The organism is Allosediminivita pacifica, from assembly GCF_003054175.1.
GTDB classification, from domain to species: Bacteria; Pseudomonadota; Alphaproteobacteria; order Rhodobacterales; family Rhodobacteraceae; genus Allosediminivita; species Allosediminivita pacifica.
The window spans coordinates 1-230,222 of the sequence record NZ_QBKN01000002.1 but is presented as its reverse complement, the minus strand read 5'-3'; the positions used below and the strand labels follow the sequence as shown (position 1 = coordinate 230,222).

178 protein-coding genes, 1 tRNA gene, 3 pseudogenes, 1 riboswitch and 1 other annotated feature (1 of these 184 running past the window's edge) are annotated in these 230,222 nt (G+C 68.3%); of the genes and pseudogenes, 89 read left to right on the top strand and 93 right to left on the bottom strand.

What is annotated here, in order from left to right; genetic code table 11:
- Both C8N44_RS02575 and C8N44_RS02570 read right to left on the bottom strand, forming a co-directional pair.
- Positions 1-414, bottom strand: the beginning of a protein-coding gene (locus C8N44_RS02575) for a quinone-dependent dihydroorotate dehydrogenase (protein WP_107974603.1). 645 nt of this gene lie to the left of the window's left edge; only the first 414 of its 1,059 coding nucleotides appear in the window; the start codon lies at positions 412-414; its stop codon lies off the left edge, out of view.
- A complete protein-coding gene (locus C8N44_RS02570) occupies positions 411-749 on the bottom strand; it encodes a DUF952 domain-containing protein (RefSeq protein ID WP_107974602.1) in 339 nt (112 codons plus the stop codon). The genes C8N44_RS02575 and C8N44_RS02570 overlap by 4 nt, the downstream gene beginning before the upstream one ends.
- A 161-nt stretch (positions 750-910) precedes the next feature.
- Here C8N44_RS02570 and C8N44_RS02565 point away from each other — a divergent pair, with 161 nt between their 5' ends.
- From C8N44_RS02565 to C8N44_RS02550, 4 genes are all read left to right on the top strand, one after another.
- Positions 911-2,479, top strand: a complete 1,569-nt coding sequence (locus C8N44_RS02565) for a bifunctional metallophosphatase/5'-nucleotidase (RefSeq protein ID WP_107974601.1) — start codon at positions 911-913, stop codon at positions 2,477-2,479.
- Between the two features lie 118 nt (positions 2,480-2,597).
- Positions 2,598-2,903 carry a DnaJ family domain-containing protein gene (locus C8N44_RS02560; RefSeq protein ID WP_107974600.1) on the top strand — a complete coding sequence of 102 codons (306 nt, stop codon included), beginning with the start codon at positions 2,598-2,600 and terminating at the stop codon, positions 2,901-2,903.
- Between the two features lie 55 nt (positions 2,904-2,958).
- On the top strand, positions 2,959-4,149 hold the full coding sequence (locus C8N44_RS02555) for a class I SAM-dependent methyltransferase (protein ID WP_107974599.1): 1,191 nt from the start codon (positions 2,959-2,961) through the stop codon (positions 4,147-4,149).
- A 2-nt stretch (positions 4,150-4,151) separates the two neighbouring features.
- On the top strand, positions 4,152-4,817 hold the full coding sequence (locus C8N44_RS02550) for an SOS response-associated peptidase (RefSeq protein ID WP_107974598.1): 666 nt from the start codon (positions 4,152-4,154) through the stop codon (positions 4,815-4,817).
- Positions 4,818-4,821: 4 nt separating this feature from the next.
- Here C8N44_RS02550 and C8N44_RS02545 read toward each other — a convergent pair whose 3' ends face one another.
- Positions 4,822-5,577, bottom strand: coding sequence for a sulfite exporter TauE/SafE family protein (locus C8N44_RS02545; protein WP_107974597.1), 756 nt, complete (start codon positions 5,575-5,577; stop codon positions 4,822-4,824).
- Between the two features lie 174 nt (positions 5,578-5,751).
- Between C8N44_RS02545 and C8N44_RS02540 the strand changes: the two genes are divergently transcribed.
- The 4 genes from C8N44_RS02540 to C8N44_RS02525 all read left to right on the top strand — a co-directional run bounded on the left by C8N44_RS02540 (position 5,752) and on the right by C8N44_RS02525 (position 10,244).
- Complete coding sequence (locus C8N44_RS02540; protein ID WP_107974596.1) at positions 5,752-6,147, top strand: cupin domain-containing protein; 396 nt, start codon at positions 5,752-5,754, stop codon at positions 6,145-6,147.
- Positions 6,148-6,214: 67 nt separating this feature from the next.
- A tRNA-Gly gene (locus tag C8N44_RS02535) sits at positions 6,215-6,288 on the top strand.
- 130 nt (positions 6,289-6,418) lie between these two features.
- Positions 6,419-8,218, top strand: a complete 1,800-nt coding sequence (locus C8N44_RS02530) for an ABC transporter transmembrane domain-containing protein (RefSeq protein WP_107974595.1) — start codon at positions 6,419-6,421, stop codon at positions 8,216-8,218.
- A 124-nt stretch (positions 8,219-8,342) separates the two neighbouring features.
- On the top strand, positions 8,343-10,244 hold the full coding sequence (locus C8N44_RS02525) for an acyl-CoA synthetase (RefSeq protein WP_107974594.1): 1,902 nt from the start codon (positions 8,343-8,345) through the stop codon (positions 10,242-10,244).
- Positions 10,245-10,328: 84 nt separating this feature from the next.
- Here C8N44_RS02525 and C8N44_RS02520 read toward each other — a convergent pair whose 3' ends face one another.
- The 5 genes from C8N44_RS02520 to C8N44_RS02500 all read right to left on the bottom strand — a co-directional run bounded on the left by C8N44_RS02520 (position 10,329) and on the right by C8N44_RS02500 (position 15,212).
- Positions 10,329-10,655 carry an ArsR/SmtB family transcription factor gene (locus C8N44_RS02520; protein WP_244640945.1) on the bottom strand — a complete coding sequence of 109 codons (327 nt, stop codon included), beginning with the start codon at positions 10,653-10,655 and terminating at the stop codon, positions 10,329-10,331.
- Positions 10,652-11,944 (bottom strand): mandelate racemase/muconate lactonizing enzyme family protein, encoded by a 1,293-nt coding sequence (locus C8N44_RS02515; RefSeq protein WP_107974593.1) that lies wholly within the window; start codon positions 11,942-11,944, stop codon positions 10,652-10,654. The genes C8N44_RS02520 and C8N44_RS02515 overlap by 4 nt, the downstream gene beginning before the upstream one ends.
- A 126-nt stretch (positions 11,945-12,070) precedes the next feature.
- Positions 12,071-13,153: an HlyD family secretion protein gene (locus tag C8N44_RS02510; protein ID WP_107974592.1), complete on the bottom strand. Its 1,083-nt coding sequence runs from the start codon at positions 13,151-13,153 to the stop codon at positions 12,071-12,073.
- Positions 13,150-14,775, bottom strand: coding sequence for an MFS transporter (locus C8N44_RS02505; protein ID WP_107974591.1), 1,626 nt, complete (start codon positions 14,773-14,775; stop codon positions 13,150-13,152). The genes C8N44_RS02510 and C8N44_RS02505 overlap by 4 nt, the downstream gene beginning before the upstream one ends.
- Positions 14,772-15,212 carry a MarR family winged helix-turn-helix transcriptional regulator gene (locus C8N44_RS02500; protein WP_244640946.1) on the bottom strand — a complete coding sequence of 147 codons (441 nt, stop codon included), beginning with the start codon at positions 15,210-15,212 and terminating at the stop codon, positions 14,772-14,774. The genes C8N44_RS02505 and C8N44_RS02500 overlap by 4 nt, the downstream gene beginning before the upstream one ends.
- Before the next feature lie 128 nt (positions 15,213-15,340).
- On the opposite strand from C8N44_RS02500, the gene C8N44_RS02495 reads away from it, so the two are divergent.
- On the top strand, positions 15,341-15,688 hold the full coding sequence (locus C8N44_RS02495; protein ID WP_107974590.1) for an SH3 domain-containing protein: 348 nt from the start codon (positions 15,341-15,343) through the stop codon (positions 15,686-15,688).
- Between the two features lie 7 nt (positions 15,689-15,695).
- Here the strand turns inward: C8N44_RS02495 and C8N44_RS02490 are convergent, their stop codons facing one another.
- Both C8N44_RS02490 and C8N44_RS02485 read right to left on the bottom strand, forming a co-directional pair.
- Positions 15,696-16,781, bottom strand: a complete 1,086-nt coding sequence (locus C8N44_RS02490; protein ID WP_107974589.1) for a zinc-binding dehydrogenase — start codon at positions 16,779-16,781, stop codon at positions 15,696-15,698.
- A 113-nt stretch (positions 16,782-16,894) separates the two neighbouring features.
- A complete protein-coding gene (locus C8N44_RS02485) occupies positions 16,895-18,223 on the bottom strand; it encodes a lyase family protein (protein WP_107974588.1) in 1,329 nt (442 codons plus the stop codon).
- A 131-nt stretch (positions 18,224-18,354) separates the two neighbouring features.
- Here C8N44_RS02485 and truB point away from each other — a divergent pair, with 131 nt between their 5' ends.
- Positions 18,355-19,263: a tRNA pseudouridine(55) synthase TruB gene (truB, locus tag C8N44_RS02480; protein ID WP_107974587.1), complete on the top strand. Its 909-nt coding sequence runs from the start codon at positions 18,355-18,357 to the stop codon at positions 19,261-19,263.
- A 162-nt stretch (positions 19,264-19,425) separates the two neighbouring features.
- Complete coding sequence (locus C8N44_RS02475) at positions 19,426-20,652, top strand: MFS transporter (protein ID WP_107974586.1); 1,227 nt, start codon at positions 19,426-19,428, stop codon at positions 20,650-20,652.
- On the opposite strand, the gene C8N44_RS02470 is transcribed toward C8N44_RS02475, so the two are convergent.
- Positions 20,649-21,938, bottom strand: a complete 1,290-nt coding sequence (locus tag C8N44_RS02470; RefSeq protein WP_107974656.1) for an MFS transporter — start codon at positions 21,936-21,938, stop codon at positions 20,649-20,651. The two genes, C8N44_RS02475 and C8N44_RS02470, sit on opposite strands and share 4 nt — an antisense overlap.
- 228 nt (positions 21,939-22,166) lie before the next feature.
- Here C8N44_RS02470 and C8N44_RS02465 point away from each other — a divergent pair, with 228 nt between their 5' ends.
- Together C8N44_RS02465 and metG are read left to right on the top strand one after the other, a co-directional pair.
- Positions 22,167-22,913 carry an SDR family NAD(P)-dependent oxidoreductase gene (locus tag C8N44_RS02465; protein WP_107974585.1) on the top strand — a complete coding sequence of 249 codons (747 nt, stop codon included), beginning with the start codon at positions 22,167-22,169 and terminating at the stop codon, positions 22,911-22,913.
- An 88-nt stretch (positions 22,914-23,001) separates the two neighbouring features.
- Positions 23,002-24,711 (top strand): methionine--tRNA ligase, encoded by a 1,710-nt coding sequence (metG, locus tag C8N44_RS02460; RefSeq protein ID WP_107974584.1) that lies wholly within the window; start codon positions 23,002-23,004, stop codon positions 24,709-24,711.
- 258 nt (positions 24,712-24,969) lie between these two features.
- Here the strand turns inward: metG and pcaD are convergent, their stop codons facing one another.
- Positions 24,970-25,758 (bottom strand): 3-oxoadipate enol-lactonase, encoded by a 789-nt coding sequence (gene pcaD, locus C8N44_RS02455; protein WP_107974583.1) that lies wholly within the window; start codon positions 25,756-25,758, stop codon positions 24,970-24,972.
- 107 nt (positions 25,759-25,865) lie between these two features.
- Positions 25,866-26,294, bottom strand: a complete 429-nt coding sequence (locus tag C8N44_RS02450; RefSeq protein WP_107974582.1) for an FKBP-type peptidyl-prolyl cis-trans isomerase — start codon at positions 26,292-26,294, stop codon at positions 25,866-25,868.
- A 207-nt stretch (positions 26,295-26,501) separates the two neighbouring features.
- On the opposite strand from C8N44_RS02450, the gene C8N44_RS02445 reads away from it, so the two are divergent.
- Complete coding sequence (locus C8N44_RS02445; protein WP_107974581.1) at positions 26,502-27,179, top strand: haloacid dehalogenase type II; 678 nt, start codon at positions 26,502-26,504, stop codon at positions 27,177-27,179.
- On the top strand, positions 27,179-28,006 hold the full coding sequence (locus C8N44_RS02440; protein WP_107974580.1) for an alpha/beta fold hydrolase: 828 nt from the start codon (positions 27,179-27,181) through the stop codon (positions 28,004-28,006). The genes C8N44_RS02445 and C8N44_RS02440 overlap by 1 nt, the downstream gene beginning before the upstream one ends.
- Before the next feature lie 88 nt (positions 28,007-28,094).
- Here the strand turns inward: C8N44_RS02440 and C8N44_RS02435 are convergent, their stop codons facing one another.
- A complete protein-coding gene (locus C8N44_RS02435) occupies positions 28,095-28,712 on the bottom strand; it encodes an enoyl-CoA hydratase/isomerase family protein (RefSeq protein ID WP_107974579.1) in 618 nt (205 codons plus the stop codon).
- Positions 28,709-29,464, bottom strand: a complete 756-nt coding sequence (locus C8N44_RS02430) for an SDR family oxidoreductase (RefSeq protein ID WP_107974578.1) — start codon at positions 29,462-29,464, stop codon at positions 28,709-28,711. The genes C8N44_RS02435 and C8N44_RS02430 overlap by 4 nt, the downstream gene beginning before the upstream one ends.
- A 125-nt stretch (positions 29,465-29,589) precedes the next feature.
- Here C8N44_RS02430 and C8N44_RS02425 point away from each other — a divergent pair, with 125 nt between their 5' ends.
- On the top strand, positions 29,590-31,119 hold the full coding sequence (locus C8N44_RS02425) for a DUF2125 domain-containing protein (RefSeq protein ID WP_107974577.1): 1,530 nt from the start codon (positions 29,590-29,592) through the stop codon (positions 31,117-31,119).
- Between the two features lie 63 nt (positions 31,120-31,182).
- Here C8N44_RS02425 and C8N44_RS02420 read toward each other — a convergent pair whose 3' ends face one another.
- Complete coding sequence (locus C8N44_RS02420; RefSeq protein ID WP_107974576.1) at positions 31,183-32,436, bottom strand: UbiH/UbiF/VisC/COQ6 family ubiquinone biosynthesis hydroxylase; 1,254 nt, start codon at positions 32,434-32,436, stop codon at positions 31,183-31,185.
- A gap of 65 nt (positions 32,437-32,501) precedes the next feature.
- On the opposite strand from C8N44_RS02420, the gene C8N44_RS02415 reads away from it, so the two are divergent.
- From C8N44_RS02415 to C8N44_RS02405, 3 genes are all read left to right on the top strand, one after another.
- Complete coding sequence (locus tag C8N44_RS02415; protein ID WP_107974575.1) at positions 32,502-33,836, top strand: amidase; 1,335 nt, start codon at positions 32,502-32,504, stop codon at positions 33,834-33,836.
- Positions 33,837-34,082: 246 nt separating this feature from the next.
- Positions 34,083-35,267: an aminotransferase class I/II-fold pyridoxal phosphate-dependent enzyme gene (locus C8N44_RS02410; protein ID WP_107974574.1), complete on the top strand. Its 1,185-nt coding sequence runs from the start codon at positions 34,083-34,085 to the stop codon at positions 35,265-35,267.
- Positions 35,268-35,287: 20 nt separating this feature from the next.
- Positions 35,288-38,437 carry a DNA translocase FtsK gene (locus C8N44_RS02405; protein ID WP_107974573.1) on the top strand — a complete coding sequence of 1,050 codons (3,150 nt, stop codon included), beginning with the start codon at positions 35,288-35,290 and terminating at the stop codon, positions 38,435-38,437.
- A 470-nt stretch (positions 38,438-38,907) separates the two neighbouring features.
- On the opposite strand, the gene C8N44_RS02400 is transcribed toward C8N44_RS02405, so the two are convergent.
- Positions 38,908-39,423, bottom strand: a complete 516-nt coding sequence (locus tag C8N44_RS02400; RefSeq protein WP_107974572.1) for a hypothetical protein — start codon at positions 39,421-39,423, stop codon at positions 38,908-38,910.
- Between the two features lie 121 nt (positions 39,424-39,544).
- Here C8N44_RS02400 and C8N44_RS02395 point away from each other — a divergent pair, with 121 nt between their 5' ends.
- Together C8N44_RS02395 and C8N44_RS02390 are read left to right on the top strand one after the other, a co-directional pair.
- A complete protein-coding gene (locus C8N44_RS02395) occupies positions 39,545-39,955 on the top strand; it encodes a SufE family protein (RefSeq protein WP_107974571.1) in 411 nt (136 codons plus the stop codon).
- A gap of 115 nt (positions 39,956-40,070) precedes the next feature.
- Positions 40,071-40,655 (top strand): LolA family protein, encoded by a 585-nt coding sequence (locus tag C8N44_RS02390; protein ID WP_107974570.1) that lies wholly within the window; start codon positions 40,071-40,073, stop codon positions 40,653-40,655.
- A 21-nt stretch (positions 40,656-40,676) separates the two neighbouring features.
- Here C8N44_RS02390 and C8N44_RS02385 read toward each other — a convergent pair whose 3' ends face one another.
- Positions 40,677-41,267 carry a transglycosylase SLT domain-containing protein gene (locus C8N44_RS02385; RefSeq protein WP_107974569.1) on the bottom strand — a complete coding sequence of 197 codons (591 nt, stop codon included), beginning with the start codon at positions 41,265-41,267 and terminating at the stop codon, positions 40,677-40,679.
- Positions 41,268-41,479: 212 nt separating this feature from the next.
- Here C8N44_RS02385 and hspQ point away from each other — a divergent pair, with 212 nt between their 5' ends.
- Positions 41,480-41,806, top strand: coding sequence for a heat shock protein HspQ (gene hspQ / locus C8N44_RS02380; RefSeq protein WP_107974568.1), 327 nt, complete (start codon positions 41,480-41,482; stop codon positions 41,804-41,806).
- An 85-nt stretch (positions 41,807-41,891) separates the two neighbouring features.
- Here the strand turns inward: hspQ and C8N44_RS02375 are convergent, their stop codons facing one another.
- From C8N44_RS02375 to C8N44_RS02345, 7 genes are all read right to left on the bottom strand, one after another.
- Positions 41,892-42,938 carry a threonine aldolase family protein gene (locus C8N44_RS02375; protein WP_107974567.1) on the bottom strand — a complete coding sequence of 349 codons (1,047 nt, stop codon included), beginning with the start codon at positions 42,936-42,938 and terminating at the stop codon, positions 41,892-41,894.
- A complete protein-coding gene (locus C8N44_RS02370) occupies positions 42,938-43,408 on the bottom strand; it encodes a YcgN family cysteine cluster protein (RefSeq protein WP_107974566.1) in 471 nt (156 codons plus the stop codon). Before C8N44_RS02370 ends, C8N44_RS02375 begins: the two co-directional genes overlap by 1 nt.
- Entirely contained in the window at positions 43,405-44,337 is a 933-nt protein-coding gene (locus tag C8N44_RS02365; RefSeq protein WP_107974565.1) for a bifunctional riboflavin kinase/FAD synthetase, read from the bottom strand. Before C8N44_RS02365 ends, C8N44_RS02370 begins: the two co-directional genes overlap by 4 nt.
- 10 nt (positions 44,338-44,347) lie before the next feature.
- On the bottom strand, positions 44,348-45,814 hold the full coding sequence (gene pdxR / locus C8N44_RS02360) for a MocR-like pyridoxine biosynthesis transcription factor PdxR (RefSeq protein ID WP_107974564.1): 1,467 nt from the start codon (positions 45,812-45,814) through the stop codon (positions 44,348-44,350).
- Positions 45,815-45,870: 56 nt separating this feature from the next.
- On the bottom strand, positions 45,871-46,524 hold the full coding sequence (locus C8N44_RS02355; RefSeq protein WP_107974563.1) for a YggS family pyridoxal phosphate-dependent enzyme: 654 nt from the start codon (positions 46,522-46,524) through the stop codon (positions 45,871-45,873).
- Positions 46,515-47,969 carry a tetratricopeptide repeat-containing sulfotransferase family protein gene (locus tag C8N44_RS02350; RefSeq protein ID WP_107974562.1) on the bottom strand — a complete coding sequence of 485 codons (1,455 nt, stop codon included), beginning with the start codon at positions 47,967-47,969 and terminating at the stop codon, positions 46,515-46,517. The genes C8N44_RS02355 and C8N44_RS02350 overlap by 10 nt, the downstream gene beginning before the upstream one ends.
- Before the next feature lie 81 nt (positions 47,970-48,050).
- A complete protein-coding gene (locus tag C8N44_RS02345; protein WP_107974561.1) occupies positions 48,051-49,031 on the bottom strand; it encodes a porin in 981 nt (326 codons plus the stop codon).
- 271 nt (positions 49,032-49,302) lie between these two features.
- Here C8N44_RS02345 and C8N44_RS02340 point away from each other — a divergent pair, with 271 nt between their 5' ends.
- A complete protein-coding gene (locus C8N44_RS02340; protein ID WP_107974560.1) occupies positions 49,303-49,800 on the top strand; it encodes a DUF3576 domain-containing protein in 498 nt (165 codons plus the stop codon).
- A gap of 24 nt (positions 49,801-49,824) precedes the next feature.
- Here C8N44_RS02340 and C8N44_RS02335 read toward each other — a convergent pair whose 3' ends face one another.
- Positions 49,825-51,084, bottom strand: coding sequence for a glycosyltransferase family 4 protein (locus C8N44_RS02335; protein WP_107974559.1), 1,260 nt, complete (start codon positions 51,082-51,084; stop codon positions 49,825-49,827).
- A gap of 155 nt (positions 51,085-51,239) precedes the next feature.
- Here C8N44_RS02335 and leuS point away from each other — a divergent pair, with 155 nt between their 5' ends.
- Genes leuS through holA form a run of 3 tightly spaced genes read left to right on the top strand, consistent with a single transcriptional unit; the run spans position 51,240 to position 55,328 of the window.
- A complete protein-coding gene (gene leuS / locus C8N44_RS02330; protein WP_107974558.1) occupies positions 51,240-53,825 on the top strand; it encodes a leucine--tRNA ligase in 2,586 nt (861 codons plus the stop codon).
- A complete protein-coding gene (gene lptE, locus C8N44_RS02325) occupies positions 53,812-54,303 on the top strand; it encodes an LPS assembly lipoprotein LptE (RefSeq protein WP_107974557.1) in 492 nt (163 codons plus the stop codon). Before leuS ends, lptE begins: the two co-directional genes overlap by 14 nt.
- Positions 54,300-55,328, top strand: a complete 1,029-nt coding sequence (gene holA / locus C8N44_RS02320; protein ID WP_107974556.1) for a DNA polymerase III subunit delta — start codon at positions 54,300-54,302, stop codon at positions 55,326-55,328. The genes lptE and holA overlap by 4 nt, the downstream gene beginning before the upstream one ends.
- Before the next feature lie 322 nt (positions 55,329-55,650).
- Here holA and C8N44_RS02315 read toward each other — a convergent pair whose 3' ends face one another.
- Complete coding sequence (locus C8N44_RS02315) at positions 55,651-56,325, bottom strand: HD domain-containing protein (protein ID WP_107974555.1); 675 nt, start codon at positions 56,323-56,325, stop codon at positions 55,651-55,653.
- Positions 56,326-56,574: 249 nt separating this feature from the next.
- On the opposite strand from C8N44_RS02315, the gene C8N44_RS02310 reads away from it, so the two are divergent.
- On the top strand, positions 56,575-57,258 hold the full coding sequence (locus tag C8N44_RS02310) for a hypothetical protein (RefSeq protein WP_107974554.1): 684 nt from the start codon (positions 56,575-56,577) through the stop codon (positions 57,256-57,258).
- A 125-nt stretch (positions 57,259-57,383) separates the two neighbouring features.
- Here the strand turns inward: C8N44_RS02310 and C8N44_RS02305 are convergent, their stop codons facing one another.
- The 9 genes from C8N44_RS02305 to C8N44_RS02265 form a co-directional block, all read right to left on the bottom strand.
- Complete coding sequence (locus C8N44_RS02305; protein ID WP_107974553.1) at positions 57,384-59,093, bottom strand: peptidoglycan-binding protein; 1,710 nt, start codon at positions 59,091-59,093, stop codon at positions 57,384-57,386.
- 561 nt (positions 59,094-59,654) lie between these two features.
- A complete protein-coding gene (locus tag C8N44_RS02300) occupies positions 59,655-60,164 on the bottom strand; it encodes a hypothetical protein (protein WP_107974552.1) in 510 nt (169 codons plus the stop codon).
- Positions 60,165-60,315: 151 nt separating this feature from the next.
- Positions 60,316-61,626, bottom strand: a complete 1,311-nt coding sequence (locus C8N44_RS02295) for an efflux transporter outer membrane subunit (RefSeq protein ID WP_107974551.1) — start codon at positions 61,624-61,626, stop codon at positions 60,316-60,318.
- A complete protein-coding gene (locus tag C8N44_RS02290) occupies positions 61,623-64,736 on the bottom strand; it encodes an efflux RND transporter permease subunit (protein ID WP_107974550.1) in 3,114 nt (1,037 codons plus the stop codon). The genes C8N44_RS02295 and C8N44_RS02290 overlap by 4 nt, the downstream gene beginning before the upstream one ends.
- Before the next feature lie 15 nt (positions 64,737-64,751).
- The gene (locus C8N44_RS02285; RefSeq protein ID WP_107974549.1) at positions 64,752-65,663 is read right to left on the bottom strand and encodes an efflux RND transporter periplasmic adaptor subunit; all 912 of its coding nucleotides are present in this window, start codon (positions 65,661-65,663) and stop codon (positions 64,752-64,754) included.
- Positions 65,664-66,439: 776 nt separating this feature from the next.
- Positions 66,440-67,051, bottom strand: coding sequence for a hypothetical protein (locus C8N44_RS02280; RefSeq protein WP_107974548.1), 612 nt, complete (start codon positions 67,049-67,051; stop codon positions 66,440-66,442).
- 64 nt (positions 67,052-67,115) lie between these two features.
- Positions 67,116-67,340, bottom strand: a complete 225-nt coding sequence (locus C8N44_RS02275) for a hypothetical protein (RefSeq protein ID WP_107974547.1) — start codon at positions 67,338-67,340, stop codon at positions 67,116-67,118.
- 241 nt (positions 67,341-67,581) lie between these two features.
- Entirely contained in the window at positions 67,582-67,896 is a 315-nt protein-coding gene (locus tag C8N44_RS02270) for a DUF1244 domain-containing protein (RefSeq protein ID WP_107974546.1), read from the bottom strand.
- A gap of 11 nt (positions 67,897-67,907) precedes the next feature.
- The gene (locus C8N44_RS02265; protein WP_107974545.1) at positions 67,908-68,654 is read right to left on the bottom strand and encodes an N-formylglutamate amidohydrolase; all 747 of its coding nucleotides are present in this window, start codon (positions 68,652-68,654) and stop codon (positions 67,908-67,910) included.
- A gap of 148 nt (positions 68,655-68,802) precedes the next feature.
- Between C8N44_RS02265 and pyk the strand changes: the two genes are divergently transcribed.
- Complete coding sequence (gene pyk, locus C8N44_RS02260) at positions 68,803-70,254, top strand: pyruvate kinase (RefSeq protein WP_107974544.1); 1,452 nt, start codon at positions 68,803-68,805, stop codon at positions 70,252-70,254.
- A gap of 69 nt (positions 70,255-70,323) precedes the next feature.
- Here pyk and C8N44_RS02255 read toward each other — a convergent pair whose 3' ends face one another.
- Positions 70,324-71,271, bottom strand: a complete 948-nt coding sequence (locus C8N44_RS02255; RefSeq protein ID WP_107974543.1) for a 2-hydroxyacid dehydrogenase — start codon at positions 71,269-71,271, stop codon at positions 70,324-70,326.
- A gap of 388 nt (positions 71,272-71,659) precedes the next feature.
- Here C8N44_RS02255 and dnaE point away from each other — a divergent pair, with 388 nt between their 5' ends.
- Entirely contained in the window at positions 71,660-75,169 is a 3,510-nt protein-coding gene (gene dnaE, locus C8N44_RS02245; RefSeq protein WP_107974541.1) for a DNA polymerase III subunit alpha, read from the top strand.
- 39 nt (positions 75,170-75,208) lie between these two features.
- On the opposite strand, the gene C8N44_RS02240 is transcribed toward dnaE, so the two are convergent.
- Positions 75,209-77,107 (bottom strand): hypothetical protein, encoded by a 1,899-nt coding sequence (locus C8N44_RS02240; protein ID WP_107974540.1) that lies wholly within the window; start codon positions 77,105-77,107, stop codon positions 75,209-75,211.
- 206 nt (positions 77,108-77,313) lie between these two features.
- On the opposite strand from C8N44_RS02240, the gene C8N44_RS02235 reads away from it, so the two are divergent.
- On the top strand, positions 77,314-78,159 hold the full coding sequence (locus C8N44_RS02235) for a hypothetical protein (RefSeq protein ID WP_146178790.1): 846 nt from the start codon (positions 77,314-77,316) through the stop codon (positions 78,157-78,159).
- 6 nt (positions 78,160-78,165) lie between these two features.
- On the opposite strand, the gene C8N44_RS02230 is transcribed toward C8N44_RS02235, so the two are convergent.
- From C8N44_RS02230 to C8N44_RS02220, 3 genes are all read right to left on the bottom strand, one after another.
- Positions 78,166-78,372, bottom strand: a complete 207-nt coding sequence (locus C8N44_RS02230) for a SlyX family protein (RefSeq protein WP_373282678.1) — start codon at positions 78,370-78,372, stop codon at positions 78,166-78,168.
- 73 nt (positions 78,373-78,445) lie between these two features.
- Positions 78,446-79,213, bottom strand: a complete 768-nt coding sequence (locus C8N44_RS02225; RefSeq protein WP_107974538.1) for a DeoR/GlpR family DNA-binding transcription regulator — start codon at positions 79,211-79,213, stop codon at positions 78,446-78,448.
- 122 nt (positions 79,214-79,335) lie between these two features.
- Positions 79,336-82,521 carry an autotransporter domain-containing protein gene (locus tag C8N44_RS02220; protein WP_146178789.1) on the bottom strand — a complete coding sequence of 1,062 codons (3,186 nt, stop codon included), beginning with the start codon at positions 82,519-82,521 and terminating at the stop codon, positions 79,336-79,338.
- A gap of 297 nt (positions 82,522-82,818) precedes the next feature.
- On the opposite strand from C8N44_RS02220, the gene C8N44_RS02215 reads away from it, so the two are divergent.
- The 13 genes from C8N44_RS02215 to C8N44_RS02155 all read left to right on the top strand — a co-directional run bounded on the left by C8N44_RS02215 (position 82,819) and on the right by C8N44_RS02155 (position 95,430).
- A complete protein-coding gene (locus C8N44_RS02215; RefSeq protein WP_158273988.1) occupies positions 82,819-83,340 on the top strand; it encodes a MarR family winged helix-turn-helix transcriptional regulator in 522 nt (173 codons plus the stop codon).
- 7 nt (positions 83,341-83,347) lie between these two features.
- On the top strand, positions 83,348-84,469 hold the full coding sequence (locus C8N44_RS02210) for a 5-methyltetrahydropteroyltriglutamate--homocysteine S-methyltransferase (RefSeq protein ID WP_107974535.1): 1,122 nt from the start codon (positions 83,348-83,350) through the stop codon (positions 84,467-84,469).
- 129 nt (positions 84,470-84,598) lie between these two features.
- Positions 84,599-85,768: a 4-hydroxybenzoate 3-monooxygenase gene (gene pobA / locus C8N44_RS02205; protein WP_107974534.1), complete on the top strand. Its 1,170-nt coding sequence runs from the start codon at positions 84,599-84,601 to the stop codon at positions 85,766-85,768.
- On the top strand, positions 85,765-86,148 hold the full coding sequence (gene pcaC / locus C8N44_RS02200; protein ID WP_107974533.1) for a 4-carboxymuconolactone decarboxylase: 384 nt from the start codon (positions 85,765-85,767) through the stop codon (positions 86,146-86,148). Before pobA ends, pcaC begins: the two co-directional genes overlap by 4 nt.
- A complete protein-coding gene (gene pcaH, locus C8N44_RS02195) occupies positions 86,141-86,869 on the top strand; it encodes a protocatechuate 3,4-dioxygenase subunit beta (RefSeq protein WP_107974532.1) in 729 nt (242 codons plus the stop codon). Before pcaC ends, pcaH begins: the two co-directional genes overlap by 8 nt.
- A gap of 1 nt (position 86,870) precedes the next feature.
- On the top strand, positions 86,871-87,470 hold the full coding sequence (gene pcaG, locus C8N44_RS02190) for a protocatechuate 3,4-dioxygenase subunit alpha (RefSeq protein ID WP_107974531.1): 600 nt from the start codon (positions 86,871-86,873) through the stop codon (positions 87,468-87,470).
- Positions 87,471-87,476: 6 nt separating this feature from the next.
- Positions 87,477-88,313, top strand: coding sequence for a 3-oxoadipate:acetyl-CoA acetyltransferase (locus C8N44_RS02185; RefSeq protein ID WP_107974530.1), 837 nt, complete (start codon positions 87,477-87,479; stop codon positions 88,311-88,313).
- Between the two features lie 59 nt (positions 88,314-88,372).
- Complete coding sequence (locus C8N44_RS02180; protein WP_107974529.1) at positions 88,373-89,275, top strand: LysR family transcriptional regulator; 903 nt, start codon at positions 88,373-88,375, stop codon at positions 89,273-89,275.
- An 83-nt stretch (positions 89,276-89,358) separates the two neighbouring features.
- A complete protein-coding gene (locus C8N44_RS02175) occupies positions 89,359-89,835 on the top strand; it encodes a formate dehydrogenase subunit gamma (protein ID WP_107974528.1) in 477 nt (158 codons plus the stop codon).
- A complete protein-coding gene (locus C8N44_RS02170; protein ID WP_107974527.1) occupies positions 89,832-91,349 on the top strand; it encodes a formate dehydrogenase beta subunit in 1,518 nt (505 codons plus the stop codon). Before C8N44_RS02175 ends, C8N44_RS02170 begins: the two co-directional genes overlap by 4 nt.
- A 136-nt stretch (positions 91,350-91,485) precedes the next feature.
- The gene (gene fdhF, locus C8N44_RS02165) at positions 91,486-94,407 is read left to right on the top strand and encodes a formate dehydrogenase subunit alpha (RefSeq protein WP_107974526.1); all 2,922 of its coding nucleotides are present in this window, start codon (positions 91,486-91,488) and stop codon (positions 94,405-94,407) included.
- Positions 94,404-95,225, top strand: coding sequence for a formate dehydrogenase accessory sulfurtransferase FdhD (fdhD, locus tag C8N44_RS02160; protein ID WP_107974525.1), 822 nt, complete (start codon positions 94,404-94,406; stop codon positions 95,223-95,225). Before fdhF ends, fdhD begins: the two co-directional genes overlap by 4 nt.
- Entirely contained in the window at positions 95,215-95,430 is a 216-nt protein-coding gene (locus tag C8N44_RS02155; RefSeq protein WP_107974524.1) for a formate dehydrogenase subunit delta, read from the top strand. Before fdhD ends, C8N44_RS02155 begins: the two co-directional genes overlap by 11 nt.
- A 4-nt stretch (positions 95,431-95,434) precedes the next feature.
- Here C8N44_RS02155 and C8N44_RS02150 read toward each other — a convergent pair whose 3' ends face one another.
- Entirely contained in the window at positions 95,435-97,768 is a 2,334-nt protein-coding gene (locus tag C8N44_RS02150) for a Tex family protein (protein ID WP_107974523.1), read from the bottom strand.
- Between the two features lie 213 nt (positions 97,769-97,981).
- Between C8N44_RS02150 and C8N44_RS02145 the strand changes: the two genes are divergently transcribed.
- From C8N44_RS02145 to C8N44_RS23095, 3 genes are all read left to right on the top strand, one after another.
- Positions 97,982-98,701, top strand: a complete 720-nt coding sequence (locus tag C8N44_RS02145) for a VIT1/CCC1 transporter family protein (RefSeq protein ID WP_244640948.1) — start codon at positions 97,982-97,984, stop codon at positions 98,699-98,701.
- A gap of 365 nt (positions 98,702-99,066) precedes the next feature.
- A complete protein-coding gene (gene ileS, locus C8N44_RS02140; protein WP_107974522.1) occupies positions 99,067-102,054 on the top strand; it encodes an isoleucine--tRNA ligase in 2,988 nt (995 codons plus the stop codon).
- 254 nt (positions 102,055-102,308) lie between these two features.
- Complete coding sequence (locus C8N44_RS23095) at positions 102,309-102,467, top strand: type 2 periplasmic-binding domain-containing protein (protein ID WP_158273987.1); 159 nt, start codon at positions 102,309-102,311, stop codon at positions 102,465-102,467.
- Between the two features lie 98 nt (positions 102,468-102,565).
- On the opposite strand, the gene C8N44_RS02135 is transcribed toward C8N44_RS23095, so the two are convergent.
- From C8N44_RS02135 to C8N44_RS02125, 3 genes are read right to left on the bottom strand one after another with little or no spacing between them, the layout of a single operon-like run.
- Positions 102,566-103,579, bottom strand: a complete 1,014-nt coding sequence (locus C8N44_RS02135; RefSeq protein ID WP_107974521.1) for a YcjF family protein — start codon at positions 103,577-103,579, stop codon at positions 102,566-102,568.
- The gene (locus C8N44_RS02130; protein WP_107974520.1) at positions 103,576-104,016 is read right to left on the bottom strand and encodes a GNAT family N-acetyltransferase; all 441 of its coding nucleotides are present in this window, start codon (positions 104,014-104,016) and stop codon (positions 103,576-103,578) included. Before C8N44_RS02130 ends, C8N44_RS02135 begins: the two co-directional genes overlap by 4 nt.
- A complete protein-coding gene (locus tag C8N44_RS02125) occupies positions 104,013-105,425 on the bottom strand; it encodes a YcjX family GTP-binding protein (RefSeq protein WP_107974519.1) in 1,413 nt (470 codons plus the stop codon). Before C8N44_RS02125 ends, C8N44_RS02130 begins: the two co-directional genes overlap by 4 nt.
- 105 nt (positions 105,426-105,530) lie before the next feature.
- On the opposite strand from C8N44_RS02125, the gene truA reads away from it, so the two are divergent.
- Entirely contained in the window at positions 105,531-106,301 is a 771-nt protein-coding gene (gene truA, locus C8N44_RS02120; RefSeq protein WP_107974518.1) for a tRNA pseudouridine(38-40) synthase TruA, read from the top strand.
- A 6-nt stretch (positions 106,302-106,307) separates the two neighbouring features.
- Here truA and C8N44_RS02115 read toward each other — a convergent pair whose 3' ends face one another.
- Positions 106,308-106,763, bottom strand: coding sequence for a hypothetical protein (locus C8N44_RS02115; RefSeq protein ID WP_146178787.1), 456 nt, complete (start codon positions 106,761-106,763; stop codon positions 106,308-106,310).
- Between the two features lie 119 nt (positions 106,764-106,882).
- Positions 106,883-107,347 (bottom strand): preQ(1) synthase, encoded by a 465-nt coding sequence (queF, locus tag C8N44_RS02110; protein ID WP_107974516.1) that lies wholly within the window; start codon positions 107,345-107,347, stop codon positions 106,883-106,885.
- A 238-nt stretch (positions 107,348-107,585) separates the two neighbouring features.
- Here queF and C8N44_RS02105 point away from each other — a divergent pair, with 238 nt between their 5' ends.
- Positions 107,586-108,767 carry an aspartate aminotransferase family protein gene (locus tag C8N44_RS02105; RefSeq protein ID WP_107974515.1) on the top strand — a complete coding sequence of 394 codons (1,182 nt, stop codon included), beginning with the start codon at positions 107,586-107,588 and terminating at the stop codon, positions 108,765-108,767.
- A gap of 120 nt (positions 108,768-108,887) precedes the next feature.
- On the top strand, positions 108,888-109,814 hold the full coding sequence (gene argF / locus C8N44_RS02100) for an ornithine carbamoyltransferase (protein WP_107974514.1): 927 nt from the start codon (positions 108,888-108,890) through the stop codon (positions 109,812-109,814).
- A 75-nt stretch (positions 109,815-109,889) separates the two neighbouring features.
- Here argF and C8N44_RS02095 read toward each other — a convergent pair whose 3' ends face one another.
- Both C8N44_RS02095 and hrpB read right to left on the bottom strand, forming a co-directional pair.
- The gene (locus C8N44_RS02095; protein ID WP_107974513.1) at positions 109,890-111,026 is read right to left on the bottom strand and encodes an endonuclease/exonuclease/phosphatase; all 1,137 of its coding nucleotides are present in this window, start codon (positions 111,024-111,026) and stop codon (positions 109,890-109,892) included.
- Positions 111,027-111,104: 78 nt separating this feature from the next.
- On the bottom strand, positions 111,105-113,546 hold the full coding sequence (gene hrpB / locus C8N44_RS02090) for an ATP-dependent helicase HrpB (RefSeq protein ID WP_107974512.1): 2,442 nt from the start codon (positions 113,544-113,546) through the stop codon (positions 111,105-111,107).
- Positions 113,547-114,074: 528 nt separating this feature from the next.
- On the opposite strand from hrpB, the gene C8N44_RS02085 reads away from it, so the two are divergent.
- The 4 genes from C8N44_RS02085 to C8N44_RS02070 all read left to right on the top strand — a co-directional run bounded on the left by C8N44_RS02085 (position 114,075) and on the right by C8N44_RS02070 (position 116,695).
- On the top strand, positions 114,075-114,443 hold the full coding sequence (locus C8N44_RS02085) for a GFA family protein (protein WP_107974511.1): 369 nt from the start codon (positions 114,075-114,077) through the stop codon (positions 114,441-114,443).
- Between the two features lie 308 nt (positions 114,444-114,751).
- Positions 114,752-115,765 carry a methylmalonyl Co-A mutase-associated GTPase MeaB gene (meaB, locus tag C8N44_RS02080; protein ID WP_107974510.1) on the top strand — a complete coding sequence of 338 codons (1,014 nt, stop codon included), beginning with the start codon at positions 114,752-114,754 and terminating at the stop codon, positions 115,763-115,765.
- A gap of 88 nt (positions 115,766-115,853) precedes the next feature.
- The gene (gene rpmB, locus C8N44_RS02075) at positions 115,854-116,144 is read left to right on the top strand and encodes a 50S ribosomal protein L28 (RefSeq protein ID WP_107974509.1); all 291 of its coding nucleotides are present in this window, start codon (positions 115,854-115,856) and stop codon (positions 116,142-116,144) included.
- A gap of 122 nt (positions 116,145-116,266) precedes the next feature.
- On the top strand, positions 116,267-116,695 hold the full coding sequence (locus tag C8N44_RS02070; RefSeq protein WP_107974508.1) for a copper chaperone PCu(A)C: 429 nt from the start codon (positions 116,267-116,269) through the stop codon (positions 116,693-116,695).
- Between the two features lie 3 nt (positions 116,696-116,698).
- On the opposite strand, the gene C8N44_RS02065 is transcribed toward C8N44_RS02070, so the two are convergent.
- The 7 genes from C8N44_RS02065 to cbiE form a co-directional block, all read right to left on the bottom strand.
- Positions 116,699-117,397 carry an NAD-dependent deacylase gene (locus C8N44_RS02065; protein ID WP_107974507.1) on the bottom strand — a complete coding sequence of 233 codons (699 nt, stop codon included), beginning with the start codon at positions 117,395-117,397 and terminating at the stop codon, positions 116,699-116,701.
- A 45-nt stretch (positions 117,398-117,442) separates the two neighbouring features.
- A complete protein-coding gene (gene cobF / locus C8N44_RS02060; RefSeq protein WP_107974506.1) occupies positions 117,443-118,180 on the bottom strand; it encodes a precorrin-6A synthase (deacetylating) in 738 nt (245 codons plus the stop codon).
- Positions 118,173-118,907: a uroporphyrinogen-III C-methyltransferase gene (cobA, locus tag C8N44_RS02055; protein WP_107974505.1), complete on the bottom strand. Its 735-nt coding sequence runs from the start codon at positions 118,905-118,907 to the stop codon at positions 118,173-118,175. Before cobA ends, cobF begins: the two co-directional genes overlap by 8 nt.
- Positions 118,904-120,214, bottom strand: coding sequence for a cobyrinic acid a,c-diamide synthase CobB (locus tag C8N44_RS02050; protein WP_107974504.1), 1,311 nt, complete (start codon positions 120,212-120,214; stop codon positions 118,904-118,906). The genes cobA and C8N44_RS02050 overlap by 4 nt, the downstream gene beginning before the upstream one ends.
- Before the next feature lie 105 nt (positions 120,215-120,319).
- Positions 120,320-121,114, bottom strand: coding sequence for a precorrin-4 C(11)-methyltransferase (gene cobM / locus C8N44_RS02045; RefSeq protein WP_107974503.1), 795 nt, complete (start codon positions 121,112-121,114; stop codon positions 120,320-120,322).
- A complete protein-coding gene (locus tag C8N44_RS02040; RefSeq protein WP_107974653.1) occupies positions 121,111-121,473 on the bottom strand; it encodes a cobalamin biosynthesis protein in 363 nt (120 codons plus the stop codon). The genes cobM and C8N44_RS02040 overlap by 4 nt, the downstream gene beginning before the upstream one ends.
- Complete coding sequence (gene cbiE, locus C8N44_RS02035; RefSeq protein WP_107974502.1) at positions 121,470-122,660, bottom strand: precorrin-6y C5,15-methyltransferase (decarboxylating) subunit CbiE; 1,191 nt, start codon at positions 122,658-122,660, stop codon at positions 121,470-121,472. Before cbiE ends, C8N44_RS02040 begins: the two co-directional genes overlap by 4 nt.
- Before the next feature lie 13 nt (positions 122,661-122,673).
- Between cbiE and C8N44_RS02030 the strand changes: the two genes are divergently transcribed.
- Positions 122,674-123,429: a cobalt-precorrin-6A reductase gene (locus C8N44_RS02030; protein WP_107974652.1), complete on the top strand. Its 756-nt coding sequence runs from the start codon at positions 122,674-122,676 to the stop codon at positions 123,427-123,429.
- On the opposite strand, the gene cobJ is transcribed toward C8N44_RS02030, so the two are convergent.
- Genes cobJ through C8N44_RS01995 form a run of 7 tightly spaced genes read right to left on the bottom strand, consistent with a single transcriptional unit; the run spans position 123,402 to position 131,441 of the window.
- Positions 123,402-124,154: a precorrin-3B C(17)-methyltransferase gene (gene cobJ, locus C8N44_RS02025; RefSeq protein WP_107974501.1), complete on the bottom strand. Its 753-nt coding sequence runs from the start codon at positions 124,152-124,154 to the stop codon at positions 123,402-123,404. The two genes, C8N44_RS02030 and cobJ, sit on opposite strands and share 28 nt — an antisense overlap.
- On the bottom strand, positions 124,151-124,891 hold the full coding sequence (cobI, locus tag C8N44_RS02020; RefSeq protein ID WP_107974500.1) for a precorrin-2 C(20)-methyltransferase: 741 nt from the start codon (positions 124,889-124,891) through the stop codon (positions 124,151-124,153). The genes cobJ and cobI overlap by 4 nt, the downstream gene beginning before the upstream one ends.
- Positions 124,888-125,517 carry a precorrin-8X methylmutase gene (locus C8N44_RS02015; RefSeq protein WP_107974499.1) on the bottom strand — a complete coding sequence of 210 codons (630 nt, stop codon included), beginning with the start codon at positions 125,515-125,517 and terminating at the stop codon, positions 124,888-124,890. Before C8N44_RS02015 ends, cobI begins: the two co-directional genes overlap by 4 nt.
- Positions 125,518-125,521: 4 nt before the next feature.
- Positions 125,522-126,664 carry a cobalamin biosynthesis protein CobG gene (locus C8N44_RS02010; RefSeq protein WP_244640949.1) on the bottom strand — a complete coding sequence of 381 codons (1,143 nt, stop codon included), beginning with the start codon at positions 126,662-126,664 and terminating at the stop codon, positions 125,522-125,524.
- Positions 126,661-130,011 (bottom strand): cobaltochelatase subunit CobN, encoded by a 3,351-nt coding sequence (gene cobN, locus C8N44_RS02005; protein WP_107974497.1) that lies wholly within the window; start codon positions 130,009-130,011, stop codon positions 126,661-126,663. Before cobN ends, C8N44_RS02010 begins: the two co-directional genes overlap by 4 nt.
- Positions 130,012-130,015: 4 nt before the next feature.
- Positions 130,016-131,071 carry a cobalamin biosynthesis protein CobW gene (gene cobW, locus C8N44_RS02000; protein ID WP_107974496.1) on the bottom strand — a complete coding sequence of 352 codons (1,056 nt, stop codon included), beginning with the start codon at positions 131,069-131,071 and terminating at the stop codon, positions 130,016-130,018.
- Positions 131,064-131,441: a DUF1636 family protein gene (locus tag C8N44_RS01995; protein ID WP_107974495.1), complete on the bottom strand. Its 378-nt coding sequence runs from the start codon at positions 131,439-131,441 to the stop codon at positions 131,064-131,066. Before C8N44_RS01995 ends, cobW begins: the two co-directional genes overlap by 8 nt.
- An 87-nt stretch (positions 131,442-131,528) precedes the next feature.
- Positions 131,529-131,729: riboswitch (cobalamin riboswitch) on the bottom strand.
- A 113-nt stretch (positions 131,730-131,842) separates the two neighbouring features.
- Here C8N44_RS01995 and cobO point away from each other — a divergent pair.
- Genes cobO through C8N44_RS01970 form a run of 5 tightly spaced genes read left to right on the top strand, consistent with a single transcriptional unit; the run spans position 131,843 to position 135,206 of the window.
- Complete coding sequence (gene cobO, locus C8N44_RS01990; RefSeq protein ID WP_107974494.1) at positions 131,843-132,451, top strand: cob(I)yrinic acid a,c-diamide adenosyltransferase; 609 nt, start codon at positions 131,843-131,845, stop codon at positions 132,449-132,451.
- Complete coding sequence (locus C8N44_RS01985) at positions 132,451-132,816, top strand: Lin0512 family protein (protein ID WP_107974493.1); 366 nt, start codon at positions 132,451-132,453, stop codon at positions 132,814-132,816. The genes cobO and C8N44_RS01985 overlap by 1 nt, the downstream gene beginning before the upstream one ends.
- Positions 132,813-133,157, top strand: a complete 345-nt coding sequence (locus C8N44_RS01980; protein WP_107974492.1) for a Lin0512 family protein — start codon at positions 132,813-132,815, stop codon at positions 133,155-133,157. The genes C8N44_RS01985 and C8N44_RS01980 overlap by 4 nt, the downstream gene beginning before the upstream one ends.
- A 4-nt stretch (positions 133,158-133,161) precedes the next feature.
- Positions 133,162-133,767, top strand: coding sequence for an HAD family hydrolase (locus tag C8N44_RS01975; protein ID WP_107974491.1), 606 nt, complete (start codon positions 133,162-133,164; stop codon positions 133,765-133,767).
- Positions 133,764-135,206 (top strand): cobyric acid synthase, encoded by a 1,443-nt coding sequence (locus C8N44_RS01970; protein ID WP_107974490.1) that lies wholly within the window; start codon positions 133,764-133,766, stop codon positions 135,204-135,206. Before C8N44_RS01975 ends, C8N44_RS01970 begins: the two co-directional genes overlap by 4 nt.
- A 3-nt stretch (positions 135,207-135,209) precedes the next feature.
- On the opposite strand, the gene cobD is transcribed toward C8N44_RS01970, so the two are convergent.
- Genes cobD through C8N44_RS01955 form a run of 3 tightly spaced genes read right to left on the bottom strand, consistent with a single transcriptional unit; the run spans position 135,210 to position 137,928 of the window.
- Positions 135,210-136,181 carry a threonine-phosphate decarboxylase CobD gene (gene cobD, locus C8N44_RS01965; RefSeq protein WP_107974489.1) on the bottom strand — a complete coding sequence of 324 codons (972 nt, stop codon included), beginning with the start codon at positions 136,179-136,181 and terminating at the stop codon, positions 135,210-135,212.
- A gap of 23 nt (positions 136,182-136,204) precedes the next feature.
- Entirely contained in the window at positions 136,205-137,140 is a 936-nt protein-coding gene (gene cbiB, locus C8N44_RS01960) for an adenosylcobinamide-phosphate synthase CbiB (protein ID WP_107974488.1), read from the bottom strand.
- Positions 137,137-137,928 (bottom strand): propanediol utilization protein, encoded by a 792-nt coding sequence (locus C8N44_RS01955; RefSeq protein ID WP_107974487.1) that lies wholly within the window; start codon positions 137,926-137,928, stop codon positions 137,137-137,139. Before C8N44_RS01955 ends, cbiB begins: the two co-directional genes overlap by 4 nt.
- A gap of 227 nt (positions 137,929-138,155) precedes the next feature.
- Here C8N44_RS01955 and cobU point away from each other — a divergent pair, with 227 nt between their 5' ends.
- The gene (gene cobU, locus C8N44_RS01950) at positions 138,156-138,668 is read left to right on the top strand and encodes a bifunctional adenosylcobinamide kinase/adenosylcobinamide-phosphate guanylyltransferase (protein WP_107974486.1); all 513 of its coding nucleotides are present in this window, start codon (positions 138,156-138,158) and stop codon (positions 138,666-138,668) included.
- A complete protein-coding gene (gene cobT, locus C8N44_RS01945) occupies positions 138,665-139,672 on the top strand; it encodes a nicotinate-nucleotide--dimethylbenzimidazole phosphoribosyltransferase (RefSeq protein ID WP_107974485.1) in 1,008 nt (335 codons plus the stop codon). Before cobU ends, cobT begins: the two co-directional genes overlap by 4 nt.
- A 2-nt stretch (positions 139,673-139,674) precedes the next feature.
- On the opposite strand, the gene C8N44_RS01940 is transcribed toward cobT, so the two are convergent.
- Positions 139,675-139,860 (bottom strand): CTP synthetase, encoded by a 186-nt coding sequence (locus C8N44_RS01940; protein WP_107974484.1) that lies wholly within the window; start codon positions 139,858-139,860, stop codon positions 139,675-139,677.
- A gap of 165 nt (positions 139,861-140,025) precedes the next feature.
- Between C8N44_RS01940 and C8N44_RS01935 the strand changes: the two genes are divergently transcribed.
- On the top strand, positions 140,026-140,169 hold the full coding sequence (locus C8N44_RS01935; protein ID WP_107974483.1) for an entericidin A/B family lipoprotein: 144 nt from the start codon (positions 140,026-140,028) through the stop codon (positions 140,167-140,169).
- A gap of 116 nt (positions 140,170-140,285) precedes the next feature.
- Positions 140,286-140,738 (top strand): low molecular weight protein-tyrosine-phosphatase, encoded by a 453-nt coding sequence (locus C8N44_RS01930; RefSeq protein WP_107974482.1) that lies wholly within the window; start codon positions 140,286-140,288, stop codon positions 140,736-140,738.
- A 12-nt stretch (positions 140,739-140,750) separates the two neighbouring features.
- Here the strand turns inward: C8N44_RS01930 and C8N44_RS01925 are convergent, their stop codons facing one another.
- The 3 genes from C8N44_RS01925 to lepA are packed head-to-tail and all read right to left on the bottom strand — an operon-like array spanning position 140,751 to position 143,060.
- Positions 140,751-140,981, bottom strand: a complete 231-nt coding sequence (locus tag C8N44_RS01925; RefSeq protein ID WP_107974481.1) for a DUF2442 domain-containing protein — start codon at positions 140,979-140,981, stop codon at positions 140,751-140,753.
- Entirely contained in the window at positions 140,962-141,231 is a 270-nt protein-coding gene (locus tag C8N44_RS01920) for a DUF4160 domain-containing protein (RefSeq protein WP_244640950.1), read from the bottom strand. Before C8N44_RS01920 ends, C8N44_RS01925 begins: the two co-directional genes overlap by 20 nt.
- A 26-nt stretch (positions 141,232-141,257) precedes the next feature.
- Positions 141,258-143,060 (bottom strand): translation elongation factor 4, encoded by a 1,803-nt coding sequence (lepA, locus tag C8N44_RS01915; RefSeq protein ID WP_107974480.1) that lies wholly within the window; start codon positions 143,058-143,060, stop codon positions 141,258-141,260.
- Positions 143,061-143,147: 87 nt separating this feature from the next.
- On the opposite strand from lepA, the gene C8N44_RS01910 reads away from it, so the two are divergent.
- On the top strand, positions 143,148-143,420 hold the full coding sequence (locus C8N44_RS01910) for an acylphosphatase (RefSeq protein WP_245412987.1): 273 nt from the start codon (positions 143,148-143,150) through the stop codon (positions 143,418-143,420).
- 25 nt (positions 143,421-143,445) lie between these two features.
- Here C8N44_RS01910 and C8N44_RS01905 read toward each other — a convergent pair whose 3' ends face one another.
- A complete protein-coding gene (locus C8N44_RS01905) occupies positions 143,446-144,378 on the bottom strand; it encodes a LysR substrate-binding domain-containing protein (protein WP_107974478.1) in 933 nt (310 codons plus the stop codon).
- Between the two features lie 275 nt (positions 144,379-144,653).
- Here C8N44_RS01905 and katG point away from each other — a divergent pair, with 275 nt between their 5' ends.
- Both katG and C8N44_RS01895 read left to right on the top strand, forming a co-directional pair.
- Positions 144,654-146,879 (top strand): catalase/peroxidase HPI, encoded by a 2,226-nt coding sequence (gene katG / locus C8N44_RS01900; RefSeq protein ID WP_107974477.1) that lies wholly within the window; start codon positions 144,654-144,656, stop codon positions 146,877-146,879.
- A gap of 384 nt (positions 146,880-147,263) precedes the next feature.
- On the top strand, positions 147,264-148,472 hold the full coding sequence (locus C8N44_RS01895) for an ROK family transcriptional regulator (RefSeq protein ID WP_158273986.1): 1,209 nt from the start codon (positions 147,264-147,266) through the stop codon (positions 148,470-148,472).
- Here C8N44_RS01895 and C8N44_RS01890 read toward each other — a convergent pair.
- The 6 genes from C8N44_RS01890 to C8N44_RS01870 form a co-directional block, all read right to left on the bottom strand.
- Positions 148,445-150,583: a beta-galactosidase gene (locus tag C8N44_RS01890; RefSeq protein ID WP_107974475.1), complete on the bottom strand. Its 2,139-nt coding sequence runs from the start codon at positions 150,581-150,583 to the stop codon at positions 148,445-148,447. The genes C8N44_RS01895 and C8N44_RS01890 overlap by 28 nt on opposite strands.
- A gap of 27 nt (positions 150,584-150,610) precedes the next feature.
- Complete coding sequence (locus C8N44_RS01885; RefSeq protein ID WP_107974474.1) at positions 150,611-151,744, bottom strand: ABC transporter ATP-binding protein; 1,134 nt, start codon at positions 151,742-151,744, stop codon at positions 150,611-150,613.
- A 9-nt stretch (positions 151,745-151,753) separates the two neighbouring features.
- Positions 151,754-152,605, bottom strand: a complete 852-nt coding sequence (locus C8N44_RS01880) for a carbohydrate ABC transporter permease (protein ID WP_107974473.1) — start codon at positions 152,603-152,605, stop codon at positions 151,754-151,756.
- Positions 152,605-152,886, bottom strand: a complete 282-nt coding sequence (locus tag C8N44_RS23730) for a carbohydrate ABC transporter permease (protein WP_244640951.1) — start codon at positions 152,884-152,886, stop codon at positions 152,605-152,607. Before C8N44_RS23730 ends, C8N44_RS01880 begins: the two co-directional genes overlap by 1 nt.
- Positions 152,887-152,889: 3 nt before the next feature.
- Positions 152,890-153,486, bottom strand: coding sequence for a carbohydrate ABC transporter permease (locus C8N44_RS01875; protein WP_244640952.1), 597 nt, complete (start codon positions 153,484-153,486; stop codon positions 152,890-152,892).
- Positions 153,487-153,557: 71 nt separating this feature from the next.
- Complete coding sequence (locus C8N44_RS01870; RefSeq protein WP_107974472.1) at positions 153,558-154,808, bottom strand: ABC transporter substrate-binding protein; 1,251 nt, start codon at positions 154,806-154,808, stop codon at positions 153,558-153,560.
- Positions 154,809-154,949: 141 nt separating this feature from the next.
- Between C8N44_RS01870 and C8N44_RS24155 the strand changes: the two genes are divergently transcribed.
- The 3 genes and pseudogenes from C8N44_RS24155 to C8N44_RS24145 form a co-directional block, all read left to right on the top strand.
- Positions 154,950-155,180 carry a hypothetical protein gene (locus C8N44_RS24155; protein WP_425352929.1) on the top strand — a complete coding sequence of 77 codons (231 nt, stop codon included), beginning with the start codon at positions 154,950-154,952 and terminating at the stop codon, positions 155,178-155,180.
- A complete protein-coding gene (locus C8N44_RS24150; protein WP_107974471.1) occupies positions 155,110-155,430 on the top strand; it encodes a hypothetical protein in 321 nt (106 codons plus the stop codon). The genes C8N44_RS24155 and C8N44_RS24150 overlap by 71 nt, the downstream gene beginning before the upstream one ends.
- A pseudogene (locus C8N44_RS24145) lies at positions 155,418-155,585 on the top strand (transposase); the annotation flags it as partial. The gene C8N44_RS24150 and the pseudogene C8N44_RS24145, both read left to right, overlap by 13 nt.
- A gap of 444 nt (positions 155,586-156,029) precedes the next feature.
- Here C8N44_RS24145 and C8N44_RS01860 read toward each other — a convergent pair.
- Positions 156,030-156,698, bottom strand: coding sequence for a DUF1028 domain-containing protein (locus C8N44_RS01860; protein WP_107974470.1), 669 nt, complete (start codon positions 156,696-156,698; stop codon positions 156,030-156,032).
- Between the two features lie 110 nt (positions 156,699-156,808).
- Between C8N44_RS01860 and C8N44_RS01855 the strand changes: the two genes are divergently transcribed.
- The 6 genes from C8N44_RS01855 (at position 156,809) to C8N44_RS01830 (ending at position 163,645) form a co-directional block, all read left to right on the top strand.
- Positions 156,809-158,389 carry an ABC transporter substrate-binding protein gene (locus tag C8N44_RS01855; RefSeq protein WP_107974469.1) on the top strand — a complete coding sequence of 527 codons (1,581 nt, stop codon included), beginning with the start codon at positions 156,809-156,811 and terminating at the stop codon, positions 158,387-158,389.
- A 145-nt stretch (positions 158,390-158,534) separates the two neighbouring features.
- On the top strand, positions 158,535-159,482 hold the full coding sequence (locus C8N44_RS01850) for an ABC transporter permease (RefSeq protein ID WP_107974468.1): 948 nt from the start codon (positions 158,535-158,537) through the stop codon (positions 159,480-159,482).
- Positions 159,479-161,350, top strand: coding sequence for a dipeptide/oligopeptide/nickel ABC transporter permease/ATP-binding protein (locus C8N44_RS01845; RefSeq protein WP_107974467.1), 1,872 nt, complete (start codon positions 159,479-159,481; stop codon positions 161,348-161,350). The genes C8N44_RS01850 and C8N44_RS01845 overlap by 4 nt, the downstream gene beginning before the upstream one ends.
- Entirely contained in the window at positions 161,350-162,309 is a 960-nt protein-coding gene (locus C8N44_RS01840; protein ID WP_107974466.1) for an ABC transporter ATP-binding protein, read from the top strand. The genes C8N44_RS01845 and C8N44_RS01840 overlap by 1 nt, the downstream gene beginning before the upstream one ends.
- Positions 162,278-163,045 (top strand): FadR/GntR family transcriptional regulator, encoded by a 768-nt coding sequence (locus C8N44_RS01835; RefSeq protein WP_107974465.1) that lies wholly within the window; start codon positions 162,278-162,280, stop codon positions 163,043-163,045. Before C8N44_RS01840 ends, C8N44_RS01835 begins: the two co-directional genes overlap by 32 nt.
- Before the next feature lie 243 nt (positions 163,046-163,288).
- Positions 163,289-163,645, top strand: coding sequence for a translation initiation factor 2 (locus tag C8N44_RS01830; protein ID WP_244640953.1), 357 nt, complete (start codon positions 163,289-163,291; stop codon positions 163,643-163,645).
- Positions 163,646-163,845: 200 nt separating this feature from the next.
- On the opposite strand, the gene eutC is transcribed toward C8N44_RS01830, so the two are convergent.
- The 5 genes from eutC to betC form a co-directional block, all read right to left on the bottom strand.
- A complete protein-coding gene (eutC, locus tag C8N44_RS01825; protein WP_107974464.1) occupies positions 163,846-164,589 on the bottom strand; it encodes an ethanolamine ammonia-lyase subunit EutC in 744 nt (247 codons plus the stop codon).
- On the bottom strand, positions 164,586-165,974 hold the full coding sequence (locus C8N44_RS01820; RefSeq protein ID WP_107974463.1) for an ethanolamine ammonia-lyase subunit EutB: 1,389 nt from the start codon (positions 165,972-165,974) through the stop codon (positions 164,586-164,588). Before C8N44_RS01820 ends, eutC begins: the two co-directional genes overlap by 4 nt.
- Positions 165,975-166,088: 114 nt before the next feature.
- On the bottom strand, positions 166,089-167,747 hold the full coding sequence (gene betA, locus C8N44_RS01815; protein WP_107974462.1) for a choline dehydrogenase: 1,659 nt from the start codon (positions 167,745-167,747) through the stop codon (positions 166,089-166,091).
- Positions 167,748-167,844: 97 nt separating this feature from the next.
- Positions 167,845-168,252, bottom strand: a complete 408-nt coding sequence (locus C8N44_RS01810; protein WP_107974461.1) for a universal stress protein — start codon at positions 168,250-168,252, stop codon at positions 167,845-167,847.
- A gap of 128 nt (positions 168,253-168,380) precedes the next feature.
- On the bottom strand, positions 168,381-169,898 hold the full coding sequence (gene betC, locus C8N44_RS01805; RefSeq protein ID WP_107974460.1) for a choline-sulfatase: 1,518 nt from the start codon (positions 169,896-169,898) through the stop codon (positions 168,381-168,383).
- Positions 169,899-169,997: 99 nt separating this feature from the next.
- Between betC and C8N44_RS01800 the strand changes: the two genes are divergently transcribed.
- Complete coding sequence (locus C8N44_RS01800; protein WP_107974459.1) at positions 169,998-170,915, top strand: LysR family transcriptional regulator; 918 nt, start codon at positions 169,998-170,000, stop codon at positions 170,913-170,915.
- Positions 170,916-170,924: 9 nt separating this feature from the next.
- On the opposite strand, the gene C8N44_RS01795 is transcribed toward C8N44_RS01800, so the two are convergent.
- The 3 genes from C8N44_RS01795 to C8N44_RS23300 all read right to left on the bottom strand — a co-directional run bounded on the left by C8N44_RS01795 (position 170,925) and on the right by C8N44_RS23300 (position 173,860).
- A complete protein-coding gene (locus C8N44_RS01795; protein ID WP_107974458.1) occupies positions 170,925-171,734 on the bottom strand; it encodes a thioesterase II family protein in 810 nt (269 codons plus the stop codon).
- Positions 171,735-171,843: 109 nt separating this feature from the next.
- A complete protein-coding gene (locus tag C8N44_RS01790; protein ID WP_158273985.1) occupies positions 171,844-173,295 on the bottom strand; it encodes an oligosaccharide flippase family protein in 1,452 nt (483 codons plus the stop codon).
- A gap of 76 nt (positions 173,296-173,371) precedes the next feature.
- Positions 173,372-173,860 carry a 4'-phosphopantetheinyl transferase family protein gene (locus tag C8N44_RS23300; RefSeq protein WP_158273984.1) on the bottom strand — a complete coding sequence of 163 codons (489 nt, stop codon included), beginning with the start codon at positions 173,858-173,860 and terminating at the stop codon, positions 173,372-173,374.
- Between C8N44_RS23300 and C8N44_RS23295 the strand changes: the two genes are divergently transcribed.
- From C8N44_RS23295 to C8N44_RS01760, 6 genes are all read left to right on the top strand, one after another.
- Positions 173,834-174,400, top strand: a complete 567-nt coding sequence (locus C8N44_RS23295; protein WP_158273983.1) for a hypothetical protein — start codon at positions 173,834-173,836, stop codon at positions 174,398-174,400. The two genes, C8N44_RS23300 and C8N44_RS23295, sit on opposite strands and share 27 nt — an antisense overlap.
- Before the next feature lie 67 nt (positions 174,401-174,467).
- A complete protein-coding gene (locus C8N44_RS01780; RefSeq protein WP_107974456.1) occupies positions 174,468-177,896 on the top strand; it encodes a non-ribosomal peptide synthetase in 3,429 nt (1,142 codons plus the stop codon).
- Complete coding sequence (locus C8N44_RS01775; RefSeq protein WP_107974455.1) at positions 177,889-182,421, top strand: type I polyketide synthase; 4,533 nt, start codon at positions 177,889-177,891, stop codon at positions 182,419-182,421. Before C8N44_RS01780 ends, C8N44_RS01775 begins: the two co-directional genes overlap by 8 nt.
- Positions 182,418-185,705: a non-ribosomal peptide synthetase gene (locus C8N44_RS01770; protein ID WP_107974454.1), complete on the top strand. Its 3,288-nt coding sequence runs from the start codon at positions 182,418-182,420 to the stop codon at positions 185,703-185,705. Before C8N44_RS01775 ends, C8N44_RS01770 begins: the two co-directional genes overlap by 4 nt.
- Positions 185,706-185,719: 14 nt before the next feature.
- Positions 185,720-186,511, top strand: a complete 792-nt coding sequence (locus tag C8N44_RS01765) for an alpha/beta fold hydrolase (protein ID WP_107974453.1) — start codon at positions 185,720-185,722, stop codon at positions 186,509-186,511.
- Positions 186,508-187,446 carry an alpha/beta fold hydrolase gene (locus tag C8N44_RS01760; RefSeq protein WP_107974452.1) on the top strand — a complete coding sequence of 313 codons (939 nt, stop codon included), beginning with the start codon at positions 186,508-186,510 and terminating at the stop codon, positions 187,444-187,446. Before C8N44_RS01765 ends, C8N44_RS01760 begins: the two co-directional genes overlap by 4 nt.
- 83 nt (positions 187,447-187,529) lie before the next feature.
- On the opposite strand, the gene C8N44_RS01755 is transcribed toward C8N44_RS01760, so the two are convergent.
- From C8N44_RS01755 to C8N44_RS01725, 7 genes are read right to left on the bottom strand one after another with little or no spacing between them, the layout of a single operon-like run.
- Entirely contained in the window at positions 187,530-193,841 is a 6,312-nt protein-coding gene (locus C8N44_RS01755; RefSeq protein WP_158273982.1) for a type I polyketide synthase, read from the bottom strand.
- On the bottom strand, positions 193,838-194,707 hold the full coding sequence (locus C8N44_RS01750; RefSeq protein ID WP_107974648.1) for a DMT family transporter: 870 nt from the start codon (positions 194,705-194,707) through the stop codon (positions 193,838-193,840). The genes C8N44_RS01755 and C8N44_RS01750 overlap by 4 nt, the downstream gene beginning before the upstream one ends.
- Entirely contained in the window at positions 194,704-201,285 is a 6,582-nt protein-coding gene (locus C8N44_RS01745; RefSeq protein ID WP_107974450.1) for a type I polyketide synthase, read from the bottom strand. Before C8N44_RS01745 ends, C8N44_RS01750 begins: the two co-directional genes overlap by 4 nt.
- Positions 201,282-208,754 carry a type I polyketide synthase gene (locus C8N44_RS01740; protein ID WP_107974449.1) on the bottom strand — a complete coding sequence of 2,491 codons (7,473 nt, stop codon included), beginning with the start codon at positions 208,752-208,754 and terminating at the stop codon, positions 201,282-201,284. Before C8N44_RS01740 ends, C8N44_RS01745 begins: the two co-directional genes overlap by 4 nt.
- Positions 208,751-213,112 carry a type I polyketide synthase gene (locus C8N44_RS01735; protein WP_107974448.1) on the bottom strand — a complete coding sequence of 1,454 codons (4,362 nt, stop codon included), beginning with the start codon at positions 213,110-213,112 and terminating at the stop codon, positions 208,751-208,753. The genes C8N44_RS01740 and C8N44_RS01735 overlap by 4 nt, the downstream gene beginning before the upstream one ends.
- Positions 213,109-219,513 carry a type I polyketide synthase gene (locus C8N44_RS01730; RefSeq protein WP_158273981.1) on the bottom strand — a complete coding sequence of 2,135 codons (6,405 nt, stop codon included), beginning with the start codon at positions 219,511-219,513 and terminating at the stop codon, positions 213,109-213,111. Before C8N44_RS01730 ends, C8N44_RS01735 begins: the two co-directional genes overlap by 4 nt.
- A complete protein-coding gene (locus C8N44_RS01725) occupies positions 219,510-223,997 on the bottom strand; it encodes a type I polyketide synthase (RefSeq protein WP_158273980.1) in 4,488 nt (1,495 codons plus the stop codon). Before C8N44_RS01725 ends, C8N44_RS01730 begins: the two co-directional genes overlap by 4 nt.
- Before the next feature lie 847 nt (positions 223,998-224,844).
- Between C8N44_RS01725 and C8N44_RS24140 the strand changes: the two are divergent.
- From C8N44_RS24140 to C8N44_RS01695, 7 genes and pseudogenes are all read left to right on the top strand, one after another.
- Positions 224,845-225,084 (top strand): annotated as a pseudogene (locus C8N44_RS24140) (Arm DNA-binding domain-containing protein); the annotation flags it as partial.
- 33 nt (positions 225,085-225,117) lie between these two features.
- Complete coding sequence (locus C8N44_RS01720; RefSeq protein ID WP_244640954.1) at positions 225,118-226,155, top strand: tyrosine-type recombinase/integrase; 1,038 nt, start codon at positions 225,118-225,120, stop codon at positions 226,153-226,155.
- Between the two features lie 673 nt (positions 226,156-226,828).
- Positions 226,829-227,104: a hypothetical protein gene (locus tag C8N44_RS01715; protein ID WP_107974444.1), complete on the top strand. Its 276-nt coding sequence runs from the start codon at positions 226,829-226,831 to the stop codon at positions 227,102-227,104.
- A gap of 20 nt (positions 227,105-227,124) precedes the next feature.
- Positions 227,125-227,571, top strand: a complete 447-nt coding sequence (locus C8N44_RS01710) for a hypothetical protein (protein WP_107974443.1) — start codon at positions 227,125-227,127, stop codon at positions 227,569-227,571.
- A 358-nt stretch (positions 227,572-227,929) separates the two neighbouring features.
- A complete protein-coding gene (locus tag C8N44_RS01705) occupies positions 227,930-228,256 on the top strand; it encodes a hypothetical protein (RefSeq protein ID WP_107974442.1) in 327 nt (108 codons plus the stop codon).
- An 800-nt stretch (positions 228,257-229,056) separates the two neighbouring features.
- The gene (locus C8N44_RS01700) at positions 229,057-229,746 is read left to right on the top strand and encodes a hypothetical protein (RefSeq protein WP_146178786.1); all 690 of its coding nucleotides are present in this window, start codon (positions 229,057-229,059) and stop codon (positions 229,744-229,746) included.
- 50 nt (positions 229,747-229,796) lie between these two features.
- Positions 229,797-230,222 (top strand): annotated as a pseudogene (locus C8N44_RS01695) (transposase); the annotation flags it as partial.
- Positions 230,078-230,194, top strand: a sequence feature (AL1L pseudoknot). (Overlaps the previous pseudogene by 117 nt.)

Here is a 230,222-nt window from a genome sequence, read left to right as displayed (position 1 = left end):
ATTGAGGCCCAGCACCAAGTCACGGGGGCGGGTGGCGAGGCGCCCGGCCATCTGCTCCATGCCCTCGTTGTTGAAGCCGAAGCGGTTGATGACCGCGCCGTCCTCGGGCAGCCGGTAGAGCCGCGGGCGCGGGTTGCCGGGCTGGGGGCGGGGCGTGACGGCGCCCGCCTCGACAAAGCCAAAGCCCGCGCGGGCAAGTCCATGCAGTGCTGCGGCATTCTTGTCGAAGCCGGCGGCAATGCCCACGGGATTGGTGAGGCTCAGGCCCGCCAGCGTGCAGCGCAGCCGGGGCGAGGTGATCTCGCCGGGGCCATGGGCGATGCCCGCCCGCAGCGCCCGCAGGGCCATGGCATGGGCGGCTTCGGGTTCCATCCGCGTCAGCACGGCCATCCCGGCCCGCTCCAGCAGCTTCATGCCATGTCGTCCGGCAAGAGGTGGCCCTCGGGGCCGAGCGGGATCGGGCGCGAGGAGATCACGTCGGCAAGGCGAAGCGGCCCGTAGAGGTGCGGGAAGAGATCGCCGCCGCGCGAGGGTTCCCATTTCAGGCCGGGGCCCATCGCGTCGGCATCGAAGCCCAGCAGCACAAGACCCTCAAGCCCGGCGAAGTGCTTGTCGAGCGTGCCCCTGAGCTGCGCCGCGGTAGAGAAGTGCACGAAGCCGTCGGCGATATCGATCGGGGCGCCGGGCGTTTCGCCCGCCGTCTCGAGCGCTTTCCATTCCTCGGCGCGCAGAACCTTGTAGATCATCATGTGACTGCTCTGCCGCGCCCGGGCGGGCCGGTCAATCCCCCTATGGCCTGTGATGACATCGCAGGATGACGCTAGGGCCACCCCTCATTTGCACCTTTGACTTGCAGGAGGCCCCGTTGCACGATCTTTTCCAGAAAATAATTCCGACAGAGAGGTTCCTTATGTCCCTTCGCCTGATGACGAGTGCCGCGGCGCTCATGGTGGCGGCCGGTGCGGCGAGCGCCGACTATTCGCTGACCATCCTGCACACCAACGACTTCCACGACCGTTTCGAGCCGATCAGTGCCTATGATTCGACCTGTTCGGACGAGGACAACGAAGCGGGTGAGTGCTTTGGCGGGATCGCCCGGATGATCACCGCCATCGAAGAGGCGCGCGGGGCCGCAGAGGGCGACGTGCTGCTTCTGGATGCTGGCGACCAGTTCCAGGGCTCGCTCTTCTTTACGCAGTACGGCGGCGAGCTTGCGGCCGAGTTCATGTCGCAGCTCAACTACGACGCCATGGCCGTGGGCAACCATGAATTCGACAAAGGTCCCGAGGGGCTTGCCGCGTTCCTCGACATGGTCGAGTTCCCGGTGCTTTCGGCCAATATCGACGTGAGCGGAAACGAGATGCTCGCCGACAGGGTGGAGGCCTCCACGGTCATCGACTTGGACGGCGAACAGATCGGCATCGTTTCGGTGCTGGCCGAGGACACCCCCGAGACCTCGTCTCCCGGCGAGACGGTGGTCTTCTCGTCGGCGGCCGAGGCGGCGCAGGCCGAGGTCGACCGGCTGACCGAAGACGGCGTCAACAAGATCATCCTTCTGACCCACGTGGGCCTGCCCGCGGACAAGCGCCTTGCCGAGGAGCTGACCGGGGTGGATCTGATCATCGGCGGCCACAGCCATACCCTTCTGGGCGACATGGATGGCGCCGAGGGGCCCTATCCGACCGAGGTCAACGGCGTGCCGATCCTGACCGCTTATGCCTACGGCAAGTACCTTGGTGAAGTGGAAGTGACCTTCGATGACGAGGGCAACCTGACCGAACTGACCGGCGCGCCCAAGCTGCTCGATGCCTCGGTGGCCGAGGACGAGGCCGCCGTGGCGCGGATGGACGAACTCGCCGGCCCGCTCGAAGAGCTGCGCAGTGAGGTTGTTGCAGAAACCTCGGCCCCGATCGAGGGCGACCGGACGGTCTGCCGCGCGGTGGAATGCCCGATGGGTGTTCTGGTGGCCGATGCCATGCTTGACCGCGTGGCCGATCAGGGTGTCGTGGCCGCGATCACCAACGGCGGCGGTCTGCGTGCCACCATCGACGCGGGCGAAGTCACCATGGGCGAGGTGCTGACGGTGCTGCCGTTCCAGAACACGCTGTCGACCTTCGAGGTCACGGGCAAGACCATCGTCGAGGCGCTGGAAAACGGCGTGAGCCAGATGGAGGATGGCGGCGGTCGCTTCCCGCAGGTCGCGGGCATGAGCTTCACGGTCGATCCCTCGGCCGAGGTCGGCAGCCGCATCTCCGAGGTGATGATCGCGGGCGAACCGATCGACGAGCAGGCTACCTACATGCTGGTGTCGAACAACTACGTGCGCAACGGCGGCGACGGCTACTCCATGTTCGTGGATGCCGAGAACGCCTACGACTACGGGCCGGACCTCGCGGACGTGACGGCGGAATACCTCGCCGAGAATACGCCCTACGAGCCCTACACCGACGGCCGGATCACGGTGCTCGAGGCCGAGTGATCCCTTCGACAGGTCGAGACAGGCGGGCGTCCCTCGGGGCGCCCGTTTTCGTTTCGCAGGCGTCTTTCGCGACGGGCGCCCAGGCCCTATCTTGGGGGAAACCCCGGAGGCCGCCGCCATGGATCACCCGCTCATGGACCTGATTTCCGCCCGCATCGCCGAGGCCGAGGCGAAGGGCGAGTTCGACAACCTGCCCGGCGCGGGCAAGCCGCTGCCGCCCTGCGACGATCCCGAGAACGCGGTGCTGAACCGCATCCTCAAGGACAACCATGCGGTGCCGCCCGAGGTGGCCATGAGCCGCGAGCTGGCGCGCCTGCGCGAGGAGCTGCGCGAGGCCTCGGACCGGGACGAACGCCGCCGGATCATCGCCGACATCTCGATGACCGAGGCGCGGCTCGAGATGGCGCGCGGACGCCGCCGCTGATCTTGGCCTTCCCGCGCCCGCGTGCCAATCTGCGCCCGGGCAGAAGGGCGGGCAGATGGTCACCACGCGGGAACAATATGAGACATACCCCTATCCGGAGCGCGATCCGGCTGACGAGGCGAAGCGGCTCATCACCGGGTCACCCTCGCATCCGCTGGAGATCGACCACTGGCTGTTCGGCGGGCGGCGCGACTGGTCGCAACCCTTCCGCGCGCTGGTCGCGGGCGGGGGCACCGGCGACGGGCTGATCCAGCTTGCCACGGTGCTGGACCGGGCGGGCGTCGATCACCAGATCACCTACATCGACCTCTCCACCGCCTCGCGGCAGGTGGCCGAGGCGCGGGCGGCGGCACGCGGGCTGACCCGCATCAGCTTCCACACGGGCGTGCTTCAGGAGGCGCCGGAGCACGGGCCCTTCGATTACATCGACTGCTGCGGGGTGCTGCACCATCTGCCGGACGCGGACGAGGGCTTTCGCGCGCTGCGCGCCGCGCTGGCGCCGGGCGGTGGCCTCGGCTTCATGGTCTACGCGCCCTATGGCCGCTCCGGCGTCTACGCGCTGCAAGAGGCCTTCGGCGCGCTCTTTGAAGGGGTGTCCCCGGCGGAGCGTCTGGCGCGGGCCAAGGACATCGTCGCCGCCTTGCCACCGGAACATCCGTTCGCCGCGAATACCAGCCTTGGCGATCACCGCGCCTCGGACGCGGGGTTCTACGATCTGCTGCTGCACGGGCAGGACCGGGCCTATGGCGTCCGTGATCTGGTCGAGACGCTGGAGCGCACGGGCTGGGCGCTGCAGGGCTTCACCACGCCCGCGCTTTACGATCTGGCGCGCATCGCCGCCCGCCCCGAGGGCATGGACGACTTGACCGCCATGGAGGTGGCGGAAAAGCTGCGCGGCACGATCCGGATGCACATCGCCTACGCCATCCCGGCCGAGGAGCCTCGCCCGGTGGCGAGCGGCGCCAATCGCGCGCTGGTCCCGCACCTGCGCGGCGTGAAAGCCGGGCCGCTGGCCAAGGCGGTGTCGCAGGGCAGGGCGCTGCCGGTGAAGCTGCGCGAGGTGCAGGCCGAGATCACGCTGCCCCGCGACGCCGCCCCGCTGCTGGCGCGGGTGGACGGGCGGCGCAGCCTGACCGAGATCGGGCAGGGCATGGACCCTCTGCGCTTCGGTGCGCTCTGGGGACGGGTTTCGCGCGAGCTGACCGACTGGGGGCTGATGCTCTACTCGTCGCTGGGGGCGCGCTAGCCATGTGCGGGCGCTTTGCCGTCACCCTCCCGCGCGAGGCGATGACCTCGATCTTCGACGCGGTGCCGGGCAACGACCTGCCGCCGATTCCGAACTACAACGTCTGCCCCACCAACGATGTTGTCGCGGTGCTGAGCGAGGGCGGCACGCGGCGGCTGACCGCGATGCGTTGGGGCTTCCTGCCGCACTGGTACAAGGCCACCAACGACGGCCCGCTGCTGATCAACGCGCGCGCCGAGAGCGTGGCCGACAAGCCCGCCTTCCGCGAGGCCTGCCGCCACCGGCGCTGCCTGATCCCGGCGAGCGGCTTCTACGAATGGACCAAGGACGCCGACGGTAACCGCCTGCCGTGGTTCATCCAGCCCGCCGAGGGCGAGGTGCTGGCCTTTGCCGGGATCTGGCAGGACTGGGAGCGCGAGGGCGAGGGGTTCCGCACCTGCGCCATCGTGACCACCGGTGCGAACGCGGCCATGTCGCGCATTCACCACCGGATGCCGGTGGTGCTGTCGCGTGAAAGCTGGGCCAAGTGGCTGGGCGAGGAGGGCCACGGTGCGGCGACCCTGATGCGGGCCGCGCCCGAGGATGCGCTGCGGTTCCATCGGGTCGATCCGAAGGTGAACTCCAACCGCGCCAGCGGGCCCGAACTGATCGAGCCGATCGAGGACTGAACGCTCAGAACGAGGCGAGCGCGCTCCAGGCGAGGCGGGCGGCGACCACGGCCAGCAGGGCGAGGATGACCTTGTCGAAGACTTCGCGCGGGATGCGCTGCGCGAGCGCCGCGCCCACCGGCATCCCCGCGAGGATCGGCAGGATCGCCGTGGCGCTGAGCAGCGCAAGGTGCGGCGTGAGCATCCCGTAGCCGATCATCAGCGGGATCTGGATGAAGGTCATCGCGAGGAAGAAGATCGATATCGTGCCGATGAAGACACGCCGCTCGAAGCCGATGGCGTTGAGGAAGGTGATCGAGATGGGCGCGCTGACGCCGGTCGCCCCCTGCAGGATGCCCGCGGCCAGTCCCGCGGGCAGCACGATGCGCCGCGCGGTCTCGAATGGCAGCCGCCAGCCGGGGCGGGCCAGGCGGAAGGCGATGTAGAGGAACACGACCCCCGCCACCATGAGCAGCAGGATCTGGGGCGTGAAGCTCGCCAGCATCACCGTCCCCGCCAGCGCGCCCGCGAGGCCTGCACCGGCAAAGGCCCATGCGAAGGCGCCCTCGGGGATGTCCTTGCGGTAGGTCCAGCTTTGCCAGGTGTTGGAAAAGAAGTTCGGCAGCACCAGCGTGACCACCGCCGTGGGCACGTCGTGGAAGAGCGCGATCACGGGCACCGCGATGATGGGCGCCCCGGCGCCGGTCGCGCCCTTGAGAACGCCGCCGAGCGCGAGCGCGAGAACCGCCCAGATCACCCCTGACAAGTCACCAGTCAACATGCCTGACGGTTTCTGCCAGCCGGGCGGGAAGGTCAAGCGAGCTCGGGTTCCCGGGGCACTGATGAACAGCGCTCAAGGGTCCCTTCGGGGGGCTGCGTCTTTTCGCGGTCGCGGGGGGACCTAGCTGTATCGGGACCCGGCAGCGCGCCGGACAGGACAGACACGGAGGCTACCATGACGGTCATCCCCTTTCCCCGGCCCGCCGCGGCCCCGGACCGCCGGGCGCCCTTCACCGGACCGGTGCGGATCGACATGCCATCGGACGACGGCGGCCCGGCCTCGACCGGGGGGCGCATCGTCACCTTCGGGCCCGGCGCGCGCACCGCCTGGCACGTGCCGCCGCACGGCCAGCTCCTGATCGTGACCGCGGGGGCGGGATGGCTGCAACGCGCGGGCGAGGACAAGACCGGCCTGCGCACCGGCGATACCGTCTGGGTCGAGGCCGGAGAGCGCCATTGGCTTGGCGGCACGGCCACTTCCCCGATGACGTGCTTCGTCCTGCAGGACGGCGGTGCGGACCCGATGGCGCTCTGGGACGAGCAGGTGAGCGACGAGGTCTACCTCGCGTGACACGCAGCGGTCAGCGCGGTCACCCGCTTGACCGTCGCGAACGGCTCAACTATGCAAAGTCCACCGAGCGGGCATGGTGAAATGGTATCACACGAGCCTTCCAAGCTCTTGGTGCGGGTTCGATTCCCGCTGCCCGCTCCACGCTCTCCCCATTTTCCGACAGCGTCGGACGTGTGCCCCCGCAGCCGATATGGGCCGCGTCAAAGGGGCTGCTTGACCTTCATGGGCCGCATGGCGCAACACGCCAAGCAGATCGGTTAATGGAGACATCATGGCCCGCAATGGCGCCCCCGGTCCGGGGCAGGAAGAGCGCGAGAAGTCGCGCAGGCTGAGTTCACTGGCCGCGCTCTGGCCCTTCATGCGCCCCTACCGCGCGCTCATGGTCGCGGCGATCCTGTCGCTGGTGCTGACCGCGGCCGTCTCGCTGATCCTTCCGATGGCCGTGCGCCGCGTGGTCGACAACTTCAACACGCAGGACGGCGCGCTGCTCGACAAGTATTTCGGCGCGGCTCTGGGGATTGCGGCGCTGCTCGCGCTGGGCACGGCGCTGCGCTACGCGCTGGTGACGCGGCTGGGCGAACGCGTGGTGGCCGACATCCGGAAGGCCGTCTTCAACCGTGTGATCTCGCTCTCCCCTGCGTTTTACGAGACGCTGATGACCGGCGAGGTCCTGAGCCGCATCACCACCGACACCACGCTGATCCAGTCGGTGATCGGCTCCTCGGTCTCGATCGCGCTGCGCAACGCGCTGCTCTTCACCGGCGGGCTGCTGCTGATGGTCTTTACCTCGGCCAAGCTGACCGGCCTCGTGCTGCTGATCGTGCCCATTGTCATCGTGCCGATCCTGACGCTTGGTCGTCGGCTGCGCACCCTCAGCCGCGAGAATCAGGACTGGATCGCGCAGAGTTCCGGCAATGCCGCCGAGGCGCTTTCGAGCGTGCAGACGGTGCAGGCCTACACCCACGAGCAGATTTCCAAGAACGCCTTCGGCGAGGTGACCGAGCACAGCTTCGACGCCGCCCGGCGCCGGATCTGGACCCGGGCGCTGATGACGGCGATCGTCATCTTCCTCGTCTTCACGGGCATCGTCGGCGTGCTCTGGATCGGTGCGTGGGACGTGCGCGCGGGCGACATGAGCGCAGGCGCGCTGATCCAGTTCGTGATCTACTCGGTCATGGTGGCGGGCGCCGTGGGCGCGCTGTCGGAGATTTTCGGCGAGCTGCAACGCGCCGCCGGCGCGACCGAGCGCCTCGTGGACCTGCTGCAGGCCGAGGATACGGTGACCGACCCCGCCCAGCCCGTGACGCTGCCCACACCCGTGCGCGGAGAGATCGGCTTCGAGGACGTGGTCTTCCACTACCCCTCGCGCCCCGATGCCCCCGCGCTCGATCACGTCGACCTGCAGATCGCCCCTGGCGAGACGGTGGCCATCGTCGGCCCATCGGGCGCGGGCAAGACCACCATCATCCAGATGCTGCAGCGTTTCTACGATCCGCAGGCGGGCCGCGTGACGCTCGACGGCGTGGCGCTCGATACCCTCGCGCGCGAAGCCTTCCGCAAGCACATCGCGCTTGTCCCGCAGGACCCGGTGATCTTCGCCGCCTCGGCCCGAGACAACATCCGCTTTGGCCGGCCCGAGGCGGCGGATGCGGAAATCGAGGCCGCCGCGCAGGCCGCCGCGGCGCACGGCTTCATCGAGGCGCTGCCGCAGGGCTACGACACCTGGCTGGGCGAACGCGGCCTCGTGCTCTCGGGCGGCCAGAAGCAGCGCATCGCCATCGCCCGCGCCATCCTGCGTGACGCGCCGGTGCTGCTGCTGGACGAGGCGACCAGCGCGCTCGACGCCGAAAGCGAACGCGCGGTGCAGCGGGCGGTCGACAGTCTCTCGCAGGGGCGCACCACCATCATCGTCGCCCATCGTCTGGCCACCGTGAAGAAGGCCGACCGCATCATCGTGATGGAAAGCGGCCGCGTGGTGGCGCAAGGGCCGCACGACGCGCTGGTGGCCGAGGGCGGGCTTTACGCCCGGCTCGCGCGGCTGCAGTTCACCGACGGGATCGCCGCCGAATGAAGGTGGCGGGCCTGCGCCCGCCTTCGACGCTGCGTAACGACCTGTTCCCTTGCGTCGGGTTTCTTGCAAGCCTGCCTTTATGTTGGGCACACTATGCCATCATGTCCTTTGGGAGGAGGCATCCATGAGCTACGCCAGTCTGGCCGATCGCGACTCCATCGAAGCGGAAATGCCCTGGGCCGAGCGCGATCTGCCCAAGACGCTCTACGGCCAGCTGTCGAGGACGACCGCCGCCTTCCCTGACCGGCCCGCGACGAGCTACCAGCTCACCTCCGGGCCGAAGGACAAGGCCGACACGCTCACCTGGGCGCAGCTGCGCGACAAGGTCACCCAGACCGCCAATCTCTTTCGCGAACTGGGCATCGGCGAAGAGGACACCGTCGCCTACGTGCTCCCCAACTGCCAGGAGACGCTCTGGACCATGATGGGCGGCGCCGTGGCAGGCATCGTGGCGCCCGTGAACCCGCTGCTCGAACCCGAACACATCGCCGGCATCCTGCGAGAGACCGGCGCCAAGGTCGTGGTCACCCTACGCAGCTTCCCCAAGAGCGACGTCGCCCAGAAGGTCTCCGAGGCGGTGCGCCACGCGCCACAGGTGCATACCGTGCTCGAGGTCGACCTGCTGCGCTACCTCTCGCCCCCGAAAAGCTGGCTGGTGCCGCTGATCCGGCCCAAGAACGCCGGCAAGCACCACGCCGACTACCGGAACTTCAACGCCGAGGTCGCCCGCCAGGCCACCACGCTTGATTTCGAAGACAGCAAGCTCGACCGCGTCGCTGCCTACTTCCACACCGGCGGCACCACCGGCCTGCCCAAGGTGGCGCAGCACCGATACTCGGGCATGCTCTACAACGGCTGGCTCGGGCATTCGCTGCTCTTCACCGAGCGTGACAACATCATGTGCCCGCTGCCGCTGTTCCATGTCTTCGCCTGCCACGTGATCGTCATGTCGGCGCTGTGTTCGGGCGCGCACGTGGTCTTCCCGACGCCCGCGGGCTACCGGGGCGAGGGGGTCTTCGACAATTTCTGGAAGCTCTGCGAGCGCTGGAAGATCAGCTTCGTCATCACCGTGCCCACGGCGGTCGCGGCCCTGATGCAGCGGCCGGTGGATGCCGACATCTCGTCGGTGAAAAGCGCCTTTTCGGGGTCCGCGCCCATGCCGCTCGAACTTTTCAAGCGGTTCGAAAGCGCCTGCGGCGTCACCGTCTGCGAGGGCTACGGCCTGACCGAAGCCACCTGCCTCGTCTCGGTAAACCCGCCAGCGGGCACCAAGAAGGTGGGCTCCGTGGGCATCCCGTTCCCCTACACCGACGTCCAGATCGTGCGTGCGACCCCCGAGGGCCCGCGGACTTGCGCCACCGACGAGATCGGCGAGATCTGCATCTCTAGCCCGGGCGTCGTGCCGGGGCATACCTACACGGACGTCTCCCGAAACACCGACATGTTCCACTGGGGGACGCACGTGCGCACCGGCGACCTCGGCCGCATCGACGCCGACGGCTACCTCTGGATCACTGGTCGCGCCAAGGACCTCATCATCCGCTCGGGCCACAACATCGACCCCGCCGAGATCGAGGAGGCGCTGCTCTCGCACCCGGCGGTGGCCTTCGCGGGCGCCATTGGCCAGCCCGACGCCTACGCGGGCGAGCTGCCATGCGCATTCGTCGAACTGGTGGACGGGGCCGAGGTCACCGAGGCGGAACTGATGGAGCATGCGCGCGTGCATATTCACGAACGCGCGGCTTATCCCAAGCACATGACCATCCTGCACGAACTGCCCAAGACCGCCGTCGGCAAGGTCTTCAAACCCGAATTGCGCAAGCAGGCCATCACTCGCGTCTACAACCAGGCGCTGGAGAAGGCGGGCTCGGCGGCGCGTGTGACCGCGGTTGTCGACGACAAGACCCGTGGGCTCGTCGCGCAGGTCACCGCCAATGGTGCGGGCGCCGATGAGGTCGGCCATGTCCTGGGCGCCTTTACGCGGCCCTGGGACTGGGCGGGCAGCAGCGGTCAGGAAGCCGCCTGAGGCGCGTCCCGCGCTTCTTCTGGGCAAATATAATACTTCGGGGGAGTCCCGGAGGGGCGGGGGCAGCACCCCCTCCCTTACTCCTCAGCCGTCCTTGCGGCAGAAGATCTCGTAGAGCAGCCCGATCACGCGGTTGGTGTCTTCGCCCGCGAGGCTGTAGTAGATCGCCTTGCCCTCTCGCCGGGTCTGGACGAGGCCTTCTTCGCGCAGCCGGGCGAGCATCTGGCTGACCGCGGCCTGCCGCATGTCGAGCAGGGCTTCGAGTTCACCCACGGATTTCTCGCCCGAGCCGAGGTGGCACAGGATCATGAGCCGGCCCTGGTGGGCGAGGGTCTTGAGGAAGGCTGCCGCGTTCTGGGCGTTCTGCGCCATTTCTTCGGGGGGCGGCGGTGCGATATCTGTGTCGCTCATCGTATCGGTTCTCTGTCGTCGGCCCGCGAGGGGCCCGTTTGGGTCGAAGTCGGGAGAGGCTTTTCCGGGGGAGGCGCACCCCCCGCGAAGATGTTCTCTTCGGAATAGTTGCAGGGGGCTTCCTGCATCTGCAGGTGCAGCGCGGCGCCGTCATAGGGATGGGCCCGTGCCAGCGCCTCGTCCACCTCGATGCCGAGCCCCGGCGTGTCGGGGACTTCGATGTAGCCGCCTTCCACCCTTAAATTGTGATTGATGAGGGCTTCGTGAAAGGGGGTATCGATCGTTTCTGCAAGAAGCAGGTTCGGGATCGCGGCGGCAAGCTGCAGGTTGGCGGCCCATTCCACCGGTCCGGCATAGAGATGCGGCGCGATTTCGGCGCCGAAGCTCTCGGCCAGCGCGGCGATCTTGCGGCCCTCCCAGATCCCACCTGCGCGGCCGAGCGCCGGCTGAAGGATATGCGCCCCGCCGGTACGCAGGAGCGTCGCGAATTCCGCCCGTGTGGTCAGCCGCTCGCCCGTCGCCACGGGGACAGGCTGGCGTTCGGCTACCTGCTGGAAATCCAGCGGGTTGTCCGGCGGGATCGGCTCCTCGTACCAGAGCGGGCCATAGGGCGCGATGGCCTGTCCCAGCCGGATCGCACCGGGGACCGAGAACTGGCCGTGGGTGCCGAAGAGCATGTCTGCGTGGTCGCCTACCGCCTCGCGCACGGCGCGGCAGAAGGCGACCGACCGCTCGATGTCGCGCATGGCAGGCTGATGGCCGCCGCGCAGGGTGTAGGGGCCCGCCGGATCGAACTTCACCGCGGTCCAGCCGTCCTTCACCGCCTCCGCGGCGGCCTCGGCGGCCATCTGTGGCGAATTCCAGAAGGTGCCGATCTCGTGGTGGGCCATGGGATAGAGATAGGTGTAGGCACGGATGCGATCGTTCATCCGCCCGCCGAGCAGCGCGTGCACCGGTCGGTCCCGCGCCTTCCCGAGGATGTCCCAGCAGGCGATCTCGAGCCCGGAAAAGGCACCCATGACCGTCAGGTCGGGCCGCTGGGTGAAGCCGCTGGAATAGGCCCGGCGGAACATCATCTCGATGCGCTCGGGGCTTTCGCCCTGCATGTGGCGGTCAAAGACGTCGGCGATGACCGCCCGCATGGCCTCGGGGCCCACCGATGCGGCGTAACATTCCCCCCAGCCGGTGATCCCGTCATTCGTGGTCAGCTTGACGAGGATCCAGTACCGACCTCCCCAGCCGGGGGCAGGGGGCGCGGTGACGATCACCTCGCAGTCCTGAAGCTTCATCGTTGGCCTCCCATCGCCGGGTTCATGCCCGGTTCGTCGGTTCCTACGCTGGCGACGGCTGACGTGGTTCCGCTACCATTGCGCCCCTCTGTCGCGGATTGCAACGCGTTGTTGACGCTTGGTCACTCACCCCTCGGAGGGGAAAAGCGGCCTTCCGGCGAGGTCCCTGTCGGTTTCCGCAAGGGTGTCTATATCGACCACGACCGAAAGGCCCGGCGCCAGTTCGCCGATCATGTCTTGCCCGGGGTCGATCGCGATGCGCACCGGCAGGCGCTGTGCGATCTTGGTGAAGTTGCCGGTGGCGTTCGAGCCGGAAAGCAGGCTGAATTCCGACGCCGTAGCAGGCGAGAACGCCTCCACATGTCCGCGGAAGTCGTGGCCGCCCACGGCATCCACGGTGAAATGCACGGGCTGGCCGATCCGCACACCGTGCAGGCCGGTTTCCTTGAAATTGGCGATCACCCAGACGTCGCGACCCACGTGCGAGACGAGCCCGGTGCCCGCCGAGACGAACTGCCCTGCGTGGGCCGAGACCTGCCCCAGCCGACCGTCGGCGGGGGCGCGGATCACCGTGTTCTCGAGGTTGATGCGGGCGGTCTCCACCGCGGCCTCGGCGCTCGCGATGTCGGCCGCCCGCGTGTCCAGCGCAACCTTGGCGCTTTCCAGCGCCTCGCGCTGAATGTCGAGCTGGGCCTCCGCCTCGGTCACGCCGGCCTCGGCCTGGCGCAGGGCAAGTCGGCTCTGGTCGGCGCTGGCGTCCGAGGCGATGTCGCGGTCGCGCAGGCGCTGCACGCGGGTCCAGTCGCTCTGGGCGGTTTCCAGCGTCGACCGGGCGGCCCCGACCGTGGCCTCGGCGGCGCGGGCGACGGCCTCGGCCGAGGTCACCTCCTGCCGGGCCACCTTGAGAGCGGCCTTTGCGGAGGCAAGGTTCGCTTCGGCCTGCCGCAGCTGCTGCCGGTAGATCCGGTCGTCGAGCCGCGCGATCACGTCGCCTTCGCGGACCTCGTCGAAGTCGGTGACCTCGACGCTGTCGATGTAGCCCGAAAGCTGCGGCGCGAGGCTCGTGACGTTGCCGCGGATATAGGCGTTGGTCGTCGTCGGCTGCGCGGGTGTGAAGGGCGGCAGGTGCCAGGCGAAGAGCAGCACCAACACGCCGGCGATACCGATCACCGAGACGACGATCGTGGGGAGGAAATGCGAAGGTTTCATGTGGTCGGTTCCGGGTGACTTGGGGCCCGCCGCGCCTCGATCCGCGCCGACAGGACGTCGCGCAGGAGGTGCAGCAACAGCGCCGAGGCGCCGCCGAGGGCAACGAGGAAGATCAGGAAATAGGCGTCATCGTAGGCCAGTACCGTGGCCTCGCGGGTGAGGGTGCCTACAATCTGAGAGAGGGCCTGCCCCCGCGCCGCGAGAGCGTCGGCCACCTGCGACTGCGCCAGCCGGGTGCCCTGTGCGAGCACGGAAAGCGTCGCGGGGTCAGAGGTCATGAGCTGTTCGCGCAGGACCTGAAGGTGGTGCGCCTGCCGTTGGTTCACCAGCGTCGTGAACAGCCCCGAGGCCAGCACGGATCCCAGCAGCTGCGTCGACAGGAACACGACGATGAAGGACAGAAGGTACGATGGCCCCTTGGCCATCGCCTTCATCAGGCCCGCCATCATCGCCGGCGGCAGGAAGAGCATGGCGGCGAAGGCGATCAGCGTTTGGCTGACGTACATCTGTTCGGGACGTGTGAGGGCGGTGGCGTGGCTGTCCATGAAGGCGCCCGCCGCGATCAGCAGTAGCGCCACGAGGTGGAACTGCGGCTCGCGCCCCGGCCGCATGAGCGCCACGCAGGCCAGTGCCCCGAGGACGGTCGCCAGAACGATCAGCGCAAAGAGCGTCACCATCTGGGCATTGCCCACGCCGAGCGCCTGCATCAGCCGCGGCGCACCGGCGGCCTGTTCGGCCATGAGCAGCCGCATGAGCAGCAGCGCCCCGGCAAGGTGCAGGATCTCGGGGCTGGTGATCCAGCGGATGTCCAGCAGCGGCGCCTCGCGGTGCAGCTCGGTCACCGCGGCCAGCGTGATCGCGGCGACCGACCCGGCCAGCAGCCAGCCGATCCAGGGCGCGTCGGTCCACCAGTGAATCGGGCCCATGATGAAGCTGATTGTCAGCCCGCCGAAGCCGGTCGCGATGAGGGCAAAACTCGTGATGTCGAGCGGGCGGATGACCTTCTGACGAGGCACCGGGGTCAGCGGCAAAAGGTAGACCAGCATGAGCGAGACCATGGCCATGCCCAGCGTCGTGAGGTGCATCCAGAGCATCCCGTTGTCGCCGAGCAGGGCGGGCGATATGACCCGTGCGAGGTTCGCGCCGGAGAAGATCACCGCCAGCGCCAAGGGCAGCCCGAGGGTCAGCTTGAGCGCACGTGGAAGCTTTTCCAGCATGTAGAGGAAGGCCAGCGTCGACAGCGGCGCCCCCGCAACGCCCGAGAGGAACTGCACCACGATGGCCGACCGCAGGTCGTCGATCCAGAGCGCGGCAAAGGCCACGATGACATAGGCGACGATGCCCACCTCGGCAAAGCGGCGCAGCCCGAACTGGGTGCGGATCTTGATCAGCATCAAGGGTAGCGAGGCGCGGGGAATCAGGTAGGCTGCCATCAGCCAGCTCGCCTCGGTCGTCGTGGCGCCGATATCGCCCGCGATCTGTGGGATGTTGGCGCTGACGAAGCCCTGGCCCAGCCCCTGCGACAGTGCCAGCAAGGCCGAAGCGAGCATGTAGGGCAGCGCCGCACGCACCGAGACCGGCGGTTCGGTGGGGACTTGCGTGGCTGGTGTGGCGTCGCTCATCGCCGGCCCATGTCCCCGACGTTCGCGGCGATCCGGTCGAGCACCGCGCGCGCGGCGTCGAGTTCCTCGTCCGACAGACCCTCCATGGCCTGTGACCGCACGCGGTCGGCAAAGCGCGTGACCTGGTCTTGCTTGGCCCTCTCTGTCAGGAACAACGCCCGCTTGCGGCAGTCGCCCTCGATCTCGCGCCGCTCGACGTAGCCGTCGCGGACAAGCCCGTCGATCTGCCGCTTGACCGAGGGGGCCTCGATTCCGAGTTCGGCGGCCAGTTCCGCCTGCGTACCGCCCTCCATCCGCGTGAGCATCCGCAGGAGGCGGGCGCGTGAAAGCGTCAGCCCTGTCGCCTGTGCCTCGGTGTCGAAGGCGCGCCGCATCTCGCGCACGACACGCTGCATGGAATCGAGCATCTTCTGCTGAGAGGTAAAGGCACGGGTCATGGCGGTTCATTAGCTTGTTAAGTAATTGCCTAGCTAATGATATCCCTGCCGATTGCAAGATCGGCTATGCTCGCCATGCTCGGGGCAGGGCGGCATTGCGCGCCGTGCAAGGCAGGGGGAGGAAGCTCATGGACTACATCGTGACGGGCGACTGGACGGCAAGCTACGCAGACCCGATCCGCCTTTCACCGGGCGAACGCGTCCGGCTCTCGGGTCGCGCGGACGTCTGGGAAGGGCACCGCTGGCTCTGGGCAACGGCAACCGACGGGCGCGAGGGCTGGATTCCCGACAGCCTTGTCTTCGAGGAGGGGGGCATCCACATGGCCCGGGCGGAGTATACCGCAACCGAGCTGACCTGCGTCGCCGGGCAGGTGCTCGAGGGGCTGCAGGAATCGCACGGCTGGGTCTTCTGCCGCGCGGCGGACGGCGACACGGGCTGGGTGCCCCGCCGCCACCTTGTCGTCAGCGAGGGGTAGACGCGTCTCAGCTATCGAAGAGGATCACGTTCCGCTTGGCCCCGCCGCCCTTGGTATCGGCGAAGGCCTCGTTGATCTGGTCCAGCCGCCAGCGACCCGAGATCAGCTCGTCCAGCTTCAGCCGCCCCTGCCGGTAGAGGTCCGCCATCCACGGGATGTCGCGTCGGATCACCACGTCACCCATCTTGGAGCCAGCCATGCCCTGCTGCAGGTAGCTCAGGCTCGTCGGCTCGTATTCGGCCATCGCGCCGGAATGCGGCATCCCCACCATGACCATGCGCCCGCCGGGGCCGAGATAGCGCAGCGCGTCGTTGTAGGCCGGAATGGCCCCCACGGTCACCGCCACGAGGTCCGCGCCCCGGCCCATGAGTTTCAGCGCCTCGCGCCACGGCTTGTCGCCGCTGGCCAGAACCCCCTCGGTCGCGCCGAACCCCTTCGCGATCTCGAGCTTCGCGGGGCTCGTGTCGACCGCCACGATGCGCCGCGCCCCCGCGATGCGCGCGCCCTGGATGGCGTTCAGCCCGACACCACCCGTGCCGATCACCACCACGTCCTCGCCCGCCCGCAGCTTGCCCGCGTGTACCACGGCGCCCACGCCGGTGATGACCCCGCAGGCCAGCAGGGCCACCGCCTCGGCGGGAGGATCGTGGGGCAGGGGGACCACCTGGCTCTGGTGCACGACCATGCGGCTGGCAAAGCCCGCGCAGTGCATGGCCTGCACCACCGGCGTACCGTCGGCGCGCGACAGCGGCGACGCGCTCTCGCGGGGCGTCGTGCAAAGCGTCGGACGTCCGCCCGCGCAGGACGGGCAGGTGCCGCAGGCCCGGATCAGTGTCACGCAGACGCGGTTGCCAACCTCGATGCCGGTGACGCCCGCGCCGAGGCCCGTCACGATGCCGGCCGCCTCGTGGCCAAGCACCATGGGCAGGTCGCCGCCCCATGCGCCCTCGGCGAAGGAGATGTCGGAATGGCAGACGGCGACCGCCTCGGTCCTGACCGCGATCTCGCCGGGGAGCGGATCGCGCAGGCGCAGCTCCTCGATCCTCAGCGGCGCGCCGAAAGCGGTGCAGACCGCGGCTTCGATGGATGTCATTCTACGCTCCCCGTCCGGTGACCCGGTCAGGGTGTGCGCCACGGATATAGGCCCGCTCGCACAGAAACGACATCTTCTGACGTATCAGGCCCCCGGATCGCCCGTGTCGCCGCTCAATGCCCCTCGCGCACCGCGGCGGCAAAGGCCCGCGCGGTGGCCGGCGCATCGCCCATCTGCCGTGCCGGGTCGAACAGCCCTTCGGGCAGGTCGGGATACTCGGACCGCGCGGCCTGCTCGAGCGTGTCGCCCGCGGCCTGCGCGGCCTTGGCGAGCCGCTTGGTCTCGGCCTGCGCCTCGGGGCGCGGCATCCGCGCGGCCAGAGCAAACGACAGCGCCTCCGACAGGATCAGCCCGCCCGAGTTATCAAGGTGCGCGCGCATGGCCTCCGCGTTCGGCTCCAGCCCCTCGGCCAGCCGTGCCGCGTGCCCCAGCGCCGCGCCCGCGCTCATCATAAGTTGCGGCAGGGTGAGCCACTCGGTCATCCAGGCCGTGCCGTCGCGCTGCTGCCGGTGCAGGCCCGCCGCCTGCAGCGTCCCGTTCAGACCCGCCGCGTGCCGCGCCAGCGCCACCATGGCCGAGGGCGCCACCGGGTTCTGCTTCTGCGGCATGGTCGAGGATCCGCCCGATCCGCCAAGTCGAACCTCGCCCACGCCCGACTGCACCATAAGGATCAGGTCCTCGCCCATGCGCCCGGCGGCCACGGCCGCCTCCACCGCCGCCGCAGCGATGCGCAGGACCGCCGTCCGGTCGCTGTGCCAACTGTGGCCCGGATCACGCAGGCCAAGCACCTCGGCAAGATCCGCCCGCAGCGCCGCCGCCTGCGGACCCAGCGCCGCGCCGGTTCCCGCCGCGCCCGAAAGAGACACCAGCAGGCACTCCTCCTTCACCCGCGCCAGCGCCCGGCGCGCCGACAGCAGCGCCCAGCCCCACTCCGCCACCGCCGCGCCAAAGCTCGTGGGTGTCGCGTCTTGCCCGTAGGTTCGCGCGGCCATGGGCGTCTCGGCATGCGTCTCCGCCAGCCGCGCCAGCCCCGCGAGCGCCGTGCCGACCTCGCCATCCATCGCCGCCAGCACCTGCCGCAGCCGCAGCATCAGCCCGGTGTCCTGGATGTCCTGCGAGGTCGCGCCCCAGTGCAGGTACTGCGCGTGCTCGGGCGCCTGCATCTCGGTGCGGAACGCCGCCACCAGCCCCGGCACCGTCACCGCGTTCTGGCCCACGCTTTCGCCCAGCCCGCCGGGATCGATCTGCAATTCCATGCTCGCCCGGTGGATCGCCGCCGCCGCCGTCTCGGGGATCACGCCGCGCGCCCCCTGCGCCTTGGCAAGCGCCCCCCAGACAATCATCATGGCCCGCACCTCGGCGGTGTCCGAGAACAACCGCGACAGTTCCCCGGTGGGAAACAGCCGGCTCAGGTGGGCGCTGTCGAAGGGCGTGGCGGGCATGGGGCGTCTCCTCGTCGTCTCTCGCCCCCGGTCTTAGGCCGCACCGCGCCCGGGCGAAAGCCCGCGATGGCGTTTGACAGGGCAGGGCCCGCTTGCTAAGCGCCCGGCCTCACATCGACGCGAGGGGTTGCATGGCACGCAGGCGCAAGGGACGCGACATTTCGGGCTGGCTGGTCGTGGACAAGCCCGCCGGGCTCACCTCGACCGCCGTGGTGAACAAGGTGCGCTGGGCGCTCGACGCCAGGAAGGCGGGCCACGCCGGCACCCTCGATCCTGACGCCACCGGCGTGCTTGCCGTGGCGCTGGGCGAGGCCACCAAGACCGTCCCCTACATTACCGAGGCGCTCAAGGCCTACAGCTTCACCGTGCGGCTGGGGCAGTCCACCAACACCGACGACGCCGAGGGCGAGGTGACCTCCTCTTCCGACCTCCGCCCCTCGGATGACGAGATCAAGGAAGCCCTGCACGGCTTCGTGGGCGAGATCATGCAGGTCCCGCCGGCCTTCTCGGCGGTCAAGATCGACGGCGAACGCGCCTACAAGCGCGCCCGCGACGGCGACGACTTCGAGCTTCAGGCCCGCCCGCTCTGGGTCGAGGAACTGGTCATGACCGCGCGGCCCGATCCCGACCACGTCACGCTCGAGATGACCTGCGGCAAGGGCGGCTACGTGCGCGCCATCGCGCGCGATCTCGGCGAAAAGCTCGGCTGCAAGGGCCACGTGCGCGAGCTGCGCCGCACCTGGTCAGGGCCATTCGAGGCGAAGGACGGCATCGACCTCGAAACCGTCGAGAAACTCGCCCGCACGCCGGAGCTCGACGCCTACCTGCTGCCGCTGGAGACCGGCCTCGCCGACCTCCCCGAACTGCGCACGACGCCAGAGGGCGCCGCGCGCCTGCGCAACGGCAACCCCGGCATGGTGATCCCGGGCGACGTGCAGTACGGCGACGAGGCCTGGGCCAGCTTCGAGGGGCGCGCCGTCGCCGTGGGCATCTTCCGCGCGGGCGAGCTGCACCCGTCCCGGGTCTTCGTCACCGCCTGAGGCTTCTTCTTGGCCCAAATACTCCCGGGGGAGGCCCGCAGGGCCGGGGGCAGAGCCCCCCGCGACACGGACGGCATCGCCAACTGCCGGTGATGCGCGGAAAACGACCCCGCGTGTCGCATCCTGCCACGCCTTCACCGGCGGGCATGGCAAAGCAGCGACATGCACATGCCGATCTCCTTCGCCGCCCTGATCCTCTCTGTCGTCTTCCTGCAACTTTCCTCGGGGGCCTCGGTGCCGCTCGACGCGCTCTCGGGGCTGCAGCTCGGCTTCTCCACGGGCCAGATCGGCCTGCTGGGCTCGGCGCATTACGTGGGCTTCTTCGTCGGCTGCTGGTGGGCGCCGCGCCTCATGGGCAGCGTCGGGCATTCGCGCGCCTTCGCGGCCTTCACCGCGCTCGGTGCCATGGGGCTGCTCGCCCACATGATGGTGACCGATCCCTACGCTTGGGCCATGTTCCGCATGGCCACGGGCCTTTGCATCGCGGGGTGCTACACGGTGATCGAGGCCTGGGTGCAGGCGGGGGTCACCAACGAGACGCGCGGGCGCGTGCTGGGCGGCTACCGGGTCGCCGATCTCGGGGCATCGCTCACCGCGCAGCTCATGATCGGCATCCTGCCGCCCGCCGCCTACTTCAGCTACAACACGCTGGCGCTGCTCTGCTGCGCGGCCCTTCTGCCGCTCACGCTCACCCGCGCCAGCCCTCCGGTCACGACCGAGACACCGCGGCTGGAACCTCGCCTCGCTTGGACCATCTCGCCGCTCGCCGTCGTCGGAATGCTGGTGGCGGCCCTCTCGGGCGCGGCATTCCGCATGGTGGGGCCGGTCTATGCCAGCGCGCAGGGGCTCGGGGCAGGGCAGACGGCGCTGTTCCTCGCCTCCTATGTCGCGGGCGGGGCGCTGGCGCAACTGCCGGTGGGGTGGCTCGCCGACCGGTTCGACCGGCGCCACGTGCTGATCGGCCTTTCGGCGGCGGCCATCGTCAGTTCCCTGGCGACCGTCATGGCCGGCACGCTGGGCGCCACGGGCACCTTCCTCATGGCAGGGATCTTCGGCCTGACCACCTATCCGATCTTCTCGGTCGGTGCCGCCCACGCGCATGACTACGCCCGCAGCGATCAGCGCGTCTCGCTTTCGGCGGCGCTGATGTTCTGGTTCGCGGTCGGCGCAATCACCGCGCCCTGGCTCGCCTCGCTCCTGATCGCGCGCTTCGGGCCGGGGGCGCTATTCGTGCTGATCGCGGCGGGGCACGCGGGGCTCATCCTCTACAGCCTGCTGCGGATGCGCCGCCGCCCGGCGGAAACGCGCACGCCCTACCTCTACCTGCCGCGCACCTCGTTCCAGGTGGGCCGGCTGCTCGCGCGCTTCCGCGACCCCGAGGGCCGCTAGGCCGCGTCGCCGCGGGCGCGCGCCTCTTCCTCCTCGGCCTCGGCGGCCTGGCCCTCGGCATAGTCGATGGCCCAGGCGCCGGCTGCCTCCACCGCGACCTGCGAGGTGGTGGGCAGCACGTTGAGGTAGGCGTCGGTCTCGTCCACCGGGACCGAGGCGCGCCGCGTCATCCGCCAGGCCGCATAGCCCGCGATCAGCCCGAAAAGCACTAGCATCACCAGCCAGAAGCCTTCTGGCCCCGCGTACTGCATGGTCCAGCCTGTCACGAGCGGGCCGAAGATCGCGCCCAGCCCGTAGCCGAAGACCAGCCCGCCCGAGGCCGCCGGCATGTCCTCGACCTGGAGGAAGTCGTTGGTATGCGCGATGAACAGTGAATAGAGCGGCGTCGCGACGCCGCCCGAAATGAAGGCCGCCGCCATCAGGACCCACAGCGACTGGGACATGAAGCCCAGCACGCAGGCGCCCACGCCGCAGACCGCCGCCCCGAGGATCAGCTTGCGGCGGTCCATGCGGTCCGACAGGAAGCCGATGGGGTACTGCAGCACGAGGCTGCCCGCGAAGAGCATGGCCACGAAAAGCGCCACCTGCGAGGTGTCCAGCCCGATCTGCGCGCCGAAGACCGCGCCCATACCCGACTGCGCGGCAAAGACCCCGCCCAGCAGCACGATGCCCACCGCGCCCAGCGGCGATTCCCGGAAGAGCCGCACCAGCGACATGGGCTTGGCGAGCTCCGCCGCCGGCACTGGCGTCGCCGAGAGCAGGATCGGCGCGAAGCTCACCGAGACGAGGATCGAGGCCCCGATGAAGAGCGCGGGCCCCGCCGCGTCCCCGAAGGTCAGCACCCCCTGCGCGGCGATGATCCCCAGCGTCTGCGCCAGCATGTAGGCCGACAGCACGCTGCCACGGGATTCGTTGGTGGCCGCGTTGTTCAGCCAGCTTTCCGCGGTCACGTAGACGCCCGACATGCAGAAGCCCAGCAGGATGCGCAGCAGCGTCCAGGCCCAGGGCTCGGTCACCAGCGGAAATGCGATCAGCCCCGCCGACATGAACGACCCCAGCGCCGCGAAGACCCGCACGTGGCCCACCCGCCGGATCATCACCGGCGCCAGCCGCGCGCCCGACAGGAACCCCAGGAAGTAGCCCGAGGTCACCACGGCAAGCTCGGCCGAGGAAAAGCCCTCGATCCCGCCGCGCACGCCGATCAGGGTGAAGTGCATCCCGTTGCCCATCATGATGAGCACCATGCCGACCAGCAGGGCCCAGATGGCCGAAAGCGTGCTGAACATTCCGCGTCTCTCCAACTTCTCGTGCCGGGCGCCCGCGCGCCCCTTGTCCGCCTGACCGGCATCCCGCGTCCGCGCGCCCGCTGTCGCGCCGATTTCCGACAGGCCGGTGCCGCAATGCAGCATTAGCGCCATCGCGCGCCGGGCGCATGTCCACCATGCGAAGGCATCGGTTGAAAGCCGGCCGGCGGCGCAACATTGTTCAATTATTAACAGCAAGGAGAGTTCGCCATGGACATTCGGTTCGACGGCAAGACGGCACTGGTCACCGGCGGCGCCTCGGGCATCGGCGCGGCGATCGTGAAGGAGCTTGCCGAAAGCGGCGCGACGGTCGTCGTGCAGGACCTGCGCGAGGAGCCTGCCGCCGCCAAGGCGCAGGAAATCGGCCACGGCGCGCTCTCGGTCGGAGGAGACATCTCGAAGCCCGAGGACGTGGAGGCCATGGTGAACTTCGCGGTCGAACAGACCGGCGGGCTGCACCTCTTGGTCAACAACGCGGGCATCGGCGGGCCGCAGGCGCCCACGGGCGAGTATCCCCTCGACGGCTGGCACCAGGTCATCAACATCAACCTCAACGGCGTCTTCTACGGCATGCGCCACGCCATCCCCGTCATGCGCAAGGCCGGCGGCGGAGCCATCGTGAACGTGGCCTCGATCCTCGGTTCCGTCGGGATCGCGGGGTCCTCGGCCTACGTGACCGCCAAGCACGGCATTCTCGGCCTGACCAAGTCCGCCGCGCTGGAACACGCCGCCGACAACATCCGGATCAACGCCGTCGGCCCGGGTTTCATCAAGACGCCACTGGTCGAAACCGCGCTTGACCAGGACACGCAGGACGCGCTGGGCGAAATGCACGCCATGAAGCGCATGGGGGAACCCGACGAGGTCGCCTCGCTCGTGGCCTACCTGCTGTCGGACAAGGCGAGCTTCATCACCGGCTCCTACCACCTCGTGGACGGCGGCTACACGGCGCAATGACCCCGGGCGGGGGCGGCGGGTGCCGCCCCCTCTGGCCCTTGCGGCACGCGGGCGTTACATGGGGCGCAAATTCGGACAAGGCGGACCCATGGCACGGCATCTCATCACCTCGGCGATCCCCTACATCAACGGGATCAAGCATCTCGGCAACCTCGTGGGCAGCCAGCTGCCCGCCGACCTCTACGCCCGCTACCTGCGGGGCAGGGGGCACGAGGTCATGTTCCTCTGCGCCACCGACGAACACGGCACGCCCGCCGAACTGGCGGCCGCCAAGGCAGGCAAGCCCGTGGCCGAGTACTGCGAGGAAATGCACGGCGTGCAGGCCGAGATTGCTGAGGGCTTCCGCCTCAGCTTCGATCACTTCGGCCGGTCGTCCAGCCCGCAGAACCACCGCCTGACCCAGCACTTCGCCAAGCAGCTCTATGAGCAGGGCCTCATCCGCGAAGTGTCGGAAACGCAGATGTATTCGCCGACTGACGGGCGCTATCTGCCCGACCGCTACATCGAGGGCACCTGCCCGAACTGCGGGTTCGACAGCGCCCGCGGCGACCAGTGCGACAACTGCACCAAGCAGCTCGACCCGGTGGACCTGATCGACCCGCGCAGCGTGATTTCGGGCGCGACGGATCTGGAGATGCGCGAGACCAAGCACCTCTATCTGCGCCAGTCCACCATGAAGGACGAGCTGGAGAAGTGGATCGACTCGAAAGCCGACTGGCCGATTCTGACCACCTCGATCGCCAAGAAATGGCTCAACGACGGCGACGGCCTGCAGGACCGCGGCATCACGCGCGATCTCGACTGGGGTATCCCGGTCAAGCGCGGCGACGAGGACTGGCCGGGCATGGAGGGCAAGGTCTTCTACGTCTGGTTCGACGCGCCCATCGAATACATCGCCTGCGCGCAGGAATGGGTCGACGCCGGCAAGGGCGAGGACTGGGAACGCTGGTGGCGCACCGACAAGGGCGCCGACGACGTGACCTACACCCAGTTCATGGGCAAGGATAACGTGCCCTTCCACACGCTGTCGTTCCCCGCGACGATCCTCGGCTCGGGCGAGCCGTGGAAGCTCGTCGACTACATCAAGTCGTTCAACTACCTGAACTACGACGGCGGCCAGTTCTCGACCTCGCGCGGGCGCGGCGTCTTCATGGACCAGGCGCTCGAGATCCTGCCGGCGGACTACTGGCGCTGGTGGCTGCTGAGCCACGCGCCCGAAAGTGGCGATGCCGAATTCACCTGGGAGAACTTCCAGACCTCCGTGAACAAGGATCTCGCCGACGTGCTGGGCAACTTCGCCAGCCGCGTGACCAAGTTCTGCCGCTCCAAGTTCGGCGAGGAAGTGCCGCAGGGCGGCGCGCAGACCCCGCTGGAAACCCGGCTGATCGCGGACCTGACGACCAAGATCCGCGAATACGAGACCCACATGGAGGCGATGGAGATCCGCAAGGCCGCCGCCGCGCTGCGGGCGGCCTGGGTGCTGGGCAACGAGTACCTGCAGGAGGCCGCGCCCTGGGCCACCTTCAAGGAAGACCCGGAACAGGCCGCGATGCAGATCCGACTCGCGCTGAACCTGATCCGACTCTACGCGGTGATCTCGGCCCCCTTCATCCCCGACGCCTGCGCCACCCTGCGCACGGCGATGCGGACCGAGGACGCCGGCTGGCCCGACGACGTGGCCGCCGCGCTTGAGGTGCTCGCCCCGGGACATGCCTTCTCGGTGCCCGAAAACATCTTCCGCAAGATCACCGACGAGGAACGCGAGGACTGGCAGTCCCGCTTCGCCGGCACGCGCTAGATCCCCCTCACGCCGGGAAGATCCCCCTCACCCCGGCCCTCTCCCCCGGCGGGGAGAGGTGGCGATATTGGCCAAGGGCGGTGCAATCCGAATGTCCCTCGCGCCAGTTGCAACGCGCCACCCTCTCCCCCCGGGGGAGAGGGCAGGGTGAGGGGGAGGCCATGACGCGAAAGCCACGCTCCCCGCGCCCGGGTCCGCCGCACGCGCCCCTCCCCCCCTGTTAGGTGGAGGGCCGGGGAGGGGGAGAGCAAGACGCGCTCAGATCGCCCCCTGCGCCCGGAAGAACTCGGTCAGCAGCGCCGCGTACTCGTCGGGCTTCTCGACGCAGGGCAGGTGCCCCGTGCCGCGGATGATCTCCAGCCGCGACCCGGGCACCAGGTCCACCGTTTCGCGCACCAGGTCTGGGGGGGTCGATCCGTCCTCGGACCCGGCAATCCCCAGCACCGGCAGGCGCAGCCCGCTGGTCGGCGTCATGAAATCGCTGCCCGCGATCGCCTGGCAACAGCCGATGTAGCCGGGCTGCGGTGTCCTCTCCAGCATGTGCTGCCAGGCCGGAAAGCCGCTCGTCTGGTAAAAGGGCTTCGCGAACCAACGCTCCATCGTGCCCGCCGATATGGCCGCGATCCCGCCTTCCTCGATCTGCGCCACGCGGTCTTCCCACATGTCGCGCGTGCCGATCTTGGCCGCCGTGTTCGACAGCACCATGGCGCGCACGAGATCCATGCGCTTGGCCGCCAGCCCCTGCGCGATCATCCCGCCGATCGACAGTCCCACGAAGATCGCCTCGCGGAAGCCCAAGGCATCCATGAGCTTCTCGGCATCGGTGACGAGCGTGCCCATGGAATAGGGCGGCGGCGGACAGTCCGACAGGCCATGCCCGCGCTTGTCGTAGCGCAGCATGCGCAGGCCATCCGGCATCCGCGCGACCACGTCGTCCCAAAGCCGCAGGTCGGTGCCCAGCGAATTGGCGAAGACCACCGGCGCGCCATCCTCCGGCCCGTCGATCCGGTAGTTCAGGCGCAGCCCGCCGATATCGCACATCTGCATGAAAAAACCCTCCGTTTGGCAACGGAGGGTGTCTCAGGACCGCGCCCGGCGCAAGCAGGCGCCGGGGGTCCGCCGGGGGAGGCCGCGAAGGCCGCACCCCTGCACGATCAGGCGATCTCGACCAGCTCGATGTCGAAGGTCAGGTCCTTGCCTGCCAGCGGGTGGTTGGCGTCGAGCGTCACCTGCTCCTCGGTCACTTCCGCGACCGTCACCGGCATCACCTGGCCGGAGGGCGTCTGAACCTGCAGTTGCGTGCCGATGTCGAGCGGGATGTCCTCGGGGATCTCGCTGCGCGGCACGGCCTGCAGGGCGTCGGCGTTTGGCTCGCCGTAGGCCTGCTCGGCCGGAACCTCGACCCGCTTGGTCTCGCCCACGGCCATGCCGGGCATCGCGGTGTCGAGACCGGGGATGATCTGGCCCGAGCCCACCGTGAATTCAAGCGGATCGCGGCCCGCGCTCGAATCGAAGGTGCTGCCATCGGCCAGGGTGCCGGTGTAGTGAATGCGGACGGTATCGCCGGATTTGACCTGCGTCATGCGTAGCTCCGTTGATGTCTGGAAAAGGGTTTGGATTTCCGAGGCCGCGTACCTGCGCGGGTGGCTCGGTCTTCGTCAACGTCCGAGGCTACGTGTCATTTTGGTCGCTGCCAAGCAGAAAATCCGCTCCGATCCGGCCATTTCCTGCCCCTTTCCACCACGCGCGCGCCATGCAACGCTGCATCCGCGCAACCCCGGGGAGGGACAATGGCTTTCGAAACCGTCATCTTCGACGCCTACGGCACGCTCTTCAACGTGGAGGCCGCCGCACGCAATGCCGTCGATTCGCCCGGCGGCGGCGCGCTTGCCGAAACCTGGCAGGCCGTGGCGGGCGACTGGCGGCGCAAGCAGCTCGAATACAGCTGGCTGCGCGCCGTCTCCGGCGATTACACCTCCTTCTGGCAGCTCACGCAGGACGGGCTCGACTGGGCCTTGGCGAACGCCGGTCTCGCCGACCCTGAACTACGCGAGACCCTGCTGGGCCTTTACTGGGAGCTCGAGGCCTACCCCGAGGTCCCCGTAATGCTCGAAACCCTCGCCGACATGGGCCGCCCCGCCGCGATCCTGTCGAACGGCAGCCCCGAGATGCTGCGGGCCGCCTGCGAGAGCGCCGGGATTTCCCACCTCCTGGCCGACAGTCTTTCGGTCGACGCGGTCGGCACCTTCAAGCCCGCCCGCGCCGTCTACGACATGGTGGGCGAGCGCTTCGGAACCAGTCCCGCCGAGGTGCTGTTCGTCTCCTCGAACGGCTGGGACGTGGCCGGCGCCGCGGCTTACGGTTTCACCACAGTCTGGGTGAACCGCGCAGGCGCGCCCATGGATCTGCTGCCCGGCCGGCCCGATCACGTCCTGCCCGATCTCTCCAACCTGCCGGAGTTTGCCTGATGCCCAATTTCACGACGTCTGACGGGATCGACCTCTACTACACCGACGAAGGCGAGGGCCTGCCGCTTCTCTGCCTCGCGGGCCTCAGCCGCGACCAGCGCGATTTCGACTTCGTCGCCCCGCACCTCGAACGCGTGCGCCTGATCCGGATGGACTACCGTGGCCGCGGGCAATCTGCCCACGCCGATCCCGCGACCTACACGATCCCGCGCGAGGGGCAGGACGCGCTGGAGCTTCTCGATCACCTGAACATCGACAAGGCCGCGGTGCTGGGAACGTCCCGCGGAGGGCTGATAGCCATGGCGCTCGCCGCCACGGCGAAGGAGCGCCTCTCCGGCGTCGCACTCAACGACGTGGGCCCCGTGATCGGTGCCAAGGGGCTCAAGGCCATCGATGGCTACCTCGGGCGCGATCCCGTCTGGGCCAGCCTCGAGGAGGCCGCAGCGAAACGCCCCAAGGTCATGGAGGCCGCCGGCTTCTTCAACGTACCTGCCAGCCGCTGGCGCGAGGAGGTCGAACGTCTCTTCGTGGAAACCCCGGAGGGGCTGGACCTGCCCTACGACCGCCGCCTGCGCGACGCGGTGCTGGCCAACGGTGCCCAGCCCGCGCCCGACCTCTGGCCACTCTTCGATGCGCTGGCGGGCCTGCCGCTCTGCACCATCCGCGGCGCGAACTCCGACCTGCTGGAAGCCGCCACCTTCGAGGAAATGAAGCGCCGCCGCCCCGACATGGTCGCGACCGAAGTGCCCGACCGCGGCCACATCCCCTTCCTGGACGAGCCCGAAAGCCTCGACGCGCTGACCCGCTGGCTGGGCATGATCCGCTAGGGCGCGCGCCCCCGCGCTTCTTCTCGCTGCAAATACCTCGGGGGAGGCCCGAAGGGCCGGGGGCAGAGCCCCCCATGCACGGTCCGCCTCAGATACCCCCGCGAGGAATCAGCGCCTTGATGGCCGCCGCGTGCTCCGGGGGCGCGGCCAGCGTGTCACCGGCCAGCTCGTGCGCGGCCGCCACCACGTCGCCCTCGACCACCCGGTCGATCAGGCCCCAGCCCATGGCTTCCTCGACCGGTACCTTGGCGCCCGCCATCAGGATCATTTTGGCGCGCGCAGGCCCGACCAGCGCCGCCAGCCGCGCCGGGTCCGAGGGCTGCGGCAGGAAGCCCAACTTCATCACCGGGTAGAAGACCTTGGCCCCCGGCACCGCGACGCGCAGATCGCAGGCCAGCGTCATGCCCATGGCCCCGCCCGCGACCGTGCCGTTCAGCGCGCAGATCGTGAGCCCCGGCAGACGCGCCAGCGCGCCCGACAACCGCTCCCAGAGCGGCGACGTGGCAAGCCCGGCCTTCGCCGCCTCGAGGTCCGCACCGGCGGAAAAGACCTTGCCCGCGCCGGTCAGCACCAGCGCCTTGGCCGCGCGCGCCTCCTCGGCGATCTCGCAAAGCCGCTCCAGCATATCTGCCGTCAGCGCGTTGGCCTTGTCGGGTCGGTCGAGGGTGGCGACCCAGAGGTCGCCCTCCCGGTCGAGCCGGATCACCGCGACAGACCCAGCTTGGCCCGCAGGCCCTCGTCGCGCAGCGACAACTCGCCGCCAAGGTGCTCGTCCGCCTCGGTGCCGCACATCCACAGCAGCGCCTGCGCCGGCCACTCGGGCGGGATGTGGTCCGACCAGTCGAGCTTGCTCACCGGATTGATGCCGCTCGACTTGATCTCGCGCTGCATCTGCGTGGCGACCGTGCCGGGCGACAGCGACAGCGCGCGGATGCCCTGATCACGGTACTCGGCGTCGGCCATGCGGGTCAGCATGAGCGCCCCCGCCTTGGACGAACAGTAGTGCGACCAGGCCTCCACCGGTCCGTGCGCGGCGCCCGACCCGATGGTCAGCAGCGTACCACCGCCCTGGGGCAGCATGACCTGCAGCGCGGCGTGCATGCCGTTGAAGACACCCTTGAGGTTGATGTCGATGACTTCGCCCCAGGCCACAGGATCGGCATCGGCCATGCGCGCGATGGGCTCGATCACGCCCGCGTTGCTGACCAGGATGTCCAGCCGCCCGAAGGCGCCGACGGTCTTCTCGACCGCCTGGTCCATTTCCCAGTAGCGGGCGATGTCGCAGGGAATCGCCACCGCGTTGTCAGCGCCGAGTTCCCCGGCGAGGTCGGCGATCGCCTCGTTCGACCGCGCCACCAGCGCGACCTTCGCGCCCGCCTTCACGAAGGCGCGGGCCGTCTCGGCCCCGATGCCGCGGCTCGCCCCGGTGATGAGCGCAACCTTGCCCGTCAGATCCATTTCGCGTCCCCTCTGCTTGTCGTTGCCAATTCCGTGAACCAGTCTGGAATTCAATGCCTTGAACGGTTTATGGCCGTTCCCGAGACTGGCGCCAACGCGCGTCCCACCACAAGGAGATAATTCCGATGAAACGAGCAATTGGCATTGCTGCACTGGGGGCGGTCTCAGCTGGTCCCGCCCTGGCGGACGTGACCCCGCAGGAGGTCTGGGACAACCTCGCCGGCACCATGCGCTCCTTCGGTTACAGCATCGATGTCGGCGAGACAGGCCAGGGCGGGGACCTCGTCCTGTCCGACGTCGTGATGTCGTCCCCGCTCGCCGTCGAGGGCAGCGACGACGGCGAGGTCACCGTCACTCTCTCCGAGATCACCTTCTCGGACCAGGGCGACGGCACGGTTCGCGCCGAGTTTCCCGGGACCATGCCGATCGAGGTCACCATGCCCGGTGACGACGAGGAGCCCGTCCGTCTGTTGATCGACTACACCCAGACCGGTCTCGAGATGACGGTGTCGGGCGATCCCGACGACATGGTCTACGATTTCGCCGCCGAGGAACTCGCCCTCGTGCTGCGCGAGCTGTCGGGCGAGGGCCTCGGCGATGACGCACCCGAGGTCTTCGACCTGAGCATGGCCATGGGCCCTGTCGAGGGCACGACCGAGATCGGTGAAAGCGGCGACGAACGCACCTACACCCATGACCTGCAACTCGGCGATCTGACTTACGACGCCGTTGTCGAGGAAGACGACGGCGGCGGCAACTTCTCCGGCCGCATGACAGGCGTCGCCAGCGAGGGCACCACGCGGCTCCCTGCCGAGGCGGATTTCTCAGATCCTTCGGTGCTCGCCGCCGGCGGTTTCGGTGGCTCCGGTGTCTTCACGCATCAGGGGTCCGAGAACGAGTTCAGCATTTCCGAGGACGGCGCGACGACGTCGCAGGGCACGCTCAGTTCCGAGTCCGGCCGTTTCGCCGTGGAAATGTCCGACGGAAGCTTCGTCTACGATATCTCGGGCAGCGGCAACCAGCTCGACATGAGCGTGGAGGAGCTGCCTTTCCCGCTTCAGGCCTCCATCGACGAAACCCGGCTCGGCCTGACCCTGCCGCTGACCCCCGCCGAGGACGGCAGCCCGCGCGACGCGGCAGTGGCGCTCGACCTCTCCGGCTTCACCATGGCCGACGAGATCTGGGCCATTTTCGATCCGCAGCGCGTCCTGCCCCGTGACCCGGCGACGGTCCATCTCGACCTGACCGCGCAGGTGACCCCGCTTGTGAACTTCCTCGATCCCGAGGCGGTGCAGCAGATGGAGGAAAACGGCGATGCACCGGGTGAACTGAACGCGCTGACCCTGAACGAGCTTCAGATCGAGGCGGTCGGAAGCAGCCTCAGCGGTGAAGGCGCCTTCACCTTTGGCGAGAGCACCGAGGCCTTCGGCGGCATGCCCCAGCCCGAGGGCGAGGTCCGGCTTGAGGCCAGCGGGATCAACCGCCTCATGGACGCCCTGGTGACCATGGGTGTGATGACCGAGGAAGACACCATGGGCATGCGCATGATGATGGCGATGTTCACCGTGCCGGGCAGCGCGCCCGACACCCTGTCCTCGACCATCGAGATCAACGAGCAGGGCCACGTCCTGGCCAACGGTCAGCGCATCCAGTAAAGACAACGCCCCGCCCGGTAAGACGGGCGGGGCGCTTCCATGCTGCGATAGGAGCAGGCGCGCTCAGCCGCGCATCAGCTCGGGCAACTCGCCCGTCAGCCCCGCCGCCTCGCGAACAAACCCGCGCCGCGCCTCGGGGAAGGCCTGCACCAGTTTCATGCCAAGATCGCGTCCCGCCCGCAGCAGCGGGTTGTCGCTGGAAAACAGCCGGTTGAACACGTCCGTCGCTGCGGCAAGCGTCGCCACGTCGAAGCGCCGCCAAGACTGGTAGCGCCCCAGCACGTCCCGCGCGCCGATGTCCTCGCCCCGCTGCCGCGCCTCGGCCAGCACATGCGCCAGTGCCGCCACGTCGCGCAGCCCCGCGTTGAGCCCCTGGCCCGCGATCGGGTGCATGGCATGTGCTGCATCCCCCACCAGCGCCAGCCGGTCGGCGACGAAGGCGTTGGCGAGGCTCAGCTCAAGCGGGTAGGCATAGCGCGCCCCCGCAAGCGAGATGTCCCCCAGGAAATCCCCGAACCGCGGTCGCAGCACCGTCAGGTAGTCCGCGTCCGGAAGCGCCTGCACCGCCGCGGCCTGCGCCTCGCGCTCCGACCAGACGATGGAGCTGCGGTTGCCGGTCAGCGGCAGGATTGCCAGCGGCCCCGCTGGCAGGAACAGCTGATGCGCCACGCCCTCGTGCGGTTTTTCGTGCGCGATGGCGCAGACCAGCCCGGTTTGCCCGTAGCGCCAGCCCGTCCGCCGGATGCGCGCCCGCTGCGCGGTCCCCGAACGCTTGCCGTCCGCGCCCACCAGAAGCCGCCCCGACAGCGCCGTGCCGTCGTCCAACGTCACCCGCGCCCGCGCGCCCTCCGTCGCCTGCGAGACGACCTTGCGCCCGGGCAGGTGCGTCACCCGGTCCGACCCCGCCAGCGCATCCAGCAGGACCCGGCGCAGGTAGCGGTCCTCGACCATCTGACCCATCGGGCCTTCCTCGATCTCGGCGCTTTGGAAATCGAGCCCCAGCACCGCCTCGGCCACGCCGACGCGCCCGTCCGAGACCCGGATCTCACTCATCGCCTGCGCGTGATCCGCCAGCCCCTCCCAGAGGCCGAGGCGCTTCAGCATCCGCACCGATCCCAGAGCCAGCGCGTAGGAGCGGCCGTCGAAATCGGGATCGCGATGAGCGGGCAGGGGGGCTGCGTCGATCACGGTGGCGGTCAGTCCCGCCCGGGCCGCGGCCAGCGCCAGCGCCGCCCCGTTGAGGCCGCCACCGGTGATGAGAAGATCGGTATCCTGGGTCATGGGGCGGACTATGGCGCGCGCGGCGGGATTGTCCATGCGCGCCTGTGCCGCTACCACTCTCGCGCAGAAGCCAAACGGGGCGGCAAGAAGGGGACGGGCGCATGACCGACTGGACAGAGATGCAGGCAGGTGCGCTCGGCGCCGCCATCGGCAGGGGCGAGATCGATCCGGTCGAGCTGACCGAAGCCTACCTCGCCAAGATCGACGCACACCCCCACGCCGCGCGCATCTACGCCCGCCTCACCCCCGACCGCGCCCGGGCCGAGGCCGCGGCGGCCCGCGACCGCGCAAGCACAGGCCAGCGCCGCTCACCGCTCGACGGCGTGCCGGTCAGCTGGAAGGACCTCTTCGACACCCGCGGCACCGCGACCGAGGCGGGCTCGGCCCTGCTCAAGGGCCGCGTGCCCGACCATGACGCCCCCTGCCTGCGCACCGCGACCGCCATGGGCCTCGTCTGCCTCGGCAAGACCCACATGTCGGAACTGGCCTTCTCGGGCCTCGGCCTCAACCCGCGCACCGCCACGCCGCCCTGCGTCAACGACGAGGGCGCGGTCGCCGGCGGCTCCTCCTCGGGCGCCGCCGCCTCGGTGGCCTTCGGCCTCGCCGCTGCCGCGGTGGGCTCCGACACCGGCGGCTCGGTGCGCATCCCCGCCGCCTGGAACGACCTCGTCGGGCTCAAGACCACCTCGGGCCGCATCTCTCTCGAGGGCGTCGTGCCGCTGGCCAAGCGCTTCGACACCGTGGGCCCGCTCACCCGCTCGGTCGCGGACGCGGCCCTGATGCTCGCCGCTCTCGAAGGCCGCGCCGCACCCGACCTCAGCGCCGCCAGCCTCAAGGGCCGCCGCCTCGCCGCCCTCCAGACCACCGTTCTCGACGACGTCTACGACGCCCCCGCCACGGCCTACGTCGAGGCCCTCGACCGCCTCCGCGCCGCCGGGGCCGAGATCATCCCCCTCGACGTACCGGAGCTCACCGGTCCCATGGGCGACTCGGCCGTGCTCTACACCGCCGAGGCCTGGGGCCTCTGGAGCGACGCCATCGAGGCCGACCCCGAGGCGATGTTCGCCCCCATCCGCCAGCGGTTCGAGGGCGGCCGCGACGTGTCTGCTGCCACCTACATCGCCGCCTGGGAGCGGCTGGAGGAGGTCCGCGGGACCTGGGCCCGTGCCACCGCCGCCTTCGACGCGGTCCTCTGCCCCACCGCCCCCAACGTGCCGCCGCAGGCCGCCCGGCTCATGAGCGACGGCGACTACTACGTGACCGAGAACCTGCTCACCCTGCGCAACACCCGCGTCGGCAACCTCATGGGGCTCTGCGCCGCGACCCTGCCCACCGGCACGCCAAGCTGCGGCATCTCCCTCATGGCGCCGCCCATGGGTGAGGACCGCCTCCTGCGCCTCGCCGCCGCCGCCGAATCCGCGCTCGCCGAGGGCTGACACCCCGGCAGGGCTTCTTCTTGGCACAAATATTCCGGGGTCCGGGGCAGAGCCCCGGTCCGACGGCGACCGCCCGGACGCGCCGGCGCAGGTTTCCGACCTCCGGTTGCGACTTTCGGGTCACAAATCCGGTTGCCGCGGCGTGCTCGCTGGACAGGACCCCCACGAATTCCCTATCCTTGTCGCAAACGGGACACACATAAAAGAATGATCCCGTCCCCTGAGGCAGTTACGGCAATAGAGCGGATGTTCCCCGAACGGTTTTCGAACCTACCGGACTATGCATTCCCGCGTCTGCGGGCCCTTCTCGACGCCCATGCGCCGGGCGGTCCCGTGCGGCACATGACCATCGGCGAACCGAAGCATGCCTTCCCGCCGTGGATCACGGGAATCCTGACCGATTACGCGGCCGAGTTCGGGCGGTATCCGCCCAACGACGGCACGCCCGAGCTGCGCGCGGCCATGACCGGCTGGATCGCGCGGCGCTATGGTGTTCACCTCGATCCGGAACGGCAGGTGATGCCGCTCAACGGCACGCGCGAGGGGCTCTACAACGCCGCCATGGCGCTCTGCCCCGAGACCAGGAACGGCGCGCGCCCCGTGGTGCTGACGCCCAACCCGTTCTACCAGGTCTACGCGGTCGCGGCGCTTTCGGTCGGGGCCGAGCCCGTCTACGTGCCCGCCACCGCCGAAACCGGCCACCTGCCGGACTACACGTCGTTGCCCGAGGAGGTGCTCGAGCGCACAGCGCTCTGCTACATCTGTTCGCCCGCGAACCCGCAGGGCGCCGTCGCCGACGAGGCCTACTGGCGCGAACTGATCGGCCTGGCCGAAAAGCATGATTTCCGCATCCTCGCGGACGAATGCTACTCCGAGATCTACCGCGACACGCCGCCCCCCGGCGCGCTGCAGGTGGCCCACAGCATGGGCGCCGACCCCGAGCGCGTGGTGATCTTCCATTCGCTCTCCAAGCGGTCGAACCTGCCCGGTCTGCGCGCGGGCTTCGTCGCCGGCGGGCCCGAGTGCATGGCCCGCATCAAGCAGCTGCGCAACTACGCGGGTGCGCCGCTGCCCATGCCGATCCAGCGCGTCGCCGAACGCGTCTGGGCCGACGAGGCGCATGTGGAAACCAACCGCGCGCTCTACCGCACCAAGTATCTCATGGCCGACCGCATACTTGGCAACGTCCCGGGCTACGTGCCGCCGCAGGCGGGGTTCTTCCTCTGGCTGCCGGTCGAGGACGGCGAGACGGCGGCCCTGAAACTCTGGCAGGAGACGGGCACCCGTGTCCTGCCGGGCGCGTACCTGTCGCGCGAAACGGCACAGGGCAATCCCGGCAAGGGCTACATCCGCGTCGCCATGGTGGCCGACGCGGACGAGACCGAAGCCGGGCTCACAACGATAAAGGACTGCCTCTACGGCAGCGCATGACCAGGAAGACGAGGGATAGCATGGCATACCAGACACGCGACCGGGCCCCCCTGTTCGACAGCAATATCTCGGCCTCGCTCGAAAAGCGGGGGCAGGAGCTGATCGGCCTGGCACTGCTCGCGGTCGGTCTGATGGCCGCAGCGATGATCGGCTCCTACACGCCGGACGATCCCTCGTTCCTTTCCGCGACGGATGCGCCCGTGCAGAACTGGCTGGGCCGCTTCGGCGCCTCCATCGCGGCACCGCTCTTCATCATCGTGGGCTGGGGCAGCTGGGCGCTGGCGCTGACGCTCATCGTCTGGGGCGGGCGCGTCGCGCTGCACAAGGGCGACAGCCGGATGCTGGGCCGGGCCGTCTTTGCGCCGATCTGGATCGCGCTCTGCGCCGTCTACGCCTCGGGCCTGCCGGAAACCGCGAGCTGGGACCACAGCTTCGGGCTGGGCGGCCACTTCGGCGACATGATGATGGGCTCGCTCCTGACCTTCCTGCCGCTGCCGCCGGGCATCGGGCTCAAGCTTTCGCAATTCGCGCTCGGTGTCGGGATCCTGGCGCTTGGCGCCTTCGTGCTGGGCTTCACCATGGCCGAGCTGCGCCGCATCGGCCGCTTCCTCGCCCTTGGCACCGTCATGGTCTACGCCACGCTGGTCGCGCTCATGGGCCGCGGAGCCACGGGCGCCATGGGCACCGCGCAGCGCCTTCAGGCCCAGCAGGCCGAACGCCGCGCCCGCAAGGCGCAGGCCGAGGCGATTCCGGGCGGAGGTGATGTCCGCACCAGCGGCGCGCCGATCGCGGCCATGCCCCGCGTCCGCCGCGCGCCCGAGCCTTTCCCGGAATACGACTGGGACGACGAGGATGCCGCGCTTTGGGAAGAGGACGAGCCCGCCCAGACCCGCGGTGGCTTCCTGTCGCGCATGCCCTCGCTGCGCCGTCGCTCCGAGCCCATGCCAGAATCCGAGCTGATCGAGACCGACCCGGGCGAGCCCACCCTTGGCGCGCCTGGCGAGGATCGCATCCGCGCCAAGATTGCCGATGCCGTCAGCGCCCGCCGCCGCACCGATCCGAATTCCCTGCCGCGTGTGCAGCATGACCCCGAAAAGCCGCTGACCAAGGGCAGGGGTCACGGCCCCCAGCCCCTGATCTGGTCGCCCGCGCCGCGCGCCCCGCTGCCCTCCGAGCCGCCGGTGACCGGCGGGCCGGGCCTGCCGCCCGAGCCGCCCATCACGGGCCGCCGTGCCGCGCCCGAAGCCCCGGCGCCGCGCGCCGAGCGGGCCATTCCGCAGTACCAGCCGCAGGAGGCCGAGGCGCCCTTCGAAGACTACCCCGCAGGCGGCGACGACGGCTACGACGGTTTCGACGCGGCGGATTACGACGCGTCCGAGCCCGCCGGCTACGCACCGCAGGAGCCCGACGCTGACGGCTTCAACCGCGGCGCCGCTCTGCGTCAGGCCGGCCAGCAGTCGAGCCACGACGAACTGACCGAGCTGGATGACTACGGCGTCGAGGATCCGCGTCCCATGCCGCAGACCCGCGCCGACATCCCGACGCCGGAGCCCAGGAAGGTGGTCCAGCCGCAGGTCCGCAAGCCCGTGGAGCCCTCGCGCCGCGCGCAGGAAGAGGCGCAGCCCCGCCTCGGCTTCGACCCGGCCCAGGACGATTTCGAGCTGCCGCCGCTCAACCTTCTCATGTCCTCGGACAAGATCGAACGGCATCATCTGTCGGACGAGGCGCTGGAACAGAACGCCCGGATGCTGGAAAACGTGCTCGACGACTACGGCGTGAAGGGCGAGATCGTCTCCGTCCGCCCCGGCCCCGTCGTCACCATGTACGAACTCGAACCTGCGCCGGGCCTCAAGGCGTCCCGCGTGATCGGCCTTGCCGACGACATCGCGCGTTCCATGTCGGCGCTCTCCGCGCGTGTCTCCACCGTGCCCGGCCGCTCGGTCATCGGCATCGAACTCCCGAATGACAACCGCGAGATGGTCGGCTTCCGCGAGATCCTGTCCTCCCGCGAATACGGCGACGGCAAGCACAAGCTGCCGCTGGCGCTGGGCAAGACCATCGGCGGCGAACCCATCGTGGCGAACCTGTCGAAGATGCCCCACCTGCTGATCGCGGGCACCACCGGTTCGGGTAAATCCGTCGCGATCAACACAATGATCCTGTCGCTGCTCTACAAGCTGACGCCCGAGGAATGCCGCCTGATCATGATCGACCCCAAGATGCTGGAACTCAGCGTCTACGACGGCATCCCGCACCTGCTGTCCCCGGTCGTCACCGACCCCAAGAAGGCCGTCGTCGCCCTCAAGTGGGTCGTGGGCGAGATGGAGGACCGCTACCGCAAGATGTCCAAGATGGGCGTGCGCAACATCGACGGCTACAACAGCCGCGTGCAGGACGCGCTCGACAAGGGCGAGATGTTCTCGCGCACGGTTCAGACGGGCTTCGACGACGACACCGGCGAGCCGGTCTTCGAGACCGAGGAAATCGAACCCAAGAAGATGCCCTACATCGTCGTCATCGTCGACGAGATGGCCGACCTGATGATGGTCGCGGGCAAGGAAATCGAGGCCTGCATCCAGCGCCTCGCGCAGATGGCGCGGGCCTCCGGCATCCACCTCATCATGGCCACGCAGCGCCCCTCGGTCGACGTCATCACCGGCACGATCAAGGCCAACTTCCCCACCCGGATCTCCTTCCAGGTGACTTCCAAGATCGACAGCCGCACCATCCTCGGCGAGATGGGCGCCGAACAACTGCTGGGCATGGGCGACATGCTCTATATGGCCGGCGGCGCGCGCATCACCCGCTGCCACGGGCCCTTCGTCTCGGATGAAGAGGTCGAAGAGGTCGTGAACCATCTGCGCGCCTTCGGCCCGCCGGACTACGTCTCGGGCGTCGTGCAGGGTCCCGAGGACGAGAAGGCCGGCGACATCGACGCCGTGCTGGGCCTCAACACCGGCGGCAACACCGGTGGCGAGGATGCGCTCTACGACCAGGCGGTCGCGATCGTCATCAAGGACCGCAAGTGCTCGACATCCTACATCCAGCGCAAGCTTGGCATCGGCTACAACAAGGCCGCGCGCCTGGTGGAGCAGATGGAGGACGAAAACGTCGTCTCGCCCGCCAACCACGTCGGCAAGCGCGAGATCCTGGTGCCCGAACAGCAGTAGGGCAGGGCAGATACACAGGCTGCTCGGGGCCGTCCTTCGGGGCGGCCCTTTTCTTGTCTCCGACCCGTGCCGGTCCCCACCGGCCCGGGCGTCAGCCCCGCCGGGCCAGCGGTTTGGGGCTATGGCAATTGCAGGGCCTTGTTCGAAGGTCATTCGGACTTGGCAGGCATAAATCGCCCACCTCAGAGGGCGCAGCGCCAAAGCACGGTCCGGCACAGGCCCCGCGCGCGGCCCCCCAAGCTTGCCTCTCCCGTGTGGGGCCGCGGTCATGCCGGAGGCATGCTTCCAGCATGACGTTGCGCGGTGGGCCTGCGGCCCTTGATCCCGCGCAGGGGAGAGGCGCGCTTGGCCGACCCTTCAAGGCCCGCGTTCCGGTTCCCTGCGAGCCCGGGTCAGCACCCGGTCGTCCCCGCAACGAAAAAGGGCGCCCTCTGCGGACGCCCTCGAAACTCCCGTGCGGGCCCACGGCCTCAGCGGCGCGCCACCTGCACGTTGCGCGCGCCCTGTACGCGAATCTCCGAGACCCCCGCCAGCTCCTGGTCGGCCAGCCATGCCGCCGCCGTCACGCTGCGTGCGGCAACCGTGGCTCCGGCAGGACCCTGCGCCTGTACGGCCTCGAGCGTGAAGGTCACGGTGCCCGGCTCTTCGGCCGCCTCGGCGCGGGTCAGGCGCACGTCGAAGACGTTGGGAGTGTCCGCCACGCCGGTCACGCGCAGGATTGCGCCACCGGGGCGCGGCTCGAACGAAAGCTCAGCGATCTGGCCCACGGGGCGCCCGGGATAGACCTCGGGTGCGTCGTTGCGCAGGACCGAGTTGCGCCGCTGCGGGATGAGCGGGTTCGCCGCCGCATCCGCACTCTGCACGACGCGGCCCCCGCCGCTACCACCGCCGAACCAGTTGAACGGATTCACCCGGCTGTCGCGCACGGTGGCGCAGCCGCTCAGGACCAGCGCCGAAACCACCAGAACCGCTAGACCACGCGCCATGTTCGCCCCTCTTCCAGCCTTTCCCCCGACCTAGCCCATTCCCCGCACCTTGAAAAGCGCCTTGGGCTGGACCTTGGCGCGCCCCTTGCTTACCTGTCCCCCGGACCAAAAGGAGGCAGTCATGGCACAGGCCGCGTTCGAGGAAGTGGTCGAGGACTTCGAATTTCTCGACGACTGGGAAGACCGCTACCGCATGGTGATCGAGATGGGCAAGGCGATGGAGCCTCTGCCCGAGGCACTGCGCGTGCCCGCGACCAAGGTCGAGGGCTGCGCCAGCCAGGTCTGGTTGCACCCCCAGATCGAGGGAGGACGATATCATTTCCAGGGCGACAGCGACGCCATGATCGTGCGCGGGCTCATCGCGCTGCTGCACAGGCTCTACGACGATCTGCCCGTGGCCGAGGTGCCGCAGGTGGACGCCCGGGCCGAGTTCGGGCGCCTGGGGCTCAACGATCACCTCTCGGCGCAGCGGTCCAACGGGCTGCGCGCCATGATCGAGCGGATCCGGCAACAGGCCGCCCAGGCGGCCTGATCCCCTTGATACCCCATTCGGCGGGGACGATATCTCCTGCAGATGCGTTGCTATCGCATGACAGGCCCGCCTGCGCGATGGTGGGCCTCCCGAGCAGGAAGAAGGACACCGCTAGATGTTTCGCACCCTCGCCGCCGCCGGTATCGCGGCTCTGACCTTCGTGGCCCCCGCGGCTGCCCAGCAGCTCTCGCTGTCGGAGGTCTCGAGCTACCTCAATACCATCCAGTCCGCCCAGAGCGGGTTCACCCAGCTGAACGCCGACGGCTCGATCTCCACCGGCACGCTCTACATCAAGCGGCCCGGCAAGGTCCGCTTCGAGTACGATCCGCCGGAAGAGTCGGTGGTGCTGGCCTCGTCCGGGGCGGTCTACATCGTAGACAAGAAGCTCGGCGGCCAGACCGACACCTATCCGCTCAGCCGCACGCCGCTGTCGATCGTGCTGGACCGCAACGTTGATCTGACGCGCTCGGGCATGGTGACCGACACCGGGTACGACGGCACCGCCACGACCGTGACCGCGCAGGACCCCCGCAACCCCGAGGCCGGGACCATCCAGCTCAAGTTCACCGCGAATCCGGTGGAACTTCGCCAGTGGGTCATCACCGACGGGCAGGGGACGCCGACCACCGTGGTGCTCAACGACCTGCAGGAAGCCAGCCTGCGCAACAGCTTCTTCCTTGTCGACAACGTGATCGACTAGAAGCCGCGCGCTGCGCCCGCTCTAGCGGGCGTAGCGGCAACCGGCGAGCTGGACCTGGTAGATCCGCGAGCGTTCGCCCACGTCATCGGCGACCCGCATCAGCCAGGACTTGGCGTTGTAGCTGCCCCGTCGATAGCCGGTCCGGCCTTCGTGGTAGGCAAGGTAGTGCCGGCGCGCATCGCTGAACGGAATGCCCAGCTGCTCGTTCGACTGCGCCATGTACCAGCCCATGAAATCGGTCGCGTCGTGGATGTCGTCGCGCCGTGCGCGCCATCCGCCCTGCTCTTCGACGTATTCGTCCCAGGTGCCGTCCAGCGCCTGCGAATACCCGAAGGCCGAGCTTTGCCGCCCCATGGGGATCACCCCGAGCGTGAACCGAAGCGGGGTTCGCGCGTCCGAGATGAACTTGCTTTCCTGGTAGATCGTGGCCATCTGCACGTGCACGGGAACGCCCCACTTGTGTTCCGCGTTTCGGAAGGCGCGGTAGTAACCGGGCCGTTCCTGAAGAATCGCACAGGCGTCGTCGAGATTGCGCGGCGCCACACCGCTACCGCCCCCGCCACAGGAGGCTGCCAACAAGAGAATCGCCAGTGCGCGAAGCCATCTGCTCATGTGCCCCTCGCGTTTTTGCTTATGATTTCCTATGATCCTAGACTATTGCGCGGGTCGGGGAAATCACATTTGCTAAAAACCCGAGTCGCTGCCGCCATGGTGGCCGGCTTCTGCCGGTATCCCCGTCACCACAGTGTTTCCGGCGGAAATGCGGCGGCAAGTTGGACAAATCCGGGCGCGTCAAGGTATTATTGGGCCAAGAGAGGAACGCCATGCAACAACATCGCGCGAAGTACCATCTGGGCCAGGTCGTCAAGCACCGCAAACACCCGTTTCGCGGGGTGATCTTCGATGTCGACCCAGAATTCAGCAACACCGAGGAATGGTACGAATCCATTCCCGAGGAGGCGCGTCCCGTCAAGGAACAGCCCTTCTACCATCTGCTGGCCGAGAACGATCAGAGCTTCTACGTGGCCTATGTCTCGGAACAGAACCTGATGGCCGACTACTCCGGGGAACCGGTGGACCATCCCGACATCCCCGATCTCTTCGGGGCGTTCGAGGACGGCTCCTACGAACTGCACTTCCAGCTCAACTGATCGGCCTGCCATTGGCCGGCATGAAAAGGCGCGCGGACCGGCATCCCGGTCCGCGCGCCTTTTTCGTGGTCCCTTGGGCCGGGGCTCAGGCCGCGCGCACCGCCTCGGTCAGGGTGCTCACTTCCTCGGCCGTGGTGTTCCAGCCGCAGACCAGCCGCCCGGTCAGCATCTCGTCCTCGGGACCGCCCTCGAGCGTGCCGTCCCAGAGCGAGTAGAAGGCGCCTTTTTCGTGAAGCGCCCGGTGCACGCCGCGCGGCATCCGCACGAAAAGCATGTTGCCCCAGGTCTCGTTCTCGAACTCCAGCCCCGCGCCCTTGAGGCCCTGGGCCAGCTGGTCGCAGGCGCCGTTGGCGCGCTGCGCCATGTCGCGCCAGAGATCATCGCGCAGGTAGGCGTCCATCTGCGCCGCAAGGTAGCGGTGCTTGGAGAAGAGATGCGCCCCCCGCTTGCGGCGGCGCTCGAACTGCGTGGCATGGGCCGGATCGAAGAAGATCACCGCCTCGACACCCATCAGCCCGTTCTTGGTGCCGCCAAAGACGGCGACGTCCACGCCGGCCTTCCAGGTCATCTCGGCAGGCGTCAGCCCCAGCTTGACGCAGGCGTTCGAGAAACGCGCCCCGTCCATGTGCACGGGGAGGCCGAAGTCATGCGCCACGTCGCAGATGGCCGAGACATGACCCGCGGAATAGATGTTCCCACGCTCGGTCAGCTGCGTGATCGACACCGGCCCGCGCTCGGGTCCGTGGACCCCGCGGGCCTCTTCGGCGGCGATGGTCCACCGCAGCGCCTCGGGGTCGATCCGGTCGCCGCCTGGCACCAGCGTGAGCTTCGCGCCGCTGGTGAAGAACTCGGGCGCGTTGCATTCGTCGGTCTGGATGTGCGCCACCGGCGAACAGAAGACCGTCGCGAAGGGCGGGCAGAGGCAGGCCAGCGCCAGCGAATTGGCCGCCGTCCCGGTGGGCACGAGGTAGACCGCCGCCTCGGGCGCCTCGAACAGCGCGCGGATGCGGTCGCAGACGTCATGCGACAGGGTGTCGGCGCCGTAGCCCGGCACGGACCCCTCGTTGGCGCGCGCCAGCGCCTCGATCACCTGCGGCGGCACCGCGCCGCAATTGTCGGAGGCAAAGAACATCAGGTGGGCTCCTCTATGATGTGGTCCTCCCAGTCGTCTTCGTCGATCTCGAACTCGGGCACCGTGCGGTCCTGGATGCTCACCCCCGCCTCGTGCACGCTTTCGACCCGCCCCGAGATCAGCGGATGCCAGTCGAACAGCCGCTGCCCGTCGTAGAGCAGCCGGTAGGCGCAGGTCTCGGGCATCCAGTAGGCATGTTCCTTCAGGTTGCCCGGCGTCAGCACGATGCACTCGGGCACGAACTGGTGGCGGATCTCGTACTGGCTGCACCGGCAGCTGCCGTCATCGAACAGCCGGCAGGCCACGTTGGTCAACGCCACCTCGCCGGTATCCGCATCCTCGAGCTTGTTCAGGCAGCACTTTCCGCAGCCGTCGCAGAGCGCCTCCCATTCCTTGGGCGTCATCTGGTCGAGCCGCTTGCGCTCCCAGAACCGCTCGGCCAGCCCGGCCCGGTCGATGGGATCGCTCATAGCCCCTCCAGTTTCTCGCGCGCCTCGGCGCAGTCGGCGTCCATTTGCTTGATCAGCGCGTCCAGCCCGTCGAATTTCAGCTCGGGCCGCAGGAAATCCACCAGCGCCACCGACAGGTGCGTGCCGTAGAGGTCGCCCTTGAAGTCGAAAAGGAAGGTTTCGATGTTGGGGCGGTTCTCTCCGAACATGGGCCGCACGCCGATGCTCGCAGCGCCGTGGTAATGCCCCTTGTGGGGGCCTTCGGCGATGTCCACGAGTACCGCGTAGACGCCGAACTTCGGCGGGTGCAGCCCGTCGATGGACATGTTGGCCGTGGGATAGCCCAGCTCGCGGCCGCGCTGTTCGCCGCCCACCACCGGACCCTCGATCCGGTGCCAGTGGCCAAGCTGCGCCGCCGCCTCTCGCGGGAGCCCCTCGGTCAGCGCCGCGCGGATGTTCGACGAACTGATCCGCCCGGTGCCGCCTTTCAGGATGTCGGCCACCGACACGCCGAACCCCATCTCGCGGCCGAAACGTTCAAGATCGCCCACGTTCCCCGTGCGCCCCTTGCCGAAACAGAAGTCCGCGCCCACCACGACATGCCGTAGGCCAAGGCCGTCCGCGATCACCGTGCGGGCGAACCCCTCGGGCGACAACTCCGCCAGCGCAGCGTTGAAGTTCAGCTGGTAAAGCCGATCCACGCCGAGCTTGGCCAGCCGCGAGGCGCGCGCCTCGGCGTTGGTCAGGCGAAAGTCCGGGGCGTCGGGCTTGAAATACTGCCGCGGGTGCGGCTCGAAGGTCACCACGCCCAGCGGCGCGTCCGGCAGGGCAGCGCGCGCCTGCGCGATCACCGCCTGGTGGCCGCGATGCACGCCGTCGAAGTTGCCGATCGCGGCGGTGGCGCCGCGATCCTCGGGCGCAAGGTACTGGTGGTCCCGGATGATCCGCATGGGGCTCGGGTTATCCGCCCCGCCCGACCTCTGCAAGCGCCTCCGCGATGCGCGCCACCCCGTTCGGGATGCGTTCCGACGGGATCGAGCTGTAGCCCAGCCGGTAGTAGTTGCGCGGCGGGCGACCTGCCGAAAAGAAGGGCGCTCCCGGTTCGATCAGCACCGACACCTCGCGCAGCCGTTCCGCCAGAATCCCCGTGTCGCAGCCTTCGGGTGCGCGCATCCAGACCGAGCTTCCGCCATGCGCTCCGCGGCCCGCCACGCCCAGCCCGTGCTCCGCAATCGCCCGCTCCAGCACCCGCCGCCGTTCCGCCAGCACCTTGGCCGTCCGCCGCATCAGCGCGTCGTAGTGGCCGAGCCGCAGGAAATGCGCCGTTGTGCGCTGGATCAGCCCCGGCGGATGGCGCAGCTGCGCCGCCCGCACCGCCCGCGCCTCGGCCACGAAGCGCGACGCCCCGACAAGATAGCCAAGCCGCAGCCCCGGGAACAGCGACTTGGAAAAGCTGCCCACATGGATCACCCGCCCCTCGGCGTCGAGGCTTTTGAGCGCGGGTGAGGGCGGCCGCAGGAAGGACATCTCGAACTCGTAGTCGTCCTCCACCACCACCGCGCCCAGCTCCGCCGCGCGCGCCAGCAGCGCCACCCGCCGCGCCTGCGGCAGCGTGGCCGAGGTCGGGCACTGGTGGCTCGGCGTGCAGAAGATCACCTGCGTGCCGTCGGGAATCGTCTCGGGGCGCAGCCCGTGCTCGTCGACGGGCAGGGGGGTCACCTTCGCGCCGGTGCCCGCCAGCACCGCCCGCAGGTCGGGATAGCAGGGATCCTCCACCACCACGTTGCGCCCCGGCGTCAGCAGCTGCGCCGCCATCCACAGCGCGTTCTGCGCCCCCAGCGACACAAGGATCTCCTCGGGTGCCGCCGTGATACCCCGCCGGGGCAGCGTGTGCCGGGCCAGGAAGCGCACCAGCTCCGGGTCGTCCCGGTCGTACTGGTCATCTGTCATCCCGGCGAAATCGCGCGCCCCCAGCGCCTGCATCGCGCAAAGCCGCCAGTTCGCATGGTCGAAAAGCCCCGGATCCGGCTGCCCGTAGATGAAGGGATAGCGGTAGCGGGTCCAGTCGGCGGGCTTGCCCAGCCGCGCAGCACCGGGGTAGCGCGCCGCCAGCGCCACGTCCCAGTCCACCGTGTCGGCGGCCTCCGAGGGCTGGAAATCCGGGGCCTCCGGCGCGTTGTCGGAGACGTAGTACCCCGACCGCCCGCGCGAGGTGAGGTAATCGTTGGCCAGCAGCTCGGTATAGGCCAGCGTCACCGTGATCCGGCTGACGCCAAGATGCCGCGCCAAGGCCCGGCTCGAGGGCAGCTTCTCACCCCGCCGGAACCGCCCCGACAGGATGCCCTCGGCCACGATCTGCTGAATGCGGCCCTGCTTGGTGCCCTGCTCGTTGGGGCGCAGAAAGAATGTCTCGACCGGGATCGCCATGCCGCGACGCTAGTTTGGCCCGATGGCGCGTGCAATCTGGACCGACGCGCACGGGCTTACTCGTAGACGCGTTCCCCGAAAATGGCCGAGCCGACGCGCACATGCGTGGCACCGAAGGAGATGGCTTCCTCGAAATCGCCGCTCATGCCCATGGACAGCCCGGCAAGCCCGTTGCGCTCCGCGATCTTGGCCAGAAGCGAGAAATGCAGCGAGGGCGTTTCCTCCACCGGCGGAATGCACATGAGCCCACGGATCGGCAGGTCGAGCGAGCGGCATTCCGCGATGAAGGCATCGGCATCCCCGGGCATCACGCCTGCCTTCTGTTCTTCCTCGCCGGTGTTCACCTGCACGAACAGCTCCGGGCAGTGGCCGATCTCCTGCGCGAGCCGCGCCAGCGTGTTGGCAAGCTTGGGCCGGTCGACCGAATGGATCGCGTCGAAGAATTCCATCGCCTGCCGTGTCTTGTTGCTTTGCAGCGGCCCGACAAGATGCAGCGAGATGCCCTCGAACTCCTGCTGGAAGGGCGGCCAGCGCGTCTGCGCCTCCTGCACTTTGTTCTCGCCGAAAACCCGTTGCCCTTCCTCCAGAACCGCGCGCACGCGGTCCTCGGGCTGGACCTTGCTGACGGCGATCAGTTCCACGTCCTCGGGGGCGCGGTCGGCGTCGTCACAGGCCTTCACCATGCGTTTGCGAATGTCACTCAGTCCCATGGCTCGTCTCCCCAGGCCTCGATAAAGGGTTTCAACTCGTCCTCGTGCGCGCGCCAGGCTTCTCGGCGGCCGGCGTGCACGGGCGCCCGCACCTGGGCCAGGCTCAGCGTCTTCACCATGCCCTTGCGCTTGTGGAAGTCCAGCACCGCCGGGTCCCAGTCGAGCCCCGCCGCCTGCAACAGCCTGCGCGACTCACCCTCGGGATCGGCGGTCAGATCCTCGTAGCGGAATTCCTCGATCACACCGGGCAGGCGCGCCTTCCAGTGCGCCACGTTGCGGCGGAACCGCTTCATCTGGCCGGCCATGGCGGCCAGGTCGGTGGCATAGCGGTGCGAGCCGAGCGCGAAATGGTTGCGGTACATGGACAGCGCCACGTCGCGCGGATCGCGGTGCACCACGATGAAGCGCGCGCCGGGCAGGGCGGCATGCAGCAGCCCGAAGATCATGTGGCAGAGAATCGACTTGTCGGTGACCACGTCGCCGGCGGGCACGTCGCGGCGGACAAGGCGCAGGTAACGGTCGCGGAAAGGGGCGAGGTCCTCGTCCCCGATGGCCCGCATCTCCTCGCCCGTGCCGAACAGGCGGTAGGCGGTCTTGAGCGCGGCGCCTAGTTCGCCGCCCGCGCCCACTTGCGGATGCGCGCCGAGGATCTGCTCGAAAAGCGTGGTGCCCGACCGTGGCAGGCCGGTCACGAAGACGGGGCGGGGCGTCACGGCCTCGCCCTCGGGGGCACCGAGCCCCTCCTGCGCCGCGATCACGGCGGCATTCTCGCGCACCACAGCGCCTTCGTCGAAGGGGGCAAGCTTCTGTTGCAGGGCATTGGCGCGGTGCAGGTAGCCGAACATGCGATCCTCGCGGCCGGTGTCTTCCATGGCCTTGGCCAGCGCGAATCCGATCTGCATCCGGTCCGCCTCGCGCAGGTCGTCGCGTTTCCACAGCTGCACCATCTGCGCGATCATCGGATCGTTGCGGGCAAGCTTCTTGGTGGCCAGCGCGATGCGGTAAAGCTGCCCTTCGCGCGGGGCGGCCTTGATCAGCTTGGCAAATGCAGTGTTGGCGGCCTCGAACTTGCCCGCCTGCTGCTGAAGCCGCGCCCTCTCGGCGCGGGGCAGGATGGCCTTGGGCTCCAGCGCGATGGCGCGGTCCCAGGCGGCGAGCGCCTCGTCCGTCATGCCGAAATGCTGGTAGCGGTCCGCGGCGTGCTGCCAGACCTTTGGATTGTCGCCCGCGGCGGCCAGCGCGCGTTCGAGCTGGGCGAGGCATTCCGCGCGGTCGCCTTCCTCGAAGGCCAGACGCGACAGGGCCACAGCGACGTCACCGGCCTGCGGGTTTGCCTGTTGAAGGGGAAGAAGAAGCTTGCGCGCCTCGTCGAACGCGCCCCGCGCCTGATACGCGATGGCGGTGCGGATGATCGCGCTGCGGTCCTGCGGTGCCGGCTTGTTCATGCCTTTCAGCTACCGCCCGGCCGCACAAAAGAAAAGAGCGGGCACAAGGCCCGCTCTCTCTTTGCCGATTGGCAGCAGTCCTCAGAAGGACATCGCCAGGCCGATCGAGTAGTGGTCGTCTTCGTAGTCGGAGCCAAATGTTTCTGCGGCATCGGAGATGTCCGAGGAACCGTAGCCGAGCTGAGCGACAAGACCGCCGCCGAAGTCGTAGGTGGCTGCCACGCCGACGCCCGATGCGTCGTAGGCGTCGTTCGGGAAGTCGTATTCGCCGTAGTTCACGCCGATCCCGATCGCGTTGATCTCGTAACCGACGCCGACGGAGTAGTAGGAGCCATCGTTGTCCGTGTCGTTGAACGAAATGTCGGTGTAGTTTGCAGCGACCGAGAAGCCGTTCGTGAAGGCCGCCGAGACGCTACCGCCGAGAACTTCAGCATCGCCGTAGAGCGGGGTATCTGCGCCGTACTGATAGCCCAGACCGAAGGTCATATCGGCACCAGCAAAGGAAGCCGCATACGTTGCGCCGATGCCGTAGATCGAATCGTCGCCGCCGTTGTTCACCTGCTCCATGGAGAGATAGCCGGTGAAGGCGTCGAAGGAGTACGAGAAGGTGAAGACCTGGCCATCGCCCTGGCCGTCAAGGCCATTGTTCAGGTTGATGGTGTCGCCGAATACTTCATATTCAAAGCCACCGTGCAGCGTTTCGTCATCGTTGATCGAACCGCCAACCAGGTTGGTCTCGGACAGGGCAGCGTCGAACGCACCGTCGACGTCGCCAGCGTCAAGGCGTGCACCGCCGTAGGCGATGAAGTAGTTGACACCGTTGTCGTCGTCTGCCGAGAAGCCGGAGTTGGCTTCGTCGAGATCGACCGATGCGCCGAAGGTCATGCCGTTGTCGGCTTCACCAACCATGTCGAAGTCGATGTCGACGTCGGTGAAGAACTGATCGTTGGAGCCGCCAAAGCTGTAGACGCCGACTTCTGCGCGGCCGGCGATGTTCACCTCGGCTGCTGCAGCGCCAGCAAATGCGACCATCGCGGTGGAAGCAAGCAGGATCTTTTTCATTGTTTCCCTCATGTGTTCTAAGGCACGTACCAATCCGGGGTGTGCCCGGCTTTGATGAGGTTTCTATGCGCCCCAGCCCCCGTTCTTTGCAAGCCATCCGGAAAGCTCTGCCTCAACAAGCACAGGTGTGATGCGCAATTGCCACAAGGCCGTGGCCGGCCGGCAAATGGCTTGGGGGAAAGGCAGGAATCCTGCTCGCGGAAGGCGGCTTGCCGATCTGGCCCCGCATCTGTATCCAGTGGCAAAACGCAGTGAATGCCGGAGCTTCCCTATGCCTCTGCCGCGCCAAATCACCGGAATCGGCCTTTGCGCCGCGCTCGCCCTTCTGGCGGGATGCTCGGGCTCCGGCAATACCGACCCGGTAGATACGCCTCCGGCGGACGAGATTCTCGACGACCTCAAGTACGGGGATGGTCCGCGTCCGAACGGCACGATCTGGGATTATTTCCGCGAACGCGGCGATCCGGGGCAGGTGGGGGCGGTCAACCGCTACATCTGGAATGCCTCGCTCGAGACGCTGAATTTCCTGCCGATCGAGACCGTCGACCCGTTCACCGGCGTCATCTCCACCGGATTCGGTACACCCCCGGGCGGCGGACAGGCCTACCGCGCAACCATCTACGTGACCGACCCTGCGCTCGACGCCCGTTCGCTCAACATCGCGCTGATGACCCGTTCGGGCCCCGCGCCGCGCGAAACCGTGCTCGCGGTCGAGGATGCGATCCTCACCCGCGCACGCCAGCTGCGCCAGCGCGACAGCAACCTCTGATCGCCTGAGCCGGCCCCCCGCGCGTCAATCGCGCGGCGGCCGGGCCGGCAGTTCCGCCAGTCGTGCGACCCAGTCGAGCTGCCGCGGCAGGCAGACCCGCTGGAGGTCGTAGTGCGCCACCGCATGCGCCCGCGCGTTCGCCCCCAGCCGCGCACGCTCCGCAGGATCGTCCAGCATCTCGCAAAGCCGCTCGATGATCCCGTCACGATCGAAGAAATCCACCGTCCGCCCTGTCTCGCCCTCGCTCAGCACCTCGCGCACGGGCTCGGTATCGCTCGCCAGGATGGCGCAGCCCGCGGACATGGCCTCCAGCAGCGACCAGCTCAGGACAAAGGGATAGGTCAGGTAGACGTGCACCCGGCTCACCTGGATCATCGCAAGATACCGCTCGTAGGGCACACGGCCGAGAAAATGCACCCGGGCCCAGTCGTTATCCGAGATCTGCCCGCGCACCTCGTCGATGAAGATCTGCTTCCAGCTCTTCCCGGCGGGCGGCTTGGCGCCGTAGCTCACCTCGTCACCGCCGATCAGCACCACCTGCGCCTTCGGGCGTCGCCGCATGATCTCGGGCAGGGCGCGCATGAAGATGTGGTACCCCCGGTAGGGCTCCAGGTTGCGGTTCACGAAGGTCAACACCTCGTCGTCGCGCGTCACGACACTGCCGTCGGGTAGCTCCAGCCGCGCCGTCTCGTCCGGGGCGACAAGATCCGTATCGATCCCGTCATGCGCCACCGTCAGCCGGTCCTGCCATTCTTCCGGAAAGGTCGAGGCCTGGAACCGCGTCGGGCTGATCCCGGCGTCCATGATCTCTTCGTGCAGCCGGTTGTTGAGATTCTTCAGCCGGATGCGGATCGGATCGCCACCCGGCGCCCGCGGCGGAAACTCCGGGTCGAAGTTGAGAAAGGGCTTCCGGCTCAGGTGATAAAGTTCGCAGTAAAGTCCCATGCGCGCGCCGGGCCAGAGGTCCTTGAGCAGCAGGCTCTCGCCCCAGCCGTGATGGGCCAGGATCACGTCGGGGGAAAAGCCCTCGTCGCGCAGCGGCAGCGCACCCTGATAGCACGATGTCGCCCGCACCAGCTTGGTCTCGAAGTCGGCCAGCCAGGGATGGATGCCCTTGGTGCTCGATCCCCTGATCGGGTAGGGCACCAGCCGCACGCCGTTCCAGTGGCCCGGCTCCTTGACCTTGCAGGTCAGCGCCACGACCTCATGCCCCTGCGCCACCAGCGCCGGAGCGAGGTGCTTGTACTGGCCGGGAAAGTTCTGGTGGATGATCAGGATCTTCATCGCGGCAGCTCGTCGGGACAGGTGCCTGACGTTGTGTCACGCTTCCGCCAAGGCGCCAATACCGGCCCCCGTCCGGGCTGCAATGTCGCGCGGGCACTGGACGCCACGCCCTCGTGGGCCTATCACCCCGCCCGAACCGCCCGCCGGAGGACCACATGTCGCGATACGCCCCCGCCGAGATCGAGCCGAAATGGCAGAAGGCCTGGGAAGAGGCCGGAACCTTCCGCGCCACTCGGACCGAGGACAAGCCCAAGTACTACGTGCTCGAGATGTTCCCCTATCCCTCAGGACGCATCCATATCGGCCACGTGCGCAACTACACCATGGGTGACGTGATCGCGCGCCACAAGCGCGCCACCGGGCACAACGTGCTGCACCCCATGGGGTTTGATGCCTTCGGCATGCCGGCCGAGAACGCCGCCATGGCCTCGGGCGGGCACCCCAAGGACTGGACCTACGGCAACATCGACACGATGGTCGCCCAGATGAAGCCGCTGGGCTTCGGGCTCGACTGGTCGCGCATGTTCGCCACCTGCGACCCGGAATACTACGGCCAGCAGCAGGCGCTCTTCCTCGACTTCCTGGAAAAGGGCCTCGTCTACCGCAAGAACGCGGTGGTGAACTGGGACCCGGTCGACATGACCGTGCTTGCCAACGAGCAGGTGGAAAACGGCCGCGGCTGGCGCTCGGGCGCGCTGGTGGAACGGCGCGAGCTCACGCAGTGGTTCTTCCGCATCTCCGACTACTCGGGCGAGCTGCTCGAGGCGCTTGACGGGCTCGACAACTGGCCCGCCAAGGTCAAGCTCATGCAGGCCAACTGGATCGGCCAGAGCCGCGGCCTGCAGTTCGCCTTCTCGCTTGTCGATGGCCCCGAAGGCCATGACCGTGTCGAGGTCTACACGACCCGTCCCGACACGCTCATGGGCGCGTCCTTCGTCGGCATCTCGCCCGACCATCCGCTGGCCAAGCAACTGGAAGCGGACAACGAGGACCTTGCTGCCTTCAACGCCGAATGCCGCCGAATGGGCACCAGCGAGGAAGAGCTCGAAAAGGCCGAGAAGCGCGGTTTCGACACCGGCCTGCGCGTCCGTCATCCGTTTGACACCGCGTGGGAGCTGCCGGTCTACGTCGCCAACTTCATCCTCATGGACTACGGCACCGGCGCCATCTTCGGCTGCCCGGCGCACGACCCGCGCGACCTCGAGTTCGCGCGCAAATACGACCTGCCGGTGGCCTCGACCTTCGAGCCGCTGAACCCCGAGGGCCACATCCGCCCCGAGGACGGTGGCGAGGCCTTCGTGCCGCCGAAGTCCGACAAGGTCCGCTGGATCAAGTCTTTCGACTGGGACGAGGCCGCCACCGGCGAGCAGGCCATCGACGCCGCCATCGCGTTTTGCGAATCCAACGGCGTGGGGCAGGGGGTTACCAAGTACCGCCTGCGCGACTGGGGCCTCTCGCGCCAGCGCTACTGGGGCTGCCCGATCCCCGTGGTGCATTGCGAGGCCTGCGGCGTGGTCCCCGAAAAGCGGGAAAACCTGCCCATCGCGCTGCCCTACGACGAGGACGGCACGCCGATCGACTTCTCGGTGCCCGGCAATCCGCTCGACCGCCACCCCACGTGGCGCGACTGCGACTGCCCGTCCTGCGGCAAGCCCGCCCGGCGCGAGACCGACACCATGGACACCTTCGTCGACAGCTCGTGGTACTTCGCGCGCTTCACCGCGCCCCATGCCACGACGCCCACCGACATGGAGGAAGCCGCCTACTGGATGAACGTCGACCAGTACATCGGCGGCATCGAGCACGCGATCCTGCACCTGCTCTATTCCCGCTTCTTCGCACGGGCCATGCACCTGACCGGCCACCTGCCCGAAAAGAGCATCGAACCCTTCGACGCGCTCTTCACCCAAGGCATGGTCACCCACGCGATCTACCAGACGCAGGATGCCGAGGGCCGCAAGGTCTACCACTTCCCAGAAGACGTGGAGACCCGCGACGGCAAGGCGTTCCTTAAGGACGGCACCGAGGTCGAGATCGTGCCGTCGGCGAAGATGTCCAAGTCCAAGAAGAACGTCGTCGACCCGATGACGATCATCTCGGACTACGGCGCCGACACCGCGCGCTGGTTCGTCCTGTCGGACAGCCCGCCGGAACGCGACGTGGAATGGACCGCCGCCGGGGCCGAGGCCGCGAGCAAGCACCTCGCCCGTGTCTACCGCATCTGCGCCGAGATCGCCGCCCTCGACACCGCCCCCCAGGGCGACGAGGACACCGCCCTCCTGCGCGAGATGCACAAGGCCATCCACGACGTCACGATGGGGCTGGAGAGCTTCGGCTTCAACGCCTCCATCGCCCGCCTCTACGCCTTCACCGCGACGCTGCAGAAATCCAAGGCCGGCTCTGACGCCAAGAAACAGGCCGCCCGCACGCTGGCGCAGCTCATGTCCCCCATGACTCCGCACCTCTCCGAGGAACTGTGGGAGCTTCTGGGCGGCGAGGGCCTCATCGCCAACGCCACCTGGCCCAAGGCCGACGCCGCCATGCTCGTCGAGGACACGGTGACCCTGCCGATCCAGGTCAACGGCAAGCGCCGGGGCGAAATCACCGTCGCCCGCGATCTGGGCAAGGAAGAGGTTGAAAACCTCGTCCTCGAACACGAAGCTGTCCAGCGGGCCCTCGACGGGGGCCAGCCGAAAAAGCTCATCGTCGTGCCGGGGCGTATCGTGAATGTGGTGGTCTGATCGCCGAACCTTCCTGACAGGCGCCGCCGCGGCCCTCGCGGGCTGCGGCTTCGAGCCGGTCTACGGGCCCGAGGGCGCCGGAAACCTCCTTCAGGGGCAGGTGGCCCTTGCCTCCCCCGACGGTGAACTGGACTACCTGTTCAACCGCCGCTTCGAGGAACGCATGGGCCGCGGCGCCGGCGGGGCCTACACGCTCACCGTCGACATCAGCACCGAACGCGCCTCGCTCGGAACCACCTCCGCGGGCAGCACCACGCGCTACCGGCTCGACGGGATCGCCGACTACACCCTGCGCGAGGCCGGCTTCGAGGCCCCCGTGTTTCAGGGCAGCACCCGCGCCTTCACCGGCTACTCCGCCACCGGCTCCACCGTGGCGACGCTCGCCGCCGAACGCGACGCCCGCGAAAGGCTGATGGTGATCCTCGCCGACCAGGTGATCGACGAAATCCTGCTCAACGCCGACCCGCGCCCGGCATGAAACTCGCCGGCCGCGACGCCAACGCCTACTTCCGCAAGCCCGATCCCGAGGCCGCGGGCCTGCTGATCTTCGGCGAGGACACCATGCGCGTGGCCATGCGCCGGCAGGAGGTCGTCGCCGCCCTCATCGGCCCCGAGGGCGAGACCGAGATGCGCCTCACCCGCATGTCCGGCGCCGAGCTGCGCAAGGAACCCGCCATGCTGCTCGACGCGGTCAAGGCGACCGGCTTCTTTCCCGGTCCCCGCGTCGCGCTGGTCGAGGAGACCACCGATGGCCTCTCCAAGACCTTCGACGCCGCGCTCAAGGACTGGAAACCGGGCGACGCACAGATCGTCGCCACCGCCGGTCAGCTCAACGCCCGCTCCGCCCTGCGCAAGCTTTTCGAGGGCAGCCGCCAGGCCTATGCCGCGGGCCTCTACAACGATCCCCCCGGCCGCGAGGAAATCGAGGCCGAGCTGAAACGCGCGGGAATCGCGGACGTGGGCCGCGACGCCATGCAGGCGCTCGAAGGCCTCGCCCGCGCGCTCACCCCCGGCGACTTCCGCCAGACGCTCGAGAAGATCGCGCTCTACAAGTACGAGGACACCACGCCCCTCACGCCCGACGAGGTGGAGCTCAACGCCCCCGCCTCGATCGAGGCCGAGATGGACGAGATCTTCCACGTCCTCGCCGAGGGCCGCACCGCCGAGATCGACCCCGTCATGCAGCGGCTCGAGGCGCAGGGCGTGGCCCCGGTCACGCTGCTCATCATGGGGATGCGGCACTTCCGGACGCTCTACACCGTGGCCTCGGCCCCCGGCGGCGCGCGCGAGGGCATCAACCGCGTCCGCCCGCCGGTCTTCGGCCCCCGCCGTGACCGCATGATGCGGCAGGCGCAGGACTGGCGCACCGACCGGCTCGAGGACGCGCTCGACCACCTCATGGAAACCGACCTCCGCCTGCGCTCCGCAGGCCAGCGCGCCCCCGCCATGGCGCTCGTGGAACGCTGCTTCGTCCGCCTCGCCCACCTCGCGCAGCGGCGCTGAAGGGCAGGGCACCACGCTTGCCAAGTGCGCGGCCCTCTGCCCCTTGGGGAGATGGCCGGGGCAAGGGGGGATGCGAAATCGCACGACAGCCGGGTCCCCCGACACACATCGGCTTCCATGTAGGGGGCAGGGCTTTGGGTGACAGCACTCCCCTAGAAGCCGCGCTTCCCTCTCCCCTCGGGGGAGAGCGTCAGGTTGAGGGGGGCGACACAGAAGCACCCATTCGCCCCGTTCCCTGACACACCGCCATCTGCCACCCGCGCAACAGATCCCCTCCCCCTGTCAGGGGGAGGGTTAGGGAGGGGGCAGGCTGCGTCCCCGCTTACCGGATAGATAGTGTCCCCGGCGCGACTGTGCGCTCTCCCACTTCCTCCAGCAGCCCGCGATAGAACGCCTTCAGCCTTCCGATCCGCTCTGCGGCCATCTCCCGGCCCTTGGCAGTCTGCATCTTCTCGCCCAGGCCCAGCAGCTTCGTCCGGAAATGATCCAGAGCATAAAGCTGATCCTCCAGCGGCCGGTCTACCCCCGCGGGGTCTGTCGGATGGTGGATCGATGCCCCGTGCGCGCCCGCCAGATACATGCAGCGCGCCACGCCGATGAACCCCATGGCATCCAGCCGGTCGGCATCCTGCAGGATACGCGCCTCGAGGCTCCGCGGCGCGATTCCGGCCGAGAAACTGTGCGCCTCGATGGCATGCGCGACCCGGCCCACCTCGTCGATAGTCCATCCGAGTCCGGTCAGTACTTCGGAGGCCTTCCCCGCCGCCAGCCGCGAGGCCGAAGACCGCTCCGGCGATCTCTTGTCGACCCAGACGCAATCGTGCAGCAGCGTGGCGGCCAGCAGGAGGCGACGATCACCGCCCTCGGCGCCCCGGATCGCCTCGACGTTCCGCCAGACACGCAGCAGGTGGCCCTCGTCGTGCGCCCCGTCGCGCGCGTCGAAAGCCTGCGGCAGGAGTGTCTTGGCAAGCTCGGGCAGAGGGAAATACTCGTGCATCAGGGATCCTTGCTTGTTGTGACAGAGGGCAGCGATGCGCCGCCAGCGCCTCTCGGGCCGCCCCAGGAAACACATCCCGGGCCTGGTGGCGTCAATCGCACGATACTGCCGCCTCTGGTCGGGTGTGCAGGTTTCATTCGGACCCTTTCCCCAGGTCCGTTGGTGCCCGCTCCTGACAAGACCGTGAGCCCAAAGAAGTGACCTAGCGTCGGGTCTTGTCCCTGAAAGACCGCTGAGTATCGAAACGGGATGAAAATATATCCACGAATCGACGTGGCGCTCATGGCCCTGCTCGGTCTCGTCATGATCGCGACGGTCAGCATCGCTCTTGCAGATCCGCAGACCTTCAGCAGCTCGTTCGCTGCCGAGGACGGTCCGATCGAGTATGGTACGGCCGTTTTCCTCTTCCTCGGCGCCTGTGTTCTTGTCAGCCGGGCCGTGGGCGGAGCGGGATCACGCGGCTTGGTCTTCGCGGCGCTCACCGGGATCTACGCGCTGCTCTTCTTTCTGGCCGCGGGCGAAGAGGTCTCCTGGGGCCAGCGCATCTTCGGGCTCGAAACGCCCGAGGCCTTGGCCCAGCGCAACGACCAGCAGGAGCTGACGTTTCACAACCTGGTCGTGGGCGGGGTCAAGCTCGACGAGGTCATCTTCGGCAACCTGCTTTCGGTCGTGCTGCTGAGCTACCTGATCGGCCTGACCCTTCTGTGGCCGCGTTTCGCCTGGGTGCGCCGGTTCAGCGAGGCGCTCGCCATCCCGGTGCCGCGGAGGCATCACATGCTCGCAACGCTTGGCGTTTCGGTGATCATTGTCCTTCTGCCGGTCAGCCGGAAGTGGGAGGTCTACGAGTTCGCATTCGCGACGATTGCCCTGGGCATCTTCCTCTTTCCGCGCAACGCGGCAGCGACCGATCTGGAACTTCCCAGTTCGGGCTGAGCGAGGCCGTGTCGGGGGCGGCTGGGCGCGGGACAGGTTAAGAATTCGTGACCAAGGGTTCCTAAGTCATTGAAGTTAATGGCCCCGAGAGATGTCCCTGCCCGGGACATCCCTTCTGTCCCTGCTCAGTCGAGCCCGAGTATCCCGTCCGCGAGAAGCCGCACGACCGTATCCTGATCGAGGTAACCGGTCACCGGCAGAGCCCTCTGTTCCTGGTAGGCCTCGATGGCCCGGCGGGTCTGACCGGTGAACTTTCCGTCCACCTCGCCGGGGTCGAGCCCGAGCTGCCCCAGCCGCGCCTCGGCCAGCCGGCGGGTGATCGGGTTCAGACCCAGCCCCTGTTCCTCGTCCCGCGCCTGCAGCGCCGCCCGCTCCTGATCGGCGTTCCGCTGCAACTCCTCGATCCGCCCGCGGGCCTCGTTCACGAAGGCCCCGCCGGGCCGGGCATCGAGGTAGCTCCGGTAGGCTGAAACGGTATCGGCTTGCCGCGCCTCTTCCCAGGCGATGCGGTCCTGTCCGCCCGCGCGGCGCCGGCGCTGCTCCTCGAGATCCTCCAGCACCCGCCGGGCGTCTGCGGCGTGCTCCCCCTCGGGGTAGCGCTTGAGGTAGGCCCGCAGCCCCGCCTCGTCGCCGCGTGCGCCGGTCTCTTCCCAGAAGGCCTGCTCCTCCCGCGCCTGCTCGCGGCGGCGTTCCTCGGCCTCGGCTTCGAGCTCGGCGGCGCGGCGCTCGGCCTGCGCGTCGAGCCGGGTGATCTGGTCGCGGGTGAGATACCCCGAGGCCTCGACCTCCTGGCTTTCCTGCCACTGCCGGACGCCACCGCGGGTGCCGGCGCCGAAGATCCCGTCGATGCCGCGGGTGTCGTAGCCGAGGATGGTGAGGTCCCTCTGGATTGCCCGCCGGGCATCGCGGTCGAGTTCCAGGGCCTCCTCGGCGCGGCGTTCCTCGTAGAAGGGCTCGGATTCGATGGCGCTGATCCGCTGCCGGGCTGCGTCGGCCTGCTCGCCGTCCGGGAAGGTGTCGAGGTAGGCTCTGTAGGCCTCCACGTCATCGCCCTCCTGCGCCTGCGCCCAGGCGGCATCGTCGACTTCGAGGCGCGCCATCTCTTCCTCGAGGGCGGCCTGCTCCTCGGCCGTCTGGTCCGGCTCATCCTCGGCCTCGGCCTCCGGGGCGGGCAGGTCCTCGGCGGTGAGGTAGGTGAAATCGCGCGGGGCAAAGCCCTCGACGGCCAGCTCGGCCTCCTCGGCCTCCGACAGCAGCATGGCGCCGGGGCGGGGCAGGACGTCGTTGGCGAAGCGGGCCACGTCGGGGGCGGCGCCGCGCAGGACGGTGACGCCCTGGGGGATGTCGAGCGAGCCGAGGCCAGGCTTGAGGTAGGGGCCGGCCTCGTCGGTGTCGGGGGTCTCGCCCAGCAGGAGCACCGCCTCCCCGGGATAGCGGGCGAGTACGGCCAGCGCCGCGTCGAGAGAGAAGCCCGAGATCAGCGCCTTGTCGGCGCCGCGGTCCTCGCCCGCCGCAGGCAGCAGGTAGGAGCCGTCGGGGCCGTGGACGAAGGCGCCGGCGAGGACCATGAGGACCGGCGCGCTGTCGTCGTCGAGGCGTTCGAGGAAGGTGGAGAAGGCATCGCGCATGGCGGTGCTGTCGGCATCGCGGACGGCGGTGACCTCGACGCCGCTGCCCTCCAGAGCCTGGGCGGCCTCAAGGACACGCTTGGCGCCGAAAAGGGTCTGGATGCGGTCGTAGCGGGAGTTGCCGATCACCAGCGCCTCGGGGGCGGCCTGGGCGGCGGCGGCGGCCAGGGCCAGGGCGGCCGACAGGGCCAGGGACTTGGTCTGCATGTGGCTCTCCTCTCTCGTTGCGCTCCAGCGTAGCGGAGCAGGGAGGGGAGGCAAGATTCTCGAGCAGGGGCCGGCAGATTTCGGCACCCGTTAGGGGTGCCCGTTCAGGGTGTCCCGGGCCGGGACACTTTGGCGTCCTAGGAATTTCAATGGGTTACAGAGGTGAATTAGGACTTTGTTAAGAATGTCCCGCGGCAGGGCGGGCCGAGGCGGTGCTGCCGGGCGATCCATCCCGCTCGCCCGGTTTGCCGCGATGCGGAAGGCAAGCTGGTCGCGCGGGCGCAACCAGCCGACCGCAGCGGCCTTCCTGAATTCGAGACCAGGGGTTTCGAGAGCCTGGCGCCGGCGGAGGGATACGGCCAACAGCGTCGACCTCTTGCCGACAGACGCCGCGGCAGTAGAGCAGCGGTGCCGGGTCATGCTCCATGGCGCTTGCGTATCCCCAAAGCTGCCGTTCAGGCAGCGTGCGGCAAAGGTCTGGAAGGAGCCTTTCCATGACATTGCTTCTCTCTTAGCGAATGGCCTATTGGCCATTCGATCAGTTACGCCCTAGTCTACAGGTCATTCGTACCTCCCAAGTAGCACCGAGCGCTGGAAATGACCCCGCTCCAGCGCCACGGCTCGCTTCGCCCGCCGCGGAAGATGGTCGCCCATGATCTCGGCACTGCTCCGATCAAGGCGCCGCTGCTCGACTACCTCGAGGTGAAGTTCGGCGCGATTTGTGGGAGTGAGCGGATCCGGGCTTTGGCGGAGGGGGGCGCTGTTCAACTGTTGATTGCCGGGGCCCCGCTTGAAGGGTGAAGCGCCGCGATCAAGACATTCTGGCAGGTTCCGTCGTTCGGTCCGACCCGATGAGACCAATATCCGCAAGGTTCGCGAGAGCATGTTGCCGAAGACCGCGGAATTGGTCGCCTTGATCGGGCACGGCCCGCCTTCGACCACGGCCTTCTTCTCTTCGGAGCACTCTGCGCCGCGCGGCATTGGAAGCGCAAGCGGCGCCTGAAAGTGCATTTGGCCTTCGGCAAGCGCTTCGCCGTTGACGCCAACCTGTTCCGGACCGGCGCCGGCCAAATTAGATCCGTCATTGCGCCAGACCGGAACCCGAAGGCCTCCTGCGAACTAGGAGACGGTGCCGTGCGGAGTATTTGGACACCCGCGATCAGCCGCTCAAGAACGCAACCGCTTCGAGTGCATGCAACAGTGCATATTACCTCCTACATCTTCAATCTGTTTCGGCCGGCCTCGACAGCGTCCATCCAAGGCCGCCGGCCACCTGAAGCGTCGCCCAGCTTGACGCGGCATCGAGCAGGTCCAGAAGCGTCGTGGTGCCGGCGTCGTAGGTCTGCCGGGAGAGGTCGGTCACCCGCTGGTAGGACGCGACGCTCTGGCGATACGCCTCCACCGCACGGCGGTTTCTAATGAAGTCCGTCTGAGCCGCCTGAACGTCCTCGACGGCGGCAAGCACCGTTGCGCGCCACGTCAGCCGCGCCTGATCAGCCCGGGCAATGGCCTGATCCCGGCTTGCGCTCAGCGTGCCCTGCAACACGACGGGAAGCGACAGGGTGGGGCCGAACGACCAGCTTGTCCCGTCGGATGAAGTGACCGTCCCGCCGAGATTGAGCGAAGGGTAGAGCGCCGCCTCGCTCACCCCGACTGCGGCGACAGCGGCGGCCAGATCGCGCTCGGCCGCGCGGATGTCGGGTCGGTTTCGAAGAAGATCGGCGGGCACCCCGACGTTGGCGCTGGATCCGGGGCGGGGCTGCGCCGCGCCGCGTGCCAGCGTGGCCTCGATCGTCTGGGACGGCACGGCGAGCAGTGTCGCGATCGCGTAGGTCGCCGCATAGAACCCGCTTTCGAGAGACGGCAGCGTCGCCCGCGATGCATCGAGCGATGCCTCGGCCTGCGCGGCATCGAGCTCGGTCGCCGTGCCAGCGTCGAATTGGCGCTGGACAAGGGTCAGGGTTTCGGAGCGGCTGTCGATCGTTTCGCGGGTGACGGCGAGCGCCTCCTGATAGTAGCGCAAATCGATGTAATTGGTGACGAGGGACGAGAGGAAAGCGAGCCGCGCCTCGCCGACACCGAGGTCCGCCGACTGAAGGTTCGCCAGCGCCTGTTCGCGCGAGCGGCGCTCGGATCCAAAGAGGTCGATCAGGAGGGACGGGCTGAACGAGGCCGACCGCGTGGTGCTTATCCCTGTCTCCCCGCCGCCTGATCGGACGGCGCTGGCCGTTGCCGAACCTTCGAGGAGCGCGGAGACGCCGGTCGCGCGTGCGGCCGCCTGCGCCTCGGCGACCCGCGCGATCGCCGTCCGGATGTCGAGGTTCTGCGCAAGGCCCGTGCGGACCAGATCCTCGAGCGTCCGGTCCCCGTAGGCGCGCCACCAGTACTGCGCCGCGGCGTCGCCGATCGGACTTGCCGACCCCTCGGCGAAGCTCGAGGCGAGATCGGCGCTCGGCGCCTCGTAGTCGGGGCCGACGGTGCAGGCGGCGAGGCTCGCCGTCAGCGAGAGGGCGGCTAGTCGAAGGGCTGTCATTGAACTGCTTTCGTCCTGTCGGTCGTCGGCACGAGGCGCATGATGAGAAGATAGAGGCCCGGAACCATGAAGATCCCGATGAAGGTCGAGGCGATCATGCCGCCGATGACCCCCGTGCCGATGGCCCGCTGCGCCGCCGCACCGGCGCCGCTGGCGGTGGCGAGGGGGAGAACGCCGAGAATGAAGGTGAGCGCGGTCATCAGGATTGGGCGCAGCCTGAGCCGGGCCGCCTCGACGGCGGCGTCGGCGATGCTTCGCCCCTCTCGCCTGAGGTCTTCCGCGAACTCGACGATCAGGATGGCATTCCGCGCGGCGAGGCCGATGGTCGTGAGCATACCCACCTTGAAATAGACGTCGTTCGACTGCCCGAATAGCCAGGCCGCTGCCAGCGCGCCGAGGATGCCCACCGGCACCGCGAGCATGACCGAGAACGGAATCGACCAGCTCTCGTAGAGGGCGGCGAGGGCGAGGAAGACGACGAGCGCCGAGATCGCATAGAGGACGGGCGCCTGGTTGCCCGACTGCCGCTCCTGATAGCTGATCCCCGTCCAGGCGACGCCGTATCCGCCATCGAGGCTCGACGCGAGCTCCTCCATCGCGTCCATGGCGGTGCCCGAGCTCACGCCGTTCGCCGCCGATCCCGAGATTTCGAGTGCCGAGGTGCCGCCGTAACGCTGCAGCGAGGGCGCGACCGCTTCCCATGACGTCGTCACGAAGGCCGAGAAGGGCACGATCTCGCCGTCGGAGTTCACGGCGTACCAGCGCAGGATGCCCTCGGGCTGCATCCGGTACTCCGCGGCGGCCTGCACGATCACCGGGCGCAGCGACGAGCCGAGGATGAAGTCGTTGACCTCGCTGCCCGAGAAGATCGTCGTGAGCATCGCGTTTACGCTGGACAGAGAGACGCCGAAGCTTTCGGCCTTCTCGCGGTCGATGTCGATGCGAAGCGCGCTCGAATCCTCGGTGTTGCGGGCGCTCACGTTCGTGAGCCGATCGTCCTCTCCGGCGATCCGCTCCAGTTCCACCGCTGCTGCCCGGAGCGCGTCGGTGCCGTTGCCCGCCTGGTCGATCAGGTACATCGAGAAGCCGCCAGAGTTCCCGAGCCCCATGATCGCCGGCGGCTGCATCACTCGGATGCTGCCGGCCCGGCTTGCCATGAAGGCCTGGTTGGCCCGGGCCGCGACGTTGGCCGCCGACAGCGACGCATCGCCCGAGCGTTCCTCGAAGTCGCGGAGCTTGACGAAGATCATCGCGCTGTTCTGGCCGTTGCCGCTGAAGCCGAGGCCGAGCGCGGCTAAAGTCGCCTCGACCGCGCCCATTTCGTCCTCGAGCAGATAGGCCTCGACCTTCTCGACCGTGGCGAGGGTCTGCTGCGCGGTCGCGCCCTCGGGAAGCGAGACCATCGTCATCAGCACGCCCTGATCCTCGGTCGGAATGAACGAGCCGTCGATCCGCTGGTAAAGCGCCCAGGACCCGCCGAGCACTACGGCGAGGACGCGCGCGAGAAGAATCGGCGCCCGCGACGAAAGCCGCACCACGCGACCGTAGCCCGCGGTCACGCGTTCCATGCCGGCATTGAACCAGCGCGCCGGCGGAAAGCGGCTTTGGCCGGTCTTCGGTTTCAGAAGGCGCGCCGACATCGGCGGCGAGAGGATCAGTGCCACGAGAAGCGACAGGGTCATCGCCGTGACCATGGTCAGCGAGAACTGGCGGTAGATCACGCCGGTCGACCCGCCGAAGAACGCCATCGGCAGGAAGACAGCGGCGAGGACGACGTTGATGCCGAGAAGTGCCGAGGCGATCTGAGTCATGCTCGCGCGGGTGGCGTCGAGCGCCGACATGCCCTCGGTCTCCATCAACCGCTCGACGTTCTCCACGACGACGATGGCGTCGTCAACGAGCAGGCCGATCGAGAGGACCATTGCGAACATCGTCAGCGTGTTGATCGAGAAGCCCGTAGCATAGAGCACCGCGAACGTCCCGAGCAGCACGACCGGGACCGCGATCAGCGGGATCACCGTCGCCCGCCATGACTGCAGGAAGACGACTAGCACGAGGAAGACCAGCACGATCGCCTCGAAGATCGTGTGGTAGACCTGCTCGATCGAGAGCTCGACGAAGGGCGACGTGTCGTAGGCGACGCGGAACTCGACGCCGGCGGGAAGCGACGCGGAGAGCTGGTCCAGCGTTGCCTCGGCAGCGGTCGAGGTGTCGACAGCGTTGGCGCCGGTTTTAAGGTTGATGCCGAAGCCCGCGGCCGGCGCACCGTCGAACCGAGAGCCGCCGCCGTAGTCTTCCTGGCCGATCTCGATCGTGGCGACGTCGGCAAGACGCACGATCCCGCCGTCTTCGCTCGACCGGAGCAGGATCTCCTCGAACTCCTTGAGCTCGCTGAGCTGGCTTTGGGCGGTAATCGTCGCGGTGAACTGCTGGCCCGCGACGGTCGGCAGATCGCCAAGCGATCCCACCGAGACGGTCGTGTTCTGGTTCTCGACCGCGGTGACCACGTCCGTCGCCGTCATCTGGTACCGGGCGAGCGCGATCGGATCGAGCCAGATCCGCATCGCGTAGCCCGAGTTGAAGGAGTTGATGCCGCCGACGCCGTCGGCCCGCTCGATCGGGCCCTCGACGGTCTCGCTCAGGATGTCGCCGAGTTCGAGCGTCGTGTAGCCTCCGTCCGGCGCGACGAGGGCGCCGATCATCAGGATCGACGAGGTCGACCGCGAGACGGAGACGCCCCGGCTCTGGACGGACGTCGGCAACTGGCCCTCGACCTGGCTGACCTTCGTCTGCACCTCGTTCTGCGCATCCACCGGATCGACGCTCTCGTCGAAGGTGAGCGAGATCGAGGACGATCCCTCGGAGGATTGCGAGGTCATGTAGATCATGCCGTCGAGCCCCGTCAGCGCATCCTCGATCACGCGGGTGACGGAGTTCTCGACGGCCGAGGCGGTGGCGCCCGAGTAGGTCGCGGAGATCCGGACCGTGGTGGGCGCGATGTCAGGGTACTGCGAGACCGGAAGCGAAAGGTACGACCAGACGCCCGCCAGCATCGTGACGATCGCGAGGACCCAGGCAAAGACCGGTCGTTGAATGAAGAAAAGCCCCAAGATGTCGATCCTTGGCTACCGGGAATCCGACGCGGGTGCGCCCTCGGTGGAACCGCTGGACCCGAAGGCCTCGGCGGTGCCGTCGGCCGCCGTGACGACGCCCTCGTCCGAGATGGTCACAGGAACCGTCGCAATCTCCGCGCCGTCGCGCAGATTGCTCAGCCCGTCGACGATCAGCATTTCGCCCGCAGCGATGCCCTCGGTCACAATCCAGGCGTTCCGGTAGCTGCCCTGTTCGGTCAGGGTACGCTCTTCCGCGGTCCCGTCCGCGGCGACGAATGCCGTCAGCGCGCCCGAGGCCGCCCGCGACGTCGCGCCTTGCGGGACGAGCACCGCGTCCGTCGTGCCGAGCACGATCTCGACGCGCAGGAACTGGCCCGGCATGATCCGGTGGTCTGGATTGTCGAAACGAAGCCGAAGCTCGGTCGTGCCGGTGGTCGTCGAGACGCTGGACCCCGGCGAGACCAACTCGCCCTTGCCGTCGTAGACCTCGCCCGTCTCGAGTTCGAGCCCGATATCCAGCTGCTCTCCTGGCGAGAGCGAGCCCGCCTCGATCTGGTTCCGGACCTCGCCGATCCGACGGCTCGATTCTTCGACGTCGACGAAAATCGGGTCGATCCGCGTGACGGTTGTCAGGGCGTCGGTCTGGTTCTCGGTCACGAGCGCGCCGACAGACACCGTGGAGATGTCGGGAAACCCCGAGATCGGGCTTTTGATCTCCGTCCGGTCGAGGTCGAGTTCTGCAAGCTCAAGCGAGGCCTCGGCCGAGCTCAAATCGGCCCGGCTCTGAAGAAGCGAGACCCTGGCCGAGGCCAGGTCCTCCTGGGTGACGCCCGTGCCGGCAAGACCCTCGTAGCGCGATACGGTCTCTTCGGCCGCCGACACCGAGGCCTTCGCAAGCTCGACCTCGGCCTCTGCGGCCGCCACGTTGGCAGATCAGGAACCGTTGTTGATGCTTCCGGCGGCGAAGGACGGCTGCGAGCCCACTATCACCGATGCTGCGAGATGAACGAATGCCGTCTTCGGCGGATCGCGCTGCGATCAGGGGAGGCAGAACAGCTGTCGACCCCTGCTCTCGGCGGCAGTAGCACGAGACGCTTGCCTATCCTTCGTTGCCCGGGAGCAGCATGCGCATACGGTCATCCGCGCCACCCTGTGCTCGCTCATCGGGACTGTCGGCCGTGGGCGGTCCGGGTGGACGACCGCTGCCGGGCCCCTGCGCTCCGGCCTGCGAGGTGGCGGCCGGATCGACGCCTACCACTAGCCGCGCGAGATAGGACCGTCACCCTCGGCGACGGTCGCATAGGCGTGGCGGCGCGTGTGAGTCATGGCGGCTCTCCCGAGGTGGCTGGAACGGAGGTCTCTTACTTTCGAGTGGATGCGGTTCGGGTCCCAATCATACGCGTGAGCGTGGCGTCGCGGTCCACGAAGTGGTGCTTAAGGGCCGCGCCGACATGTGATGCGGGAAGGCAGAGCATCGCCCAGGGGGCGTTGGCGTGGATCGCACTCGCTGTCGTATCGAGCCATGCGATCTCGCCCGGCAGACTGACCAGGCTCCCGAAAGGTTTGCAGCAACACGGGCTCGTCGCGAGACCGCCGAGAGACGCCGACCGCCGTTCGCGCCCCGTCATGCTCTCCCCCGAGGGACATGCGCTCGCAGAACGGGCCATGGCAGAGGTACAGGCGGCGGAGGTGCCGCGCCCTCAGTCCAGGGCCGCCCGCGTCAGCGCGGTGGCGAGGCGGGTGAAGCGCTCGCGGGAGCCGGCGCTGTCTGCGAGGGCGTCGGGGTCGGTGGGTAGGTCGAGCTTTTCCGCCTGGCCCGAGGCGGCTTTGTCGAGCATGGGATAGAGCGCGTCCCATGCCAGCTGCGCCTCGCGTGCAAAGATGGCGGCGCCGCCAGGGCCGATGCCCTTGAAGTCCTTAAGCCGCTTGAGGATGCCGTCGCGGTCGCCGCCTTCGTCGCGCAGGCGCCGCAGGTCGTCGCCGTACCAGTCGCGGACCTGCCGGGCGAGATCGTGCATCTGGTCGGCGCCGCGGTTGTCGAAGCGGGCATACCCATTGGCGTTCAGCACCTTGATGCGGGCGTCGCGGGTGCTGTCGAGGATGGTATCGATCTTGTGGAGCCCCTCGTCCTTGAGCGCGGCGGCGGCCTGCACCGCCTGCGGGGCGGCGATGCGGGCCGACATGAGCTGCGCACCGAGCAGCCAGTGGAACCACTGCTGCGGCACGTCGCGGGCGATGTTGGCGCCGATCTCTTCGCTGAAGAGCGTGCCGCGATCGTCGATGAGCGTTTCGATGGTGTCGGTCTGCGCCATGGCGTCCTCCGTCCGTCGTCCGTCGGACAAACGGGCGAGGCCGCGATCGGTTCAGATCGCCGGTCTACTCGGGGCGGGCGCGGGGTGGGGCCGGGGCGTAGCCCGTTTCCTCGCTGTGGCGGACGATCCAGAACCAGGCCCAGAGCCCGGCCGCCGCGCCAAGGGCGGCGAGGACAACGGCGGTGACCATGCGCCCCGAGGCGGTCGGGTCGCTGGTCAGGGCAAGGTAGCCGAAGGCCCAGAAGCCGGACCAGGCCACCACGTTGAGTATCGCGATCAGTTTCGACATGCGCTCCTCCGTATCTCCTCCGCCCCCATAGAAGCGTGCCGGGACGGCTGCGTCCATAGGGGAGGTCGGTGAAGGGCGGGTGATGAGGGTCGCCCAGATCGACCGCGTGGGCCTTCATGACCGGGGGCAGGCTTCCGGCATCACGATCCGAGGCGGCCTTCGGCCTTGATGCTGCGCCGGGAGCGTCGCGCCCAGCTTGCCCGGCACCATTCGCGCGGGGGGGGGGCAGCCGGGTCGGGCCCTAGCCCTTGTCGCCGACGTTCTCGCGGAAGCTCTTTTCGAAGGCGGCCTGCTGGTCAGGCGAGGCCTCGGTGTGGCTCTGCGCCTTCCAGTCGTCGTAGGGCATGCCGTAGAAGATCTCGCGCGCCTCTTCCTTGCCCATGTCGATGCCGCGTTCGTTGGCGGCCTCCATGTACCAGCGGCTCAGGCAGTTGCGGCAGAACCCGCCAAGGTTCATCAGGTCGATGTTCTGCACGTCCGGGCGGTCTTCCATCAGGTGCTGGCGCAGGCGGCGGAAAGCCGCGGCCTCGAGTTCGGTGCGGGTTGCGTCGTCCATGTCGGTCCTCCTCAGGTCTCCCGGTCCTCGGCGCGGGACAGGGCGTGGATCAGGTGGGGGGCGAGCCTCTCGCCCCATGCGGCCTGCGCCTCCGGTGTGCCGATCAGGTCGTTGCGCACCTCGATCAGGACGTTGTGGCGCCCGTGCTGCAGCGCGTGACGGTCGATAGCATCGCCCGGCAGCTCGCCGGTGTAGGGCATGTTGCGCCCCACCTCCAGATCGGGTTCCGCGTCGAGACTTTCAATGAAGGGATCGGACAGGCGGCTGTCGTGGGCATGCAGGACGCCGACGTGCCAGGGCCGCACCGGGCGGCCGCGCAGCTGCGGCGTGAAGCTGTGCACCGACACGATCACCGTGTCCTCCTGCCGCCCCGCCAGCCCGGTCAGCGCCTCGTGGTAGGGCCGGTGGTAGGCCTCGAGCCGCCGCGCCTTCTCCTCGGGGCCGGCATGGCGGTTTCCGGGGATCACCGACCCGTCGTAGAGCTTCATCAGCAGCGTGGGATCGTCCTCGCCCCGGTTGGGGTCGATCACCAGCCGCGAGAAGTTCGACAGCAGCACCGGCGCCGCCAGCGCCGTCGCCAGCGCCCGTGCCACGCCCGCCGCCCCCACGTCGTAGGCGATGTGCCGGGTCATGTCCGCCTCGGGCAGGCCCAGCGTGCCGCCGAGGTCCGGCGGCACCGTGTTGGCGGCATGGTCGCAGGTGACGAGCCAACGGCCTGTTCTGCCTGCGCCTTCTATGTGATAGGGCTGATATGTCATGTCCGCGTCATGTCCTTCCGGCACCGGAGAGACAAGTTGCGCGACACGGTGAATTGCGCAATAGGTGCATTCGTTAGCGATAACGCGAATATAGACAACGGATCAGGCGCGAAAACGGCCGGTCGGAGATCCGCCAGGAGGGCAACCCATGAAACGGAACCGCAAAGTCAAGATCGTCGCCACGCTGGGCCCCGCGTCCAGCACCTACGAGATGATCCGCCAGCTGCACGAGGCCGGCGCCGACGTCTTCCGGCTCAACATGAGCCACGGTACGCATGAAGAGATCGCCGAACGTCATCGCGCCATCCGGCAGGTGGAAAAGGACCTCGACAGCCCCATTGCCATCCTCGCCGACCTGCAGGGCCCGAAGCTCCGCGTCGGCGAATTCGCCAACAAGAGCGAGGAGCTGGAATGGGGCGAACCCTTCCGCCTCGATCTCGACAAGACGCCCGGCGACCATACCCGCGTGTGCCTGCCGCACCCCGAGATTTTCCAGGCGCTCGAGCCCGGCTCCTCTCTGCTGGTCAATGACGGCAAGATCCGCCTGCGGGTCGAGGACTGCGGCCCGGACCACGCCAATTGCGTGGTCGTCACCGGCGGCACCATCTCGAACCGCAAGGGCGTGAACGTCCCCGACGTCGTGCTGCCCGTGGCCGCGCTCTCCGAGAAGGACCGCAAGGACCTCGAGTTCGTCTCCGCCCTCGGCGTGGACTGGCTGGCGCTCAGCTTCGTGCAGCGCCCCGAGGACGTGACCGAGGCGCGCGAGCTCTGCGGCGGTCGCGCCGCGATCCTCTCCAAGATCGAGAAGCCCGCCGCCGTGCGCGCCTTCGACGAGATTCTCGCCGTCTCCGACGGTATCATGGTCGCGCGCGGCGACCTCGGCGTGGAACTGCCCGTGCAGAACGTGCCGCCGATCCAAAAGCGTCTCGTGCGCAAGTGCCGCGCTGCCGCCAAGCCGGTGATCGTCGCCACCCAAATGCTCGAATCGATGATCGAGAGCCCGATGCCCACCCGGGCCGAGGTTTCGGACGTCTCGGGCGCGATCTACGAGGGCGCCGACGCGATCATGCTCTCGGCCGAATCCGCTGCCGGCCAGTACCCGGTCGAGGCCGTGACCACGATGAACAACGTGGCCCAGGAGGTCGAAGGCGACCCGACCTACACCGAGATCATCGAGGCCTCTCGCACTGCCAGCGCCAAGCGCTCGAGCGTCGCCGACGGCATCGTTGCCGCTGCCCGCGAGATTGCCGAGACCACGGACATCAAGGCCATCTGCTGCTTCACCTCCACCGGCACCACGGCGCAGCTCGTGGCGCGTGAACGGCCCCGCGTGCCGATCATCGCGATGACCAGCCACCGCGGCGCCGCGCGGCGTCTCTCGCTGCTCTGGGGCACCTACTGCGTCATGACCGGCGAACTCGAGCGCTTCAAGCAGGCGGTGGTCAACGCGGCCCGCGCCGCACGCTCTGCCGGTTTCGCCACAGAGGAAGACCAGATCGTCGTCACCGCGGGCGTGCCCTTCAACATCTCGGGCACCACCAACATCCTGCGCGTCGCGCCCTGCGACGAACGCCTGATCTACCGCACCGACCCCGAGTGATCGCCCACGCCCGCCGGGCGCAGCATCCCGCCGCGGCCCCTTGCCGGGCCGCGGCGCCGGGCTGGGCGCTCACCCCGTGACGGGGGTCAGCGCCCGGCCTTCCCCGAACCACGCATCGATGTTGTCGACGACGAGCTGCGCCATGGCGTTGCGGGTCTCTTCCGTGCCGCTGGCGTGGTGCGGCGACAACACGACATTGGCCATCTCGGCAAAGCGCGGGTCGGCCTTCGGCTCGTCGGCGAAGACATCCAGTCCGGCGCCCGCGATGGTCCCGTCCGTGAGCGCCGCGATCAGCGCCGCCTCGTCCACCACGCTGCCGCGCGCCACGTTGATGAGGGTGCCCTCGGGCCCCAGTGCCTTCAGCACCTCGGCGTCGACCATGTGCCGCGTCGAGGACCCGCCCGGCACCACGGCAACGAGGATGTCGGACCACTCCGCCAGCGCGCGCGGCGTGTCGAAATACGCGTAGGGCACGTCCTTTTCGCTGCGGGCGAGGTAGCCGATCTCGGTCCGGAGGGCGGCGCAGCGCGTCGCGATGTCCTTGCCGATGGAGCCGAGCCCGAGGATGCCCACCCGGCTGCCCTTGATGGTGCGCACCAGCGGAAACGCGCCCTTGGCCGCCCAGTTGCCCGACCGCACCCAGGCATCCGCCTCGACCATGCGCCGCCGCGTGGCAATCATCAGCCCCAGCGCAAGATCGGCCACATCGTCGTTCAGCACGTCGGGGGTGTTGGTGACGGTCACGCCGCACCTCTTGCAGGCCTCCAGGTCGAGGCTGTCGGTCCCCACGCTGAAGGTCGAGACCACCTCGAGCGCGGGCAGACGTTCGACGATGTCGCCGCTGATGCCGCGCCCGCCGGTGGTGACGACGCCGCGGATGCGCGGGCCGACCTCGGCCAGCAGCGCCTCGGGGTCCTCGGCGGTGTCGTGCCGGTGGAGGGTGTAACGGGCCTCGAGCTCTGCCATCTGAGCGGGGCGGAGGGAGGAGAGGACAAGAAGATCAGGTTTCTGGGTCATGCAAGGGTTGTCGCGCCACCGCGCGACAAGCGCAAGGTCGGGGGCGCGAAGAGCACGGCCGTGCGGGGCGCCGGGCCGTGGTGTGGCGCTTTTCGGCAATCTGGCGGCCAGGCGGTGGCGATTCCGCCGTCCCGGGCGCGCGTGTCGGTGTCGCCCAGACCCTGCCGGGATGAAATCGTACGGATCATCAGAGCGGGTCTCGATCGCGCGCGGCTGCCCTGTGCGGCCTTGCGGATGCCGACCGGGGCCATGCCGCCGGATCTGCGCGCGCGGCGCGTCGCAAGTCCGCGGGGGTTCATTTCTAGGCGGCGCTTGCCCTGGCCTCCTTGCCGCGCGGGCACAGGCTTTGGGTCTTTTCCGCCCCCGCGCCGCAACATAGGGTGGGCGCATGGCCGATCCGCGATTCATCCACCTGCGCACCCACACCGAATATTCCCTGCTCGAAGGGGCCATGCGGCTGAAGAAGCTGCCCGCTCTCTGCGACTCCATGGACATGCCGGCCGTGGCGGTGACGGACACGAACAACCTCTTTGCGGCGCTCGAGTTTTCGGTGGGTGCGGCGGGGGCCGGGGTGCAGCCGATCATCGGCTGCCAGGTGGATCTGCGCTACGTCGAGGCCGAGCCCGGCGAGCGGGTCAAGGACCCCGCGCCGGTGGTGCTGCTGGCCCAGACCGAGCGCGGTTATGAGCATCTGATGAAGCTCAACTCCTGTCTCTACCTGCGGCAGGGCAGCGAGCTTGCGCATGTCACACTGGAGGAGCTCGAGGCGCATTGCGAGGACGTGATCTGCCTGTCGGGCGGGCCCGATGGGCCAGTGGGGCGGCTGTTGCGCGAGGGGCATCGTGCCGCCGCGCAGACGCTGCTGACGCGCCTGCACGCGGCCTTCGGCGACCGGCTTTATGTCGAGTTGCAGCGCCATCCGGGCGAGGATGGACTGCCCGAGGCCGAGCGCCAGACCGAGCGTGGCCATATCGAGATGGCCTACCAGATGGGACTGCCGCTCGTGGCCACGAACGACGTCTACTTCCCGAAGACCGAGATGTACGAGGCGCATGACGCGCTGATCTGCATCGCCGAGGGCGCCTACGTCGACCAGCAGGAGCCGCGCCGCCGGCTGACGCCGCAGCACTATTTCAAGTCGCAGCAGGAGATGGTGACGCTGTTTGCCGACCTGCCCGAGGCGATCGAGAACACCGTCGAGATCGCCAAGCGCTGCGCCTTCATGGCCTACAAGCGCGCGCCGATCCTGCCGCGCTTTGCCGACGACGAGGTCGACGAGCTTCGCCGTCAGGCGAAGGAGGGGCTGAAGGACCGCCTTGCGGTGATTCCGCATGCCGCGCCGGTTGAAGACTACGAGAAACGGCTCGAGTTCGAGTTGGGCATCATCGAGGGGATGGGCTTTCCGGGCTACTTCCTGATCGTGGCCGACTTCATCAAGTGGTCCAAGGACCAGAACATCCCCGTGGGTCCGGGCCGGGGGTCCGGCGCGGGCAGCCTCGTGGCCTACGCGCTGACCATCACCGACCTCGACCCGCTGCGCTATTCGCTGCTGTTCGAGCGGTTCCTCAACCCCGAGCGTGTGTCGATGCCGGACTTCGACATCGACTTCTGCATGGACCGGCGGGAAGAGACGATCCGCTACGTGCAGGACAAGTATGGCCACGACAAGGTGGGCCAGATCATCACCTTCGGCGCGCTGCTCTCCAAGGCCGCGGTGCGCGACGTGGGCCGCGTGCTGCAGATGCCCTACGGGCAGGTGGACCGGCTTTCGAAGATGATCCCGGTCGAGGGGGTGAAGCCCGTCTCGATCTCCAAGGCGCTCGAGGACGAGCCGCGCCTGAAGGAAGAGGCCGACCGCGAATGGCTGGTCGACCGGCTGCTGACCTACGGCCAGCAGGTCGAGGGGCTGCTGCGGAACGCCTCGACCCACGCGGCGGGCGTGGTGATCGGCGACCGACCGCTGGACGAGCTGGTGCCGCTCTACCGCGATCCGCGCTCGGACATGCCGGCGACGCAGTTCAACATGAAGTGGGTCGAGCAGGCGGGCTTGGTGAAGTTCGACTTCCTCGGCCTCAAGACGCTGACCGTCATCCAGAACGCTGTGGACCTGATCCTGAAGTCCGACCGCCCGCTGCACGTGGGCGCCGACGGGGCGGAGCTTTACGCGCCCGAGCCGGGGACGGAGAACCAGATCAACGCGATCCCGCTCGACGACGAGGTGACCTACAAGCTCTATGCCTCGGCCAAGACGGTGGCGGTGTTCCAGGTGGAAAGCTCGGGGATGATGGATGCGCTCAAGCGCATGAAGCCCACCTGCATCGAGGACATCGTCGCGCTTGTGGCGCTCTATCGTCCGGGGCCGATGGAGAACATCCCGAAGTATTGCGAGGTCAAGAACGGGCTGTCGGAACGCGACTACCTGCACCCCTCGGTGGACCACATTCTGGACGAGACGCAGGGCATCATCGTCTACCAGGAACAGGTGATGCAGATCGCGCAGGAGATGGCGGGCTACAGTCTCGGCGGCGCCGACCTTCTGCGCCGCGCCATGGGCAAGAAGATCCAGGAGGCGATGGACGCCGAGCGGCCCAAGTTCATCTCGGGTGCCAAGGCCAACGGCGTGGACGAGAAGAAGGCGGTCGAGACCTGGGCGCTGCTCGACAAGTTCGCCAACTACGGCTTCAACAAGTCCCACGCGGCGGCCTATGCCGTGGTGAGCTACCAGACGGCATGGCTCAAGGCGAACCACCCGGTGGAGTTCATGGCGGGTGTCATGAACTGCGATATCCACCTGACCGACAAGCTGGGCATCTACTTCGAGGAGGTCCGCAAGGGCCTGAAGCTGCCCTGGACCGCGCCTTGCGTGAACCGCTCGCAGGCCACCTTCGACGTGCACGAGGGCGCGCTGGTCTACGCGCTGGGCGCGCTCAAGAACGTCGGTGTCGAGGCGATGAAGCTGATCGTGGAGGGGCGGCAGGAGAACGGCCGCGACAAGCCCTTCGCCACGGTGTTCGACTTCGCGCGGCGGGTGGACCTGAAGAAGATCGGCAAGCGGCCGCTGGAGATGCTGGCCCGCGCGGGGGCCTTCGACCAGCTCGACGGCAATCGGCGGCGGATCTTCGACAGTCTCGACGCGCTGGTGGCCTATTCTGCGGCGGTGCACGATCAGGCGGCCTCGGACCAGGTGTCGCTTTTCGGGGACGGGGGCGACGACTTGCCGGAACCGCGCCTGTCGCCGGTGGCCGACTGGCTGCCCGCCGAACGGCTGGCCGAAGAATTCAAGGCAGTGGGTTTCTACCTCTCGGGCCACCCGCTCGACGACTACATGCCGCAGCTCAAGCGGCAGGACGTGCTGACGCTTGAGGAAGTGACCGCCAAGGCCGAGGCGCAGCCCTTCCTGGCCAAGATGGCGGGCGTCGTGGCCGGGCGGCAGGAGCGCAAGTCGGCACGCGGCAACCGCTTTGCCTTTGCGCAGCTCAGCGACCCCAGCGGCGCTTACGAGATCACGCTGTTTTCCGAGGTGCTGGAGAAGTCGCGCGAGTTCCTCGAAACCGGGGCCAAGGTGCTGCTGACCATGGAAGCCACCATGGAATCGGATCAGCTCAAGCTGCTGTGCCGGTCCGTGCAGCCGGTGGAAAAGGGGCTCAACAAGGGCGCGCCCATGGGGCTTCGCATTCACGTCGAGAACCCCGAGACCATCTCGCAGATCGCCTCGGTCCTGGGGCGCGCGGCCGAGCAGATGCCAAAGGCGCCGCGCGGCCCAGTGCATCTCTGCCTCAGCGACGCGGGCCTGCCCGGCGAGGTGGAGCTGGACCTCAAGCAACCCTTCCCGGTCACGCCCGAGATCAAGGGCGCGGTGAAATCCCTGGGCGGCGTGCTGGCGGTCGAGGATTTCTGAGTTTGCGCCGCGCCCCGGTTGGAGCGCGGCGCCGGTGCCTCATTCGCAGTGGGTATAGGTGAAATCGACGGCGCCGTCGAAGCCCGTGGTGGGGAAGACGCCGTCTGTCAGGGCCGGGTCGTCGCGCACGAAGATCACCTCGTCGGAATTGCGCATCGCCTCCATCAGGTCGGCGTCGGCGGGGAAGGTGATGGTGCTCTTGTTGCCGTAACCGGTGCGGGCGAAGTCGCGGCCGCCGATCCTCAGCACGATCCCGCGTGTTTCGCCGTCGGGAATGACCTCCCAGCCGATGTGCATCGAGGGCAGGCCCTCTTCCGAGCAGTGCAGGCCGAAGGCGGCGCCGTTGCGCGGATCGATGCTGCGGGCAACGGGGACGGTGAAGTTCTCGGTCCGGTGGCGCAGCACCCAGGCACCGGACTGTGCGTCACCAAACACGCCGGGGAAGCTTTGGACCGGGCCGGCCACCTTGGGTCCGTCACCGCAGACGTCGACCACATGGGCGAGGCCGGGATCGCCGGCGGAGCCGGGCACGGTGAGAACCACCTTTGCCGCAGAGGGGTTGTCGTCGGGGATCACGATGACCTCGGCATCCTCGCCCGCGTTCAGCAGCTCCAGCAGCCTGACCTGCCCGTCCCAGCGGCCGGCCATGTAGAAGGAGGGGTCGCCGCCCGAGGCGATATCCTCGTGGAAGCGGGTGGGGAAGGTTTCGGTCCCGAGCCGTAGGCGGACGTCGTCCTCGGGGCCCACGTTGGCTAGCTCCGGAGCGCTGAAATTGATCTGGAGGCCACCCCCGGCACCGCAAGACAGCATGAGTTGGGTTCCGTCGAAGTTGGGATGGGCGGCAAGCACGAAACCCATGGCGTTTTCGGGCACGACCGAGTTCCACTGTCCGGGCTCCATGCCGGGGGCGGTCCACGGGATCGCCGCATCGGCTTCGGCGGGAGGTGTCCGGGAAAGGGGCGCCTGCGCGGAAGTGGAAGGTTCCGGGGCTTCAGGGGAGGGTGCCTGCGACGCGTCCACGTCCTCGCGTGCCACGACCTCGAGCTTGCCACCCGTCCAGCCCCAGTGCCGCGTGCAGCGGTGGGTGATGGGGCAGGAGCCACCCGTCACCGTGGTGGTCAGCGCGTGGTCCGCGCCGGGGGCGGGCAGGGCGTAGCTGAGCGCAAGGATCGGCTGGGGCCAGCCGCCGGGTGCGTAGGCGGACGAGGCGTAGACGTCGATGCTGCACATCTGGGCGCCGCAGTAGCCGCCGCCGCGCCCGACGCTGCGGTCGGCGCAGGTCACGGAGGACCAGTCGAGCAGGAAGTCGGGCTTTCCGTCGCCGTCGATTTCGGTCTGCACGATGGCATCCTCGCCGCTATAGGCGCCGCGGCAGGCTTCGCGGATGCGGGCCTCCGGCGCGGCGGCGGTGAGGCCGGTGGTGGCTGCCGTCGGGCCGGTGGCGGCTGTCGTCGGGGCGGCGCCCTCGCCGCAGATGGCAAGGACCTCGCCGATGGCCGCGCTGGAGCCGCGCAGGCGGAAGGGGAAGAGACCGGTGCCGAGGTCGCTGTCGAGGGTCACCGTGTTGCCCGCGCGCAGGGCGTCGAGCAGCCCGTTGCCGGGGGCTATCCGCCACCAGGAGGTGTGCCCGTGCGGGACGAAGGTGGCCTGTCGGGAATAGTCCCGGCCGTCGACGCTGATGCCGACGCGGCCCTGCCGGGTGTCGCCGTCGTATCTCAGGCCGTCGGCGAAGTAGACCTCGGGGCCGGTGTCGGTGCACTCGACGCCGAATTCGCTCGGCCCGCCGTTGAAGCGACCGTAGATCCAGGCGACGTTCGTCTGGAATTCCGTCTGTCGGGCGAACTGCCAGCGCTCGGTCGGCAGGGTGCCCTGGGCGAGGGCGGCGGTGGTTGTTGTCGCGAGAAGGGCGGCGGAAATCAGGATGCCAGCAATACGCATGAGCCAATGACCTTTCTGAAATAAGGACGAGCGTCCCAGCACAGGCGATTCCCGGCAAGCCCGGTATTCCTTGCGTGCGGCGGCGGGATGCCGGTTCGGTGGTCATGTTCCGCCGGTGGGACGGTTTGACGTCGAAGCAGGTGTGGATTCCCGGGGGATGTGTCCGTTAGAACACGGACGGAATGAAAGCGACGGTCGGATTCCGAATGAGATACGGTTCCTTGTTGATTATCGCGGCGCTGGGCCTGACTGCGTGCAGCGAATCCCCCCAGGCGCCCATGCGTCTGAGCGAGGTCGAAACGGCCGAGGGCGCGGGGGCTGCGGCGGTGGCCGAGGGCACGGGCGGTCCTGCCGCGCCGCAGGCCGACCCTGAGGCTGCGCCCGAGGGCGGGATGCTGGGCTATCTGAAGGAGCAGGCCGACGCGGCCAAGGCCGCCGATGCGGAAGACGGCGTCGAGGTGGCGGCGATCGCCCCTCAGGGTGAACCGGCGCGCGCACCGCAGGGTGGCGGCGGGTTCCTCTCGCAGCTCTTCGGTGGCGGTGGCGGATCGGTCGAGGGGCCCGAGTTGCCCATGGCGGTTCCCGGGCAGGCGCTGCCCTTCGGCGAGGTGGCCCGGAGCTGTGTGAGCAACGTCCAGAGCCTCGGCACCGCGACGGACCGTTATCCCGAGACCGGCAGCGGCTACACGCTGATCGACACCGATCCGTCCAATCCCGGGATGCGGACCTTCTACCTGACCGGCTTCCGGGACGGCTGTGCGCGGCAGTTCACCGCCGCGCTGGCCATGTTCGGGTCGCCCGAGACGCACGAGCAGATCCGCTATGGTCCCGCTGCCGAAACCCTGCCCGCCACGGGGCTCGATTCAGCCTACGAGGCGGTCAAGAACAAGGTCTGCCGGGTCGCCACTGGCGAGCCCTGCGGCAACCGCATGGGGCGGCTGGCGCGGGACACGGCCTTTGTCAGCATCTACCAGAGGTTCGGTGGCAACCGTCGCAAGGACCTGCTGCTGCACGATGGCGAGGTGGTCGCCATCGACACGCACGGGGAGTGAGCGCGCCTACCAGTGCGGCGGGCGCTCGTCGCCAAGGTAGATGCCACCGGACTGATCCTGCTCGCGCTCGGCCTCGCGCCGCATGAGGCGTTCCACCCGCGTGGTCAGCCGGTCGATCTCGGTCGCCTGCCGGGACACCGTCTCCGACAGATCGTCGACCGTGCGCGCGAGATGCGCGATGTGGCTTTCGAGATCCTCGATCCTGTCCTGCATGGGCGCGGCCTTTCGTTCGGGGTGACGATGGTCGCCTATCCGCCCCGCGCCGCGCTGTCGAGCCTCGGCCGCGTCAGCCCAGGTGCAGCTCGACCCCGGCCTCCTCCACCAGCTTGGCGATGCCCGGCGGCGGGCGGCGGTCGGTGACGATCATGTCCACGTCGCCGATGCGCCCCAGCCGGACAAGGCCACGGTGGCCGAACTTGCTGCCGTCGACGGCGAGCAGGACGCGGCTCGAATGCTGCATGGCGGTGCGCACGCTTTCCACCTCGGCCTCGTCGTCGTCGCCCAGATCGCCCTCGTCGTCGATTCCCGAGACCGAGAGGATGGCGAGGTCGAATTTGAATCCCGAGATGAAGGAGCGCGCCTGTTCCTGGAAGACGCCGCCATCGACCTGCCGGACAAAGCCGCCGGGGATGGCGATGGTGAAGTCGGTGACCTCGCGCAGGAAGGCGGCGATGCGCAGGCTGTAGCTGACCACGCGCAGGTTCTCGCACGAGACGAGGGCGCGGGCCACGGCCTCGCAGGTGGTCCCGGTGTCGAGGAAGACCGAGGCGCCGTCTTCGACCAGGTCGGCCACGCGGGCGCCGATGCGGTCCTTGGCGAGCGAATTGGTCACGCGGCGCCGGCGCAACTCGCCGGGTTCGACCGAATTGGCGAGCATGGCGCCGCCGTGCAGTCGGCGGACCTTGCCCTGGCGCTCGAGCTCCATGATGTCGCGGCGCGCGGTCTGCGTGGTCACCGAAAAGCGGCGCGCGATTTCCTCGATCGAGATGTATCTCTGGGCCGCGAGCTGCTCCATCAGGAGCTGCTGGCGGTTGCCCTTCCTGTCTGTGTCCATCGCCCCGGTCTTCTGCCTCGCCTGCGTGCCTTGATACACGTGAGGGCCCTTGTTTTTCGAGAAAAAAAGAGGCCGCGGCTGTGGGGAGCCGCGACCTCGCGTTTCGTGACGCGTGGGCGTCGTCAGAAACGCATCTGCACGCCAAGGTTGACCGCGTTCGACTGGCCGTCGTCGCCGAAGGCGCCGTCGTAGCCGACCGAGAGCACCGCGCGGTCGCTCAGGTCCATGGCGACGCCAAGGCCGATTTCGACGGCATCCTCGGCAAGGCCGGTGCCAGTGACCGAGAAGGCGCTGCCGCCGGCAAAGGCGAGGTCCGCTTCCGGGTCGGAGGCGTCGAGCACGTGGCGCCATGCCAGCGCACCCGAAAGGCGCAGCGGCGTGGTGCCGGCGTCGAAGGCGCTTTCGGCGCGCAGGCCGAGCGTGGCGAAGCTGGCCTCGAACTCCGAGTCCTCCACGCGCAGGGCCGCGTCACCGCCGCTTTCCGAGGCGCCGTCGGTCTTCACCCGGACGTGCGAGAGGCCGCCGAAGGGTTCGAGCATCGTGGTGCCCAGGGTGAAGCGGTGCGAGAGTTCCGCGAAGACCTGCGTGGTGTCCGCATCGTAGTCGGCCTTGAGCGTTTCGTCGAAGCCGGTGAAGGACACATCGCGCCACGTGGAAACCTGGCTGCGGGTGTAGCTTGCCCCGAGGCTGACGGCGGTGGCGCCGAAGCGCTGGCCTGCCGTGAGGGCGAAGTGCAGATCGTCGGTCTCGCTCTCGCCGCGCAGGCCGTCGAGGCTCGCCTCGCCCTGGCCAAAGCCGCTGGCAAAGCCGAAGGTCAGGCCGCTTTCGAGCTTGGCGTTGGCCCCGAAGAGCGTGCCATAGGCCGAACGCGACACCTCGCGGGTGTCGTCGCCGTCGATATCGGCGCCTGCGCCATAGCCCTCGAACCAGAACTGGACGCCGGTTTCGGCCCCGTCGCGGGTGTCGCGCAGCTTCGATGCCGCCATGTCGGTGACCGCGGCGGACTGTTCGGCCAGCGCGCCCATGGTGGCGGCGTGAAGCTCGCCCGACATCTCCTCGAAGGCCTCGTCGGCGCTGGCTTCGCCCAGCATGACGACGCTGTCGAAGAGCGGGTTGCCCATGCCCAGCGGCTCCAATGCGCGAGCCGCGGCGCGGCCGTTGCGGGTGGAGGCGACGCTGTCGAAGGCGGTGTCGTTGCGGTCGAGTTCCAGCGTCAGGCTGGTGTCGCCGTAGGTCAGGCCCGCGTCGAGGAAGGCCAGCGAGGAGGTCACCCCGTCGAAGGTGCCGCTGATGCCGCCACCGGCCGTCAGCACCTCGTAGGAGGTGAAGGGCAGGTAGTTGCCGCCCTCGGCCACGACGACGGTGCTGCCGCCCTGGATGTCGACCGCGCCGGTCACGTCCACACGGTCGGCCTCGCCTGCGGCATTGGCCTCGATCTCGAAGGTGGAGCCTTCGGCGAAGCTCAGGTCACCGGCGACGGAAAGCGTGCCGATGCTGTTGCCCGCGCCCAGCGTGCCGCCCTGCGCGATGGCGAGGTTGCCTGTGGTGCCGGTGCCGCCAAGGCGTGCGCCGTCGTTGACGGTGGTGAGCGCCGAGGCCGCGGTCGATCCGTTCACGATCAGCGCGCCACCGTCCACGGTCGTTTCGCCCGTGTAGGTCGTGTCGCCCGCCACGATCAGGGCGCCCGCGCCGCGCTTGGACAGTGCGCCGGTGCCGGAGATGTCCTGTTCGGTGGTCACGGCGGCTGCCGCGTCGCGGATGTCGAGCCAGCCGCCGGTGCCTTCGAGCGAGATCTCGCGGTCGAGCGTGCCCATCTGGGCGCCTTCCACGGCCAGCCCGCCGTTGTCGAGGCGCAGGGTGGCGTCGGCATCGCCAAGCGCCGCGTCCTCGGTCACGACGACGGTGCCGCCGGCGGTGACGAGGGTTTCCCCGATGAAGCTGTGGTCGTCGATGCAGTATTCGGCGACGGCGGCCTGCAGGCGTGGGTCGTCGGTGGTGCAGTCGAGCAGCGTCTTCTTTTCCTCGGTGGTCAGCCAGTCGAGCACGGGTTCGCCGTTCTCGTCGGCGATCTGGCCGAGGTAGACGTCGTCGCGCATGTTGTTGCGGCTGAGGACGAATTCGCCGCCACTCTCGTCGAAGGTGGTGGCCTCGTCGCTCCAGACCAGGCGGGTCTGTTCGTCGCCGGCCTCGTCATACGTCTCGAGCTTGGGGCCGACCCAGCGCAGGTCGTGAGCCACGAGTTCGTGGTCGGCGTAGGGGGTGCCGTCCTCGGTCACGTCGACCTGGTCGAGCGTGCCCGTGTAGGCATCGTCGGCCGCGTCGATCACCTTGTACCACTTGCCGAAGGGGCGCGAGGCCAGGAAGTGGTCGATGCGCACGCGGTCCCAGCTTGGCCAGGTGTTGGTGTCATCCTCGCCGGCCGAGGGCCAGGTGGTGACGCCATCGTCGAACTCGTGCGGCTCGAAGTTCTCGCGGTCCGCGCCGTGCAGAAGGATGAAGTCCTTCTTCAGCAGGTTGAGCGTGACGGGGGTGTTGTGCTCGACCGGGTAGGTTTCGTCGGCAAACAGATCGTCCGGGATGTCGTCGAGCGACAGCCAGGCGCCGCGGTTGGCGTCGATGAAATCCTGCATGGCGTCGGCATCGACCGCGTATTCGCCAAGCAGCGTCTCGTAGAAGCTGTTGCCGCTGTAGAGGTAGTTCTGGAGGATCAGCTTCTGCTGCGAGGCGCGGTGCAGGCCGCGTTCCGAGGTGTCGCCCGCGTTCCAGTCGCCGGTGAGGATCACCGGGCCGCCGGTCGATTTCGCCCATTCGGTGATGCCGCGGACTTCGTTCAGGCGCGTCTGCGAGGGGTCGCGGTAGTCGAGGTGGACCGAGCCCACGACCGTGTCGGGCATGCCGCCGCCGGGCTGCGCGGTCTGGTAGGCCACGGAATCGCCCTGGGTGTTGGTGGCGAAATCGCCGCCGACACGGCTGAGAACGCCGGTGTCGCCCTGCTTGATGAACGCGTACTCGCCGAGACCCTCGTCACGCAGGATCTGCTGGAGCCCGCTGAGGTACTGTTCGTTGCGCAGTTCCTGGAAGGCGATGATGTCGTAGTTGCCGTTGACGAAGACGTCCTTGATGGCGTCGAGGTCGTTCCGGAACTGGTCACCCCAGGTGTTCATGGTCAGCACGCGCAGCGTGCCCTGGTCCTGCGCAAGGGCGGGAGATGTCAGAAAAGCAACAGCGGCGACACTGCCGAGAAGGCCCGCGCGGCCGGCACGCGTGAGCCGGCGCGCGGAGCGGGTAAAGGAGAACTGGTTCTGCATGGCATCCATCGGATTGGAAGAATGGGACCGGGCGGGTGACGCCCGTGCGATTCCATCGCGTCCCGAGGCTTGTCATGTCTATATGTCGGTAAAGTGACAGGATGTAAAATATCGTACATTATGGCACTGCTGCCTTCTTTGGCATCACAGACTGCGGCAGGCCCCCAGGTGGGCGCCGTGTTGACAGCTCAACGCGAGTGGCTCAGGGTAGTCGGGTCCGGCAAGGCCGGTCCGCGGGAGGAGCGTCATGGATCAATGCACTGCACGGCCGACGACGGCCCTGCCGGGAGGGCGGGCTTGAGCGAACGCCCCAACCTGCGTCGCCCCGATGGCGACGATGATCCCCAGTCCGTCCGGGTCATGGAAGGGCGGCGGGTGCTGAACCTGCCCGCCTACATTCCCTACTACCTGGTGGCGGTGAACAACGCCCAGTCGGCCGTGGCCTCGGCGGACTATCTCCGGCGCTTCGGCATCGGGGTCACAGAATGGCGGGTTCTCTCGACGCTTGCGGCGCTGCCGCCATCTCCCGCCGCGCGGCTGTGCGAGATCGTGGCGCTCGACAAGGCTGCCGTCAGTCGTGCGCTGTCGCGGCTCGATGCGGACGGTCAGGTGCAGGCCCGTCCCGGCGAACGCGATCCGCGCCGCCGGCTCTGGTCGCTGACAGACAGCGGCTGGGATCTGCACGAACAGATGCTGGATGCGGCCCTGGCCCGCGAGGCATGGCTGACCGAGGGTATCGCGCCCGCGGATCTGGACGCTTGCCGCCGCGCCCTGCGCCAGATGCTGCAGAACGTAAGAAAACCGAACCATACGGAGTAACGATTACATGCCGACACCTCCTTTCCGCGCCGATCACGTGGGCAGCCTGCTGCGCCCCGAAAGCGTCAAGCTCGCCCGCAAGGCCTTCTACGAGGAAGGCACGCTGGACGTCGAAGGGCTGCGCTCGACCGAGGACGAGGCGATCCGCAACCTGATCCGGATGCAGGAAGGCGTGGGGCTGAAAGCCGTGACCGACGGTGAACAGCGCCGGTCCTTCTGGCACTTCGACTTCATGGGCTTCCTCGACGGCCTGACGCTGGAACAGCGCGAGCCCGAGGCCGGCGCACAGTTCTCGGGCGTGAAGCTGCGCCCGACGATCCCCGTGGTCGATGGCCTGCTCGACTTCCCCGCCGACCACCCGCACATCGAGCACTTCCAGTTCCTCGCCAAGAACACCGACGTGGTGCCGAAGATCTCGATCCCCGGTCCCTCAGCGCTGCACTTCCGCGTCGCCAAGCAAGACATCGCGCCCAAGGAATACCAGGACGTCGAGGCCTATACCGCGGCCATCGCCGAAACCTACAAGAAGGCCGTGAAGGCGTTCTACGACGCCGGCTGCCGCTACCTGCAGATGGACGACATCTTCTTTGCCTATCTTTGCGATCCCAAGCACCGCGAGGCCCAGAAGGCGAGCGGCGAGGATCCGGACTGGCTCATCGACCGCTATGCATGGATGATGAACGAGGCGATCAAGGACCGTCCCGACGACATGTTCATCGGCATGCACATGTGCCGCGGCAACTTCCGCTCGACCCACGCGGCCGAGGGTGCCTACGATGCGGTGGCCGATGCCGTCTTCAACAAGACCGGCGTCGACATCTTCTTCATGGAGTACGACACGGACCGCGCGGGCGACCTCGCGCCGCTGGGGCAGCTCTCCAAGGGCACGCAGCGCGTGCTGCCGGGCTTCATCACCACGAAGACCGCCGAGATGGAAAGCATCGACGACCTGCGCCGCAAGTTCGACGAGGCCGCCAAGTACGCGCCGCTCGACCAGCTGGGCATCGCGCCCCAGTGCGGCTTCGCCTCGACCGAGGAAGGCAACGACATCACCGCCGACGACCAGCGCCGCAAGCTGGAGCTTGTCGTGAAGACGGCGGAATCGATCTGGGGCGGCGTCGAGAAGTAACCACCCCACCGAGCGAGGAGCCAGGGAGGAGACCCATGCTTGGAGTGAACGAAGGGAAGGGCGCGGTGGGAGGCCGCGTCCCGACCCGCAAGGCGTCGCGGCCCCGCCGCGGCGCGATCTGATGATCCCATGCGGACACAGGTGGCAATCATCGGCGGCGGGCCCTCGGGCCTGCTGCTCTCGCAGCTTCTCCACCGCATCGGTGTGGAGGCCGTGGTGCTGGAACGCCAGACACGGGATCATGTCCTGTCGCGCATCCGCGCGGGCGTACTCGAAAAGGGCATGATGGATCTGCTGAGGCAGGCCGGTGTCGATGACCGCGCCAGGCGCGAGGGCCTTCCCCATGACGGCGTCGTGCTGTCCTACGACGACGACCGCGTGCGCATCGACTTTGCCGAACACATCGACCAGCCGGTGACTGTCTACGGCCAGACCGAGGTCACCCGCGATCTCTACGACGCGGCCGAGGCGCGCGGGACGACCGTGCTGCACGAGGTGTCGGACGTGGAACTGCACGATCTCGACGAGGACACGCCCTACGTGACCTTCATGCACGACGGTCAGGAAAAGCGGATCGACTGCGATTTCGTGGCGGGCTGCGACGGCTTCCACGGGGTCAGCCGCAAGTCGATCCCCGACGACGTGCGCCGCGACTACGAAAAGATCTATCCCTTCGGCTGGCTGGGCCTGCTGTCGGAGACGCCTCCGGTGCATGACGAGCTGATCTACGCCAACTCGGGCCGGGGCTTTGCGCTCTGTTCCATGCGCAGCCCGCACCTGTCGCGCTACTACGTGCAGTGCCGGCTCGATGACAGGGCCGAGGACTGGTCGGACGAGGCCTTCTGGGCCGAGCTCAAACGGCGCATCCCCTCGGAATTCGCCGAAAAGCTCGTGACCGGCCCCAGCATCGAGAAATCCATCGCGCCGCTGCGGTCCTTCGTGACCGAGCCCATGCGCTGGGGGCGGCTGTTCCTTTGCGGGGACGCGGCCCACATCGTGCCGCCCACCGGGGCCAAGGGGCTCAACAGCGCGGCCTCGGATGTGCACTACCTCTTCGAGGGGCTGTCGCAGTGGTACCGCGACAGCGACGCCGAGGGTGTCGACCGCTACTCCGAACGCGCGCTGGACCGCGTCTGGAAGGTCGAGCGCTTCTCGTGGTGGATGACTTCGCTGCTGCACCGCTTTCCCGATCAGACCGACTTCGATCTCAAGATGCAGCGGGCTGAACTGCTGTATCTGCGCGATACGCCAGCCGCGCAGGAAGCGCTGGCGCTCAACTACGTGGGGTTGCCGTATTGACCGACCGTTACGAGACAGGAATGCAGGTGCGCCGCCGGGTGCTTGGCGACGCGCACGTGGACAGGGCCGAGGCCGCCAAGGGTGATCTCGACACGCCTTTCCAGGATCTCATCACCGAAAGCGCCTGGGGCACCGTCTGGGCCTCCGACGCCATCACTCCGCGCGAACGCTCCATGCTGACGCTGGCGCTGCTCGCGGCGACGGGGAACTTCGAGGAGGTGGAAATGCACGTCCGCGCGACCGCCCGCACCGGGGCAAGCCCGCGCGACGTGGCCGAGGCCTTTCAGCACGTGGCGATCTACGCCGGCGTGCCGCGCGCCAACCATGCGCTGAAGATTGCGAAACGCGTGTTCGCCGAGATGGAGAAAGACGATGTATGAGGCTTCCCCCCTGATCCCGCGCAACCGCGCGGCGCATCCGGTGCCCTATGACCCGGGCTACAAGACCAGCGTCACGCGGTCGCCGAACCTGCCGCTGCTGTCGCTCGACAGCACGCCCTCCGAGGAAACCGGCCCCCGTTTCGGGCACAACATGATCGGCGCGCTCGACAACAACCTGATCCTGAACTGGACCAAGGGCGAGGCCCCGGCGGTCGGCGAACGCATCCTCGTGCACGGCCGCGTGCTGGACGAGAACGGCCGCGCGGTGCCCAACACGCTGATCGAGGCCTGGCAGGCCAACGCCGGCGGGCGCTACCGGCACGTCAAGGACAGCTACTTCGCGCCGCTCGACCCCAACTTCGGCGGCTGCGGACGCACGCTCAGCGACGACGAGGGCTACTACCAGTTCCTGACGATCAAGCCCGGCGCCTATCCCTGGCCCAACCGGGGCAACGAATGGCGCCCGGCGCACATCCATATCTCGGTTTTCGGCCATGCCTTCGGGCAGCGGCTGATCAGCCAGATCTACTTCGAGGGCGACCCTCTGATCGACCGCTGCCCGATCGCGGCGACGGTCAAGGACCGTGGCCAGCTCGACCAGCTTGTCGCGCCGCTCGACATGGCGATGGCCAAGCCCATGGATTTCCTCGCCTACAAGTTCGACATCGTCCTGCGCGGCCGCCGCCAGACCTTCTTTGAAAACCGCCCGGAGGGGATGTGACATGGTGCAGAAACTGACGACCCTCATGGAAACGCCCTCGCAGACCGCGGGTCCCTACGTCCACATCGGCTGCGTGCCCACCTTCGCGGGCCTCGGCGGCATCTACCCCGAGGATCTTGCCCTCAGCCCCATCACCGATGCCGCCAAGGGCGAGATCGTGACCATCAAGGGTTCGGTCTACGACGGCACCGGCTGGGCGCTGCGCGACGCGCTGCTGGAAAGCTGGCAGGCGGATGCCCGGGGCATCTACCCCGGCCAGCCCGGCGCCGACCCCGGCGTGACCGGCTTCTGCCGCTTCACCGCCGACAAGGACAGCGGCGAATACACGCTTCGCACGGTCAAGCCCGGAACGGTCAAGACCCGCGACGGCAAGGTCATGGCGCCGCATATCTCGCTCTGGATCGTGGCGCGGGGCATCAACATCGGCCTCAGCACCCGCATCTACTTCGGGGACGAGGACAACGACGCCGACCCGATCCTTGCCCGCATCGAACAGCGCCCGCGTGTCGACACGCTGATCGCCAAGCCCGAGGGCGACGGCACCTACCGTTTCGACATCCGCCTTCAGGGCGAAGGCGAAACCGTCTTCCTGGACATGTGAGGGATCATGACCAAACCCTGCATCATCTGCGTCGCGATCACGGGCTCGCTGCCGAAGAAGGAAAACAACCCTGCCGTGCCGATCACCGTCTCCGAACAGGTGGAAAGCACGCAGGAAGCCTTCGAGGCGGGCGCCACCATCTGCCACGCCCACGTGCGCAACGATGACGAAACGCCGAGTTCGGATCCCGAGAAGTTTGCCCGCCTGAAGGAAGGGCTGGAAAAGCATTGCCCCGGCATGATCGTCCAGTTCTCGACTGGCGGTCGGTCCGGGGCGGGGCAGGCGCGCGGCGGCATGCTGCCGCTGGCGCCAGACATGGCCTCGCTCTCGGTGGGGTCCAACAACTTCCCCACCCGGGTCTACGAGAACCCGCCCGATCTGGTGGACTGGTTGGCAAGCGAGATGCTGACCCACGGCGTGAAGCCCGAGATCGAGGCATTCGATCTCTCGCACATCTTCCAGGCCGCGAAGATGGCCGAGGCAGGCAAGCTGGCGGGTACGCCCTACGTGCAGTTCGTCATGGGGGTGAAGAACGCGATGCCTGCGGATCGCGAGGTCTTCGAGTTCTACATCCACACTGTGAAGCGGCTCTTCGGGGACGACGCGCCTTGGTGCGCCGCGGGTATCGGCGCGAACCAGTATCTCATCAACCAGTGGTCGGTGGAGCTGGGCGGGCATGCGCGCACGGGGCTCGAGGACAATGTCCGCCTCGACCGCGACACGCTTGCGCCCTCGAACGCGGCGCTGGTGAGCCGTGTCGTGGAGCTTTGCGACAAGGCGGGTCGTCCGGTGGCGACCCCTGCGCAGGCGCGCGAGTTGCTGGGCCTGAAACCCGCCGCCTGAGTTGACCCTGCAGCCCGCGCGACGCAGGTTGCGCGGGAATCGGCACCACGGGGGCAGGCGTGATCCACAAGCTGGAAATGCTAATTGCGCTGGCCAAGGCGCGTCATTTTGGGCGTGCGGCGGAAAGCCTCGGGCTGACGCAGCCCACGCTTTCGAGCGGGATCCGGCAGCTCGAGGACGAGCTGGGCGTAAAGCTCGTGACGCGCGGCGCCCGCTTTCGCGGCCTGACCCCCGAGGGCGAGCGCGCGCTGGTCATGGCGCGCCAGATCGTCGGCGACGCGCGCCGCCTGCGCGAAGAGATGCGCTTTGCCCGCGAGGGTCTTTCCGGCGAGCTTCGCCTTGCCGTGATCCCCACCGCACTCACCCGGGCCTCGGATCTCGCCACGCGCTTTGCCGAGGCGCATCCCGGCGTGCGCCTGTCGATCCGGTCGCGCAATTCGCACGAAATCCTCGCCATGATCGACGACCTGGATGCGGATGCGGGCATCACCTACCTCGACAACGAACCGCTGGGCCGGGTGGCGCAGCTGCCGCTTTATCGCGAGCGCTACGCGCTCGTCTGCGGCGAGGACCATCCGCTGGCTGGGCGCGAGAGCGTGGCATGGAGCGATCTTGCGCGACAGCGGTTCTGCCTGCTGACGCCGGACATGCAGAACCGCCGGATCATCGACCGCAGTTTCCTCGAGGCGGGCGTGACGGCGATGCCGGCGCTGGAATCGAGCTCTACGGTGGTGCTGGTGAGCACGGTCCTGTCCGGCGGATGGGTCACGGTGCTGCCGCGCGAGATGGCGGCGTTTCTGGCCAAAGGGCATCCGCTGTCGGTGGTGCCGATCACCGGCGGCGTGGCCGCGCCGGGGGTCGGTCTGGTGACCCAGTACCAGGAGCCGCAGACCCCGCTGATCCGCGCGCTTTTCGAGGTGGCCGAGCGGGCCGCGGGCGAGGAACCCGTCGATATTGATTGAAATCCTCTATTGCCAGACGGAACGGCGATATTGATTCAAGATCGGTTTCGGTGTCTTCCTGCCCCAAAGACGGAGAGCCAGGCATGACCACCCAAGCCGCCGAGCCCGCGCCAGAGGCGCTGGCCGAGATCATCGAAGCCCACACCCATCTCGAGGGGCCGCTTCTGCCGATCCTGCATGCCATGCAGGAGGCCTTCGGCTTCGTGCCCGGCACGGCTGTGCCGGTGATCGCCAAGGCGCTGAAGCTCACCCGGGCCGAGGTGCACGGCGTCATCTCCTTCTACCACGATTTCCGCGAGGCGCCCGCCGGGCGGCATACCGTCAAGATCTGCCGGGCCGAGGCCTGCCAGGCGGTGGGCGGTGCCGCGCTGTCGGAGGCGGTGCTGTCGAAGCTGGGTATCGGCTGGGGCGAGACGACGCCCGACGGCGCCGTGACGGTGGAGCCTGTCTATTGCCTCGGGCTTTGCGCCTGTGCCCCCGCAGCCATGGTCGACGGCAAGGTCATGGGCCGCGCCGACGCCGACCGCCTGACGGCGCTCGCCGGGGAGGGCGCGGCATGAAGATCTACGTTCCCCGCGACGCCGCCGCCAAGGCGCTGGGCGCCGACGAGGTGGCAGAGGCCGTCGCGCGCGAGGCCGAGGCCCGCGGCATGAGCTTGCAGATCGTCCGCAACGGATCGCGCGGCATGGTCTGGCTGGAGCCACTGGTCGAGGTCGAAGCCTCCGGCCGCAGGCTCGCCTACGGGCCGGTGCAGGCCTCCGACGTGCCCGCGCTGCTCGACGGCACGCTGGACAGCCTCGGAGCGGTGGAGGACATCCCCTTCTTCGCCCGCCAGACCCGGCTGACCTTCGCGCGCGTGGGCCTGAACGATCCGCATTCGCTCGACGACTACAAGGCCCACGGTGGACTGGCCGGGCTGCGCCGCGTGCTGGACATGCGCGGCGAGGCGGTCATCGACGAACTCAAGGCCTCGGGCCTGCGCGGGCGCGGCGGCGCGGGCTTTCCGGCAGGCATCAAGTGGGACACGGTGCGGATGGCCCACGCCGACCGCAAGTACATCGTCTGCAACGCCGACGAGGGCGACAGCGGTACCTTTGCCGACCGCATGCTGATGGAGGGTGACCCCTTCTGCCTGATCGAGGGCATGGTCATCGCGGGCGTGACCGTGGGCGCCACCAAGGGATTTGTCTACCTGCGTTCGGAATACCCCGACGCCATCGAGGTCATGACCGAGGCGGTGGAACTGGCCCGCGCGGCAGGCCTTCTGGGGGACGCGGTGCTGGGCACCGGCCCCGCCTTCGACATGGAGATCCGCGTGGGCGCGGGCGCCTATGTCTGCGGCGAGGAAACCTCGCTTCTGAACTCGCTCGAAGGCAAGCGCGGGGTCGTGCGTGCCAAGCCGCCGCTGCCCGCGCTCGAGGGGCTTTTCGGCAAGCCGACGGTCGTGAACAACGTGCTTACCCTCGCCACGGTGCCGGTCATATTCGAAAAGGGCGCCGAGCATTACGCGAGCTTCGGGCTGGGCCGGTCCAAGGGCACCATGCCCATCCAGATCGCCGGCAACGTGGCGCGCGGCGGGCTCTTCGAGACCGCCTTCGGCATGCCGCTGGGCGAGCTGGTCAATGACGTGGCCGGCGGCACAGCCTCGGGGCGGCCGGTCAAGGCCGTGCAGGTGGGCGGGCCGCTTGGCGCCTACATGCCCACCTCCAAGTTCGACACGCCCTTCGGCTACGAGGAATTCGACGGGCAGGGTGGCCTGATCGGCCACGCGGGCGTGGTGGTCTTCGACGACAGCGCCGACATGGCGGGTCTTGCGCGGTTCGCAATGGAGTTCTGCGCGGTGGAAAGCTGCGGCAAGTGCACGCCCTGCCGCATCGGCGCGGTGCGCGGGGTCGAGACCATCGACCGCATCGCGGCAGGCGACGCGGCCGCCGTGCCGCTGCTGGAAGATCTCTGCGAGACCATGCGCGACGGATCGCTCTGCGCGCTGGGCGGCTTCACGCCCTACCCGGTGCTTTCGGCGCTGCGCGGCTTTCCCGAGGAGTTCGGCCCGGCGCGGGACGCGGCGGAATGAGCGGTTTCGCCGCGCTGACGCGCGTCGAGGTGGCGGGGGGCGCTGCCCCCCGCACCCCCCGAGGTATTTCGGGCGAGAAGAAGGGGCGGGGTGGCGCCGACACCCCTGCCATCACGCGACACCGGAGGTGCCACGCATGAAGGATTTCATCATTCCCTGGGACGACCGCGACATGGGCACGCCCGCGAAACAGGGCGCGCCGGTCACGGTGACGGTGGACGGCTTCGCGGTGACGGTGCCGGCGGGCACCTCGGTCATGCGGGCGGCGGCGGAAGCGGGGATTTCCGTGCCGAAGCTTTGCGCCACCGACAGCGTCGAGGCCTTCGGGTCGTGTCGGCTGTGTGTCGTCGAGATCGAGGGACGGCGGGGCACGCCTGCCTCCTGCACGACGCCGGTGCACGAGGGCATGAAGGTGCACACGCAATCCGAGAAGGTGAAGAAGATCCGGCGCGGGGTGATGGAGCTTTATGTCTCGGACCACCCGCTCGATTGTCTGACCTGTTCGGCCAACGGGGATTGCGAGCTGCAGGACATGGCGGGCGCCGTGGGTCTGCGCGACATGCGCTACACGCCGGGCGAGAACCATTTCGATCCCTCCGGCACCGGCGCGCGCAGCCAGTCCGAGGCGCGGCTGCGCATGCCCGTGGGCGAGGCCAACCCGCGTTACCTGCCCAAGGATGAGAGCAACCCCTATTTCACCTACGATCCCTCCAAGTGCATCGTCTGCTCGCGTTGCGTGCGGGCCTGCGAGGAGGTGCAGGGCACCTTTGCTCTGACGATCGAGGGGCGCGGCTTCGAAAGCCGGGTCTCGGCCGGGATGGCGGGCGACGATTTCCTGACATCCGACTGCGTGAGCTGCGGCGCCTGCGTGCAGGCCTGCCCCACGGCGACGCTACAGGAAAAGAGCGTGGCGGAGATGGGCGTGCCGGACCGGTCCGTGGTGACCACCTGTGCCTATTGCGGCGTGGGCTGCTCCTTCGAGGCGCAGATGCAGGGCGACCAGCTCGTGCGCATGGTGCCGTGGAAGCACGGCAAGGCCAACCGCGGCCACAGCTGCGTCAAGGGCCGCTTCGCCTACGGCTATGCCAGCCACGGCGACCGCATCCTGCACCCGATGGTGCGCGACAGCATCGACGAGCCCTGGCGCGAGGTCAGCTGGGAGGAGGCCATCACCTTCGCCGCCACGAAGATGCGCGGCATCCAGGAGCAATACGGCCGCCGGTCCATCGGCGGCATCACCTCGAGCCGCTGCACCAACGAGGAAACCTTCCTCGTGCAGAAGATGATCCGGGCGGTCTTTGGCAACAACAACACCGACACCTGTGCGCGGGTCTGCCATTCGCCCACGGGTTACGGGCTTAAGACGACCTTCGGCACCAGCGCGGGCACGCAGGATTTCGATTCCGTCGAACACACCGACGTGGCCGTGGTGATCGGGGCGAACCCCACCGACGGGCACCCGGTCTTCGGCTCGCGGCTGAAGAAGCGGCTGCGCGCGGGCGCCAAGCTCATCGTGATCGACCCGCGCCGCATCGACCTGCTCGACAGCCCCCACGTGGGCGAGGCGCATCACCTGGCTCTCACGCCCGGCACCAATGTCGCCGTGCTGACCGCCATGGCGCATGTGATCGTGACCGAGGGGCTGGTGGACGAGGACTTCATCCGCAGCCGCTGCGACTGGGAGGAATTCCGCCAGTACGCCGAGTTCGCCGCCGATCCGCGCCACAGCCCGGAAGCGACGGCGCTTCTGACCGGCGTGAACGCGCAGGCGTTGCGGCTTGCGGCGCGGGCCTATGCCACGGGTGGGAACGGGGCGATCTACTACGGGTTGGGCGTGACCGAGCACAGCCAGGGATCGACCACCGTGATGGCCATCGCCAACCTTGCCATGATGACCGGCAACATCGGCCGTCCCGGCGTGGGCGTGAACCCGCTGCGCGGCCAGAACAACGTGCAGGGCTCCTGCGACATGGGCAGCTTCCCGCACGAGCTGCCGGGCTATCGCCACGTGAGCGACGATGCCGCGCGCGAGGTCTTCGAGAAGGTCTGGGGCGCGCCGGTCGACGAGGAACCCGGCCTGCGCATTCCCAACATGCTCGACGCGGCGGTCGAGGGGACCTTTCGCGGCATCTACATCCAGGGCGAGGACATCCTGCAATCGGACCCCGACACGAAACACGTGGCGGCGGGGCTTGCGGCCATGGACTGCGTCATCGTCCACGACCTCTTCCTGAACGAGACGGCCAACTACGCCCATGTCTTCCTGCCGGGCAGCACCTTCCTTGAAAAGGACGGGACCTTCACCAACGCCGAGCGGCGCATCAACATGGTGCGCGAGGTGATGAAGCCCAAGGCCGGTTACGCCGACTGGGAGGTGACGCAGCTTCTGGCCAATGCCATGGGGGCGGGCTGGTCCTACACCCACCCGCGCGAGATCATGGACGAGATCGCCGCTACCACGCCTTCCTTCGCCGGGGTCAGCTTCGATCTGCTGGACGAGAAGGGCTCGGTCCAGTGGCCCTGCAACGAGGCGCATCCCGAGGGATCGCCGGTCATGCACGTGGACGGCTTCGTGCGCGGCAAGGGACAGTTCATCCTGACCGAGTACATCGCCACCGAGGAACGCACCGGGCCGCGCTTCCCGCTGCTGCTGACCACCGGGCGCATCCTGTCGCAGTACAACGTGGGCGCGCAGACCCGGCGCACGCCGAACGTCGTCTGGCATCAGGAGGACCTGCTGGAAATCCACCCCCACGATGCCGAGGTGCGCGGCGTCAAGGAAGGCGACTGGATCAAGCTGGCCTCGCGGTCCGGCGAAACCTCGCTGCGCGCGACGATCACCGACCGCGTGGCACCGGGCGTGGTCTACACGACCTTCCACCACCCGGGCACGCAGGCCAACGTGGTGACCTCGGATTTCTCGGACTGGGCGACCAACTGCCCGGAATACAAGGTGACCGCCGTGCAGGTCTCGCCCTCGAACGGGCCGACCGACTGGCAGGAAGACTACGCCGCGCAGGCGGCGCAGTCGCGGCGCATCCTTCCGGCGGCGGAATGACCGGCGATCCGGCGCAGATCCGCGCAGGTGTCTCCGTGCAGGGGGGCGCGCGGCGCGACGTGCACCGCGCGCTGCCCGAGGAGCTGCCCGTCGCGGTGACCGTGAACGGCAGCACGCATGCCGTCATGATGGCGACGCCCGCGGATCTGGAGGATTTCGCCCTGGGCTTTGCCCTGACCGAGGGGTTGGTCGGCGCCGCGTCCGAGGTGGAGCGGTCCGAGCTCGTGGCGTTCGACGAGGGCATCGAGGCGCGGCTCTGGCTGCCCGAGGCGCAGGCCGAGGTGATCGCCGCCCGCCGCCGCAGCATGGCGGGGCCGGTGGGCTGCGGGCTGTGCGGGATCGAAAGCCTCGAACAGGCGGTGCGCGCGCTGCCCGTGCTGCCGGACAGTGGCCTGCGCATTCCGGGGGCCGAAGTGGCGGGCGCCACCGACGCGCTGCGCGACCACCAGCCGCTGCACGATCGCACCCACGCGGTGCACGCGGCGGGCTTCCTGCGGCCGGGCGAGGGCATCGTCATGGCGCGCGAGGACGTGGGCCGGCACAACGCGCTCGACAAGCTCATCGGTGCCTGCGCACGGGCGGGCATCGACATGGGGCAGGGGGCCGTGGTGCTGACCTCGCGCGTGTCGGTCGAGATGGTGCAGAAGACGGTGCTGGCCGGCGCGCCCGTGCTCATCGCCGTCTCCGCCCCCACCGCCCATGCCCTTCGGCTGGCCGAGGGCGCGGGGCTGACGCTCGCCGCCTTCGCCCGTTGCGGCGGCTTTGATATCTATGCCCACGGGCACCGGATCGTGACGGAGGAAAGCGATGTCGCCTGACAAGATGATCCGCATGGCGAACCAGATCGCCGCGTTCTTCGAGACCCAGCCGAATGCCGGCGCGCCCGAGGTGGCCGCCCATATCAACGAGTTCTGGGAGCCGCGCATGCGCGCGCAGCTCTCTGACCACCTTGCCGCGGGCGGCGAGGGCCTGCACCCGCTGGTGAGTGAGGCGGCAGGGCTCATCAAGCAACCCGCCGCCTGAGCCCTCACTTCCGGTTCATCGCGTCGCGCAGGGCCGCCCCGAGCGCGCCGCCGCCCTCGTCCTTGCGCGGCTGGGCGGGCTTGCCGCGTCCCTGACCACCGCCACCGCCGCGCGGCTTGCCCTTGTCGGGGCTCGGCCCGCGCTCCTGTTGTGCCGCCTTGGCCGAGGCGCCGCCATCCTTGCGCATGCTCAGCCCGATCCGCTTGCGAGGCACGTCGACCTCGGTCACCGTGACCGAGACCACGTCGCCCGCCTTCACCACCTCGTGCGGGTCCTTCACGAAGCGGTCTGCCAGCTGGCTGATGTGGACAAGCCCGTCCTGGTGCACGCCCACGTCGACGAATGCGCCGAAGGCCGCGACGTTGGTCACGGTGCCTTCCAGCCGCATCCCCGGCTTCAGGTCCTTGATGTCCTCGACCCCGTCCGCGAACTGCGCGGTGCGGAAGCTCGGGCGCGGGTCGCGGCCGGGCTTTTCCAACTCGGCGAGGATGTCCCTCACCGTCGGCAGACCAAAGCTCGCGTCCACGAAGTCCTCGGCCCGGAGGCCCTTCAGCGCCTCGGGCTGGCCCATGATCTGTCGGATGTCGCGGCCACAGGCGCCCACGATCCGCCGCGCCACGCCGTAGGCTTCGGGGTGGACCGAGGACGCATCCAGCGGCTCCTCCCCGTCGCGGATGCGCAGGAAGCCCGCCGCCTGCTCGAAGGCCTTGGGGCCAAGTCCCGCCACCTTCAGCAGCGCCTTGCGCGACCCGAACGCCCCGCTGGCATCGCGGTGATCCACCACCGCCTGCGCCAGCTTCGGCCCTAGCCCCGCCACATGCGACAGCAGCGGCGCGGACGCCGTGTTGAGATCCACGCCCACCGCGTTCACCGCGTCCTCCACGACCGCCTCCAGCGCCTTGGTCAGGCGCCGCTGGTCCACGTCGTGCTGGTACTGGCCGACGCCGATGCTTTGCGGTTCGATCTTCACCAGCTCCGCCAGCGGGTCCTGAAGCCGCCGCGCGATCGACACCGCGCCGCGCAGCGAGACATCCAGCCCCGGGAATTCCTTCGCCGCAAGGTCCGAGGCCGAATAGACCGAGGCCCCCGCCTCCGAGACCACCACCTTGGTCGGGGCTGTCACGCCCTGCGGCAGCAGCTTCAGCGTGTCGGCCACCAGCCGCTCGGTCTCGCGGCTGGCGGTGCCGTTGCCGATGGCGACAAGCTCCACCCCGTGCCGCTGGATCATGGCGATGATCTGCGCCTCGGCCCCGCGCAGGTCGCGCTTGGGGGGGAAGGGGTAAAGCGTCGCCGTCTCCAGCAGCTTGCCGGTGGCATCCACCACAGCCGCCTTCACGCCGGTGCGGATGCCGGGATCAAGACCCAGCGTCGCCCGCGCCCCCGCCGGTGCGGCCAGCAGCAGGTCCTTGAGGTTGCGCGCAAAGACCTGGATCGCGCTTTCATGCGCCCGGCTGCGCAGCTCGGCCAGAAGATCCACGTACATCGACAGCGAGAGCTTCACCCGCCAGGTCCAGGCCGCCGCCTCGCGCAGCCAGCGGTCGCCGGGCGCATCGCCCGGCACGCCCACGGCGCCCGCCACGATCTGCACCGCCTTGTCGCGCCCGCCCTCGGGGTCCGGCGCGATGTCCAGCGTCACGACCTCTTCCTTGGCGGCGCGCAGCAGCGCCAGCGCCCGGTGATCGGGGATCTTGTGCCACGCCTCGCTGTGGTCGAAGTAGTCCGAGAACTTCGCGCCCTCTTCCTCCTTGCCGGGGATCACCCGGGCGGTGACCAGTGCCTCATCGCGCATGAAAATGCGCAACCGCCCCAGCAGGTCGGCGTTTTCGGTCAGCTCCTCGGCCAGGATATCCCGCGCCCCGGTCAGCGCCGCCTTGGTGTCGGCCACGTTTTCCGAAACATAGCCCTCGGCCAGCTTGGTCGGATCGGCCGAGCGATCCGCCATGATCCCGCGCAGAAGCGGCTCCAGCCCGTTTTCTCGCGCGATCATCGCCTTGGTGCGGCGCTTGGGCTTGTAGGGCAGGTAGATATCCTCGAGCGCGGACTTGGTCTCGGCCCCGGCGACGGCTTTTGCCAGATCGTCGGTCAGCTTGCCCTGCTCCTTGATCGACGACAGTATCGTCGCCCGCCGTGCCTCGAGCTCGCGCAGGTAGGCCAGCCGGTCCGAGAGCGTGCGCAGTTGCGTGTCGTCCAGCCCGCCGGTGGCCTCCTTGCGATAACGCGCGACGAAGGGCACCGTCGCGCCTCCGTCGAGCAGGTCGACCGCGGCACTGACCTGGTCGGGCCGGGCGGTGATCTCGGTTGCGATCTGGCGGGCGATGCGCTGGGCGGTCTGGTCCAATTGCGGCTCCTGTTCGGGGTCGGAGCGCCTGTCTAGCCTCCGCCGGCCCTTCCGCCAAGAGGGCGCAGGGGGTGCGGCGGCCGGATCGGCCCGCAGGCGCCGAGAGGGGCGCTGGGGTCACGCGCCAAGGCCTGCGGCGCCACCGTGGCTTGAACCGGTGGGCGCCTCGGGCATTATCGCGCGCAATCAGCCCGGCCAACAGGAGGTACCCCCGTGGCCCAGCCAACCGACCATTCCCACGCTCCCGAGGATATCACCAACCGCCTTCGCGAGGGGCCGGCGCGCAGTCACCTGCGCGACATGATCTACGGCGCGATCGACGGCGGGGTGACCACCTTTGCCATCGTCGCGGGCGTGGCGGGGGCGGGGCTTTCGCCCTTCGTGATCGTCGCACTGGGCCTGGCCAACGTCTTTGCCGACGGGTTTTCAATGGCGGCGGGCAACTACTCGGGCACCAAGGCGGAGCTCGATGACATGCGCCGCCTCCGCGCGGTCGAGATCGATCACATCGATCGCTTTCCCGAGGGCGAGCGCCGTGAACTGCGCGAGATCCTGTCGCAGCGGGGGCTGCATGGTGAGACGCTGGACGCCGCCGTCGACCAGATCGCCGCCAGTCGCGAGGCCTGGGTCACGACGATGCTCGAGGGCGAATACGGCGTTTCGCCGACGGAACCGCACCCGATGCGCGCGGCGTTCGCGACCTTCGGCGCCTTCCTCGTGTCGGGGTTCATCCCGCTGCTGCCGTTCCTGCTCGGGATCCCGAAAGCGTTCACGATCTCCGCCTTGCTGACGCTGGCATGGTTCTTCGTCATCGGCGCCGCCAAGAGCCACTGGTCGCTCAGCCCATGGTGGCGGTCCGGTGCCGAGACCTTTGCCATCGGCGGGGCGGCGGCGGGAATCGCCTATGTCGTCGGAACGCTGTTCACGCTCTGAAGGGAATTGGGGCAAAAGTAAGGAATTCCCGACTGACGTGAGGTTCCTACGCGGCGTAGTTTGTCCTCATTGTACCGAGGTGACGTCTTACGGCCATTTCGCCCATTCGATTTCGCGCAAGCCCGCCTGGCCGTGTCCCGCAGGACCTGCAATTTTTCCGTTGGTCCGGGACCGGCCGGGTGGGTTTCCACCCCCACTGGACGTGCAGACGCCCGGCGTCTATACCCCAGCCCATGATGGGCCTTTTCGCGATCATCATCCGAATTACATGCCCGGCGTCCTGACAACGGACCGCCGGGACAAAGGCGCATGCGCCGCCGCGCCGACCTCACCCGAAATTCCCGTATCGCCCGAGGACACACCCGATGTGCGCCGACACGCCTGACTACAAAGACACCCTGAACCTTCCCAAGACCGATTTTCCCATGCGGGCGGGTCTGCCCAAGCGCGAGCCGGGCTGGCTGGAACGCTGGAACGAGATCGGCGTCTACGACCGCCTGCGTGAAGAGGCAGGCGACCGTCCGCCCTTCACGCTGCATGACGGCCCTCCCTATGCCAACGGTCACCTGCACATCGGTCACGCGCTGAACAAGACGATCAAGGACATGATCGTGCGCTCGCACCAGATGATGGGTCACGACGCACGCTACATCCCCGGCTGGGACTGCCACGGCCTGCCGATCGAGTGGAAGATCGAGGAACAGTACCGGAAGAAGGGCAAGAACAAGGACGAGGTGCCGGTCATCGACTTCCGGCAGGAATGCCGGAGCTTCGCCGAGGGCTGGATCGGTGTGCAGCGCGACGAGTTCAAGCGGCTGGGCATCACCGGCAACTGGGCCGATCCCTACCTCACCATGGACTTCCACGCCGAGCGGGTGATCGCCGAGGAATTCCAGAAGTTCCTGATGAACGGCACGCTCTACCAGGGCTCCAAGCCCGTGATGTGGTCGCCGGTCGAGGAGACCGCGCTGGCCGAGGCCGAGGTGGAGTACCACGACAAGGAGAGCTTCACGATCTGGGTGAAGTTCCCGGTGACCGAGTTCCGCCTGCCCGAGGCGGATGTCTCGGACGAGGAGATGTCCGACGAGGAGCGCGAGGGCATTGCGGCAGCGAAGGCCGAGGCGCGCGACGCGCTGGTGGGTGCCAAGGTGGTGATCTGGACGACCACGCCCTGGACGATCCCCTCGAACAAGGCCGTGGTCTTCGGCGAAAGCTTCTCCTACGGGCTGTACGAGGTCACCGGCACGCCCGAGGAATGCTGGGCGAACGTGGGCGAGCGGTTCATCCTGGCCGACAAGCTGGCGGCGCAGACCTTTGCCAAGGCGCGCCTGGAGGAGGGCCAATGGCGCCGCGTGCGCGACGTGACGTCTGCACAGCTGGCGGGCCTGACGCTTCAGCACCCGCTGGCGGGCGTCGAGGGTGCGAATGGCGAATGGGACGATGCACGCGACTTCCGCGCCGCCGATTTCGTCACTGACGAGGAGGGCACCGGATTCGTGCACTGCGCTCCCTCGCACGGGATGGAGGAATACGAGCTCTACCGCGGGCTCGGTATGCTCGACCGGGTCATCACCTACAACGTGATGGACGACGGCAGCTTCCGCGAGGATCTGCCGTTCTTCGGGGGGACGCGCATCCTAAAGGCAAACGGCAAGGAGGGCGACGCCAACAAGGCGGTCATCGACAAGCTTGTCGAGGTCGGAGGCCTGCTGGCACGTGGCAAGATCAAGCACTCCTACCCGCATTCCTGGCGCTCCAAGGCGCCGGTCATCTTCCGCAACACGCCGCAGTGGTTCGCCGCCATCGACCGGCCCGTGGGCGACGGGCAGGACCAGAACGGCAAGACCATCCGCGAACGCGCGCTGACCTGCATCGACCAGGTGAAGTGGACGCCCAAGACCGGCCGCAACCGGCTGCATTCCATGATGGAAGGTCGGCCCGACTGGGTGCTGTCGCGCCAGCGCGCCTGGGGCGTGCCGCTGACCTGTTTCGTCAAGAAAGGCGCGCGGCCGACCGAGCCGGACTTCCTGCTGCGCGATGAGAAGGTCAACGCCCGCATCCTCGAGGCCTTCGAGGCCGAGGGCGCCGATGCCTGGTACAAGGACGGCGCCAAGGAGCGGTTCCTCGGCAACGACTACGACGCCTCCGAGTGGGTGCAGGTCTTCGACATCCTCGACGTGTGGTTCGACAGCGGCTCGACCCACGCCTTCGTGTTGCGCGACCGGCCCGACGGGACGAAGGACGGCATCGCCGACGTCTACATGGAAGGCACTGACCAGCACCGGGGCTGGTTCCATTCCTCGCTGCTGCAGTCGGTGGGCACCACCGGCCGTGCGCCCTATCGCAACGTGGTCACGCATGGCTTCACGCTGGACGAAAAGGGCAACAAGATGTCCAAGTCGCTCGGCAACACCATCGTGCCCGAGGAAGTGGTCAAGCAGTACGGCGCCGACATCCTGCGGCTCTGGGTGGCGCAGGCGGATTACACCGCCGACCAGCGGATCGGGCCCGAGATCCTGAAGGGCACCGCCGACAGCTATCGCCGCCTGCGCAACACGCTGCGGTTCATGCTCGGGGCGCTGGCGCATTTCGAGGAGGGCGACCGGGTTGCCCGCGAGGAGATGCCGGAGTTGGAGCAGTGGGTGCTCCACCGGCTGGCGGAGCTGGACGAGGTGGTGCGCGAGGGCTACCGCGCCTTCGATTTCCAGCACGTCTTCCAGCAGGTCTTCCAGTTCTGCACCGTGGACCTGTCGGCCTACTACTTCGACATCCGCAAGGACGCGCTCTACTGCGACGGGGATACCGAGCGGCGGCGCGCTGCCCGGACCGTGATGGACCTGCTGTTCCACCGGCTGACCACCTGGCTGGCGCCGGTGCTGGTCTTCACGATGGAAGAGGTCTGGCTGGAGCGGTTCCCGGGCGAGCAGAGCTCTATCCACCTGCAGGACATGCCCGAGACGCCCGCCGACTGGCGCGATCCGGCGCTGTCGGAGAAGTGGCAGATGGTGCGCCGCGCCCGCCGGGCGGTCACGGCCGCGCTGGAGGTGCAGCGGAGCGAGAAGGTGATCGGGGCGAGCCTCGAGGCGGCGCCGGTGGTGCACGTCGAGGACGAGGCCATGCTGGCGGCGCTGAAGACGGTGAACTTCGCCGATCTCTGCATCACGTCGGACATCAGCCTGACCGGCGATCCGGCCCCGCAGGAGGCCTTCCGCCTGCCGGAGGTCGAGAACGTGGGCGTGGTCTTCGAGCGGGCCGAGGGGCAGAAATGCCAGCGCTGCTGGAAGATCCTGCCGGACGTGGGCACCCATTCCCACCCCGACACCTGCGCCCGCTGCGACGAGGCGCTGGGCTGAACGGATACCCCGGGCGGCAGGGCCGTCCTGGGGTGTCCCGGGCCGGGACATTTTGGGGTGTCATATAAATCAAGGACTTGGGGATCCGGATTAACCGGGTCTTAGGGATGTCCCGGGCTGCACGGCCCGGGGCGCGGTGTTGCGCTGCCCCTCTCTCAACAGCCTACTCCCCCTCCCTGGCCCTCCCCCTGACAGGGGAAGGGGATGGTGCACGCTGGCTGCCTGTGTGCCGTGGCGCGCAAGCCGGTGGCGAGTTGGCGCGGCAGCTTGCCGAGGGGCGGCTGGCGCAACCCTTCGGGATCACGGTACCGGCGGGGCGCTACTACGTCGCCTGGCCCTCGGACCGGGCGGTGAGCCCGGCCATGGCGCGCTTCACGCAGTGGCTGGCAGGGGCGGCGTCAGGGCCCGAGTGACGGTGCGGGGCGCAGGGCGGCAAGTGGGCTCTGCCCCCGCGGCCTGCGGCCGCTCCCCCGGAATATTTCTGCCAAGAAGAAGCCGGGGGCGCGGCGCGTTACTTCTGGCCGGGGACGAGGCCGCTGAGCGAGGTGCGAATGATCGCGCGGACCGAGGGGCGGGCCTTGCGCGAGAAGGGCAGGGGGCGGCAGACCTCCATGGCGGCGACGCCGACGCGGGCGGTGAGCGCGCCGTTCACGAGGCCTTCGCCGAAGCGGCGCGAAAGCTTGCCCAGCAGGCCCGAGCCGAGGATGGGCTCGAGCATGTCGTCCCCCACGGCCACGGCGCCGGTGGCGACGAGGTGGCTCATGACGGCGCGGGCGAGGCGCATGCTGCCCAGCGTCCCGGAACGACCGCCATAGATCTCGCCGATGCGGCGGATCATGCGGAGGTTGGCGCTGAAGGCCGCGACCACGTCGGCGAGCGCGAGAGGGACGAGCGCGGTGACGGTGGCCACCTGGCGGGCCGCGGCCTCGACCTCGCGCCGGGCGGCGGCGTCCAGCGGCGCGAGGAGGGCGTCCTCGGAGAGGTGGATCAGGCCCTCGGCATCGAAGATCTCGTCCTGGCGTTCCTTGAGGCGTTCGCGGCCCCAGCGGGTGTCCTCGCGCCCGCTGTAGAGGTCGTGCAGGCGGGCGGTGAGGTCGCGCGCGCCCTTGAGGTCGGCCTCGGCCAGGACGCGGGTGGCGTCGCGGTGCAGGCGGTCGACGCGGGCGAGGCGGTAGAAGACGGCCACTTCCTTGATGGCGATGAGCAGGACCACCAGCACGAAGAGCGCGATGAGCGCGGTGACGCCCCAGCCGAGGATCTCGTTGCGCTGGATCAGGGAGGTGGCGAGGTTCCAGGCTCCGAGCGACAGCAACGTGGTGACCAGCGCGGCAAGCAGCCGCCAGAACCAGCGGGACAGCCGCGAGGGCCGGCGGGCGGTGAGCGCGGCGACGGTGGCCATGGCCTGGCCGCGCGGCGGCGGGGCCACGTCGTCGTCGGGGATGGGCGGCGCCTCGTCGGGGCGGGGGGCGGCGCTCTCCTCGTCGAGGTCAATCAGGACGGGGCCCCGGCGGTCGCTTGTGCTCATGCGTGGGTCCTTTCCCAGAGAAGGCGGATGTCGGGCAGGCCCTCGTCGTTGTCGCCCGTGGTGCGGGTCATCTCGCGGAACCCGTGCCGTTCGTAGAAGCGGCGGGCGCCCTCGTTGGCGACGAAGGTCCAGAGCAGGAGGCGCGGGCTGCGGGCCTTGGCGTCCTCGAGCAGCGCGCGGCCGATGCCCTGCCCGCGGGCGGGTGCGGTAAGGTAGAGGGCCTGTATGTCCTCGCCGTCGCGGGCGAGAAAGCCCTGCACGCCATCGGTCTCGGCCACGGTGACCCAGCCTCGCGCGATGAGGTCGCCGGCATGGGCGAGATCCTCGGCCCTGGTGTGGATGCGGGGCATCCAGGGGGTGTCGTCGACGAACTCCGACAGGATGGCGCCCACGGCGCCGGCGTCGGTGGGGGTGGCAGGGCGCAGGATGAGGCTCACAGCCGGTCCCCCAGCAGGAACTGTGCCGCGCGGTCGAGGCGGATGTGGGGCGGGCCGTCGCCGGGTTTGAGGCTGAGCGGCTGAGGTTCGAAATTCATGATCCGGTAGTCGCCGCCGAGCCAGTCGGCCTCGCCCTGCCGTGCGGGGTTCAGGAGCGCGTTCGGATCCGAGGGCAGGTCGCCGGGGTAGAAGGCGGCGCGCTTGCCGCCCTGCAGCGTGCCGCGCACCACGTCGAGGTCGGCGCCCTCGTGGCGCAGGGTTTCCTCGGTCGTGGCGCGGAGGGCTGCCAGCGACATGGCCTGCGTATGGGCGCCGGCAAAGCTCGCCCGGTCGCGCGCATCGCGCATGAGCGCCTCCATGATGGCGGTCAGGCGGGGGTGCTGGCTGTGGTGCAGGTGGTCGGCCTTGGTGGCGGCGAAAAGGATGCGCTCCACCCGCTTGCCCATGAGCAGCTGGCTGAGGAAGGCGTTGCGCCCGGGCCGGAAGGCCGAGAGGATCTCGGCCATGGTGCGGCGCAGGTCCTCGACCGCGCGGGGGCCGGCGTGGATGGCGCCGAGCGCGTCCACCAGCACCACCTGCCGGTCGATGCGTGAGAAGTGATCGCGGAAGAAGGGGCGGACGACCTGGGACTTGTAGGCGTCGAAGCGGCGTTCCATCTCGCGCCAGAGGCTCTTGCGCGGGGCGCCGTCCTGCGGCGGCAGGGGCGCGAAGGTCAGCACGGGGCTGCCGGCCATTTCGCCGGGCAGCAGGAAGCGCCCCGGCGAACAGTCTGAAAAGCCCGCGTCGCGGGCGGCGTGCAGGCTGCGGGTGTAGGCCTCGGAAAGCTGGCGGGCGCGGGATTCCTCGAAGGGCGCCTTGGCGTCCTCGGCGCGGGCCATCTCGATGAATTTCGGCCCCTCGGGGCGGTGGTCGAGCCGGCCCAGCATGTCGGCGGACCAGGAGGCGTAGTCCTTGTCCATCAGCCCGAGGTCGAGCAGCCATTCGCCGGGGTAGTCGACGATGTCGATATGGATCACCCGCGGCCCCTGCAGGCCGGCGATGAGCCCGGTGGGGCGCACGCGCAGCGACAGGCGCAGTTCCGACACGGCGCGGGTGCTGTCGGGCCAGTGGGGCGTGCGTGCTGTGAGCGCGCCGAGATGGGTTTCGTAGTCGAAGCGCGGGATGGTGTCGTCGGGCTGCGGCTGCAGGTAGGCCGTGAGGATGCGGCCCTCGGTCTGGGCGGCGAGCTGCGGCATGCGCCCGCGGTCGAGCATGTTGGCCACCAACGAGGTAATGAAGACCGTCTTGCCCGCGCGCGACAGGCCCGTGACCCCGAGCCGGATCACCGGCTCGAAGAAGGTTTCGCTGACGGTGCCGGTGACGGTCTCCACGCCGCGGGTGAGCGTGTCGGCAAGCGTTCCGATGACCAAATGTCGTCCCCTTGTTCCCTTGAAGGGGGAAGATAGGGGTTCGGCGCGGTGGTGGCCAGAGGGGGTGGATTGCGCGGCGCGGCCTGGCAGGCTAGATCGCGCGCCATGCCAAGATACGCTCTTCTCGTGGAATACGACGGCACGCCGTTCTCCGGCTGGCAGCGGCAGGCAGATCAGCCCTCGGTCCAGGGCGCGATCGAAGCCGCGCTCGCCAAGCTGGAAAAGCGCGACCACACCATCGCCGCCGCCGGGCGGACGGATGCGGGCGTGCATGCGCGCGGGCAGGTGGCGCATTGCGATCTTGAGAAGGACTGGACACCCTTCCGGCTGTCCGAGGCGCTGAATTACCACCTGAAGCCCGCGCCGGTGGCGATACGGGACTGCGCCCTGGTGTCGGAGGACTGGCATGCGCGCTTTTCGGCGGTGGAGCGGCGGTATCTCTACCGCGTCCTGGTGCGGCGGGCGCCGCCGACGCTGGAAAAGCGGCAGGTCTGGCGGGTGCCGCACGAGCTCGACATCGAGGCGATGCGCGAAGGCGCGGCGCATCTGCTTGGGCACCATGATTTCACGACCTTCCGGTCGTCGATCTGCCAGGCGAAATCGCCGGTCAAGACCATGGACGAGGTGACGCTGACCGAGGTGGAGGGCTTTGCCGGGCGCGAGATCCACATCTTCCTGCGGGCGCGGTCCTTCCTCCACAATCAGGTGCGCTCCATCGTCGGCACGCTGGAGCGGGTTGGGGCTGGGGCCTGGGCGCCGGTGGACGTGAAGCATGCTCTGGAGGCGAAAAGCCGCGCCGCCTGCGGGCCGGTCTGTCCGCCGGACGGGCTGGCGCTCATGGGCGTGGGCTACCCGGACGATCCCTTCGCGCGCTGAGCGCGCTCAGCTGACGCCTTCGCGGACGGCGAGCGCGGTGAGGCGCTCGATCACCGGCTTCGGCACCTCGATCCGGTCGGGAAGCGCGGGCGCCTCGCCCTCGCCGGGCTCGACCCGCAGGCGGGTGGGCATGCCCGGGGCGTTTTCCAGCGTGGCCGCGCCGTGGGGGACGAGCCGCGCGTAGGCCAGCGCCAGTTCGGTGTCGTCGGGATGCAGGGTCAGCTCGATCGCCCCGCTCATGGCGCCCGAAGCGCGGCGCAGGTCCTCAAGCACCAGCGGCAGGCGCAGCACGGGGCTGTCGCCGCTGTCTCCCAGGGCGCGCACCACGGCCTGCGGGTTGCCGTCGTCGGCCAGATGGCGCGCGGCCGCGCGTCCGAAGAGCACGGCACTGTCGGTCGGAAACCCCGCGCCCTCGGCGGCACGGGTGGCAAGGTCGGTGAACTTTGCTGTGGTTTCGGTCATGGCGCCCGTCATCGGTTCCTGCTCTCTCGAAAAGGCCGGATGGTCCGGGGCGCACCCGGGCGTACCGGCCTCAGTCATATTGGAAACGACGCAGGGCGCGGAAAGTTTCGCACCGCGCCTCAGCCGCGCCCGCGGTAAGGTGCCACACCGGTTTCGGGGATCCAGACGCCGCCGGGGGCGGGGCCTGTCTGGTAGAAGACGTCGATGGGGATGCCGCCGCGCGGATACCAGTAACCGCCGATGCGCAGCCATTTCGGCGCCAGTAGGCTGGTCAGCCGCCGGGCGATGGAAATGGTGCAGTCCTCGTGGAAGGCGCCGTGGTTGCGGAACGATGTCAGGTAGAGCTTGAGCGACTTGCTCTCCACCAGCCACTCGCCCGGAAGGTAGTCGATAACCAGGTGGGCAAAGTCCGGCTGGCCGGTCATGGGACAGAGCGAGGTGAACTCGGGCGCGGTGAAGCGCACGCAGTAGTCCACGTCCGACTGCGGGTTCGGCACCCGTTCGAGCCGCGCTTCCTCGGGGGATTGCGGCTGCGGCGTGTCCCGGCCGAGCTGTTCGAGGCCGGAATAGATGTCGTCGCTCATGGCGTCTCCTTTGCAGGGGTGAAATTTGCAGGGGGGAATTTCCCGCTTGCCTTTGCGGCAGGTCGGTGTAGGGAAGGGCGCATGACACAGGGCCCCTTCATCCGACGAGCCTGATCTCGCATCTCCGTCCGCGCTTCCTGCGCGCGGCGCACGAAGGCCTGTGCCATACTCCCTGAAAACTTGACAGCCCCCCGTGCCCTTGGCACCCATTGGGCTTCCATTTCCCGAGGATAGCGACATGATCCCCTCCGTTCTGCCGACTTATTCCCGCGCCCCGCTCCGGTTCGAGAGCGGCGAAGGCAGCTGGCTGATCGAGGCGGACGGACGACGTTTCCTAGACATGGGTGCGGGCATCGCGGTGAATGCGCTCGGCCACGCCCACCCGGCGCTGGTCAAGGCGCTGACGGATCAGGCCAACAAGCTCTGGCATGTCTCGAACCTCTACGAGATCCCGCAACAGCAGGCGCTGGCCGACAAGCTGGTCGGGGCCAGCTTCGCCGACACGGTCTTCTTCACCAACTCCGGCACCGAAAGTGCCGAACTGGCGATCAAGATGGCCCGCAAGTACTGGTACGAGAAGGGCCAGACGGAAAAGACCGGCATCGTGACCTTCTCGGGCAGCTTTCACGGCCGGTCCAACGGCGCCATCGCCGCGGCGGGCTCCGAGAAGATGACCAAGGGCTTCGGCCCGCTGCTGCCGGGCTTCCACCACGTGGAATGGGGCGACACAGAGGGTCTGCACGCCGCCATCGACGACACGGTCGGCGCGATCATGGTCGAGCCGGTGCAGGGCGAGGGTGGCATCCGGGTCATGCCCGATGCCGAGCTCAAGGCCCTGCGCGCGCTCTGCGACGAGAAGGGCCTGCTGCTGGTGCTCGACGAGGTGCAGTGCGGCATGGGCCGGACGGGTCGGCTCTTCGCGCATGAATGGGCGGGCATCACCCCCGACATCATGATGGTGGCCAAGGGCATCGGCGGCGGCTTCCCGCTGGGCGCCGTGCTGGCCACGGCCGAGGCCGCCTCGGGCATGACGGCCGGAACGCATGGCTCCACTTATGGCGGCAACCCGCTGGGTTGCGCGGTGGGCTGCGCGGTCATGGATCACGTGGCCGAGCCTGCCTTCCTCGAGGAGGTCTCGCGCAAGGCGGGATTCCTGCGCCAGAAGCTCGAAGGGCTCGTCGCGGCGCATCCCGACATCTTCGAAGGCGTGCGCGGGATCGGCCTGATGATGGGCCTCAAGTGCCGCGTGGCGCCCGCCGACGTCGTGAAGGCTGGCTATGCCGCCGAGCTGATCACCGTGCCCGCCGCCGACAACGTGGTCCGCCTGCTGCCGCCGCTGACCATCTCCGAGGACGAGCTCGCCGAGGCCGTGACCCGTCTCGAAACCGCCGCCACCGCGCTGGAGCGCGAACCCGCCTGAAGCTTCTTCTTGGCTCAAATATTCCGGGGGAGTCGCGGCGCAGCCGCGGCGGGGGCAGAGCCCCCTCTTCGCGGGACCCCGACGGGACCCGCGCCCCCGCCCAGACGAAAAGAAAAACAGATGAACCATTTCCTCGACATCCATAAGACGCCCAGGGACGAGCTTCGGGCCATCCTCGACAGCGCGCGGAGCATGAAGGACACCCGCAACGGCCGTCCCAAGGCTGCGCCCGACGACGACCAGCCGCTGGCGGGCCGCATGGTGGCCCTGATCTTCGAGAAACCCTCGACCCGGACGCGCGTGAGCTTCGACGTGGGCGTACGCCAGATGGGCGGGCAGAGCATGGTGCTCTCGGGCAGCGAGATGCAGCTCGGCCATGGTGAGACCATCGCCGACACCGCCCGCGTGCTGTCGCGCTACGTCGATCTGATCATGATCCGGACCTTCGACGAAAGCGTGCTCGAGGAAATGGCGGAATACGCCACGGTGCCGGTGATCAACGGGCTGACCGACCGCACCCACCCCTGCCAGATCATGGCGGACCTGCTGACCTTCGAGGAGCACCGCGGGCCCATCAAGGGCAGGAAGGTGGTCTGGTCGGGCGACGGCAACAACGTCTGCTCGTCCTTCCTGCATGCCGCCGGGCAATTCGGCTTCGATTTCACCTTCACCGGACCGGTGCAACTCGACCCGGAAATGGAGTTCGTCGGCTGGGCCCGGAACCAGGGTGTCAACGTCACCATCGAGCGCGATGCGGCCAAGGCCGTGGAGGGCGCGGACCTGATCGTCACCGATACCTGGGTCTCGATGCATGACGCGCAAAGCGCCAAGGAGCGGCGGCACAACATGCTGCGGCCCTACCAGGTGAACGCGAAACTCATGGCGCAGGCCAAGCCGGACGCGCTTTTCATGCACTGCCTGCCCGCGCACCGCGAGGAAGAGGTGACCTCGGAGGTCATGGACGGGCCGAACTCGGTGGTCTGGGACGAGGCCGAGAACCGACTGCACGCGCAGAAGGCCGTCATGCGCTGGTGCCTCGGCGTCTGAGGGCGCACGGAGGGGGCTCTGCCCCCGTCGCGGCTGCGCCGCGACTCCCCCGGAATATTTGAGCCAAGAAGAAGCTCAGGCGGGCGGCGCCTGGTCGAAGATCATCGAGACCGGCTTGTGATCGCTCGTCATGGCGTATTTCGGCCGGGCCGAGGTGACGAGGTGGTGCACCTGGTGTTCGACCCGGCCCCCGCCGGGGCGGGCGAGGAAGGCGGCGCGGGTGCCGCGGTGGCTGCGGGTCATGGCCTGGGAGAAGAGGATGTGGTCCAGCAGGATGTGCGGATCGCGGCCGGGGTCGAGGGCGTCCTCGAAATGGACCGACCAGCGTTCGCCATCGGGCGCGTCGAAGAGCGCGTGGTTGAGAAAGCGCCGCGCGAAGAAGACGTCCCCCTGCAGCGCGCCGATGAGGTCGTGATAGAGGAAGCGGCGTTCGATGCGTTCCTTGCCGGGCCCGTCGTTGAGGTCGCCCAAGACCACGATCGCCGCGTCGGATTGCGCCTCGAAGCGTGCCTCGATGTAGTGGCGGACATCGGCAGCTTCGGTCGAGATCTTGACGCGGGCCTTGATGAGATCCGCCACCAGCCGCGGGTTCATCGCGAAGAAATCGGCGTCGCTGGCGTGACCCTCGACCCGGGCGTCGTTGTATTTGCTTTTCAGGTGGCAGCCGATCAGTTCGATCAGGCTGCCGCCGATCTCGGCCTGCAGGACCTGCGGATGGCGCCAGTGGGCGTGGGTTTCCGGGATGGAGAACTCCAGCCGCGCGTCGCTGTCGCCGGGATCTTCCCACTTCGGATAGGAGATCTCCCAGCGTCCGGCGCGGTGGGCGCCGCCCGAGGCGGCTTCGGTCAGCGCCTGCCAGCGGTCGAGGTGCAGCAGCTGGCCGGTGATGGGGCTCTCGTCCCGGACAAGGAACCAGAGCCATTGGCGACCCGTGAAGCTGTTGCCGCCCTTCATGCCGTAGGCCGCGTCGTCGCCGCGGGTGATCAGGCGGTAGCCGGGCGCGGTGCGGGCGAAGAACTCGGTGGCGCGCGCCTCGCCGCGCGGGCCTTCGGAGACAAGGAGAATGTCGGCCTCGAGCCGCGCGATTTCCTCGGTCACGGCCTCGGCGCGCGCCTCGGCGTGGCGCCTGCGGGTGGCGTCATCGTCCGAGAGGCGGTCGAGCAGCTTGTCGGCGTGTTCGAGGTTCCAGGAGGTGACCTTCAGGCTTTCCATCGCTCCGGTCCTTGTGCTGTCGGCTCCGGGACAGCCTAGCACGTCGGCGCCCTCGCCCGGAGGCGGGTTTTCCGGACCTCAGCGACCGCGCGGCTTGGCGCGCAGGGTCGGGTCGGCCTGTGTCGGATCCTCGGGCCAGGGGTGCTTGGGGTAGCGCGCGCGCATGTCCTTGCGCACGTCAGCGTAGGAGCCAGACCAGAAGCCTGGCAGGTCCATGGTGGTCTGCACGGCGCGTCCGGCGGGCGAAAGCAGCGTGACCCGCAGGGGCGTGTCGCCGACCTTCGGGTGGGTGGTCTGGCCGAAGAGCTCCTGCAGGCGCAGCTCTATCTCCGGGTGATCGCCCGAGTAGTCGATGGGTATCTCGCGCCCGAGCGGCGTGGTGAAGCGGCCCGGCACCATCCGGTCGAGCGCCTGCATCTGGCCGTAGTCGATGCGCGCGCGCAGAGCGGGCAGGGCGTCGAAGCGTTTCCAGTCGGCGGCGCTGCGCACGCCCGTGAGGAAGGGCAGGAGCCAGTCCTCGAGCGTCTCCATCAGTGTCTCGTCGTCCATGGGCGGCAGGTCGAGCCCGGCGTCGCGGCCGATGTCGACGCGCGCGCGCAGGCGCAGGGCGGCGGGTGCGAGGTTGAGGCCCAGTTCGCGGATGCCGTCGAGCATGGCGCGGGCCACGATGTCGTCCGGCGCTTCCTTCCAGATGCGGTCGTCGAGGGCGATGGCGCCGAAGCGCTCCTGCTGGCGGGCGCTCACGCGGCGGTCGCGGCGGGACCATTCACAGATGTCGTGCCAGGCGATCTGGCTGGCGAAAAGCTCACGCAACTCACCCTCGGACAGAGGGATGCACTGGCGGATGCGGGCCTCGCGCGGGTTGCCGTCGGTGTCGGTGACGACGATCAGGCGCGCCTGGCCCAGCGGGTCGGCCTCGGGCAGGACGGCGCCCTTGCCGCCCGAGAGCTGATAGCGCGGGGCGTCGCCCTTGCGGCGCAGCCCGACGCGGTCGGGGTAGGCGAGCGCCGCGTGCTGGGCGGGTGTCAGGCCGGCGCCGGCGGATTTCACCGTGCGGGCAAGGCGTTTCGCCTCGGCATTGATGCGTTTCGCCGCCTGCCGGTTCACGCCGTAGGGATGGCGGTCGTCGAAGCGGTTGGGATCGTTGATGGCCTCGAGCCGCAGCGTGAGGTCTGTGGGCGCATTTGTGAGCGGATCGCGATCGGACAAGAGCGCGGCCAGATCGGCGGCATCCGGGCCCGCCACGGCGCACATGTGGGCAAGGCGCGGATGGAGTGGCAGGCCGGCCAGCGCGCGGCCGTGGTCGGTGATGCGCTGCTCGGCGTCGAGCGCACCGAGCATGGTGAGCAGGACCTGCGCCTCGGCATAGGCCCCCTCGGGCGGTGGCGTGAGGAAGGGCAGCTGGTCGGGGGCGGCGCCCCAGGCGGCCAGTTCCAGGGCGAGGCCGGCGAGGTCGGCGGCCTCGATTTCGGCAGGGGGATAGGCGTGCAAAGCGCCTTCCTCGCCCTTCGACCAGAGACGGTAGGCGGTGCCGGGGGCGACGCGGCCGGCGCGGCCCGCACGCTGGGTGGCCTCGGCGCGGGTGACCTTTTCGGTGATCAGCCGCGACATGCCCGATCCGGGGTCGAAGCGGGCACGTCGGGCGCGGCCGCCGTCGACGACCACGCGGATGTCCTCAATGGTGAGCGAGGTTTCGGCGATGGATGTGGCGAGCACCAGCTTGCGGCCGGTCTTTTCCGGGCGGACGGCGGCCTGCTGGTCGGCGAAGGGAAGCGCGCCGTAGAGGGGGCGGAGCTGGACGTCCCTGGGCAGGCGGTTCTGCAGGGCGGAGGCGGTGCGGCGGATCTCGCTCTCGCCGGGGAGGAAGGCGAGGACACCGCCCTCGGTCTCCTGCAGGGCGGTGTGGATGAGGTCGGCCATGGCCTGCTCAAACCGCGTGCCCTTGCGCAGCGGTTGGTCGAGCCAGCGGGTGTCGACGGGGTAGCTGCGGCCCTCGGAGGTCACGCTGGGGGCGTCCATGAGGTCGGCCACGGGGCCCGCGTCGAGGGTGGCGGACATGGCGAGCAGGATCAGGTCCTCGCGCAGGGCGCCGGCAATCTCGAGGCAGAGGGCGAGGCCGAGGTCGGCGTTCAGCGAGCGTTCATGGAACTCGTCGAAGAGGACGGCCCCGACGCCGCTGAGTTCGGGGTCGGACTGGATCATGCGGGTGAGGATGCCCTCGGTGACCACCTCGATCCGGGTGGCTTTCGAGACCTTCGAGTCGCCCCGGATGCGGTAGCCGACGGTCTGGCCGAGGCTTTCGCCCAGCGTTTCGGCCATGCGGGCGGCGGCGGCGCGGGCGGCGAGGCGGCGGGGCTCCAGCATGAGGATGCGGCCCGTGACGAGGCCTGCGTCGAGCATGGCCAGCGGCACGCGGGTGGTCTTGCCGGCGCCGGGGGGCGCCTGCAGCACGGCGCGGCCCCGGGATTTCAGGGCCGCGAGAAGCTCGGGCAGGGCGTCTTCGATGGGCAGGCGACTCATGGCCGGGGTTATGGACCGGGGCGGGCCGCGGGGAAAGCGGGGAGGGTGTCCCGGGCCGGGACAGTTTGGCGGGTATCGAATTTCAATGGGTTACAGAGGCGGTTTTAACCGTCAGTTAGGAATGTCCCGTGCAACGGGGCCTCTCCCGCGGGGCGATTTCGGGGGACGGAGGTGCGGAATCCTGCGTTTGGCAGGTGTGCGGTCTGCTGCCGACGTCCTTGCCAAGCCCCCTCCCTAACCCTCCCCTAACAGGGGAGGGGACGGGCTGCGCGGATGACTGGCGTATCGCCCGGAGTGACCGCCTTTTCGGTCCCCAGGACTTTTGGCTCAGTGAGGGTTTCCGGGCGCTCCCGGTCTCCGACCCTTCCTCGCTGAAATCATGCCCCCGGCATGTTTTCCGGGCGCTCCTCGCCCCTCGCCCTATCCCTCTCCCCCGGGGGGGGAGAGGGGACCTGTTGCGCGAGTGGCAGGCGTTGCGCGCGTTCTTGCGGCGCGGCAGGCTTGGGTATTCACGACGGGAGAGATGCGATGGAGCGGGTGACGGGCGGGTGCCTTTGCGGGGCGGTGCGGATCGAGGCCGTGGGGCGGCCCGACAGGGTGGGGCTGTGCCATTGTCTCGACTGTCGCAAGCACCACGGGGCGCCGTTCTTTGTCGCGGCAGTGTTTGCGGAGGAGGCGGTGACGGTGACGGGCGAGGTCGGCAGCTATAAGGGCCGGGCGTTCTGCCCGGTCTGCGGGTCCTCGGTGTTTGCGCGTAGCGCGGGCGAGGTGGAGGTGCATCTGGGGGCGCTGGACGAGGTGGGCGTGTTCGTGCCGGACTACGAGCTCTGGATGGAGCGGCGGGAGCCGTGGTTGCCGGTCTTTCCGGGGGTGAAGGGGTATGCGCTAGACCGGTAGGGCGGGGCGTATGGCCCCAATCATTTTGGGGTGGAGCTCTCGCGTCGCCGCGCATGGCAGCCGCGCGCGGGGGCGATCCGGACCGCTGATCCCCTCGGTTTATGCCAGCAACCTCGAAAGACCTCGACACGAGGCGCCCAGCCTTACCAAATCGCCGCCGCGTGGGGGCGCGGCTGCGATGCGCGGCGGGGCTGATGTCCTTGATTCCGCGCAGGGGGCTTCGTGCGCGGTCCGAAGGCGTCCCGCGCGCTGGGCCAGCCGCACGCCAATGCTGGACCTCGGCGCCGCGTGCGGGCATCACTGTGACCATGGACACGAAAGACCTTGCAGAGCGGATTCTGAACGGCGAGCGGCGCGCGCTGGCGCGGGCCATCACGCTGGTGGAAAGCGGGCGCGCGGATCACCGGGCGCAGGCGCGGGAGCTTCTGGCGCATCTGCGCGGCCACGGGCGCGAGGCCCTGCGCGTGGGGCTGTCGGGCACGCCCGGCGTGGGCAAGTCCACCTTCATCGAGGCCTTCGGCATGATGCTCACCGGGCAGGGGCTGAAGGTGGCGGTGCTGGCGGTGGACCCGTCCTCGGCCCGCTCGGGCGGGTCGATCCTTGGCGACAAGACGCGGATGGAGCGGCTGAGCCGGGAGCGTAACGCCTTCATCCGGCCCTCGCCCGCGCAGTCTCACCTTGGCGGCGTTGCACGGCGGACGCGCGAGGCCATCGACCTCTGCGAGGCGGCGGGATTCGATGTGGTGCTGATCGAGACGGTGGGCGTGGGCCAGTCCGAGACGGTCGTGGCCGAAATGTCGGACCTGTTCCTGCTGCTGCTGGCGCCCGCCGGGGGCGACGAGCTGCAGGGCGTGAAGCGTGGGATCATGGAGATCGCGGACATGATCCTCGTGAACAAGGCCGACGGCGACCTGAAGGCCACGGCGCAGCGGACCTGCGCGGATTACGCGGGCGCGCTGCGGCTTTTGCGCAAGCGTCCGCAGGACCCGCAGGGTTTCCCCAAGGCGCTGACCGTGTCGGCGGTGGAGGAGGCGGGGCTCGAGGCCGCGTGGCAGGAAATGCAGGCGCTGGCCGACTGGCGGCGCGAGAGCGGGCATTTCGCGGCGCGGCGCGAGGGGCAGGCGCGCTACTGGTTCGAATCGGAGGTGCGGCAGGGGCTTCTGGCGCGGCTCGAGACCAAGCGGGCGCGTGCCGCCATGGCGGATCTGGCCGAGGAGGTCGCCGCGGGGCGGCTTGGCGCGGCGGAAGCGGCACAGGAGATGCTGGAACATCACCTCGATGCGGTCATGCCGGGGCTTGACGCTGCCGCGTCCGGGGCTTAATAGCCGCAGAACGAAATTCCGGGGCGCCGCGTGCGCCCCTTGATATTGGCGGACCCATCATCCGCCCCGAGACTGATGAGGAAACCCCATGTCGCGTGTCTGCGAACTGACCGGTAAGGGCCCGATGGTTGGCAACAATGTCAGCCACGCCAACAACAAGACCAAGCGCCGTTTCATGCCGAACCTGAACGACGTGACGCTGCAGTCCGAGGCCCTCGGCCGCGGCATCAAGCTGCGTATCTCGGCATCCGCGCTGCGCTCCGTCGACCACCGCGGTGGTCTCGACAAGTTCCTCGCCAAGGCGAAGGACGCCGAGCTGAGCGAGCGTGCGCTGAAGGTCAAGAAAGAGATCATGAAAGCGGCGACGGCCGCGGCCTGATTTCGCTTTCATTGCAAGGTTTTGCAGCCCCGTCGCCTGTTGGTGGCGGGGCTGTTTCCTTTTGCCGCGTTGAGCGCGCCAGCCTCGCGCGCGAGGCAGGGCGCGGACCCAAGGAGACGCCCATGCCCCGCCCCCTGATGCTTGCCGCAGCACTGATTCTGAGCGCCGCCCCGGCGCTGGCCGAGATCACCGTCAGCGACGCCTACGCGCGCGCCTCGCGACCCGATGCGCCCACGGGCGCGGCCTTCATGGTGATCGAAAACGATGGGGATGCGGACGACCGGCTGGTGGGTGTCAGTTCCGACGCGGCGGCCCGGGTCGGCCTGCACACCCATGTCGCGGGCGACGGCGGCGTGATGCGCATGCGCGAGGCCGAGGACGGATTCGCGATTCCCGCCGGGGGTCGCCACGCGCTGGAACGCGGCGGCGATCACGTGATGTTTATGGGGCTTTCGCAGCCTTTCGAGCCCGGCGCCACCGTGCCCGTTGTGCTGGAGTTCGAGAAGGCTGGCGAGATCCGCGTCGAGATCCCGGTCGACCTCGACCGCTGAGGCTCAGACCCCGCGCGAGAGGATCTCGGAGACCCAGGCCGGCACCGTGGCGCTGGCAGGCCCCAGCCGGTGCACGTCGAAGGTGCCCGAGACATCGGTGCTTTCGAGATTGATCTCGACGGTCCGCGCCCCGAAGAGCCTGGCCTCCTGCACGAAGCCGGCGGCGGGGTAGACCTGCCCCGAGGTGCCGATGGCCACGAAGACCTCGCAATCCTGGATGTGCTCGCCGATGTCCTCGAGATGGTAGGGGTATTCCCCGAACCAGACCACGTCCGGCCGCCCGGCAGGCGCCCCGCATTCGGGGCAGGGCTCTTGCGCGGACATCTCCATCGGCGCGGGCCAGCGGTGGTCGCAGACCCCGCAGAGCGCCTGGTCGAGTTGTCCGTGCATGTGGATGGGCTGCGCCCCCGCCTTTTCCAGCAGCCCGTCGACGTTCTGCGTCACCAGAACCACGCGGTCGGGCCAGGCCTGCTGAAGCTCGGCCAGCGCCTTGTGCGCGGCGTTGGGCTCGGCCTTGGCCGCCTGCTGGCGGCGGGCGTTGTAGAAGGCCTGCACGGTCTCGGGGTCGCGGGCGAAGGCCTCGGGCGTGGCGATGTCCTGGAGGCGGTACTGCTCCCAGAGTCCGCCCGCGTCGCGAAAGGTGCCGAGGCCGCTTTCGGCCGAAAGCCCCGCACCGGTGAGAATGACGATCTTGCCTGACATTCCCTCAGGCTGTCATTCCTGACAGCCAAGCGCAATCCGGGGGGATCACGGCGCGCGGCGCAGCAGGTAGGTGTCCATTATCCAACCGTGCTGAAGCCGTGCCTCGGCCCGGGTGCGCTGGATGCGCGGCCCGGCCTCGGACAGCGGCCCGTGATCGAGCAGCTGTTCCGGCATGCCAAGAAAGGCCCCCCACCAGATGTGGAGGCCTTCGGGGCCCAGCGTCGAAAAACTGCACTCCCCGTCCAGCATGACCACCAGCGTCTCGGCCCCCTCGGGCCAGCCGAAATCGCGCAGCCGGCGCCCGGTGGTGACGGTCACGGCGCCGTTCACCGTGTTGAAGGGAATCGCATGTGCGGCGGTCAGGGCCTGCAGGGCGGTGACGCCGGGCAGGACCCGGATCTTCGGGGCCGGAGACAGCCTGCCCGCGATTCGCAGCGTGCTGTCGTAAAGCCCCGGATCGCCCCAGACCAGCAGCGCCACGGGCCCCTGCGGGGCGGCGCGCTCAATGGCCACCTTCCAGCGGCGGGCGATCTCGTCGTGCCATGCCGCGACGCGCTGCTGGTAGGGCAGGCTTTCGTCGCGCACCGGCATGTCGAACTCGGCCACGTTGGCGGTCGCACCGGCCTGCGATATGATCGCGTGGCGCAGGTGGGCGAGGTCGTCCTTGCCCGGGCCCTTGCGGGGGATGAGGATCAGGTCGGCCTCGCGTAGCGCCTGCTGCCCCTCGAGCGTGACATGCCCGGGTGATCCGGTGCCGATGCCGATCAGCCAGAGCTCAGTCAAAGCCCTCTCCCAGCTCGGCCAGCGGCCCGTAGAGGATCAGCGCGGGCTTGGTGCCGATCTCCTGCGACAGCTTCTCGGCCAGCCCCGCCACCGTGTCGCGGCTGAGGGCCTGATCCTCGGTGCCCACGGCCTCGGCCAGAAGGGCGGGCGTGTCACGCGGCAGCCCGTGGTCAAACAGCATCTCGGCGAGCTTCGGAAAGGTCCGTTTGCCCATGAAGACCACGGTCGAGGCCAGCGGATCGGCAAGCGAGGGCACGTGGATGTCGTCGGGCAGGACACCGCCCGCGTCGTGGCCGGTTACGAACTGCACGCGCCGCGCGGTCAGCCGCCGGGTGAGCGGGATGCCCGCCGCGGCGGCGGCGGCCACGGCCGATGGCACGCCGGGGACGATCTCGTAGGGGATGCCCGCCTCGCGCAGGGCGACGAGCTCCTCCTCGAGCCGTCCGAAAAGCCCGCTGTCGCCGGACTTGAGCCGGACCACCCGGCCCCCGTCGCGGGCGTAATCCACCAGCAGGCGGCTCACGTGGTGCTGTCGGGGCGAGGGGCGGCCCGCCCGCTTGCCCACGCCCACGAGGTCGGCGCCAGCCCGCGCATGGGTCAGGATCGGCCCCGACGACAGGTCGTCGAACAGCACCGCGTCGGCGCGCTTCAGCCGGTCCACGGCCTTGAGGGTCAGCAGTTCCGGATCGCCCGGGCCGCTGCCGACGAAGCTCACGAAGCCGCTCATGACAGGTCCTCCGCGATCAGGTGGAAGAAGGTGCCGGTGACGCGGCCGCGGTGCGATCCGGTCTCGGGCACCGGGTTGCCGTCGGCGTCGCTGACCTGCGCCAGCGGCGCGTCGGGCTGGTCGAGGATGGTCGAGTAGTGGAACTCGTGCCCGCGCAGGGCGGCGCCGGTGTCGCGCCCGGGCATGGGGGCCTGCAGCACGGCGCGGCGGTAGCCGAGGTGGAACTTGCGCTTCTCGTAGGAGGTCACGAGGCCCAGCAGGCCCGCCATCTCGTGCCGGGTGCCCTCCTTGTCGATGAGCGCCTCACCCAGCGCCATGTAGCCGCCGCATTCGCCGTGCACGGGCCGGGTTTCGGCAAAGCGGCGCAGCCCGTCGCGGAAGGTGCGCGCGGCGGCGAGCTTTCCTGCGTGCAGCTCCGGATAGCCGCCGGGCAGCCAGGCGAGGTCGGCGCTGTCGTCCGGCGCCTCGTCGGCGATCGGCGAGAAGGTCAGGATCTCGGCCCCCGCCGCCTGCCAGCCCTCCAGCAGGTGCGGGTAGGTGAAGGAAAAGGCGGCGTCGCGGGCAATTGCGATGCGCTGGGCGGGCGGCAGGGGCAGCGTGCCCTGCTCGTCGCCGCTGCCCGAGGCCGCGGCGCGAATGGCAGACAGGTCCACATGGTCGCGCAGGAAGTCGGCATAGCCCGCGATGGCGGCGTCGAGGTCGGGATGCTCCACCGCCTGGATCAGGCCGAGGTGGCGTTCCGGCAGGGTCAGGTCGCCGCGCCGGGGCAGCACGCCCAGCACCGGCAGGCCCGCGCGCTCCATCCCCAGCCGGGTCAGCCGCTCGTGCCGGGGCGAGGCCACGCGGTTCAGTATCACGCCCGCGAAGGACAGGTCCGGCATGTACTGGCGGAACCCCAGCGCCGTGGCCGCCGCCGACTGCGCCTGTCCGCCCACGTCCAGCACCAGCACCACCGGCCAGCCCATGCGCCGCGCCGTTTCGGCCGACGACCCGAACCCCGCGCGCCCCTCGGTGGCGACCCCGTCGTAGAGCCCCATGGACCCTTCGGCGAGGCAGATGTCGGCGCCCTCGGCCCGCGCCGCGATGGCGGAAAGCAGCGCATTCTCCATCGCCCAGGTGTCGAGGTTGAACGACGCCCGCCCCGAGGCCGCGAGGTGGAAGGCCGGGTCGATGTAGTCGGGGCCGGACTTGAAGGGCTGAACACTCAACCCCTCGTCGGCCAGCGCCCGCAATAGGCCCAGCATGACGGTGGTCTTGCCGGTCCCGGAGGAGGGCGCGGAAACTAGAAGCCCCGGTGGCATCTTCATGCGTGTGCCCCCGCTTCTTCTTGGCAGAAATACTCCGGGGGAGTCCGCGGCGCAGCCGCGGGCGGGGGCAGAGCCCCCTCAGACCCGTGCCAGACCAACACGACCTCAGTCATCGCCGGGCTGCCAGTCTGCCCAGGGGCTCTCGGCGCTTTGCGGGCGGTAGCGGCGGTCGTAGTCGGGCGCGTAGAGACGGCTTTCGGCAAAGCCCTCGCGGCCCAGCACCGGCCCCACGAGGATCAGCGCGGTGCGCGTCACCGCAGGGTCGAGCTCCGCCTCCACCCGGCCGAGGGTCGAGCGCAGGATGCTCTCGTCGGGCCAGCTCGCGCGGTGCACGACGGCCACGGGGCAGTCGGCGCCGTAGTGGGGCGTCAGCTCCTCGACCACGCGGGGCAGTTGGCCGATGGCGAGGTGCAGGGCGAGCGTGGCGCCGGTCCGGGCGAAGTTCGGCAGGCTCTCGCCCTCGGGCATGGTGGTGGCGCGGCCGGAAACCCGCGTCAGCACCACCGACTGGCCGAGGCCGGGTAGCGTGAGTTCCGCGCCGAGGGCCGCGGCGGTGGCGGAGAACGAGGGCACGCCCGGCGTGACCGTGTAGGGGATCTCCAGCGCCTCGAGCCGGCGGATCTGTTCGCCCATGGCCGACCAGACCGACATGTCGCCGGAATGCAGCCGGGCGACGTCGTGGCCCGCGGCATCGGCGGCCTCGATTTCCGCCATGATCCGGTCGAGGTCGAGCGAGGCGGTGTTCACCACCTTCGCGCCTTCGGGGCAGTGCTCCAGAACCGCCTCGGGCACCAGAGAGCCTGCGTAGAGGCAGACCGGGCAGGCGGCGATGATGTCGCGGCCGCGCAGGGTCAGAAGGTCGGGGGCGCCCGGTCCGGCGCCTATGAAATGAACGGTCATGTCTCTGTCCCCCTTGCCAGCGCGCAGGTGGCGCAGCGGTCTTGCGAGATCGCCCTGGGTGCCAGGAGCGTGGCGCCGGGGCCGGCGGCGGCCAGCGCCGCGGCCTCGGCCACGCTGCCGGTGCCGCGCGCGGCGGCGGAGGCGGGCGATCGTGTTGCGGTGGTCTGCGCGGTGAGGCGCGCGGTGTCAATTGCCACGACGGGCAGGTGTTGCGCCGCGGCAAAGCGCCGGAAGAGCGGCGTCTGCGCCTTGTCCTCGGGCGCGGCCAACGCCTGCGGCGTGGCGCCCGCGCGGGCGAGCGCGTCGGCGAGGCTGGCTTCGGTGGCTGCCGACCTGAACCCGAACCCGGCGACGATCACAGCGTGACGCTCCATTGCACCACCGGGTAGGCGGCCTTCCAGGCCTTGCGGGGGCCAAGCGGCGCGGCCTCGGACAGGTCCAGCCGCAGGAGCGTGCCGCCAAGGCGGGCCTGCGCCGCGACAAGCAGCGCCTCGCTGTCGAGCGTGACGGCGTTGGCGACGAGGCGCGTGCCCTTCGGCAGGGCGGTCAGCCGGTCGAGCAGCGCCTGCGAGAGGCCACCGCCGACAAAGACCGCGTCGGGCGGGGCCAAGCCTTCGAGCGCCCCGGGCGCGCTGCCCTCGACGATGCGCAGGCGGTCCTGCCCGAGGCTGGCGGCGTTGCGGGCGATGAGCGCGCGGCGGTCCTCGCGGGGCTCCACGGTCGTGGCCTGCGTGGTCGGGTGGCTCAGCAGCCATTCCACCGCCACGCTGCCCGAGCCGCCGCCCACGTCCCAGAGGTGTTCCCCGGGGCGCGGTGCCAGCGCCGAGAGCGTGAGTGCCCGCACCGGGCGCTTGGTCATGGTGCCGTCGGTCTCGAAGGTGTCGTCGGGCAGGCCCGAGGCCTGCGGCAGGGCCGGGCCGCCCGCCGGTTCGATGGCGACGCAGACGGGCGCGCCGTGGGTGCCCTGCGGGCCGTCGGCGCGGCAGGTGTTCACGTGTTCGCGGGGGCCGCCGAGCGCCTCCATCACGTGCAGCGTGGACGCGCCGAAGCCGAGGCCCGAGAGGTAGTCGGCCAGCAGCGCGACCGCTGCGCCGTCACGCAGCAGGACGATCATGTTTTGACCGGGGGCGAGATGCGGGCGCAGGCGCGACAGCGGGGCCGCGTGCAGGCCGAGGCATGTGGTCCGGTCGAGCGGCCAGCCCAGACGTGCGGCGGCGAGCGAAAAGGTCGAGGGGCCGGGCAGGGCGCGCCATTCGTGGGGCGCGAACTCGCGCGCGATGACGCTGCCCGCGCCGAACCAGAAGGGATCGCCCGAGGCGAGTACGACGGTGCGTCGCCCGGTCAGCTCCTTGAGCAGGGGCAGGCCTTCGGCGAAGGGCACGGGCCATGCGATGCGCTCAGCCCCGGTCTCGGGGATCAGCGAGAGGTGGCGGGTGGGGGCCATGACGACCTCGGCGGCATCGAGCGCCGCGCGGCTTGCGGCGGGCAGGCCGTCCGGTCCATCTTCGCCCAGACCGACGATGGTGAGCCAGGGGGCGTCAGGCATGGAAGAGGCGGGCATGGCAGAGAATATCCTGATCCTTGGCGGCACGACCGAGGCCACGGCGCTGGCGCGGCTCATGGCCGAGCGGGGCCTGCGGGCCACCGTGTCTCTGGCCGGCCGTGTGGCGCGGCCCGCGCGCCAGCCGCTGCCCCTGCGGGTGGGCGGCTTTGGCGGTGTCGCGGGGTTGGTGGCCTACCTGCGCGCCGAGCGCGTGAGCTACGTCGTGGATGCCACGCACCCCTTTGCCGCGCAGATGAGTGCCAATGCCGTGGTGGCCTGCGCAGAGGCCGGCGTGCCGCTGGTGGCGCTGACCCGGCCCCCGTGGGAGGCGCAGGCGGGCGACGACTGGCACCGCGTGCCCGACATGGCGGGCGCGGTCGCGGCGCTCGATGGCGCGCGCCGGAACGTGATGCTGGCGGTGGGGCGGATGCACTTGCAGGACTTCGCCGCGAACCCGCAGCATCGCTACCTGCTGCGCCTCGTGGACGAACCAGACGGACCGCTGCCCTTCCCCGACTGCGAGGTCGTGGTGGATCGCGGGCCCTTCACCGAGGAAGGCGACCGCGCGCTCATGCGGCGTTTCGGGGCCGAGGTGGTCGTGTCCAAGAACGCGGGCGGCAGCGGCGCGCGGGCCAAGATCGACGCGGCGCGGGCGCTGGGCCTGCCCGTGGTGATGATCGACCGGCCGGCGATCCCGGCGCGGCCCGAGCTGTCCAGCCCGCAGGAGGTGCTGGACAGGGTGGTTCATTCCGGCACGGACCTTGGCGTGTAGACGAAGGGCGCGCCCTGCCGCAGGATCATGCGGGTCTGGGAAGACCCCACGAGCACCACGGTGCGCATGTCGGCCATCTCGGGCGTGGCGTCGCGCAAGCGGACCACGCGGATTTCCTCCTCCGGGGTCGAGACGGCGCGCGCGAAGATCAGCAGGCGGCGCGGTTCGCAGGTTTCCTCAAGGATCTCCAGCACGCGGGCAAAGCCCTCGGGGCGGGACTTGCTGCGGGGGTTGTAGAAGGCCATGGCGAAATCGCCGAGCGCGGCAAAGCGCAGGCGCTTCTCGATCAGGTCCCAGGGCTTGAGATTGTCGCTGAGGTTGATGGCGCAGAAGTCGTGGCCGAGCGGCGCGCCTGCGCGGGCGGCGGCGGCGAGCATGGCGGTGATGCCGGGCAGTACGCGGATGTCGAGATCGCGCCACATGGGTTCGCCGTGTTCCACCGCCTCGAACACGGCCGAGGCCATGGCGAAGACGCCGGGGTCGCCGGAGCTGACCACCACGACGCGGCGGCCGTCGCTGGCCATCCGGAGCGCGTGCTGGGCGCGGTCGAGCTCGACCCGGTTGTCGCTTTCGTGCAGCGTCAGGCCTTCGCGCGGGGCGATGCGGCGCACGTAGGGGATGTAGCCGACCACGTCCGTGGCCTCGTCGATGGCCTGCTGCACCTCGGGCGTCACGAGGTCATCGGCCCCGGGGCCGAGGCCGGCGATGGTGACCCTGCCGGTCATGGGCGGCGGCCTTCGCCGTGGACGATAATGATCGAGAAGTAGGGCGAACTGCGCTCGTCCGCCTCGGACAGCGGCAGGACGGTCTGGCCGTCCATGCTGGCGTATTCCACCAGCCACGCGCGGTCGAGTTTGCCCGCCTGTTCCAGCGCGGCGCGCACGCGGGGCAGGTTTCGGCCGATCTTCATGATGACCAGCGCGTCGGCAGCCTCCATCCGGTGGACGAGTTCGTCCTGCGGCAGGGTGGCCATGAGCACGCTCATGACGTCGTCGCCCCATGTCACCGGGCTGCCGGTGGCGGTCCAGGCGGCGGACATGCCGGTGATGGCGGGGACGACGTGGACCGGCACCTCGGCGCGCAGGCGCGTGTAGAGGTGCATGAAGGAGCCGTAGAAGAAGGGGTCGCCCTCGCAGAGCACCACGGGGCTTTCGCCCGCCTCGGCCAGCGCACGCAGGTGGGCGGTGCAGTCGGCGTAGAAGGCCGAGAGCATGTTGTTGTAGCGCGGGTCCGAGAAGGGGATTTCCGTCGTCACGGGGTATTCCATGGCGAATTCGACGGCATCCTCGGGGATCATCCCCTCGACGATGCTGCGGGCGCGACCGGGGCGGCCCGCCTTGCGGAAAAAGGCCACGTGGCGGGCGCCCCGCACCAGCCGGTCGGCCTTGACGCTCATGAGCTCGGGGTCGCCGGGGCCGAGGCCGACGCCGTAGACGGTGCCGAGGGGGGAGATCCGGTTCATTCGGCGCGGCTCGCGATGGCGTTGATGGCGGCGACGGTGATCGCGCTGCCGCCCAGGCGCCCCTCGACGATCAGCGAGGGGACGGGGTTGGCCTCCCACAGCGCGTCCTTGGATTCGCGCGCGCCGACGAAGCCCACGGGGCAGCCGATGATGGCGGCAGGGCGCGGGCAGGCGGGGTCCTCGAGCATTTCCAGCAGGTGGAAAAGCGCCGTGGGCGCGTTGCCGATGGCCACCAGCGCGCCTTCGAGGCGGGGCCGCCAGAGTTCGAGCGCGGCGGCGGAACGCGTGGTTTTCAGCTTGGCGGCGAGGTCGGGGACCTCCGGGTCGCGCAGGGTGCAGATGACGTCGTTGTCGGCGGGCAGGCGCTTGCGGGTGACGCCCTCGCTGACCATGAAGGCATCGCAGAAGATCGGCGCGCCATTCGTCAGCGCCTCGCGTGCGGCGCGGACCATGCCGGTTGCCACCTTCACGTCCCGTTCGAGCCCCACGAGGCCCGCGGCGTGGATCATGCGGACGACGACCTGCTCTTCCTCCGCGTCGAAGCGGTCGAGTTCGGCCTCGGCCCGGATGGTGGCGAAGGATTGCGCGTAGATCGCGGCGCCGTCGGTTTCGTATTCGTAGGGCATGGGCTTACTCGAAGAGCGTCAGGGCCTCGGCCTCGGTCAGGCCGGATTGGGCGGGGTCATCCCACGGGGCGCCCTTGCGGACAAGGTCAAAGCCGCCCGCGCGCCCGGTGAGCGTGACATCGGCGGCGCGCGGCAGGGCGCAGCCCTTGGCGCAGCCGGAGACGTGCAGCGTGGTGTTTTCGGGGAGGCGTGCCGCCAGTTGCGTGGCAAGCCGGCGGGTTGGCGCCTCGGCCTGCGGGCAGAGCGGGGCACCGGGGCAGGCGTGGGCGCGCAGGCGCGGATCGCCGGGCGCGGTGACGAAGTCTCGGGTGGTGGTGCTGGCCCCTTGGAGCAGGAAGAGCCGGTCGGTGGTGACGCGCAGGCCGGTGGCGGATGTGTCGGTCATCAGCGCTGCCAGAGCGCCGGCGTCGATGGCGCCGAAGGGCGCACCGAGGATCTGGCCCGCTGCGGTTTCGCCGGGTTGCAGGGATGCTGCCTGCGGGCGGGGCGCGGCCTGCTGCCATGCCTCGGGCAGGGGCGTGGTGCGCAGGTGGCGCGCCATGCGGCCATTGGCCGGGCCGCCGGTGTCGATGAACCAATGCGTCAGCTCGATCAGCGCCGGAATGGCCGTGGCCTCGCTCACCGGGCGGCCCTTGTCGGCCCCGTCGGCCCGCAGGATCAGGCCGTCCGCGCCCAGCTCGAAGCGGAAATCGGCAGAGGCCCCGGCAAGCCGCCCAGCAGCCCCGGTGTCCACGGCAAAACCCATCTTGGCTGGCAGCGGGGGCAGGTCCGACAGGGCACCGGTCAGCGCCCTGCCAAGCCGGTGCGACAGGTCGCCGTCGACCCAGTCGAGCGGCATCAGGATGTTGCGCCGGGATTCGAGCGCGGGATCGGCGTCGAGCAGCCCCGCTTCGTTCAGCCCCTGCAACAGCGGCTCGTGATCGCCCTCGGCCACGCCGCGCACCTGCAGATTGGCGCGGGTGGTGAGGTCGAGCGTGCCGATGCCGTAGCGCGTGGCCAGATCGCAGAGGGCGGTCACCTGCGCGGGCGTCAGCGCCCCCAGCGGCGGGCGCACGCGCACCACCAGACCGTCGCCCGACATCATCGGACGGTGGGCTCCGGGGCACCATCCCTTGATCTTCGGCTCCCTGACTTGTGGCGCGCTCATTGTGCGGCCTCCAGCCCGGCGAGGATCGAGTTGCGCCGCGATTGCCAGAGGCCCGCGGCGTGCAGCTCGGCAAAGCGCGCCATCATGGCGGCATGGGCCTCGGGGTTCTCCTGTTCGAGGAAATCGGCGGTCTCGGCGTCGCCCAGCGTCGCCTCGTAATAGAGGTCGAAGAGATGCGCCGGCACCACGCCCGCAAGCTGCGCGAAGGCGGCCATGTTTTCCAGCGTCGCCGCGATCTCGGCCGCGCCGCGGAAGCCGTGCCGCCGCATGCCCGCGATCCAGGCCGGATGCGCGGCGCGTGCTTGCACGACGCGGGCGATTTCCTCGGTCAGGGGCCGGGCGCGGGGGCGCGACGGATCGGTGTTGTCGAGGTGGTAAAGCGCGGCCTTGCCGCCCGTCACGCCCTGTGCTGCGGCAAAGCCCGCCTCGTGGCTGGCGTAGTCCTCGGCCAGCAGCAGGTCGGTTTCGGGAAGATCCTGAAGATGCACGAAGCTGTCGGCACGGGCCACGCGGTCGCGCAGCCCCTGCGGGTCGCGGATAGCCCCCTCGCCGTCGAGCGCCCAAGACGAGGCGGCAAGCCAGGCCTCGCCCGCCGCGCGGCGGCCCTCCTCGGAATAATCCGTCAGCTGCGGCCCCATGCCGAGCCCGTAGCTGCCCGGCGCCGGCCCGTAGACGCGCGCGCCCTCCTGTCCCACGTAGGGGTTCCAGTCCGAGGCCTCTTCACGGGCGGCAAGCGTGCGCACGGCCTGCGCGAAAAGCCCCGAGAGCGTGGGGAAGACATCGCGGAACAGCCCCGAGACGCGCAGCGTCACGTCGATGCGCGGGCGGTCCATCTCGGCCAGCGGGGTGACCTCGATGCCGCTCACCCGTTCCGATCCCTCGTCCCAGACCGGTTTCACGCCCAGCAGCGCCAGCGCCATGGCGAATTCCTCGCCCGCGGTGCGCATGGTGGCCGAGCCCCAGAGATCGACGATCAGCCCGCGCGGCCAGTCGCCCTCTTCCTGCAGGTGCGAGCGCACCAGCTCGTCGGCGAGCGCCACGCCCTGCGCGTAGGCGTTGCGCGTGGGCACCGAGCGCGGGTCGGTGGCAAAGAGGTTGCGCCCCGTGGGCAGCACGTCGCCGCGGCCCCGGTAGGGCGAGCCCGACGGCCCCGGCGCAATGCGGTGGCCGTTCAGCGCGTCGATCAGCGCGCGCCGTTCGCTGGCCGCAGCGGTGGCGCCGTCGAAGGCCTCCTGCCTCTCGGGGGGGCGACCCCAGACGTGCAGCCCTTCGCCGAAGAAGCTGTCCTTCACGTCGCAGACGAAACGGTCGATGCGGGTGATGGCCTCGGCCTCGCAGGTGGCGTGGTCGATGCCCAGATCGCCCTCGACACCCAGTGCGCGTGCCTCGTCGCGGATGTCGGCCTGCAGCCGGTCGCGCCGCCGCGGGTCGAGCCCGTCAGCGTTGGAGAACTCGTCCAGCAGCGCCTCGAGCCGCGACAGCCGCTCGGGCGTGCCGGATCGTTTCAGCGGCGGCGGGACGTGGCCCAGCGTCATCGCGCCGATGCGCCGCTTGGCCTGTGCCGCCTCGCCTGGATCGTTGACGATGAAGGGATAAAGCACCGGCAGCGCACCGGTCAGTGCCTCGGGCCAGCAGGCCTGCGACAGCGCCACGGCCTTGCCCGGCAGCCATTCCAGCGTGCCATGCGCGCCGATGTGGATGAGCGCATCGGTTTGCTGCTGAAGCCAGAGGTAGAAAGCCACGTAGGCGTGGCGCGGCGTGCGCGAGAGGTCGTGGTAGTCATCGTCGCGCGCCTCGGGCGTGCCGCGCTCGGGTTGGAGCGCGACAACCGCCCTGCCGCGCATGACAAGGCGGAAGGTGAACCCCTCCTCCGTGGCCTCGGGGTCCGCCTCGGGCGGCCCCCAGCTTGCCTGCAGATCCTCCCGCAGGCTCTGCGGCAGGCGGTCGAGCGCCGCGCGATAGTCCGCCATGGGCCAGTGATGCCGCGCGCCGGCCAGATCCCCGGGCGTCAGGCCCGTCTCCACCGCATGGCCGTCTTCGGCAAGATCCGACAGGATCGCCTCCGCCGAGGCCAGCGCGTCGAGCCCCACGGCATGGGCCATGTTCCAGTCGCGCCCGGGATAGGTCGACAGCACCAGCGCCAGCCGCCGCTCCGCCGCGGGGGTGACCGACAGGCGATGCCAGCCCGCCACCCGATCGGCCACGGCCTCCACCCGGTCCATCTCGGCGGCGTGCACGTAGCGCGAGAATTGCAGGTCCGTATCACGCACCTCCGGTGCCTTGAACGAAGTCACGCCCGCGAAGAGCCGCCCGTCCACCTCCGGCAGCACCACATGCATGGCGAGATCGGCGGGCGACAGCCCCCGCTCGGCACCCTCCCAGGCCTCACGCGTCGAGGTGGCCAGCGCCACCTGGAAGACCGGGCAGCCCGCCGCATCCAAAGGCGAGCGCCCGCTGTCGCCGCGCCCGGAAAAGGCGGTGGCGTTCACGATCACCGAAGGTGCCAGGTGCGCCACCTGCCGCTCCAGCCAGCCCGCCGCTTCCGGCGCCTTGAGCGAGGGGGCAAACAGCCCCAGCACCGCAAACCCCCGCGCCCGCAATGCCTCGAACAGCGCCTCCACCGTCCCCAGATCCGCCGCCACGAGGTAGGAGCGGTAGAAGACCACAAGCGCCAGCGGCTTCTTCTTGGCAGAAATACTCTCGGGGGGGCGGGCCGCAGGCCCGTGGGGGGCAGACGGCCCCCCTCCGACGCGGTCGGCCAGCGCGACGACCGGGCAGCTCACCCCGTCCTCGGGCGTCCAGGCGCCCACCTGCGGCAGCACCTTGGCGCCGCGCACGGGGCCCGCGTAAAGACCCGAGGCCAGCGCCATCTGCGCCAGCGCCGCCTGCGCGGCCACGGCGCCCCCGGTGTCGCAAAGCTGCGCCAGCCGGTGCAGGGTCGAGGCGGGCAGGGTCGAAATCTCGTCGAGGCGCGGATCGGGGCGGCCGTCGGCGGGCAGGACCGCAAGCGCGATGCCTTTCTCGCGGGCAAGCGCCGCCACCTGCTGAAGCCCGTAGGACCAGTAGGGCATGCCGCCGATCAGGCGGATCAGGATGCCGGTGGCGCCCGACAGCGTGTTCTCGACGTAGGTGTCCACCGACAGCGGGTGCTTCAGCGCCGCGATATTGGCGAGCCGCAGCGTGGGCATCCGCCCCTCGCGGCCGCCGCCGCGTTCCCAGCCTGCCGCGAAGGCCCCGAGGTCGGAATCCGAGAAGGACAGCACCACCAGATCCGCGGGCGTCTGCCCCAGATCGGTGGGGGTCTCGGTTTCCTCGAGCCCGTGGCTTTCGCGGAAGACGACGTGCATGGGCTTACTCGGCGGCCTCGCGCGCGGGGTTCAGGATGGCGGCGATGGCGGCGGGATCGACGTCGTCGTGCTCGGCGATCACGACAAGCCGCCCGGCACGGTCCTCGCCCGGTTTCCACGGTCGGTCGTACTGGTGCCGAACGCGGGCGCCGACGGCCTGCACCAGCAGGCGCATGGGCTTGCCGGCAACGGCGGCATAGCCCTTCACGCGCAGGATGTTCTGGCTGCGGGCCAGCTCCTCGATGCGGCTCACCAGTTCGGTCGGATCGGTAAGCTCGGGGATCTCGACCACGGTGCTGTCGAAATCCTCGTGGTCATGCTCGGGCACGCCGTCGTGGTGGCTGGGGCGGGCGTCCATGTCGTCTTCGGCGGCTGCCTCGAGCCCGAGGATCACGCGCGGGTCTACCGCGCCCTCGGCCACCTCGATCACCGGAATCGGACGGGGCGCCTCGGCGGCGATGATTTCCTTGGCCTTGGCGACACCCTCGGGGCCGGCAAGGTCGGGCTTGGTCAGCAGCACGATGTCGGCGCAGGAGATCTGGTCCTCGAAGACCTCCGACAGCGGCGTTTCGTGGTCGATGCTGTCGTCGGCCAGGCGCTGGGCGTCCACGGCCTCGACGTTGGGCGCAAAGCGGCCCGCTGCCACGGCCTCGGCATCGGCGAGCGCGATGACCCCGTCGACGGTGATCTTGGAGCGGATGTCGGGCCAGTCGAAGGCCTTGAGCAGGGGCTTCGGCAGCGCAAGCCCCGAGGTTTCGATCAGGATGTGCTCGGGGCGCGGGTCGAGCGCCATGAGCGCCTGGATCGTCGGGATGAAATCGTCGGCCACGGTGCAGCAGATGCAGCCGTTGGCCAGCTCGAGGATGTTCTCGGCGGGGCAGTCGGGAATGGCGCAGCCCTTCAGGATTTCGCCGTCGACGCCAACGTCGCCGAATTCGTTGACCACCACGGCCAGCCGTTTGCCGCCGGGGTTCTGCATCAGGTGCGAGATCAGCGTGGTCTTGCCCGAGCCGAGGAAGCCGGTGATGACGGTGACGGGGAGTTTGGCGAGATCAGCCATGGGTGTCCTCCTGCGGGGGGATGCGCGCGATGCAGTTGCGCTTGAAGTGTTCGGGGCGGCTGCGCCAGGGGATGAGCCCGTTGCCGCTGTCGTGATAAAGCTTCGCGCCCTCGGCGAGAAGCGCGACGTGATCGTCCTCGTGCAGGTTGCCGTAGACGTAGATCCAGCGCTCAGGCCCGCCGCGCAGGGCGACGGAACAGCCGCTGTCGCAGTTCTGCAGGCATTCCACCGGGGTCAGCGTCACACCTTCGGGCAGGCCATGGTCGGCCAGCCGGTCGTGCAGGCGCTGCCCGGGGCGTTCGCCGTCCTCGGTCACCTCGGTGCCGCGGCGGCATTTCACGCAGACGAGCAGTTCGGCGGGCGCGCTCATGGCGTCACCGCGCGTTGCGGAATTTCGTTCAAGGGGTCGGCTTGCGCCGTCATCAAGGCCTCCTCCGGGGCACCCCGCCCGGGATTGCGTGTTGCGTTTGCGATGGCAGGTCTCCTGGCTCGCGGGTCGGGGCCGCCCTGCGCCTTCCCGGCCCGAAAGGCCAGTGGACAATGCAGGGTGGCTCGCCGCTTACAGTTGCGGGGGCAGCCGCGGAGTAGGCTTGCGCCGCACCGCGTTCCCTATTCTCCCGGAGGAATCCCCCCGGGAACCATCGGCGGCGACTGTGGCGGGAACGGCGCGCCGCGTCAATCGCCGCAATCGGGCCAGGCGCGGGGGGGCGCGGATTGACGCGCGCTGCGGGCGGTGCGAGGTCTTGCGCACGCCAGAACCGGAGGGGCCCCATGGACGACGCCACCGAGCGCCACAACGAGAAGATGCGCCGCATCAAGGCGGCCCGCGACGAGATGATGAAGACCAAGACCGAGGAAAAGGGTCTGATCATCGTGCACACCGGCAAGGGCAAGGGCAAATCCTCGTCCGGGTTCGGGATGATCCTGCGCTGCATCGCACACGGCATGCCCTGCGCGGTGGTGCAGTTCATCAAGGGCACATGGCCCACGGGCGAGGCCGCCATGCTGCGCGAGCGGTTTTCCGATGAGTGCCGGTTCTTCGTTTCGGGCGAGGGCTTCACCTGGGAAACGCAGGACCGTGACCGCGACGTGGCCGCCGCTCAGAAGGGCTGGGAGATCGCCAAGGAACAGATTCTGGACCCCGAGATCGGCTTCGTGCTGCTGGACGAGATCAACATCGCCCTGCGCTACGATTACCTCGACATCGACGAGGTGGTGGACTTCCTGCTGCACCGGAAACCCGAGATGACGCACGTCTGCCTCACCGGGCGCAACGCCAAGCCCGAGCTGATCGAGGCGGCGGACCTCGTGACCGAGATGACGCTGGTCAAGCACCCCTTCCGCGATGGCGTGAAGGCCCAGAAGGGGGTGGAGTTCTGATGGCGTTCCGGCGGCTGCTGACCGAGTTCGGGATGGGCACCTCGCTGCGGCAGCAGGACTACACGCAGGCCGCGGTGCGGGGCGTTGAGAATGCGCTCTGGCATAACTCGATCAACCTTGCCGAGCTGTTCGGCAGGGAAAAGGCCGAGATGAAGATCACGGTGGACGTGGGCGTGCAGCAGCCCGAGCGGGTGGACGTGGCCGCGGTCGCCGCGGTCTTTCCCTACGGCGCGGTCACGGTGAACGTGGTCGCGGGCGGGCTCGACGTGCCGCGGCCCGAGGGCGCGGGCAACCCGACGGTGATGGCGAACGTGGCGATCTCGGTCGCGCTCGACGTGGCCCCGGATGTCGAGGGCGCGGCATGAGCGAGCGGCGTTTCATCATCGAGATGGGCACGGGCAACAGCCAGCAGGGCCGCGATTACACCCGTGCCGCCGGGCGCGCGATCGAGGACGCGATCCGCCAGGCGCAGTTGTCGATCCTCTCGGCGCTGGGCATCGACGACCGGGAGATGCGGGTGCAGGTCACCGTGGGCGTGCAGAAGCCCGAGGCGGTGGATTGCGACGCACTGGTGGCGTTGCTGCCGCGTGGGCGCGCCGAGGTGCGGGCCGTCTTTGGCGGGCTCGACGTGACCGACCCCGACACGGGCGCCGTCACCGTGGTGGCGCAGGCGGCGGTCGAGGCCTTCCTGCCGCAGCGGGGATAGGCCGATGGCGCCGGCGCTGATCGTCTGGGATTTCGACGGTGTGCTGAACGCCAATGTCGTGGAGGGCCGCTTCGTCTGGGCGGACGGCTTGCAAGACGACCTTGGCGTCGACCCGGCCGAGTTCTCGCGCGACCTGTTCGCCTCCGGTCTCATGGGCGAGATCATTCGGGGGCGTGTCGACCTGCTGGCGCATGTCTCGGACTGGTTGGCCGGGCAAGGGCACGAAGTGTCGGGCGAAGCGTTTCTGACCTACTGGTTCGAGAAGGATGCCCGCCCCGACGCCGAGGTGCTCGGTTGGTTGCAGGCGCATCCCGCGCGGCACGTGATCGGCACCAACAACGAGTCGCGGCGCAGCGCCTATATCGAGGGTCCGATGGGCTATTCGACGCGCGTGGAGCGCGTGTTTTCCTCGGGACGGATGGGCGTTGCGAAGCCCGACGCGGAATTCTTCGCGCAGATCGAGGACTGGGCCGGGGTGCCCAGCCGGGAGATCCTGCTGGTGGATGACGCCGAGGCGAACGTGGCGGCGGCGCGCGATCGCGGCTGGCAGGCCTTTCATTTTGTGCTCGGAACGCGCGATGCGCTGCCCGGGGTGTTGGGGCTCGCATGACGGCGCTGATGATCCAGGGCACAGGCTCCAACGTGGGCAAGTCCATGCTGGTGGCCGGGCTTTGCCGGGCGGCGCGGCGGCGGGGGCTGTCCGTGGCGCCCTTCAAGCCGCAGAACATGTCGAACAACGCGGCTGTCACCTCGGACGGGGGCGAGATCGGGCGCGCGCAGGCGCTTCAGGCGCTGGCCTGCGGGCTGGCGGCGCACACGGACATGAACCCGTTGCTGCTGAAGCCGGAAACCGACGTGGGCGCGCAGGTCGTCGTGCAGGGCAAGCGCCTGATCACGGCACGGGCGCGGGATTACGCCAAGCTCAAGCCGCAGCTGCTGGACGCGGTGCTGGAAAGTTTCGGTCGGCTGCGCGCGGCGCACGATCTGGTCATTGTCGAGGGCGCGGGCAGCCCGGCCGAGGTGAACCTGCGGCAGGGCGACATCGCCAACATGGGCTTTGCTCAGGCGGCAGGCGTGCCGGTGGTGCTGTGCGGTGACATCGACCGGGGCGGGGTGATCGCGCAGATCGTCGGCACGCAGGTCGTGATGGACCCGGAGGACGCAGCGCTGGTGGCGGGGTTCCTCGTGAACAAGTTCCGGGGCGATCCGCGGCTGTTCGACGATGGCTATGCCACGATCGAGGCGCGCACCGGCTGGCGCGGTTTCGGGGTGGCGCCGTGGTTCCCCGAGGCCTGGAAGCTGCCCGCCGAGGATGCGCTCGACGTGGCCGAGGGCCCGGCAAAGGAGGGGCTGCACGTGGTGTGCCTCTGCCTGTCGCGGATGGCGAATTTCGACGATCTCGACCCGCTGTCGCAGGAACCCGGCGTGCGACTGACCATGCTGCGGGCGGGACAGGCCATTCCCGGCGACGCCGATCTGGTCATCCTCCCCGGCAGCAAGTCGACGCGGGGGGATCTGGCCTATCTGCGGGCGCAGGGCTGGGACGTGGACCTCGTGGCGCACCGGCGGCGCGGGGGGCACGTGCTGGGCATCTGCGGGGGCTTCCAGATGCTGGGGGCGCTTGTCGCTGACCCCGACGGAATCGAGGGCGAGCCGGGCGAAGACGCGGGTCTGCGGATGCTGGACGTCGAGACGGTGATGACCGGCCACAAGCAACTGACCGAGGTGACGGCGCGACATGCGCCCACGGGGCAGGGCTTTCGCGGCTACGAGATCCACATCGGGCGTACCGAGGGGCCCGACCGGGCGCGGCCCTTCGGGTACGTCGACGGTGCGCCGGAGGGGGCGATGAGCGCCGACGGGCGCGTGGCGGGCAGCTACCTGCACGGGATGTTCCGCGACGACGGTTTCCGGGCGGCCTATTTGGCCGGTTTCGGGGTGAAGGCCTCGGGGCGCTATGACGCGGGCGTGGAGGCCACGCTGGACGCGCTGGCCGATCACCTTGACGCGCATTTGGATGTGGAGGGGCTGCTGGACGTCGCGCGCTGAGGGTCAGCCGCGCAGGGCGCTCTCCAGTTGCAGCCATTGCGCCTCGGTTCCCGGCAGGCCGAGGCGGAGCCAGCTTTCGGAGTAAGGGAAGACGCGCGACCAGACATGGTGGTGGGCGAGGCGTTCCTGTGCCGCCTGCGCGTTACCGGTGTCGTAGGTGCGAAACAGCGGTGTGCCCCCGACGAACTGCCAGCCGCGCGTGGCGGCGAGCGTGTCGAGCCGCGCAGCGTCGGTCAGGAGGCGGGCGCAGGTGTTGGCGTGCCAGTCGGTGTCCTGCAGCGCGGCCGTGCCGGTGGCGATGGCGGGGCCGGAGATGTTCCAGGGGCCTGCCAGTGCCGCTATGCCGTCGATGAGGTCGGGTGCGCCGAGGGCGAAGCCGAGGCGCAGGCCCGCAAGGCCGTAGAACTTGCCGAAGGAGCGCAGCACCAGCGTGTTGCCGGGCAGGGTGGCGAGGTGCGGGATCAACGAGAGATCGGGATGCGGGTCGGCGAAGCTTTCGTCTACCACCAGCAGGCCGGTGGTCGTGGCCAGATCGACCAGCGCCTCGGGTGTCCACGCGCGGCCGTCGGGGTTGTTGGGGTTCACCACCACGGCAAGCGCGGCGCCCTTCAGGGCGTCGAGGCTGCCCACCTCCTCCACCTGCCAACCCTGCGTCCGCAGGGCGGCGGCGTGTTCGTTGTAGGTGGGGGTGACGACGCGGGCCGTGCCGGGGGTGGTGAGCCGCGGGACGAGCTGGATCGCCGCCTGCGCGCCCGCGAGCGGGGTGCAGGCGGTGCCCTTTGTCGCGCCGTAGGCCGCGCGCGCCGCGTCGGTCAGGGCCGCCATGTCGGCCCGCGTCGGCAGGGCGGTGAAGGCGCGGGGCGCAAGATCGGGCACCGGGTAGGGCACTGGGTTGATCCCGGTCGAAAGGTCGAGCCAGTCACCCGCGCCGTGCTCGCGCATGGCGCGGTCGAGATCGCCGCCGTGGTCGCGCATGTCCGTCCCCGTCTCCGTCCCGGTCAGATCGCCGCAATCGCCAGCAGCACCAGCCCCATGGCCAGCATCGCCCGGCGGTAGAGGCCTAACCCGGCGGCGAGCGTGGCGCCAGTCGGATCGGGCGCGCCCGCGTTCACCCAGGGCTCGTCCGCGATCAGGTCGCCGTAGATGCGCGGGCCCGACAGGCGGATGTCGAGCGCGCCTGCCATGGCGGCCTCGGGCCAGCCGGCGTTGGGCGAGCGGTGGTGATCGGCGTCGCGGCGCATGGTGGTCAGCGCCTTGCGCGGGCGGCGCGAGACGACGGCGAAAAGCACGCCGGTCAGCCGCGCGGGGATCAGGTTCACCAGATCGTCGAGCCGCGCGCCGTTGCGGCCGAAGTCCTCGAACCGTTCGTTGCGGTGGCCGATCATGGAATCGAGCGTGTTGATGGCCTTGTAGACGGCGATGCCGGGCAGGCCCGCGATCACGCCCCAGAAAACCGGCGCCACGATCCCGTCCGAGGTGTTCTCGGCCAGGCTTTCGAGCGCTGCGCGCGCGGTGCCCGCGTGGTCGAGCCGGGCGGGATCCCGCCCCACGATCATGGCCACGGCCTGCCGCGCGGCCATGAGGTCCCCCGCCACCAGCGGGCGGGCGACGGCGGCGACGTGGTCGTGCATTGAGCGGATGGCGATGAAGGGCCAGACGAGCACAGCGGCGAGGATGTGGCCAAAGGCGCCGCCGGGCAGGGCGATCTGCAGGAGCAGCGTTGGCACAAGCACCACCGCGAGCGTGGTGACCACGCAGAGCGTCCCGGCCCGGCGCCGTTCCGCGGGCTCGCCGTCGTTGTGACGCAGTTCCAGGGCCGCGATCACGGCGCCGATCCAGACCACCGGGTGGCCGATGCGGCGGTAGATCCAGTCGGGCCAGCCGAAGGCCGCGTCGAGCGCGCAGGCCAGTGCCATGACGAGGGCGAAGCTCATGGGGCGCCTCCCGTGTCGAAGGTGAAGACGCCGCTCAGGCCGGCTGCGCTCAGGATGTCGGCGCCGATGGCGGGGGCCGTGCCGGGCGCGAAGATGAAGGCGCGCGCAGAGCCAGTGTGCGCCCGGGCGTAGCCAAGCGCCCCGAGCGCCGCGCAGAGCCCCTCGGACGGGTCATCCTGTGGGCCGCGCAGGTCCGTCGTGCGGCGGGCCGAGGTCTGGGTGATCTGCGCCATGCCGTCGAGTGTCTGCGTGTGCTCCCATGCGGCGACAAGGTCCAAGATGTCGGGAAAGTCCATGTCGTCGGGATCGGTCTCCTGCGGAGCGCCGAGAAATCCACCGAGAAAGGTGGCCGGGGGCGCCGGGGGCATGTCGCGCAGCACGCGCGCCTCTCGCGGGGCCCAGAGCACCGCGCCGGGGGCGGGCAGCATGAGCGGATCGCTGGCCCCCTCGACCGCGAGGCAGGCGGCGGCGATACGGTCCTCGGGCGCGCCGGCGGCCCGTCCCAGCGCCACCAGAGCGGCTGTGGACATGCCCGCGCCACCGCCCGGCGGCAGATCGGCCGTGACCTCGAACCGCCCCGCGACAGGCAGTTCCAGCGCCTCGAGCAGGGCCGCGGCGCGGGCGGGCGTCAGCGCCGGGCAATCGCCTTCGAGCGTCAGCGGACCGTCACCCAGACGCCCGGCCCGCACGCCACGCACGGGGCAGGGCAGGGTCACCAGCGCCACCGGCCCGTCGGGGCCAAGCCGCCCCTGCAGCCACTCCCCGAAGTGTCCCGCGACGAAGGGCATCAAACTGTCCACCCTGTGGATAACTTCGTGGACAGGTCGTGCCCGGCTGTGGGGATTGCAGGTGGACGCTTTGGCCCCCAAAGCCCGAAAATGCCTGTATTACAGGGATGAACCATGCCAAAGCTCACCATTCCACAGGCCTGTGGATTGTTCTGCACCATGATCGGGTTCGGGCAAGGCATTCTCGGTCTTTCCAAACGGGGCGGAACCTGATTTGTCACGGTCCCATGGCTAAGTCGATGCTCATCACAGGTGGTGCCCGCTCTGGCAAGAGCACCTTTGCCGAGGCGCAGGTGCTGGCGCTCGGGCAGCCTGCCGTCTACATCGCCACCGCCGAGGCGCATGACGCCGAGATGGCGCAGCGCATCGCCCTGCACCAGTCGCGGCGCGGGCCGGAGTGGCGGACGCTGAACGCGCCCTACGATCTTTGCGCCGCCCTGCGCGAAAGCGACGGGGATGCCCCCCGGCTTGTCGACTGCCTCACGATCTGGCTCAGCAACCTGATGCTGGCCGAGCGCGACTGGGCCTCCGAGGCCGAGGCGCTGGCGGAGACGGTCGCCGCGCAGGCCGCGCCCGTGGTGCTTGTCACCAACGAGGTGGGCGCCGGGATCGTGCCCGAGAATGCCCTTGCCCGGGCCTACCGCGATGCGGCGGGCCTTCTGAACCAGCGCATGGCCGCCGTTTGCGACGAGCTCTGGCTTGTCGTCTCCGGCTATCCCCTGAAGGTGAAACCGCAATGACCAAGCTTGCCCTCTCTGCCCTCGCCGATGTCCTGACGCTCGACCTGCCCGTGCCGGTCGCCGCCGCCGCCGAGTCCGCGCGGCAACGGCAGATGGAGCTGACCAAGCCGCCGGGGTCGCTGGGTCGCCTCGAAGAGCTGGCCGAGTTCATGGCCGGCTGGCAGGGTACCGGGCGGCCGCAGGTGACGCGCGCGCAGGCGCTGGTCTTTGCGGGCAACCACGGGGTCTGCGCGCAGGGGGTGAACCCCTTCCCGCAGGAAGTGACCGCGCAGATGGTGGCGAATTTCGAGGCGGGTGGGGCCGCGATCAACCAGCTCTGCCGCGAGGCGGGGGCGGACCTGAGCGTGATCGCGCTGGATCTGGACCATCCCACGGCGGATTTCTCCGAAGGCCCCGCCATGGGTGAGGCCGAGTGTATCGCGGCGATGCTGCGGGGGGCGGCCGCCGTGGACCCGGACGCCGACGTGCTGCTGCTGGGCGAGATGGGGATCGGCAATTCGACGGTCGCCGCCGCGCAGTGCCTTGGCGCCTTCGGCGGCAGCGGCGCCGACTGGGTCGGGCGCGGCACCGGGGCGGACGCTGACCGGCTGACGCTCAAGGCCCGGGTGATCGAACGGGCCGTGGAGCTGCACGCCGAGGTGGATGCCATCGGCAAGCTCGCGGCGCTCGGCGGACGCGAACAGGCGGCGATCTGCGGTGCGGTGCTCGAGGCCCGTCTGCGGCGTATTCCGGTGATGCTCGACGGCTTCATCTGCTCTGCCGCCGTGGCGCCGCTCATGGCGGCGCGCCCCGAGACGCTGGACCACTGCCTGATCGGGCACCGCAGCGCCGAGGCCGGGCACGGGAAGCTGACCGAGGCGCTGAACCGCGCGCCGCTGCTCGACCTCGGCATGGCGCTGGGCGAGGGCACGGGCGCGGCGCTGGCGCTGCAGGTGCTGAAGGGTGCGCTGGCCTGTCACAACGGCATGGCGACCTTTGCCGAGGCCGGGGTGTCGGGCGCCTGAGCTCAGGCGTCGTTGTAGAGCGCGCGCGCCACCATCCACGAGACGGGCAAGGCGGCGAGGAAACCCACGGCGGCGGCGATCAGGATCGGCACGAGCGTGTCGTAGCCCGCCACCAGCACCGCGATGACAGCGCTGCCCGCAAGCGTCGTGGCGATCAGCGAATAGAGGATTCCGGCAAGGCGCAGCATCTGGGGCCTCCTGTGACTGGCTTTCGCCGCACACATGGTCGATTCTCTATGTGTCTGCCTTGACCTGTGTCAGTCTGGGTGCGTTGCTTCCCTTGCGTAAACCAAGGAACATGACCGGGCGGGGTCGTGTTGGGGGCCAAACAGTTCACGAAGAGGAGAGTGACCATGCCCCGCTTTGCAATCCTGCTGACCGCCCTTGGGATCCTTGCCGCCTGCGAAACCGTCGAAGGCGCCGGCGAGGACGTCCAGAACGCCGGTCAGGGCATCAGCAACACCGCCCAGGCCACCGAGAACGAACTCGAGGACTGAGGCAACGCCATTCCGGATGCCAAGGGGCGAGGGGCAACTCTCGCCCCTTTTTCGTGCGCTTGTTTGACTCTTGTCCCGACTTTTGTCCCGCGCGCGGCTCCGGTATCACGAGGGGCATGATACAGAGCATCCTTTTCGTCTGTCTCGGCAACATCTGCCGCTCCCCCTCCGCCGAAGCGGTCCTGCGCGCAAAGGCCCGCGATCGGGGGCTGGACCTCACCCTCGACAGCGCCGGCACCGGCGACTGGCACGTGGGCGAGCCACCCTACGGCCCCATGCAGAAGGCCGGCGCCGCGCGGGGCTACGATCTGTCGGGGCTGCGGGCGCGGCAGGTCTCGGTCGAGGATTTCTACCGCTTCGACCTGATCCTCGCCATGGACCCGTCGAACTACGCCAACCTTGAGGCCCTGCGCCCCTCGGACGCCACGGCGCGGCTGGAGATGTTAACGGATTACCTCGATGAGCCGGGCGTGGGTGAGGTGCCGGACCCGTACTACACGCGGGATTTTGATGGGACATTGGCGCTTGTGGAGCGGGCGGCTGAGCGGGTGTTGGACCGGCTTGGGTGAGCGGCCGAAACGCTACGCCGCCTGATCGCGGTTTCCAGCCAGAAGGGCCGGGACCGAGATATCCTCGTCCAGATCCTCCCAGTGTAGCCCGAAGGGCGTGATCTCGACCCGTTCGAGCTGCGCCGGTTCCGCCGCAAGCAGGCGGGGAAACCACGTGAGGGGAACACCGAGGGTGCGGCCGTCCGAAAGGGACAGCCACATGTTGGCTTCGTCGAAACGTACCTCAGTCGCCGAAATGCTCATCCCAAGCCTCGTCGATTTCCTCGGTCCGGGCCGCGATGACCCATGCCAGCCTCTTGAGGGTTCGTGCGTCGATGCCGTGGCTTCGCGACAGGGAGACGGGATGAACCCAGAACTTCGCTTCGCCGCCGTCCTTCATCACGTGGATATGGACCGGCTCGCGCGGGTCGCCTTCGTTCGAGTAGAAGAAGAAGCGATATCCGTCGAAACGAAAGACCGTCGGCATGGGGTAGGATAGCGCGACGCCGCGCATTTGTCATGCGCGGCGTGTGGAAGGCTTTAGCTGTCCATCTTCAGGGCCGAGATGAACGCCTCCTGCGGGATCTCGACCTTGCCGAACTGGCGCATCTTCTTCTTGCCGGCCTTCTGCTTTTCCAGAAGCTTCTTCTTGCGCGAGGCGTCGCCGCCGTAGCACTTGGCGGTCACGTCCTTGCGCATGGCCGAAAGCGTCTCGCGCGCGATGACCTTGGCGCCGATGGCGGCCTGGATCGGGATCTTGAACATGTGGCGCGGGATCAGCTCTTTCAGCTTCTCGCACATGGCGCGGCCGCGCATTTCCGCCCGGTCGCGGTGCACCATCATGGCCAGCGCGTCGACGGGTTCGTCGTTCACCAGGATCGACATCTTCACGAGGTTGTCCTCGCGGTAGCCGATCATCTCGTAGTCGAAGCTGGCGTAGCCCTTGGTGACCGATTTCAGCCGGTCGTAGAAGTCGAAGACCACCTCGTTCAGGGGCAGGTCGTAGACCGCCATGGCGCGCCCGCCCACGTAGGTGAGGTCCATCTGCAACCCGCGGCGTTCCTGGCAGAGCTTGAGCACGTCGCCGAGGTATTCGTCGGGCACCATGATGGTGGCCTTGATGCGCGGTTCCTCGATGTGGCCCACGGTCGTCATGTCGGGCATGTCGGCGGGGTTGTGCAGGTCGCGGCGTTCGCCGTCCTTGGTGTAAAGGTGGTAGATCACCGAGGGCGCGGTGGTGATGAGCTCGATCCCGTACTCGCGTTCGAGCCGGTCGCGGATCACCTCGAGGTGCAGCAGCCCGAGGAAGCCGCAGCGGAAGCCGAAGCCGAGGGCGGCGGAGGTCTCCATCTCGTAGGTGAAGGAGGCGTCGTTGAGGGCAAGCTTCTCGATCGCGTCGCGCATGTCCTCGAAATCGTTGGCATCCACCGGGAAGAGGCCGCAGAAGACCACGGGCACCGAGGGCTTGAAGCCCGGCAGCGCGGTTTCGCAGGGCTTTTTCTCGTGCGTGATGGTGTCGCCGACGCGGGTGTCGCGGACCTGCTTGATCGAGGCGTTGAGATAGCCGATCTCGCCGGGGCCGAGGCTTTCGACGGCGGTCATGGCGGGGCGGTAGACGCCCACGTCGTCGACGTCGTAGGTGCCGCCGGTCTTCATCATGCGGATGCGGTCGCCCTTCTTCAGGGTGCCGTCGATCACGCGGACGATGACGATGACGCCGAGGTACTGGTCGTACTTCGAATCGACCAGCATGGCCTTGAGCGGCTTGTCGGCGTCGCCCTCGTCCGGGGGCGGCAGCTTGTTGACGATCGCCTCGAGCACGTCGGGGATGCCGACGCCGGTCTTGGCCGAGATCAGGCAGGCCTCGGAGGCGTCGATGCCGATGACGTCCTCGATCTGTTCGCGCACGCGGTCGGGGTCCGAGGCGGGCAGGTCGACCTTGTTCAGGACCGGGACGATTTCATGGTCGGCGTCGATGGCGGTGTAGACGTTTGCAAGCGTCTGTGCCTCGACGCCCTGGGTGGCGTCCACGACCAGCAGCGAGCCCTCGACCGCCTGCATGGAGCGGGCGACCTCGTAGGCAAAGTCGACGTGTCCGGGCGTGTCGATGAGGTTCAGCACGTAGGTGTTGCCGTCCTTCGCCGGGTAGTCGATGCGGACGGTGTTGGCCTTGATGGTGATGCCCCGCTCACGCTCGATGTCCATGGCGTCGAGCAGCTGGTCCTTCATGTCCCGTTCGGCGACGGTGCCGGTGAGCTGGATCAGCCGGTCGGCCAGGGTGGATTTCCCGTGGTCGATGTGGGCAACGATGGAGAAATTGCGGATGCGCGAGAGTGGAGTCATGAGGGGCGATATGCGGCGGAACGCCCTGCCGGTCAAGGCGCGTTGTGGGGGAGAGGCCGCTCTGCGGCGCCGGATTCGGAGGGAATGATGCGGATTGTCGAGGTGAAGGCCAGCGGATGGGTGCAAGGCGTGTCGTTCCGCGCCTGGACGCAGGAGCAGGCGCGCGATCTGGGGCTGCGCGGCTGGGTACGCAACGAACCCGGCGGCGACGTGACCGGCTGTCTTGCGGGCGATGCCGCGCGGGTTGACCAGATGCTGGAGCGGATGCGCAGCGGGCCACCGGCCTCGGAGGTTCGCGACCTGGCCGTGCAGGAGGCGCCGGGGGCGGAGGTGCCCGAAGGCTTCGAGATCCGGCGCTGAGGGTGGGCCCTCCGGCGCCGGTCGGTCAGGCGGCCGAGACGCCGGAGGGTCCGAGTTGCTGGTGGCGCATGGCCCGGGCACAACTGCCCACCGCCTCGGCGATCTCGCCCAACTGATCGGCAAGCGGGCTGCTGCGGCGCCAGATCATGCCGACCGTGCGCTTGGGCGGCGTGCCTTCGAAATGCGTCACGCAGACCGGGGCGGAGCGGGTCTCGACCGGGACGGCCATCTCGGGGATCAGGGTCACGCCGATGCCGGCGCCGACCATCTGCACCAGCGTCGAAAGCGAGCTGCCGTCGAGCCCCTCGCGCGGGCGGGGCGACTGGAGCGAGCAGAAGGACAGCGCCTGGTCGCGGAAACAGTGGCCTTCCTCGAGCAGCAGCAGCCGCATCTCGCGCAGCATGTCGGCGCTGGGCGGGGGCGCGGCGGCCTCGCTCTCGTGGCGCACGAGCACGAGTTCCTCGTCGAAAAGCGCGACCTCGGTCAGGTTGGGCTCGGAGACGGGCAGCGCGACCACCGCGGCATCGAGCCGGCCGTCGTTGAGCTCCTGCAGCAGCCGCGGCGTCACCGTCTCGCGCACGTGCACGTCGATGCCCTCGTAGCGTTCGGACAGCGTGCTGAGGATGCGGGGCAGCATGTAGGGCGCGATCGTCGGGATGATGCCGAGCCGCAGGCGCCCCACCAGCCGCCCGCGGGCGGCGCGGGCCAGTTCGCCCAGCTCGTCGACCGAGCGCAGGATCTCGCGGGCGCGGGCGGCAAACTCCTCGCCGAAGCCGGTCAGCCGGACCTGCCGCGCGCCGCGCTCGAAAAGCTTGGTGCCGAGCTCCTGTTCCAAGTCGCGGATCTGAACCGACAGCGCGGGCTGCGAGACGGCGCAGGAGTCCGCCGCGCGTCCGAAGTGCCCGTGGCGGGCCAGCGCGTCGACGTAGCGAAGCTGCTTGAAAGTGAGGTTTGTCATAGGCAAAAGCTATACATGCGATCAGAAAATGCAACTTAATCTGATCGCCGCCTTTTGCTAGGCAGGGGGCACCAACGGGGATGCGACGAGAATCGCGAAGGGAGAGGGCGACGCAGATGAGCGCCGCGACACCTGTCATGACCATCGGCGATTCCACGCGGCCGACCGGCCGTGTTCCCCACTATTCGCGGCCTGCCTGCCAGGTCCGCCCGACCGCCCCGCGGGTGCCTGACGGCACAGCCGCGGCTGCCATCTAGCCAAGATCGGAGATCGACATGGACGGAAACGATATGGACAACACCGGCAAATGCCCGGTGATGCACGCCGGCCCGCCGAAGAACACCACGTTCGGCGCGCGCTCGAACAAGGACTGGTGGCCCAACAAGCTCAACCTCAAGATCCTGCACCAGAATTCGCCGCTGGGCGATCCTATGGATCCCGACTTCGACTACGCGGCCGAGTTCAAGAAGCTCGACCTCGACGAAGTGAAGGCCGACCTGCACAAGGTCATGACCGACAGCCAGGACTGGTGGCCGGCGGACTACGGGCACTACGGCCCCTTCTTCATCCGCATGGCATGGCACAGCGCGGGCACCTACCGTACCGGTGACGGCCGCGGCGGTTCCAGCTCGGGCTCGCAGCGTTTTGCGCCGCTCAACAGCTGGCCCGACAACGGCAACCTCGACAAGGCCCGCCGTCTGCTGTGGCCTGTGAAGAAGAAATACGGCCGCGCGCTGAGCTGGGCCGACCTCTTCATTCTGACCGGCAACGTCGCGCTGGAATCCATGGGCTTCAAGACCTTCGGCTTCGGCGGCGGTCGCGAAGATATCTGGGAACCGGAAGAGGACATCTACTGGGGCACCGAGCAGGAATGGCTCGCCACCTCGGACAAGGAGGGCAGCCGCTACTCCGAGGGCCGCGCGCTGGAGAACCCGCTGGCCGCCGTTCAGATGGGCCTGATCTACGTGAACCCCGAAGGCCCCGACGGCAAACCCGACCCCGAAGCCTCGGCCTTCGACATCCGCGACACCTTTGCGCGCATGGCGATGAACGACGAGGAAACCGTCGCGCTGATCGCGGGCGGCCACACCTTCGGCAAGACCCACGGTGCGGGCGACGCGGCGCTGGTCGGCGCCGAGCCCGAGGCTGGTGACATCACCGCCATGGGCTTTGGCTGGGCCTCGACGCACGAAAGCGGCAAGGGCAAGCACGCCATCACCTCGGGTCTCGAAGGCCCTTGGACGCCGACGCCGACCAAGTGGGACATGTCCTACTACGACATGCTCTACGGCTACGAGTGGGAGCTCACCAAGTCGCCCGCTGGCGCTTGGCAGTGGACGCCCAAGGACCTCAAGGAAGAGGACTACGCGCCGCAGGTCGACGGCTCGGACGAGAAGGTGAAGCCGATGATGGCGACTACCGACATCGCCCTGCGCACCGACCCCGAGTACGACCGGATCTCGCGCCACTACCACCAGAACCCCGAGGCCTTCGCCGACGCCTTTGCCCGCGCGTGGTTCAAGCTGACCCACCGCGACATGGGTCCCAAGGTGCGCTACCTCGGCAAGGAAGTGCCGCAGGAAGACCTGATCTGGCAGGACCCGGTGCCGGCCGCCGATCATGACCTGATCGACGACAGCGACGTGGCGGCGCTCAAGACCAAGCTGCTCGACAGCGGGCTGAGCCTTCAGGAACTGGTCTACACCGCGTGGTCCGCGGCCTCGACCTTCCGCGGCTCCGACAAGCGGGGCGGCGCCAACGGCGCGCGCATCCGTCTTGCGCCGCAGAAGGACTGGGAAGTGAACCAGCCCGAGCAGCTGACCAAGGTGCTGGGCGTGCTCGAAGGCATCAAGGCCGAGTTCGACGCGGGCGCCGGCTCCAAGAAGGTGTCGCTGGCCGACCTGATCGTGCTGGGCGGGACCGCCGCCGTCGAGAAAGCCGCCAAGGACGCGGGCGTCGACATCGCCGTGCCCTTCACCCCTGGCCGCACCGACGCCACGCAGGAGCAGACCGACAGCGAGAGCGTCGAGCCGCTCGAACCGCTGGCCGACGGCTTCCGCAACTACCTGCGCCAGGACTTCTCGGTCCCGACCGAGGAACTGCTTCTCGACCGCGCCCAGCTGCTGACGCTGACCGCGCCCGAGATGACGGTGCTGGTGGGCGGCATGCGCGCGCTGGATGCCAACTACGAGGGCTCCAAGGCCGGTGTCTTCACCGACCGTCCGGGCAAGCTCACCAACGACTTCTTCGTCAACCTCATCGACATGGGTGTGGAGTGGAAGGCCGTCGAAGGCGAGACCAACCTCTTCGAGGGCCGCGACCGGGCGAGCGGTGAAGTGAAGTGGACGGCCACGCGCGTCGACCTCGTCTTCGGCTCGAACTCCGAGCTGCGGGCGCTGGCCGAGGTCTATGCCTGCGACGACGCGGGCGAGAAGTTCGTGAAGGACTTCGTGAAGGCCTGGACCAAGGTCATGAACGCCGACCGCTTCGACCTCGTCTGAGGTCGGGCAGGGGCGGTTCAGGCCGTCCCCGTCTTTCGAGCAAATGAGAACGGCCGCCGGAGCGAACCGGCGGCCGTTTTTGTTCGGTGCCTACGGGAGGCTCGCCAAATGCGTCGGTGTCGAGAACGGCCCTTTCCAGACGCCCGTCCCACCGAAATCCGCTGCGGCGCAGCTGTTGGACGCCAGCGTGGAGTCGTTCCAAAGCACGGAATGGCGGATCTTGATCGAGCACGAGGGAGCTCTTCTTGCGGCTTGTCCACAAGATTCCAAGTGTACTGGCGGTGAAATGAACTATGCGCCACCCTCAACGGCATGAGCGGTCAAAGCGCCAGTGACGAACGTCTCAGATTGCGCCGCCACAGGCGAACGAATACCATCCGTAGCATGCGTTTCACCGATAAGAAGAAGATCGATCAGAAGACCGGCCGGGCGATAAACCGAAGGCTGATCCTGAACCTCATCAGGACGACCGGAGGCCTCAGCAGGTCGGAGCTGGCGGAGCGCACGGGCCTCAGCCCGGCGGCGGTTGGCCATGTGGTCGGTGATCTTCTTGACGAAGGTTACCTGATCACCGGCACCTCGAGCCGAAATGGCAGCGGACGCAAGCCGGTGCCATTGATGCTGAACACCGAAGGGCATCTCGCCATCGGTGTGAAGGTCGGCCCGTCGCGGGTCGACTGCATACTGACCGATTTCGGGATCAACGTGATCGACGGAGAAAGCTCGACGCTCACCGATGTCAGTCCCGAAGCGGTCGTCTCGGTTGCCGCCGAGGCGGTGTCCCAGCTCACGACAAAGCATGGAGCCGGTCGCCCGATCCTTGGGGTCGGCCTGTCGGTGCCCGGGCGGATCGACCCGCACAGCGGCATGTGCATCCGCAGCCATCGGTTCGACTGGGACGAGGTGCCGATCGCCTCGATGCTCTCCGAAGCGCTGGACCTACCGGTGTTCATCGAGGATGATACGCTGGCGTTCGGGCTCGCGCATCACATGTTCGGCCTCGGACAAGCGTGCCAGAACTTCGCGGCGCTCGCCGTGGGGGACGGTATCGGCTACGCGGTGATCTCCGATGCCAAGGTGCGGCGCGGGGCATTGGGAACGGCGGGAAAGGTGGGTCATGTGCTGCACGACCCGTCCGGCCCCATGTGCGAGTGCGGTCGAAGAGGCTGCTTGCAGGCCTGGTTTTCGGCCGCCTCGCTGGCGGCGCGCTGGGGTGAGCAATATTCGGAGCCTCTCGCCCGAGCGCTCGAGGTTGGGGACAAAGCTGCTCTGAGTTTCGTGGCAGATGCCGGGGGCGCAATCGGGCGTCATCTCGCGGAGTGGTGTACGGTCACCGATCCCGAGCTCATCGTGCTGGGCGGCGAGGCGGTGGCGCTTGGCGCGGCCTTCATTCGGCCGATGGAAGCGGCGCTGGCGGAGAACTTCTACCGCGATACGCCGCCGCCGGTCTTCGTGGACGATAGCAGCTTCTACTGGATGGCGGGGGCGGCTGCCGTCGTGGTGCAGCAGGTGTTCGACTTCGAAGCAGCGCCGGCCGCCGAACAGGCGACCGACGACGAAGGCGGTCAGGCCCTGAGCACGATGGCGCCGTAGCCCTCGATCCGTGCCTCCGTTCCGAGGGAAGCGCCCGTCAGAAGATCGATCTTTCCACCTTCGAGCGGGACCGTCACAGGACGTTCGGTTGTGTTGAGCACGAAGAGCATACGCTTTCCATCCTCCTGCGTGCGTTCGGTCACTTCGATGCCCTCGGGCATGCCGTGCAGTAGCGAGGATATCCCGGCAGGTACGAAGAGCTGGTCGATCAATCGATGTGCGAGATCCTCGGTCATGTAGGTTCCGAGGTAGTGGCTGCAGCCCTTGCCGAGCGCGCGCCGGGTCAGCACCGCCTCGCCTTCAAGCCAGCGGTCGGCCCAGGTGGCGAGCGCCTCGACATCATCCTGCAGGATGAGTTTCTCGTAGAGATGCGCGGCGGCGAAGGTCTCGTTGCCGAAGCGGATGCCGTAGCTGCGCGCGGTCGAGCAGGCCGGCAGCGGCGCGCCACCGGGACCGAAGCCCATGGTCTTCTGCGGTGGCAGAAAGAGGCCGTCCTGTCCGGGGGCGATGACCCGCCCGAACTCTTCGACGCGCACACCGGGGAGATCACCAAGGCCCATTCCGGGGGCAAGCTCGCGCAGGATGTGGTTGTCGCGGGTGCGGGTGCCGGTCATTGCCGAGGCGATCAGCAGTCCGCCGCCCTCGACAAAAGCACGGAGATTGTCGGTCCATTCCTGCTCCCACATCAGCCAGTGCGGCACGTAAAGCGCCTTGAGCCGCGAGAGGTCATCCTCGGGGTGGACGAAGCCGGTGGCGATGTTGCGCTTGTAGAGCGCGCGGTGCAGCACAGTCGCGTCCTCGAGCGGCGAGGGCAGGCCCATCGGGTAGGTGCGATAGGCCTCTTGGTTGTCGAAGTCCGAGCCGGCGATTCCGACATCCATTCGCACCGAACTGCCCAGCAGATCGGACTTGATCGACGCGATGTCAGAAGCGAACTGCTTGGCTTCGGCATAACGGCGGCGCGGCTGATCGTCGTGATCGAGCACACCCATCCAGTAGATTTCGGCCCCGAAATGCGCGGGACGCCAGCGGAAGAACATCAGCCCGTCCGCGCCGCGCGCCACCGAGGTCAGCGCCATGCGGCGCATCTCGCCGGGCTCGGGCGTCATGGTCGACAACAGGGGCTGCGAGCCGAAGCCCGAGGCCTGTTCGGGCACGATGAAGTTGCCGGTGAAGCCGCGACAGATGTCGAGATGAAGGGCTTGGCTGTAGGCATGGCCGCCGTGACGGCGCATCTCGTCGTAGAGCATCGGGTAGATGTCGAAGCCGAGGAAGTCGAGATCGGTGCTGAACTCGCTGCGGAAGTCGATGTCCTCGAGTTGACCGAGATTGTGGAAGACAAACCAGTCGGGGTTGGTGGCGCGCAGAATCTCGACCTGGTCACGTTGGAAAGCGGCCGTCGCATGGGCGAGGAAGCGGTGGTAGTCCTGCCGGTGTCCCGGCGAGATATGTCCCGGATTGTTCGGATAGGGCAGCAGCACCTGGTCGAAGTTGTCATAGTGGGTGGCCCAAAAATCGCCGCCCCAGGCCCCGTTCAACTTGTCGATCGTGCCGTACCGCAGGTGGCACCACTTGCGGAACTCGATCTCGCAGCTTGGCGAGAAGCTGATCGAGGTGGTGGTGTTGAGCTCGTTATCGGTCTGCCAGCCGATGACATTGGGATTGTTGGCGTAGTGCTCGGCCATGGCGCGGGTGATGCGGCGCGAATGGTCGCGCAGCACCGGCGAACTGGTATCGCAATGCTGGCGCGAGCCGTGCGAGGCGGTGCGGCCGTTGGCGTCGACGCGGAGCATCTCGGGATGGGCCTGCGTCAGCCAGCGCGGTGGCGTGGCGGTCGGGGTGCAGAGGATGGTCTTGATCCCGTGTCTGGCCAACCCCTCGATGGCTCGGTCGAAGAGATCGAAGTCGAAGTGCCCCTGATAGGGCTCCCAGATATGCCAGGCGAACTCGCCCATGCGGACGGAGTTGAAACCGGCCTCGGCCATGCGCTGCGCGTCGTGGTCCCAGTAGGTCTCGTCCACGTGCTCGGGGTAATGCGGCACGCCGATCAGGAACTTGTCGATGTTGAGCGGGCGCCAGGCGGAGAGCGGCGCGGGTGGGGTCTTTTTCATCGGTGGATTACTTTCGTGTTCGGGAATTCACGTGCTGCTCTTCGGGGCCGAGACGGTGTGGCCATCGGAACGGAAGAGATAGGCGTCGGCGGGATCGAAGCCGAAGCGGATCGTGCTGCCTTCGGCCGGCGGCGCGCCCTCGCCGAGCAGCAGGGTGACGTTGTCGGTGCCGGTGTCCGAGCCGGTGGTCCGCAGTGCGCCGGCATCAGCGTAGAGCACCGTTTCGCGTCCTAGTTGTTCGGCCAGCCGGATCGTGGCCTCGGCGATGACGACCGTGCCTCCGGGGTTGGCCCTGAGGTGTTCGGGCCGGATGCCAAGCGTGACGGCGTCACCAACGGTCAACCCGTGATCCGGTCGAAGCGCCGGGATGGTGAGGGGCGGCAGCCCTGGAACCTCGAGTGTTGCGGCGGCACCCAGCGCAGTGACACGCCCCTCGACGAAGTTCATCCGCGGCGCACCGAGAAAGGAGGCAACGAAATGGTTCACCGGGTTGCGGTAAAGCTCCAGCGGAGCGCCGACCTGCTCGATCCGCCCCGCGCGAAGTACGACGATGCGGTCGGCCATGGTCATCGCTTCGACCTGGTCGTGGGTGACGTAGATCATCGTCGCCCCGAGGCTCTTGTGCAGAGTCGCCAGTTCGACCCGCATCTGCGTGCGCAGGGCGGCATCGAGGTTCGACAGCGGCTCGTCGAAGAGAAAGACATGCGGCCGCCGGGTGATCGCCGGACCGATGGCGACGCGCTGCCGCTGACCGCCCGACAGCTGCGCGGGCTTCTTGTCGAGGTAGTCGGTGATCCGCAGGATTTCGGAGGCGTGGCGCACCGCCTCGTCGATCTCGGCCTTGGGGCGCTTCATGATCTTCAGCCCGAAGCCCATGTTCTCGGTCACGGTCATATGCGGGTAGAGCGCGTAGCTCTGGAACACCATCGCGATGCCCCGGTCGCCGGGCTCTTCGCGGGTCACGTCCCGTCCGGCGATCTCGATGATGCCCGAGGAAATCTCCTCGAGCCCGGCGATGGATTTCAGCAGCGTGGACTTGCCGCCGCCTGACGGGCCGACCATCACCACAAACTCGCCCGGCTCGATTGACAGCTCGATGTCCTTGAGCGCGTGGAAGCCCGCGTAGTGTTTCTGAACGGAGGTTAGTTTGACATCTGACATTGGCAGTCCTCAGCCCTTCACCGCGCCCATGGTCAGGCCGGCGACGAAGTGGCGTTGCATCAGGAAGAACATCACCACCGGCGGGATGGCGACGAAGAGAGTGGCGGCGGAGACAACGTTCCAGGACGAAACCCATTCGCCGCGCAGGTTGGCGAGCCCGGCGGTCACCGGCTTCACCGCGTCTGTCTGGGTGAGCACGATTGCCCAGAAGTAGTCGTTCCAGATGAAGGTGAAGAGCAGGATGGCCAGCGCGGCGAGCGCGGGCCGCACCAGCGGCACGACGATCTGGATCAGGATCTGCCAGGGGCTTGCGCCTTCAGCGCGCGCCGCCTGGAAGAGCTCATGCGGCAGGGCCGCGATGAAGTTGCGCATGAAAAGCGTCGCAAAACCGGTCTGGAACGCGACGTGGAAGATGATCAGCGCGCCGAATGTGTCGTAGAGCCCGAGCGAGACCATCAGGTCGCGCACCGGGATCATGAACACCTGCTGCGGCAGGAAGTTGCCCGCAATGAACACCGAGAAGATCAGCGTCGCCCCGGCGAAGCGGTGCCGGGACAGCACGTAGCCGGTCATTGTCGAGAGAACGAGCACCAGCACAGTCGAAGGGATGGTGATGATCAGGCTGTTGACGAAATAGTCCAGCATGTCGGTCTGGGTGAAGACCGCGGTGAGATTGCCCCGGAAGTTGATTTCGGTCGGCCAGCCCCAATAGTTGCCCGCCATGACGTCCTCGAATGTCCGGAAGGCGGTGAGGATGATGGCGAAGACCGGCATCAGCCAAAGCAACAGCACGGCCCAGACACCCGTGACATAGAGCAGTCGCGACGCGGGGCGGGACTCGGGAATTTGGCGAGGGTACATCACGCGCCCCTTTCGTCACGCAGAAGGCGGAGCAGGTACCAGACGATGAACACCATCATGATGGCAAAGAGCAGCGTCGCCAGAGCCGCACCGTAGCCGAAGCGGTAGGAAAACAGGCTCTCCTCGTACATCTGGTAGGCGAGGTTGGTGGACGAGCCGAAGGGGCCGCCGCTGGTCATCACGGCGATGATGTCGAAGGAGCGCAGTGCCCCGATCATCGAGATCGCCACCGCGATGAAAGCGACCTGCCGCAACTGCGGGAGCACCACGTGACGCAGCATCTGCTAGCCGCGCGCATTGTCGACGCGGCCCGCGCCGATGATCTCCTCGTCGAGGTTGTTGAGACCGGCGAGGAACAGCACCATGCAGAAGGCGACCTGGGGCCAGAGCGCTGCGAAGACGACCGCAAGCGTCACCCATGTATCGCTCGACAGCACCGCTGGGGCGGTGCCGCCGAAGGCACCGAATATTAGCGCGAGCAGGCCATAGGTCGGGTCGTAGAACCACACGAAGATGACGCCGACGGTAACGGTCGAAAGCACCAGCGGCATGAAAAACAGCGACTTGGCCAGGCGCATTGAGCGGATCTTCTGGTTTACCAGCAGCGCAATGGCGAGTCCGAGCGGTGGTGCCAGCAGGAAGACTACCAGCCAGATGACATTGTTGCGCAGCGATACCCAGAACTGCGGGTCTCGCCAGAGCTCGACGTAATTGGCGAGGCCAGCCCAGGCCATGTCGCCGAAGCCGTCCCAGACGTGCAGGGAAATCCAGAAGGTGCGCAGCGCCGAGAAGACGATGACGACGAGAAAGAGCAGCAGTCCCGATGCGAGCAGCAGGGCCGGGGTCGCGCGGCGGAGCAGTTTCCGGCGATTGCGGAGCATTGTTCGGTCCGATTGCGAAAAGTTGTGGCGGACGGCATGTGAGGACTGCCGTCCGCGCGGGAGGGCGGCAGTCAGAGCGCGCCGTAGACGCGCGCGCGGGCCCGCTCGATCTCGGCCAGGATGCGCTCGGCCCTGTCGGGCCGCGCCATGAACTCTTGGAAGCCCTTGAGCCCGGCCTGCGCCACGTCTGGATTGGTGTCGCGGTCATAGTACTGCGAAGTGCCGTCGACGCCGATGAGGCCCTTCTTCGACTCGGACATGATGTGACTGCCCGACACGTCGATGTCGGTGCGGGCGGGGAGGTTCCCGTCGGGCTCGAGATAGCTCCAGAGCGTGTCGGGCTGGTAGAAATAGGTCAGGAACTCGCGCGCCACCTCGGGGTTCTTTGCGCCCGACGGGATGTGGATCGAGTCGACCGAGAAATCCTCGTAGCGGCCCATGCCGGCATCGTAGGTCGGGAAGGGCGCAAAGCGCAGCTGCCCGCGATCCGCTTCAGGGAAGCCGTAGCTGATGAAGCCGGCCAGATCCATCATCGCCGCTTTTTTCTGCGCCAGCGTCGCAGCAGCCTGTTCCCAGGCATACGACGTCGCGTTCTCGAGGAAGAGGCCCGCGTTCACCTGCTCGGCCCAGGGCTTCATGACCTTCATCAGGCTGGCGTCGGTATAGGCGATGCGCCCGGCCATGAGATCTTTGTGGTGCTCGAGCCCGTTGATCCGCAGGTTCATGTGGTCGAACCAGCCCGCGGCGGGCCACATGTTCTTTGTGCCGATGGAGAAGGGTGTCATTCCCGCTGCCTTGGCGGTCTCGCCAAAGGTGAAGAAATCCTCGGCGGTCGCAGGCGGCGTCCAGCCATTCTCGTCGAAGACGTCCTGCCGGTACCAAAGCCCCCAGAGTAGGCCGGCGGTCGGCAGGCCGTAGATCCGACCGTCGACGCTTGTCGCGCCCATTGCGGGGACAACGTCGGCCCAGCCGTTCTGCTCCACCAGATCGGTAATGTCGGAAAAGAGTCCGCGCTGGACGAAGCCCTGCATCCGCTCGCCAGAGAACCAGAAGTTGATGTCGGGCGGGCTGGCAACGAGGTAGTTGCGGATCGCGGTTTTGTGCGCCTCGTGGTCCATGTTGTTGACCGACACCTTGACGCCTGCCGAGGTGCCGAACCCCTTGGCAAGGGCCTCAAGCGCCGCGCGCTGGTCGGGGTTGCCACGGTTTGAAATGATCACAAGTTCGCGGGTTTGCGCGTAGAGCGGTGCGCCGAGGCAGGCGGTGCCGGCAGCTGCGGACGTCGCGAGAAAGCGACGCCGGTTGAGGCTGAGTCTGGTCATTGGTTCTCCTCCCAAGTCCTGTTGCAGCGTGGGAAGTGACGGCAATTCTGTCAAGATAAATTTACTAAATAAAAAAATAGAAGGACGCAGTTGATCGTGACGCTTTGCAAGGCTCAGGGTGGCATTTCTCCCTAACGCGACATGGGCACCGACAACGGCGCGATACTCGATGTGGAGGCCACCCGGTCGATCCGCCAGGCCGAGGTTGGATCGGTGCGGACCGTGATCGACCGGGTGAACGATACCTTCGGTATCGCGCCGGAACGGCTGATCGCAGATACCGCCCGAGGGTACCGGCGTTATGCTGAACTGGCTGGATCAGCAGCGCCGCATCGCACCCCGTATCCCGGTGTTCGACAAGTCAGTTGGTAGGGATGGGACATTCGAGCGCGCCGACTTCAACTATGATGTCGAGAACGATGTCTACACCTGCCCGGGCGGCAAGGAATTGCAGCAAAGCCGTCGGACCTTCACGAAACCTCGGGAGAAGCCGCCGGATGAGCATGGCATGCTTCGCTATCGGGCAACCATCGCCGATTGCGATGCCTGCGAGGTGAAAGCGCGCTGCGCGATTGCTCAGACGCTCTACGACGCGATCTCCTGCAAGCCCGGAAAAAGGTGAAGATGCTCTTCGCGCATTTGAAGCGCATTCTGGGCCTCAACCGTCTCCGATTGCGAGGCACGAGCGGCGCACGAGATGAATTCCACCTCGCAGCTACCGCAAAGAACCTCCGGAAGCGCGCAAAGTTCCTTCCGATGCCACAGGTCTCCTGTTGAGGAAGGATAGGCACGGGTGCCGCCAATCCTGGGTCAACGCGATCACCGAGGCCAGTTTTTCAACGGAATGGGTTCGTAGGGGGCCTCGCGGCGCTGTCGAACAAGGACCGATCTCGGTCCGCTCGGAATGTCGGCTTCCACCTTTTGCGGGCGATCGGATCGTCGCCGCGGCGAACGTCCGCCTTCCGCTCTATCTGCATATACCCCCGGAGGGACGTCGTGAATCGAAGCCATCAGGCCGGCAGCGGCTGGCCCGCTGTTCAGCCCTTCAGCCGTTTCCGGGCCTGGTCGGCGAGTGGTGCCGTTCGGAGGGCAGGGACGTCCGCGCGGCCCCCAGCGAATACAGGGCCGAACCCTAACAGAAAATGAACCCGTGTCTTTAACTCATTGATTTCTATAATACAGAAAAGTGTCCCGGCCCGGGACACCCCTTTTCTGACCGATCTAGCGGTCCAGGATCCGGGTCGGATCGCTCGCCACGGGCACCTGCCGCGTCCAGTCGCCGTAGTCTCCCGTGGTGGCCCGTTCATGCAGCGCCTCAAGCGCGCCGATGGGGTCGTCCGGGTGGTGGTCGATCCTCAGGGTCAGGGGCGGGAAATCCGGGTGAAGGATCAGCAACGCGGCCGAGAGCAGCCCCCGACTGTCGCTGCCCGCGGCCTCGGCGGCGCGGAGGCTGGCGAGCAGGCGGGTTGCGAAACTGCCCGTGGCGGCCATCATGGTCTCGGCCAGTGCATCCACCACGCCCAGGTTGTCGAGCATGTTGCCCGCCGCCACGCCCCCGGGGAAGACCCGGCTACCCATCTGCGGCGTGTTGCTGGTGCCGGTGAAGGCCGCACCCTGACCGTCCGTGCCGAGCGCCGAAAGCTGGCGCCAGGCGCTGCCGCCGTCGGCACCTGTTACCCGAGCCACCGCTTGCGCCGCGTCGAACCCGACCCGCATGGCATCGAGCACGTCCTCGCCCCAGAAGGTCGAGGGCGCCGCGCCCTGGCTGGCCGACATGCCGGCGCCGAGACGGCCGCGCAGGACCCATCCCCCGACACAGAGTGAGCCGGTGGCGGCCGCGCCGCCGATGGCGCCGGTGCCTGAATCTTGCGCAAGAATCGAGAAGGTCATGGCGGTTCGTCTTCCTTGGGATTGCGGATCTATCATGAAAAATTGACCCGCACAAATTATCATGATTAATTTCAGTTAAACCAAGAGCCGGTCAACAGGGAGATCGCAGAATGACATTCCTCACCATGACGCGCAGGGTGCTGCTGGCCGCGGCAACCTCCACGCTGGCGCTGGGGGCGCTGACGGCGCCGGCCGCGGCGCAGACCCCTCCCGGCGTCCTGATCGTCGGGCAGATTGCCGAGCCGAAGTCGCTCGACCCCGCCGCGGTGACCGCGGTGAACGACTTCCGCATCCTCGTGAACCTCTACGAGGGGCTCGTGGCCTACGAGCCGGGGACGCTGGAAGTGGCGCCCGCGCTCGCCACCGACTGGGAGATCAACGAGGAGGGGACGGAGTACACCTTCACCCTGCGCGAAGACGTGACCTTCCACGACGGCACGCCCTTCAACGCCGAGGCGGTGAAGTTCAACTTCGACCGGATGCTGGACGAGGAGCACCCCTACCACGACACCGGGCCTTTCCCGCTGGCCTTCTTCTTCTCCTCGGTCGAGGAGACGGAGGTCGTCGACGAATACACGGTGAAGTTCCACCTGAACGCGCCCTACGCGCCCTTCCTGTCGAACCTCGCCTATCCCACGGGGCTGATGGTCTCGCCCGCGGCCGTGGAACAGTACGGCGCCGACTACGGCCGCAACCCGGCCGGGACCGGGCCCTTCACCTTTGGCGAATGGCGCAGCAACGAGGCCGTGGTGCTGGAGAAGAACGCCGACTACTGGGGCGAGGAAGCGGGCACCGAGGCGGTGGTCTTCCGCCCGATCACCGACGCCAACACCCGCGTGGCCGAAATGCTGGCAGGGGGCATCGACCTCATGGTCGAGGTGCCGCCGACATCGCTGGGCCAGTTCACCGACACCGACGCCTACCAGGTCTACGAGCAGTCGGGCCCCCACGTCTGGTTCCTGATCCTCAACGCCAAGGAGGGCCCCTTCGCCGACAAGCGCGTGCGGCAGGCGGTGAACTACGCCGTCGACAAGGAAGCCATCGTGAACGACGTGCTGGAAGGCACCGCCGAGGTCGCCGCCGGCCCCACGCCACCGGCTTTTGCCTGGGCCTATAACGAGGAGCTGGACCCCTATCCGCACGATCCCGAGAAGGCGCGCGAACTGCTGGCCGAGGCGGGCGCCGAGGGCGCGTCGCTGACCTTCTACGTGACCGAGGGTGGCTCGGGCATGCTTGACCCGATCTCCATGGGCACGGCGATCCAGGCGGACCTGGCCGAGGTCGGGCTCGACGTGAGCATCGAGACCTACGAGTGGAACACCTTCTTGGGCGAGGTGAACCCGGGGCTCGAGGGCAAGGCGGACATGGCCGAGATGGCCTGGATGACCAACGACCCCGACACGCTGCCCTACCTCGCGCTGCGCACCGATGCCTTCCCGTCGGAGGGCGGTTTCAACTCGGGCTACTACTCCAACGAGGAGGTCGACCAGCTGCTGGAGGAGGCGCGGGTCGCCACCGACCAGGAGGAACGCGCGCGGCTTTACAAGGAGATGCAGGAGATCGTGCAGGAGGACGCGCCCTGGCTCTTCGTGGCGAACTGGAAGCAGAACGCCGTGACCAGCGACCGGGTCGAGGGTTTCTCGCTCGAGCCGTCCTTCCTGCTGATGCTGGGTGACGTGACCAAGAACTGAGGGTGTCGGCCCGGCTGCGCCGGGCCGATCCGCCGGGGGGCGCTGCCCCCCGGACCCCCCGGGAGTATTTCTGCCAAGAAGAAGGGGCAGGCGCGGTTCCGCCGCCCCACCCGGGATGACTTGATCCTCGAGCGGAGGGCGGCGCATGGGCTCTTACATCCTGAAACGACTGGTCTCGGCGATCCCGGTGCTGCTGGGCATCACGGTGATCGTCTTCCTGATCATGGCGATGATCCCGGGCGATCCGGCAACCGCGATCCTGGGCAGCTATGCGACGCCGGAGAACGTGGAGAAGATCAACCGCGACCTCGGTTTGGACAAGCCTTTGGTGCAGCGGTATTTCATCTGGCTCGGCAACATGCTGACCGGGGATTTCGGGAGGTCCTTCAGCCTCAACCGTCCGGTGCTGGACGAGGTGCTGGAGCGGTTCAACGCGACGCTGATCCTGGCGGGCACGAGTTTCGTGCTTTGCGCGGTGCTGGGCGTGCTCGCCGGCGTGGTTTCGGCCGCGCGGCAATACGGGCTGGCCGACAAGCTGATCACCTTCGTGGTGCTGATCGGAATTTCCGTGCCGGCCTTCTTCCTCGGAATGATGATGATCCTGCTCTTCGCAGTGAACCTGCGCTGGCTGCCGGTCTCGGGGATGTATGCGATCTACGGCGGGGGGGACCTGGCCGACCTGCTACGGCACCTCGTCATGCCGGCGCTGGCGCTGGCAGCGGTGGCCACGGGCGTGGTGGCGCGGTTGTCACGCTCGGCCATGCTCGAGGTGCTGCGGCAGGACTATATCCGCACGGCGCGGGCCAAGGGCGTGCCCGAGCGGCGGGTGATCATGGGGCATGCGCTGCGGGTGGCCATGGTGTCGATCATCCCGGTTCTGGGCATCCAGGCGGGGTTCGTGCTGTCGGGCGCGGTCTATATCGAGATCGTCTTTCAGTGGCCGGGCGTGGGCCGGATGCTGGTGGATGCGATCCTGACGCGGGACATCTTGCTGGTGCAGGGGGGCGTGGTCTTCGTCGCGGCCTGCTACGTGCTGTTCAACATCGCGGTGGACGTGGCGCAGAGCCTGCTCGACCCGAGGATCAAGACATGAGCGCCTTCCTGAAGCTGCTGTTCCGCAACCGGCTTGCGGCCATGGGGGCCGTGGTGCTGGGCGCGATCCTGCTGCTGGTGCTGGTCACGCCGCTGCTGCCGCTGCCCGATCCCAACGTGACCGATACGAGTCAGCGCTTCCTGCGGCCCTTCGAGGCGGCGGGGCACCTTCTGGGGACCGACCACCTTGGGCGAGACCTGCTGGCGCGGCTGTTGTACGGCACACGTCTGAGCCTTGCGGTGGGCTTTGCGGCCGCGGTCATCGCCGCCTTCTTCGGGTCGGCCATCGGGATCGTGGCGGGGTATTTCGGCAGGCGCACCGACAACATCATCATGCGCGGCGTCGACATGCTGATGGCCTTTCCCTACATCCTGCTGGCGCTGGCCATCGTGGCCGCACTTGGCCCCGGTCTGCTGAACGCGCTGATCGCTGTGGCGGCCGTGAACATCCCCTTCTTCGCGCGCAACATCCGTGGCATCACCGTCGGGCTGGCGGCGCGCGAGTTCGTGGATGCGGCGAAGCTGTCGGGCAAGGGGCATCTGCGCATCATCCTGACCGAGGTGCTGCCCAACGTGCTGCCGGTGATTGTCATCGCCATGTCGACCACCGTGGGGTGGATGATCCTCGAGACGGCAGGGCTGTCGTTCCTCGGGCTCGGCTCGCAACCGCCGGTGGCGGACCTGGGCTCGATGCTGGGCGAGGCGCGGGCGGCGCTCATCACGGCACCGCATACCTCGGTCGTGCCGGGGCTGATGATCTTCCTGATCGTGATGTCCATCAACTTGCTGGGCGACGGGGTGCGCGATGCGCTCGACCCGCGGCTAAAGTCCGGCGCGCTGAGCCGGCCGCGGTCGATGACCCGCGTGGACCGCAAGGGGCCGGTGCGGGAGGCGGCGCAGAAGGGGCTGCTGGACCTGCAGGCGCTGGAGACCCAGTTCCACGTGGGCGCGCGCGTCTACCGTGCCGTTGGCGGCGTGGACCTGCATGTGAAGAAGGGCGAATGCCTTGGCATCATCGGCGAGAGCGGGTCGGGCAAGTCGGTCACGGCGCTATCGGTCATGGGGCTGGTGGCCTCGCCCCCGGGGGTGATCACCGCGGGCGCGGTGCGCTACGACGGCCATGACCTGCTGTCCTCAGGCTATCGCGAGATGCGGCAGCGACGCGGCGAGAATGTCGCCTATATCTTCCAGGATCCGCTGGCGACGCTGCACCCGCTTTACAAGGTGGAGGACCAGCTAGCCGAGGCGATCCAGTCACATCACAGGGTGAGCGACGGCGAGGCGCGCGAGCGGTCGCTGGAGCTGTTGCGGGCGGTGCGTATCCCGAATCCGGAGAGCCGCCTCAAGAACTATCCGCACGAGATGTCGGGCGGGATGCGCCAGCGGGTGGGTATCGCGATGGCGCTGGCGAACGATCCCGACGTCATCATCGCGGACGAACCGACGACCGCGCTGGACGTGACGGTGCAGGCGCAGATCCTCGCGCTGCTCGACGACCTGCGGCGCGAGCGGGGCCTCGCCATCGTCTTCATCACCCATGACTTCGGCGTGGTGGCGCAGCTCTGTGACCGGGTGGCGGTCATGTACGCCGGGCGGATCGTCGAGGAGGGGCCGACCAAGGCGGTGCTCGACGCGCCCGCGCATCCCTACACGAAGCGGCTCATTGCCTGCGTGCCGGAACTGGGCGGCGGTCAGCGCGAGCTTGCGGCCATTCCGGGCCTGCCGCCCTCGGTCGACGACCTGCCGCCGGGCTGTGCCTTTGCGCCACGCTGCCACAAGGCGCGCGACGCCTGCGCCCAGGGTGAGATCCCGCTCGACGGCACACCGCCGCGCGCCGTGCGCTGCCTTTACCCCGAGGAGGCCGTCTGATGACCGTAGCCCTAAAGGTGGAAGATCTTTCCAAGACCTTCGCGCTCAAGAAACCGCTGTTCGGAGCGGCACCGCCGGGCGTGCGCGCTGTGCGTCCCATGTCGGTCGAGGTTCAGCGGGGCGAGACGCTGGGTATCGTCGGTGAAAGCGGCTGCGGAAAGTCCACGCTGGCGCGGATGCTCGTGGGGCTGCTGGAGCCCTCCACGGGCCGTATCGAGATCGCGGGCAAGGCGCTCGACAACGCGGATCCGGCGGCGTTCGGGCGGCTGATCCAGTACGTGTTCCAGGACCCGATCAGCAGCCTCAACCCGCGCAAGACGATCCGACAGATCATGGAGGCTCCGCTGCGGTTGCTCTACGGGATGAACCGCGAGGCACGGGACAAGCGCATTGCCGAGATCTTTGACAGCGTGAACCTGCGGCACGAGTTTCTCCACCGCTACCCGCACGAATTCTCGGGCGGGCAGGCGCAGCGGATCGGCATCGCCCGGGCGCTGGCCGCGGCGCCCGAGATCATCGTGCTGGACGAGCCGGTGTCGGCGCTCGACGTGTCGGTGCAGGCGCAGGTGCTGAACCTGCTGGGGCGTCTGCGCGAGGAGTTCGACCTGACCTACCTGTTCATCAGCCACGACCTTGCCGTGGTCGAGGCTGTGAGCGACCGGGTGGTGGTGCTCTACTTCGGGTCGGTGGTCGAGGTGGGCAACGCGAAGACCATCTTCAATTCCCCGCGCCACCCCTATACACGCCTTCTGGCGGAAAGCGCGCCGGTCGTCGGCCGGCCCCTGACCGCGCCTGAGCAGAAGGGGACGGAACTGCCCGACCCGCTCAACCCGCCGCCGGGCTGCGCCTTTGCCGGGCGGTGCCCCAAGGCCACCGACATCTGCCGCCGGGAAGATCCCGCGCTGCGCCGGATGGGAGAGGATCAGTTTGCCGCCTGCCACCACCCCATCGAAGCGTGAACCGCGCCTCAGCCGCCCTGCGCAGGTGGCCGAGGCGATCAAGACATGGGTGGTCGAGGAGGGGTTGCGCGCGGGCGACCGGCTGCCGGGGGAGACCGAGCTGATCCGGCGTTTCGGCATGGCCAAGGGCACCATCCGCGAGGCGATGCGCATCCTCGAGGCGCAGGGACTCATCAAGACACGCACCGGGCCGGGCGGCGGCAGCTTCGTGCACGAGGTCAGTCGCGCGCGCGCCAAGGCGCTGCTGGGCAACTACTTCTACTTCAAGAACCTCACCATCGGCGACATCTACAAGCTGCGTCTCGCGCTGGAGCCCGAGCTGGCCGCGGATCTTGCGGGGCGTCTTTCGGAAGAGGTTCTGGCCCAGCTCGAGGCGAACATCCTGAGCTATGAGCGCCCCTCCGAAACCCTCGAGGAAGAGCGCGAACAGCACGTGGCCTCGCTGCGCTTTCACGCGATCCTGGCCGAACAGGCGGAAAACCCGTTGCTGGGTTTCGTGATCGACTTCATGGTGACGCTGCTGACCGACGTGACGGTCTACCGCGAGCTTTACGCGCCGCCGAACCATGAGCTCTGGCAGCGCGGACGCGACTACCAGCACCGGCTGGTCATGGCCCTGCGCGAGGGCGACGGCGGGGCGGCCCGTGCGATCATGAAGGCGCATATGGAAACCGCCTGGGCGCTCATGCGCGGTCAGGAAACGCAGATGATGCGGCGGTTCATGACCGAAGGATAGGGGAGCCGGTCAGCTTTATTTTATGTGCCCCTCGAAGACCTCTTCTTTTTTTGGGGGGGCTGTTTCCCTTTTGTCACGAAAGCTCTATCCAATTGATCTGCGAATATGAATTGCGTGGCTTTGGAATAAATAACCTGCAAAGGATTTCGTTATCTCTTGGCTCCTGTTGATGGTGGAGTACGCGAATTGCGATTTCTTCTGTGTTTGGTCGTGGTGACCTCCATGGTATCCGGATGCGCGACAGTGACACGCGGCACGAAGGATGTCCTCGTTGTCGAAACCGATCCTGTCGGCGCGAAGGCGCAGCTGACCAATTCTGTCGGCGCGAAGGCACAACTGACAGACGGCATGACCTGCGAGGCGACGCCGTGTTCTTTCAAGGTGCCTCGCAAGTCCGAGTTCGACGTGGTTCTCAGCAAGGATGGCTATATCCCGGCGCAGGTTCATGTGACCCACAAGGCCGGTGACGCGGGCGGTATGGCGCTGGCGGGCAATGTCCTTGTCGGGGGCATCATCGGCGCGGGTGTGGATGCCGGGACCGGTGCGATGATGGATCTGATTCCCAACCCCGTTGTTGTCGAACTTCAAAAGGCCCGCTAGTCAGGGCCTCGACTGACCTGTATCGGGCCCGATAATGGGGCCGGTACACAGGTCTTTGACTCTCAAAATGCGGCGGGGCGATTTGGTGTCTGGCTGGCTTCCGGTTCGGCCTGAATGACCGGAGAAAATGCCGCCGGTTCCGGTTTTGAGAGAAGGGTCTTTTTTCAGGGCTTGGGAAGCTATGGCCGGAAAAAGAAAATTTACTCCGGCAGCGTCTGCGTTGCCGGAAGGTCGTCCTTCAGCGCGATCCCCGTGACGCCCCGCTCCAAACCCTGCCGCCCAAGCCAAGCGATCTTGCGCGCCGCGGCCTCATAGCTCTGGCCGCCGCCGGGATGGATATTGGAGATGCAGTTGCGTTCGCTGTCGCGGCGGCCGGGTTCCGGGGCGTGGGTGATGTAGGCGCCGAGCGAATCCGTGACCGTCAGGCCGGGACGTTCGCCCACCAGCAGCACGACCAGTTTCGCGGCAAGTCGGTGGCCGATCACGTCGCCGAAGGCCACGCGCGCCTGCCGGGCCAGAACGACGGGGCCCAGGGCCAGCCCGTCGAGCAGGGGCAGGGTGGCGCGAACCACAGGCGCCGCGTGGGCCTGCACCGCGTCTGCCGAGAGGCCGTCGGCCACAACGAAGAGCACGTCGCAGGGCAGGGCGGTCGCGAGGGTGGCTTCGGAGCTTTCGGCAAGCTGCCGCCCTAGGTCGGGACGGCGCAGGTAGGTGGCGCGGTCAGGGGCGGCGCTGTCGACCGTGAGGGTTTCCATGGGGACGAGATCCTTGGCCAGCGCTTCGAAATCTACCGCACGGTGCACGGCGTCGCGCGCCCGGGCATGGGCAAACTGGAATTCGAGGTTGGCACGCACGGGGAGCCCCGCGCCGCTTCGGCCAAGCCCGATCCGTGCCGAGGTCCGCGACCTCAGCCGCGCCCAGGGATCATCCACCGGCGCGCTCATGCAGCGTCTCCGGTCATTTTCGCGAGGGCTTTGGGCGGAGCGTTGCCCTCGACCAGACGTCCGCCGTCGATCAGCCCGATACCCTCCAGCCACGCCTCGAACTCGGGCGCGGCGCGCAGGCCGAAGCTTTCGCGCAGGTAGGCGATGTCATGGTAGGCGAGGCTCTGGTAATTCAGCATGATGTCGTCGGCGCCGGGCACCGCGATCAGGAAGGTCGCGCCCGCGTCGGCCAGCAGGGTCATCAGCACGTCCATGTCGTCCTGGTCGGCCTCGGCGTGGTTGGTATAGCAGACGTCCACGCCCATCGGCAGGCCGAGCATCTTGCCGCAGAAATGATCCTCGAGCCCCGCGCGGATGATCTGCTTGCCGTCATAGAGGTACTCCGGCCCGATGAAGCCCACGACCGTGTTCACCAGAAGCGGCCGATATCGGCGGGCGACGGCGTAGGCGCGCACCTCGAGCGTCTGCTGGTCCACGCCGTGGTGGGCATCGGCAGAGAGTGCCGCGCCCTGTCCCGTCTCGAAATACATGACGTTGTCGCCCACCGTGCCGCGGTCCAGCGCACGGGCGGCCTCGTGCGCCTCGTCGAGGACGGCGAGGTCGACGCCGAAGCCGGTATTCGCGGCCTGCGTGCCCGCGATCGACTGGAAGACGAGGTCCACCGGCGCGCCGCGGTCCATGATCTCGATCGCGTTGGTGACATGGGTGAGGATGCAGGACTGCACCGGCATGTCGTAACTCAGGCGGATCTCGTCCAGCATCTCCATCAGCGCGATGGCGTTGGGGATGCTGTCGGTGGCCGGGTTGATGCCGATCACCGCGTCGCCCACGCCGTACATCAGGCCGTCGACGATACTGGCCGCGATGCCCTGCATGTCGTCCGAAGGGTGGTTCGGCTGCAGGCGCGATCCGATCCGGCCCGGCAGACCTTGGGTGTTGCGAAAGGCCGTGGTCACGCGGATCTTGCGCGCCACGGCAATCAGATCGCGGTTGCGCATAAGCTTGGAGGTCGCGGCGACCATTTCGGGCGTGAGCCCGGGCGCGAGCGCCGCGAGCACCTCGGTCGTGGCCTCTTCGGAGAGGAGCCAGTCGCGGAACTGGCCGGTCGTCATGTGCTGGACGGGGGCAAAGGCGGCGGTGTCGTGGCTGTCGAGGATGAGGCGCGTGACCTCGTCCGACTCGTAGGGGACCAGCGCCTCGGTCAGGAAATGCGTCAGCGGCAGGTCGGCCAGCACCGCCTGCGCGGCGACGCGCTGGGCTGCGCTTTCGGCGGCGATCCCGGCAAGCTGGTCGCCCGAGCGCAGCGGCGTCGCGCAGGCCATGACCTGATTCAGGCTATCGAAAGTGAAGCGTTCGCCGCCGATGGTGGTGCGCAGGTGTCTCATGGCCGGTTCCTCCGGCCGGAAGGCTATGCGCGGCACGGCGCTGAGGAAAGGCGCGCGCGACGATTGCCTGCGCCGCGCGGCCCGGCTGGGCGGTTTTTGAGCGGGCCTTAAGGCTCAGCGCTGTGACGTTTCCCACTCGGGGTGAATCCAGGCCTGCTCGTTTGCCTTCGGCAGTGGATCGCGGCCCAGGATGTGGTCCGCGGCCTTTTCGCCCGCCATGATCGACGGGCCGTTGAGGTTGCCGTTGGTGATGCGCGGGAAGATCGAGCTGTCGGCAAGCCGCAGCCCGTCGACGCCGATCACGCGGCATTCGGGGTCGACAACCGATCGCGGATCGTCCGCCGCCCCCATCCGCGCGGTGCCACACGGGTGGTAGGCGCTTTCGGCATGCTCGCGCACGAAGGCATCAAGGTCGGCGTCGCTGACCTTGTCGGCGCCAGGGAGTATCTCGCGCTTCACGTAGGGCTTGAAGGCCTCCTGCTGGAAGATCTCGCGCGTGAGCCGCAGACAGGCGCGGAAATCCACCCAGTCCTGTTCTTCGGACATGTAGTTGAAGAAGATGCGCGGCGCCTCCTTCGCGTCGGCGCTTTTCAGCGTGACCTCGCCACGGGACTGTGCGCGCATCGGACCGGTGTGGGCCTGAAAGCCGTGACCTTCGGAGGCGGCCTTGCCGTCGTAGCGTACGGCGATGGGCATGAAGTGGTACTGGATGTCGGGGTATTCGACACCGGCGCGCGACCGGATGAAGGCGGCGCTTTCGAAGTTGTTCGAGGCGCCGAGCCCGGTCTTGGTAAAGAGCCACTGCGCCCCGATCAGCGCCTTGCCCCAGAGGTTCCAGTACTTGAAAAGCGTGATCGGCTGGCTGGCGGCCATCTGGAAATAGACCTCAAGGTGGTCCTGCAGGTTCTGGCCGACGCCGGGGCGGTCGGCGACCACGTCGATGCCGTGCTCGGCCAGGTGTTTCGCCGGGCCGATCCCGGAAAGCATCAGCAGCTTGGGCGAGTTGATAGAGCTTGCGGCAAGGATCACCTCGCGCCGGGCGCGGAGCACGTCGACCTTGCCGCCGCGCTCGATCTCGACACCAGTGGCGCGGCCGTCCTCGATCACCACCTTACGGGCGAGCCCTCGCACGAGATCGCAGTTCTCGCGCTTGAGGGCAGGGCGCAGGTAGGCATGGGCCGCGGACCAGCGACGGCCCTTCCAGACCGTCTGCTCCATCGGGCCGAAGCCTTCCTGCTGGTAGCCGTTGTAGTCGTCGGTGACGGGGTAGCCGGCCTGCTTGCCGGCCTCGACGAAGGCGTGGAACAGCGGGTTGCGGCGGGGGCCGCGTGTGACGTGCAGCGGGCCGTCCGTGCCGCGCCATGACGGGTCGCCGCCATGGCCGCCGTCGTGCCAGTTCTCCATCCGCTTGAAGTAGGGGAGGACGTCGGCAAAGCCCCAACCCTGCGCGCCCTGGTCGGCCCAGTGGTCGAAATCGCGGGCGTGGCCGCGCACATAGACCATGCCGTTGATCGAGGACGATCCGCCGATGACCTTGCCGCGCGGGGTGGCGAGGCGGCGTCCGCCGAGGCCCGGCTCGGGTTCGGAGGTATAGCCCCAGTCGTAGCGCGACATGCTCATGGGGTAGCTGAGCGCGGCGGGCATCTGGATGAAGGGCCCGACGTCGGTGCCGCCGTGCTCGATCACGAGAACGGAGGCGCCCGCTTCGGACAGGCGGTAGGCCATGGCGCAGCCCGCGCTGCCGGCCCCGACGATCACGAAATCAGCTTCCATCCTTTTCTCTCCTGTCCCCGGTCTTGAACGAACGAGACCCGCGCGGTTTGTGGCCGCGCGGGCCAGTAGGGCCGGCCGGAGCCGGCGTGCGGCAGTCTCAGCTGCCTTGTTGGCGTACGACGAACACGTCGCAGAGTGCGTGGGTCACCACGTAGGATGCGGTCGACCCCATCAGGTAGTCGGCGATCCGCGGGTTGCTCGAGTTCAGCACGATGAGATCGCAGCCGAACTCCTTCGCGGTGCTGGTGATCGCCCGGTGCGGCGCACCCGTGCGGATCATCGTGCGGACCTTGACGCCCGAGGTGTCCTGGAGGGCCACGAAGGCATCCAGCTCGGGCTTGTGGTCGTCGGGACGCACGCGGAGGTTCGCTTCGATCTCCGGGACGATGGTCACGGCGATGATTTCGGCTTCCTCCCCGCGGGCCATCGAGACGGCCTTCTGCATCAGTTCGGTCGAATGCTTGGCATGCTTGGGCTTGATGGGCACCAGGATTCGGTCATGCATGGTCTGTCACCTTTTCGGGTCTTTGGCGGCAGCTCTTCATTTGCCGAAGTCGCGGTCCTTGTCATCAGTGCCCGTAGAATGCCGGACAACTATGTCCGCCACGCCACGCGGAATGTCCCCTTTTTCCGTTATTCCCCGCGCGGATAGCGCTGGTTTTCCTCGAGCACGTTCAGGTCCATGTGGTTGCGCATGTAGCGTTCCGACGCCTTCTGAAGCGGCTGGTGGTCCCAAGGGTAGTACTTGCCGTTGCGCAGCGCCTCGTAGACCACCCAGCGCCGGGCCTGGCTCTTGCGGACGTCGGCGTCGTAGGCCGAGAGGTCCCAGCGCTTGTCGGCCATCTCGCGGAAATGCGCCAGCGTGTTGGCGTGGGCCGGGTCGTCGGCGAGGTTGGTCAGTTCGTGCGGATCGGCCTCGAGGTCGAAGAGCTGCTCGGGGTCGAGCGGGCAGCGCGTGTATTTCCACTTGTCCTGCCGAAGTGCCACCAGCGGCGCGTAGGAGGCCTCGGCCGCGTATTCCATGGAAACTGCGGTTTCGCGCGTGCCGCCCTGGCCCAGCGGGACAAGGCTTTGGCCCTCGGTCCAGGGCATGACCTCCTCCATGCTGACCCCGGCCAGATCGCAGAGCGTCGGGCAGACGTCGATGTTGCTCACCGGCGTTTCCACCAGCCCCGGCTCCATCTGAGGGGCCGAGATCATGAAGGGCACGCGGGCCGAGCCCTCGTAGAAGCTCATCTTGAACCAGAGGCCCCGCTCGCCCAGCATGTCGCCGTGGTCCGAGACGAAGAGGATGATGGTCTCTTCCTCCTGCCGGGTGCCGCGCAGCGCCTCCATGACCTCGCCGATCTTGTCGTCGATGTAGGAAATGTTGGCGAAGTAGGCCCGGCGTGACCGGCGGATGTCTTCCTCGGTGATGTCGAACTCGCGCCAGTTGTTGGCGTCAAAGATACGTTTGGAATGCGGGTCCTGGTTCTCGTAGCCCAGATCACCGACCTCGGGCATGAGGCGGTCGCAGTCCTCGTAGAGATCCCAGTACTTGCGGCGTGCCACATAGGGGTCGTGCGGGTGGGTGAAGCTGACCGTGAGGCACCAGGGCCGGCCGTCGAGGCGCCGCCCGAGGTCATAGACCTTGCGGGTCGCGTGATAGGCGACCTCGTCGTCGTATTCCATCTGGTTGGAAATCTCGGCCACGCCCGAACCGGTGACCGAACCCATGTTGTGATACCACCAGTCGATGCGCTCGCCCGGCTTGCGGTAGTCGGGCGTCCAGCCGAAGTCCGGCGGATAGACGTCGGTGGTCAGGCGTTCCTCGAAGCCGTGCAGCTGGTCGGGGCCGACGAAGTGCATCTTGCCCGACAGGCAGGTGTGATAGCCCGCCCGGCGGAGGTGGTGCGCGTAGGTCGGGATGGCCGAGGGGAATTCGGCCGCGTTGTCGTAGACGCCGGTGACGGAGGGCAGCTCACCCGACATGAAGCTTGCGCGGCCCGGCGCGCAGAGCGGCGAGGCGGTGTAGCCGTTGCGGAAGCGGGTGGAGCGTTCCGCCAGCGCGCGCAGGTTCGGCACGTGCAGGAAGTCGGCGGGACCGTCGGGGAAAAGCGTGCCGTTCAGCTGGTCGACCATGAAGATCAGGATATTTGGGCGCTTCGCCATGCCGGGCTCGTCTCCGTTTCGGTTGCGTGCTATTGGGTTGCTTTGCGTCTGGATGCGGACATTATGCAAAACAGCGTGAGATAACAGGGTAAAACGGTTATGGCTGACATTGAAAATTCAAATGCCAGCTTCGGCCGTTTCAGCGCAGACCTCTGGCTTTTCCTCATGGTCGTGCGCCACGGGCAGCTATCCTCTGCCGCCTCTGAGGCCGGTCTCTCGCAGCCGCGGATGAGCCAGCGGATGCGCTTCCTCGAGGAGAGCCTCGGGCGGCCACTGCTGGAGCGGGGGCGGCGCGGGATCAGCCTGACGCCGGATGGTCATGCGCTGCATGCTGCGCTCAGCGGTCCGCTTTCCGAGGCGGCGCAGGCCTTTGGCCGCTTCCGCGATGTCCCGACGCGACGCGGAGTCGTGATCCTCTGCGACCTGGCCTTTGCCAGCTTCCGGATGCTGCCCATTTTCTCCTCGCTCTGCGAGGCCTTTCCGCAGATGGGCATTTCGCTGATGACGATGCAACTGCCGGACCCGCGCAATGCGCCCGATGTGGATCTCTACATCCGGATGGCGGCGCATGACCGCGCCACGCCAAACCAGGTGCCGCTTTTCCGGGAGCGGGTGAGCATCGTCGCCAGTCCGGGATATCTCGCCGCGCATCCGGGGCTTGGACGACCCGCCGATGTGCCCGGACATACGCTGATCGAACTGGCCACGGTCGGGGCGGCGCCGTGGATGACCTGGGACAGCTGGCTGAGGGCGCAGGGCGTGACACCCGAAGGGGCCGAGCGGTTGAGCTTCACGAGCTACGATCACGTGATCCGCAGCGCCGAGGCCGGTCTTGGCCTGGCGCTGGGCTGGCACGGGCTGATCGACGAACGCATCGAAAGCGGCGCCTTGGTCGAGGCCATGCCCGATCAGCGCGACAGCGATCTCGCCTACGTTCTTGGGCAGGTGCCGGGACGCGCGGGAAGCGAGACGCGAAAGGTTTTCGAATGGCTGAAGGCGCGCTTTGCGGAAGGCTGAGGCCCCGGGTCAGCCGTGTCGTGCGGCGTCGTGGCGGGTTTCGCTGACAGCAAGCGTCGCCGCGATGTCGTCCAGCAGGTCCAGCCGTGCCTCGTTGAGGTAGAAATGCCCGCCGGGGAACATCCGCAGGCGGAAGGGATCGTCGGTCCAACCCTCCCATTCCGCCAGCAGCGGGCGGGGAACGAGTGCATCCTCTTCGCCGCCGTAGGCGGTAATCGGCGCGGGCAGGACGTGGCGCGCATGGCCCTCAACGGCCTCGAGGGCCCGCACGTCGGCGCGCAGTGCGGGCAGGAGCATGGCCATGACGTCCGGCTCGCGAAGGATCTCTTCGGGGATGCCGCCGTAGCGGCTGTTGATCTCGTCCACGAAAGCATCGTCATCGAGATGCGCGAGCGGCGGGACGGGCGACGGGATGTCGGGTGGCTGTCGCGCCGAGAGGAAAAGATGCGCCGGTGCGGGCAGCCCCGCATCGGTGATCGCCCGCGCGGTGAAGGTCGCCAGTACGGCGCCCATGGAGTGACCGAAAAGCGCGTAGGGCCGGTCGGTCAGCGGGGCGATCTCGGGAACGATCAGGTCCGCAAGGGCGGGGATGGAGGCGAGCGGCGGCTCGGCAAGGCGGTTCGCCCGACCGGGTGTCTGCACGGGAAAGACGTCGAGGCGCCCACCCGCAGCGCGGATCCAGCCCTGGTACATGCTGGCGCCGAAGCCTGCGGAGGGAAAGCAGAAGAGCCGCGGGCCGTCGCTGTCCACGGGATGGGGGCGGAGGAACCACCGGCTGGGCGAAGGGGTGGTGGCCGCGGTCGAGGTATCGCGCGTCATGTGTCGTTTCCCGTGAGTGGTGACTGTCGGGCTTGCGGCGATGCTGTCGGCGCGGAACTTGCCTGTCCACACCGAAGCTGGCTGCGGCTGGATTTCTGCGGGGCTTCGGTCAACGGTGCGCAAGCCTGCGGCGGATGGCCTGCGAGGCACGCCCGAATTCCGATCGCATCGGGTGGTCGAAGATCACCACCCCGGTGACCCATCCGGCCGCTGCCGCCAGGAGCAGCATCAACAGGGTGGCGGGCCCGATACCCGTGGTGCCGCCGGCGGGCAGGATCCAGGCGAGGACCGGCAGGACGGTCATCATCGTCACGCCAAGGCTGCCGCGCATGGAGCGGGCGAGATCCGCGAGGGTGAAGGGCACCACCTTGCGGACCGCGAGCGTCGAGGTGACGACGCCAAGTCCGACGACGGCAAAGGTGCTCCAGGCGATGGCCCGGACCCCGTATTGCGCGGCGATCAGGACGACTGGCAGGCTCAGGGTCACCTGCAGCAGGGCAAGGTGGAAAACGCGCCTTGCCGCGCCGGTGGCCATGAGGATCGGGTAATTGATGCCCGGCGGGAAGTTCAGCAGCATCGCGCTGGAAATGATCTGGACGAGAGGGATGGTCGCGGTCCAGTCCGCCCCGAGCAGCACCCGCACCAGCGGATCGGCGAGTATCATGAGAAGCAGCAGCGCCGGCCAGATCACGGCGGTCAGTCTTTCGATGGCACCGAGGTAACTGCGGGTGAGGTCGGACTTGCGCCGGGCGAGATCGGAGAAGGCGGACAGCGCCACCTCGGCCACCCCGGCAAGGATCGTGCGCTCGGGGAACTGGCAGAGCAACGTGGCGCGCTGGAGGATGCCGACGGCGCCGGGCGCGAGGAAGATGCCCATGATCGCCACAGAGAGATATTCGGCTGTGCGCCTCAGAATGGCCGAGCCGCCGGTGTAGAGGCTGAACGAAAAGACATCGCGCCAGGCCACGAGCCGGAACCTGAACATGCTGAAAACCGGCCGCATCCAAAGCAGCAGCAGCCCGCCGATGATCCCCGAGGCAACATTGGCGATGGCGAAGCTGAGAAAGCTGAAGCCGCGGGCTGCCGCGAGAAGCAGGACCGCCGAATTGACCAGCGCCGTGGCCACGTTGATCGCGGCGATCCGGTTGAACGACAGGTCCCGGGCCAGCAATCCGTGCAGCGGGAAAGCGACCGATCCGGTCACAAATCCGATCAGCGAGATCCGCAGGAAATCGGTAAGGCGTGGCTCGCCGAAGAGCGAGGCTAGCGCCGGCGCCGCGGCAAAGATCAGCGCGGTCAGCGCCGCAGTGACCATGAGGTTTATGGTGAAGACGCCCTGAAGGCGGGTCTCGGTAAGCTCGGGGACCTGCACGACGTAGGCCGCCGATCCCAGTTCACGGACGGAGCCGGCCACCGCAAGGGTCGACATTCCCAGCACCGCGATGCCGTATTCATAGGGTGTGACGAGCCGGGAGACGAGCGCTGTCGTCCCGAGACCGACCACGGCGGTGATATACTTCCCGCCCGTGACGAAGAGCAGGGCCCCCCGGATTTTGCTCATGCGGTAATAACCCAAAAAATCGACAATCAAAGAAGCAGGCCCGCGGTGAAAAATGTTCCGCGTCCTCCTCCGAGAATTACCAGTCTGCGCTGCTCTCCGGAAGAGTGAAAAGACGCATCCTTCGGATGGCCGGCATGGTGGCAAGTGCAGCGCGGTAGCCAGCCGGTACGGGCAGATCGCGGATGTCCGGTCGAAAGCCTGCCTCAAAGACGTCTGGGCCGAATGTCGCTCGGGGCGCATCGACGGGGTCGAGAGAGACGGAGAAGGCGCCGAGATCCACAGCCAGGCCCCGGCCATCTGCCTTCACGATGGCCTCCTTCCGGGTCCAGCAGGCAAAGAAGGTCTCGGTTCTCTGCGAGACGGGCAGGGCTGCAAGTGCGGCGGCTTCCGCGGGCGCAAAGCTCCCTTCGGCGATGGACATCAGGTCAGCCGAGGTCCGCACACGTTCGATGTCGACGCCGACAGGCGTGTCGCGGGTGAGTGCCAGCAGGCCGAGCCCGTCCGAATGAGACAGATTGAAGGCAGGCGCCGCCTCCGGATGCAGGAAGGGCTTTCCCTCGGGCATGGTGCGGATGCAAAGGTTTTCCGCGCGCTGACCCGCGTAGGCCGCAAGAATGTGTCGCATCTGTCCGTGCGCTGCCACATAGCGGTCGTGAAGCCGGGGAAAGGCAAAGGCGGCCGCACGCTGACGCTCTTCCTCGGAAAGCAGGCACTTGAGAGCGTCATGCTGCGAATCGTTCAGTTCGAGCTGAAAGAGCCACAGATCGGCGAACTCCCCGCCAAGTCCGTCCGCGACGTCGTCCGGGACGGCTGGGGTGAAACTGGCAGCAGTCATCGCGGTTCGCACCGAAAGGAGACCGACGCGGCATGGCCGGGCGTCTTGCCGGATGGGGCGGAAAAGCGCGCGGGGCCGTTGCGACCAACGTTTTCCGGCGATTTCGGAAGACGTGGGGCAAGGCCGGAACGTGGCCAGGATGATCGCGTGAACAATGCGCCTCTCGTTTTGAATGTGTTTGCCCAACTGCACCTTTTTGCGGCGTTGGCGGCGGTCAGGGCTTTTCAGATCTTGCGCGAATTTCGGAAGCGTATGAAAGTGCTGCTTTAGGAATTCGTTTACAGACCTTTTTATTTCGAAGTGCGGGATTCGCGCACGGCAACAAAGATTTTTTGCAATGAATGCACAGCACAAGAAGGAATTTGATGCATGGGCCCTTCTCCGGGAACTCAGGTCCGCTCGTGTCATCCTCTCGGTCGAGGGGGATCAGCTTCGTGTGCGCGCGCCGTCCGGTACGCTGACGGATACGCTGAAGGACAGACTGCGCACGCATCGTGATGCGCTTGTCGAACATCTGAAATCCGCGGGCGGCAGGCCTGACGTCGTGCCAGCGAATACCGCATCTCAGCGCCCGCGCGAAGGGAACTTCCCCCTGTCCTTCGCACAGCAGCGGCTGTGGTTCCTGGAACGGGTCAACACCGGCTCCAACGCCTACGTGATCGGCGGCGCGGTGCGCATCCTTGGGGCCTTTGATCCCGATCTTCTGTTCGACTCTTGCCGCGAACTCGTGCGCCGCCACGAGGCGTTGCGCACCCGTTTCGGCGAGAACTCCGGAGAACCCTACGCCGAGGTCCTGAAGGAGCTGCCGCCGGACCTGAACCTCGTCGATGTGAGCGGTGTTGCCGAACAGGATCGGATGGCGCGCGCCAAGGCGCTCGTGTCCGAAAAGATGGGCTTCTCCTTCGATCTTCACGCCGGGCCGCTCTTTGCGGTGACCATCTACCGGTTCGCGCCGGACGATCATGTTGTACTGACGCGGGTGCACCACATCATCTCCGACGGGTGGTCGCTTGCCGTCATCTCGCGCGAGTTGCTGACGATTTACGACGCGCTGCGCCAGGGACGATCCGATGCGCTGCCGCCCGTGGAGGCGCACAGCGTGGACCATTCCCTGTGGGAGCGGGATCGAGCGGCGAGCGGACAATGGCAGCGAGACATCGACTACTGGTGCAAGGAACTGGTCAATGTTCCGGCACTGACCGAGCTCCCCGTGGACCGTCCCCATCCGAACCGTCCCTCCTACCGTGGAGAGCGGTTCTCGGCGCAGCTCGACGAGGGCCTTTGCGATGGCCTGCGCGGTGTGGGCAAGCAGACCGGCGCAACCCTTTACATGGTCCTCCTCGCGGCGCTGCAGGTGCTACTGCACCGGCATTCGGGCCAGGAGGACGTGCTGATCGGCTCGCCCGTGGCCAACCGGATGGAACGGCGCTTCAACAACACCGTGGGATGCCTCATCAACAACGTGGTGCTGCGCGGTGAACTCGGGCAGGATCCGACATTTGCGGAGTTCCTTGCCCAGGCAAAGGCCAAGGTCCTGTCGGCGCATGATCATTGCGAGCCTCCCTTCGACATGGTGGTCGACGAGCTGAAACCCGAACGCTCGACCCGTCATGCGCCGGTGTTCCAGGTGCTGTTCACGCTGCTGAGCTTTGCAGAGTTCGACAGTGTGCTTCCCGGAACCACCAGCGTGGACATCCCGATCGAGACCGGCGCCACGCGGTTCGATCTTTCGGTCGAGATCACCGAGCGCAAGGGAGGCCTGAAGGTCTCCTACGAATATGCCACCGACCTGTTCGACCGGGCGACGATTGCCGGGCTGCAGGACCGGTACGAAACGCTTTTGAGGTCGATCGTGGCCGACCCGGGGCAGCGGGTCTCCGACCTGGATATCGTTTCCGCGTCCGATCACATGCGTCTGGCCGAACTGTCCGAGGGGCGCCCCCTGTCGTTCGACCGTGTCACCACCGCTGACAGGCTGATCGACGAGATCGCAGGCGAATACCCCGAACGCGAAGCCGTCGTCGCGGGCGGGACCAGCCTCGATTACCGAACGCTGGTGCGGCGGGCCAACGGGCTTGCCGCGCAGCTGGTGGCGCGGGGCGTCGGGAAGGGCGATCTTGTCGCCGTCGCGCTGGAACCCAACGCGGATCTTGTCGTGGCGCTTCTTGCGGTCTGGAAGGCGGGGGCGGCCTACGTGCCGCTCGATCCGCTGCATCCGGCCGAAAGGCTTGCGATGATCCTGGAGGATTCCGAACCGGCCGCGCTTGTCACCTCAGTCGGTATCGAGGGTGTTCTGACCGGAGCCGACGTGCCCCGGATCCTGATCGACGGGGATGCGGTCGAGCCCTCCGATGCGACTCCGCAAAGGTCGGCCGGGGCTCGGGATCTGGCCTACGTGATCTACACCTCGGGATCGACCGGGCGCCCCAAGGGCGTCGAGGTCGAGCACGGCAACCTCCTGTCCTTCCTCGCGGCCATGCGGGTTGATCCGGGGATGGCGGCCGGGGATCGGGTCCTGTCTGTGACGACTCCCTCCTTCGACATCGCGGGACTGGAGATCTGGCTGCCGCTCACAACCGGCGCCACCACGGTGCTGGCTGAGCGCACGGCGCGCATCGACGGTGCGGCGCTCGGCCGTCTTCTCGAGGGGCAGCGCATCACGATGATGCAGGCGACCCCGGCGACCTGGCGGCTGCTGCTGGATTCGGGCTGGCCCGGCATGCTCCGGCTCCGCGCGCTGTGCGGAGGCGAGGCTATGCCCCGCGCGCTGGCCGAGGCGTTGATCCCCAAGGTCAGGACGCTCTGGAACATGTACGGCCCGACCGAGACGACGATCTGGTCGACTGTCCGGCGTGTTGAGACGGCCGAGGATGCAGGTTCTATCGGCCGGCCCATCCGAAACACGCGTGTCGCCGTGACGGACCAGGCGGGGCGGCCGGTGCCGCCAGGCATCGTCGGCGAGTTGTGCATTGCCGGCGATGGTGTCGCGCGGGGCTACCGCAACCGGCCCGACCTGACCGAAGAGCGCTTCACCCTGGTCGACTTTCCTGCCAGCGGCCCCGTCAGGGCCTACCGGACCGGCGACCTCGTGCGCCAGCGCGGCGACGGGGCCATCGTTTACGTCGGGCGCAACGATTTCCAGGTGAAGGTGCGCGGCTTCCGGATCGAACTGGGCGAGGTCGAGGCGCAGCTTGCCTTGGTCCCGGGCGTCGCCGATTGCGTCGTCGTGGCCCATGTGCCCGAGGGCGGGCAGGCGGCCCTTGTCGCCTACGTGGTCCCTGCCGAGGAAGAAGCGTTCAACGCGGAGGTGGCCCGTCGCATGATGCGGGCGAGCCTGCCGGAATACATGGTGCCGGGCGTCTTCCTGGAACTCGACGCGCTGCCCCTGACGCCCAACCGCAAGGTCGACCGCAGGGCCCTGCCCAGACCGGAGCCGGCTGTTGCTGTAGCGGCAGCGGTTCCGCAGGACGACGTGGTCATGAGCGAGACCGAAAGGCGGATCGCGGCGCTATGGTGCGAGGTTCTCGGGCTTCCCGGCGTCGGGAACGACCAGAGCTTTTTCGATGTCGGCGGCCACTCGATGCTTCTGGTCAAGCTGCATGAGAAACTGACCGCGTCCTTCGGGGACCGGATCCCGCTGATCGACCTGTTCCGGCGGACGACCGTCGCGGCCCAGGCCGAGGGGTATGACGGAGACGGGGCCGCCGTGGACGCGGCCCAGGTGATGCGTGCCAGGCAAAGAGCGGAGCAATACGGAAATGTCTGAACACTTCAGCACCCCGGCGGAAGGCTTTCCGCCGCACGCCGTTGCCATCGTCGGCATGTCGGGCCGGTTCCCCGATGCGCCTGATCTGGGGCAGTTCTGGGCAAACATCCGCGACGGCGTGGAATCGCTGCGCACCTGGAGTGACGAGGAGATGGCCGCCTCGGGCATGCCCGAGGCACTGCGACGCAACCCGAACTTTGTCCCAAAGGGCACGGTGCTCGACGACGCCGACATGTTCGACGCGGATTTCTTCCAGATGTCGCCTGGCGAGGCGAAGATCATGGATCCGCAGCAGCGGCTGTTCCTCGAGTGCGCCTGGGAGGCGATGGAGGACGCAGGCTACGCGCCGGGCCGCATCGAGGTGCCGGTGGGTCTTTATGCCGGGGTCAGCATGAACAGCTACCTGCTGGCGCATGTGCTCGCCAACCGGGCGCTGGCCGAAAGCGCGGGCGGCTACCAGCTCATGCTCGGCAACGACAAGGATTTTCTCTGCACGCGCGTCTCCTACAAGCTCGACCTCAAGGGGCCGAGCGTCACGGTTCAGACAGCCTGCTCGACCTCGCTGGTCGCGGTGGAAATGGCCTGCCGGGCGCTGGCGCGCGGGGAATGCGATGTGGCGATGGCCGGGGGCGCCTCGCTCAACTTTCCCCAACGGGGCGGGTATCTCTACCAGGAGGGGATGATCTTTTCGCCCGACGGGCATTGCCGGCCCTTCGACGCCGCGGCCAAGGGTACGCGCGCCGGTGCGGGCATCGGGCTGGTGGTGCTGCGGCGGCTGAGCGATGCGCTTCGGGACGGAGATACCATCCACGCCATGATCCGCGGCGCGGCGGTCAACAACGATGGTGGCGCCAAGGCGGGCTATACCGCGCCCAGCATCGACGGCCAGTCCGAGGCCATCGTCATGGCCCAGACGCTGGCCGGGGTGGACCCCCGCAGCATCGGCTACATGGAGGCGCATGGGACAGGCACGCCGCTGGGGGACCCGATCGAGATTGCGGCGCTGACGCGTGCCTTCCGCGACCGGACGCAGGATACCGGCTTCTGCCGGCTCGGGGCGCTGAAGGCCAACATCGGCCACCTTGATGCCGCCGCCGGTGTCGCCGGGCTGATCAAGTCGGTTCTTTGCCTCAAGAACGCCTGGTATCCGCCGCTCGTCAACTTCCGCGAGCCGAACCCGCAGCTTTCGCTCGAGGCCAGCCCCTTTGCCGCCTCCGCCGAGGGCGGACACTGGGTGGCCACCGAAGGGCCGCGGCGCGCGGCGGTCAGCTCCTTCGGGATCGGCGGCACCAACGCCCACCTGATCCTTGAGGAGGCGCCAGCCCGCATGAACCTGCCCGCACCGACGGGGCCACAGACGCTGGTGCTTTCGGCGCGCAGCGAGGCCGCGCTGGCGGCGGCAGCAGGGAACCTCGCCGCGGCGTTGGAGCGCCCCGATGCGCCTGCGCTTGCCGACGCGGCCCACACGCTGCTGACAGGGCGGACGCCCTTCCGCCACCGCCGTTTCGTGGTCGCCGGCGATGCGACTGAGGCGGCCGAAGGACTTCGTCGCGCGGTCCGGGGCAGTGCCCACGATGGTGGCGCCCGCCGCGTCGCCTTCATGTTCAGCGGGCAGGGCAGCCAGCATCCGGGCATGGGCCGCGGGCTCTACGAGGCCGAACCGGCCTACCGCGCGGCCTTCGACACCTGCGCCGAAATCCTGTCCGCGCCGCTGGGCCTCGATCTGCGTGACGCGGTTCTGCGCGATGGTACAGCGCCCCTCTCGGAGACATGGCTGACCCAGCCTGCGCTCTTTGCGACCGAATACGCGTTGTCACGGATGTGGGCGGAGCGGGGCATCCGGCCCGCCGCCATGATCGGGCACAGCCTGGGCGAATACGTCGCCGCGCACCTCGCCGGGGTCATGTCGATCGAAGACGCGCTGGCGCTGGTCGCCCTGCGCGGGCGTCTCATGCAGGACATGGCGCCGGGCAGCATGGCCGCGGTGCCGCTGCCCGCTTCTCAACTGCACCGGCGGCTGGGCGGGCGGGCCGAGATCGCGGCCGAAAACGCCCCGGACCTGAGCGTCATCTCGGGAGAGACAGCAGTCATCGCGGAACTCATCGCCGAGTTCGAAGCCGAGGGGATCGCGGCGCGTCGTCTGCATACCTCGCACGCATTCCATTCGCGAATGATGGAGCCGGCGCTGGAACGCATGGCCGAAGCCGTCGCTGACATCCCTCTGGACGAACCGGCGATCCCCTATGTCTCGAACGTCACCGGAACATGGATCACCCCGCAGGAGGCGACCTCGCCCGACTATTACGCGCGGCATTTGCGCCGGGCGGTGCGGTTCGGGCCGGGCGTTCAGCTTCTGGGCGAGGATCCGGGTCTTTTCCTGCTCGAAGTCGGGCCGGGCACGGTGCTGTCCTCGCTGGCGCAGGTCGCGCTTCCGGCCTCGCGCGGCCGGATCGCGTCGTCTCTGGCGCATCCGAATGAGGGCAGGGCAGACACCACGGCAATGCTCGAAGCCTCGGGCCGCATATGGGCGGCGGGCGTGCCGCTCACCCGGACCGGCCTCGCCGACCCGTCGCAGAGGTCCCCACGCAGGGTGTCGCTTCCGACCTATCCCTTCGAGCGTCAGCGTCATTGGGTCGATCCCGCCGAGCAGCCCGCGGCTTCCTCGGATGACCTGCCCGGGAATGGGTTCGTGACGGGGCAGACCGGGGCTCCCTTCCTCAGCGCGCCGACCTGGATGACCGCGCCAGCCGACGGGACGGATGCGGAGATTTCGGGCCGCTGGCTGGTCCTCGCTGACACGCCGGAAGTGGCGGGGGAGTTCGGCCGGAGCCTCAAGGAAGCCGGTGCCGAGGAGATCGTGCCGGTGCTGCCGGCATCGGTTCCGCGCGCTGGTGCGCCTGCGCTCGCCCGTCCGGGGCATGTCGAGGACCTGAAGGCGGCGCTGGCGGGCGGGAAGGATCCCGTTGCGGGCATCGTGATGGGGTGGGGGCTGGAGCCCGGCTTCGTGGATGGGCGAGGCTGCTTCGATACGCTGGTGGCGCTGGGCCACCTCGCGCAGACCGAGCCGCTTGCAGCGCCGGTCCGTGTGCTCTGCCTGACCTTCGGTGCCTGCTCGGTGCTCGGGGAGCCCGTGCGCAATCCCGACATGGCATTGCCGCTCGGACCGTTGCTGGCCCTAAGCAGCGAGGAACCGCGACTGCTCTTCCGCCTGGTGGACCTGTCCGCCGAGGACATGCAGGCCGGGCCGCAGGCCTTGGCCGGCATCGCCCGTCACGAAGCGAGGAGCCGTGACAAGGAGTTGCTCTGCGCACGTCGGCATGGCCGCAGGTTCCACCGGCGTTATGATCCGGTACCCGCGCCCGAGACCGGCGGGACGCCGTTGAAGGAGAACGGCGTCTGCCTGATCACCGGTGGCCTTGGGGGGCTGGGGCTGAGCATCGCCCGCGCTCTGGCCGAGGCAGGCCCGGCGCGGCTCGTGCTGACGGGTCGAAGGGCGCTGCCCGAGCGTGAGGGCTGGGAGAATGCGATTGCCTCCGGGCACCCGCAGGCCAATGCAATGACGGCCCTCCGGGAAATCGAGAAACTGGGCGCCGAGGTGATGATCGCAACCTGCGACGTGGCGGTAGAGGCCGACATGCAGGCGCTCGCCGGGCGTATCCGCGCGCGTTGGGGTCGTCTCGATGGGCTCATCCATGCGGCGGGCCTTGCCGGCAGCGGGGCGCTGACCGTCCGGCAGACCAGGGAGGAGATCAACGCGACGCTTTCCGCCAAGGTCGAAGGCACGCGTACGCTGGGCCGCGTGTTCGGTGGCGACAGTCTCGATTTCGTGGTCTTGATGAGTTCAATCAACTCCATCATCTCGCGACCGGGTGCGGTAGATTACGCCGCCGCGAACGCTTTCATGGACGCGTGGGCCGAAAGTGATGAATGCCCTGCCGCCTGGCCCTCTGTGAGAGTGATGAACTGGGAAGCCTGGGCGGAGGTCGGAATGGCGGCCCGTCGGCAGAAGGACCGCCCCGATCCGGGCCTGACGCCGATTGATCGCGACGTGGCGACACGGCTTCTTCTCGACCTCGCAGGTGGGACGGTGCCACGTGTCATCATTACGCCCTACGACCTCTCGGCGGCGGCCGCCTGGAGGCGCCGCGCGGGGGTCGCACTCGGTGTCGATCCGCGACAGAGGACGGAAGACGCGGCGCTCCCGCTCGAAGCCGAGGACAGCGATCTCGTCAAGCGGGATCGCTTCGCGAGCGATGCCGAGGTCACCGTCGCCCGGATCTGGGCGGACCTGCTGCAGGTCCCGCTCGAGGGCCCCGAAGACGACTTCTTCGAGCTCGGAGGGCATTCCCTGATGGCGACACGGTTGCTCGCCCAACTCGAGGCGGCAACTTCGGTCAGGCTGATGCTGCGTGACGTCTTCGAGGCGCGCACGATCGGCAACCTTGCGGCGCTCGTGGAGGGCGCGGTGGCGGCGGAGCCGGTGTCCGGGCAGACCGGTGAAGAAATCGAGGAGTTCGTGCTTTGACACCCGATGAGCTGCTCACGGAAATCCGCTCGCGCGGGAGCCAGATCACCGTGGACGGAGAGGATCTGCGCCTGACCGGCCGGGTCGGCAGCCTGACCGAGGAGTTGCGCAACCAGATCCGGGCGCAGAAGGCCGATGTGATCAGCCTGCTGCGGCAGGAGGATGCGGCGGCGCCCGCGCTGCTTCCCAAGGAAGGGCAGCTGCCGGTTTCGCACTTCCAGGAGCGGCTCTGGATCATTCAGAAGCTCGATCCCAAGGCGACGGAATACAACCTCGTGACCGTCTGGCCCTTCGGCACGCGCTTCGATGCGGATACGCTCGAGACGGCCCTGCGCCGGGTGATCGGGCGGCAGAGCGTCCTTCGCACCTGCTTTCGCGAAACGCCCACGGGGCCGGTCGCCGTACTTCTGGAGCGCGACGTGGTCCCAGTGCAGCATGTCGTGCTTGACGATCTGGGAGAACAAGCCCGCCGCGCGGCCTGCGACGAGGCTGTGGGACGCGAGGTTGCCCGGCCCTTTGACCTCGAAAACGCCGCGCCGATACGCTTTACCATCCTCGATTTCGGCGCTGAGGGCGTCGCCCTGTTGGTCGCGGCGCATCACATCGCCATCGACCACTGGTCGCTTTCGCTCCTGCGGGACGAGATCCTTTCTGCGGCGGCCGAGGGGCCGGGCTACGCCGCCCTCGGCCCTGTCCTCGAATACGCCGACTATGCCGGCTGGCAGCGGCAGCGGCTGCATCCTTCGCGGCTCGGCAGGCACCTGGACTGGTGGGAGCAGACGCTGCGCGGCGTGCCCGATCTCTGTGCCTTCAACGCCGATCTCGTGCCGCGGCTCGGATGGGACGGGGGCAGCCAGTCGTTCCTCTGGGACGAGGATTTTTCCCGGCGGCTGGTCGCCTTTGCCCAGTCCCGTGGCGCTACGCTCTACATGATGCTTCTCGCAGCCGCCGCCGTCGCCCTGCACCGCGAAACGGGGCTCGAGGACATCGTTCTCGGCAGTCCCGTCGCCCTGCGGGAACGCCGGGAGTTCGAACAGATGATCGGCCCCTTCGTGAACACGCAGGTGCTGCGGATGACCGTCACGGCAGAGACCAGCTTTGCCGAGCTGCTCGACCGGGCCCGCGACGCACTTCTGGACAGCCACCCGCACAGCCACGTGCCCTTCGAGATGGTGGTCGAGCGCGTCCGCCCGGCGCGCAACCTGAACCGGTCGCCGCTGTTCCAGTTCGCGGTGGTGCTGCAGAACGCCGCCGGTGCGCCGAGCGAGCCGATCTTTGGCGGTGGCGCGGTTCACGACATGACTTGGTTTGTCCGGCAAGCGGGTGGTCAGGTGATGGGGGCCATCGAGTACCGGTCGGATATCTACCTTCCCGAGTCGGTCCGACGCCTTCTGGCGCGGCTCGAGGCGATCCTGTGGTATGCCGTCGAGCAACCGGAAACGCCGGTCGCGCGTATTCCGCTGGTCTCGCCCGAAGAGCGCGGGATCCTGTTGGGGAACTTCATTCCCGAGGCTGTCGAGATCGACCCGACGCCCTATCCACAGCAAGTCGCGCGTACGGCAAAGGTAAGCCCCGATGCCACCGCTATCCGGCACGAGGGTCATTCGGTCAGCTACGGGGACCTGAACAGACGGGCAAACCGTTTGGCGCATTTGCTGTCCGACCGCGGTATCGGTCGTGGCAGCGTCGTCGGTCTTTGCCTGGACAGGTCCCCCGACCTGATCGTGGCGATGCTGGCCGTGCACAAGGCCGGCGCTGCTTATGTCCCGCTCGACCCGGCCTTCCCGCCCGATCGCCTGCGCTACATCCTCACCGACAGCAGCGCGCGCGCGGTCATCACTGGTGGCGATACGGCGCGTGCGCTCGATGTGCCCGACAGGGTGGAAGAATTGCCGGTCGCCGAGGCGACGTCCGACGCGGAGGCGTTTTCCGACAGCGATCCGGAGGTCGGGATCATCCCGCACGATACTTCCCACCTGATCTATACCTCGGGCTCCACCGGGCAGCCCAAGGGTGTCGAGATCACCCACGGCGCGCTGTCGAACCTGCTGGGCGCGCTGCGGCAGGAACCGGGCATGACCTCGGAGGATGATGTGGTCGCCGCGACGACAACCGTGTCGTTCGACATCGCGGCGGTCGAATTGCAACTGCCGCTGACCGTCGGCGCCACCATCGAGCTGCTCGACCGCGAGATCGCAACCAATGGCGAGGCGCTGGCGGAGGCCCTGCAGGACAGGAACGTCACCGTGGTGCAGGCGACGCCCTCCGCTTGGCGGCTGCTGCTCGAGGCGGGGTGGGAAGGCAGCCCGGAGATCCTTGCGATCAGCGGCGGAGAGGCCCTGACGCGGGATCTTGCGGATGCGCTGCTGGCGCGGGTGGGGCGGCTCTGGAACGGCTACGGCCCGAGCGAGACGACGATCTATTCGACAGGCGCCTGGATCGCCGCAGATGGCGCGCCGGTCAGCATCGGCCGCCCGGTCGCGAACACGCGGGTGTATCTTCTGGACGAGGCCGGCGACCCTGTTCCGATCGGCATGCAGGGCGAAATCTGCATCGGCGGGGCGGGTGTGGCCAAGGGCTATATCGGCCTGCCCGAACAGACCCGCGATCGGTTCCGCCCCGATCCCTTCGATCCTGCCGAGGGCGCGCGTCTCTACCGCACCGGAGATATAGGGCGCTGGTCTTCGGATGGCCGCCTGTTCCATCTGGGCCGCAGCGACCACCAGGTGAAGATCCGCGGCGTGCGCATCGAGCTGGGAGAGATCGAGGCGGCGCTGCTCTCCGCCGATCCTATCCGGCAGGCGGCGGTGGTCGTCGAGGACGCGGGCAATGACGACCGGAGGCTCGTCGCCTATGTCGTCTACGAGCCGGGCGAGGACATGACGGCGAGCGAGGTCCGCCGCCATCTGCGCGCGACGCTGCCACGCCACATGCTGCCGACCGTGATCATGGACCTGCCCGCGCTGCCGCGCACGCCCAACGGCAAACTCGACCGCAAGGCACTGCCACGCCCGTTCGAGCAGGGCGGGCCGCGCCAGAGCGCAGCGACGCCGCCGCGCCCCGGCGTGGAGGCCACCCTCGCCGAGATCTGGTGCGACGTGCTCAAGGTCGACAGGGTCGGTGCGGAAGACAACTTCTTCGAGCTTGGAGGCCATTCGCTGTTGACGCTGCGTGTCGTGCGCCAGGTGAGGGAGCGCCTGGGCATCGCTCTTGACCCGCGGGTGCTGTTCTTCAAGACTCTCCGGCAGATTGCTGCGGAGCTGTCGCATCTGCAGACCGGATAGCGTGAATTGAGTTCATGAGCCCATTTTTTTTCGGCACCTCGCGGCGCCGCCTCTTCGGCGTGTATCACCCGGCGCAGACCTCGCGGGCCACGGCGAAGGCGGTGGTGCTCTGCTATCCTTGGGGCCATGAATACATCAACGCGCACCGCTCCATGGTGAAGCTTGCCGGCGTGCTTGCCGAGGGCGGCTACCACGTCCTGAGGTTCGACTATTTCGGCACGGGCGACAGCGGGGGCGAGGCCGTTGACGTGACCCTGAAGGGATGCCGAGAGGATATCCTGACCGCTGCAGAGGAACTGCTCGACATGAGCGGCGGCGAGAGCGTGTCGCTGGTCGGCTTGCGCCTCGGAGCGGCGCTCGCGGCTGAAGTCGCGGTGGCCGAACGGGGGCTGGTGGACCGGCTGGTGCTCTGGGATCCGGTGATATCGGGCCCCGACCACGTCGAGGCGATGTTTCGCGCTGCGGCGAACATGCCCAATGGCATGGGGCCGCCGCCCCTGCGCGCGCCTGAAAAGGGCGGCGGGCACGAGATCTGCGGCTTCCCCCTCACCGATACCCAGCGCGACCAGATCGCGGGTGTCGACCTGATCCGGCTGGTCCCGAAGCTGCCGCGCAAGTCGGTCACGCTGGTGACGCAGCCGGCCCCGGCGCATGAGCGCTACCTGGAGGCGGTCGGCGACGCCGGCGCGCAGGGCGAGCGGTTCCTGCGCATTACCGACCGCGCAGCCTGGCACGAAGACTGGCCGCGAAATGCCGGCATGATGCCGGTCGACGTGATCAACCGCATCGGGGCGTGGATGGCATGAGCGATCGCCAGTCCCCTGCGACGGCGCTTGCGCCGAAGACGAGCGAACAGGTCGTCCTGATGGGCGCGATATCGTCGCTTTGCGGCATCATCACCCGGCCGGCGGGCGACCCGACGGGCCTGCCGATCATCCTGCTGAACACCGGCATCATCCATCGCGTCGGGCACCACCGGATGAACGTCACCATCGCACGCCGCTATGCCGCTGCGGGACATCCGGTCATCCGCTTCGATTTCGGCGGCATCGGGGACAGCCCGGTGCAGAGCGAGACGCTGCCGCCGCTCGACGCCAACCTGATCAGCATCGGCGAAGTCTGCGACTGGCTCGAGACGAACCTGGGGCAGTCGCGTTTCATCCTGATGGGGCTTTGTTCCGGGGCGGATCATTCGATCATCTATGCCGCACGTGATCCCCGGATCGCAGGCGTGGTACTGGTCGACCCTTCGATCCCGCGCACCTTCCGTTTTCACGTGAACAACGTCGCGCGCGATCTGACCCGGCGCGCGGTCTGGACCAATCTGGCCACCGGCCGTGGCCGGACCTGGGCCCGGATCCGCCGGCTGGCGGGACGGTCGGGCGCCACTGCTGACGAGGAGCCCCGGAACGAGCCCTTCGCCCGTCCCGAGCTGGAGCATCCCGAGGCCGTGGCCTTTCTCGAGAAGGCCTACCAGGACGCGGTCGACAACGGTGCAGAGATCCTCGCCGTCTTTACCGGCGGCCACGATTTCCAGCACAATTACCGCAGGCAGATCCTCGACGCGCTGCCGCGAGTAAAGTTCGGCAAGCAGCTCGACCTGCATTTCTACGCCGACTGCGACCACACCTTCACCTTCGAGCGCCATCGCGAGCGGCTGCTGCGGCTCACTGACGAATGGCTGGCGAGGATCATGGCCGCCGAGCAGCGAGAAGAAACTTCGCGGCGCCAGATAGGCTGACGGCCAAGCGTCTTCGCCTGACGTTCATGGACGCGGAGCCGGGACTCCGCCGGTTCAGACCGGCGGAGTTCTTCTTCCAAGGATCAGATCAGGCTTTCCTCCCATTCCTCCACGGGCGCGCTGTCTTCGGCGTTTTGCGAGGCCGCGAGCGTGGCATTGAGCTGGGATGCGGTTGTCGCCACCGTGGCTTCCCCCAGCAGATCGCGGATCGACAGCTCGATGCCCAGGTCGGCGCGGACCGAATTCCGGAGCTGCACCGCCATGAGCGAGTCGAAGCCGAGGGCTGAGAAGGGGCGATCGGCGTCGAGCGCCGCCGCGCTGTAGCCGAGCACCCGCGCCACCTGCGCGGTGACGAAGGCCAGAAGCAGCGCGGGCCGTTCCGAGGCAGTTGCCGTGAGAATGCCCTGAGCGCCGAGATCGGCCTCCGCGTCGAGATCCACCTCGGCCTGTGGTGCATGCTGGTCGAGAAGCGCCTTGACCCGGGGCGTGCCCTTGGCGGCAAGCATCGCAGGATCGAGGCGGGCGATCATTCCGAAGGGATGGCCTAGGCCCACCACCTTCTCCAGCGCATCGAGCGCTTCGTCGTTGCCGAGCTGGCCGAGCCCGACGCGGGCCCAACGTTCGCGCACCGTGTCCGACAGTCGCGAGGCCATGCCGGACTCGCCCCAGGCCCCCCAGGCGACGCTGGTGACCGGACGTCCGGCAGCCCGCTCGGTGGCGGCAAGGCTGTCGAGCCAGGCATTGGCCCCCGCGTAGTTCGCCTGTCCGGGCGAACCCATGATGGCCGAACTCGACGAGTAGAGCACCACGAAATCCAGAGGCGCCCGCCGCGTCGCGGACAGCAGGTTGCGGGCGCCCTCGATCTTGGGACCTGCCACGCGCGCGAAGTGCTCCCGTGTCTGGTCCGCCAGTGGCGCATCGTCGAGCACCCCGGCGGCATGCAGGATACCTCGAAGCGGCATTTCCGAAGCCGCAAGCTCTGCAACCAGTGCTTCGACCGACGCCGGGTCCGCGACGTCGCAAGGAAGGGCGCGCACGCGTGTTCCGTGCGTCTGCGCAAGCTGTTCGGCAAGCGCCCGGGCCTTGGCCCCTGCGCCGGAGCGGCCGACCAGGATAACTTCGCCTGCACCACGGGACGCCAGCCGGTTGGCGGCGGCCAGTCCGATCCCCGACAGGCCACCGGTGACGAGGTAGGCGCCATCCGGGCGAACCGGCATGGACGCCCCGGGCTGCGGTTCCGGCAGCAGGGCCACCTTGCCGGTGTGCCGGGCATTGGCCATGAAGCGGAAAGCCTCGCGCGCGTCGCCAAGCGGGAAGGCCTGAACCGGAAGCGGCGCGAGCCTGTCTGCCTCGACATCGGCGAGGATGCTCTCGAAGGACCGGCGCACTGCAGCCGGATCAGCAAGGATCTGTTCGCCGAGATCCACGACGGCATAGCGCACGTGCGGTGCGCGCTCGGCGGCCTCGGCCGGCGTCCAGATGTTGTTCTTGCCGATCTCCAGGAAGGCGCCGCCAGGGCGCGTCACGCGCATGCCGGCGTGGATCATCTCGCCCGAGAGCGCGTTGATCACCATGTAGACGCCTTCGCCGCCCGTGATCTCCATCACGGCATCGCCGAAACTGTCCGAGCGGGAGTCGAAGGCGTGGGACGCCCCCTCGCGCAGCACGAAGTCGCGCTTGGCCTGTGATCCGGCGGTCGCGATCACCTCGGCACCGGCGCGCACGGCGAGCCGCAAGGCCGCCAGCCCGACACCGCCCGCGGCCGCATGCACGAGCACACGCTGCCCGGGCCGGAGCCCGCCCGCCGTCTCGTAGCAGAGCGCCGCGGTCAGGTAGGTATTCGGGATGGTGACCGCGTCGGCGAAGGTGATCGCCTCGGGTTTTGGCAAGGTGAAGCGCGCGCCGACGGTCACATGGGTCGAAAAGCAGTCGCCCGCCAGGGCCACGACGGGGTCGCCGGGTTTCAGGTCGCTGACGCCCTCGCCGACGCGAGCGACGATGCCTGCGCATTCGCTGCCAAGCGCGCCCGCGTCGCCCGGATACATGCCGAGCGCATTGAGGACGTCCCGGAAGTTGAGCCCCGTGGCGCGGATCTCGATCTCGACCTCGCCCGCGCCGGGCGCCTTGCGGGCCTCCTCAACAAGCTGCAACTGGTCGAGATCCCCGCGCTCGACGATGCGCAGAACCCGCCGCTGGTCGGCGGGCAGGGCCTCGGGGGGCGTGGTCGGGCGCAGGCGCGGTGCGACGAAGCCGCCCGATCGCAGCGCCAGCTCGGGTTCTTCGCCCGATAGCGCCAGGGCGTCGGAGATGGCCCCGGGATCCACGGGCGCCAAGGGATCTAGGTCAAGCTGCACCAGCGGCGCGGTGCGGCGCTCCACGTCTATCACGTGGCCGAGTCCGACGATGACACCGCCGTCCGGATCGGGCGCTTCCTCGGGGCCGACGGCCCGCGCCCCGCGTGTCACGAGGCAGAGGCCGATGGTCTGATCGACGGAATCAAGCATCTGCACGGTCGAAAGCACCTCGCCATAGGCCTCGGCGGCCTCCGGGGTCCTGTCGACGGTGGTGCAGTCGATGACCCAGGTGGGCGTCTCCTCCGCGATGGCCGCCGCCAGGTCCTGCACCATGGCAAACCGCGCGCCAAGCGCCGTTGCGATCTCCGCACTGGCAGGGCCACCGTCGCCCAGCACCAGCAGGCCTTCGACCGCCTCGGCCTGCGGTCGCTGCACATCCTCCCAGGCGAGCGCCATGGTTTGAAGCGCGATCCGCTCGACCGCCAGCATCTGCGACAGGGCCTCGGCGGTGGCGACACGTGCGTGAAGCCCGTCCACATGCGCGACAATCTCGCCTGCCTCGGTTTCGAGCGTCAGGTCGGCGACGATCTCGTTGCTGTCCTGCGCGCGCAGCCGTGCGACCACGCAGAGCTGTGCCGGGGCCGGACGGTGCCAGTGGATGGCGTCGATCTCGACGGGCAGGTAGAGCAGCTTTGCCTCGCGGTTGCTGACGATCGCGCTCACGGTGTGGAAGGCGCAGTCAAGCAGCGCGGGATGCAGGCGATAGCCGCCCATGTCCGGGATCTCGGCTGACAGGTCGATAGTGCCGACCGCGATGCCATCGCCTTTGTGCAGTTCCGAAACCCCGAGGAAGGCGGGACCGTAGGACACGCCAAGCTCGGTCAACTCGTCATAATGTGCGGCGACGTCCACAGGCTCGGGGCAGAGCTTTCGGGCCTCGGTGGCGCGGGGCAGATCGCGAACCTGACCACCTGAATCGGCAGAAAGCGTCACCTGCGCCAGCGTCCGCCAGTCGGCGTCGGGCTCGGCAGGAACTTCGCGGATGGTCAGGCCGAAGGTGCCGTCCTTGGCCCGTGCCATCTCGGTATGGACGTTCCTCAGTTCGCCCTCCGGTAATGCCAGCGGCGCGTCGATGCTCAGGCCCTTCGCCACCACCGTCCGGTCTCCGAGCGTGGCCGCTGCCGCGGCAAGCGCCATCTCGACGTAGCCGGTGGCCGGAAAGATCACGTGATCGAGGATCGTGTGATCGGCAAGATAGCCCGGCTCCGTCGTCCCGAGCGTGCTGAGAAAGGCGCGGTTGGGGGGGGGCGTCGTCTGGACCGACCCGAGCAGCGGATGGATGCTGTCCATCTGCCGCGCCGAGACCTGTTTCGGCGCCTCGAACCAGTAGCGCTGGCGTTGGAACGGGTAGGTGGGCGCGGTAATCAGCTGCCCGCCCCTGTCGCGGTAGACGCCGGACCAGTCGATCTCTGCGCCTGCGGCATAAACCTCGGACAACGCGCGCAGCGTGGTCGCGGTGTCGTCCTGGCCCCGGCGAAGCGTCGGGACGCTGCGCCATCTGGCCTCTGGGCGGGCCCGCGCGGCAAGACCCAGAAGGGCCGGATGGGGGCCGATCTCGACAAGGATGTCGGCACCGGCGGCCTCGACCGCCGCCATGCAATCTGCAAAGCGCACCGCGCCGCGCGCGTGGTCGCGCCAGTAGCGGGCATCCGGGGCTTTTCCGGCCGGGTAGGGTGCACCGGTGAGGTTCGAGATGATCTTGAGCCGGGGAACCTGGTAGTTCACGCCTCCGGCAAAGGTCTCGAAATTGTCCAGCATGGGGTCGAGCAGGGGCGAGTGGAAGGCATGGCTGACGGTTAGGCGGTTGGCCGAGATGCCCTCGGCCTCGAGTTTGGCAAGCGCAGTCTCGACGGCCGCAGCTGTGCCTGAGATCACCGTCTCGCCCGGAGCGTTGATGCCGGCGATCGCGATTTCGGCCTCGCGTCCGGCAAGAGCCTCTGCCACCTGCGCTTCCGATGCAAAGACCGCGGCCATGGCGCCACCGGTCGGCAGGGTCTGCATCAGGCGGCCGCGCTCGGCCACCAGCCGCAGGGCATCTTCGTGGCTCATGACGCCCGCGAGGCAGGCCGCCACGTATTCCCCGATGCTGTGGCCGACCACGATGGAGGGCTCCACCCCCCAGGACCGCCAGAGCTCGGCCATGGCATATTCGACGGCGAAAAGCGCGGGCTGGGTATAGGCGGTTTCGGAGATCGGGCTGCTCTGGGCGTCCGCCGGATAGAGTACGTCGACCAGCGGGAGTTCCAGCATATCGGCAAGCACGGCGGCCGAGCGGTCGATGGAGGCCCGGAACACCGGCTCGGACTCGTAGAGCCCGCGCGACATGCCCGCGTATTGCGAGCCCTGTCCCGTGCAGAGGAAGGCCACGCGCGGGGACGCGCCGGCACGGGCGGTGCCCGTCGCCGTCCCGGGAAGCGGCGCGCCATCGGCGAACGCACGCAGGCCCTCCCGAAGCTCCTCGACATTGCGGACCACCAGCGCAGCGCGCTTAGACAGGTGCGACCGACCCACCGCCAGCGTGCGCGCCAGGTCGGCAGGTGCGGGCGCATCGGCACCCGACAGGAAATCCGCGTGACGCCGGGCCAGATCTCGCAGCCCGGCCTCTGTTCCGGCCGACAGAGGTACCGGCAGGAGGGCACCGGCGGCCTCGACGAGGGTCGGCCTCACGGGGGCCTCCTGAACGATGACATGGACGTTCGTGCCGCTGAAGCCGAAGGCGCTGACACCCGCCCGGCGCGGAACCTCGCCCCGGGGCCAGGCTTCGGCCTCGCCCACCACCTTGAGCGGCAGACTTTCCCAGTCGATCCCCGGGTTGGGTTCATTGAAATGAAGCTGCGGCAGCAGTGTCTCCGACTGCAGGCAGGTGATTACCTTCAGCAGCCCACCGACACCCGAAGCCGCCTCGGCATGGCCGATGTTTGTCTTGAGCGAACCTATGCGCAGCGGCTTGTCGGGGGCACGCCCCGCGCAAAGGATGGAGCCGAGCGCCCCCGCTTCGATCGGATCGCCGATCGGGGTGCCGGTGCCGTGGGTTTCCACATAGTCGATGTCCTGCGGCTTCAGGCCGGCATTCGAGAGCGCGCTTTCCAGCATCTGCTCCTGGGCGGGTCCGTTCGGCACGGTCATGCCGCTCGACCGACCGTCGGAATTCGTGGCCGTGCCCACGATCACGCCGAGGATCGGATTACCGTCCGCCTCGGCGTCGGACAGTCGCTTGAGCGCGATCATCCCGCAGCCTTCGCCGCGGGCGAACCCGTTCGCCGAGGCATCGAAGGATTTGCAGACGCCGTCCGGCGAAAGCATTCCCCACCGCGAGAACATCACCATGGCGTCCGGCATCGTGATCACCGCCACGCCGCCTGCAAGGGCGACGTCGCTTTCGCCCCGACGCAGGCTCTGGCAGGCAAGGTGGATCGCGTTGAGCGAGGACGAACACGCGGTATCGACGGCGACGCAGGGACCGTTGAAGCCGTAGGTGAACGAGATGCGCCCCGCCGCGGCGTTCAGCGCGCCGCCGGTTGCCGCGTAGACGTCTGAATCTCGGATCCCCGCCGCATACATCAGCCGCGCGTATTCGTTGGTCGAAATGCCGACGAAGACGCCAGTGTTGCTGCCGGCAAGGCTGTCGGGCGCGATGCCGGCGGTTTCCATCGCTTCGTGCGCGGTTTCCAGCAGCAGCCGGTGCTGCGGGTCGAGCGAGACCGCCTCGCGCGGGGAGATCCCGAAAGCGCCGGGATCGAACTGGTCGATCTGGTCCAGAAAGCCGCCCTGCCGCGTGATGATCTTGCCGAGCGCGTCGCGATCCGGCGAGTAGTATTCATCCGCGTCCCAGCGCTCGGCGGGTATCCTGCGGACTGCGTTGACCCGATTTTCGAGCAGGGTGCGGAAGTCGCCAAGGGTTTCGATTCCGCCGGGATAGCGCATGCCGTATCCGACGATCGCAATCGGTTGCGTGGCCGCACGCTCGGTCCGCTCCAGGCGGGCCTGGAGCCGTTCGATTGCGCCGAGGGCGTCTCTGAGCATTTCTCGATTGTCGTTCATTGGCTTTCTCTCGCGCGGAAACCGAAACGGATTCTGATGAATGGGGTGATGCAGGCGAGGCAGACCGCTGTCAGATAGAACAGCGTACGCCTGTCGGGAAAATGGTGTTCGGCGATCCAGCCAAGGCTGAGAGCCAGCGGGACCTGTGCCAGAATGAGCGGGGCGGTATCCTTCAGCGGGGCCGAGGCCGTGGCGACGTCGAGGAACCAGAGCGCCACAAGCCCCAGCCCGCCAATGCCCGCGATGATCGGGAGGTCCGCCAGGCTCGGCATCTGCCAGACCATCGGCATGACAGGGGTCAGCGCGACGAAAACGCCGAGTGCCGTATAGAACAGGTTGGTGCGCGTGCTCTCGTGGCGCAGCGACCGGGTCATGACGACATAGATGCTGAAAGACGCGGTCATGCCGATCAGGGGGAGCCATTCGGTAAGGCTGGGCATGACCACCCCCGAGAAGATCGCCGCTGCCGCCAGTCCGCCCACGGTGGCCGCCACCCAGAGCTCCCACCGGGGACGCTCGCCGAGAAACAACGCCGAGAGCGCGATGATGAGAAACGGTGCGCTCCAGAAACCGCCATAGACCACGGCCTCGGAATGCATGCGCGTCGCAAGAACCCAGGACAGCGGCATCACCAGCATCATCATCGACCGCAGAAGCTGATAAACTGGCCGCCGGGTCCGGATCAGCCCCACGGGCTCGCGCCACGCGAAGATCGCCATCAACAGGAGCAGATGAACCAAGTAGCGCGTCCAGACGACCTGCAGGGCAGAGTACCGTTCCAGGACCATGGCGCCGAGCATTTCGACCACGGCCCAGAGGAACAGGAACCCCAGAAGGAACAAGATGCCGCGCACGCGTCCAGTCATTGAAGTTCCTCCAGTCTGGCCCGAAGCCGCGCGACGAGGTCCTCGTCGTCGAGCGTGCCGATGTCGTCTTGCGGGGGGGTGGTCGCGGGGGCCGGCGCGGGTGGCGGGCCGGCGGCCGGGCGCTCGGCTGCATCGAGCCGCGTCAGGATCAGGCCCGCGAGGGCACTCACCGTGGGGTGGTTGAACGTCAGGGTAGCGGGCAGCGTGAGCCCCGAGATGCGTTCCAGCCGCGTGCGCAGTTCGACCGACATCAGGCTGTCCATGCCCATGTCGAAAAGCCCGCGGTTTCGCGCCACGTCGTCGCCGGAGGTTCGGCCCATTGCGGCCGCGGCCTCTGCCGCGACGGCGCTTTCGATGATCCCGAGGCGAGCCGCCGCGGGGGCGTTTTCGATCTGCGAGCGCAGATCCTCGGACTGGTCTATGGGCTCGGCCTCCTCGGGCTTGGTGATTGCGGGCAGGGTCGGGGTGGCAGGACTGCCCAGTTGCGACAGCATCGGCCGCGGGCGGCGGGTCTCGTGCAGGGTGACCAGACGCTCCCAGTCGATGGAGGCCACAAGACTGTGGTCGGCGGCTCCGCCGGCCAGTGCGAACAGCGACTCCAGTGCGGCGTCGGCTGGCATGGGCCGAAGCCCCTGCGCGTCGTAGGTCTCCCGCCTTTCCTCCGAAGCAAGGCGCATCGTTTCCCAGGTGCCCCAGCCGACCGTAAACGTCCGCAGGCCCTCCTGCGTCGTGCTCGCGTCGAGAAAGGCGTTCGCGGCGGCGTAGTGCGCAAAGCCCGGGGCCCCAAGAACCGAGGTGGTCGAGGAGAAGAGCGCGAGGAAATCCGCGCCCTGTTCGGCAAGCAGGCGCTGCAATGCCAGCGTCCCCGAGATCTTCGGCCTCAGCATGGCCCGCACGCTCTCCTCGTCGAGGTCGCCCAGTGGCGCCGCGTCGAGGTGCGCCGCCGCGTGGAAAACGCCGCGCAGGGGCGGGCCGTCACGGGCGATCACTTCAAACGCCGCGCGGAGCGAGGCCTCGTCGGTGACGTCGGCCTGCAAAGCCAGCGCCTCGCCCCCGGCGTCGCGGATTGCGGCCATCGCAGGGCCGTCCTCTTCGGGATTGCGGCCCAGAAGCGCCACACGTCCGGCGCCGCGCTCGGCCAGCGCCTTGCCGAGCAGCGCGCCGATGCCGCCGAAACCACCGGTGACGAGGTATGTCCCCGCTGGATCGAGGTCGCGGGGCAGGGCCGCATGGGCCGTCACTTCCCCAAGGCGCGGCACGTAACGGGTGTCGCCGCGCCATGCGACCTGGTCGTCATCATCCCCGAACAGCACGCTTTGCGCGATGGCCCGCGCCTGTGCCTCCGTGGTGGCGGCGGGGTCGAGGTCGACCAGCCCGCCCCAATTCGCCGGCACCTCCAGCGCCGCGACACGGGCCAGCCCCGCGACGGGCGACTGCCAGCGGCCACCGCCGTGCGGAGCTTCCCCGACCGCGTTCATGCCGCGCGTGGCGATCCAGAGCCTCTGGCCCGTCCCGCGCGCGGCAAGATCCTGAAGCCGCTTCATCGGCGACAGAACGGCAGCCTCCTCGATCTGGCGGTCGAGGCCGGGTGCGGTCTCGGCAAGCCCGGACAAGCGCAGCACCGAAAGGTCGATCAGATCATCGGCCTCGGCGGTCTCTTCGAAGACCTCCGCGCCTTCTTCGGCCAGCGTCCTGACAAGGGCGGCGCCAAGATCTCCTGCCTCGCCCAGAACGGCCACGCGGCGGGGCGTGGCAAACGGCTTGCGCGCGGCGATCAGCATCTGCTGCGCGGCACCCCGGCCAAGATCCTCGGACCCGCCGACTGCGGCCACGCCGGTCAGCCCGCTGCGCGCCAGCAGCTCGCCCCAGTCCTGCGGCGCGATCAGCGGATATTCGGGGCGCAGATCGTGGTCGGTGAAGCGCCACCAGCCCGGCGTCATGCCGAAGGTCACGTCCACCCAGGGCTCGGGCCGAACGCCTTCCAGCAGCACCAACGCGCCACCGGGTGCCAGCAGCCCCGCCGCATGCGAAAGGGCCGTGCCAAGGTCGCGCGTCGCATGCAGCACATTTGCCGCGAGAACGATGTCGTAGCCGCCGGGGGCCAGACCCTGCTGCGCTGGGTCCCGTTCGATGTCGAGAACCCCGGTCGTGAAGCCGTCGCGACCTCCGAACCGATCCCGTGCCGCCTCGAGGAAGTGCTCGGAGAGGTCGGTGAAATGATACTCGACGGCATGGCCATCCAGCGCCTTGAGCGCCTCGTGGGTTGTGCCGCCGGTTCCGGCGCCGATCTCGAGAACGCGCAGGGGCTGGTCCGGTGCGACATCCCGTGTCAGGTCGCCGAGCAGCGCGCCGAGCGCGCCGTTGTACGTCCGCGCAAAGGGGGCGTCGACATAGAGCTCCCGCGCCTCGGCCAGCGACCCGCCCGGGAACAGGCATTGGAGCGCATCGGCGGTTCCGGCCAGCACACCGGCTAGCGCGCACCCGCAGCGTTCGAGGATCGACAGTTCCGGCGTGCGGCCGAACTCCGCCTCTGCCTGGGCATGACGCGCGGCGGCGTCGACCTTGGGCAGGGCGCGCACCTCGACTTCGTTGCCGTCGAGAGCGATCAGAGCGGCGTCGGAAACGATCTGGAGCAGCCGGCGGAACAGGCGCCGCTGCCCCGGGACCACGGCCAGAAGGTCGGCCAGTGTCTCCACCTCGTGACGTCCGTCCGGCAGGGTATCCCAGCCCAGTGTCTGCAGCGCCGTCACGATGTGGGCGCGCGTGATCTCGTCCAGCGCCGGAAGTAGCCGGTCGTAGAGGTCCAACCCGTTCCGGGCGGCGAGTCCGTCGAAGACCTGTTCCAGGCTGGCTTGAGCCGCCTCGGGCGCGCGCAGCGCATGGGCGGCGGTCAGGGCAAGGGGCGCCTCCTGCCACTCGATCCGGTAATGGCGCGGCGCCTCCGTCACGCGATGCTCCGCTGCGGTCAGGCGGATGCCCTCCAGCGTGCCGATCCCGGTTCCGTCCTCGGCGTATAGCGTGACGTCCACCTCGTGAAAGGCGCCGTCCGACCCGGGCCTTAGACGGGCATGGCACCGGCAGCGATTCGGCAGCGGGCCCGCCAGCGACACCGAACCGATGCCGGTCAGGAAAAACAGCCTTCCGTCGCGTGCCAGATCTTCCGGCAGGGCGGCGCCCGCGGCCTGAAGCACACCGTCGAGCAGTGCCGCATCGCAGAAGGGCGTCTCGATCCCCGCGGCGCCCTCCGGCCGTCCGATCCGTGCGATGACCTCTCCGTCCTTTCGGTGCAGCCGGTCCAGCGTGCGGAACCGTCCCGAAAGCCGGATACCGAGCGCCTCCAGCCGTTCGAGATGCGTGTCCGCTGCGTCTTGTCCGCTGAGCTGTGTCGCGGCGGTCTCCATGTCCGGCCGTTTCGCGGGCATCCCGTCGCGGTGCCACAGCAGGCGCCCCGAGGCGTGTTTCACCCAGTCGGCCCCGGTCGCGCCCCGCGCGCGGCTGTGGATCACGAAGGAGAGGCCTCCGTCGGCCTCCGGCGTGAGCCGGGTCTGGACGGCACGCGGGGCGTCCTCCACGTGCAGCGGCGCGAGGATCGAGAAATCGGCGACGTCCCATTGCGCCTTGGACATTGTGGCCTCTGCGGCGGCCACGGCCAGCGACAGGTAGACGGGCCCGGCTACGATGGCACTGTCCCGCACACGGTGCTCGTTCAGCCATGGCTGAAGCCCGGTCGAGAGACTTGTTTCGAAAATCGGCTCGGGCGTGTCGAGCCGCCCGCCGGGGAAGCCACCGTCCGCCCCCAGCGCAGGACCCGCCGGGCGGGTGGTCTCTGCGGGCTCGATCCAGAAGCGTTTGTGCTCGAAAGGATAGGTCGGCAACGCGACTGGTCGGGGCCTCTGTCCCTCGAACGTTGCGGCCCAGTCGACGGGCATGCCCTGCACGTAGAGGCCCGCCAGGGCGCGCGACATCTCGGCCCAGTCGTCGTGGTCGCGGCGCAGCGAGCCAAGGTAGACCGGCCGCTCGGCGGTGGCGAGCGTGTCGGTATCACGCGCGGCCAGCGCCGCAAGCACCGGGTGGGGCCCGAGTTCGAGGAAGGTGCGATGTCCTTCGCCGCGCAGCTGCGCCATGCCCTCGGCAAATCGGACGGGCTCACGCAGGTGGCGCCGCCAGTATCCCGCGTCAGGGGCGCCCGCGGGCAGGGCACGACCGCCGGTCAGGTTCCATGCCACGGGGATCTCGGGCGCATGCGCCGCAATCCCGGCGGCGGCGCGTTCCATGTCGTCCAGCGCACCGTCGACCATGGGGGAGTGGGCGGCAAAGGAGATGTGTAGCCGGTGCCCCCGAACGCCCGCACGTTCGAGATCCGACAGCGTGGCGTCGATGCCGCGCGCACTGCCCGAGATGACCACGCTGTCGCGCGCGTTGACCGCTGCGATGGAGACTGCGTCGGCGTAGGGCGCGATTGCCCGCCGCGCGTCGTCCTCGCTCATGAAGAGCGCCGCCATGGCGCCGCCTTCGGGCAGGCGCGACAGAAGGCTCCCACGCTCGGCCGCCAGCCGGAGACCGTCCTCGAGCGTGAAGACGCCAGCGATGCTCGCCGCGGCGAGTTCGCCCGCGGAATGTCCGATAACGGCCGCCGGTTCGATCCCCCAGGAGCGCCAGAGCGCCGCAAGCCCGCATTCCACTGCGTAGAGTGCGGGCTGCGTCCAGTCGGTGCGGTGCAGCAGGGCGTCATTCCTGGCCCGCCCCTGCATCACGTCGATCAACCGAAGTCCGTCTTGGGCACCAAACTCGGTATCGCAGCGTTCGATGATCTCGCGGAAGACAGGCGCACTCTCGAACAGGGATCGCGCCATGCCGGGGTACTGCGCTCCCTGTCCGGTACAGAGAAAGACAACACCCGTGCTCTCGCCGGGCTCGACCCGACTGCGCAGCGCCCTCTCGTCGGGACGGCCCGCGGCCACGGCGTCGAGCACCTCGGCCGCCTCGCGCGTGCTGCCGGCGATGATGGCCAGCCGCTCGGGCAGGTGGGCCCGGCCGGTGGAAAGCGTTGCCGCGGTGGCCGCGAAATCCGGGGTGGCGTCGGTCATGGCCTTGCCGAGCTGTGCCGCACTGGCCGTCAGAGCCGAAGGCGTGCGGGCCGAGAGGGGAAGGCAACGGACGTGCTCAGGGCCCGGGATCGCCGGCTCCTGTGGTGCGGATTCGAGGATCACGTGGGCGTTGGTCCCGCTGAACCCGAAGGAGCTCACTCCCGCGATGCGCCGCTCGGCCCAGGCGGGCCAGTCCCGCGCGGTTGCCGCGATGCGGATGCCGGTCGCGTCCCAGTCCACTTCCGGGTTGCCTTGGTGGAAATGCAGGTGCTGCGGGATGCGCCCGTTCTGCAGCGACAGGATCGTCTTGATCGTTCCGGCGATGCCCGCCGCGCTTTCGAGATGGCCGAAGTTCGTCTTGGCCGATCCGACGACCAGCTCTCGGCCCGGGGTACGGCCCTTCGCAAGCGCCGCCGAAAGTGCGCGGATCTCGATCGGATCGCCAAGCCGCGTGCCGGTGCCGTGCGCCTCGATATAGCCGACCTCTTCGGGCGCGACGCCGGCGTCGGCCAGCGCCGCGCGGATCACCGCCTCCTGCGCGTGGCGGCTGGGCACCGTGAGCCCCGCGCTCCGGCCATCCTGGTTGAGCGCGCTGCCGCGGATCACCGCGCAGATGCGGTCATTGTCCCGCTTCGCATCCTCGAGCCGCTTCAGTGCTATGACTCCGCAGCCCTCTCCGCGGGCAAAGCCGTCCGCCGCTGCGTCGAAGGCCTTGCAACGGCCGTCGGGGGCGAGCATGCCCGCCTTGGACAGCGACACCATGGTGTCGGGTTCGCAGATGACGTTCACGCCGCCCGCAAGCGCCAGATCGCAGGACCTGTTGCGCAGCGCCCCGATGGCCTGGTGCAGCGCGACCAGAGAGGACGAACAGGCCGTGTCCACGGTGATCGCCGGCCCCGTCAGCCCCAGCGCGTAGGAGATCCGACCGGCCGCAACGCTCGGCGCGTTGCCCGAGGCCGCATAGGCGTCGATGCTCTCTGCACCGCGCTTCAGGACGCGCTGGAAATGGTCGCTGTTGCAGACCCCCACGAAGACGCCCGTGGCGCTGCCCGACAGGCCCTGCGGGTCGATGCCGCCGTGCTCCAGCGTTTCCCAGGCGACCTCCAGCAGCAACCGCTGCTGCGGGTCCATGGTCGCAGCCTCGCGCGGGGTGATGCCAAAGCTCTCGGCGTCAAAACCCGCAACGTCGTCGAGAAACCCGCCCAGCTTGGCCGACATCCGGCCCGGCGCGGCGGGATCGGGATCGAACCAGTCGCCGCTGTCCCAGCGTTCGGCCGGGACCTCGGAAATCGCCTCGCGCCCCTCGTCGAGAAGGCGCCAGAAGTCGTCCGGCCCGGTGATGCCGCCCGGAAAGCGGCAGCCGATGCCGACCACCGCGACGGGCTGCCTCTCGCGGCGGCCCGCCTGTTCGAGTTCCTCGTTCAGGCGCAGCGCAAGGACGGCAAGCTGCTTCTGCGAGAGGCCACGGATGCGTTCGAGAAAGCTGCTCATGCCTCGGCCTCGTCGTTCATTGTGTCTTCCAGCCCAAGCATGCGCTCGAGCTCCTCATCGCTGAGGGTATCGAGCCCGGCGAAAACATCGCTCGACGGCGCTGTCTTTCGGGTACTTTCAGGGGGCACTGGCGTGGCCGCGGGGGCGATCTCGGACATCAGGAAATCGCCAAGCGTTGCAAGGGTCGGGTTCTCGAACAGCAGGGTGGCTGGCAGGCGCATGCCGAGCGACCGCCCCAGCCGGTTGCGCAGCTCGATGGCCAGAAGCGAGTCGAGCCCGAGTTCGCCGAAGGGGGTCTTCGGGTCGAGCCTGCGGCCCTCCGGCAGGGCAAAGGACTTGCGCACCGTGACTTCGAGGAAGGCGTCAAGCACCTGCCGCTTGCGCGCTGGCTCGGCCGCGGCGAGCCTTTCCAGGATGTCGTCCTGCGCTTCGGTCTGGGTGGCCGGAGCGGTGCCGCCGGTTTGCGGCCTCTCCGGCGCTGCGGCCCGCTCGCCGGTCGGGAAGACAGGGTTGGGGCGACCGCCGCGCCAGGTGTTCAGCTTTGTCCAATTGACCGGGGCGACGATCACCTCGCCCCGCGCCTCGCCCATGAGGTAGGCGCAGGCGGCGCGTCCCTCCGCGGGGCTGAGCGCCCCCACGCCCTGATCGGCGAGCCGTTCGATGGTGTCCGCACCGGCGGCGGCACCGATGCCGCTCCACGGACCCCAGGCGATGGCGAGCCCGGGCCGGCCCTGCGCGGCCCGCCTGCGCATGATCGCGCCGAGCGCGGCATTGGCCGCGGCATGGTTGGCCTGCGCGGGCGAGCCCAGCACCGCGGCAAGCGAAGAATAAGCGCAGAAGAGATCCAGCGGATCGGCGCGCGTCAGCCGTTCCAGCAGCAGCGTCCCGGTGACCTTCGCGGCCATCACGGCCCCGATAGTCTCGCGGTCCTGCGCCATCAGGCCCGCATCTGACAGCGTGCCGGCGGCATGGATCACGCCGCGGATCGGCGGGCCGTCCTGTCGGATCCGGGCGAGCAGGGCCGTCATGGCCTCCGCGTCGGCCACGTCGACGATCTCGGCGTCGATCCGCGTCCCGCTTGCGCGCAGCCCTTGCAGGATGGCCTCGGTCTCGGGGCCCGGGGGGCGGCGCCCGATCACGACGATCCGTCCGGTGCCCTCTCCGGCCAGTCTCTCCACGGTGTCGAGCCCGAGGCCGGTGAAGCCGCCCGTCACGATGTAGGTGCCAGAGGCGCGCACCGCGACCTTCGGGCGGTTCCGCAGGGCGATGACGATCTTGCCGACATGGCCGCCCCGCGCCATCAGCCGGAAGGCCGCGTCCACCTCGTCGATGGCAAAGCACTGCCGCGGCAGGGGCGCCAGCCGCCCTGCGCTAAGCTCGCGCGTCACGCGGCGAAGGATCGCCCCGATCCGCTCGGGATCGGCCTCGGCCACATGGCCCCAGTTGACCGGAATGTGCTGCACCCCCGGGGCGAGCCCCTCAATCTCCGACGGATCCCGCAGATCGCGCACACCGAGTTCGATCATGCGGCCGCCTTCGGCGAGCGCGCGCAGGCTGGCTTCTGCCATCTCTCCGGTCAGCGAATTCAGGACAAGGTCGACGCCCTTTCCGCCGGTGGCCTGCACGACTTCTTCGAGAAAGGCGGGTGTGCGAGAATCCATCACCGTCGCCACGCCGAGCCCGCGGACCACGTCGCGCTTTTCGTCCGACCCCGCGGTGGCAAACACCTCGGCCCCGGCGGCGTGGGCGATCTGTACTGCGGCCATGCCGACACCGCCCGCCGCCGCGTGGATCAGCACGCGGTCGCCGGGTCCGATGTCCCCCAGTTCGCGCAGGCAGTAGTCCGCGGTCACGAAGGGGATGGCAAAGGCCGCGCCATCGACCATGTCGAACCCCTCGGGCAGGGGCGTGGCAAGCGCGGCGGGCAGGGTCACGTGCGAGCCGAGCGCGCCCGGCACCATGCCGATCACGGCATCGCCCGGCGCAAGCCCGGTCACACCGTCGCCGACCGCCACCACGCGGCCCGCGCATTCGCCGCCGAGCGGCGGCGCGCCGGGATACTCGCCAAGTGCGTTCAGAACGTCGCGGAAGTTCAGGCCTGCGACCTCGACTTCGATCTCGATTTCACCTGGTCCGGGCGCGCGGCGGGCGCGGGGCCGGCATTCGAGGTGCTCCAGCGTGCCGGGCAGGGTGGCCTCAAGCCCCCAGGGCTCTTGCGGCACCTCAGGCGCGGCGGGCGCCGTCCAGGGCTGGAGCCGGGTCACCTCCGGGGTCGCGCCGTGCAAGATCACCTCGGGCTCATCGCCCCCGTCGAGCAGGACCGCGGCAATCGCGTCAACGTCCGCGCTGCCGGGGGCGAGTTCGATCCGACGGCAGCTCACGTCGGGCAGTTCCAGCGCGACACTGCGCGCCAGCCCGGCCACGCCCGCTTCACCGGCGCGCGGCGTGTCGTGGCGGCCCTCGACAGGCTCGGCGCCCTGGGTGATCAGCGTCAGCCGGGCCGCGGGCTGGGCCTTCGCCGCCTCTTGCACGGCTTCCAGCGCGTTTGCCACGCGCTCGGCCGCCGAAAGGTCCTCGGAGCCGCCGAGAATAACCACCTGGTCGGGCGCCGCTCCTGTCACTGCGGATAGGTGCCCTTCAAGTACCTCGGCCTGTTCCCCCACGGCCCAGAGCGCTTCGGCCAAGGGCCGGGCAAGGTTGTCGCCGCCGGGTACGATCAGCCAATGCTGTCCACACGTCCCGAGATGCTCTGCCACCAGAACCGCCTGCCGCCCGCGGCTTCCCGGCATCGCGGGGTCGCCGTCGAGCGCCGCGGGCGCCGAGAAGCCCGCCGACCTCAGCACGTCGAGCCATCGCTCCCGATCAAGCAGCGGGCCCTCGCTGCGCAAATCTGTATCCGAATAGAGCCACCATCCGGGGGTCAGTCCGACCGTCAGGTCGAACCAGCGCTGCGGGGTCGTGACCTCGAGCAGGACCAGCCGCCCGCCGGGGGCCATGACATCGCTGATCCGACCAAGCGTCGCTGCAAGATCGCGGGTCGCGTGAACCACGTTCGCGCCGATCACCACATCGACCGAGCCCGCCTCGATGCCTTGCGACACCAGATCGCGCTCGAGGTCGAGCACCTGGAAACGCATGCCGTCCCGGTCCCCGAACCGCTCCCGTGCACGGTCGACAAAGCTCGGCCCCACGTCGGTGAAGGTGTAGTCAACTCCCTCCGGAAGCCGTTCGAGAACACGCGCGGTGGTCCCGCCCGTGCCGCCGCCGATCTCGAGGATGCGCAGCGGACGGTTCGACGCGGCGAGGCTGGCCAGGATCTCGGCGATCAGACCGTTGAAATAGGTCGAGGTCGGCACCGCGCCGTAAAGCTCTTCGGCGGTGCTGGTGTCGCCGCCGGGAAACAGCAACTCCAGCGCGTCGGTGCGTCCACGCAGGGCGTCTTGCAGCCCGGCTCCGGCGCGCAGAAGCATCTCCACCTCGGGCAGGGCCGCGCGAGGGGCAAGCTGGCGCAGCTCACCGGCCACCTGTCGTGGTTCGGGCCGGTGCTGGACCGTCCAGCCCGCTCCCTCGTGGTGGATGTCGCCAGCCTCGGCAAGGATGCCAAGCAACCTTGTGAAAAGGCGCCGATGGGCGGTCGATATGCCGAACTCATCGGCAAGCGTCTCCGCGTCGAAGTGCGCCCCCGGCTCCGGCTGCCACCCGAGCTTCGCGAAGCAGTCTCGCAGGATCTCGACGCAGGCGGCGTCCATGCCCTCGGCAAAGCGGTCATAGGCGGCAAGCCCGGCATGGTCGGCCAGCGCGGCGCTGTGCAGGGTGGCGGCGTCGACGAGTTCGGCCGGGGTGGGAAATACCGGACGCGCGACCCGGTCGGTGACGTAGAGCGCCTCAGAAAGCGGCCGCCCGGCTGCCGTCAGAGCGGGTTGCGTGGAAAGCCGCCGCAGGCGCAGGCCCGTCAAAGCCAGCACAGGCGTGCCGTCCTCGGCCTCCGCACGGATGTCTGCCGCCAGAATGTCCGCCCCCGCGCGGCGGACGCTGACCCGGGCACGGGTTTTCCGGCCGGGATCCGACCCGATTTGCGCGCGGTCGATGGCGAAAGGCAGGAAGGCCCCGCCTCCGGTCTCCCGCGCGGCGCCAGTCGCGGCGATCAGCTGCAGGCAGCCGTCCAGAAGCAGCGGATGTATCGGCAGGCCGGGCTCTGCCCGGATTGCTTCGGGCAGCGCGATGTCGCCGAAAGCCATGTCTTCTGCGGCCTGAAGCCGCTGGATAACCCGGAACGCGGGGCCAAGCCCGATGCCGCGAGCGGCGAGGCCCTCGTAGAAGCCTTCCGGGTTGATCTCCCTCCCGTGTCGCGGCCCGGCGGGCGTCTCGATCGGCTGCGCTTCGGCGGAACGTGCAGTCGCATGACGCGTCCAGTCGTCCTCCCCGTCCGCGCGGCTGAATACCTCGATCCGGTCGTCGTGGCGGATGGTTTGAAGCGCTGTGCCCCGCTCACCTTTGGGCAGGGACAGCGGCGCTTCGAAAACCACGTCCTCCAGCGCGCCAGCCTGTGCAGCGGCCATCATCGACAGGAAAGCCGCGCCGGGCAGAATAACGCCCCCGTTGACCACGTGATCGCCGGCCCAGTCGGAGCTTGCGACCGAAATTTCACCGGCGCGGATTTCGACTCCGCCAAGCGCCACGGGCAGCGGCGCGCCGCTGAGTCCGGTGGGGGCTGGCGCCCCCTGTGCCTCGGCACGGGGCGCGATCCAGTGCCGGTCGCGCGCAAAGGGATAGGTGGGCAGATCGGTGACCTGACCGCCGCGAAGACGCTCGACCTCGTGCCAGTCCACCCGGACGCCCGACGTCCAGAGCGCGCCGAGCGCCGCCTGCATCTGTTCCCACTCGCCGCGCCCGCGCCGGAACGAGGCGAGGAACGCCATGCCGTCCCCCGTGCCTTCGACGGCCAGTGTCTCGCGGGCAAGCGTCGTCAGCACGGGCTGCGGCCCGATCTCGACCAGGACGGTCGCGCCAAGGCGGGCGATCTCTGCAGCGCCCTCGGCGTAGCGGACGGGATCGCGCATGTGCCGGCGCCAGTAGGCCGGTCTGCCGATCGTTTCCGCACCGACGCTGCGCCCCGTCAGGTTCGAGATGAGGCGCCGGTTTGGCGCGCCGAAGGAGATCCCGGAGGCGGTCGCCTCGAAGGCATCAAGCGCCGGGTCGACCAGCCGCGAATGGAACGCGTGCGAGACAGGCAGCCAGCGAAAGTCGATCCCGCGGTCGGTCAGCAGCTCTGCAAATCTGTCCAGCGCGTCCCGCGCGCCCGAAACCACGGTCTGATCCGGAGCATTGACGGCGGCGACATCGGCCTCGTCCCCGAGCAGCGCACGCACGGCATCTTCTGGTGCCGCGACCGAAAGCATGGCGCCGCCCTCGGGCAGCTCGTCCATCAGCCGCCCCCGTTCTGCGACGAGATCGAGCGCATCCTCGAAGCGCATCACGCCCGCCAGGCAAGCCGCCGCGAATTCGCCCACCGAATGGCCGATAACGATGTCAGCCTCGACGCCCCAGGAGGCCCAGAGCTCTGCCAGCGCGTATTCGAAGGCGAAAAGCGCGGGCTGGGTGTAGCGCGTCCGGTCCAAGAGACCCTCGGTCCCAGGCGCGCCGAACATCACGTCCAGCAGCGGCGTTTCCAGTCGGCCCTCAAGCCGCTGGGCGGCCCGGTCGAGAACCGCGCGGAAGACCGGCGCCCGGTCGTAAAGCTCACGGCCCATCCCGGCGAACTGCGCGCCCTGTCCCGTGAAGAGGAAGGCGATGCGCGGCGTGTCGCGGACGGGACCTGCGACAGGTGCCTCGCCTGAGGCGAGTTTTTCGAGCCCCGGCAGCAGGTCACCCGGCGTGGTGCCGGACACCGTCGCGCGGTAGGCGAGCTGCGCGCGTCCCACGTTGGCCGTCCGGCAGACATCGTCGAGCGCCGGGACCTGGGGTTCGGACAGGCGTGCCGCGTGACGCGCGGCGAGGGTGCCAAGCGCCTCGCGGCTCGCGGCGGAAAGTGCCAGCAGGGCGGGGGCCTCGTCCTGTTTTCCCTCTGCCATCTGGGGCGCTTCTTCGAGGACGATGTGGGCGTTGGTCCCGCTGAAGCCGAAGGAACTGATCGAGGCGTAGCGCGCGCCGCCGAGCGGCTCCCAGGCTTCGGGTTCGGCCGGGACGCGGATGGGCAGCGACGACCACGGGATATGCGGACTGGGTGTCTTGAAATGTAGGTGGCGGGGAATGCGCCCCTCGCGCAGCATGAGCGTGAGCTTGATCAGCCCGGTGATGCCTGCCGCGCCCTCGAGGTGGCCGAGGTTGGTCTTCACCGACCCGACCACGAGCGGCGTGCGCCGCCCGGCAAAGACATTGCCGAGCGCCCGCATCTCCTGCGGATCGCCAAGATTGGTACCCGTGCCATGGGCTTCGAGATAGCCAAGCTGGTCGGGGCTGATGCCGGCATCCTCCAGCGCGGCGCGGATCACCGCCTCCTGCGCCGGGCCGCTGGGGGCGGTCAGGCTGCTCGACGCGCCGTCCTGGTTCACCGCGCTGCCGCGCAACACGGCCAGCACGCGGTCGCCATCGGCCTGCGCATCGGCGAGCGACTTCAGCACCACAACACCGCAGCCTTCGGCCCGGGCAAAGCCGTCTGCGCTGGCGTCGAAGGCCTTGCACCGCCCGTCCGGCGCCAGCATGTGCGCCCGCGACAGGGCCACGAAGAGTTCCGGCGACAGCATCAGGTTGACGCCACCCGCGATGGCCATGCGCGCTTCGCCACGCCGCAGCGACTGCACCGCCTGGTGCACGGCGACCAGCGACGAGGAACAGGCGGTGTCGACGGTTACGCTGGGGCCTTGCAGCCCGAGCAGATACGACAGGCGCCCAGACAGCACGCTGTGGGCGATGCCGGACGTGAAATGGGCGTCGAGCAGTGCCCGATCCCGCGAGGCGACCTGCAGGTAGGTGTAGTCCGACGAGGTTGCGCCGACGAAGACGCCCGTGGCCGAGCCCTGCAGCGTGTCGGGTGCGATGCCTGCATGCTCCAGCGCCTCCCAGGCCGTCTGCAGGAACAGCCGCTGCTGCGGGTCCATGCTGCGCGCTTCGCGCAGCGAGATCCCGAAAAGCTTGGCGTCGAACTCGTCGATGCGGTCGATGAACCCGCCGCGGAGGGTCGAGATATGTCCCTCGCGGTCCGGATCGGGATCGTAGAACGCCTCGTGGTCCCAGCGTCCGGCAGGCACCGGCCCGGTTGCGTCGATGCCCGCGTCGAGCAGCTCCCAGAAGGCCTCGGGCCCGTCGGCGCCCGGCACGCGGCAGCCGATGCCGACAATGGCAATCGGTGCGCGGGCGGCTTCGCGCAGCCTGCGGTTTTCCGCCTCGGCCACTTCCAGCGCGATGAGCGCGCGTTTCAGCGGCGAGAGCTGCGATTGGTTGGCCGCGATGGCGGGGTCGGGGGTGTTCATCTGTTCAACCGTTCAAGGAGTAGCGCCTCGACTTCTTCTTCGCTCATCGCCTCGATTTCCGAGGTGCGGGCCGATGGCGCGGAGCCGGCCGCGCGGGCGGCAGAGGCGCCGGTTGCGGCCGGGTGTGGGGCCTGAAGCGTGTCGAGGTAGGCGGAAAGTGCGTCGATCGTGGGGTGATCGAAGACCACCGTGGCGGGCAGGGGGGCGGGCAGGGAAAGGTCCTGCGAGAGGAAATTGCGCAGCTGCACGGCCATGAGGGAATCGAGCCCGAGGTCGAGAAGCCGTTCGTGGCCGTGCGGCGGCTGATCCGGATGCCGCCGCAACAGCCGCATGACCCGGGCCCGGACAAGATCCGCAATCGCGCGGGGCCTTTCGCGGGGCAGCGCGTCGGCGATAGCGTCGACAAGCGGCGCGATCTCCACGTCGGGGCCTGTGGTTGTAGCACTTTGCGCGGCCTGGGCCGGGGGCGCCTCGGCACCTGCCTCGCCGTCGAGCGGCGCGCGCGCGACGATCAGGTGTTGTCCCACGGTCTCGGCGGCCATGCCGGCGCCGGGCCAAGCGTCGGCCCGGTCGAAGCCCGCTGCTTCCAATGCGCCGAGCCATGCGGGCGCGTCGATCAACGCAAGATCGTCCCGGCGCAGGTCGTCCTCGGAGTGCCGCCAGCCTTCGATCAGCCCGGTGGTGACGTTGAACCACGGGAAATGCGTCGTGGATTCAATCAGCACCAGCATCCCGCCGGGCCGAAGGAGGCTGCGCAGATGCCTGAGCGTCTCGGGCAGGTTGCGCACCGCGTGCACGGCATTTGAGGCGAGCACCACGTCAAAGCTGCCGGGCGCGATGCCCTGCGCGCTCGGCGCGGTCTCAAGGTCGAAGCGGGCGAATTCCAGCCCTTCGCGGTCGCGGAAGCGATCCTTGGCGCGGTCCAGGAACAGATCCGAGACATCTGTGAAGAGATAGGATGCGGGCCGCCGGGTCAGGGCGTCCAGCGTGGCGGCGGTCGTGCCGCCGGTGCCTGCACCCGCCTCGAGGATACGCAACGCGCGCCCACTGGTGTCGGCCATGGCCTCCACCGCCGCGGCCGCAAGGCCGTTCATGTAGCGCATGGTCGTCGAACGCTCGTAGAGCCCGAGCGCCAGATCGAAGTCGCCACCCGGGAAAAGCGTCTCAAGCGCGCTCGCCTCGCCCCGGATCACCGGCCCGACGAGCCCGATGCAGTGGCGCACGTAGTCCATCAGTGGGGTGTTCCCGGCGAGGGCCTTCTCGGCCTGGGCGAGGGCTTCGCCAAGATCCAGGGCATTCAGGCGGACAGGAGCGACATATGCCGCGCCGTCGCGGAAAAGATCCCCGTTGCCGACAAGCTCTTCCAGCCAACGCTCCACGAGCTGCTCGAAATCCGGCCGGGCGCGCAGGGCACCCACCACCTCGCGCAGCGTTGCCTGCGCACCCGCCTCGCCGAAGAGGCCTGCCTCCATAAACAGCGAAACCACACGCGCCCGGGTCAGCTCGCCCAGAGCTTCCCAGCCGCTTGGACAGGCGGCGGCGTCGAAGCCGAGCGGGCCGCGCTCCGCCTCGCGTGCAAGCTTTGCCGCGATCCGCGACCAGCGGGCATCGGGCGCCAGATCCGAACGCCGGCCGCCGGGACGCGCGCTCGGGTGCCAGTGGCGGCTCCGCTCAAAAGGATAGGTCGGCAGCGACACCTTCCGTGCGCCGCCAGCGGGCTGCAGCGCATCGGGATCGACGGGCGCCCCGTCCACGAAAAGCTGCCCAAGGCTCTCGGCAAGTTCTCGTCCGGGTTCGCCGTCACGGCGCAGCGACGGCAGCACGGTGGGAAGTGGGCGCCCGGAAAGCTCGGCGCACTCGGACGCCATGGTCGAGAGCACGGGATGCGGCCCGATCTCGACGAAATGAGTGATCCCCGCGTCGAGCAGGGTCGCGATCCCATCCGAGAAGCGGACCGGCTGGCGCAGGTGCTCGACCCAGTGCCGTGCCGAGGCAAGGCTCTCGGGCGCGAAGCCGCCGGTGAGGTTCGACACGAGCGGGATTTTCGGAGGAGAGTACTGAATCTGGCGCGCGGCCTCGCGGAACTCGCCCAGGATCGGATCGACCAGCGGACAATGCGCTGCAAAGGCGATCTGGAGCGGCTCGACGCGGATACCCTCGGCCCTGAGGCGGTCGAGGATGGCCTGAAGCATCGGCGCAGGTCCACTCAGCACATGGTTGCGCGGCGTGTTCAGGGCGGCGATCCCGACCCGTTCGGCACCGGCAAGCAGCGGTTCGATCGCCTCGCGCGGGGCAAAGACGCTTGCCATCATGCCGTCCTCTGCAACGCGTGCGGTCAGGCGTCCGCGGGCAACCACCAGTGCGAGCGCATCCTCGAGCGGCATCACACCCGCGATGGTCGCCGCCACGATTTCACCCAGGCTGTGACCGCAAAGCGCGTCGGGCCGCAGGCCGAAGGACATCCAGAGCCGCGCCAGCGCGTATTCGAGGGCGAATAGCGCGGGCTGCGCGATCCCCGGCGCGCGGATGAGAGAGGCGTCTTCCGCCTCGTGAAGCGCGGCGTCCAGCCCGCCGGGGATCGCGTCGCCTAGTGCGCGCGCGCAGGCGTCGATCGCCTCGCGGTAGACCGGCTGGGTCTCGTAGAGCGCGCGTCCCATGCCGGGATGCTGCGCGCCCTGGCCGGTGAAGAGAAAGGCCACCTTGGGTTTTCGGCCGGTCTGGGCAAGGCCTGAGCGCAGGCCCGCTCCCCTCTGGCCCGCCGCAAAACCCCCGAGGGTCGCAGCCAGTTCGTCAGCGTCTCGCACCGCCAGGGCCAGCCTGTGAGGCATCTTGGCCCGACCCGCGTTCGCCGTGTGGCAGATGTCGGCGATCCGTGCGTTGGAAACCGAAGCCGCAGTCGCCGTGCGCGCGGCAAGCGTCCGCAAGGCGGTGTCGGTTTTTGCCGAAAGGGTGAACAGGTGGCAGGGCAGCCCGGTCTCGGGCGCCGCCGCAGGGACCTCCGGCGCGGCGCCGAGGATCAGATGCGCATTCGTGCCGCTGAACCCGAATGAACTGACCCCGGCAATGCGTTCTGCACCTTCGGGCCAGTCCACGGGTTTGGCCGGCACGCGCAGCGACATGGCTGGCCATGCGATGTGCGGGTTTGGCCTGCCGAAGTTCAGGTGCGCGGGAATGCGTCCCGACCGCAGCGCCAGAAGCGCCTTGAGCACCCCAGCAGCCCCGGCGGCGGACTCCAGATGACCGAGGTTGGTCTTGACCGAGCCCACTACCAGCGGCGCCGCGTTCGGCCGGTCGCGCCCGTAGGCCCGCCCGAGGGCATTCAGCTCGATCGGATCGCCGAGGCTCGTACCCGTTCCGTGCGCCTCGACGTAGCCGACGTCCTCGGGGTCCACTTCGGCATCGTGCAGCGCCTCGCGGATCAGGGCCTCCTGCGCGGGTCCGTTCGGCGCGGTCAGCCCGTTGCTGCGGCCGTCCTGATTCACCGCGCTGCCCCGGATCACGCCAAGGATGCGGTCGCCACCGGCCAAGGCATCCTCGAGCCGGCGCAGCGTGAACAGAACGCAGCCTTCACCCCGGACGTAGCCATCGGCCTCGGCGTCGAAGGTCTTGCAGCGCCCGTCCGGCGCCAGCATCCCGGCGCGCGCGAAGTTCACGTGCACCTCGGGCGAAAGCATCAGGTTGACCCCGCCCGCCAGTGCCACCTCGCATTCGCCGGCGGCCAGCGACCGCCGCGCCAGGTGCAAAGCGACCAGCGACGAGGAACAGGCCGTGTCCACCGAGATGGCCGGCCCCGTGGCGCCGAGGAAATAGGCCAGCCGTCCGGCGGCCACCGAAAACGACGACCCGGATGTGAAATACGGATCGATGGCGGGAATGTCGGAAAGCAGCATTCGGCCATAGTCGCTGTTGGCCATGCCCACGAAGATGCCGAGCGCCCGGTCCGAGAAGCTGTCCGGTGCGTGGCCCGCGTCTTCGAGCGCTTCCCAGCCCACCTCCAGCAGCAGCCGCTGCTGCGGATCCATGCTGGCGGCCTCGGCGCCGGAAATGCCGAAGAACTCGGGCCCGAACTGGTCGATGTCCTCGACGAAGGCGCCGTGGTCGGCGGCCTCTCCAAGGTCCGCCGGCAGGTCCTCGCGACGCCAGCGGCCAGGCGGCACGCGGCCGACAAGGTTGCGGCCGGTTTCCAGCGCCTCTTCGAGCGCGGGCAGGTCCACGATGCCGCCGGCCAGCCGCAATCCCGCGCCGACGATCGCCACGGCGCCCGCCTCGGCACGGTGATGGGTGGCTTCTTCGAGTTCCCGTCGCAGACGGCGGATCTCGTGCAGGGCGCGCTTCATCTGGTCGGAGGCTGACGTCATCTGCGGTCCCTTCGGGCTACGGCGGTGTCGGTGCCGGAAAGGGCCAACTCGGCCTCCAGCAGGGCTTCGAGATCGGTGTCGGAAAGCCCGTCCATGTCGTCGGGCTGCGGGGCGGGCGCGGCGGCAGGCGCCGCGGCGATGCCCAGCCGGGGGGCGAGGTGTTCGGCCAGTCTTGCCGGGGTCGGATAATCGAAGAGCAGTGTCGCCGAGAGGTCGAGGCCGGTTTGCCTCACCAGCGCATTGCGCAGCTCGACGGCCATGAGCGAATCCAGCCCCACCTCTTTCAATGGCCGCCCGGGATCGAGATCGGCGGCGGAGCCAAGGCCGATGATGTCCTTCGCGGCCTCGTCGATCACGCGGCCGAGCGCTGCCAAGGCCGCGTCGCGGTCGAGCCCGGCAAGGCGGGCGCGTAGGTCCTTGCGCGGGACGGACGGTGCAGGGCGGACGGGAGAGGTCTCGGCGGGGCCCGCAAGCGCACGGAAGGGCGCAAGGTCGAGGCCCGCAGGGGCGGCCGCGACGAACCGACGCCAGTTCACTGCGGCGACCATGGCTGCAGGTGTCGCCGCGCGCAGAAGTGCCGAAACAGGTGCGAAGGCGTTGTCCGCCCCGATCCCCTTCAGTCCCCGCCGCCCCCAGGTATCCGTGCCTGCCCCGGCAAGCCGCGCAGCCATGCCGGCCCCCGTCCAGAGCCCCCAAGCCACGGCAAGGCCCGGCAGTCCCTCGCGGCGCCGGGCTTCGGCCAGCGCATCAAGCCCCGCGTTCGCGGCGGCATAGAGCGACTGACCGGGCGCGCCGAGCGTGGTTGCGGCGGCGGAATAGAGGACGAAGAAATCCAGCGGCAGGTGCCGCGTCTTCCGGTCAAGAAGCATCGCCCCACGCAGTTTGCCGCCAAAGACCTCGGCAAGGTCTTGGGACGTGCGGGTGGCCACCGGCCCGTCGCGCAGCGCACCCGCGGCATGGACGATCCCGCGCAGCGGCGGCATCTCTGCCGCGATCACGCCCAGCACCCGCGCCACGTCCTCGTCCGATCCCGCGTCGGCGCTCATCACATGCACTGTGGCACCAGCGGCCTCTATCTCGCGGATCGCGGTGCGCGCGGGCTCATCCGGTGCGCCGCGGCCCGTCAGCATCAGGTGACGCGCGCCAAGACCGGCCAGCCAGCGTGCGGTCTCCAGCCCGATCCCGCCGAGCCCGCCGGTGATCCAGTAGGTCGCATCGCCGCCAAGTTGCATGTCGGGGCGCGGGGGGACGCGCAGAACGATCTTGCCAGAATGCCGGGCCGCAGCCATCCAGTGCATCGCATCCGACGCGCGGTCGAGGCTGAAGCAGCGCGTCGGTAAGGGGTGGTAGATCCCCTCCGCAAACCCCTCAAGGATCTCGTCCAGAAGGTCGTGAAGCAGCGCCGGATCGGCCTCGATCCGAGTGCCGAGATCGTAGACGTGGTAGCGCCCCCCGGGTCGCAGCGCCGCAAAGTCGGCGTTGCTCAGAAGGTCCCGCTTGCCCAGTTCCAGGAAGCAACCGGCTTCCGCGAGGCACCGCACGCTTGCCGGAATGAAGGCTCCGGAGAGCGCGTTCAGCACGACGTCCACGCCACGTCCGTCTGTCGCGTCGGCGACCTCGGCCTCGAAATCCAGCGTGCGGGAGCTCAGCGCTAGTTCGACCCCCATGTCGCGCAGGGCCGCGCGCTTCGCGTCGCTGCCCGCCGTGGCAAAGACCCGCGCGCCGCGCGCCAGGGCGATCTGGATTGCCGCCTGTCCAACCCCGCCCATGCCCGCATGGATCAGCACGCTTTCGCCCAACTTGAGCCCGGCCAGCCGGTCGAGCCCGTAGAACGCGGTGCCGAAGGCCACGGTCAACCCGGCTGCGACATCGTCGGGAAGCGACGGGGGCATTGGCCTCAGAAGGTCGGCACGCGCCACGATCTCTTCGGCAAGCGCACCGGGCGCATAGCCGAAGACCCTCTCGCCGACCCGCAGCCCGCCAGTGTCGCCCGCCGCCTCGATGACATCACCGGCCAGTTCCACACCCAGCGGCGGCTGAAGGCCCTCCAGCATGCCCAGCGTGCCGAGCACGTCGCGGAAGTTCAGCCCGGCGGCGCGCACGGCGATGCGGACCTCTCCGGGGACGAGGGCGCGGGTAGCTGCCGGAACCAGGCGCAACGCGTCGATGCCCTGTTCCTCGGCGCGCGAGAGGGCGCGCGTGCCTTGCGGCACTTCGGGCGCAAGCTCCTCCAAAATCGGCTGAAGCCGCGCAGCGCCACGCAGCGCTACACGCGCCGGCGCCTTTTCGTCGAGAAGCACGGCGGCGAGGCGCGCGGGGTCCGGCACTTCCTCCGAGGGCTCGAGGTCCACGCTGCGGATCGCGTATTCGGGATGTTCGGTCGCCGCCGAGGCGTAGAAGCCTTGAAGGGCAGCGCCGGTGATCGAGATGTCGGAAGGCGTTGCCTCGCGTCCCGTGGCAAAGGCTGCCCGGGTCACGACGGAGAGGCTGACCGGCCCCGAGGGGCGGGACAGCAAGACTTGCAGGCGCGCAAGCGCGTCGCCGACCGCGCTGGCGGGAGCGCCCTCATCTGCCAGCGATGACAGGTCGACGATGCGTCGCGGTGCCGGCGCGGTGCAGAGCCAGTCGAGCGCCTTGGTCAGTTCCGTTCCCGCTGCTTCAGCGGCGACACACCGCGCCTCGGCCCCGAGCCGTGCGAAGTGCTTCGCCAGCGCGTCGGAGGGCGCCTGAGGGCCGACCAGGAGCAGCGCACCGCCAGTGGCCATGGGGACGGGCGCCGAAGGCAGGTCTTGCCAGATGGTCCGGTAAACCTGCGGCGCGTCGGACGCGCCCGTGTCGAGAGACGCGCGGTCGGCCTTGGCAAAGCGCAGGCCCGCCAGCTCGGCCAGAACCCGTCCCGACGCGTCACGGAAAGTCACGTCTGCGGTCAGGCTTCCGTCACGCGCTTGGCCAGAGAGGGTGGCCCGTGCGCAGAGCTCCCCCTCGGGCGCCGTGCCGGAAAGGGTGACGCGTCCGGCTCCGACGGGCAGCCAGGTCTCGTCACCGGTCGCCGCAAGGACAGCCAGCTGAACGCCGGCGTCCACCGCAGCGGGGTGCAGCAGGTAGCCCTCCGCTTCCCGAAGCCGGATGCGCCCCGTCGCGATGCCGTCGCGGGCGCGGACCTCCGATAGCAGGCGGAAGGACGGCCCGAACTCCGCCCCCGCTGCCGCGAAGCGCGCGTCGACCCGCGCGGGCGTCACAGCATCTGACGCATCCAGCTCCCGTGTCTCCGGAGTCCCATCGGCCCCGGAAGTGCTTCGAGCAACGATCAGGCCCTCGGCAATGGTTCGCGCCGGGTTGCCCTCTGTCCCGGGCACCACGAGCTTCAGCCGCCAGTCTTCGCCGTCCGACCGTGCGATGACCTGCCAGCGCAGCGCTGCCGTACCGGCCTCGGGCAGGGGCAGGGGCGCGAGCATGGCGAACTCGCAAAGGCTGCTCTCGGGCCCGGCAACGTGTCTCGCGGCACTGGCCAGAAGCTCCATGGCGGCGGTTCCCGGCAGGATGGCCTGGCCGAAGATCCGGTGATCTTGCAGCCACTCCGCACCGTCCGCCGGCCCCCCTTCGAATACCACGATGTCGTCGGCCGCGATGGGCAGCCGCGCCCCCAGCAGCGGATGCCCGGTGTCACGCCCTTCGGTGGTCGACACAGGCTCGCGCACCTGCCGCCAGTGGCGCTCTTCCTGCCAGGGATAGCGGGGAAGTGAGGTGACCTTGCCCGATACGGGAAGCACCGCGGCCCAGTCGGGGTCGTGACCGCTCTCGTAAAGCAGTGCCGTGGTCTCGGCGAGCGTCGCGGCGGCGGGCTGGCCTCGGCGCAGGCTCGGCAGGATCGGGGCGGAGGTAATCCCGGCATCCTCTAGGCAGGTCGCGACCGAGGCGCCGAGCACAGGGTGGGGCCCGATCTCGACAAAGGCCATGTCGCCGTCCCGCGCCAACTTGCCGAGCGCCTCGGCAAAGCGGACCGTGCCGCGGATGCCGCGTGCGAAGTGACGGGCGCCGGCCTTGTCGATCTCCGACCCCGTCACCGTCGACAGCACACGCACGCCGCGCGGGGCGGAGCATTCGATCACGCCGAGCGCCTCGACAAGCCGCGCGTCGAAGCCTTCCATCTGCCCGCTGTGAAAGGCGTAGCGCACCGGCAGCCGCCGATAGTCGATGCCGCGCGCATCAAGTTCGGCCAGCGCCGCCTCCAGCGCGTCGGTCGGGCCGGAGAGCACGGTTTCACCCGGCGCGTTGACCGCGCCGATGCTCAGTTCGGGCGCGTGCCCGGCAATCAGGACCTCTGCCGCGTTGGCGTCGAGCGGGACCGAGGCCATGCCGCCGGTGCCTTCGGCGTCCTGCATGATCCGTCCGCGATGGCAGGCGATCCGCAGTGCCTCGTCCAGCGACAGCATCCCGGCGGCCTGAAGGGTGGCCACCTCGCCGATGCTGTGTCCGACCACGCTGTCGGGCGCAAATCCGCGCCGCTGCAGAAGGTCGGCAAGGCCGGTCTGCAGCGCGACCAGCGCAGGCTGCGCAATCGCCGTTTCCCCCAGCCGGCTTTCGACCTCGGGGCGCGCCAGCTCTTCCAGCAGCGACCAGCCGGTGATGGCGCGGATCGCGGAATCGCAAAGGTCGAGATGCCGGGCAAAGCCTGCGTCCGAGGCGGCAAGATCCTGCGCCATCTCGGCGTGCTGCGGTCCCTGACCGCAGAAGACGAGGCACAGCTTCCGGGCGGCCGCTTTCGGTGATCCTTCGGCGATGCGACGCGCCAGACGCGCAGCCAGATTCTCGCGGCTCACACCCGTCACGGCCAGCCTTTGCTCGTGATGGCTGCGCCGCGTGGCGGCGGTGAAGCAGAGATCGGCGAGCGGTGGGGCAGGGGTGGCGAGCACCTCCTGCCAGCGCTGGGCGAGCTCGGTCAGGGCCTCGGGCGAACGCGCCGAGATCGGCAGCGTCCAGATCGCTCCCGCGGGCTCGTCAGCCGCCACGCCGCCCACCTTGGGCGCGGCCTCGAGCACGACATGCGCGTTGGTGCCGCCGACGCCGAAAGAGCTGACCCCGGCGGCAGGCGCGCCCTGGGTCTGCGGCAGTGGCTGCCTGCGGTCGGCGATCTTCAGACGTGTGCCCGAGAGCGAGATATGCGGGTTGAGCTTCGTGAAGTTGGGCTGCGCGGGAACCTCGCGCCGGTCGAGCACGAGCGCCGCCTTGATGATCCCCATGATCCCCGCCGCGGCCTCGAGATGGCCGATGTTGGCCTTGACCGCGCCCAGCAGGCAGTCCGGCCGTCCGGGTGCGCTGCGACCCACGCTTGCGGCAATCGCATCGACCTCGATCGGATCGCCAAGCGCGGTGCCCGTCCCATGCGTCTCGATATATGCGAGGTCGTCCACGCTGATCTGAGCGGCGGCCACGGCCTCGCGGATCAGCGCGGCCTGCGCCTGGCCGTTCGGCGCGGCCAGCAGCGTCGACTCGCCATCCTGGTTGACTGCCGAGCCGCGGATCACGGCCCAGATCCGGTCGCGGTCGGCGACAGCATCCGAAAGGCGTTTCAGCACGATCACTCCCGCGCCCTCGCCACGTCCGAACCCGTCCGCGCCCGCGTCGAAGGTCTTGCACCGCCCGTCCGGGGCCAGGAACCCGAGCCGCGACATGGCCACCATGAGCTCCGGCGCGATCATGACCGAGGCCCCGCCGGCCAGGGCAATATCGCTTTCGCCGGTGCGCAGGCTCTGGCAGGCCATGTGGACCGACACCAGCGAGGCCGAACAGGCCGTATCGACCGAGATGCTCGGGCCCCGCAGATCGAAGAGATAGGACAGCCGGTTGGCCAGAACGCTGTGCAGCGTGCCGGTCAGGGTGCGCAGGTCCATCGCCTCGGGGTCGCGGTAAAGCATCTGCGCGTAGTCGTTGTGATAGCTCGCCGCGAAGACCCCCGTCCGCGTCTGCCGCAGGTCCTCGAACCGCAGGCCGGCATCCTCGAGCGCCTCTGTCGCCACTTCGAGGAACAGCCGCTGCTGCGGGTCCATCTGCTCGGCCTCGCGTGCGGGGATGCCGAAGTAGTCGGCGTCGAACCCGTCGATCCGGTCGAGGAAGGAAGCCCCCGCGGCCACGCTCTTGCCGGTGGCGTCCGGGCCTTCGCCATGCCAGCGCGCCGCATCCCAGCGGTCGGCAGGCACCGGCGAGACCGCCTCGCGTTCGTCCAGCAGGAAGGACCAGAAGCTCTCGGGCGTCGTGGCGCCGCCGGGAACGCGGCAGCCCATCCCGACAATCGCGATCGGGTCCGCGGCCAGCGTGCTGCCCGCCTGTTCGCGTGCCTTGCGGGCCATTAGCGCCAGCTTGATCGCCGAAACGCGGCCCATTGTGTCTTGGTGCCCGGTCACAGCGCGCCCCCCATCAGCGCTTCAAGCGCCTCTTCGTCGGACATCTCGGCTAGCTCGGCGAGGCCGCGCGACAGGTCGTCCGTCTGATCGCTCTTGGCGGCAGTGCGGCCCGGGGAGGTGGCCTCGGGCGCGTCATCGGCAAGGTGCCCGATCAGGGCGCGGGCGGTCGGGTAGCTCCAGGCGAGCGTCGCCGATAGCGGTCGCCCGACGGATTTTTCCAGCGCATTGCGCAGCTCAATCGCCATGAGCGAGTTCAGCCCGAGATGCCCCAGCGGCCGGTCGAGATCGGGCAGCGTAGTGCCGAGCGACAGCACACGGGCGATGGCCTCGGGCACGAAACGCTCTGCGGCCGCGCGCCGTTCGGGCCCGGACAGATCGGCGAAGGCCGGGCCGGTGGACGCGGTGCGGCCCTCCTGCGGGATGAGCCCCGAGAAAAGCTGCAAGGGGCGCCCGGCGCGTTCCGCGGCATAGCGCGGCCAGTCCATGCGGACGCAGGACACCGTCGCGCCGAAATCGCGCGACAGCAGGTGCCCGAGCAGCGCATCGCCCTCCGCGGCCTCGAGCGACAGCTCGCCCCGCGCCTCGAACTCGTCGGCCACGTGGTCGAGCCGCGCGCGACCAAGACCCTTCCAGGGCCCCCAGGCCACGCTCAGCGCGTGTTGCCCACGGGCGCGCCGGTCTGCGGCCAACGCGTCGAGCCCGCAGTTGGCCGCAGCATATCCGGCAAGCCCCTGGTGGGGCAGGAAGGTCATGGTCGATGAGTAGAGCATTAAGAGATCGAGCTCAGGGAACAGGCGATCAAGCACCGCAGCGCCCGTCAGCTTGGCTTCGATGGACCGCGCGAAGTCTGTCTGCTCCGTATCGAGGGCCAGCCGGGTGTCGTAGCCTGTTGCAAGGTGGACGACACCGGCAATCGCAGGGCGCATCTCGTCGTCGCGGACGGCAAGCCATGCGGACATGGCTTCCGCGTCCGCCACATCCACGGCGTCGGTTTCGACCGTGGCGCCCGCCGCTTCGAGCGCCAGCACCCCAGAAATCCGCGCGCCGGTCTCGGGGTGCCCTGCCGCCTGCCGCCATTCGGCGCGCGGCGGAAGCGGACGGCGCGACAGCAGCACGATGTGCCGGGCCCCCGCCCGCACGAGGGTCGACGCCGCCCGCAGCCCGAGCGCACTCAGACCGCCGGTTACGAGGTAGGCACCATCCGTCCGCAGCGAAAAGCCGGTACGCAGCGCGGGCATGCCCCGCATCGCGTGCAGCCGTGGCCGGAACCAGGTCTGACCGCGCAGCGCGGTCTCGGGCTCGGGATCGGAGGACAGCGCCCGCGCCGTGATCAACCCTGCGCTTGCCGCCAGCGGCAAGGCCGGGTCGGCATCCACCATGCGGATCGCCAGTTCCGGGTGCTCTTCCGCCACCACGCGGGCCGCGCCGATCAGCGGGGCCTGTCCCGTTGCGATGGCGTCTTGCCCGTCGCCGGTCAGGACGGCGCCCTGTGTGACGAAGACCAGCCGCAGGCCCGACATGGCGCCCTGTTTCAACGCCTGCAAAATCTGCACCGGCAGGAACCCGGCATCGGCCTCCGGCGCGATGACAATCACCCCGGCGGTCTGCGTCTCGGCAAGCACTTTCGGCGCCTCGCCAAGCGTCGCACAGCACGCGCCGGGCAGCGCTGCGGCAATCGCCTCGCATGCAGCTATATCCGCACCAATCACGATCCAGTCGCCTGCGACCTCCGCGCCAGCGGGGGCGGGCGCCGCTTCCCAGCGGATTTCGTGCAGAAGGGCGCGCGTCTCCTCTGGCAGTTGCGGGACTGTGCCAGCCGCCGAGCGCGGGCGCAGTTCCGCCGCCTCGTGCCAATGCCGTTCGCGCTGCCAGGGGTACAGCGGCAGCGGCACCTCGCCGGCAGGCGTGGGCGCGTAGGCCGACCAGTCCACCTCGACGCCCGCGACCCAGAGCCCCGCGATGGACTCGGCGATCACCTCCTCGGCGGGGCGGTCGCGCCGCTCACTGGCGGCAAGAACGGCGGACAAGTCCCGCGCGTCGAGGATCTGTTCGATCGAGGTCAGCAAAACGGGGTTCGGGCCAAGCTCCACAAAGGCGGCGGGCCCCTCGTCGAGCGCGGCGCCCACGGCATCGGTGAAACGCACCGGATCGCAAAGGTTGCGCGCCCAGTAGCCCGCCTCGAGCGACTGTCCGTCCGCCGGACGCCCCGTCACCGTGGAATACATCGGCAGAGTCGCGGCTTGCGGCGCGATGCCCTGCAGGGCCGCGCTCAGCGCACCGCTCAGAGCCGCCATCTGCGGCCCGTGAGAGGCCACGTCCACGCGGATCCTGCGCCGGAAGATGCCGTCCTTTTCGAGATCGCAGAGCAGTTTTTCGAGCGCCCCCGTCTCGCCGGAGACCACGCTTGTGCGGGGGCTGTTGTAGGCGCCCACGCAAAGCGCCCCGGCGTGCGGTGCAAGGCACTGCTCCAGCGCGTCGCCCACAAGCTCGACCAGCGCCATGCCGCCCTGGCCGCTCGTCCGTGCCATCAGGGCGCTGCGGTTCACCACGACGCGCATGGCATCCGAAACGCTCAGCCGGCCCGACACCGCCGCTGCCGCGACCTCCCCCATGCTGTGGCCGACGACGCCCGCAGGCTGCAGGCCGAGCGCAGACCAGAGCCGGGCGTAGCCGATTGCCAGCGCGGTAAGCGTCGGCTGGATCACGTCGATCCGGTCGAGCCGCCAGCCGGGTGCGCCCTTGTCTAGGGCGATCTGCTCCGTCAGCGACCAGTCGACGAGATCCGCCAGCGCCTGTTCGCACTCCGTTATGGCGTCGCGGAACACGCTTTCGCGCTCCAGCAGGCGACGCGCCATGCCGGTCCACTGTCCGCCCTGTCCCGGTGCCACCATGATGACGCAGGGCGCCCCCCGCGTCGGGGCCCGCCCCGTGATCGCAGCCGCGCCGCCTTCGCCGAAGGTCCTCAGCGCCGCGACAAGGCGCGCCCGGTCCGACCCGGCAAAGGCCGCCCGGAAGCCGAGCGCGCTGCGCCGGCTCGCAGCCGCCGCGCAGTAGCCGGCTAGGGATGTGTCCGCCAGCGCCTCGATCCGCTCCGCGTGGCGCAGCGCCAAGGCGCGCAAGGCCGCGTCGCTGTCGGCGGAAATCGGCAGCACCGGCACGCGCAAATGTCGATCGGATGCCGGTTCCTTCGCAGGCATGGGGGCGTTCTGGACAACGATATGCGCGTTTGACCCCGCGATGCCGAACCCGCTGACGCCCGCGATGCGCCGCTCATCCGTCCAGTCGACCCGGGACGCCGCGACCTCGACGGGCTCCGACGCCCAATCGAAGGCCGGGGTCGGCGTCTCGAAGTTCAGGCTCGCCGGGATCGTGCCCGTCTTGGCGGCCATCACAGCCTTGATCAGCCCCGCGATCCCCGCCGCACCCTCGGCATGGCCGATGTTGGTCTTGACCGACCCCACCCGCAGCGGCGTCGCCCGTCCGGGACCCAGCACCGCGGCCAGCGCCGCCAGCTCCTCGGGGTCACCCGTCCGCGTCCCGGTGCCATGTGCCTCGACGTAGCCCACCTCCGACGGCACGACGCCGGCATCGGCCACCGCCGCTGCGATCAGCGCCTGTTGGCCCGCGCGGCTGGGGCGGCCGAAGCTGCCGCTGGTGTCGCCGTCGTTGTTGATGGCGCTGCCGCGGATGACCGCATGAATGCGGTCGCCATCCTCAAGCGCCCGGTCGAGACGCTTCAGCAGGAGCATTCCCGCGCCCTCGCTGCGGACATAGCCGTCGGCGCCCGCGTCGCAGAACTTGCACCGCCCGTCTGGCGCCATCATGCCCGCCCCGGAATAGGCCACGGTGATATGCGGGTTGAGGATGACGTTCACACCGCCCGCAAAAGCCATGTCGCATTCGCCGGAGCGCAGCGACTGCACGGCCAGGTGAACCGCCGTCAGGGAAGAGGCGCAGGCCGTGTCGAGCGTCAGGCTCGGCCCCTGCAGGTTCAGCAGATGCGACAGCCGCCCCGCTGTGGTGTAGCGCCCGCTGCCGACCGTCATCTCGAAGTCCGAAATCTCGGGGTCGGCCAGAAGCCGGCTCTCGAAATCAGAAAGCCACTGGCCGACGTAGACCCCGATCCGGCGGCCCGACAGCCGCGCGGCCGGAAGCCCGCCATCCTCCATGGCTTCCCACCCGGTTTCCAGGATCAGCCGCTGTTGCGGATCCATTCGCGCGGCCTCGCGCGGGGAAACGTGGAAGAAGCCCGCGTCGAATTGGTCGATCGAGTCGAGATAGCCGCCGTATCGAGAGGTGATGCGGCTCGCGCTTTCGTCGTAGAGCCGGTCCACATCCATTCGGTCCGACGGAATCGTGCCGACGGCAGTCCGGCCCTCTGTCAGGAGATCCCAGAATGCGGCGGGCGTCGCGGCCGCGCCGGGAAACCGGCAGGCCATGCCGATGATCGCCACCGATCGGGATGGATCTGTCCGAAGGCTCACGCGATCACCTGTCTGCGCAGCGCGAGGCATGACGCGGCACCCGAGCGCAGAGCGCGTTGCGGTTGGCCGGACGCACAGCTGACGACGCCACTCCGCATCGGAGGGTGCAGGAACGCAGGGTTACCGTGAGAACGAACCTGGCCCGTTTCGGGCGTGGGAGCGACGGAGAAATCCAACGCAACAAACGGTCGATTTCACTCATTGGATCAAATCCATTCGAAAATAAACTTCGGACAAAAACACGCGCGAGCACGCCAGCTTCAGAGAATCACTCCAGCTCGAAATAAAAAGCAGCAATCAATCAGAGCGCGAGAATCGTGGAAGGACGAAATGTTGCCGCTTCCTACCTGCGCTCAGGCAGATTTAAGCCCAGTTCACACCGCTTTTGCAACAATCTTTGTCGGAGAATGGCCGCAGTCCAGAAGGGTTCCCGTCTAGGTTGAGGTGACCCGACTATTTCGACATTTTTCTGTGCATCGTGGCTTTGCAGGACATTTGAGTTTCCCCGCAGCCGGAACCGGCCCCAAACCCTCGGACTACATCGGGGGTATTGCGTAGGGGCATCGGAGGAAGCTCGGAACGCGTCGTAGGAAATGACAGATGCCATGCTTCCTGAAGGGGAAAGCGGCAGTCCTTGTCTCCGGCACAGTCCTGGCCACGTCCCAGCTCGTATGGAAGCTGAAGGAAAAACAAAGGCCTAACTTCGGGAAATGGTGCCCGGGGGCGGAATCAAAGCGCAGGTTTCCTCGTTTCTGATGAGATGATTGTCATTTAATAGCAATGCCTTAACTGGGGCACCGACTTTTCCTGTTGCTGACCGTGATGAAATTGGTCCATAAAATGGTCCATGGCCATACACAAGCTTCAAGCCGCAATGCTCTCCAAAGCCGCTCCCGGTGAGCACCACGACGGTGGTGGCTTGTACCTCGTGGTTCGTTCCCAAAACTCGGCCTCGTGGCATCTTAGGTTCTCGCTCAACGGGCGCCGTCACAAGATGGGCCTTGGTTCGTACCCGGAGGTCTCGCTAGCGAGGGCGCGTGATCTGGCCCGCGAGAATCGGAGCCTTGCTGCGGAGGGGAAGAACCCTGTCGAGATCAGGAACGACCTAAGGCGGCAGGGGATGACGGTCGAACGGGCTCTTGTCGAGTTGTTCGAGAAGAAGAAGGCTTCGCTCAAGGACAATGGCTCTGCAGGGAGGTGGTGGTCGCCGGTCGCGAACCACATCCTGCCGGCCATCGGTAAGGTCGGCGTGGCCGATTTGACCGTGCAGATGATCGTCGACAAGCTTGGTAAAGTGTACGTGGAGAAGCCTGATACCGGCGACAAGGTGTTCTTCAGGCTGAAGAGTGCCTTGGAGTACGCTTCCGCACAGGACGATCGAGTGCGCCCTGATGTCGTGGATCGAGCGAAGGTTCAACTTCCGCGTAGGAGGGCTTCCAAGTATCGCCAAGATGAAGGGCATCATCCTGCGCTTGACTATCGAGATGCTCCGAGGTTGTGGGGATCGTTAGATTTAGGCGATGTAGTCGATGCGGCTTTGGCATTCTATCTGTTGACGCTCCCCCGCGTTGCGAACGTCGCCCATATGCGGTGGCCTCAGGTCGATTTTCGCAAGGCGGTTTGGACTATCCCGCCCGAGAACATGAAAACTGGCGTGGCGTTTGACGCACCGCTCGTGCCGCCTGCCCTTCGAATCCTGAGGGGAGCCAAGCGCTTCGCATTTAAGGGTTCGGACGATCTGGTCTTCCCGAACCCTCGCGGAAGGAAGACGCGTATCCATCACGTCAACTTCTTAAACAATCGGCTGAAGCAGGGTGGTTGGCAGAGTACTTCGCAAGACAAGCTGGCGGTGGCGCACGGGTTGAGATCAACGTTCAGTAGCTATGTCGTGTCGGAGACGTCTCATGGCGCCCGGCTCGCTGAAATGAGCATCCAGCACGAGGTGCGTACCAAGCAGGAGCGAGCCTATAACCGAGCAGATCTGCTAGATAAAAGGCGAGAAGTTCTTGGGGATTGGGCTGAGTTCGTGCTGAGCCTTTCTGCTCGACGGGCTGCCACAGCTTCTAGACTGCGGTCAGTTGCAGAGCCGCATGGTGATAGGACTATGCTGGATGTCGAACGATGGCTGCGCCCGCCAGCCGAGGACCGCTGGGAATAGAGCGCGGCGCAGCTAGCCTGCTCGAACACTTTCTAGTCTGGGGCCTGCGCATTTGCGCGGGCCCTTCTCGTTTGTGACCCGCTCCTGCCGATTCGTTTACTTTTTCTGAAAAATCGGATATCAAGATGTCAAGAAATAAATCTAGGATAGGACCAAAATTGCCACTTACCCACACCCCGAAGGATATCGTCACTGCGACGGGGAAGTGCCTTGCTACGGCGCATCGTTGGACACGCGGCCTGCCCAAGGCTTCGCCGGACCGGACGCTCCCCCATCGCTATAATACCTCGCACATCCTACCGAAGCTCTCCGAAGCTCAAGCTTGCGCACTCGTAGATCTCTCAGAAGATGACGGCGCTCTATGGTGCGGCGGAGATAGCGTGCTGCCTGTGGCAGAGCGTCTCTGCGGTTGGATCTCCACACACCCGGACATGGCTGAACGGCTTCACGCTGTACGGGTGACATTCTTTAACGCCATCGCAGCGACCGTGCGCACAGGTGCCCTCGCGAGCGACACAGAACGCCTTCGCTTGCTCCTTCCTCTGAGCCAGTGGACGCTGCCATTCATTGTGACTGGCGAGACGAGCGGACTACCCCACTTCCGGAAGTTCGCCCCGGGATTTGCCATGGTTCACACTGCAGCACCCTATGCAGGTGAGCTTCTGGACGCAGCATGAGCCGTCTTCTTGCCCTGCAAAAGTTGGTGCTCTGTGTCCCGGCAACTTGCCAATCCGTCGTCAAGCGAGGGCGGAGCGATAAGGGGATTGGCCGCCAGGTCGGCGACGCCGCCTTCCTTGAAACTGTGATCAGGCGCGCGAAGCGCTTCTCGCGCGCCGAGATCAACCGCCTCCTCCCATCGGGAGATGGCAAAGAAAATGAAACGACGCCCGCGCAAATCGAGGACGTCAAAATGGTCGCCTCACTGGCCACAACATGGAGTCTAAAGTGAATAAGAATTTTCAAAGGGTTATGGACGATGACCCGAACGTTGCGTCCCGTTTCGGCGCGCTAGCGGAGACAATCATTCGTCGCTTTGCTGGAATCGGTGTCGAGGTTTCTGCTGAAGAGCTTCTGGGCTCGCCAACGCTGCGCATCGCTTCGATCGCACCGGATGCAGGCTTCGACATTGAGGTATGTATCGAAGAGGTTAGAAACGATCCTGCACTCAGCGCTCGGATGGAGATTGGCGCGGTAAGCCAAGCCCTCGAAAGCGGAGAGCACCAGCAGGTCGATCTCAGCCACCTTACACCGTGCCAGAAGATGGAGCTCGGGCGCAAAATCGAAGCGCAGAAGGCAGCGAATGCCCGGACCAAGAAGGTGGACCCGGAAACCGAGGCTCAACGTATCGAGATGCTACGCCAGATTTCCGACCCGCAGGTGCGTCTCTCGCTCGCGCGGCAATGGGGCTTGGCATGAGCCCGCGCAAAATTATCAAGCACATCACCCAAGCGGATGCATCTAGCAACTGGCGAGCATTGTTTGCTCGCGCAGGTTCAGGCTGGGTCTTCCGACCGACCGGCGAGACGGTAACTTCGCTGGACTACATGCAAATCATGCAGGCGTTTGAAAAGGTCCAAACAAGTTCTAGCGCAGCGACTAGGGCGCGCCACCGGGCAGAGGTGCAAACCCGTCGCGCTTCCTGAGATTTCCCAGAGGGCCCAGCGCGCTCTCTGAGAGAGGCAACCATTTCGAGACGTTGCCGCAAGCGGCTGGCTGAGACCTAGCAAAGCCGTCCCCCACCAATCCCAATCACACAAATGAAAGGTCAGAGGATATGACCCTACCCAACACCTATGTCGAGGAGTCTGTTGTGCAAGAATGTGCCATGCTGCTCTTGGACCGGTGCTCTCAGACATCAGGCACCTACATCATTCGATCGGAGCAAATCGAAGAACTGGAAGCGCAAGTAGGTAGCCGCATTGCAAGGCTTGCCTTGCGCAGGGCCGGGTTTCGACCGGCGCAAGAAGGCTCGTTCGACTGGTTCTTCGGAAGGGCGCTCGACGAAGAGACGTTCATCAAGGTTAAGCCCGGTGAGTTCTGGGGAGCCTTGGATGCTCTGGACCCAAGCGATGTACTGGGGCTAGCCGATGAGCTTCTTTGACGGGAGCAACTACACCCCGACAACATACCGCCGCCGCACCCCCAAAGATCGGGCGCGGCGTGAGCGGATGGCTAAGCGACAGGCGAGGTGGAGGAGAGCCGAGAAGATCCGTGCTGAATGGACCAAGGAAGAACTCGAGGCAGAAGAAGCTCGGTTGCAGGAGGAGGTCGCCCACCTTTTGAACCGCGTAAGTCAGGAGGCAGCTAGCAAAGGTTGAGCCTCGCCGTCGCTCACTCCGGACCGGGTCGTCTTCAAGATGCAAGTGTATCCCATGGACGAGGTCCGCAAGCCCGTCGAGCTTGGATTGTTGCTGGAATTTCGTCTTCAAGACGCACTTTTTATCCTTTAAGAACAGAATGTTAAGCGAAAATAGGCGTTGCATTCGAGGGCGTGACCTGTCATATAAAATCACCCAAACTTGCGGAGAACCATTTGATCGAAGACGACGAAGTACGGCTGATGCAGCTTACCGAAGCTATGGCTAGCGAGGCCTTGCGCCCACTCTCAAAACTGACACGCGAAAAGCTGGCTGGACTGGCTCGTGAAGTCCTGCGGATGACGGGGAAACCTGCCTCTGTGTCGGCTCTTCACTCCCGCTAACGCGGGCAACCAAGCAATCTTCCTAAAGATCAGATCGAACCAGCGCGCCCCTTCGGGACGCGTCCAGACCAACTGTGTCCGTCGCAACGGTACACACACCAAGAGAAATGGAACATATAATGAACAAAAGAGCCGTCTGTTCAGTTGACAATGAACATCCCCCCGGAGTCGGAGGCGTCGAATATGAGCGATATGAGAGCATGCTCGCCTACGAGGGAAAGAAAGCGACATCAGTTTTTGGATCACAGGTCACCTTTTCAGGTGGCCGTGTAGACGACGACTCGCTGATCGAAGAGCTGCTGCGTGTTCAGCGCCAACGCGGTTCAACGGAGGAGCCTGACGCTGCAACTCAATGGTACATCGACCGTGATCTCGAGGGGTTGGATTGGCGCTCATGCTGGCGCGATGCTCTTGAACGGCAAGATGGAAGCATGTGCCAGCCTGAGCAGTCTAGAGATAATCCAGCCGTCGATTACTGCACCTCGGATGAGGATATCGTGGACGTCGGCAGCGAAGCGCCCGAGTACCTGAACGACGCCGAACTGATGGGCGCCGAGACGCCCGCGTTCAACGAAATGCTCGGCAAGCAGACAACCCTTCTGATCGGGAATATGTGGGGCGCCAAGGATCGGCGCAATACGCAGGACGGTGACTGGGAGTCCCTGACCCTCACATGGGGCCAGTGGATACAAGGTCAGGACGGCGGGAAGAACAGCCCGACATGGGGGTTCAGCCGCCACCCGGAGGACAAGCACAAGGCAGGCGTGTCCATGGTTCTCGGGTCGTCTATCGACGGTGCGCGGAAGGCGAAAGCCATGGATACGATGTACGCCATGGGCCTCGATATCGACTCCGGTGCCAAGCTCGATGACGTCATTCAGACCCTCTGAACCGCGCCGGGTTTGCCGGAGGCTCCAAGTCCTGAGTAGGATGGAGCATCATGAGCAAGACGACGAACAAGTTTTCTCCCGAAGTGCGCGAGCGTGCAGTGCGCTTGGTTCTCGACAATGAGGGTCAGCATGGATCGCGCTGGCAGGCCGTCATGTCGATTTCGGCGAAGATCGGCTGCGCGCCCCAGACCCTGAACGAGTGGGTCAAGAAGGCCGAGGTCGACAGCGGCCGACGCGCAGGCATCCCGACCGAGATGGCCGAGAAGATGAAGGCGCTTGAGCGGGAGAACCGCGAGTTGCGCCAGGCGAACGAGATCCTTCGGAAGGCGTCGGCGTATTTTGCGATGGCGGAGCTCGACCGCCGGTCGAAGTAATGGTGGAGTTCATTGACGCGCACCGGAATGCGCACGGGGTCGAGCCGATCTGCAGGGTTCTGCCGATCGCCCCGTCCACCTATTACGATCACCTGGCGAAGC

Excerpts from the sequence above, each read along its gene's own strand:
- C8N44_RS02570 (WP_107974602.1), bottom strand. The coding sequence starts at position 749 with ATGATGATCTACAAGGTTCTGCGCGCCGAGGAATGGAAAGCGCTCGAG.
- C8N44_RS02565 (WP_107974601.1), top strand. The coding sequence starts at position 911 with ATGTCCCTTCGCCTGATGACGAGTGCCGCGGCGCTCATGGTGGCGGCC.
- C8N44_RS02560 (WP_107974600.1), top strand. The coding sequence starts at position 2,598 with ATGGATCACCCGCTCATGGACCTGATTTCCGCCCGCATCGCCGAGGCC.
- C8N44_RS02555 (WP_107974599.1), top strand. The coding sequence starts at position 2,959 with ATGGTCACCACGCGGGAACAATATGAGACATACCCCTATCCGGAGCGC.
- C8N44_RS02550 (WP_107974598.1), top strand. The coding sequence starts at position 4,152 with ATGTGCGGGCGCTTTGCCGTCACCCTCCCGCGCGAGGCGATGACCTCG.
- C8N44_RS02545 (WP_107974597.1), bottom strand. The coding sequence starts at position 5,577 with ATGTTGACTGGTGACTTGTCAGGGGTGATCTGGGCGGTTCTCGCGCTC.
- C8N44_RS02540 (WP_107974596.1), top strand. The coding sequence starts at position 5,752 with ATGACGGTCATCCCCTTTCCCCGGCCCGCCGCGGCCCCGGACCGCCGG.
- C8N44_RS02530 (WP_107974595.1), top strand. The coding sequence starts at position 6,419 with ATGGCCCGCAATGGCGCCCCCGGTCCGGGGCAGGAAGAGCGCGAGAAG.
- C8N44_RS02525 (WP_107974594.1), top strand. The coding sequence starts at position 8,343 with ATGAGCTACGCCAGTCTGGCCGATCGCGACTCCATCGAAGCGGAAATG.
- C8N44_RS02520 (WP_244640945.1), bottom strand. The coding sequence starts at position 10,655 with ATGAGCGACACAGATATCGCACCGCCGCCCCCCGAAGAAATGGCGCAG.
- C8N44_RS02515 (WP_107974593.1), bottom strand. The coding sequence starts at position 11,944 with ATGAAGCTTCAGGACTGCGAGGTGATCGTCACCGCGCCCCCTGCCCCC.
- C8N44_RS02510 (WP_107974592.1), bottom strand. The coding sequence starts at position 13,153 with ATGAAACCTTCGCATTTCCTCCCCACGATCGTCGTCTCGGTGATCGGT.
- C8N44_RS02505 (WP_107974591.1), bottom strand. The coding sequence starts at position 14,775 with ATGAGCGACGCCACACCAGCCACGCAAGTCCCCACCGAACCGCCGGTC.
- C8N44_RS02500 (WP_244640946.1), bottom strand. The coding sequence starts at position 15,212 with ATGACCCGTGCCTTTACCTCTCAGCAGAAGATGCTCGATTCCATGCAG.
- C8N44_RS02495 (WP_107974590.1), top strand. The coding sequence starts at position 15,341 with ATGGACTACATCGTGACGGGCGACTGGACGGCAAGCTACGCAGACCCG.
- C8N44_RS02490 (WP_107974589.1), bottom strand. The coding sequence starts at position 16,781 with ATGACATCCATCGAAGCCGCGGTCTGCACCGCTTTCGGCGCGCCGCTG.
- C8N44_RS02485 (WP_107974588.1), bottom strand. The coding sequence starts at position 18,223 with ATGCCCGCCACGCCCTTCGACAGCGCCCACCTGAGCCGGCTGTTTCCC.
- truB (WP_107974587.1), top strand. The coding sequence starts at position 18,355 with ATGGCACGCAGGCGCAAGGGACGCGACATTTCGGGCTGGCTGGTCGTG.
- C8N44_RS02475 (WP_107974586.1), top strand. The coding sequence starts at position 19,426 with ATGCACATGCCGATCTCCTTCGCCGCCCTGATCCTCTCTGTCGTCTTC.
- C8N44_RS02470 (WP_107974656.1), bottom strand. The coding sequence starts at position 21,938 with ATGTTCAGCACGCTTTCGGCCATCTGGGCCCTGCTGGTCGGCATGGTG.
- C8N44_RS02465 (WP_107974585.1), top strand. The coding sequence starts at position 22,167 with ATGGACATTCGGTTCGACGGCAAGACGGCACTGGTCACCGGCGGCGCC.
- metG (WP_107974584.1), top strand. The coding sequence starts at position 23,002 with ATGGCACGGCATCTCATCACCTCGGCGATCCCCTACATCAACGGGATC.
- pcaD (WP_107974583.1), bottom strand. The coding sequence starts at position 25,758 with ATGCAGATGTGCGATATCGGCGGGCTGCGCCTGAACTACCGGATCGAC.
- C8N44_RS02450 (WP_107974582.1), bottom strand. The coding sequence starts at position 26,294 with ATGACGCAGGTCAAATCCGGCGATACCGTCCGCATTCACTACACCGGC.
- C8N44_RS02445 (WP_107974581.1), top strand. The coding sequence starts at position 26,502 with ATGGCTTTCGAAACCGTCATCTTCGACGCCTACGGCACGCTCTTCAAC.
- C8N44_RS02440 (WP_107974580.1), top strand. The coding sequence starts at position 27,179 with ATGCCCAATTTCACGACGTCTGACGGGATCGACCTCTACTACACCGAC.
- C8N44_RS02430 (WP_107974578.1), bottom strand. The coding sequence starts at position 29,464 with ATGGATCTGACGGGCAAGGTTGCGCTCATCACCGGGGCGAGCCGCGGC.
- C8N44_RS02425 (WP_107974577.1), top strand. The coding sequence starts at position 29,590 with ATGAAACGAGCAATTGGCATTGCTGCACTGGGGGCGGTCTCAGCTGGT.
- C8N44_RS02420 (WP_107974576.1), bottom strand. The coding sequence starts at position 32,436 with ATGGACAATCCCGCCGCGCGCGCCATAGTCCGCCCCATGACCCAGGAT.
- C8N44_RS02415 (WP_107974575.1), top strand. The coding sequence starts at position 32,502 with ATGACCGACTGGACAGAGATGCAGGCAGGTGCGCTCGGCGCCGCCATC.
- C8N44_RS02410 (WP_107974574.1), top strand. The coding sequence starts at position 34,083 with ATGTTCCCCGAACGGTTTTCGAACCTACCGGACTATGCATTCCCGCGT.
- C8N44_RS02405 (WP_107974573.1), top strand. The coding sequence starts at position 35,288 with ATGGCATACCAGACACGCGACCGGGCCCCCCTGTTCGACAGCAATATC.
- C8N44_RS02400 (WP_107974572.1), bottom strand. The coding sequence starts at position 39,423 with ATGGCGCGTGGTCTAGCGGTTCTGGTGGTTTCGGCGCTGGTCCTGAGC.
- C8N44_RS02395 (WP_107974571.1), top strand. The coding sequence starts at position 39,545 with ATGGCACAGGCCGCGTTCGAGGAAGTGGTCGAGGACTTCGAATTTCTC.
- C8N44_RS02390 (WP_107974570.1), top strand. The coding sequence starts at position 40,071 with ATGTTTCGCACCCTCGCCGCCGCCGGTATCGCGGCTCTGACCTTCGTG.
- C8N44_RS02385 (WP_107974569.1), bottom strand. The coding sequence starts at position 41,267 with ATGAGCAGATGGCTTCGCGCACTGGCGATTCTCTTGTTGGCAGCCTCC.
- hspQ (WP_107974568.1), top strand. The coding sequence starts at position 41,480 with ATGCAACAACATCGCGCGAAGTACCATCTGGGCCAGGTCGTCAAGCAC.
- C8N44_RS02375 (WP_107974567.1), bottom strand. The coding sequence starts at position 42,938 with ATGTTCTTTGCCTCCGACAATTGCGGCGCGGTGCCGCCGCAGGTGATC.
- C8N44_RS02370 (WP_107974566.1), bottom strand. The coding sequence starts at position 43,408 with ATGAGCGATCCCATCGACCGGGCCGGGCTGGCCGAGCGGTTCTGGGAG.
- C8N44_RS02365 (WP_107974565.1), bottom strand. The coding sequence starts at position 44,337 with ATGCGGATCATCCGGGACCACCAGTACCTTGCGCCCGAGGATCGCGGC.
- pdxR (WP_107974564.1), bottom strand. The coding sequence starts at position 45,814 with ATGGCGATCCCGGTCGAGACATTCTTTCTGCGCCCCAACGAGCAGGGC.
- C8N44_RS02355 (WP_107974563.1), bottom strand. The coding sequence starts at position 46,524 with ATGGGACTGAGTGACATTCGCAAACGCATGGTGAAGGCCTGTGACGAC.
- C8N44_RS02350 (WP_107974562.1), bottom strand. The coding sequence starts at position 47,969 with ATGAACAAGCCGGCACCGCAGGACCGCAGCGCGATCATCCGCACCGCC.
- C8N44_RS02345 (WP_107974561.1), bottom strand. The coding sequence starts at position 49,031 with ATGAAAAAGATCCTGCTTGCTTCCACCGCGATGGTCGCATTTGCTGGC.
- C8N44_RS02340 (WP_107974560.1), top strand. The coding sequence starts at position 49,303 with ATGCCTCTGCCGCGCCAAATCACCGGAATCGGCCTTTGCGCCGCGCTC.
- C8N44_RS02335 (WP_107974559.1), bottom strand. The coding sequence starts at position 51,084 with ATGAAGATCCTGATCATCCACCAGAACTTTCCCGGCCAGTACAAGCAC.
- leuS (WP_107974558.1), top strand. The coding sequence starts at position 51,240 with ATGTCGCGATACGCCCCCGCCGAGATCGAGCCGAAATGGCAGAAGGCC.
- lptE (WP_107974557.1), top strand. The coding sequence starts at position 53,812 with ATGTGGTGGTCTGATCGCCGAACCTTCCTGACAGGCGCCGCCGCGGCC.
- holA (WP_107974556.1), top strand. The coding sequence starts at position 54,300 with ATGAAACTCGCCGGCCGCGACGCCAACGCCTACTTCCGCAAGCCCGAT.
- C8N44_RS02315 (WP_107974555.1), bottom strand. The coding sequence starts at position 56,325 with ATGCACGAGTATTTCCCTCTGCCCGAGCTTGCCAAGACACTCCTGCCG.
- C8N44_RS02310 (WP_107974554.1), top strand. The coding sequence starts at position 56,575 with ATGAAAATATATCCACGAATCGACGTGGCGCTCATGGCCCTGCTCGGT.
- C8N44_RS02305 (WP_107974553.1), bottom strand. The coding sequence starts at position 59,093 with ATGCAGACCAAGTCCCTGGCCCTGTCGGCCGCCCTGGCCCTGGCCGCC.
- C8N44_RS02295 (WP_107974551.1), bottom strand. The coding sequence starts at position 61,626 with ATGACAGCCCTTCGACTAGCCGCCCTCTCGCTGACGGCGAGCCTCGCC.
- C8N44_RS02280 (WP_107974548.1), bottom strand. The coding sequence starts at position 67,051 with ATGGCGCAGACCGACACCATCGAAACGCTCATCGACGATCGCGGCACG.
- C8N44_RS02275 (WP_107974547.1), bottom strand. The coding sequence starts at position 67,340 with ATGTCGAAACTGATCGCGATACTCAACGTGGTGGCCTGGTCCGGCTTC.
- C8N44_RS02270 (WP_107974546.1), bottom strand. The coding sequence starts at position 67,896 with ATGGACGACGCAACCCGCACCGAACTCGAGGCCGCGGCTTTCCGCCGC.
- C8N44_RS02265 (WP_107974545.1), bottom strand. The coding sequence starts at position 68,654 with ATGACATATCAGCCCTATCACATAGAAGGCGCAGGCAGAACAGGCCGT.
- pyk (WP_107974544.1), top strand. The coding sequence starts at position 68,803 with ATGAAACGGAACCGCAAAGTCAAGATCGTCGCCACGCTGGGCCCCGCG.
- C8N44_RS02255 (WP_107974543.1), bottom strand. The coding sequence starts at position 71,271 with ATGACCCAGAAACCTGATCTTCTTGTCCTCTCCTCCCTCCGCCCCGCT.
- dnaE (WP_107974541.1), top strand. The coding sequence starts at position 71,660 with ATGGCCGATCCGCGATTCATCCACCTGCGCACCCACACCGAATATTCC.
- C8N44_RS02240 (WP_107974540.1), bottom strand. The coding sequence starts at position 77,107 with ATGCGTATTGCTGGCATCCTGATTTCCGCCGCCCTTCTCGCGACAACA.
- C8N44_RS02235 (WP_146178790.1), top strand. The coding sequence starts at position 77,314 with ATGAGATACGGTTCCTTGTTGATTATCGCGGCGCTGGGCCTGACTGCG.
- C8N44_RS02230 (WP_373282678.1), bottom strand. The coding sequence starts at position 78,372 with ATGCAGGACAGGATCGAGGATCTCGAAAGCCACATCGCGCATCTCGCG.
- C8N44_RS02225 (WP_107974538.1), bottom strand. The coding sequence starts at position 79,213 with ATGGACACAGACAGGAAGGGCAACCGCCAGCAGCTCCTGATGGAGCAG.
- C8N44_RS02220 (WP_146178789.1), bottom strand. The coding sequence starts at position 82,521 with ATGCAGAACCAGTTCTCCTTTACCCGCTCCGCGCGCCGGCTCACGCGT.
- C8N44_RS02210 (WP_107974535.1), top strand. The coding sequence starts at position 83,348 with ATGCCGACACCTCCTTTCCGCGCCGATCACGTGGGCAGCCTGCTGCGC.
- pobA (WP_107974534.1), top strand. The coding sequence starts at position 84,599 with ATGCGGACACAGGTGGCAATCATCGGCGGCGGGCCCTCGGGCCTGCTG.
- pcaH (WP_107974532.1), top strand. The coding sequence starts at position 86,141 with ATGTATGAGGCTTCCCCCCTGATCCCGCGCAACCGCGCGGCGCATCCG.
- pcaG (WP_107974531.1), top strand. The coding sequence starts at position 86,871 with ATGGTGCAGAAACTGACGACCCTCATGGAAACGCCCTCGCAGACCGCG.
- C8N44_RS02185 (WP_107974530.1), top strand. The coding sequence starts at position 87,477 with ATGACCAAACCCTGCATCATCTGCGTCGCGATCACGGGCTCGCTGCCG.
- C8N44_RS02175 (WP_107974528.1), top strand. The coding sequence starts at position 89,359 with ATGACCACCCAAGCCGCCGAGCCCGCGCCAGAGGCGCTGGCCGAGATC.
- C8N44_RS02170 (WP_107974527.1), top strand. The coding sequence starts at position 89,832 with ATGAAGATCTACGTTCCCCGCGACGCCGCCGCCAAGGCGCTGGGCGCC.
- fdhF (WP_107974526.1), top strand. The coding sequence starts at position 91,486 with ATGAAGGATTTCATCATTCCCTGGGACGACCGCGACATGGGCACGCCC.
- fdhD (WP_107974525.1), top strand. The coding sequence starts at position 94,404 with ATGACCGGCGATCCGGCGCAGATCCGCGCAGGTGTCTCCGTGCAGGGG.
- C8N44_RS02155 (WP_107974524.1), top strand. The coding sequence starts at position 95,215 with ATGTCGCCTGACAAGATGATCCGCATGGCGAACCAGATCGCCGCGTTC.
- ileS (WP_107974522.1), top strand. The coding sequence starts at position 99,067 with ATGTGCGCCGACACGCCTGACTACAAAGACACCCTGAACCTTCCCAAG.
- C8N44_RS02135 (WP_107974521.1), bottom strand. The coding sequence starts at position 103,579 with ATGAGCACAAGCGACCGCCGGGGCCCCGTCCTGATTGACCTCGACGAG.
- truA (WP_107974518.1), top strand. The coding sequence starts at position 105,531 with ATGCCAAGATACGCTCTTCTCGTGGAATACGACGGCACGCCGTTCTCC.
- C8N44_RS02115 (WP_146178787.1), bottom strand. The coding sequence starts at position 106,763 with ATGACCGAAACCACAGCAAAGTTCACCGACCTTGCCACCCGTGCCGCC.
- queF (WP_107974516.1), bottom strand. The coding sequence starts at position 107,347 with ATGAGCGACGACATCTATTCCGGCCTCGAACAGCTCGGCCGGGACACG.
- C8N44_RS02105 (WP_107974515.1), top strand. The coding sequence starts at position 107,586 with ATGATCCCCTCCGTTCTGCCGACTTATTCCCGCGCCCCGCTCCGGTTC.
- argF (WP_107974514.1), top strand. The coding sequence starts at position 108,888 with ATGAACCATTTCCTCGACATCCATAAGACGCCCAGGGACGAGCTTCGG.
- C8N44_RS02095 (WP_107974513.1), bottom strand. The coding sequence starts at position 111,026 with ATGGAAAGCCTGAAGGTCACCTCCTGGAACCTCGAACACGCCGACAAG.
- hrpB (WP_107974512.1), bottom strand. The coding sequence starts at position 113,546 with ATGAGTCGCCTGCCCATCGAAGACGCCCTGCCCGAGCTTCTCGCGGCC.
- C8N44_RS02085 (WP_107974511.1), top strand. The coding sequence starts at position 114,075 with ATGGAGCGGGTGACGGGCGGGTGCCTTTGCGGGGCGGTGCGGATCGAG.
- meaB (WP_107974510.1), top strand. The coding sequence starts at position 114,752 with ATGGACACGAAAGACCTTGCAGAGCGGATTCTGAACGGCGAGCGGCGC.
- rpmB (WP_107974509.1), top strand. The coding sequence starts at position 115,854 with ATGTCGCGTGTCTGCGAACTGACCGGTAAGGGCCCGATGGTTGGCAAC.
- C8N44_RS02070 (WP_107974508.1), top strand. The coding sequence starts at position 116,267 with ATGCCCCGCCCCCTGATGCTTGCCGCAGCACTGATTCTGAGCGCCGCC.
- C8N44_RS02065 (WP_107974507.1), bottom strand. The coding sequence starts at position 117,397 with ATGTCAGGCAAGATCGTCATTCTCACCGGTGCGGGGCTTTCGGCCGAA.
- cobA (WP_107974505.1), bottom strand. The coding sequence starts at position 118,907 with ATGAGCGGCTTCGTGAGCTTCGTCGGCAGCGGCCCGGGCGATCCGGAA.
- C8N44_RS02050 (WP_107974504.1), bottom strand. The coding sequence starts at position 120,214 with ATGAAGATGCCACCGGGGCTTCTAGTTTCCGCGCCCTCCTCCGGGACC.
- cobM (WP_107974503.1), bottom strand. The coding sequence starts at position 121,114 with ATGACCGTTCATTTCATAGGCGCCGGACCGGGCGCCCCCGACCTTCTG.
- cbiE (WP_107974502.1), bottom strand. The coding sequence starts at position 122,660 with ATGCCTGACGCCCCCTGGCTCACCATCGTCGGTCTGGGCGAAGATGGA.
- C8N44_RS02030 (WP_107974652.1), top strand. The coding sequence starts at position 122,674 with ATGGCAGAGAATATCCTGATCCTTGGCGGCACGACCGAGGCCACGGCG.
- cobJ (WP_107974501.1), bottom strand. The coding sequence starts at position 124,154 with ATGACCGGCAGGGTCACCATCGCCGGCCTCGGCCCCGGGGCCGATGAC.
- cobI (WP_107974500.1), bottom strand. The coding sequence starts at position 124,891 with ATGAACCGGATCTCCCCCCTCGGCACCGTCTACGGCGTCGGCCTCGGC.
- C8N44_RS02015 (WP_107974499.1), bottom strand. The coding sequence starts at position 125,517 with ATGCCCTACGAATACGAAACCGACGGCGCCGCGATCTACGCGCAATCC.
- C8N44_RS02010 (WP_244640949.1), bottom strand. The coding sequence starts at position 126,664 with ATGAGCGCGCCACAAGTCAGGGAGCCGAAGATCAAGGGATGGTGCCCC.
- cobN (WP_107974497.1), bottom strand. The coding sequence starts at position 130,011 with ATGCACGTCGTCTTCCGCGAAAGCCACGGGCTCGAGGAAACCGAGACC.
- cobW (WP_107974496.1), bottom strand. The coding sequence starts at position 131,071 with ATGGCTGATCTCGCCAAACTCCCCGTCACCGTCATCACCGGCTTCCTC.
- C8N44_RS01995 (WP_107974495.1), bottom strand. The coding sequence starts at position 131,441 with ATGAGCGCGCCCGCCGAACTGCTCGTCTGCGTGAAATGCCGCCGCGGC.
- cobO (WP_107974494.1), top strand. The coding sequence starts at position 131,843 with ATGGACGACGCCACCGAGCGCCACAACGAGAAGATGCGCCGCATCAAG.
- C8N44_RS01985 (WP_107974493.1), top strand. The coding sequence starts at position 132,451 with ATGGCGTTCCGGCGGCTGCTGACCGAGTTCGGGATGGGCACCTCGCTG.
- C8N44_RS01980 (WP_107974492.1), top strand. The coding sequence starts at position 132,813 with ATGAGCGAGCGGCGTTTCATCATCGAGATGGGCACGGGCAACAGCCAG.
- C8N44_RS01975 (WP_107974491.1), top strand. The coding sequence starts at position 133,162 with ATGGCGCCGGCGCTGATCGTCTGGGATTTCGACGGTGTGCTGAACGCC.
- C8N44_RS01970 (WP_107974490.1), top strand. The coding sequence starts at position 133,764 with ATGACGGCGCTGATGATCCAGGGCACAGGCTCCAACGTGGGCAAGTCC.
- cobD (WP_107974489.1), bottom strand. The coding sequence starts at position 136,181 with ATGCGCGACCACGGCGGCGATCTCGACCGCGCCATGCGCGAGCACGGC.
- cbiB (WP_107974488.1), bottom strand. The coding sequence starts at position 137,140 with ATGAGCTTCGCCCTCGTCATGGCACTGGCCTGCGCGCTCGACGCGGCC.
- C8N44_RS01955 (WP_107974487.1), bottom strand. The coding sequence starts at position 137,928 with ATGCCCTTCGTCGCGGGACACTTCGGGGAGTGGCTGCAGGGGCGGCTT.
- cobU (WP_107974486.1), top strand. The coding sequence starts at position 138,156 with ATGGCTAAGTCGATGCTCATCACAGGTGGTGCCCGCTCTGGCAAGAGC.
- cobT (WP_107974485.1), top strand. The coding sequence starts at position 138,665 with ATGACCAAGCTTGCCCTCTCTGCCCTCGCCGATGTCCTGACGCTCGAC.
- C8N44_RS01940 (WP_107974484.1), bottom strand. The coding sequence starts at position 139,860 with ATGCTGCGCCTTGCCGGAATCCTCTATTCGCTGATCGCCACGACGCTT.
- C8N44_RS01935 (WP_107974483.1), top strand. The coding sequence starts at position 140,026 with ATGCCCCGCTTTGCAATCCTGCTGACCGCCCTTGGGATCCTTGCCGCC.
- C8N44_RS01930 (WP_107974482.1), top strand. The coding sequence starts at position 140,286 with ATGATACAGAGCATCCTTTTCGTCTGTCTCGGCAACATCTGCCGCTCC.
- C8N44_RS01925 (WP_107974481.1), bottom strand. The coding sequence starts at position 140,981 with ATGAGCATTTCGGCGACTGAGGTACGTTTCGACGAAGCCAACATGTGG.
- C8N44_RS01920 (WP_244640950.1), bottom strand. The coding sequence starts at position 141,231 with ATGCGCGGCGTCGCGCTATCCTACCCCATGCCGACGGTCTTTCGTTTC.
- lepA (WP_107974480.1), bottom strand. The coding sequence starts at position 143,060 with ATGACTCCACTCTCGCGCATCCGCAATTTCTCCATCGTTGCCCACATC.
- C8N44_RS01910 (WP_245412987.1), top strand. The coding sequence starts at position 143,148 with ATGCGGATTGTCGAGGTGAAGGCCAGCGGATGGGTGCAAGGCGTGTCG.
- C8N44_RS01905 (WP_107974478.1), bottom strand. The coding sequence starts at position 144,378 with ATGACAAACCTCACTTTCAAGCAGCTTCGCTACGTCGACGCGCTGGCC.
- katG (WP_107974477.1), top strand. The coding sequence starts at position 144,654 with ATGGACGGAAACGATATGGACAACACCGGCAAATGCCCGGTGATGCAC.
- C8N44_RS01895 (WP_158273986.1), top strand. The coding sequence starts at position 147,264 with ATGCGTTTCACCGATAAGAAGAAGATCGATCAGAAGACCGGCCGGGCG.
- C8N44_RS01890 (WP_107974475.1), bottom strand. The coding sequence starts at position 150,583 with ATGAAAAAGACCCCACCCGCGCCGCTCTCCGCCTGGCGCCCGCTCAAC.
- C8N44_RS01885 (WP_107974474.1), bottom strand. The coding sequence starts at position 151,744 with ATGTCAGATGTCAAACTAACCTCCGTTCAGAAACACTACGCGGGCTTC.
- C8N44_RS01880 (WP_107974473.1), bottom strand. The coding sequence starts at position 152,605 with ATGTACCCTCGCCAAATTCCCGAGTCCCGCCCCGCGTCGCGACTGCTC.
- C8N44_RS23730 (WP_244640951.1), bottom strand. The coding sequence starts at position 152,886 with ATGCTGCGTCACGTGGTGCTCCCGCAGTTGCGGCAGGTCGCTTTCATC.
- C8N44_RS01875 (WP_244640952.1), bottom strand. The coding sequence starts at position 153,486 with ATGCTCCGCAATCGCCGGAAACTGCTCCGCCGCGCGACCCCGGCCCTG.
- C8N44_RS01870 (WP_107974472.1), bottom strand. The coding sequence starts at position 154,808 with ATGACCAGACTCAGCCTCAACCGGCGTCGCTTTCTCGCGACGTCCGCA.
- C8N44_RS24155 (WP_425352929.1), top strand. The coding sequence starts at position 154,950 with ATGGGCACCGACAACGGCGCGATACTCGATGTGGAGGCCACCCGGTCG.
- C8N44_RS24150 (WP_107974471.1), top strand. The coding sequence starts at position 155,110 with ATGCTGAACTGGCTGGATCAGCAGCGCCGCATCGCACCCCGTATCCCG.
- C8N44_RS01860 (WP_107974470.1), bottom strand. The coding sequence starts at position 156,698 with ATGACCTTCTCGATTCTTGCGCAAGATTCAGGCACCGGCGCCATCGGC.
- C8N44_RS01855 (WP_107974469.1), top strand. The coding sequence starts at position 156,809 with ATGACATTCCTCACCATGACGCGCAGGGTGCTGCTGGCCGCGGCAACC.
- C8N44_RS01850 (WP_107974468.1), top strand. The coding sequence starts at position 158,535 with ATGGGCTCTTACATCCTGAAACGACTGGTCTCGGCGATCCCGGTGCTG.
- C8N44_RS01845 (WP_107974467.1), top strand. The coding sequence starts at position 159,479 with ATGAGCGCCTTCCTGAAGCTGCTGTTCCGCAACCGGCTTGCGGCCATG.
- C8N44_RS01840 (WP_107974466.1), top strand. The coding sequence starts at position 161,350 with ATGACCGTAGCCCTAAAGGTGGAAGATCTTTCCAAGACCTTCGCGCTC.
- eutC (WP_107974464.1), bottom strand. The coding sequence starts at position 164,589 with ATGAGCGCGCCGGTGGATGATCCCTGGGCGCGGCTGAGGTCGCGGACC.
- C8N44_RS01820 (WP_107974463.1), bottom strand. The coding sequence starts at position 165,974 with ATGAGACACCTGCGCACCACCATCGGCGGCGAACGCTTCACTTTCGAT.
- betA (WP_107974462.1), bottom strand. The coding sequence starts at position 167,747 with ATGGAAGCTGATTTCGTGATCGTCGGGGCCGGCAGCGCGGGCTGCGCC.
- C8N44_RS01810 (WP_107974461.1), bottom strand. The coding sequence starts at position 168,252 with ATGCATGACCGAATCCTGGTGCCCATCAAGCCCAAGCATGCCAAGCAT.
- betC (WP_107974460.1), bottom strand. The coding sequence starts at position 169,898 with ATGGCGAAGCGCCCAAATATCCTGATCTTCATGGTCGACCAGCTGAAC.
- C8N44_RS01800 (WP_107974459.1), top strand. The coding sequence starts at position 169,998 with ATGGCTGACATTGAAAATTCAAATGCCAGCTTCGGCCGTTTCAGCGCA.
- C8N44_RS01795 (WP_107974458.1), bottom strand. The coding sequence starts at position 171,734 with ATGACGCGCGATACCTCGACCGCGGCCACCACCCCTTCGCCCAGCCGG.
- C8N44_RS01790 (WP_158273985.1), bottom strand. The coding sequence starts at position 173,295 with ATGAGCAAAATCCGGGGGGCCCTGCTCTTCGTCACGGGCGGGAAGTAT.
- C8N44_RS23295 (WP_158273983.1), top strand. The coding sequence starts at position 173,834 with ATGCAGGAAGGGCTTTCCCTCGGGCATGGTGCGGATGCAAAGGTTTTC.
- C8N44_RS23300 (WP_158273984.1), bottom strand. The coding sequence starts at position 173,860 with ATGCCCGAGGGAAAGCCCTTCCTGCATCCGGAGGCGGCGCCTGCCTTC.
- C8N44_RS01780 (WP_107974456.1), top strand. The coding sequence starts at position 174,468 with ATGAATGCACAGCACAAGAAGGAATTTGATGCATGGGCCCTTCTCCGG.
- C8N44_RS01775 (WP_107974455.1), top strand. The coding sequence starts at position 177,889 with ATGTCTGAACACTTCAGCACCCCGGCGGAAGGCTTTCCGCCGCACGCC.
- C8N44_RS01765 (WP_107974453.1), top strand. The coding sequence starts at position 185,720 with ATGAGCCCATTTTTTTTCGGCACCTCGCGGCGCCGCCTCTTCGGCGTG.
- C8N44_RS01760 (WP_107974452.1), top strand. The coding sequence starts at position 186,508 with ATGAGCGATCGCCAGTCCCCTGCGACGGCGCTTGCGCCGAAGACGAGC.
- C8N44_RS01755 (WP_158273982.1), bottom strand. The coding sequence starts at position 193,841 with ATGAACGACAATCGAGAAATGCTCAGAGACGCCCTCGGCGCAATCGAA.
- C8N44_RS01750 (WP_107974648.1), bottom strand. The coding sequence starts at position 194,707 with ATGACTGGACGCGTGCGCGGCATCTTGTTCCTTCTGGGGTTCCTGTTC.
- C8N44_RS01745 (WP_107974450.1), bottom strand. The coding sequence starts at position 201,285 with ATGAGCAGCTTTCTCGAACGCATCCGTGGCCTCTCGCAGAAGCAGCTT.
- C8N44_RS01740 (WP_107974449.1), bottom strand. The coding sequence starts at position 208,754 with ATGAACACCCCCGACCCCGCCATCGCGGCCAACCAATCGCAGCTCTCG.
- C8N44_RS01735 (WP_107974448.1), bottom strand. The coding sequence starts at position 213,112 with ATGACGTCAGCCTCCGACCAGATGAAGCGCGCCCTGCACGAGATCCGC.
- C8N44_RS01720 (WP_244640954.1), top strand. The coding sequence starts at position 225,118 with ATGACGGTCGAACGGGCTCTTGTCGAGTTGTTCGAGAAGAAGAAGGCT.
- C8N44_RS01715 (WP_107974444.1), top strand. The coding sequence starts at position 226,829 with ATGAGCCGTCTTCTTGCCCTGCAAAAGTTGGTGCTCTGTGTCCCGGCA.
- C8N44_RS01710 (WP_107974443.1), top strand. The coding sequence starts at position 227,125 with ATGGACGATGACCCGAACGTTGCGTCCCGTTTCGGCGCGCTAGCGGAG.
- C8N44_RS01705 (WP_107974442.1), top strand. The coding sequence starts at position 227,930 with ATGACCCTACCCAACACCTATGTCGAGGAGTCTGTTGTGCAAGAATGT.
- C8N44_RS01700 (WP_146178786.1), top strand. The coding sequence starts at position 229,057 with ATGCTCGCCTACGAGGGAAAGAAAGCGACATCAGTTTTTGGATCACAG.